The following is a 166,577-nucleotide window of genomic DNA, read 5'->3' on the forward strand; positions in this document are numbered from 1 at the left end:
ACCCGGCAACGCCTACGTGGCCAGTGCCAAGAAGCACGTCTTCGGCCAGGTCGGCATCGACATGATCGCCGGCCCCAGCGAGATCCTGGTGCTGGCCGACGGCTCCACGCCGCCCGACTGGGTCGCCATGGACCTGTTCAGCCAGGCCGAGCACGACGAACTGGCGCAAAGCATCTTGCTGTGCCCCGATGCCGGCTACATCGCCAAGGTGCAGGCCGAGATCGACCGCCTGCTGCCCACCATGCAGCGCGCCGACATCATCCGCGCCTCTTTGGTCGGCCGTGGGGCCTTGATCCACACGCGCAGCATGGAAGAAGCCTGCGACATCAGCAACCGCATCGCGCCCGAGCACCTGGAAGTCTCGTCCAACGACCCGCACCGCTGGGAGCCGCTGCTCAAGCACGCCGGCGCCATCTTCCTGGGCGCCTACACCAGCGAATCGCTGGGCGACTACTGCGCCGGCCCCAACCACGTGCTGCCCACCTCGGGCACGGCACGTTTCTCGTCGCCATTGGGCGTCTATGACTTCCAGAAGCGCAGCAGCCTGATCGAGGTCAGCGAAGCCGGCGCGCAAACGCTTGGCCAGATCGCCTCCGTGCTGGCGCGCGGCGAAGGCCTGCAAGGCCACGCCCTGGCGGCCGAATTCCGACTCAAGTCCCACGCCAAACCATGAGCCTTTCAGACGTCATCCGCCCCGATGTGCGGGCCATGCACGCCTACCATGTGCAAGACGCCGCCGGCTTCATCAAGCTCGACGCGATGGAGAACCCCTTCACGCTGCCACCTGCGATGCAAGCCGAGTTGGGTCAGCGCCTGGGCGCCGTCGCCCTGAACCGCTACCCTGGCACGCGCATCAACGACCTGCACGCCGCGCTGCGCCGCCACGCGCACGTGCCCGAGGGCTACGGCATCGTGCTGGGCAATGGCTCCGACGAGTTGATCTCGCTGCTGTCCATGGCCTGCGCCCAGCCCGGCGCCACCGTGCTGGCGCCGCTGCCGGGCTTCGTCATGTACGAGATGTCGGCCAAGCTGCAAGGCCTCAAGTTCGTCGGAGTGCCGCTCACCGCCGACTTCGAACTGGATGCCGAGGCCATGGTCGCCGCCATCCGCGAGCACCGCCCGGCCCTGACCTACATCGCCTACCCCAACAACCCCACGGCCAACCTGTGGGACGCGGACGCCATCCAGGCCGTCGTTGACGCCGTGGCACAAGAAGGCTGCGGCTTCGTCGTCATGGACGAGGCCTACCAGCCTTTCGCCAGCGACAGCTACCTGGCCAAACTGCCCCAGCATCCCCACGTGCTGCTGATGCGCACCCTCAGCAAATTCGGCCTGGCCGGCGTGCGTCTGGGCTACCTGATCGGCCCGGATGCCGTGGTGGCGGAGGTCGACAAGGCCCGCCCGCCCTACAACGTCAGTGTCCTGAATGCCGAAGCCGCGCTCTTCGCGCTCGAGCACGAATCCGAATTCACCCGCCAGGCCGACGTCATCAAGTCCGAGCGCGAACGCCTGCAGGCCGCTTTGGCCAAGATGCCGGGCGTGAAGTCCTACCCAAGCCAGGCCAACATGATCCTGGTGCGCGTGCCCGACGCGGCTGCGGTCTTCACGGGGCTGAAGGAACGTGGCATCCTGATCAAGAATGTCTCGGGCATGCATGGTTTGCTGGCACACTGTGTCCGCTTAACCGTGGGCCTGCCCTCTGAAAACGACGCCATGATTGCCGCCTTGCAGTCCACTTTGACCAGGCCACTTTGAAGTCCATCCCAACATGAACGCTCCTGAGAAGACGGCGCCGCAATCCGCCGACACCTCGCTTGAGGCCCGCGTGGCCGAAGTCACCCGGCACACGGCCGAAACGCAGATCACCGCGCGCATCAACCTGGATGGCACGGGGGCGGCCAAGCTGCACACCGGCATCGGTTTCTTCGACCACATGCTCGACCAGATCGCCCGCCACGGCCTGATCGACCTGGACGTGCACGCCGTGGGCGACCTGCACATCGACGGCCACCACACCGTAGAAGACGTGGGCATCACCATCGGCCAAGCCTTTGCCAAGGCCGTGGGCGACAAAAAGGGCATCCGCCGTTACGGCCACGCCTATGTGCCGCTCGATGAGGCCCTGTCCCGCGTCGTGATCGACTTTTCCGGCCGGCCGGGCCTGGAAATGCACATTCCCTTCACGGCGGGCAGCATCGGCAGCTTCGACACCCAGTTGACCTACGAGTTCTTCCAGGGCTTCGTCAACCACGCCGGCGTCACGCTGCACATCGACAACCTCAAAGGCGTCAACGCCCACCACCAGTGCGAAACGGTCTTCAAGGCCTTCGCGCGGGCGCTGCGCATGGCGCTGGAGCGCGACCCGCGCATGGTGGGCGTCATCCCGTCCACCAAAGGTTCACTCTGACCTGACACGCCATGAGTTCAACCTCGACTGTGGCCGTCATCGATTACGGCATGGGCAACCTGCGTTCGGTCTCTCAAGCGGTGGAACACGCCGCGCAGGGCCTGGACTTGAAGGTGGTCGTCACCAACGACCCCAAAGTGGTGCATGAGGCCGACCGCGTGGTCTTGCCGGGGCAGGGCGCCATGCGCGACTGCATGGCCGAACTGCGCGCCGCGCACGACGGCGGCCTGCTGGATTCCGTGCTGCACGCCGCTGCCAACAAGCCCTTGATGGGCGTCTGTGTCGGCATGCAGATGCTGCTCGACCACAGCGAAGAGCAAGACACCCCCGGCCTGGGCCTGATCCCTGGCCAGGTGCTGCGCTTCCAGCTGGAAAATCAGCGCCAGCCAGATGGCAGCCGCTACAAGGTGCCCCAGATGGGCTGGAACCGCGTGCTCCAGTCGCCCGTCGCCTCCGGCCAGCCGCACCCGGTCTGGGAAGGCATCCCCGATGGCAGCTATTACTATTTCGTCCACAGCTACTATGCCCGGGTTGAAAATCCGCCACATACTGCGGGTGAAACCGACTATGGCGCGCGCTTTACCTGTGCCGTGGCCCGGGATAATATTTTTGCGACCCAGTTCCATCCAGAAAAAAGCGCGCAGCACGGCCTGGCCCTGTACCGCAATTTCCTGCGCTGGAATCCCTGAAATCTCTTCCACCACCACCTGTCACAGCCATGTTGCTGATCCCCGCGATTGACCTGAAAGACGGCAAATGTGTGCGCCTCAAACAAGGCGACATGAACGACTCCACCACCTTCGGAGAAGACCCGGCCGCGATGGCCCGGCGCTGGCTTGATGCCGGCGCACGCCGTCTGCACCTGGTGGACCTGAATGGCGCCTTTGCCGGCAAGCCCGTCAACGAGGCCGCCATCAAGGCCATCATCAAAGAGGTCGGTGACGAAATCCCGGTGCAACTGGGTGGCGGCATCCGCGACCTCGACACCATCGAGCGCTACCTCGATGACGGCATCAGCTACGTCATCATCGGCACAGCCGCGGTCAAGAACCCCGGCTTCCTGCGCGATGCGTGCACGGCGTTTGGCGGCCACATCATCGTTGGCCTGGACGCCAAGGACGGCAAGGTGGCGACCGATGGCTGGAGCAAGCTCTCCGGCCACGAAGTCATCGACCTGGCCAAGAAGTTCGAAGACTATGGCGTCGAAGGCGTGATCTACACCGACATCGGCCGCGACGGCATGCTCTCGGGCATCAACATCGACGCCACCGTCAAGCTGGCCCAGGCCCTGACCGTGCCGGTGATCGCCTCGGGCGGCCTGTCCAACCTGGCCGACATCGACCGCCTGTGCGCCGTCGAAAGCGAAGGCGTGCAGGGCGTGATCTGCGGTCGCGCCATCTACAGCGGCGACCTCGATTTCGCGGCCGGCCAAGCGCGCGCCGACGAACTCAACGGCGCCCGCTGAGCTGACAAGGCAAGAAGCTGTGCTGGCCAAACGCATCATTCCCTGCCTGGACGTGACCGGCGGTCGCGTCGTCAAAGGCGTCAACTTCGTTGAACTGCGCGATGCGGGCGATCCGGTCGAGATCGCCGCGCGCTACAACGAGCAGGGCGCCGACGAACTCACCTTCCTCGACATCACCGCGACCAGCGATGGCCGCGACCTGATCCTGCACATCATCGAAGCCGTGGCCTCGCAGGTCTTCATCCCCTTGACGGTGGGTGGCGGCGTGCGCACGGTCGAAGACGTTCGCCGCCTGCTCAACGCAGGCGCCGACAAGGTCAGCTTCAATTCGGCCGCCCTGGCCAATCCGCCCGTCATCCGGGCGGCGTCCGACCGCTATGGTTCGCAGTGCATCGTGGTCGCCATCGACGCCAAGAAGCGCGCGGGCGAAGACCTGGCTGCCCGTGGCCCCGGCTGGGATGTCTACAGCCATGGTGGCCGAAAGAACGTGGGCCTGGACGCGGTGGCCTGGGCCACGCAGATGGCCGAGTTCGGCGCCGGCGAGATCCTGCTGACCAGCATGGACCGCGACGGCACCAAATCGGGCTTCGACCTCGAACTGACCCGCGCGGTGAGTGACGCGGTCAGCGTGCCGGTGATCGCCTCGGGCGGCGTGGGCAACCTCGACCACCTGGCCGATGGCGTGCAACAGGGCGGCGCCGATGCCGTGCTGGCGGCCAGCATCTTCCATTACGGCGAATACACCGTGGGCCAGGCCAAGGCCTTGATGGCCCAGCGCGGCATCCCCGTTCGCCTTTGATCCGTCGTCAGAGCCGTCGTCAAAGCGGGCCAACATTATGAACCTCTGGCCCGCATGGGCGCCAGAGGGAGGCACCGGTCGCCCCATGGCCATGAAATCGGCGCATGGGTCAAGGCCGGGATGAGCGTAGCCTGAAGGTGTTGTCACTCTCAGGAACGAACATGGCTTTAGCTCCCCGATTCAAGCCCCTTGAGTTGTCCTCCTTGAGGACCTTGCCCGGCCTGCCGCAATGTCATCGCCAGGCGCATGCCGAAGATCCAGCGCTCTCCTTGCTGACCGACCTCTCCCACAGTGCCGTCGTGGTGGCCAGCCAGCACGACAGCCTCGACAGCACTTTGCACGTGATGCTCCGGGCCGGGGTCCGCATGGTGTTCGTGTCCGGTGCCGATGGTCAATTGGCGGGTGTTGTCACGGCCGACCTGCTCCAAGGCGAAAGCCCCATCCTGCGCGCCTCCAATGCCCAGGTGGCGTTCAAGGAGCTGAGCGTGGCCGACGTGATGATCCCCATCAGCCATTGGCAGGTGCTGGACCTGGCCCAGGTGCGGACAGCGCGCCTCGGCGACATCGTGGCCACCATGCACGAGCATGGCTTGCGCTACCTGCTGGTCACGCAACTCAAAGATGGGCAGACCACTTTGCGCGGGCTGTTCTCCGCCACACGGCTGGAGCAGGCGCTGGGCACGCCCATCGGCAGCGATCTGCACTCGCGCAGCTTCGCCGAACTCGAAGCCGTGCTGGTGCGCTGAAGCTCAGGCCGGGTTGTCGATGTCGATGAACTGGTGCACCAAGCCCAGTTCGCGCGCCACGGCATCACCCAGGGCCTGCACGCCGTAGCGTTCACTGGCGTGGTGCCCGCACGCGAGGAAGGCCACGCCGGTCTCGCGCGCGTAATGCGCCTGGGGCTCCGAGATCTCGCCGGTCAGGAACGCGTCGGCCCCGGCTGCGATGGCCCCTTCGAAAAAGCCCTGAGCCCCGCCGCTGCACCAGGCCACGCGCTTCAGGGGGCGGCCATCGCCGGCAACCACCGTGGGGTCCTTGCCCAAGGCGGTGCCCACCAGGGCCGCCAGGCCTTCCAGCGTCAGTTCGAGTGGCGCAGGTCCGATGAAGCCCAGGTTCTGGTCCCCGAAACGTCCATCGGCCACCAAGCCCAGGCGCCCGCCCCATTGGGCGTTGTTGCCCAGGGTAGGGTGGGCGTCCAGTGGCAGGTGGTAAGCCAGCAGATTGATGTTGTGCTGCAGCAACGTTGACAGGCGCCGCTTCATCCACCCGGTGACGCGCCCATCGTGGCCGCGCCAGAACAGGCCGTGGTGGACCAGGATGGCATCGGCTTGCGCCTGGACTGCGGCGTCGATCAGCGCCTGGCTGGCGGTGACCCCGGTGACGAGCTTGCCGATGCGCTCGCGTCCTTCGACTTGCAAACCATTCGGCCCATAATCCTTGAAGCGCCCCGCCTCCAGCACGGTGTTGAGGTGGTGGTGCAAAGTGTCTCGGTCAATCACGGCGGGCCTTTTTTGGAGTCTGTGGGTTCAATGCGCAAACTTTGGATGATTTTCTCGCAAGCCGTCACGGTGTTCGTGGCGGGCTTGTTCGTCGTGTCCACGCTCAAGCCGGAGTGGTTGCAGTCTATGCCCTGGCGGCAGCACCAGCCAGCCACCGTCATCACGGCACCGGTGGTCAACCGGTCGGCGGGCGGGGTGGCGGCCACCACGCCCGTGCTCAGCTTCAGTGAAGCGACCAAGCGCGCCGCGCCCGCCGTGGTCAGCGTGGTGACGTCCAGCAAGGCCGCATCACGCCGTGGCAGCCGCCAGAGCGATCCCTGGTTCCGGTACTTCTTCGGTGAACAGGGCAACAACCAGCCGCAGTCGGGCATCGGGTCGGGCGTGATCGTGTCGTCCAACGGTTATGTGCTCACGAACAACCACGTGGTCGAACGCATGGACGACATCGAGGTGATGCTCACCGATGGCCGCAAGGCGCGCGCCAAGGTCATCGGGAGCGATCCCGAGACCGACCTGGCGGTGCTCAAGATCGAGCTGGACCGCCTGCCCGCCATCACCTTCGGCAACTCCGACACCTTGCAGGTGGGCGACGCCGTGCTGGCCATCGGCAACCCCTTTGGCGTGGGGCAGACCGTCACTGCGGGCATCGTCAGCGCCCTGGGCCGCAACCAGTTGGGCATCAACACCTTCGAGAACTTCATCCAGACCGACGCGGCCATCAACCCTGGCAATTCAGGCGGGGCCTTGGTGGACTCGTCCGGCAGCCTGATGGGCATCAACAGCGCCATCTATTCCCGTTCCGGGGGCAGCCTGGGGATTGGCTTCGCCATCCCGGTGTCCACGGCCCAGCACGTGCTCGAAAGCCTGATCCGCGATGGCCAGGTCACGCGTGGCTGGATCGGTGTGGAGCCCCGTGACCTGACGGCCGAAATCGCCGAAACCTTCAACCTGCCGCTCAAGGATGGTGTGTTGATCACGGGCGTGCTGCAGAACGGCCCGGCGGCGCAAGGGGGCGTGCATCCCGGAGACGTGGTGGTTCAGATCGCGCAGACGCCGGTGGCCAACACCTCGCAACTGCTCAATGCGGTGGCCAGCCTCAAGCCTGGCGAGCCCGCCAGGATCACGGTGCAGCGCGGGGGCAAGGTGCTGGCGCTGGACGTGGTCGCCGCGCAGCGCCCCAAGGCCTCGCGCAACAGCGAAGTCAGCCGCCAGGAAGTCCCTCAGGAAGAGTGATCGGAAGAGGACGAAGTTGCCTCTGAGGCGGCTTCGTCCTTGGGTTTGCCCGACCATTGGGCGGCCCAGATGCCGACTTCGTAAAGCACGCACATCGGGATGGCCAGCGCCAGTTGCGACACCACGTCGGGCGGCGTGACCACGGCGGCGATCACGAAGGCGATCACGATGAAATAGCGGCGGAAGTCCTTGAGCTTGTCGACGGACACGATGCCCATGTGCGCCAAAATCACCAGCACCACGGGCACTTCGAAGGCCGCGCCAAAAGCCAGGAACATGTTGAGCACGAAGCTCAGGTAGGCCTCGATGTCGGGGGCGGCGGTGATGCTCTTGGGGGCAAAGCTCTGGATGAAGGCGAACACCTGCCCGAACACGAAGAAGTAGCAAAAGGCCACGCCCAGGAAGAAGAGCAGGGTGCTGGACACGATCAGTGGCATCACCAGCTTCTTCTCGTGCGTGTAGAGCCCTGGGGCCACGAAGGACCACAGCTGGTACAGCACCACGGGCAAGGCCAGCAGGAAGGCGGCCATCATGGTGATCTTGATGGGCACCATGAAGGGCGAGATCACGCTGGTGGCGATCAGGGTGGCGCCTTTGGGCAAATGGGCCACCAGGGGGGCGGCCAGCATGTCGTACAGGTGGGCCGGGCCGGGGTAGATGGCCAGGATGGCGAAAGCCAGGCCAATGGCCAAGGCGGCGCGGATCAGGCGATCGCGCAGTTCGATGAGGTGGGCAACGAAGGGCTGTTCGGCGCCCTCCAGTTCGGGCTGCTTGGGATCGTTGTCGCTCACAAAGGGGTCACATCAAGGTTGGCGGGAGCGTGCAGTCGCGGCAGGCGGGCGGAACCGCGCCACGCGCGCCGCGCCCGACTGGACATGGCGGCGCACGCCATTTTGCTGTTTGTACCAAATCGGCATGGCAGCGCGCTTGAGCCGCCAGTTCTTGCGGACGGGCGGCCTGGCGTCGAAGCGGTGGTACGAGGTTTCGTGCGTGCCGCTGTCATAGCCTTCCGACAGGCCACTGCCCATGGCGGAGTTGATCTCGCGTTGCGCATCGAGGACGTCGTCCGAGACGGTCTGCTCCACGTGGCGCGCCGCGTCCTCGACACCGCTCTTGAACTTCTTCAGTTCTTCGAGCTCGATGGAGCGGTTCACCTCGGACTGCACCTGCGAAACATAGCGCTGGGCCTTGCCCACGAGCAAGCCCACCGTGCGCGCGACGCGCGGCAGTTTCTCCGGCCCGATCACGACCAGGGCCACCGCGCCGATCAGCGCGAGCTTGTCAATGCCGAAATCGATCATGGCTCAACGGTCCTCGCGGACGCGTCCATCACGACTTGGTCTTGGCTTCGACGTCAACGGTGTTGGCGTCGGTGCGGGCATGGTTGGTGACCTGCTGGTTGGCTGGCGTGCCAGGCGCTGCGGAAGCGTCGGTCGTGCCGCCGTCCTTCATGCCGTCCTTGAAGCCCTTCACGGCGGAACCCAAGTCACTGCCAATGTTCTTGAGCTTCTTGGTGCCAAACACCAGCATCACGATCACCAGCACGATCAACCAGTGCCAAATGCTGAATGAACCCATGTCGTTCTCCTAAACCGGTCTTTCGACCAAAAACAAAAAATAACCGCAGGATGTCAGGTGGTCACCCAACATCTTGCCCTTGATTGATGACCCCGTGGAGTCCATTGCTTCGGGGGGCTCATGGCTTGGCCTGACGCGAGGCGAATTCTTCCAAGCCGGACAAGCCTTCGCGGCGGGCCAGTTCGGCCACGACGTCGGCGGGGCTGAGGCCGAACTGGGCCATGGCCACCATGGAATGAAACCACAAATCGGCGAATTCCCCCACCAAGGCCTTGCTGTGCTCGGGGCTGGGCTGCAGAGCGGCGTCCTTCGCCGCCAGCACCGTCTCGGTGGCCTCTTCGCCCACTTTTTTCAGGATCGTGTCGGTGCCTTTGTGGAACAGCCGGGCCACGTAGCTCTTGTCCGGATCGCCGCCCTTGCGTGACTCGATGACGGCGGCCACGCGCAGAAGGATGTCAGTGGTGGAAACCTGGGATTCACTCATCACTTGTAGATGTGCTCGGGGTCTTTGAGGACGGGGTCCACGCTCACCCACTGGCCCTGCTCGTATTTCTGGAAAAAGCAGCTGTGGCGGCCGGTGTGGCAGGCGATGCCCGGTGTGTGGCCGAGTTGCTCAACGCGCAGCAGGACGACATCGTTGTCACAGTCCATGCGAATGGCGTGCACTTTTTGCGTGTGGCCGGATTCTTCGCCCTTGTGCCACAGGCGCTTGCGCGAACGGCTCCAGTAGACGGCCTCGCCGATCTCGGCGGTGCGCGCCAAGGCCTCGCGGTTCATCCATGCGAACATCAGCACATCGCCTGTGCTGTCTTCTTGCGCGATCACGGGCACGAGGCCCTGGTCATCCCAGCGAATGTCATCCAACCAATTCATGGGTGCTAGTGTAGCAATCGCGATGCCAGGGTGGCGCCAAGGTGGTGCATTCCGGCGTTGGAGCACAATCCATCGCATGGCTGTTCAACCGCTTTTCAAGGAACCCGTGCTGGCGCTGACCATGGGAGATGCCTGCGGCATCGGTCCGGAAATCATCGCTCGCCTCTGGCTGGATTCAGACATTCGGCGCACGCTGGTGCTGGGATCGCCACAGATCCTTAGCCGGGCAGCTGCCTGGGTGGCGAATACCAGGGGGGGCAATGCGCCGGAAGTGTTTGAAGTCCAGCACCCGGAAGACTGGGATCGGGTGCCTGAGGGGGCGATGCCCGTCTGGGCGCCGCCGGGCTTACCAGATGATCTGATCCAGGCGCCGCTGGGCCAGGTGGACGTGCGCGCCGGGCGGGCGGCTGCGGCCTGCATCCGCGGGGCGGTGCGCCTGGCGCAAACGGGTGTCGTGGCGGGCATCGTCACCGCGCCCTTGCACAAGGAAGCGCTTGCCCTGGCGGGCGAGCCTTACCCGGGCCACACCGAGTTGCTGCAGGCCGAAGGCACGCCGCCTGGCCAGCCGCCCGCCCCGGTGCGGATGATGCTGGCCAACGACGAGCTGAAAACCGTGCTGGTGACCATCCACATGGCCCTGCGGCAGGCGATCGACGCGGTCACCTTCGAGGCTGTGCTGGAAACCATCCGCATCACGCACGACAGCGCGCGGTCTTGGGGCCTGGTCCGTCCCCGCATCGCGGTCGCGGGCCTGAACCCACACGCTGGCGAAGGTGGCTTGTTTGGCGACGAGGAGCTCCGCATCATCGGCCCCGCCATCGAGGCGGCCCGGGCTTCGGGCATGGACGTGACCGGCCCCCTGGCGCCCGACACGGTGTTCATGCGGGCCCGGCATGCGGTGGGCCACCCTGGCGAGTTTGACGTGGTGATCGCGATGTACCACGACCAGGGACTCATCCCGGTCAAATACATGGGCCTGGACCACGGGGTCAATGTGACCTTGGGTTTGCCCTTCGTGCGGACCAGTCCGGACCACGGCACCGCCTTCGACCTAGCGGGCACGGGCAGGGCCGACCCTTCCAGCCTGCGCCAGGCCTGGCGCATGGCGCGCCAGTTGGTGGCGGGGCGGCAGCGCGCCTGACGAGGCTCAGGCGGCGGACTTGGTGCCTGCGGCCAGGGCGGCCAACTGGCGGCGCGCGCGCATCGTGGCGCGCTCGATCAGTTCGGATTGCTCGAAGGCTTTGAAGCGGCCGGTGTCGCACATCTTGGCCAGGGTCCGCGAGGTCAGCGAAATGGTCTGCTTGTGCTGGTGGCCCTGCGTGAAGATGAAAAAGCTGCGGCCCTCGCTGATCCACGTCAGGCGCACGCGCTTCCATTCGCCCTGCATCAGCATCTGGTAGGCCGTGCCCTTGTTGATGTGGTGCACCAATTGGGCCCCGGCCGATGGCGTGGGCGGCGCGTCCAGGTTGATGTCGATGTCCAGCAGGCTGGGGTCGCTTGGGCCGGCGCTGTCCAGGTCGATGTCCAGCGGCTCGTTGGCCAAGGCGGCCTCCGGCATGAAACCGGCTTGCTTGATCTCGTCGGCGCTCAAGGCGGTGACGACGGTCAGGGTGGGCGCCTGGGCGATGTCGTCCAGGGAAGCTGGCAGCGGGTCGTTGGCGGCTTCTTCCCGGCTGGGGATGCTGATCTTCTCGACCTTGCTGAGCTGCGCTTCGAGCATGCGCACCGTCAGGTCGTGCTGGGGCTGGGCCTTGAGCGACTCGGCGTGCGAGGGCAGCAGTTTCGAGAAGAAATCCTGCTTGGCTTCTTCCGACCACTGGATCAGGGCCAGGCCCTCGTTCAGGTCTTTCATGAGCGCCGGCAGTTTCATCAGAAACTCCTTGCGCAACTGCGGGCTGCCCTTGGGCTGAACACTCAAAGCCAGGTCGCGGCCGGCTTTTTTGACACGTTGCGCCAGCACCGATTGCGCGCCGTCCCGGGCACTGGCCATGACCTGCACCTGGCTCCAGATCTGGGTCAGGAAGTCGCGGACGAACTCGGGCATTTCCACCGAGGCCAGCTCTTTCTTGAGCACCTGCATGTAGCGTTGCTGCACGCGCAGGTCGGCTTCCTTGCCGCTGAGCAAGGCGGCCACCGCGGCGTTCTCGGCGCTTTCCTGGCGGTTCTGCTCGTCGATGAAGGCTTCCAGCTCCGTCAGTTTGGACTCGTACAAGTCCATTTTGTCGAAGTCGCCTTCGGTCACGTCGTCGACCAGCGCGGTGACGCGGGCCAGATAAGACTGGCCGGCGCCTTGCTCGTAGTCGTCGAAAGCGGCCGACAGCGTGGCGATGCGGTTCACGAAACGCCGCACCGGGTGCTTGCGCGAGCTGAAAAAGCCCATGTCCTGCAAGGCCACGCGCAGCACAGGCAGTTGCAGCCGGGCGATCTGGCGGGCCATCTGCGGCGAGACCTTGGGGTCCGACAAAACCTGGTCGAACAAGGCCGCCACGATGTCGATGACCATCTGATCGAGCGCGGCGCCGCCACTGGCGCGAACCAGTTCGTCGCGGTGCGCGCGGATCATGTTCACGGCCATCATCGGGCTGGCGAATCCGCCCTGGCTCGCGCCCTCGATGGGCACGCCGGGGAAGGTGCTGGCGAAGTCGGCAGACGAGGCCAGAGAGCCGTTGTCCACATTGCCCCAACCTTGAAGGTAAGGCACGCTGTTGAGTCGGCGGATCAGGGCGTTGAACTCGCCGCCGCCCGCGCCTTGGAACCCGGAGTGGGGAACGCCACCCATGCCACCCATGCCGGAGTGCCCCCCGCCTTGTGGTGCGTTGAACGCCGAGGCTGGCATGGACACGCCAAACATCTCGCTCAGCGCTTTGGCCGCGCGTTGATGCGCCTGCAGAGGCGTGTTCCCGCTGTGGCCGCCATGCTGGCTGGGGCCTGGCGCCGTGTCGGAGAAGCTGCCAGGCTGGGTGGACAGGCTGCCAGGGCTGGTGGTCCTGCCGCCTTGGCTGGATGCCCGGAATTTGTTGGGGCTGACCGGGCCAGCGGGGCGAACGCCTTGTGATTTGAGCTCCGTCACCGTCTGCTCGTAGCAGGCCTTCAGCGCGGCGCCCAGGTGGCGGCCGATGTGCTGTGCCAGCAGGGTGCTCACTTCTGGGTCGGTGCTGACCTCGGTCAGGGCTTCCAGCAGCGCACCACTCACGGTCTGAGGCCGCAAGGGGTTGTGTTCCGCCAGGTTGTCTTCAAGAAGCGGACTCAGGTGATCGTGCACGTCCTTGAACGAGGCCTCGCAATCCTGGCTCAGGCTCTGTGCCAGCCGTTCGGCCACCACGTTGCGCTCGACCTCGGCGTTGTCGACCAGGCTCAGTGCATCCCAGTCGGTTTCGGCATAGGCGGCCCCGGCGGCGGGCTGGCGCTTGGCGTCCTTGTTGACGCGCTTGCGCAGTTCGGCCATGAACGCCTGGCTGAGCGCGGAGGTCTTGCGCTGGAGGTCGAACTCGGCCGTCATCAGCAACTGGCGTTGGGCATTGCTGGTGGCGGAAGTCGCCAGCAGGCCCAGTTGCCCACCGGCCTTGTCCACGGCCTCCGCCATCGCCACCTGGATGCGGCCGAGCGATGCCTGCAAAACGGGTTCAAGACGGGGGTCGGTCACAGGGCGGGTCCAGTCAGTTCAATCAAGGGTTTGCATTGCTGCGCCACCACTGTCCCAGAAAGGGACTTCTTTTGATCTCTGGATATCGACCGCTCCGGCCCCTTCTTTCGCTATTGTTTCAAACTGTCACGAATCTCGCGGAGCAGGATGATGTCTTCCGGCGTTGGGGCCGGCGGAGGGGCGGCCGGCTCGGACTCTTTCTTGAGCCGGTTGATCTGTTTGATCATCAGGAAAATGATGAAAGCCAGGATCATGAAATTCAAGGCCACGGTCAGGAAATTACCGTAGGCGAATACCGCGCCGGCTTTTTTGGCTTCGGCTAATGGCAAACCCGGAGTTTGTCCGGCCAAGGCAATGTAGTAATTAGAAAAATCCAGGCCGCCGACCACCTTGCCCACGATGGGCATGATCAGGTCATTCACGACCGAATCCACGATTTTCCCGAAGGCGCCACCGATGATGACACCCACGGCGAGGTCGACAACATTGCCCTTGACGGCGAATTGCTTGAATTCACTGGCGAAACCCATCGGCTTGCTCCTTCTTTTGAACGAAATGTGTTGTTGAACGGTTCCGGGCAGTATTAACGGAAACCCAGCCTTGTCAACTTTGGCGTGCTGCGTCCGCTAGAATTCCAGGCTGACCCCCAACTCAAGCCATCTCAACCATGAGCAATCAGCCAGTGGATCAAAGCCGCCGGACCTGGGTGACAGTCGCCTGCGTCGCAGGTGGCGCGGGCGGCGTGGCCGCCGCCGTGCCTTTTGCCCTCACTTTCCAGCCGTCCGAACGTGCTCTCGCGGCCGGTTCCTCGGTCGAGGTCGACATCAGCGGGCTCAAGCCCGGCGACATGATGACCGCCGAATGGCGGGGCAAGCCGGTCTGGATCGTTCGCCGCACGGCGGAACAGGTGGCGGCGCTGGACAAACTGGCGGGCGAGTTGGCGGACCCCGATTCCAAACGCAAGCCCGACGAACTCACCCCCGAGTACGCCCGCAATGTGCACCGTTCCATCAAGAACGACGTGTTCGTCGCGGTGGGCATCTGCACGCACCTGGGTTGCTCCCCCACTTCCAAGTTCCAGGCCGGCGCGCAGCCCTCGCTGCCGGACAACTGGCCAGGCGGTTTCCTGTGTCCCTGCCATGGTTCAACCTTTGACCTGGCAGGCCGTGTTTTCAAGAACAAGCCCGCTCCGGACAATCTTGAAGTGCCGCAACACATGTACCTGTCAGACACCACGATTCTCATCGGTGAAGACAAAAAAGCCTGACAGGAGAGGTCGACATGGCTGAATTCAAAGAAGCGCCCGCCGGCGCCAGTGCTGGCGCCAAGCTGATGAACTGGGTCGACAATCGTTTCCCGGCCACCAAGCTGTGGAACGAACACGCGGCCGAGTACTACGCGCCCAAGAACTTCAATTTCTGGTATTTCTTCGGTTCGCTGGCGCTGCTGGTGCTGGTGATCCAGATCGTGACCGGCATTTTCCTGGTCATGAATTACAAGCCCGACGCGAACCTGGCCTTCGCCTCGGTCGAGTACATCATGCGGGACGTGCCCTGGGGCTGGCTGGTGCGCTACATGCACTCCACCGGGGCCTCGGCCTTCTTCGTGGTGGTCTACCTGCACATGTACCGCGGACTGATCTACGGCTCCTACCGCACCCCGCGCGAACTGGTCTGGGTGTTCGGTTGCCTGATCTTCCTGTGCCTGATGGCCGAGGCCTTCATGGGCTACCTGCTGCCCTGGGGCCAGATGTCGTACTGGGGCGCCCAGGTGATCATCAACCTGTTCGCCGCCATCCCCTTCATCGGGCCTGACTTGGCCATCCTGATCCGCGGCGACTACGTCGTGGGCGATGCCACCCTCAACCGCTTCTTCTCGCTGCACGTCATCGCGGTGCCGCTGGTGCTGCTGGGCCTGGTGGTGGCGCACTTGATCGCCTTGCACGAAGTGGGCTCGAACAACCCCGATGGTGTCGAGATCAAGGCCAAGAAGGACGCCCAGGGCCGCCCCCTGGATGGCATCCCTTTCCACCCCTACTACACCGTGCACGACATCATGGGGGTGGCCGGCTTCCTGATCGTTTTCACGGCGGTGATCTTCTTCGCCCCTGAAGCGAGCGGCTACTTCCTGGAGTACAACAACTTCATCCCGGCCGATCCCTTCCAGACGCCATCGCACATCGCGCCGGTCTGGTACTTCACGCCCTTCTATTCGATGCTGCGCGCCACCACCGACGACCTTGTCAATGTGCTGTGCATCATCGTCGGGCTGGCCGCCGTGCTGAACCTCGTCAAGGGCAAGGGCAGCATCCAGGCCAAGGTCGTGGCGCTGGTGGCGGCCGTCATCGGTGTGTTCCTGCTCAAGACCTTCGACGCCAAGTTCTGGGGCGTGGTGGTGATGGGCGGCGCGGTGGTCATCCTGGTGTTCCTGCCCTGGCTGGACCACAGCCCGGTCAAGTCCATCCGCTACCGGCCGGACTGGGTCAAGTACATCTATGGCCTGTTCGTGATCTTCTTCGCGGTGCTGGGCTACCTGGGCATTCAGCCCCCATCGACGGTGGGCACGATCGTGGCCCAGGTCGGCACCATCTTCTACTTTGGCTTCTTCCTGCTGATGCCTTGGTGGAGCCAGTTGGGCACCTTCAAGCCGGTGCCCGACCGCGTGACTTTCGACGCCCACTGACCGCCCGCAGGAGAGACACAACATGAAGAAAATCCTTGCCTCCTTGCTGGCCGTCTTCGCCCTGATGGGCGGCGCACACGCCAACACCGAGCTGGTGCTGGACCGCTTTCCCTATGAGCGGGTGACCGACCTGGCGGCCTTGCAGAACGGCGCCCGGCTGTTCGTCAACTATTGCCTGAACTGCCATTCCGCGGCCTTCATGCGCTACAACCGCCTGAGGGACATCGGCCTGACCGAAAAGCAGATCAAGGACAACCTGCTGTTCGCCACTGAAAAGGTCGGCGACACCATGAAGGTGTCGATGGACGCCAAGGACGCCAAGGCCTGGTTTGGCGCCACGCCGCCCGACCTGACCCTGGTGGCCCGTTCCCGCGCCAGCCATGCCGGCTCCGGGGCCGACTACCTCTACACCTACCTGCGCGGTTTCTACCGTGACGACGAGCGCCCCACCGGCTGGAACAACACCGTGTTCCCCAACGTGGGCATGCCACATGTGCTGTGGGAGCTGCAGGGCCAGCGTGCCGCCAAGTTCGTGGAAGAACAAGATCCGCACGACCCCAGCAAGAAAATCCACAAGTTCGAAGGTTTCGAGCAACTGACCGAAGGCAAACTCAAGCCCCAGGAGTTCGACAGCCAGATGGCCGACCTGGTGGCCTATCTGCAGTGGATGGGCGAGCCCATGCAAGGGCAGCGTGTCCGAATTGGCGTGGGTGTGCTGATTTTCTTGAGCATCTTCCTCGTCATTGCCTGGCGCCTGAATGCGTCTTTCTGGAAAGACGTGAAGTAACGTTTCGAGAGCTTTTAGCGCAGTGGCTGTCCTGCCGGAAGCCACTGCGCTTTATTTTTGCCTGGCATTTGCGCCACAATCCTTCTTTTTGTCACTGAGGAGTCCTCCGCCATGATGGTGCTTTACTCCGGAACGACCTGCCCCTACTCGCATCGCTGCCGCTTTGTGCTGTTTGAAAAGGGCATGGATTTCGAGATCCGGGACGTCGATATTTTTGCCAAGCCGGAAGACATCGCTTTGATGAACCCGTACAACGAGGTGCCCATCCTCGTTGAGCGCGATCTGATCCTGTATGAGTCGCACATCATCAATGAGTACATTGATGAGCGTTTCCCGCATCCCCAGCTGATGCCGGGCGATCCGGTGGCGCGTGCGCGCGTCCGCCTGTTCCTGCTCAACTTCGAGAAGGAGCTGTTCGCCCACGTCAACGTGCTGGAAGGCCGTGGCATCAAGGGCAACGACAAGCAACTGGAAAAGGCCCGTTCGCAAATCCGCGATCGCCTGACCCAGCTGGCGCCGATCTTCCTGAAGAACAAGTACATGCTCGGCGACGATTTCTCGATGCTCGACGTGGCCATCGCGCCGCTGCTCTGGCGCCTGGATTACTACGGCATCGAACTGTCGAAGAACGCCTTGCCCTTGTTAAAGTACGCCGAACGCATCTTCTCGCGCCCGGCTTACATCGAGGCGCTTACCCCGTCTGAGAAAGTGATGCGCAAGTGATGTTCACTTGCCACCGGACCCTATGACCACGACGCCGATCGATTCAGACAGCCAGGGCACTTCCACCCGGCCTTACCTCATTCGTGCCTTGCACGATTGGTGCACCGACAACGGCTTCACGCCTTACCTGGCGGTGTATGTGGATCGTTCGGTGCAGGTTCCGCAGGAATACGTCAAGAACAACGAAATTGTCCTCAACGTCAGTTTCGAGGCGACCACCCAGCTCCAACTGGGCAATGAGTTCGTCGAGTTCAAGGCGCGTTTCGGCGGCATCGCCCGTGAAATCTCGGTGCCGGTGGACCATGTGATCGCCATCTATGCGCGTGAGAACGGGCAGGGCATGGCCTTCCCGGTGCCCAGCACATCGCTGTCCGACGAGGGCGGCGACGAGCCGGGCGTCGATGGCGATGGTGGTGACTCGCCCACTGATGGCGCTGACCGCGGCGCTTCGCCTTTGCGTCTGGCGCGCACACCGCGTGTGGCCCCCTCGAAAGAGCGTGCCGGCACGAAGGCCTCGTCCAAGTCCGAGGACAAGAGCCCGACCAAGGCGCTGTCGCCCGTGAGCATCGTCACGTCCGAGGGTGATGAGCCCCCGGATGCGCCCCCGCCCGCGGGTGGCCGTCCGGCTTTGCGTCGCGTGAAATGAAATGGAAGGCGCAGGCGGCTGTACAATCCTGCGCTTGCGAGTTCTTCGCGCCGCTTTAGCTCAGTTGGTAGAGCAACCGCCTTGTAAGCGGTAGGTCGTCAGTTCGAATCCGACAAGCGGCACCAAATGATGAATGAGAAGGCCTGTGGCATCAGCCCCAGGCCTTTTTCATGCGCGTGTGCTTGGCTTGGCCTTGCCTGGCATCAACGCACCAGGCCGATGCGCCGACGCACGGCGGGCAGTCCCAGCATGCTCAGGCCCCCCAGCAGCATCCATGCGGTGCTGGGCTCGGGCACCGCTTGCACGGCGACGAAGTTGTCCAGCGCGGTTTCCTCGCAGCAATTGATGCCACCGATCTCGGGGCCTTCTCGCCAGACGATCTTGGTGATGGCCGTGTCGCTGATGATGCCCTGGAACAGCGGGTCGTTCTCGGTGGCGTTCAGCGGCAGAACGGGGATGCCCTGGTAGGTGGTGTCGCCATCGACGAAGTAGATGTCGAGGAAGCCAGGGCCAGGTGTGGCCGGGTCGTAGGCGTCGATGTCGAAGCCGAACGACTTGTACAGGTTGCCCACGTTGATGTGGTACTCGGCTTCCGGCTGATCGCGCGTGGTGGCGAACATCTCCTTGTCACCGGAGCCGTGGAAGACCTCCAGGTTGGCCAGGTTGGTGGAGGCGGTCACGCCAGGCAGGATGTCCACATCGGCGAGATTGGCGCCGTCGGCGAATGACTCGAAGTCTTGCGTGACCAGGGGGGCCGCACCGATGGCGGCCAGGAAGGTGGCGCGGTCGCCGAACAGGGTGACGTTGGCGGCGTGCGTCGCGCTGGTGGCGGCCAGGGCCAGCAATGAAGCCATGGCCAGACGTGGGAAGGAGGGCGTGGTGTGGTGTTTCATGGTGGCGGTCTCTTACTTGGCGGTGGATTGAGCATCGGTGGCGGTGCGCTTGGCGGCGGCAGCACCAAAGGCGGCGGTACCGACGGGGCTGGTGACGGTGCAATCGCGCGACATGTCGATGGACAGCGCTGAGTCGTCGACCCAGAAATCGGGCACGGCCGTGGCGCCCGCGAAGTTGGTCACCTTCCATTGCACCTTGACGTTGACGGCCATCGGGGCGGTGGAGGTGTTGCGGATGCAGCGGTAGCGGTTCATGCCGTGGGCGGCCCACGAGGCGGTGGTTTCGCCGCCGGCGTTGGTGCTCTTGAGTGCAAAGGTGTCAGGGCCATTGCTGCTGGCCTGCGGGCTGCCTTCCACGCCGCCGATCAAGATCTGGGCTTCGCACCAGTCCTGCGCGGTGTTGCCGGTGTTGTTGCAACGGACTTCCGCGTTGAACGCCGCGCTCACCAGCACAGTGGTTTGAGGTGGCACGAAGACCGTGGTGCCGGCCGATGGCAGGTCCTGGAAGGTGGTCGTGCTGGTGGTCTGAGGGTTGGTGTTGGTGACGACGCGCTTGAAGAAGCTGCCGCCGCTGGTGAAGGTCTCGACGCCGTCCACGGCCATGGCGTTGGTGACCGCGGCCATGCTGAAGAGAACGCTGGCGGCAAGCCGCGTGCAAGGGTGTTTCATGAGGTGCTCCATTGATGAATGACTGACTGATTGATTGATGAGGTCACCGACCAAGGTGTTGATCGGATGGCCGCAATGTCTGGCCATTCAAGGGCGCGCCACACCCCTAACTTCACCCGGCTCCCTAGGCCTAGGGGCTTGGCGGTTCACAAACTAGGGGCATGAAAAAGCCCGCTCGAGGCGGGCTTGGTGGTGCTTCAGCGGTGCAGCGGCTTCACTGCGGGCCGAGCAGCTTGTTGTACAAATCCAGGTCTTCGGGCTTGAGCGTGCCACTGGCCTGGCGCAGCTTCATGCTGGCCACCAGCACGTCGTAGCGGGCCTTGTAGAGGTCCTTCTGGGTGTTGGCCAGCAGGTTCTGCGCGTCCAGAACATCCTTGTTGATGCGCACGCCGACGCGGTAGCCCAGCTGAGTGGCTTCCAGCGCCAGCTTGGCCGACGATTCAGCGGCTTCATAGGCCTTGACTTGAGCCATGCCCGACTGGACCACCAGGAAAGCCTGGCGCGTACCCAGCGTGATGGTGCGCCTGGCATTGTCCAGGTCGTGCTCGGCCTTTTCTTCACCGACCAGGGTTTCCTTGATGCGGTTCTGCACCGCGAAACCTGCGAACAGGGGCACGTTCAACTCCAGGCCGATCGCGGAATTGGTGCCTGCGTTGGCAGCCGTCTGGGCCGCGACGGCGCCAGGGGCATTGCTCTTGATGTTCGTGTCCACGATCGATGCCGTGGCGTCCAGCGTGGGCAGGTGGCCGGCGCGGGCCTTCTCGGTGTCGAGCTTGGCCAGGGCCAGGGCCACTTCGGCCTTGCGGATGTTGGGCGACTGGTTGACCTGCGATGTCCACTCGTCAACGGTGGAGGGCATCAGCACGGGCAGGGTGACGGGCGTCATCAGGGCGCGTGGCTTGACATCCACCTGGCCCACCAGTTGGTCCAGCGCCAGGCCCTTGACGCGCAGGTCGTTGATGGCGGCGATTTCCTGGGCGCCTGCCAGGTCGAAGCGTGCCTGGGCTTCGCGGGTGTCGGTGATGGTGGCGTTGCCGACTTCGAAGTTGCGCTTGGCCGCGGCCAACTGTTCGGACAAGGCCTTCTTGTTGGTCTGCGAGGTGTTCAGGATGTCTTGCGAGGCCAGCACGTCGAAGTAGGCCTGGGTGAGCCGCACGACCAGGTCATCTTCGGCGGACTTCAGGCTGGCCTGGGCCGCGATCAGGGCCTGTTCGCCCTTGGCCACATCGGCGTCATTGCCGCGGTTGAACAATGGCTGCTTGGCCGACAGGCCCAGCACCCTGCGGGTGCCGTAGCCGGTGGCGAGGTAACCGGCCTGGCCTGGCAGGTCGGAATCGAGCTTGGTGCGGTCGATGGTGCCGCGGAAGCCGACGGTGGGCAAACGCAAGGCATTTGCCTGAGCCGCCTTGTACTCGGCCGAGGCCGCTTCCGACTTGGCCGACAGGTAGGCGGCGTCGTAACCCTTGGCTGCCTGGAAAAGCTCCACCAGTGACTGAGCTCGCGCCTGCTGGGTTTGAGCACCGGCCCAGGAGGACAGGCCCATCAGCACAATGGCCGCAGCGCATACAACCGGGCGCAGAGCGGGGCGTTTCGAGGTCGGGAACATCTTGTGAATCCTTTGAGGGGCAGCAGCGGTCATGACAAGTGGGGTGACGCTGTCGAATCAGAAGTGGAAGCGGCTGGGCGTGGCGAAGCCAGCCAGGCGGGGTGCCGTGGTGTCGAACAGGTCTTCACTGCTGAATTGGCCGTTGGCCAAACGCGTGAAGAGGCGGGCGCGCATGATGGGTTCTTCGCCGACGATGGCCAGGAGGCGGCCACCTTCCTTGAGCTGGTTCAGCAAGGTCTGTGGCACGCTGGCCACCGAACCCGTCAGCAAAATCGCATTGAAGGGGGCTTGGCCAGCCAGACCCTCGACGCCGTCGGCCTGCACGATCTCGGCGTTGTTGACGCTGGCCTTGCGCAGATTGGCGCGGGCGGCTTGCACCAGGTCGGCATCGGATTCGAGGCCGATGACGCGCTGGGCCTTGTGGGCCAGCAGGGCCGTGACGTAGCCGGTGCCGGCACCGATGTGCAACACGGTGTCGCGCTTGCCGAGGTCCAGGTCCTGCACCAGGCGGGCTTCGAGCTTGGGCGCCAGCATGGCACGGCCGCCGGCCAGGGGCACTTCCAGGTCCATGAAAGCCAGGGAGCGGTGGGCTTCGGGCACGAAGTCCTCGCGGCGCACGACGGACAAGAGTGACAGGATGGAGCTGTCCAGCACATCCCAGGGGCGGATTTGCTGCTCGATCATGTTGAAGCGGGCTTGTTCGACGTTCATGAAGACATCCTAGAGGCAGTCGGAGAAGATAAATATTGGGAAAAAGCAGGGATTTTAAGAACTGCAGTGCCCGGACAACGGGAAACGGTGCGCATTTTTGGTCATTTCACCAAACCTCGCAGCAACAGCTCGATCTGGGTGGCGATGAATTGGGGTGGGTCGAGCGGCACGGGGTTGACGGAACAAGCCGCCGAGCAATGTTGGTAAAGCACCAGGAAATGCACCGGAGCGATCAACGCGTGCACGACCGCGCTCACGTCCATGGGGCGGAATTCTCCTCGGTCCATGCCGCGCTGCACGGCCTTGCTCAGCATGGCGTGTGCGGGGGCCACCACCTCGTCCATGTAGAACTGGATCAGGTCGGGGAAGTTGTTGGCCTCGTTGACGATGACCAGCATGATTCCCGAGGCCTTGGACGCCCCCACCCGCGACCACCAGGTGTGGGCCAGCAGGTGCAGCAGTTCGGATGTGGGGCCTTCAAACTGGTCGATGAGGCCGGAGCCTTCGACGATGACTTCGCTCAGGTGGGCGCGCACCACGGCCTTGAACAACTCTTCCTTGCTGGGGTAGTAGAGGTACAGCGTGCCCTTGGACACCCCGGCCAGTCGGGCGACTTCTTCTGTGCGTGTCGCGGAAAAGCCTTTCTCGACGAACAGGCTCAACGCGGCCTCCAGCAACTCCTGGGGGCGTTCGGCCTTTCGGCGTTGGCGGCCTGGTCCCACGGCTTGGATCAGCGAGGTCACAGGGCAGGTGGTTTTGGTGGCAGGCAAAGGCTGAGCGTTGTTAACTGACCGACTGGTCAGTAATGTAGCGTTAATAATCATTCCCATGGAACGCGCACAACCCCAAGCCCGGAGCGCCTACGCGCACTTTGACACCATCTCGACGCGCTGGATGGACAACGACATCTACGGGCATGTCAACAACGTCACTTATTACAGCTATTTCGATTCGGCGGTGAACCGCTACCTGATCGAGGCGGGGGTGCTCGACATCCACGAAGGCCCGGTGATCGGCCTGGTGGTCGAGACCCATTGCAACTACTTTGCGCCGCTGGCTTTTCCGCGCAAGGTCGAAGCCGGCATCCGCGTGACCAAGGTTGGGAGCAGCAGCGTGCGCTACGAGATCGGCCTGTTCGACGAAGGCCAGCCCCTGGCCGCGGCCTGCGGGCATTTCGTGCACGTGTACGTGGACCGCGCCACACGCCGCCCGACCACCTTGCCAACGGACTTTGCCCAGGCGGTTCAGCGCCTGCAGGTGGCGGCGACCTGACCAGCGGGTCGAGCGAAAACACCCTGTCGGCAAGGCGGCTTGACGGCGCAAACTTCAAAAGTGTTCTGCGGGCACGGTCATGGCAAGTCAAATTTTGACTATGATCGTTGTCTGAATTTCCGTATCACCTCACACTTATCTGGAGACATCCCATGAGCCTGATGGGCCAAATGATGCACATGCCCTTGTCGATTTCGTCCTTGCTGATGCATGCGGCGCGGCACAACGGCGACGTCGAGATTGTTTCCAAGCGCGTGGAAGGCGACATCCACCGCACCACCTGGACCGACATCGAACTGCGGTCGCGCAAACTGGCGCAAGCCCTGGCGCGCCTGGGCCTGAAGGCCGGTGACCGCGTGGGCACGCTGGCCTGGAATGGCTACCGCCACGTGGAGATCTATTACGGTGTCTCGGGCTCCGAGTTGGTCTGCCACACCATCAACCCGCGCCTGTTCCCGCAGCAGGTGGCCTGGATCATCAACGACGCCGAGGACAAGATCCTGTTCGTCGATCTGAACATCTTCCCCTTGGTCGACAAGCTGGCGGCCATGTTGCCCACCGTCAAGCACGTGGTCGTGATGACCTCGCGCGAGCACATGCCCAAAGAAACGGCGGTCCCGAACCTGCTGTGCTACGAGGAACTCATCGCTGCCGAAGACGGCCACTACCAGTGGCCCGACTTCGACGAGAACACCGCGGCCAGCCTTTGCTACACCTCGGGCACGACCGGCAACCCCAAAGGCGCGCTGTACTCGCACCGCTCGACCGTGCTGCACGCCTACGCGGCTGCCTTGCCCGATGCCATGAACGTGGCCTCGAAGGACACCGTGCTGCCCGTGGTGCCCATGTTCCACGTCAACGCCTGGGGCCTGCCTTACACGGCCGCCCTGATCGGTTGCAAGCTGGTGCTGCCGGGCCATCACCTCGATGGCGCCTCGCTGTTCGACCTGTTCGAGACCGAGAAGGTCACCTTCAGCGCCGGCGTGCCCACCATCTGGCTGGGCCTGATCAACCACGTCAAGTCCAACAAGCTGAAGTTCAGCACTTTCAAGAGCACCGTGGTGGGTGGCGCTGCCTGCCCGCCTGCCATGATCAAGACGCTGCAGGACGATTTCGGCGTGGAGGTGATCCACGCCTGGGGCATGACCGAGATGTCGCCGCTGGGCACGCTCAGCCGCCTCAAGGCCAAGCACGCCGACCTGCCCAAGGACGCCAAGCAGCGCATCCTTGAAAAGCAGGGCAAGGGCATTTATGGCGTGGACATGCGCATCGTCGATGCCGAGGGCAAGACCTTGCCTTGGGATGGCAAGACGCCAGGCGACCTCGAAGTGCGCGGTCACTGGATCATCAGCAGCTATTTCAAGGTCGACAAGTCGCCCTTGCACGGTGGCTGGTTCCCCACCGGCGACGTGGCCACCATCGACGCCGATGGCTACATGCAGATCACCGACCGTTCCAAGGACGTGATCAAGTCGGGCGGCGAGTGGATCAGCTCGATCGACCTGGAGAATGTCGCCATGGGCCACCCGGCCATCCACGAGGCCGCCGCCATCGCGGCCTGCCACCCGAAGTGGGACGAGCGCCCGCTGCTGGTCGTGGTCAAGAAGCCTGGTGCCGAGGTCACGCGCGAAGAAATCCTGGCCTTCTACGACGGCAAGATCCCCAAGTGGCAGACGCCCGACGACGTCGTCTTCACCGACGAGATCCCGCACACCGCCACGGGCAAGATCTACAAGTTGAAGCTGCGCGAACAGTTCAAGGACCACAAGCTGCCCACGGCTTGAGGACTTGCTTTTTGAGCACGCCAGAAGCGCCCCACGGGGCGCTTTTTTCATGCTCGATGCAACAGCCTCGGGGCTTGGTTGCAGAGGTGATGACAGATAAAGTCCGGAAACCCATGAAATTCCGGGTCATCCCTGAATCACCCCCCGGGTTAGGGGGGGTAATCTCAGTGTCTGGTCGATACCCCACCGAGGAAAAAGCATGAACTTTCAACGCCGAGCATTGAGTATTTTCGTGGCCGCCTCCCTGAGCGCTGGTGCCGCGATGGCCCAAAAAGGTGAAACCGTCAAGATCGCCTGGATCGACCCCCTGTCGGGCCTGATGGCCAACATCGGTCAGAACCAGCTGCGCGGTTACCAGTTCTTTGCCGAGAAGTTCAACGCCAACAACCCGGCGGGCGTCAAGTTCGAAGTCATCAGCATCGACAACAAGCTGTCGCCCGCCGAATCGCTCAACGCCCTGAAGTCGGCGATCGACCAAGGCGTGCGCTATGTGGTGCAGGGCCTGGGCTCGGGCGCGGCCCTGGCGCTGGTGGACGCCATCAACAAGCACAACGAACGCAACCCTGGCAAGGAGGTGGTGTTCCTGAACTACGCGGCCGTCGATCCCGACCTGACGAACAGCAAGTGCAGCTTCTGGCACTTCCGCCTGGATGCCGATACCTCGATGAAGATGGAGGCCATGACCACCTTCATGAAGGACAAGCCCGAGATCAAGAAGGTCTACCTGATCAACCAGAACTACGCGCACGGCCAGCAAGTGTCCAAGTTCGCCAAGTCGAACCTGGCCCGCAAGCGCCCCGATGTGCAGATCGTGGGCGACGACCTCCACCCCCTGGCGCAGGTGCGTGACTTCGCGCCCTACATCGCCAAGATCAAGGCTTCAGGCGCCGACACGATCATCACCGGCAACTGGGGCTCGGACCTGGCCTTGCTGGTCAAGGCCGCCAACGACGCGGGCCTGACCGCCAACTTCTACACCTACTACGCCAGCTTCGGTGGCACGCCGACCGCCTTGGGCAAGGCCGCCGATGGCCGTGTCTACCTGGTGGGCTACTCCGATTACAACATGGGCGGCCTCTATACGCAGTACGCCAACGAGTACAAGAAGCGTTTCAACGACGACTGGTACACCGGCGCGATCTACCACGCTTATTCGCTGTTGAGCTCGGGCATGGCCAAGGCCAAGTCGACGGACCCGGTCAAGGTGGCCTCGGCCATCGAAGGCCTGAAGTTCAAGAGCTTCAACGGCGAAATTGAAATGCGCAAGAGTGACCACCAGTTGCAGCAAGGCCTGTTCATCCTGGGTTGGCAGAAGACTTCGGCCAAGGCGCCTTATGACGTCGAGAACACCGGCATGACCTTCGCCAACGTGAAGTACTTCGACCCCTATGTGTCGAGCACGCCCACGTCTTGCCAGATGAAGCGTCCTTCCTGATCGACCCTTTTCGCTGTCGTTAAAGCAGTAACCCGGGGCGGCCGCCGCCCCGGGCTCTCCGCCCCTCTGGGCGTCTTGAATGGAGCAGGGTTCACGCCTCGCCGACATGGAATCCCTGGTCGTCAACATCCTCAATGGTGTCAGTTCCGGCTTGCTGCTGTTCATGCTCAGCTCCGGGCTCACGCTGATCTTCAGCATGATGGGCGTGCTCAATTTCGCGCACGCCAGTTTCTACATGCTGGGTGCCTATTTCGCCTACGCCATCACCGGCTGGGTGGGCTTCTGGCCCGCGCTGGTGTTGGCGCCGCTGGCCGCTGGCCTGCTGGGCGCCTTGTTCGAGCGCTTCAGCCTGCGCCGGGTGCACCCCTTCGGGCACGTGCCTGAATTGCTGGTCACCTTCGGCTTGTCATACGTCATCCTGGAACTGGTGCGGCTGGTTTGGGGCCCCTCGGCCGTGGACTACCGCGTGCCCGATGCCTTGGCCGGCCCGCTGTTCACCCTGGCCCACGTGAAAGGCCAGGCCCTGCAGATGGTGTGGGGCGTGGCGCCCGACAGCCTGTGCGGCCCGGCCACCGGCGCCAGTTGCACGCAGTTCCCGGCCTACCGGGCCTTCATGGCGGGCGTGGCCTTGTTCATGCTGGGTTCGATCTGGCTGCTGCTGACGCGAACGCGGGTCGGCCTGATCATCCAGGCCGCCTTGACCCACCCCGAGATGGCGCAGGCCCTGGGCCACAACGTGCCCCGCGTGATGATGGGCGTGTTCGGTGGCGGCTGTGCGCTGGCGGGCCTGGCCGGCGTCATTGGTGGCAATGCCTTCGTGACCGAGCCCAACATGGCCACCTCGGTGGGCACCATCATTTTCGTGGTGGTGGTCGTGGGCGGCATGGGCTCGTTGGCGGGGGCTTTCGTGGCCTCGCTGCTGATCGGCCTGATCCAGACCCTGGCGGTGACGGTGGACGTGTCCCTGGTCACGCTGATGCAATCCATGGGCTGGACGGTGAACTACGACAGCCTCGCTTATCCCCTGCTCAAGATCACCGTGTCGCAGATGGGCCCGATCCTGCCTTACCTGCTGCTGGTCTTGATACTGATCTTCAGGCCCAAGGGCTTGCTTGGCACACGCGACGAATAAACCATGTCTACCAAGCTGTATCGATTCAAACCGCTCAACCTGGGCCGTGGCCTGGTCTGGAGCCTCTACGCCCTGATCCTGCTGGTGTCGCCCTTGCTGTGGAACAGCAGTCTGGCGATGACCATGCTGTGCCAGATGGGCATCGCCATCATCGTCTGCCTCTCCTACAACATCTTGTTGGGGCAGGGCGGCATGCTCAGCTTTGGGCATGCCGTGTATTCGGGGCTGGGTTCCTTCGCGGCCATCCACACGCTGAACAAAGTGTCCGAGGGCGCGTGGGCCATCCCGGTCAGCCTGATCCCTTTGGTGGGCGGCCTGGGTGGCTTGCTGGTGGCGGCCTTGCTGGGCGCGGTCACCACCAAGAAGTCGGGCAACACCTTCGCCATGATCACGCTGGGCGTGGGCGAACTGGTGTGGTCCATGTCACTGATGCTGCCGGAGTTCTTTGGCGGCGAGGGCGGCATCTCGGGCAACCGCGTGGTCGGCGAATCGGTGATGGGCATCACCTTCGGGCCACAGACGCAGCTGTACTACCTCATCGCCCTTTACTGCTTCGTGTGCACGGTGCTGATGTATGCCTTCACGCACACGCCGCTGGGCCGCATGCTCAATGCCGTGCGCGACAACCCTGAGCGGGTCGAGTTCATCGGCTACGACACCCAGCGTGTGCGCTTCATCAGCTTCATGATCGCGGGCTTCTTCGCGGGGGTGGCCGGTGGCTTGTACACGCTCAACTTCGAGATCGTGACGGCCGAGGTCGTCAGCGCCTACCGGTCTGGCGCCTACCTGCTGTTCACCTTCCTGGGCGGTGCGCTGTTCTTTTTCGGGCCCATCATCGGCGCGGTGCTGATGGTGATCGCCACGGTGCTGCTGTCGGAGTGGACCAAGGCCTGGTTGCTGTACCTGGGGCTGATTTTCCTCGTGATGGTGATGTACGCGCCGGGCGGCGTGGCCAGCCTTCTGCTGATGAATGCCCGGGTGTATGCCCACGGCATGCTCAGTCGCTTGTGGAAGCTTTACCTCGGCTTGTTCGGCACGGCCGCGGCCACGATGCTGGGCGTGGTCGCCATGGTCGAGATGCTGTACCACATCAAGTTGAACGAGGCCCTCGGGCCGCAGATGACCTTGATGGGCGTGATGCTCGACACGCAGAGCGTGCGCAGCTGGACGGGGGCGGTCTTGCTGGTGCTGATCGGCGGCGTTTTGTTCGACCAGGTGCGGCGCAGGTTCTCGCGGCACTGGGAGCAGATCCAGTCCGACATCGAAGTTGAAACCCAACGCCGCGCGGCGGCATGACCATGGCTGAATCCAATTCCTCACAGGGCCTGGCGCTGGAGCTGCGCGATGTGCGCAAATCTTTCGGCAAGACCGAGATCATCCGTGGCGCCAACCTGGCCGTGCGCGAAGGCGAACGGGTGGCGCTGATCGGGCCCAACGGCGCTGGCAAGTCCACCTTGTTCAACCTGATCAGCGGCCGCATGGCGCCCAGCAGCGGCGAGATCCGCCTGCACGGCGAGGCCATCCAGGGCTTCAAGCCTTATGAGGTCAACCGCCGTGGCCTGGCCCGCAGCTTTCAGATCTCGAACCTGTTCCCGCGCCTGAGCGTGTTCGAGAACATCCGTTGCGCGGTGCTGTGGTCCATGGGTGAGCGCTACGCCTTCTGGCGCTTCCTGTCTCGCCTGGACGCGGTCAATGCGCGCGCGGAAGAGGTGCTGGGCATGATCCGCCTGCAGCGCAAGCGAGATGTCAGCGTGTCGTCCTTGACCTATGCCGAACAGCGTGCGCTGGAAATCGGCGTGACCATCGCGGGCGGTGGCAAGGTGATCTTGCTGGACGAGCCCACGGCGGGCATGAGCAAATCCGAGACGGCCAACTTCGTGCAACTGATCCGCGAGGTGACGGTGGGCAAGACGCTGCTGACGGTGGAGCACGACATGGGCGTGGTGTTCGGCCTGGCCGACCGCATCGCGGTGCTGGTGTATGGCGAGGTGATCGCCTTCGACACGCCTGAAAAAGTCCGTGGCAACGAGCGCGTGCGCGAAGCCTACCTGGGCTCGGCCTTGGCCGACCAGCAAACCGCCGAAGCCGGAGTCTGACCACCATGCTGTCCATTCAGAATCTGCACGCTTACTACGGCAAGAGCCACATCCTGCATGGCGTTGACCTGGAAGTGAAGCCGGGCGAGATCGTGGCCCTGCTGGGCCGCAATGGCTCGGGCCGCTCGACCACCATCAAGGCCGTGATGGGCCTGGTGCAGGGCGAGGGCAAGGTCTCGTGGAACGACACCAACATCCTCGGCCACAAGACCTACGACATCGCGCGGCGGGGCCTGGGCTACGTGCCCGAGAGCCGCGACGTCTTCCCCAAGCTCACGGTCGAGCAGAACCTGCTGCTGGGCCAGCAACCGGGGCGCCGTGGCAGCAAGAACGGCCGTTGGTCGCTGGACGACATGTACCAGATGTTCCCGCGCCTGAAGGAGCGCCAGCACACCGAGGCCGGCGTGCTGTCGGGCGGCGAGCAGCAGATGCTGACCCTGTGCCGCACCCTGATGGGCGACCCCGACCTGATCATGATCGACGAGCCGACCGAGGGTTTGGCGCCCAAGATCGTCGAACTGGTGGGCGAGTACCTGAAGGAACTCAAGCGGCGCGGTCTGGCCGTCTTGCTGGTGGAGCAAAAGCTCACCATCGCGCTGGACATCTCCCAGCGCTGCTATGTGATGGGCCACGGCGAGGTCGTTTTTCACGGCACGCCTGAAGAGCTGAAGGCCGATTGCAATGTCCGGAAGGAATGGCTGGAGGTGTGATTTTCGGGGTTAACCCTGAAGAATCATTGACCCTTGCAGGGTTGCTGCAATCGTGAATGCGGCTATTCTTACAATGGTTCTTTTCAGATTCCCCACACGAGTGAGATTGGCATGAGCACCTCCTACCAAGTCGCCGACGGCATCGCCGTCATCACGCTGGAAAATCCCCCCGTCAATGGCCTCGGCCAGAGCACGCGCGCCGGCATCGTCGATGGCATCCACAAGGCGCTGGCCGACGACGCCGTGCAAGCCGTGGTCATCACCGGTTCGGGCAAGGTGTTCTGCGGTGGTGCCGACATCCGCGAGTTCGGCTCGCCCAAGGCGTCCGCCGCGCCCGATCTGCACGTCACCATCGCCACGGTCGAGCAATCGACCAAGCCCGTCGTGGCCGCCATCCATGGCGTGGTCATGGGCGGAGGCCTGGAACTGGCCCTGGGTTGTCACTACCGCGTGGCCGCCTCTGGCACGCAGGTGGCCTTGCCCGAAGTGAACATCGGCCTGGTGCCCGGTGCCGGTGGCACGCAGCGCCTGCCGCGCGTGCTGGGCGTCGAGACTGCCTTGGAAATGATCACCACGGGCGTGTCGGTGCCGAGCGAAAAGCTGATCCTGGCGCCTGGCCAAAAGCTGTTCAGCCAGCTGGTCGATGGCGACCTGCTGGCCGGCGCCAAGGTCTTCGCCAAGCAGATCGCTGCTGCTCGCCCACTGCCGTCGGTGCGTGACCACAAGGTGGCCGCGCCCGCCGATCCCGAACTGTTCATCAAGACCCGCGCGGCCCTGGCCAAGACGCGTCGCAACCTGGACGCGCCGCAGCGCTGCGTCGATTGCGTGGAAGCTTCGGTCAGCCTGACCGACCTGGACGCCGGCATCAAGTTCGAGCGCGACGTGTTCGAGCGTCTGCTGACCAGCGACCAGGCCCGCGCCTTGCGCCACGCCTTCTTTGGCGAGCGCGCTGCCAGCAAGATTCCCGACGTGCCGGCCGACACGCCGCTGCGCGACATCAAGCAGGTCGCCGTGATCGGCGCCGGCACGATGGGTGGCGGCATCGCCATGTGCTTCCTGAACGCGGGTGTGCCCGTGGTCATGCTCGAGATGAAGCAGGAGGCCATCGACCGCGGCCTGGGCATCATCCGCAAGAACTACGAAGCGCAGGTGTCCAAAGGCAAGCTGGCCCAAGCCAAGTACGAGCAGCGCATGGCCCTGCTCAGCACCACGCTGAGTTACGACGACATCGCGCAGGCCGACATGGTGATCGAGGCCGTGTTCGAAGACCTGGGCGTGAAGTCGCAGGTCTTCGCCAAGCTCGATGAAGTGATGAAGCCGGGCGCGATCCTGGCGTCCAACACCTCGACGCTGGACGTGGACAAGATCGCCGAAGTGACCAAGCGCCCGAGCGACGTGGTGGGCTTGCACTTCTTCAGCCCGGCCAATGTGATGCGCCTGCTGGAAGTGGTGCGTAGCAAGCACACCGCCAAGGACGTGATGGCCACCGTGATGGCCGTGGCCAAGAAGATCAAGAAGGTGGCGGTGGTGTCGGGCGTGTGCGATGGCTTCATCGGCAACCGCATGTTCGAGCAGTACACCCGCCAGGCAGGCTTCCTGATCGAAGAGGGCGCCACGCCCGAGCAGGTCGACAAGGCCGCCGAGAAGTTCGGCATGGCCATGGGGCCCTTCCGCGTGGGCGATCTTGCTGGCAACGACATCGGCTGGGCCATCCGCAAGCGCCGCTACGTTGAAAAGCCCAACATGCGCTACAGCAAGGTGGCCGACCTGATCTGCGAAGTGGGCCGCTTTGGCCAGAAGGCCGGCAAGGGCTGGTACGACTACGAAGTCGGCAAGCGCGAACCCGTGCCCTCGGCCGAAGTGCTGGCCATCTTGGGCAAGTTCCGCCAGGACAACCACATCACGCCGCGCGAAATCAGCGACGAAGAGATCGTCAGCCGCCTGGTGCTGTCGCTGACCAACGAGGGCGCCAAGATCCTGGAAGAGGGCATCGCCAACCGCGCCTCCGACCTGGACATGGTCTACCTGACCGGCTATGGCTTCCCCATCTACCGCGGTGGCCCCATGCTCTACGCCGACATCATTGGCCTGCCCCAGGTGATCGAGCAGATGAAGGCCTTTCAGAAGAACCCGCACGACGACGCGGCCTTCTGGGAGCCCGCACCGCTGCTGGCCAGGCTGGCGGCCGAGGGCAAGAACTTCACCGGGCAGGCTTGATCCACCAGCCTGGCGACCAAGGCGGTTGACTGAACACAAGGGGGTCTGCAGCACTGTTCAAGGCTGTGGACCTTTTTTTCGGCCGTCTGTCCATTTTCAATCCGAGGTCAGCATGTCTTCATTCATTGAAACCACGCAGAACGGGCACATCCTGGAGATCCGCGTCAACCGGCCGGAGAAGCACAACGCCCTGTCGCCCGAGATGTACAGCGACATCGCCAAGGCCTATGGCGAACTGAGCCGCAACCCCGACCTGCGTGTGGCGCTGCTGCATGCCGAAGGCAAGCACTTCACCTCGGGCGTCGAGCTGGACAAGTTCGCGCCCATCTTTGGCAATGGCAAGGGCTTTGAAATCGGCGAGGGCGAGATCGACCCCTTCGGGCTGCAAGGTCCGCGTCACAGCAAGCCGGTGGTGATGGCCTTGCAGGGCAACTGCTTCACCTGGGGCGTTGAAATCCTGCTGAACACCGAGGTACGCGTGGCGGCCGAGGACACGCGTTTTGCGATGCTGGAAGTCAAGCGCGGCATCTTCCCGTGTGGTGGTGCCACTTTGCGCTTGCCGCAGCAGATGGGCTGGGGCCATGCGCAGCGCTACCTTCTGACAGGCGATTATTGGTACGCCGATCTGGCCTTGCGCACGGGCCTCGTGCAGGAAGTGGTGCCGGCCGGCCACCAACTGGCCAAGGCGCGCGAGATCGCCGAGCAGATCGCCAAGGCCGCGCCGCTGGGCGTGCAGAACGTGCTGAAGTCCACCCGCAACGCCTGGAACGAGGGCGAGGCTGAAGCCGCCAAGCACCTGTTCAAAGACCTGCTGCCTGTGATGCAGAGCGAAGACGCGGCCGAGGGCATCCGCTCCTTCATCGAGCGCCGCGATGCGGTGTTCCAGGGCCGTTGAGCTTGCCGCGAGCACACCACCGAATCTTCAAAGAGACCACCATGACCCACCGCGCCACCATTGATTTCCTGCTGCACGACTGGCTTCACGCCGAAGACCTGACCCAGCGCGAGCGCCACACCGACCACAACCGCGAGACCTTCGACGCGGTGCTGGACCTGAGCGAGAAGCTGGCCAACGAGCAGTTCGCGCCACACAACCGCCTGACCGATGTGCAGGAGCCCGAGTTCGACGGCGTGAAGGTGCACCTGCCCAAGGAAACGCCCGTGGCCCTGCAGGCCTTCAACGACGCGGGCCTGATGGGCGCGAGCAAGGACGTTGAAATTGGCGGCATGCAGCTGCCCACCGTGGTCGAGATCGCCTCGATGAGCTTCTTTTACAAAGCCAGCGTCTCGCTCGCGGCCTACCCCATGCTCACGCGCGGCAACGCCAACACCATCCTGGCGCACGGCACGCCGCTGCAGATCGACGTGTTCGCCAAGGGCGGCTTCGAAGGGCGCACCTTCGGCACCATGTGCCTGAGCGAACCGCAGGCCGGCTCCAGCCTGTCGGACATCCTGACCAAGGCCACGCCCGACTTGAAGGGCGATGGCAGCGGCATCGACTGGACGCAGGATGCGCTGGGGCCACGCTACCGCCTGACGGGCAACAAGATGTGGATCTCGGGCGGCGAGCACGAGATGGGCGAGAACATCGTGCACCTGGTGCTGGCCAAGATCCCGGGTGACGATGGCAAGACCATCCCCGGCGTGAAGGGCATCTCGCTGTTCATCGTGCCGCGCAAGCTGGTCAAACAAGACGGCACCATCACCGACCAGCGCAACGACGTGGCCCTGGCCGGCCTGAACCACAAGCTGGGCTACCGCGGCACGGTCAACACCTTGCTGAATTTTGGCGAAGGCAAGTTCCCGGTGAACGGCCAGTCGGGTGCCGTGGGCTACCTGATCGGCAAGCAAGGCGAAGGCCTCAAGTGCATGTTCACCTTGATGAACGAGGCGCGCATCAGCGTGGGCCTGGGCGCGACCATGCTGGGTTATGCGGGCTACGAGGCTTCGTTGGAATATGCCTTGCAACGCCCACAAGGCCGTCGCATGGGTGCGGGCGGCAAGGACCACAGCGCGCCGCAGATCTCGATCATCGAGCACACGGATGTGAAGCGCATGCTGCTGCAGCAAAAAGCCATCGCCGAAGGCGGCCTGGCCCTGGGCCTGTTCTGTGCCCGATTGGTCGATGAGGAATACACCGGCACGCCCGCCGAAGCCGAGCACGCCGGCCTGCTGCTGGAGCTGCTGACGCCCATCGCCAAGAGCTGGCCCAGTGAGTGGGCGCAAGAGGCCAACAGCCTGGCCATCCAGATCCTGGGCGGCTATGGCTACACGCGCGACTTCCCGGTCGAACAATACTGGCGCGACAACCGGCTGAACATGATCCACGAAGGCACGCACGGCATCCAGGGCCTGGACCTGCTGGGCCGCAAGGTCGTGATGAACGGCGGCAAGGCCTTGAGCGTGCTGGCCGAGCGCATCAGCCAGACCATCCAGAAGGCCGGCCAGATCGATGGCTTGGCAGTGCACAGCAATGCCTTGGCGCAGGCGCTGCAGAAGGTCGGCGCCACCACCAAGGCGGCCTGGTCCACCGGTGTGCCGGAAGAAGCGCTGGCCAACGCCACGCCTTACCTGCAAGGCTTTGGCCACACGGTGCTGGCCTGGATCTGGCTGGAGTTGGCCATCGCCGCCAAAGCCGCCTTGGCCGCTCAAAGCCCGCTGGGCGAAGGCTTCCTGCAAGGCAAGCTCGCCGCCTGCGATTACTTCTTCAGCTTCGAACTGCCCAAGATCGACGCCTGGCTGGGCGTGGTCGCGCGCCGCGACATGACCTGTGCCCAGGCCCAGGCCGACTGGTTCTGAACCGACCCACCTCCCTTCATGCAAGGACAAGCCCCATGATTCGCCACATCGTGATCTTCACGCTCAAGAACCCCGCGGATGCCCCCAAGGTCAAGGCCCTGCTCGACAGCTGCAAGGGCCTGGTGCCCGGCATGCACGAGTTCGACGTCGGCATCAAAACCGAAGGCCTGGAGGCCAATGCCGACGTGGTGCTGATCTCCACCTTTCAAGATGGCGCCGCGCTGGCCGCTTACCAACCGCACCCGCACCACCAGGGCGTCGTCGCGCAGATCCGCGAGATGGCCGCGTCGCGCCACGTGCTCGACTACTTCTGCTGAAAGGACGACCCCATGAGCACCCCCCGCAAGGTTCAAGAACTTTTCGACCTGACGGGCCGCACGGCCCTCATCACCGGCGGCTCGCGCGGGCTGGGCCTGCAGATGGCCCACGCGCTGGGCGAAGCCGGCGCCAAGGTGGTTGTCAGCTCGCGCAAGGCGGCTGACCTGGAAGAGGCCGTGGCCTCGCTCCAGGCCGCGGGCATCGATGCCAGCTTCATCGCCGCCGATGCCGGCAAGCCCGAAGACATCCAGCGCCTGGCCGACCAGGCCCTGGCCAAGTTGGGCCACATCGACATTCTGGTCAACAACGCCGGCGCCACCTGGGGCGCCGCCGCGCAAGAGCACCCGCTGGAAGCCTGGGACAAGGTCATGAACCTGAACGTGCGTGGGTACTTCCTGCTGTCGCAGGCGGTGGCCAAGGCCAGCATGATCCCGCGCAAGCAGGGCCGCATCATCAATATCGCGTCCATCGCCGGCCTGGGCGGCAACCCGCCTTTCATGCAGACCATCGCCTACAACACCAGCAAGGGCGCGGTGGTGAACTTCACGCGCGGCCTGGCCTGCGAATGGGGCCACCTGGGCATCCGCGTCAACGCCATCGCGCCGGGCTTCTTCCCCAGCAAGATGACGGCAGGCCTGCTGGGCATGGCCGGTGAGGACAACATTGCCAAGGGCGCGCCCCTGCTGCGCATCGGCGACGACGAAGACCTGAAGGGTGCGACGCTGCTGTTCGCCTCCGATGCGGGCAAGCACATCACCGGGCAAATCCTGCCGGTCGATGGCGGCGTCAGCGCCTTGATCGGCGGTTGATTTCACGCCATTGAACCGACTCCACGAACGTTGAGGAACCACACCATGAGCACCATCAACCGCCAGATCCTGCTGGCTTCGCGCCCCAAGGGCGAGGCCACCGTCGACAACTTCAAGCTGGTCGAAAGCCCTGTGCCCTCCCAGGCCGAGCTGAGCGACGGCCAGGTCGTCGTCAAGCACCATTACCTCTCGCTCGACCCCTACATGCGCGGCCGCATGAACGACAGCAAGAGCTACGCCGAACCCCAGCCGCTGGACAGCGTGATGATCGGCGGCACGGTGGGCGAGGTGGTTGCCAGCAAGCACCCCAAGTTCGCCGTGGGCGACCAGGTGCTGGGCCTGGGCGGCTGGCAGGAATACGCCGTGGTCGACGCCAATGTGCGCGGCGCCATCCACAAGGTCGACACCACGCACATTCCCCTGTCGGCCTACCTCGGCTCGGTCGGCATGCCCGGCGTGACCGCCTGGTATGGCCTGGTCAAGATCATCAATCCCAAGGCCGGTGAGACGGTGGTCGTCAGCGCGGCGAGCGGCGCAGTGGGCAGCGTGGTCGGCCAGTTGGCCAAGGAGCGCGGCTGCCGCGTGGTCGGCTTTGCCGGTGGCGCCGACAAGTGCCGGTACGTGGTCGATGAACTGGGCTTCGACGCCTGCATCGACTACAAGGCGCACCCCGATCCGCGCGACCTGTACAAGGCCTTGAAGGAGGCCGCGCCCAAGGGCATCGACGGCTACTTCGAGAACGTGGGCGGCGCCATCCTGGACGCCGTGCTGCTGCGCATGAACGCCTTTGGCCGCCTGGCCATGTGCGGGATGATCGCCGGCTACAACGGTGAGCCCTTGCCCATGGCCAACCCGGCCCTGATCCTGGTCAACCGCTTGAAGATCGAAGGCTTCATCGTCAGCGAGCACCCCGAGGTCTGGCCTGACGCGACCAAGGAGCTGGGCACGCTGGTGGCCACCGGCAAGATGAAGTTCCGCGAGTCGATTGCCCAAGGCATCGCCAGCGCACCCGAGGCCTTCCTGGGCCTGCTCAAGGGCAAGAACTTCGGCAAGCAGCTGGTCAAGCTGGTTTGAACGCGCGACTCAAAACACATTGAAGGACAAGACATGTCGATCATGAATTTGCAAGCCGGCCAGACGGCCGTCATCACGGGCGCGGGCAGTGGCTTCGGCCTGGAACTGGCGCGCCTGGGCGCGGCCCGTGGCCTCAACCTCGTCATCACCGATGTGCAGCAGGATGCCCTGGACGCGGCCAAGGCCGAGCTGACCGGCCTGGGCGCCAAGGTCGTGGCCTTGCGCGGCGATGTCTCGCGCGCCGCCGACATCGAGGCCCTGGCCGCGGCTTGCGTCGAAAACTTCGGCGCGCCCAACCTGGTCATCAACAACGCGGGCGTGGCCCATGGCGGCCTGGTCTGGGAACACACTGTCCGCGATTGGGAGTGGGTGCTGGGCGTCAACCTCTGGGGGGTGATCCATGGCGTGCGCGTGTTCACGCCGCTGATGCTGGAAGCCGCGCGCAAGGATCCGAACTGGCGGGGCCACATCGTCAACGTGGCCTCGATGGCGGGCCTGCTGAACTCGCCCAACATGGGCGCCTACAACGTCAGCAAGCACGCCGTGGTCAGCCTGACCGAAACCCTGTACCAGGACCTGTCGCTGGTGACCGAGCAGATCAGTGCCTCGGTGCTGTGCCCTTACTTCGTGCCCACCGGCATCCACCAGTCGCACCGCAATCGGCCGGCAGAGTTGCGCAGCGAAGGCAAGCCCACACCCAGCCAGATGATCGCGCAGGCCATGAGCACCAAGGCGGTGACCTCGGGCCGCGTGTCGGCCAATGACGTGGCCCAGTTGGTGTTCAAGGCGGTTGAGCAGAACCAGTTCTACATTTACAGCCACCCGCAGGCCCTGGGCATGGTCCAGACGAGGATGGAGGACGTGGTTCAGGTGCGCAACCCGACCGACCCGTTTGCCGGCAAACCTGAGCTGGGTGAAAGCCTGCGCAAGTCACTGCGCGAAGCGATGGGCGGTTAAGCCGTCTTCGCGCAGGGGAGAGAGGGACGCTGCTGGGTCAGCGGGCGTCCTGCTCTCGGTGGCGCGCCAGGGCCACGCCACGCTTCACGAAGCGTTCCACCAGTTGCTCGACGCAGTACACCGAGCGGTGCTGGCCACCCGTGCAGCCAATGGCCACGGTGACATAACTGCGCTGATCGCCTTCGAGCGTGGGCAACCAGCGCAGCAAAAAGGTCTCGATTTGCGAGATCATCTCGGCCGCCTCGGGTTGCTGGCGCAGGTAGTCGATCACTGGCTGGTCGCGCCCGGTCAGGGGGCGCAATTCTTTCAGGTAATAAGGGTTGGGCAGCATGCGCACGTCGAACACGAAGTCGGCGTCCATGGGCACGCCCTGCTTGTAGGCGAACGATTCGAACACCAGCGTCAGGCGCGAGGCCTCGGCCTGCACCACGTTGCGGATCCACTGGCGCAACTGGGCCGGCCGCAGCAGCGAGGTGTCGATCACGGCCGACACTTCGCGCAAGGGCTCCAGCAGTTCGCGTTCCAGGTTGATCGTGTCGATCAGGGCCTGGTCCTGGAAAGCCAGTTGCTCGTCCATCTGCTCGGGCATGGGCGGCAGGCCGACGAAATCGCGGGTCGGTTGCTTGGCCTGCAACAGCGGGTGAGGGCGGCGTGTTTCGGAGAAGCGCCGCACCAGGGCGTCGGTGCTGGCGTCCAGGAACACCGACTTCACGCGGACGCCTTCGGTCTTCAACTCGGCCAGGATGGGCACGAGGCTGGGCAGGGAATTCGCGCTGCGCACGTCCACGGCCGCGGCCACGCGCCGGCGTTGTGCCTCGGGCCTGGCCAGCTCCAACGTGATCAGGCCGCGCAGCAGTTCAGGGGGCAGGTTGTCCACGCAGAAGTAGCCAGCGTCTTCCAGGGCATTGATGGCCACGGACTTGCCCGAGCCCGAGATGCCAGTCAGGAGGACGACGTCCAGGCTCATGCCGCTTCCTTGCGGCGGCGTTTGCCACTGGCTTGCTGCTCGTCCTCGGGGGATGCCTGGGCCGCGTCCACCATGACCTGGGCGTGGGCGCGGCTGGTATCGGTGACGGTCCCTCCCAACATGCGGGCCACTTCGCGCACGCGCTCGTCGCCGTTCACCTCGCGGATGTCGCTGGTGGTGGTGCCTTGGCTCAGCGCCTTGGAGACGACCAGGTGCTGGTGCGCGCAAGCGGCCACCTGGGCCAGGTGGGTCACGGCCAGCACCTGCTGGCTGGCGCCCAGCTTTTGCATCAGCTTGCCGACCGTGTCGGCCACGGCGCCACCGACGCCGGAATCGATTTCGTCGAAGATCAGGGTGCCGGATTGCGCGGCGGCGTCGGCGCGCTGCGAGGTGGTCACGGCGATGGCCAGGGCCAGGCGCGACAGCTCACCACCGGAGGCGACTTTGCCCAGCGGGCGGGGTGTGCTGCCAGCGTGACCGGCGACCAGGAATTCCACGGACTCCAGGCCGAATGCCTGCGGCTCGTCCTGCTTGGGCAAGGCGACCTCGAAGCGGCCCCCCGACATGCCCAGATCCTGCATGGCGGTGGTCACGGCCTGGGCCAGCGCAGGCGCGGCCTTCGCGCGTTGCTGCGACACGGTCTTGGCCACGGCCAGCCAGGCCTTGTGGGCGTCGTTGGCCACGCGCTCAAGGTGTTCCAAGTCGGCGGCGGCGTCCAGCGCGGCCAGGTCATCGCGCCAGCCTTGCAACAACTCGGGCAGGTCTTGCGGCAGGCGGCGAAAGCGCCGGGCCAGGCCCATCCAGGTGGCGATGCGGCCGTCGAGCTCGCCCAGGCGCGCAGGGTCAAGTTCGGTGTGGCGCAGGGCGCCGCTCAGGCTGTGGGCGGCGTCCTCCAACTGGGCCTGGGCACTGCGCAACACATCGAGCGCGCTGGCCAGGTTGGGATCGACCTCGGCCACGCTGTCGAGCGCATCGATGGCACGCGAGGTGAGGGCGCTGGCGCTGCTGTCGTCTTCCGAGATGGCGTTCAGGGCCAGTTGCGCGGCGTCCAGGATGGCCTGGCCATGCGCCAGGCGCTGGTGTTCGCTGTTCAGTTCATCCCATTCGGCAGCTTGGGGCTTGAGCTTGTCCAGTTCGGCGATCTGCCATTGCAGGCGTTCGCGTTCGCGGTCCAGGTCGGCTTGGCGGCCACGGGCGTCGTCCAGTTGGCGCTGGGCATCGCGGCGCAGGGCCCAGGCCTGTTGCAAGGCCAGGGTGTCCACACCCGCTTGCGCATCGACCAGGGCGCGCACCGAGTCGGCGCGGGTCAGGCTTTGCCAGGCGTGCTGGCCGTGGATGTCGACCAGGTGCTCGCCCAGTTCACGCAATTGCGTGACGGTGGCCGGGCTGCCGTTGATCCAGGCGCGACTCTTACCCTGGGCGTCGACCACGCGGCGAAGCAGCAGGGCCGCGCCGGGTTCGGCGGCATCGAAACCAGCCTCGTGCAGCCAGGGCGCCAGGCGTTCGGCCAGGGCTGCATGGGGCTCGAATTCAGCGGTGATGTCGGCACGGGCGGCGCCTTCGCGCACCACGCCGGCATCGCCCCGGCTGCCCAATGCCAGTTGCAGGGCGTCGATCAGGATGGATTTGCCCGCGCCGGTTTCGCCGGTCAGCGCCGTGAAGCCGGCGCGCAGATCGACCTCCAGGGCCGTCACGATGACGAAATCGCGCAGGGTCAGGCGGCGCAGCATCTCAGGCAACTCCCTCGTTCCAGCGCAATTTGCGGCGCAGGGTGGCGTAATAGTTCCAGCCCTTGGGGTGCAGGAAGCGCACCCGGTGAGCCGAGCGGCGCACCGTGATGCGGTCGCCGTGCAGCAGGCTGGCCAGGCTTTGCATGTCGAAGTTCATGCTGGCGTCCTTGGCCGCCACGATCTCGATGCTGATGACCCCAGTGTCCGGGATCACGATGGGGCGGTTCGACAGCGTGTGCGAAGCGATCGGCACCATCACCCAGCCCGCCAGGCCGGGGTGCAGCAAGGGGCCGCCGGCTGACAGCGCATAGGCCGACGAGCCCGTGGGCGAGGCCACGATCAGGCCGTCGGCCCGGTAGTTGGCCACGAACTGGCCGTCGATTTCGGCGCGGAGCTCCACCATGCTGGCGGTGGCGCCCCGGCTCACGACCACCTCGTTGATGGCGAAGCCCTCGTAGATGGTTTCCATGCCGCCATCCCGGTTCGGGCGCAGCACGGCGCCTTCGAGCATGGCGCGGTGTTCTTCCTCGTAGTGGCCGGTCAGGATCTGGGGCAGGGCGCTGACCATGTCCTTGTGCTGGATGTCGGTGATGAAGCCCAAGCGCCCCTGGTTGATGCCGATCAGCGGGATGTCGAAGCGCGACAACTCGCGGGCGATGGCCAGCATCGTGCCGTCGCCCCCCACCACCACGGCCACGTCGCACTGCTTGCCGATCTGCTTGAGGCTGAGCGAGCCGTAGTCGGTGATGCCGGTGTTGAGCGCGGTTTCCATCTCGAGCGAGACTTCGAGCCCCGCGCGGACCAGGATGGCGGCCACGTCTTCCAGCACCGGGCGGATGCCGCGGGCCTGGTATTTGCCGACCAAGGCGGCGTGGCGGAAACGGCAGGGCTGGAGGCTGGGCATGGGCAGAATTACACCACAGGCGACCGCCCTGAACGAGGGGTGGTTTCGCCCTGCGAACGCTGATTTGTGACGGCTTGTCCGCGTCAGCGCCTAGAATCAAAACCATGCTGGATGACCGTGCCAAGATACTGTTGAAAGCCCTGGTCGAGCGCTACATCGCCGACGGGCAGCCCGTGGGTTCCCGGACCCTGTCGCGGGCCGCCGGACTGGATTTGTCCGCTGCCACCATCCGGAATGTGATGGCCGACCTGGAAGACCTGGGCCTGATCGTCAGTCCGCACACCTCGGCCGGGCGCGTGCCCACGCCCCGAGGCTACCGCCTGTTCGTGGACACCATGCTCACGGCGCGCCCCTACGATTTCAACGTCGAAACGCGCGACCAGCTCCAGCCAGACCAACCCCAGCGCGTGATCGCCAACGCGGCGCAGATGCTGTCCAGCCTGTCGCAGTTCGTGGGCGTGGTCACGTCGCCGCGAAAGGCGTCGGTCTTCCGGCACGTCGAATTTTTGCGCCTGGGCGACAAGCGCGTGCTGGTGATCCTGGTGGCGCCCGACGGCGACGTGCAGAACCGCGTGCTGTTCACGGCACAGGATTACACCCAGTCGGAACTGGTCGAGGCCAGCAACATCCTCAACACGCACTACTCCGGTTTGTCGATCGAAGAAATGCGCAACCGCTTGAAGTCGGAAGTCGACCAACTGCGCGGCGACATCGCCAGCCTGATGCAGGCGGCGGTTCAGGCGGGCAGTGATGCGATGGAAGAAAGCACCGACCAGGTGGTGGTGTCGGGTGAGCGCAATCTGCTGACGGTGCAGGATTTTTCGAACGACCTGGGATCCTTGCGGCGTTTGTTTGACCTGTTCGAGCAGAAGACGCAGTTGATGCGGCTGCTGGAAGGTTCCAGCCGCGCCGAGGGGGTGCGCATCTACATCGGCGGGGAAAGCATGGTGGTGCCGTTCGAAGAGCTGTCAGTGGTGTCAGCGCCTTATGAGATCAATGGGCAGGTGGTGGGCACGCTGGGGGTGATCGGGCCGACGCGCATGGCGTATGACCGGATGATCGAGATCGTGGACATCACGTCGCGGATGGTGTCGAATGCGTTGAGCCAGAAGTAGGGCCGCCTAGACGGCTGGGCTTTGTCACTCAAGCAGAAGGGTGTGGGGGACGGCCTAGAGCGGCTAGGAAGCGCTTGCTTCTCGGGGGCGAGGTAGCCATTCGCCGCGGATGGAAAGACGCGAAATTGCGGTTCCGCGAGTTCTCTCATGTTGACGTAGGTGCTGGCTGGCATCGGCATTCAGTTGTTTCGGCCCGACGGCCACGGATGTCAAAAGGGGTACTCAAGTTCCGCCATTGCGGGAGTTGTCGGGCGAAGTCGAATGCTTTTTAGCAGGGCGTCCAGGCGCGACTTGCTTTCCTCAAAAGGGGGGGGATCGGTCTTCAGCCGTTCGATCTCCGAATCACGCGTTTCCGCTTGCGTGAAGCTGCGCATGTCCACCGCGATGAATGGCAGAACCTGAGAGTTCATCCAGCCGTTGTACCCTGTGAAGACACTGTAATTGTCAAACTTGCGCTTGCCCTCGGTCAGTTGAACGACCGTGCCACCTTGCTCTGCGGCCAGTTCACCGATGTAGGCGCGATGCGGGCCAATGCGCTTCTTGACCAGTTTGGCCACTTCTTGATTGGCAAAGCCTGCCATCAACCCTACCGATGCACGTGTGGTGGCCGCGAGCAGTGTGTTGGTGACAAGGCGCTCGTCAACCACCTGTGTGCGCAGGGTGTAGAGCACATTGGGGCGGTCATCAAAGCGGATCCCGGCCGCAGTCTTGAAGGGGACCGTGCCGTCATCAGGTATGAAGCCGTAGGGAATGCAAACCCCACGCTCTTTTGGAATGTCATACAGCTTGCGGGTCTGAAAGCGCTTCATGAAATCGGTGAACCATGCTTCACGTTGCGCATCGGTGCGTTTGTCGTTGAGATTGCCGCCCATCACGAAGTGATAGTAAACACCATCACGCAGCAAATAGCCTTGCAGATAGCGGCCTTGGGCGTAGCCTTTTCTGTCAGTCATTCCGAAATCCATTGGATGTGAGGCTTTGCCGACGTTGGCAAGAACTTGTTTTTCTTCAACCAATTCCTCTTCTAGTTCTGCGATGGCCCTGTCGTGCTGTTCTTGGGTGATGTTAGGGTCTCGCGTAGCTGAAGAACTTTTCTTCAGTTTGTCTAGGCGTCTCTTATTTATCGCAATACTTTCTTCGTGTTCCCTTTTGACATAGATCTTTTCATCTACGGCACTTTCGTACTGCGCGTCCAGCTGCTGCTGGGTGGCGCCTGGGTAGATGAGGACATAGAGGCCATAAGTGCCATAGTCGATCCCTTCGTCCTCGCTGCGGATTTCCCTGGATATGATCGGCATCTGGTCCTTAGGCGTTGTTGTCGACGAGCTCAGCGCCCATTTGACAGGCTTATCCAGATTGAACGTCAAACGCCCAAGGCATTCCTGCCTGCCTTTAGGGCCAGATAGATACTTGGCGTTCAATGCCTGCGCCAAATCATTTCGACCGGGGTGTGGGTTCTTATACGAACCATCATCGGCCTTGCTCGGTTGGCATGCGATCAAAGGCACGCTCAAAAGGATGCAAAGCAAACCTTGCTGCACTTTGGTCATACAGCTTGGCTTTCTGCGGGCGAGTTCGTGTTGATTGCCACGTTACTGTTAGTTGAAGAGCTTGAACCTACCATTGTGGGCGATGGGCTTGTGTGTTCCATCGCAATCACAGTCAGGTTAAAGCTCGACAAGTTGTTTTCCCAGGCCGTCCAGTTGACGGGGAGCGATGTGATGAAACCTTGAATTCCATTCGGCTCTTTGGTCAGTGACAAAGAATCCTTTGAATCTGCAGCAGGTTCATACGTGTGCTTGATGTCATGGACGGCCGCCCGCCGCCAGAACAGCTCGTCAAACGGCATGCGATAAGCAAGTCGCCCGCCACTTTCGTGTTTGGCGTAGTTCACATATCGCCAAAGCGGCCAGATTGAGCTTGGGGGTGTTCCCTTGTTAGCCTCTATCGGCTGAACTTTGGGGTGCGCCAAATTTCTGGGTATGAACCAGAATGCGGCCTCGTAGGTCTTTGCATTTTCTTCAGCAATATACTGAATTGCTTGCTGTGTAGATGAGGCCGCTGGGCTCTTGAGCAATGCTTCGCCGGCCAGTTCTTCAGATCTTCTATTTGTACTTGTCAAACCAAACAGCTTTCGCCACAAGCGCACACGCAAGTCATGCACTTTGCTGGCCACAGGATGGTCATTCACACCATCCAGTTTGGCCATGATGGGCGTGTCATCTGTGATCACCACCGCCAATTCCGAGTCACGGCTACCTAACTGACTGCGGTCATTGATGTTGGCGCTGCCAAGCACGGCGACACGATCATCCGCAATCAGCAACTTGCTGTGCACATAGATTTGTTCGGTCACCGGCTTCTTGCCGATGACATCCCAGTTGCGAAGATTCAAAAGCGTCAGGTAAGCGGTCCAATCCTTCCCACAAGCCTTCTGGATGGCTTCTGCATCCATGCCAGCAACTCGATGCTCGGCTTCTTCAATCGAGATTTTTTTCTGATCATGCAAGCGTTTGGCCAATATTCCACGTCGAATGCCATTGACCAAGCTGTGCTTGCCAAAAACCAGCGACTGCATGGTCAGGTGGGTTTGCGTCATGATGTTGACGACGTTCAGCAAGCCCTCTGGGTGAACTGGCAAAACCATGTACACATGAAACGGCTTGTCGTCGTAAATGGCTTGGGTGATGCGGTCCACCAGGGCCTGGCCAATCGGGTTGAGCAGTCGTTCCTGCGGTTTGCCCATCAGGCGCAATGCCTCAATGGTGGTCGCATTGGTCATGGCCTGTTTCAGATCGGCCATGAACGCCTTGCCATGTGCCAATTCCATGACTTCTGGGACCATGTCCCAGCGCATGGCGGTGGGCACTTTTGAGATAGGCAAGCCGCGGATGCCCAGCATGTCAATGCATTGCTGATAGGTGGTCGATGACTCGATCGTGAGCAAGGCATCCATGGGCCCCGACTTTTTTCCTCTGGCCTCGCCTTCGTCACCATACGCCGTTTGAAAGAACTGACCCTCAATGTAGATGAATTTGCTGGAGCCTTGGATGACCTTGATCATGGCCTTCAGGCAATTGTTCTGTTGCATGGCGGGAGCATTGGCTCCCAATTCAGCGTTTTCTTGTGTGACCAACTGCTTGGGGGCACTGCGCACAACTTGCACCCAATTGCTGCCACCGCTCTCCTGGTGCACTGGAAAATCTGCCTTGGCAATGCGTGGTGCTTTTGGCGTCTTGATGATTTGTAAACCAATTTTCTCCAGCAATGGATCAACCAGCTTTGCGTAGGGATCCCGGTATCTGGCAAAAGACTTCTCATAGCTTCGTGCTGATCCATTCCAGCGGCGCACGAAGTTCATGCTCAGGTCAAACACAGCCGAGCCTTTGATGTGGCAATGCACGTCGTGCCATGGCATACGTGGCTGACAGTCAACATCGATGATCTTGCCGCTCTTGGGCGTGACCTTGGTATGTTCGAGCAGCCTTTCATAGCGCTTGGGCAACTCGTGGGATGTGGCATACAGCGCTGCAAAGACTGCGTACGACAAGGCATGCACAACGGAAGAAACCTCTTGAAGCATCGCTGGTGGCACGCGATTGAGGTCAGCGTTGTTCAACCAGGCCAGCAGCGCCGACATGGCATTGGCGGCATTGGCCGACCCTGTGTCACGCAGTGCCTGCAGTTTCTCTTGCACGTCTTTGGGCAATTGAGCCCATGCCCACCGGGATGCATCTTGCGCTGCGCCAGCCGCTGCTTTCTTGACGGGGCCGGTGAATCGCCCAAGGAGATCGCTGTTTTCCCAGCTGTTCATGGCTTGGGTTTTTGCATCACTGATGTGTTGGGTGACGGCCGATTTCGCATCCCAAACCGGTGCAAACAGGTCGGCGGGCGAGGTCAAGAATGTGGCAATCCATCCGGTGAGCCCATCCAGAGTACAGGCCGCCAGCAACTCCGCTCTGGTCAGACAATCGGCTTGTTCAACATTGCTTAGATCGTGGACAGGAGGAATGCATGAGTTGTACAGCTCATTGAGTGTCCGCCCCTCTGGCTTCAAGCTGAAGTTGCCGTCGTCACGTCGGCCATAGGCTAAGTCGATGCCTCCAACAAATGCATGTTTGTTGTCAACCACGACTTGCTTTTGATGATGAGAGAAGAACAAACCCAATGAGCCTTGATCACCTTGCTGCATGGCTGGCAGGCAGTAGGCGCGCCCCTTTGGCTTGCCGGCGTTGAGCTGGAAAACGGCCAACATGGTTTCGAAGTCGCCCGTGTCCACACCAGCTTTGGGCGATAGCCAGGGCATCACGTAGACGGAGGCGCCGTTGTCGACCGCTTCCCTCAGGCAATCAAAGAGGGTGGTCTTGCCATCGAGTTCGACGTCGTAGTTGACCTGCCATCCCGCGATGAAGACGGTTTTCTTGGCCTTGCGGATGTAACCCGCCACGGCCTTAAAGTACTCCTCGCCTGTGACGTAGAAATCAACGTCATTGCCCCGGTGTGGCTCGCTGAACAACTGCCCCCAATCCAATTCCTCAGGCAGGCCCAAGCGTTTCATGCCATCGACTCGGACATTTTCGGTGTTCTTGGGAAACCACGCTGGGGCGGATCGGGCCTGTGCGGTTGGTTTGCCGTCTTTGTCCACAGGCTGATGGATTGTCTTTCCTGGCATGTCAATGTCCCTGGCGTTTATTCTTTTAGCTTGCCCAGCAGCGATGCGTTGGCGCTGGTTTGCAGTGTCTTCTTGGCTTGCTTGAGGTCTTCTGCCGAATCAATGTTGTTCAGGTGCGCGTGCGTGTCATCACTGAAATCTGCAGCATTCAAGGCTTGACGCAGTTGGTCTTCCTTGCTCCACGCAGGATCCTGAACCTGAGCGCTGAGTTGCACGGCTTGGCCTGGATACAGAAGCCAAAGGCTGTTGGGATGAGTCAGATACGCCTTGCCCAATGCCTTTTGCTGATCTCCGGATAGCTTGACCAGGCCTTGCACGTCTGTTTCTCCGACCATGAGCACTGAGTCGTTGGGAACAATGCCCATCCCGCGAGGCTTGGAAATGGATTTGACAATTTTCCAAGGAGTGTGTGAAAGGGCGTGTCCATTGGGACCAGGGACATCGGTCAGGCGCATGTTGAAGCTCAATTCCTGCACTGGCAGCGTCGACCTTGGCAAGCGGGGCATGCTCCACGACTGCGTCCCGCCCCCCACCATTGACCTTTGCGCTGCCTGCACGGTGATCTTCCCCGGGCATTCCACCGTCAAGCTCCCACCATCCATCGTGATGCTGGCCCCGCCACTCACCGCCAACACCACCTTTTTGGCCGCAGCCACCGTGACCACACCTTGAGCCGTCTTGATCTCCAGCACATCCTTGGCCGCGATCTGAGCGGGCCCAGCCTGCGCCTGCAGATCAATCGGCCCCTGGGCTGCGATCACCGTCAGGCCCTTGCCCGCAGCTTCGCCGCCGGGCTGGATCGCCCCGGCCAGAATGCCGATGGCCTGTCCGGTGTGGATGCGTGCCTGCCCGCCCACGGCCCAGTGCGTGTCCTGCCCGCTGGCGATGGTCGTGGTGTCTTCGCCGCTCAGGTGCAAGTCCTGCCCCGCCGTCACGCCCACACCCGCTTTGCCAACGATGGCAATGTTGGGGTCCGACATGTGCGGCACCTTGCCTGCCGCAGTTCGGGTGGACCTGTCCGAGGCATCGGCCAAGGCATCGGGCAGTTGAGAAACGTTGACCATGCCGCTCAAGCTCTTGGCCAAGGCAGCGGCTGGTGCCAGCTGATCATTCAAAGTGCTTTGATTGGCCTGCCTGCTGCCCGCCGCGCTCGCCAGTCCCACCGTCTGGTGCGTCACTGCCGCCTGATGAAAGGTCTGCGCCAGTTGCTGCATCTGCTTGGCCAACGCCATTCCCGCTGCATTGTCACCGGCGCCTTCCGCTGTTTGCCCAGCGCCGTTGGCCAGGTTGTAAGTGCTCAACATCACACCCCGTACCGCGCGCACGCCACCCCAGGCGTCGGTGCGCAGCTCAAAGCCCAGGCCGCGGAAGCTGCCTCGGTGGTTGTCGGCCTGGTGCAGCAAATGCCCCATCTGCAACCAGGTCTGGGCTTGCGTGCTGTGCAGGTGCAGGCGAGCCTGGCTGGGCGTGTCGTCGAACACCAGTTGGTTGTAGCCCTGGCCGCCAAACTCCTTGCTCTTGACGCCGCTCAGGGCCGCCGCGTTGTTCTGGCCTTCGGCGCCATCGCTGGCGGCACCCGCTGCCGCGCCGTGCCAGGCTGGACTGTTGCCACCGGCGCCTGAGCCCACCAGATTCATCTGGCTGCTGGGGCTGTGGTCGCTGGACTCGGCAAAGGCGCTGCGGTTGGCGGCTTTGGGCTGACCCCCGGGTGTGCGGGGCACGCCGCCTTCGCCCCGGCCGTTGTACAAACTGGCATGCACGTAAGGGCGGTCGATGTCGTTGTTCAAGAAGCCGACCAGCACTTCGTGCCCGATGCGGGGAATGAATTGGTGGCCCATGCCAGCGCCCGAGAGGCGCTGCATGACACGCACCCAGCAGCTGTGGTCGCTGCGGTTGCGGCCCTTGCGTTGTGGCGCATGCGGATGGGCTTGCCAATGGAACTTGACTTTGACGCGGCCCAGCTTGTCGGTGTAGAGCTCGTCCGGACCATTGGCGGCCGTGCTGCCATCCGGGCCGACCACGATGGCCGTTTGCATGCCCAGCGCGGTGGGGCGCGGCCGTGGGCGCAGGCCGGTGCCATCCAGCAGCACCGCGCGCCAAGGCACGCTGCGGCGCAAGGCCTGGAACTGGCAAGCGAAGCCGGTCTGCACCGCCTGCCGCTGCAAATCTGTGGTGTCGACCCGATCCAATGGGGCCACCGACTGGTTGAGTTGAGGCAGTTCGGCGCGTCCCAGGGTCTTCATGATCTTGTCGCTGAACTCCTTGGGCAGGTTGTTGATGCCATAGGCGTCCACGCCGTGCACGAAGAACTCCTTGTCGTCCGGGGTCAGGCCAAAGGTGGCCAGCGGGTCGAGGGTGGATTGCGTGACGGCCATCCAGGTGCCTGCGCGCAGGGTGCGCACGGTGCCCCGGCCCAGCCATGTCTTGTAGCGGGCCTCGTGGGCTTCTTGCAAGCGCGTGGCGGTGAACTGGGCCTCGGCCTGGTTGCTGAACAGGTAGTCGCCGGTGGGGTCGTAGTTGGTCAGCCAGTTTTGAAGGCTGGTGGCCTCGTCGCCTCCCCATTGATGGTGGGTGGGCGCGTCGGAGGTGATGGCACTGTTGGCCACGTAGTCCCAGCCTTGCAGCACGGTGGCGGCCGTGCCGATGCGGCGGATGGCGCCCATGGCCTGGATGGTGTCTTGCGCTTCCTGGCTGCTGCTGCGGTGAAAGCGGATGCCCTGGCCGCCCGCGCTGCTGGCGCTGACCTGGTCTTGCGGCTGGTTGGCGCTGTTGGCAAAGAAGACCACGGTGTGGCCGCCCGGTGCGGCTTCGTCTTCTTCGACGCGGTAGCACAGGCCTTCTTCGGCCAACAGCCGGCTGACGAAATCGAGGTCGCTCTCGCGGTACTGCACGCAGTAGGAACGCTGGCCGCCATTGCGGGCGAACAGGCCTTGCGCCACGTGGCTGGCCACGTCGTCGTCCCATTTCCAGGCGGCGATGGACGCGTGGTCGGCGAACACGTCCTCCACGATCTCGATGAGCGATTGGTCTTGCCAGACGCGGCTGGTGAGCGTGTGGCCCAGCAGGGCGATCCAGGGCTGCACCAGCAGGCCCTTGCGCGTCAGGCCGCCATCGGCCTCCAATGCATCAGCACCGACGACATAGCCGCTGCGCCGCGCGCGGCTGCCATCGGCCAAGGTGGTGTGCAGCGTGATGGGCCGCGCGTACAGCTCTTTGAGCTCAACGTGGGCGTTGAGCACCAGGGCGTTGATGTACAGGGAAAACGGCTGAGAAACGGCCTCGTGCAGCACGAAGCTTTCGACCATCAAGTCCGCGGGCAGGCTGCCTTCCTGACCGCCGGGCGCCGAGAGGGTGTAGAGCCGGGCCTCCGTGGCCCACTGGCCGATGACGGCCGCCAAGGCGCGGCTGACCTCAGACTTGAATGAATCCAGACCCATTGAGGGCTTCCCTGACGTTGTTTTATTGGAAACAGATGCAAGGTGGGATTTTCAGGTCTGAATGGGGTGGGGCAAGGCCCCCTGATGGGGTGTCGGTGTAACGAGTTGAAAGCGCCGAGATGGCGTCCTCGGTTTAATAGCTGCTGAGGAAGGCGTCCACGGTGCTTTCCACCGCCTGCAGATAACTTTGCTTGCCGTCCTTTCTGGTAGACGGGGAGATGCCTTTGATGAAACTGCGCTTGCCGTTGATTTCTGCATCAAGGTAGACGATGAATTCGTTGTCGTCGATCGCCGTGTTGAACATATTCGAGTTGACGTTGGCAGTCCTGAAATCGTTGTCGTAGGAAGACTGGGTGTTCCAGTAGGTGACGAAGTGGTGAACCGTGACATTCAGCGGTGCGCTTGCATCTTGGCGGCGGCCATCAGGCCGTCGACCGCGGCGGACGCCTGGTCCTTGCGCCACAACAGCCCGGTTTCAACCTCGGGCGCCGCGCCGCTCAACTGCACATAGACCACGCCGGTGCGCTGCAGATTCTGCAGGGACTCAGGCACCAGCGCGATGCCCATGCCCACCGACACCAGGCTGATGATGGTCTGCATCTGGATGGCCTCCTGCCCGATGCGCGGCGTGGCCTGGTGGGCCGTGTAGTAGTCGGCGATGAGATCGTGGAAGGCCGGTGCGCTTTGCCGTGGGAACACGATCAGCGGCTCGTCCAGCAGCGTGCGGAAATCGATCTGACCATGGGTCGGGCGGTGTTTGCGGCTGCGGACCCAGGCCTGTGGCAAGGCCACGACCAAGCGCTCCTTGCGCAAGGGCAGATAGCGCAGCGACTTGGGAAACGCCATGCCCCGCGGAGGAATCACGATGCCGATGTCGATCTCTTGGTTCAGCAAGGCGTCGATCTGCACATCGCTGGTGGCCTCGCGCAGAGTGACTTGCACGTTGGGATGCTGCGCGCGGTAGCGCTGCAGCAGACCGGGCAGCACGCCATAGTCGGCCGTGCTGACGAAGGCCAAGCTCAGGGTGCCGATCTCGCCACGCGACAGGCGCCTTGCCTTGTGGGGCAACTCGGTGGCGGCGGCCAGCACCTGCCTGACTTCGGGCAGCCATTGTTCGCCCACGGCCGTGAGCTGCACCGAACGCTTGGTGCGCGCGAACAGTTGCACGCCAAGCGACTCTTCCAGCGAGATGATCTGCTGGCTCAGCGGTGGCTGCGACATGTGCAGCCGGTCGGCAGCGCGCCCGAAATGGAGCTCTTCGGCCACGGTCACGAAGTACTGAAGTTGGCGCAGGTTCATGGTGAAGCCTTGTTTTCAATAAAGTCGCTAAAAGACTTGATCGAAAGTAAATCAGATATTTTACAGATCACCGGTCGACCGGAAGAATGACGACATCCCCATTCATCCCAGGACACCGCCATGCCGCACAACGAGCGTTCCAGCCACATCACCCAGGGCATCGCGCGTTCGCCCAACCGGGCCATGTACTACGCCATGGGCTACCAGCAGGCCGATTTCGACAAGCCCATGGTGGGCATTGCGAATGGGCACTCCACCATCACGCCCTGCAACTCCGGCCTGCAGAAGCTGGCCGACGCGGCCGAGCAGGCCATCAAGGCGGCTGGCGCCAACCCGCTGCTGTTCGGCACGCCCACGATTTCCGACGGCATGGCCATGGGCACCGAGGGCATGAAGTACTCGCTGGTGTCGCGTGAACTGATCGCCGATTGCGTGGAAACCTGCGTGCAGGGCCAGTGGATGGACGGCGTGCTGGTCATCGGCGGTTGCGACAAGAACATCCCTGGCGGTGTGATCGCGATGGCGCGCACCAATGTGCCCAGCATCTACGTGTATGGCGGCACCATCAAGCCTGGGCGCTGGCAGGGGCGTGAACTGAACCTGGTCTCGGTGTTCGAAGCGGTGGGCGCTTTCAGTGCCGGCAAGATGAGCCAGGCCGACTTCGATGGCATTGAGCGCAACGCCTGCCCCTCCTCGGGTTCCTGCGGCGGCATGTACACCGCGAACACCATGAGTGCCTCGCTCGAAGCGCTGGGCCTGGCCTTGCTCGGGTCATCCACCATGGCCAACCCGGACCAGGAGAAGACCGACCACGCGGCCGAATCCGGGCGGGTGCTGGTCGAGGCCATCAAACGCCAGATCAAACCGCGCGACCTCATCACACGCCGGTCCATCGAGAACGCGGTGAGCCTGGTCATGGCCCTGGGTGGCTCCAGCAACGCGGTGCTTCATTTCCTGGCCATCGCGCGGGCCGCCGAGGTGGACTGGACGCTGGACGACTTCGAGCGGGTGCGCCAGCGCGTGCCGGTGTTGTGCGATCTGAAGCCCTCAGGCCGCTACCTGGCCACCGACCTGCACCGCGTGGGCGGTGTGCCGCAGGTGCTCAAGCAGTTGCTGCGCGCAGGCTTGCTGCACGGCGATTGCCTGACCATCACGGGCCTCACCCTGGCCGAAGCGCTGGACGCCATCCCCGACCGCAGCCTGGCCGACCAGGACGTCATCCGCGGCATGGGTGATCCGCTCTACGCCAAGGGCCACCTGGCCATCCTCAAAGGCAACCTGGCGCCCGACGGCGCGGTGGCCAAGATCACCGGCCTCAAGCAGCCGCGCATCACGGGGCCGGCGCGCGTGTTCGACGACGAGGCCAGTGCCATGGCGGCCATCCTGTCGGACCGCGTCCAGGCGGGCGATGTGGTGGTCCTGCGCTACCTGGGACCGGTCGGTGGGCCGGGCATGCCGGAAATGCTGGCGCCCACGTCGGCCCTGGTCGGCAAGGGTCTGGGTGACTCGGTGGGCTTGGTGACGGACGGGCGTTTTTCCGGCGGCACCTGGGGCATGGTGGTGGGCCACGTGGCGCCCGAAGCGCAACGGGGCGGCGCGATCGCGCTGGTGGAAGAGGGCGATCACATCACCATCGATGCGGACACCTTGTCGCTGCACCTGCATGTGGCCGATGACGAATTGGCCTTGCGCCGTGCACGGTGGGCGCCCCGTGAAACGCTGCCCAGGCCCGGGGTGCTTGGCAAGTACGCTCGCCTGGCCGGCCCGGCCAACCTGGGCGCGACCACGGGATGATGGACGAGCGAGCGCGGCGGGGGGGCCGCGCCTGTACTATCCTTCACGCCATGTCGCTCGACACCGATCCTCCCACCCCCATCCAGCCGCTGGTGGCTTTGCGTGCCCTGCTGGCGCTTCGACGCGACCCGCAGGACACCAGGCAGGTGTTCATCCTTGGCGAGGCGATCAAGGGCAAGTCGCCGTTCACCCTGTTGAACCGATTCAGGCGGGATCCGATGGGGCAGGAGCGTCTGCGCGAGCGCCGCAAATTGATCGACACTCTTCAGCGCACCGACTGGCTGGCCAGCCTGCCCGAAGGCACGCTGGGCCGCACTTACCACGCCTTCCTGGCCGAAGAAAACCTGTCGGCCCAGGGCCTGGTCGAGGTCTCCATGGCGAGCGGCATGACCATGCCCGACGATGGTTCGGACCGGCATTTCATTGGCCGCCAGTTGCGCGACATGCACGACCTTTTCCACGTGCTCAGCGGCTATGGCCGCGACGAGTTGGGCGAGGTCTGTGTGCTGGCGTTTTCTTACCCGCACCAGGGCACGCGCAGCTTTGCCTTGATCGCCACGCTGGGGGCCTTGCACCTGAGCCGTCGACTCAAGGTGAGTGGTGTGCTGGGAGCGGTCTGGCAGGCTTGGCGGCAAGGCCGGGCCGCGTCGTGGTTGCTGGTCCAACCGATGGAATCATTGCTGGTGCAAGACCTGACACGTTTGCGCCAGCAGCTCAACATCGCGCGGCCCACGCGCTACCTGGCGGTGCTGGCGCGCCTGTCGGCCAAGGGCCATGCCGTGGCAAGGCCACCCGGCGTCTGACGCAGAAGGGCCATCGATCTCGATCTGGTGGGTGGGTTGGATCAGCAGCGTCCGGAACGCCGGCTGCGCGGCTGCAACTTGTCAACCTCGGTGATTTGTTGCTTGAGCAGGATCAGCAAGGTTCGTGCTTCGTCGACAGACAAGTGCAGGTGGCTGGTGACCGCTTCATCGCGCGCGGCGCGTGGCTGCACCACCAAGTCGACCCCGATGGAGATCAGGCCGTTTTGCTGCTTCGCCGATTTCAGGCGCTGGATTTCGATGTCGTAGGTCTTCATGCACGCTCTCCGCCAGGCCGTTCGCGCGCAAATCAGGGGATTTGGTAGGCCGTGTTGGACTTGAACCAACGACCAAAGGATTATGAGTCCTCTGCTCTAACCAACTGAGCTAACGGCCCGCACGATGCCAAGCCAGCCATTTTGACACGGGATTCACGGCCGGCCAGCGTGAACGGCCGCATTCAAAGCCGCCGCTGCGCCGCTGGCGGCGGTGTCCACTGGTAGAGCCAGGTCTCGCTCATGGGTTGGCCGTTGTAGCTCAGGTAGAGGCGGAGTTCCACCGGCGCGGTGCCGTCGTCGGTGGGGCGCAGGTCGAACATGGCGCGGTAGCCATTGACCGAGGCCAAAGGCCGGGCCGAGGTGATCTCAACCTTGCCGCGTGATGCGGTGATCACGGGTTCGACCTTGGCGCCGTCGCGCAGCATGGGCAGGTCGCCACCTGCGAAATCGACCACGAAGCGCCAAGAGAAATACTGCCGCTTCTGGCCCACCACACCACCGATGCCGGTGCGCGTGGCCACCACCTGCGCGGCGGTTGGCTGAGCCGGTGGCTTGGCACCCCAGTGCAGGCGGTAGCTGAACAGGCGTTCCTGCCCTGCTTGCAGCTTGGCCTCGGGGTTCCAGAACGCCACGATGTTGTCGTTGGTCTCGTCGTCGGTGGGCAACTCGACCAGTTGCACGGCGCCTTTGCCCCAGCCGGCCTTGGGTTCGACCCACAGGCTGGGCCGGCGCTCGTAGAACACGCCATCGTCCTGGTAATGGTCGAAATTTCGGTCGCGCTGCAGCAGGCCGAAACCGCGCGGATTCTCGTCGCTGTGCGAACTGAAGCGCAGGCCGGCGGGGTTGGTGACCGGGCGCCAGATCCACTCGCCATTGCCGCGCCACATGGCCAGGCCGTCGGAGTCGTGGATCTCGGCGCGCCAGTCGTTGGCCATGCGGTGGTCGTTCTCGCCATGCTGGAACATGCTGGTCAAGGGCGCGATGCCCAGCCGGTCGATGGTCTTGCGCGGGTACAAGGCGGCATCGATGTCCATCACCATCGTCTCGCCTGGGTGGATGTCGAAGCGGTAGGCGCCAGCCACGCTGGGCGAATCGAGCAGGCCGTAGACCGTGATGACCGAGGAGGTGGGGTCGGGGCGCTCAAGCCAGTAGGCCTTGAAGACGGGGAACTCTTCGGGCGTCTCGGCGCCACAGTTGATGGCCAAGCCGCGCGTCGACAGGCCATACTGCGCCTCACCGCCCACCGCGCGGAAGTAGCTGGCGCCCAGGAAGGCGGCCACGTCGCGCTTCCAATCGGTGTGGAAGTTGAGCCTGAAACCGGCGAAGCCCAGGTCCTTCGACAGGCGCTTGCCATTCACGCCGCTTTTGCCGTAATCGAACATGGCCGGGTCGTAGGCCAGTTCTTGTGCCTGGCCATCGATGACTTCATGCATGTGCACCGGCGCGGTGAATCCCCGGCCCAGGTGGAAGAACTTCACCTCGAAGCGGCGCTTTTGCTGGGCCCACAAGGCATGCTCGTCGCGGTAGCCGATGGCCTGGTACTGGTCCCAGTCGAGCTGGGTCAACTCGGCGGGCACGCGTTCTGCCGCGGCTTGCCAGGGCTGTTTCGACAGCGCGCTGGCTTGGCCTTTCAGCCAGGCGTAGCTGAAGGGCTGCGGCTTGCCGAGCTTGCTCACTGCCCCGGCCTGCTCGGCGGCCAGGAGGTTGGGCATCGGGATGCCCGCGGCCGCAAGGGCGGCGGCGGTCTGCATGAAATGACGTCGTTGCATGCGAAGGGGCCTCCTTGTGTGTTGGTCCCTATGCTATCCAATCATCATGGCGGCATGTTTCTCGGGGTTACTTGACCTGCTGCTTGCCCAGCTTGCGGGCCAGGGTGCGGCGGTGCATGCCCAGGCGGCGCGCGGTCTCCGAGATGTTGAAGCCAGTCTCGGCGAGGATCTCGTGGATGCGCTCCCATTCGAGCGTCTTGATGGACGTGGACCGGTTGGTCAAGCCGACCTCGGTGTCGCCCTCGGCCCGTCCAAAGGCGGCTTCGATGTCGTCGGTGTTGGACGGCTTGGCCAGGTAGTGGCAGGCGCCCAGCTTGATGGCCTCGACCGCGGTGGCGATGCTGGCGAAGCCCGTCAGCACCACGATCAGCATGTCGGGGTTGTGCTCGCTCAGCTTCTGCACGCAGGACAGGCCCGAGGCTTCGCTGTTGAGCTTCAGATCGACCACGGCATAGCCAGGCGTGCGGTCCCTGAGCAGTTCGACCATGCCTTCCAGGCTGGCGGCGAGCAGGACTTCGTAGCCGCGTCGCTCAAAAGAACGGCTGAGCGTGCGGGCGAAGGCGGCGTCGTCTTCCACGATGATCAGCAGTCGCTCAGCTTCTTCCATGGGCTTCATCTTCTTCAAAAGTGATGGCGGACAAGGGCAATGACAGCGTGACGACCGCGCCACCGCCCGCGCGGTTGCGCGCCGTGAGGCTGCCACCCAGGGTGCGGGCCACGTTCACGGCCAGGAACAGGCCCAGGCCCCTACCGGGACGACCCTTGCTGGACTGGTAGGGCTTGCCGAAATTGGCCAGCATGGCGGGACCGAAGCCTGGACCATTGTCGGTGACCGTGATGGTCATCGTGTCGGCGTCGCGGGTCACTTCCATCTTCAGGTGGGACGAGGCTTCCAGCGCATTGTCGAGCACGTTGCAGATGGTCTGCTTCAAGGCCGAGTCGGACACCATGGTCAGGTCCTGGCCAAAGCGGTTGTCATAGACGAAGGCCGTGGCCGGTCGGGTGGCGCGCCATTCGTCCACCAGCTCGTCCATGAAAGTGCAGACGGTGGTCTTCTCGGACGATTCGCCGCGCGCCTCGCCGGCCGACAGCAGGATGCCGCTGACGATGGTTTTGCAGCGCTGCACCTGGGTCTGCATCTCTTCGACTTCTTCCAGCAACTCGGGTTCGGAGGTGAAGGAGGGCAGCCGCGCCCAGTCGCCCAGGATGACGGCCAGCGTGGCCAATGGCGTGCCCAGCTCGTGGGCGGCACCCGAGGCCAGCAGGCCCATGCGAACGATGTGTTCTTCTTCGGCCGCGCGTTGCCGCAGGTTGGCCAGGCGCGCATCGCGCTTGCGCAGGTTGAGGCTGATGCGCGTGATGAAGATCACCAACAAGGCAGCGTTCAGCGCAAAGCAGATCAGCATGCCTTGCATGTAGGGGTTGAACAGGCCGCGGTCCTGGTCTGGCGGAAACGAGAGCGGCATGCCGAACAGGGCCAGGCTGGCAAAGCAGGTGGCGGTGATCGCGAAGATGGTCCAGGTGGACCAGGCCTCCAGCAGCAGGGCGGCCAAAGTGACTTGCAGCAGGTACAGGAAGGCGAAGGGGTTGGTGACGCCGCCGCTGAGGTAGAGCTGCGAGGTCAGCATGCTCACGTCCACCAGCAAGGCGAAGAACAATTCGCCGTTGGTGACTTCGCGGTGCGAGCGCCAATGCACCTGGCTGACCAGGTTGAAGGTGGCCAGGCAAGCCAGCACGGTCAACAGGTGCCTGAGCGGCAGTTCGATGTCGTAAGCGAAGTGCGCCACGGCGATCGTGATGATCTGCCCGACCACGGCGATCCAGCGCAGCTGGATCAGCAACTGCATGTTCTTCAAGCCGGTGGCATCGTTCACGCCACGGACCTTGGCCGCGGGCGGTGGGCGCAGGGTCTCTTCGATCGCTGGGGGAGGTGGCTGGCGTGGCATCGGTGTTTCCGTCGTCGGGCTAGCCGGCATTCTGTACCGTCCCGCCACGCCTCAGCTTTTGCTCGTCGCGCCGCACGAACCAGGCCCCGGCCAGCACCATCAGGGCCAGGGCGTACCAGGTGATCGCGTACACGAGGTGGTTGTTCTTGAAGGCGATCACCGTGAGCCCGCCCGCGGGCCACTCTTCGGCGCGGGTGGCTTCGGCGTCCACGAAGTAGGGCGCGACCTGGCTCAGGCCCTGGGCCATGGCGATGGCGGACACGTCACGCGAGTACCAGCGCTGGTTCGATGGATCGTTTTGTCTCAGGAAACCGCCGCCGGGTTCGCTCATGCGCAGCAAGCCGACCAGGGCGACCTCGCCGGCTTGTTCGGTGTCGGCACGGCTGGCGCGGCTGCGTTTGTCGGGAGGGACGAAGCCCCGGTTGACCAGCACGATCGTGCCATCGGCCGCCTGGAGCGGGGTCAGCACCCAGAAGCCTGCGCCCAGGACGGTGCTGGCCTGCACCAGCGTTTCTTGTTCATGGAGGAAATGGCCTTTGAGCCGCACGTGGCGGTACTCGTCGGCGTTGGCATGGACCTGGGGCCATTGGGCGGCGCGGGGCGCATCGGTGGCCGGGGCCTGGACCCGCTGGTCAACCCGTTCGATCAGGTCGAGCTTCCAGAACAGGCGCTTGACCTGCCAGGTGCCCAAGGCGGCGAAGACCGCGAAGAGCAAGGCCGCGAAGATGGACAAGGCGGCCAGGACCAGGGTGGAACGCGGACCACGCCGCTGAGCGCTGTCGTCACTCATGGCGTGGTCTCGTGCCCTCAGGGCATGTTCTTCATTTCGTGGATCGACATGGGCATCATGTTGGCGTTCATGTGGAACATCACCCACAGGGAGCCGCTCAAGGTGATCACCACCAGCACGATCGTGAAGATCAGGGCCAGCATGTTCCAGCCACCTTCGGACCGCGCGTTCATGTGCAGGAAGTAGATCATGTGGACCACGATCTGCACGGCGGCGAAGCCCAGGATGACCAGGGCGGTGGTGCTCGAGTTGTTGAACACATTGCCCATGACCAGCCAGAAGGGGATGGCCGTCAGGATCACCGACAGCACGAAGCCGATGGTGTAGTCCCTCAGGGAGCCGTGGTTGCCATCGTCGTGGCCGTGGTGGTCGTCATGACCATGGTGGTGGGCGCCGTGCGCCGCGGTGTCGTTGTGCGCGCTCATGGCAGCACTCCCATCAGGTACACAAAGGTGAAGACGCCGATCCAGACCACGTCCAGGAAGTGCCAGAACATGGACAGGCACATCAGGCGGCGCTTGTTCTCGTGGGTCAGGCCCAGCTTGCCGACCTGCACCATCAGCACGATCAGCCAGATGATGCCGAAGGTGACGTGCAGGCCGTGGGTGCCCACCAGCGTGAAGAAGGCCGACAGGAAGGCGCTGCGTTGCGGGCCCGCGCCTTCGTGGATCAGGTGCGCGAACTCATAAAGTTCAAGCCCCAGGAAGGCGGCACCGAACAGGCCGGTGATGCCCAGCCAGACCAGCGTGGCGCGCACGTGCTTCTTGTTCATCTCCAGCATGGCGAAGCCATAGGTGATGGACGACAACAGCAGCATGGAGGTGTTCAGCGCCACCAGGGGCAGGTCGAACAGGTCGGCGCCCGAAGGACCGGCGGCGTAGCTGCGGCCCAGCACGCCATAGACGGCGAACAGGCAGGCGAAGATGAGGCAGTCGCTCATCAAGTACAGCCAGAAGCCGAGCAGCGTGCCGTTCTCGGGGTGGTGGTCTTCGGCCACGTGGAAGCTGATGGGCTCCTGGCCGTTGGGGGTGAGGGTGGCGGTATTAGACATGGCTGCTCAGCAGGTGGGTGCGTTCGGCCTCGGTGCGGATCACGTCATCCACGGGGATGTAGTAGTCGCGCTTGTAGTTGAAGGTGTGGACGATGGCCGAGACGATCAGTGCGATGAAGGCCAGGACCGCGGGGATCCACATCTGCCAGATCATGGCGAAGCCGAAGGCGGTGCTCAGGCCTGCCAGGATGATGCCGGCGCCCGTGTTCTTGGGCATGTGGATGGGCAGGAAGCCGCCTTGCGGACGCTCGTAACCGCGCTTCTTCATGTCCCACCAGGCGTCGTTGTCATGGATGCGGGGCGTGAAGGCGAAGTTGTAGGCGGGCGGTGGCGACGAGGTCGACCATTCCAGCGTGCGGCCATGCCACGGATCGCCGGTGTGGTCGCGCAACTCTTCGCGCTTCATGAAGCTCACCACCAGCTGGATCAGGAAGCTGCCGATGCCCAGGGCGATCAGCACGGCGCCGAAGGCCGCGATCTGGAACCAGATTTGCAGGGACATGTCCTCGAAGTGGCTGGTGCGGCGGGTCACGCCCATGAAGCCCAGGATGTAGAGCGGCGTGAAGGCGACCCAGAAACCGATCAGCCAGAACCAGAACGAGCACTTGCCCCAGAACGGGTCGAGCTTGTAGCCGAAGGCCTTGGGGAACCAGTAGGTGATGCCGGCCATCAGACCGAACAGCACGCCGCCGATGATCACGTTGTGGAAGTGGGCGATCAGGAACAGGCTGTTGTGCAGCACGAAGTCGGCCGGGGGCACCGCCAGCATCACGCCGGTCATGCCGCCGATCACGAAGGTGATCATGAAGCCGATGGTCCAGAGCATGGGCACCTCGAAGCGGATGCGGCCCTTGTACATCGTGAACAGCCAGTTGAAGATCTTGGCCCCGGTCGGGATCGAGATGATCATCGTGGTGATGCCGAAGAAGCTGTTCACGCTGGCGCCGGAGCCCATGGTGAAGAAGTGGTGCAGCCACACCAGGTAGGACAGGATCGTGATCACGACCGTGGCGTACACCATCGAGGCGTAGCCGAACAGCTTCTTGCCGCTGAAGGTGGACACGACTTCAGAGAAGACGCCGAACAGGGGCAGGATCAGGATGTAGACCTCGGGGTGGCCCCAGATCCAGATCAGGTTCACGTACATCATGGCGTTGCCGCCGAAGTCGTTCGTGAAGAAGTTGGTGCCGGCGTAGCGGTCGAGCGACAGCAGGCCCAGCACGGCGGTCAGCACCGGGAAGGCGGCGACGATCAGCACGTTGGTGCACAGCGAGGTCCAGGTGAAGACGGGCATCTTCATCATGGTCATGCCCGGCGCGCGCATCTTGACGATGGTGACCAGCAGGTTGATCCCCGATAGCAGCGTTCCGACCCCCGCTATCTGCAATGACCAGATGTAGTAGTCAACCCCCACGTCAGGGCTGTGCAGGATGCCGGACAGCGGTGGGTAGGCCAGCCAGCCGGTCTTGGCGAATTCGCCGACGAACAGCGAAGCCATCACCAGGGCGGCGCCGCTGGCGGTCATCCAGAAGCTGAAGTTGTTCAGGAAGGGGAAGGCCACGTCGCGGGCGCCGATCTGCAGCGGCACCACGAAGTTCATCAGGCCGGTGACCAGCGGCATCGCCACGAAGAAGATCATGATCACGCCGTGGGCGGTGAAGATCTGGTCGTAGTGGTGTGGTGGCAGGAAGCCGGGGTTCTCGCCGAAGGCGATGGCCTGCTGGGCCCGCATCATCAGCGCGTCGGCGAAGCCCCGCAGCAGCATGACCAGACCCAGGATGATGTACATGATCCCGATCTTCTTGTGGTCGATGCTGGTGAACCATTCTTTCCAGAGGTAGCCCCACAGCTTGAAGTAGGTGAGCGCGCCAAGCAAGGTCAGGCCGCCGAGGATGACGGCGGCGAAGGTGACCAGCAGGATCGGCTCGTGCAGGGGAATCGCTTCCCAACTGAGGCGGCCGAAGATGAGCTTCGTGAGGTCGAGGTGGTCGAACATCGTGGGTCCGGGTGGCAAAGGTAAGGGGGCGGCGCGTTATTACAACGGCTGGGAGACGGGCGCGGGCGTGGCGCCTGTCAGATTGGTCGTCGTGCACAGGGCACCGACGTAGCTGCGGTTGGACTGGGCGGACGACACCACATTGAAGGTGCCGGGCTTGCCCTGGCCGCCACGGGCGTCGACGGCCATCATGTCTTTCATGCACATGCGGTTGCTTTCGACGCAGCGGTTCAGGATGGCGTCGTAGAGGCCGGGGGCCACGGAGGCATAACGGCGCACGGGTTCGCGTTCGCTGGGCTTTTCAAGGGCCAGGTAGTCCTCGCGGCTGAGCGTGCCGCCAGTGCTCTTGTTGGTTTGCACCCACTTGTCGAAATCAACCGCGGTCAGGCCATGGAACTTGAAGTGCATGCCGGAGAAGCCCGCGCCGCTGTAGTTGGCCGAAATGCCTTTGTATTCGCCGGGTTGGTTGATCACGGCGTGCAGCTGGGTTTCCATGCCGGGCATGGCGTAGATCTGGCCTGCCAGCGCCGGGACGAAGAAGGAGTTCATCACGGTGGAAGCGGTGATCTTGAAGTGGATCGGGCGGTCGACCGGCGCGGCCAGTTCGTTCACCGTGGCAATGCCTTGCTCGGGGTAGAAGAACAGCCATTTCCAGTCCAGGGCCACGACTTCGACCACCAGGGGCTTGACGTCGGCCGCCACGGGCTTGCCGATGGCCACGCGTTGCAAGGGGCGGTAGGGGTCGAGCGTGTGGGTGCTGATCCAGGTCAGGGCGCCCAGGGCGATGATGATCAAAAGGGGGGCGGCCCAGATGACCAGTTCCAGGTGGGTGGAGTGGTCCCAGTCGGGCAGGTACTCGGCTTTCGTGTTGGATTGCCGATAACGCCAGGCGAATAACAGGGTCAAGATGATCACCGGCACGATGATCAGCAACATCAGCACGGTGGACACCACGATGAGGTCGCGCTGCTGCGCGGCCACGTCGCCAGAAGGGTTCATCACCACCGCTTTGCAGCCGCCCAGGAAGGCGACGGCGAGGAGCAGGAGGGGTCCGCGAAGGTTCTTGAGGGAAAGCATTGCCAGACGGAATTTGAGCGCGTGACCGCAGAAGAGGCAGAATCTACCCCTATTGACTTGTCTTGGGTATTGGGCGTTTTGTCCTATGGCGGCAATCCCTCAGAGGTGAGAACCTCGGGGTGTCCGCTTGAAAATCAAATTCGAATCACGAGTACGCATGATGTCCAGCATCGATCAGACTTACCCCGAGCCCTCGTCGCACAACCTGGAGCGCGATGCCAGGGTCATCACGGCCGGCCATTCCGAGATCGCCCCAGGCGAGATCGCCATTGGCGTGGTCATTGGCCGCGCGTCCGAATACTTCGACTTCTTCGTCTACGGTATCGCTTCCGTGCTGGTGTTCCCCAAGGTGTTCTTTCCCTTCGCCAGCCAGCTGGACGGCATCTTGTGGGCGTTCGTGATTTTCTCGTTCGCCTTCATCGCCCGGCCCTTCGGCACGGCCTTGTTCATGGCGATCCAGCGCCGCTGGGGACGCAGCACCAAACTGACCATCGCCCTGTTCCTGCTGGGTTTCTCGACCGCGGGCATGGCGTTTCTGCCCGGCTATGCGACCTTGGGGTTCCAGTCCATCATCCTGTTGTCGATTTTCCGTTTCGTGCAGGGCATCGCGCTGGGGGGCTCATGGGATGGACTGCCTTCCCTGCTGGCCCTGAACGCGCCTGAAAACCGCCGTGGCTGGTACGCCATGCTGGGACAACTGGGCGCGCCCATCGGTTTCGCGATCGCCAGTGGCCTGTTCCTGTTCCTGCACGGCAACCTGCAGACGGTCGATTTCCTGGACTGGGGCTGGCGCTATCCGTTCTACGTGGCTTTCGCGATCAACGTGGTGGCGCTGTTCGCGCGCCTGCGCCTGGTGGTGACCGAGGAGTACACCCAACTGCTGGAAGAGCGTGAACTGGAACCCACCCGCGTGGGCGAACTGCTCCGCACCCAGGGCCACAACATCTTCATCGGCGCCTTCGCGGCCCTGGCCAGCTTCGCGCTGTTCCACATCGTGACCGTGTTCCCGCTGTCGTGGATCGCCCTGGGCAACACGCAATCGATCAACGATGTGCTGTTCGTCCAGCTCATCGGCTCCGGCATCGCCGTGATCGGCATGATCGCCTCGGGCCTGATCGCCGACCGCATCGGCCGCCGCCAGACCCTGGGCCTGTGCGCCAGCTTCATCGCGGTGCTGAGCGGTTTCGCCCCCACCTTGCTCAATGGCGATGCCGCCGCCCAGAACCTGTTCATCCTGCTGGGCTTTGCGCTGCTGGGCCTGTCTTACGGCCAGGCGGCGGGTGCCGTGACGTCGAACTTCTCGACCAAGTACCGGTATGCGGGCGCGGCATTGACCTCCGATTTCGCCTGGCTGGTGGGCGCCGCTTTCGCGCCACTGGTGGCCCTGGGCTTGTCGGCCCACTTCGGTTTGGGCTACCTGAGCCTGTACCTGCTGTCGGGGGCCGGCTGCACGCTGGTGGCTTTGCGCCTGAACCGCGCGCTGGTGGCCTGACCGCTTGAGCGATGAGGCTGGCCTGCCAGCCCTCCAGTTGAAAACCGGGCCTGGCGCCCGGTTTTTTCATTCCAGGCTCGCGTGATTTCTTGGCGACTGGCGCGCTTCACCTTTCTTCACATTGACCGATATTCCCAATGGATCCGCCCCGCGCGGACGTTCAATGGTTGAAGGAATCCCGATGGCCAAGTCAGTTTCGAAGCAAGTTCCCCAGCGGTGGCTGGCGGGTGTCTCTCTGGTCGGTTTGGGCTTCCTGGCCGCCTGTGGGGGAGGTGGCAGTGGATCGCCTTCTTCCAGCACCTCGGGATCGCATTCTTCGTCCAGCGGCCTGTCTGGCACGGTGGCCGTGGGGGCGCCCATGGCGGATGCGGTCGTGCGCGTTCTTGACTCGGCCGGCAATGTGGTGGCTTCAGGCGTGCAGGTGAACAGCAGCGGGGCCTTCTCAGGGGTCACGCTGACGGGCACCGGTCCCTACCGCATCGAGGCCTGCGGGCATGCGGGCGACAACTACCGGTGTGTCTATTCGGTGGCCCAAGGCGCTGGCGTGGCGAATGTGACCCCCTTGACCACGGCCGCTGTGCTGCTGGCCACGGGCGACTCGCCCGAGGACTTGATGAGCGGCCCGGGTACCTCCCTGGATGCCACCAGCATGGCGGCCGCCCAGACCACCCTGCGCACGGGTCTTGCCGCCATCCTCGCGGATGCCGGCGTGCCTTCCAACTTCGATTTCATCAGCGGTGACCTGAGCGCGGGCACCCGAACCGGCTACGACCGCGTGCTGGATTCGGTCGGTGTCACCACGGGCGAGGCCAATGCGCCTTTCGTGCAGATCACGCCACGCCTGGGCACGGGCAACCTGTACCTGGAATCGGGCTCTGCCCCGCAGGGCGCCTTGACCGTGGACAGCCATGCCGCCAGCGTGTCTTTGACCGGCATCGAAACCCTTTTCCAGAACATGTCGCAAGCCATGGTGAGCGACTCGGCCTGCCGGGCCAATCTGCCTGGCCTGCTGGCCTCCACGGCCAGCATGAGCTTCGATGACCCGAACGCTTCGCAAGGCGCGGCCAACGTGGCCACCCTGATGTGCGATTTCATCGGCGACTCCGCCCATGAAGGCCCCGGCTTCGGGGTGTCTTTCGTCAGTCCCACCCTGGGCCGCTGTGATCTGTCGGGCACCAACCCGATCTGCCGCGTGTCCTTCGTGCTCAAGATGCCCGACAGCAGCCTGAAAGCGATTGGCGAGGAAATGGCGGTCGTTCGCGAAGGCCAGACTTGGAAATTCAAGGGCGATGTGAACCCGATCGGCATCCACGCCAACGCGGCTTTGCAGCGCACCCAGACCTTCGACAGCACGGGGGCATTGGCCTTCACCGAGCATTCGCGCGCATTCCAATTCGACATCCAGGCCGTCACGGGCCTGCAATGCGCCAAGGTCACCCAGAAGGATTCGAACGGCGCCGATGTGCTGCTGGCTTACTACAAGCGCTACAGCGGCTCTCCGCAACGCCTGTCGGTCTGGCGTGGCGCCTTCGGTGCCCTCTTGACCGACCCGAACGACGTGAGCGGCCAGCTTCGCGGCAGCGATGACAGCCAGATCCAGTTGCCCTCAGGCACCGCGGGCGATGCCGCCATCACGAACTTCTACCGTGGTGGCCGCACCGTCAAGGTCGCGCTCTACAGCAATGCCAATTGCACCGGTGACTTGCTGTTGGATGGCCGCAGCGAATTCGAAGTCGACATGATGGGCGTGCCCCCGCTGTCCGATCGGATCGAAGGCTTCCCGTGGCCCACGCTGACGGCGGGCACGGTGAACAGCCTGCGTTCACTCACCCTGGCCACTGACGCGTCGGGCACCTTCAACGCCAGCTGGACCTTCGCCCGTGGCTACACCGGCCTGGACTCGGCCGCGTTCTGTTCCGACCGCCAATGCGGCGGTCAGTCGAATTCGCGGATCGGTGACGTCGATTTCTCGGCCGCGGCCCAATCGGTGAGCGTGCCCTTGAACAACCCCGGCAACGGCATCGCCGTGATCGCGTCTGGCTTCAAGATGCTGGCGCTCTATGGCCGCACCGGCGAAGGCATGGGCGTGCAGAACAACTTCATCTACTGCAGCGGCACCATTGACAGCTTCGGCCAGTGCCATTGAGCCGTTGCCTGTTCAGCGCTTGGCGATGAAGGTGCCCGTCAGCAGTTCGGGCAAACGGTCCACGCCCATCTTGAAGCCACAGGCCTGGGCGTGTCCGCCGCCGCCCATGGACTCGGCCAGCGGGATGACGTTGTAGGGCCGCACCGAGCGCAGGCTGCCCTTGACGATGCCGTCCTTGCTGAAATTCCACAGCAAGGCATAGGTGCCGCATTGGGTGGCCAGCAGGTCGCCGACCTCGCTGCTGAAGGCGCCCGGGCAGTTGACCATCAGGCCGCTTTCTCCATTGAAGGTGATCGGCATGGCGTTGCGGGCGATGTCGTGGCACAGGCTCATGAACTTCTCGTTCATGGCGCCCCCCCGTTCGCGGAAGGCCGCGCTTTGTTCCGGCGTGAATGCGGCGATCTCGGCCCAGCGGGTGAAGTCGAAGGGCTCCATGTCGAGCGCGGCCAGGAAGGCGGCGCTTTCCGGGAACTGCCAGTTCCAGATGTCGCGGTCTTCCACGAACCGGACCAGGTCCGGGATCGACTCATCGCGCTGGAAGAAGCGCCAGGCCAGCTTGGCGCCCGACTGGCTCATGTCGAAATGCACGATGCCACAGCGGCACTGGAAAGTGCCCAGCTTGTCGGCGGCGCTTTTGTGGTGGTCGAGCATGACCAGCTTGGACGCCACGTCGTCAATGCCCTGCAGGATCTCGGCCGAGAATGAAAAGTCCAGGATGTAGACGGGTCGGCCCGCCAGCGGTGGGAGTTCGGACACCTGCTGGACCTTGCCGTGCCCCACGCCCAGGTACTCGCCCCGGCCTTCGAAGAACAGCCAGGCGGCCAGGGCGGCCGCGAAGCCGTCCGCGCACTTGTCGTGGTAAATCACCAGCGGGTTGGTTTCGCTGGTGTCGGGCTGGAAGGCCAGGCCGGTGAAAAGTCCGTTCGTCATGGGGATGGCAGGGGAGTGGGGGCAATGCGCCGATGCTAAGGGCTGGCGGGCGACAAGGGCACTCAAGTATTGAATTCACGTGACGAAATCATGCGAATGGACCCGATCTCTTCCTCCACCACGCTTTCATCTTCGCCGCCGCGTGCCCAGCACGACCGGCCGAGGATCAACACGGGCAACTGGGGTACATGGCTGCTGGGCGAGCACTGGAAGCAGCGGGTGCGCATCCTGCGCTGCCTGGGCGGTGGCCTGGTCTACCTGCTGATCTGCCTGCTGATGAACTGGGTGGCCCGCGATGGCCTCCTGCCCGAACGCCCGGTGATGGCGATCAGCGGCGCCATTGGGTTGACCGTGCTGCTGTTCTATGGGGTGTTGCGGTCCAACCTGAACCTGCGCTTTCGGGACCCGTCCCTCACCATGCCCCAGATGGTGATGGCCGTGAGTTACGCCGCCTGGGTCTACACCTTCGGCGGTCCCGCGCGGGACATCATGCTGTTCATCCTGGTGCCTTTGCTGCTCTATGGCTTCCGCTTCCTGCGGCCTTTGCAGGGGCGCATGCTGAGCGCCTATGCGATCTTCGTGATTGGCTCGGCCATGGTCTGGCTGCTGTACGCGCACCCTCGTACCTACGACATGGCCCAGGAGCTGCTGCGCTTCATGCTGCTGGCGGTGATTGGCGTGACCCTGTCCCAGTTCGCCCGAAACGATGGCGAGCAGGCGTCCGGGTTTCTGCACCTGCTGATGCACCTGGTCTTCTCCAGCGATCCCAAGCAAAGGCTGCGGATCCAGCGTTCGATGGTGGCCGCGGTCAATTTCGTGATCTGCACCATGGTGCTGGCCTACGCGGTCAGCGTGGGTGCGGTGAACGCCACGGCAGGCTGGGTGCTGGGCGTCTACATGATGGGCAACTGCTTCCTCTTCTACGGCCTGCTGCGCAGCGGCATCAACCTGCGGTTTGCCGACCCGTCCCTGACCTTGCCGCAGATCATGGTGGCCATCACCTGCGTGGTGGGCGCCTACGCCATCCTGGAGGAATCGCGTGGCGCGACCTTGATGCTGCTGGTGCTGGTGCTGGTGTTCGGCCTGTTCAACCTCACGGCCTCGCAGGCGCGCTCCGCCGCCTTTTTCGCCTTGGTGGCGCAGGGCCTGACCATGCTGGCCATGAACACCCTGGAGCCTGGCCGCTATCCAGTGCGCCAGGAGATGATCCATTTCCTGTTCGCGTGCACCACCTTGCCCACGATCTCCTTGCTGGCGGGGCAGCTCAGCGATCTGCGTGCACGGCTGCGTGCCCGCAAGGACGAACTGGCCGTGGCCGTGGAACGCATCCAGACCCTGGCCACGCGCGATGAATTGACGGGCCTCTTCAACCGCCGCCACATGGTGGAAACGCTGGCGCTGCAGAAGAAATTCAGCGACCGGGGTGGCCGCGTGTTCTGCATCGGCATCCTCGACATCGACCACTTCAAGCGCGTGAACGACACGCATGGCCACGGCGCCGGCGACGAGGTGCTGCGCAACTTCGCGCACGCCGTGCAGCGGCAACTGCGCGAATCCGACGTCATCGCCCGCTGGGGTGGCGAAGAGTTCCTGCTGATGCTGACCGAATGCAGGGTTGGCCAGGCGGACGCGATGATGGACAGGGTGCGCGAGGTGGTCAACAGCACCCTGATGTGCCCCGAACATGCCGAACTGCACATCCGCTTCTCAGCCGGCTTGGCCGAGCAGCGCTTCGACGAAGAGGTGGCCGACACCATCGAGCGTGCCGACCAGGCCTTGTACCGGGCCAAACGGGCGGGCCGCAACCGCACGGTATTGGCCAGCTGAGTTCGTCGCCTTGGCAATTCATGCTCGGCGTGGCCCATGGACTAGGACGGCCGCCTGGTGCATTGATCACCAGTTGTCGTCGTCGTCCATGGAGCGGCTTTGCCCGCCATCTTGCATGAGTTCGATCTGTTGGCGCAGCAACTGCGATTGTTCGCTCCAGTAGGCCGAGGTGCCAAACCAGGCGAAGGCGGCTGGGAAAGCCGGGTCGGCCCAGCGGCGCGCCAGCCAGGCGCTGTGGTGGATGATGCGCAGGGTGCGCAAAGGCTCGATCAGGGCCAGTTCGCGCCAGTCGAAATCGGCGAAGGATTCGTAGCCTTGCAGCAGTGAATGCAGTTGCTGCTGGCGCTCGCGGTGGTCGCCGCTGAGCAGCATCCACAGGTCTTGCACGGCGGGGCCCATGCAGGCGTCGTCCAGGTCGACGAAGTGCGGGCCTTCGGGTGTCCACAGCACATTGCCGACATGGCAGTCGCCGTGCAGGCGGCGCAGGCACAGGCCGTCGATGCGGTCGAAGGCGGCCTGGGCCAGGTCCAGGGCCTGGTCGGCGACCGAGAGCCACACGGCGCGTTGGTCGTCGGTGACCACCTCGTGTTCAACCAGCCAGTCGCGCGCAGCGCGGCCAGTGGTCTGCACGCTCATGGTGGTGCGGTGCTTGAATTGGCGCGCGGCGCCCACGGTGTGCAGGCGGGCCAGGAAGCGGCCCAGGCGTTCCAGCACTTCGGGGTCTTCCAGTTCGGGTGAGCGGCCGCCCTTGCGCGGCGTGACGGCCACGCGGATGTCGCCCAGCAGGCCCAGCGTGGCGGGCTGGCCGATGCAGCGCACGGCGGGGTCGACCTCCAGGTCGGCGATCAAGGGCAGGGGCGCCACGGCGGGCACTTCGGCGTCGAGTAGTTCTTGCGCGAAGGCGTGTTCTTCCAGGATCTGTTCGTCGGTCCAGCGGCCCGCTCGGTAGAACTTGGCGATGACGTAGCCGGCGTCTTCCAGGCCGATCTGGAACACGCGGTTCTCGTAGGAGTTGAGCTGAAGCAGGCGGCCGTCGCTGAAGACGCCCACGGCTTGCAAGGCGTGGAGGACCGCGTCAGGGGTGAGGTTGGCGTAAGGGGTGTCCGGGGAATGCATCCCGCATCTTACGAGCCCCAGGCGATCAGCTGGTCATTGACCAGGTGCATGGCCCAGCCACTGCCGGCCAATTGCAAGGCCAAGGTGCCGGCGCTGTCACCGGGGATCAGCATCATGCCGACCATGGCCCCCGCGAAAGGCAGGCAGGCAGCGAGCGTGCCGGCGGCCAGCGCGCGCCAACGGAGGGTGTGGCGGCGACCAAAGGCTCGGAGCATGCCCAGGCGCCAGGCGGCACGGAAAAAGTTGGTGGTCAGCACACCAGAAAGGATGACCACGCCCAACATGCTGGTGAGGGAATTCATGCGACCGCGCCCCTGTCTGGACGAGGCCGACAACCGCATCGACCCCATGGGTCCAGCATAGCGGCTTTGCCCCGAGGTGTGCGGGTTTACCCTCTATTCAAGGGGTGTGCGGTGGGCGGGTCAGTCGAGTTGCGCGCCGGCGTTCATGGCGCGCAGCATTGCGCCGTTGATGTCGCCGAAGCTCATCATCAAGGCATCGGCGCCTTCGCGGATCTCGTCCAGAGTTTGCCCTTCCATGGCCTTGACCAGGTTGACGTAGGGTGCATAGGGGCCGGTGCCATCGACGAGCACCTGGAAGACGCGCTCGGGCACCGGGATGGTCTTGAGCAGTTCGCTGAAGGGCTGGCGGAACATGCGGTCCAGCAGCGAGAACACGCCGCAGATGAACAGCTCGTTGCTGAGTTCGTTGTCGCCGCTGCCACGCGAGAGTTCTTCCATCAGCAAGCCACGGCGCACGGCGGCGAACATCACCGGCCGCATGTTGGGGTCCTTGCTGGCGGTGGCCAGCAGCAGGGCCAACCAGCGCTTGAGGCGCTGGTAGCCCAGGATCATGATGGCGTGGCGGAAGGAGCTGATCTCGACCGACAGGCCGAAAGCCGGCGAGTTGATGAAGCGCATCAGCTTGTAGGCCAATGGCGGATCACGCTTGAGCGTCTTTTCCAGGTCCTCGATGTCGGCCTGCTTGTGGACCTGGTCGATCAACAGCACGATGACCTGCAGGGCCGGCTGGTCGGTGGGCCGGGTCGAGACCTCGATGGCGTCGTCGATGGGCCAGCCCAGCACGGCGGTGGCACCGCGCCGGAAGGCGTTTTCCATGGCATCGACCGTGCGGATGCCCGATTGCACATGGCCGATGGTGCGGATGACGCCTTCGGGGCTGCTGTTGCTGCTGCCGGTGATGGGGTCGACACGGCGGTCATCGTCGTAGTCGATGATGGAGTACTTGAAGCAGGGCAGCACTTCGCGCGGCAGTTCGCGCAGTGGCCGGCCCTTGAGCAGCAGCAAGTTGCCATTGGCGTGCAGGGTGCAGATGGGGGCGCTGCTTTCAGGCTCGCAGGCCATGAAAGAAGGGATCTCCATCAGGATGTGCGTGGCCGGTTGCGCGGCGATCAGGTCGTGCAGCAGGCCTTCGCTGAGCACGTTCAGCCAGATCTGGGGACCGCCCACGGGCCAGGCCTCACCCACGGCGGCCAGCAGCGCGGCCGAGTCCAGCTTGCCGCCGCGGTTGAGCGGGAACACGGTCAGTCGCGTGGCGGTGACGCTGCGGTTGCGGTCGATGACCGGGCAGTAAGCCAGGGCGATCTGCCCGAGGATGGGGTGGTCTGTCATGGGCAATGAGTCCCTTGTGGGTCAGCCATTGATGTATTGGAACAGCGACAACTTCTGCACCATCGCGTAACTCTTCAACGCTGCATCGTAGCCGGTCTGCTGGTTCTGGAACTTGGAAATGGCCGAGACCATGTCCAGGTCCTCGGCATTGGAGCGTTCGGTCTCGGCGGCCAGCTTGGAGGCGCTGATGCGGCCTTCGATGCTGTCCATGCGGTTCAGGCTTTCGCCCACCGCCGAGCGCGCCGCGCTGACGTTGCCCAGGACGCTGTCCAGGTTGCTCAGGCCCTTGTTGACAGCCTGCATGATCTGACCAGTGTTCTGGTTGGTGGAGGTGAGCGAAGTGATGGCCGTGTCGAGGGCGTCGAACACGCTCAGGTCGTTGGTGGACTGGTTGAGGGTGAAGCTGTCGGTGTCGGCCGGCTGGCCGGTGATGGCGAAAGACATGCCGTCGATCACGATGGCCTTGCCGCTCTGGAAGGGCACGTTGTTCAGGCTGGTGCCACCGCCGTCCTTGGTGACGCTGTAGGTGGTGACGCCCGCGTTGACACTGAAGGTGACCGCGTATTGGGGGGGCGTGATGCTGGGGTCGGCGGGATAGGGCACATCGGCGGGCGTGGTGACCGAGCCGGCGGTGATCCAGCCCGTGCCGGTGTTGGTGCTGGCAGGGTTGGTTTCGTAGACACCATTGCCCGACTTGGCTTTCAACCAGGTCTGGTCGCCATCCACGGTGAGGTTCAGGGATTCGCTGGACGCGGCTTGCACTTGCCCGCCCTGGCCCACGAACTGCACGCCACTCGTGGTGTCCAGGAACGGTGGCGAGGCCGACCCTTGGCCGCCGAAGACAAAGCCGCCGCTGCCATCCGAGCGGTTCGCGATGGTCAGCATCTGGGCTCGGATGTCCTTGAGCTTGAGGGCCAGGGCCTGGCGTTCCTTGTCGGTGTAGCTGCCATTGCCGGCGGCGACCATGGATTCGCGGGCGGTCTGCAGCAGGCTGACCGCGTCGCCGATGGACGATTCGCTCAACTGCATGACATTGCGGCTGGCGTCCAGCGAGCGCTGGTTGGCGTCGTCGCGCGAGATGCTGGCCAGGGCACGTTCGGCGCGCGCGGCCGCGATGGGGTCGTCGCTGGCGGCGTTGACCTTCTTGCCCGAGGTCAATTGCATCTGCGATTGCGACATCTCGGTCTGGCGCTTTTGCAGGTTGTCGATCGAAGAGTCAAAGCTGTAGGCGGTGCTGATGCGCATGGCGAGGCTCCTTATCGGCTGATGCTGAGCAGCGTGTCGAACACGGACTGCGCGACCTGCAGGATCTTGGCGGCGGCCTGGTAACCCTGCTGGAACTGGATCAGCCGGGCGGCTTCCTCGTCGAGGTTGACGCCGGTCTTGTTGGTCAGCAGCTCTTGCGAGTTGGCGGCCAGGGTGGAAGAAATGGTGGCCGATGTCTTGGCATCCTGCACGCGGACGCCGATGCTGCCGATGACTTGCGAATAGGCGTTGGTGATGGTGGCGCCCGGCGCGGTGCTGCCCCCGCCCTGGTTGACGCGGCCCACGATGTCTTCATCGCGCAGCGCCAACAGGGACAGGGCATTGCCGTTGTTCGACGCAGGGTAGGTCGTGGGGGCCACCTTGATCGAGTCGCCGTCCCTGGGCACGCCGTTGAGTTTCAGTTCGAAGCCGTTGTAGGCGATGGCCTGGCCGGCCACCCACGTGCCGCTGGCCAGCACGCCACCGCTGGAATCCCGGATTTCGTACTGCTCGCCCGTGCCGGTGGTCGCGGCGGACGTGAACGCGACCGTGAGGGATTCGTAGGGCGTGGTCGGCGTGGCCACGACGTTGAGCGACGCCACGGTGGCGGTGCCGAGGTTGCCGGTGCCGATGGTGCCGTTGATGGGCGAGGCGGCGGCGATGCCGGTGGGCTTGTCCAGCACACGCTTCATGCTGAGCGCGGCCTGGCCCACGGGGCGCAGCACGAAGGTGTCGCCGCTGGCGATGGTGGCCGAATCAATGTTGATCTTCATGCCATCGACCACGTCGCCGTCCGCGACGGTGGTGGACGTGTTGTCGCTCAGGCGGGTCAGCTTGTAGGTGCCGGGCGTCATGGGGTCTTCCATGAGGCTGTAGTCGCTGGCCTGCAGCTCGCGCGCATCGACCACCGAAAGGCTGACGGGTGGGGTGGTCGTGGACGAGGTGTTCTTCTTGGAGGGCAGCACTTGCGGGCCACCCACGTCGAAGATCGGGGCGCCAGCGGAGGCGGGCGTGCCCAGGTCCAGGCCGAAGGATTGCTGCTGGTTGACGCGCCAGCTCAAGGCGGCGGCCATCTGGCCCAGCAGGTTGCGCGCGGCCGGGATGTCTTCGTTCTGCACCTTCAGCAGGCCGGCGAGGGTGCCGCCGGTCAGCAGGCTTTCGTCCAGGGTGTGCTGGTTGGTGCCCTGGCCGATGGTGATGCGGCCTTGCGTGGCGTCGTACTGGTCGGTGGCCACGCCCAGGGTCGAGGCCTGGTTGCTCAGCACCAGCTGCTGGCCGCCCCCGATGAACACGCTGACCGAGCCGTCGTCGGCGGGCACGGTGGAGACCTGGACCTTCTCGGACAGCTGCTTGACGAGCAGGTCGCGCTGGTCCAGCAGGTCGTTGGGATCGTGGCCCAGGCCCGTGACCGACGCGATCTTCTGGTTCATGTCGGCGATGCGCGAGGCGATCGAGTTGATCTCGGCCACGGTCGTCTTCATGTCGGCCAGGGTGCCGGCCTGCAGGTCGTTCAATTGCGTGCCAGCCGTGCTCATGCGGCTGGCCAGCTCGGTGGCCTTGGACAGCACCACTTGGCGCGCCGACAAGTCCTGCGGCTGGTTGGAGACGTCGACGAAGGCGTTCAGCATCTGGCCGGCGGCATAGCCGATGCCGGACTCGCCGGTGGACAACACCTTTTCGAGTTGCGTGAGCTTGTCGAGCCGCATCTGGTCGGCAGAGGCGACCGAAAGGTTGTTGTTGTAGTCGCGGGCCAGCAGGGAGTCGGAAGCGCGGGTGACCGTGTCGATCTTGACGCCGCGGCCATAGAAGCCTGCGCCCGTGTAGCGGCCGCCCTCGGTCGAGAGCTGCACTTCCTGGCGCGAGTAGCCCTCGGTGCTGGCGTTGCTGATGTTGTGGGCAATGGTGTCCAGCTTCGCCTGGTTGGCGAACATGGCCCGTGTGCCGAGCGTGAGCAGTCCTGAACCCATGGTGCTACTTCTCCATCAGTCGTTCAGGTCACCGAACGCTGCAGACGCAACGTGGTGTTGATGACCTTGGTGAGCTTGTCGGCATACGAAGGGTCGGTGGCGTAGCCAGCCTTCTGCAGGCCGCGTGCGAAGCCTTGCGCGGTGTCGGCCTGGGCCACGGTCTGGCTGTAGCGGGGGCTTTGGCTGAGCAGCTTGGCGTGGTCCTTGAAGGCGTCTTCGTAAGAGTCGTAGGCGCGGAACTTGGCGGTGACCTTGCGGGCCACGCCGCCGATGTACTCGGTGGTGGTGACCTCGGCCACTTTGCCCGTCCAGCTGCTGTTGGCCTTGATGCCGAACAGGTTGTGGCTGGACTCGCCATTGGCCATCTTGGGTTCGTGCCGGCCCCAGCCGGACTCCAGGGCCGCCTGGCCCAGGATGTGGTTGGCGGGGATGCCGGTGACGCTTTCGGCGGCCTTGGCCGCGGCCTGGTGTTCGCGCACGAACTTCTCGGTGTGGCTGAGTTTGCGGGTGCTGGCTTCAGCGGCACCGCCGGCTGCCGCAGACGGGGGCAGGGCGGCCTCTGCCGTCTTGCCGCTGTTCATCATCGGCAGCTTGCTCATCGTCAGGTCGCCCAGTCCCTTGAAAGGACTCGCGGGCGTGTCGGCCGAGGCATCGCCGTCGCCGCCACCCAATTGGCGCTGCAACTGCTTGATGATCATGTCGCTGATGCCGCCGGGCAGGCCGCTCATCTGCTGGGCGCGCTGGCTGTCCAGCATGCTGGTGCCCATCTCGGTGCCCGAGTTTTCCAGCATGCCGCTGTTCATGGTGGTGGCGCGCATGCTTTTCATGAGCTCTTGCATGAACAGGCTTTCCAGCTGTTTGGCCGTGTCCTTGATCGCGCTTTTCTGATCCTTGCCCGAGGCGTATTTCAGCTTGTCGAGAGAACGGGTGTCCAGGCTCAGGCTGGTGCCTGTGGAGGAGGGGGATGGTGTCAGGCTCATCAGATGACCTCCAGCTCGGCTTGGAGCGCGCCGGCCGCCTTCATGGCTTGCAGGATGGCCAGCAGGTCCTGCGGATTGGCACCCAGGGTGTTCAGCGCCTTGACCACGTCGGTCAGCTTGGTGCCGGCCGGCAGCTGGATCAGCGCACCGGGTTCCTGGTTGATCTTGATGTCGGCCTTCTCGCTGACCACGGTCTGGCCTTGCGACAGCGCGTTGGGCTGGCTGATGACCGGGGTGGAGCTGACGGTGACGGACAGGTTGCCGTGGGCGATGGCGCAGGGGCCGATGGTCACGGCCTGGTTGACCACCACCGAGCCGGTGCGGGCGTTGATGACGATGCGGGCGGCTGGCGTGGCGCGGTCGATGGACAGGTTTTCGATGTCGGCCATGAAAGCCACGCGCTCGCCGGGCTGGTTGGGCAGGCGCACTTGCACGGTGCGGCCGTCGATGGCCTCGGCGGTGCCGGGGCCCTTGGCCTTGTTGATGACGCCAGCGACGTCGCGGGCGGTGTTGAAATCGTCGGATTGCACGTCCAGCTGGACGACGCTGTTCTGCAGCCAGGGCGTGGGCACGCTGCGTTCGACGGTGGCGCCGTTGGGGATGCGGCCGGCGCTCAACTGGTTGACCTGGACCTTGGAGCCGCCCGCCGAAGCGCCGGCACCGCTGATCACCAGGCTGCCCTGGGCCAGGCCGTAGATCTGGCCGTCAGCACCTTTCAGGGGCGTGGTGACGAGGGTGCCGCCACGCAGGGATTTGGCATTGCCCAGCGAAGACACGGTCACGTCGATGGCCTGACCGGGTTGAGCGAAGGGAGGCAGGGTGGCGGTGACCAGCACGGCGGCCACGTTCTTGACCTGCATGGCCACGCCCGCGGGCACGGTGATGCCCATCTGCTGCAGCATGGAGTTCAGGCTTTGCGCCGTGAACGGTGTCTGGGTGGTCTGGTCGCCGGTGCCATCCAGGCCCACCACCAGGCCATAGCCCATCAACTGGTTGGAACGGACGCCCTGGACGCTGGCGATCTCTTTCAGGCGGGCTGCCTCGGCCTCGACAGGCCACCAGACGGCTGCGGATGCGGCCAGGAAAGCCAGGCTGATCAGCAGTTTGAGGAGTCGTTCTTGGGTGGTGTTCATGAGGCCGGATTCCGAGAAGGTTCGGCCTCATTTTGGTCTTCTTTAGATCGGCAGAATGCTCAAAAAGAAGTGTGCAAGCCAGCCTATTCCCTGGGCGTCGGCTTGGGCGCCGCGGCCTCGCTGTTCGATGCGGACGTTGGCCACCTGGGTGGACGCCACCGTGTTGCCCGGCTGGATGGTCGTGGGGTCGACCTGGCCCGAAAAACGCAACAATTCCACGTTTTTGTTCACGCCGATCTGTTTTTCGCCCGAGATGACCAGGTGCCCGTTGGGCAGCACCTCGATCACCGTGGCGGTGATGGTGCCGACGAAATTGTGGCTGCTTTCCGTGGTGCCCTTGCCGTCGAAGGTGTTCGACGAGGTGCCGCCCGCGCTCAAGCTCAGCTTGGCGAGCTGTTCGGCCTTCAGCAATGGAATGGCCGACACCGAGGCCGAGGTGGCGCCGGTTTTCTCGACGCTGCTGGTCGACTCCTGCTTGGCCGCGATTTTTTCGACGATCGTGACGTTCAGGATGTCGCCGACCATGCGGGCGCGGTAGGTTTCGTACAGGGGGCGGTAGCTGGCGTTCTGGAACAGCGAGCCATTGCCGACGGCGGCCACCGGCACCACGGCGGGGCGCGCCTGAGTGGGTTCGAGCACGTCGACCTTGGCGGTGGTGGGCATGACCGAACAGGCGCCCAGCAGGCCGCAGGCGGCGGCGATCAGCGCCAGAATGGCGCGGCGTTGAAGCATCTTCATCATGATCAGAGTTGTCCCAGGCGTTGCAGCATTTGGTCCGAGGTCTGGATGGCCTTGGAATTGAGCTCGTAAGCGCGTTGCGTCTGGATCATGGTGACGAGCTCTTCGACCACGTTGACGTTGGAGGTTTCCACGAAGCCCTGGGCCAGCAGGCCGGTGCTGTCCGTGCCGGGATTGGCGGTCTGTGGCGTGCCGGAGGCGGGCGTCTCGGTGTAGAGGTTTTCGCCGCGTGGCTCCAGGCCGGCCGGGTTGATGAAATTGGTCAGCTGGATCTGGCCCAAGGTCTGGGCGGTGTTCTGCCCCGAGATGGCGGCAGTGACCGTGCCATCGGCCCCGATGGTCACCGAGGTGGCGTTGGCCGGCACGGTGATGCCAGGCTGGATCTGGTAGCCATTGTTGGTCACCAACTGGCCCTGGTTGTTCAGCTGGAAGGAGCCGTCGCGGGTGTAGCCCGTGGTGCCGTCGGGCATGGTGACGGGGAAGAAGCCGTTGCCTTTGATGGCCACGTCCAGGTAGTTGGTGGTCTGCTGCAGGCTGCCCTGCGAGAACTGGCGCGAGGTGGCCACCGGGCGCACGCCCAGGCCGACCTGCAAGCCCGTGGGCAATTGCGTCTGCTCCGAGCTGTTGGCACCGCTCTGGCGCAGGTTCTGGTACATCAGGTCCTCGAACACCGCGTGCGAACGCTTGTAGCCGTTGGTGCCGCTGTTGGCCAGGTTGTGCGAGATGTGGTCCAGCTGGGTCTGCTGGGCTTCCATGCCCGATTTCGAAATCCAAAGTGATCGCATCATGGTGTTGCTCCTCGGGCCTTATCAGGCGCCGCCCAACAGTTGAGAGGCCGCTTTCTCGTTGCTCTCGGAAGTCTGGATCAACTTCATTTGAGCTTCGAATTGGCGGGCCGCCGCGATCATGCTGATCATGGTCTCGACGGGGTTGACGTTGGAGCCTTCCAGGGCTCCGTCCTGCACTCGGGCATTGGCGTCGGCGGGCAGGTCGCCGCCGTCGGGGTTGCGGAACAGTCCGTCCTCGCCCCGGGTGAGTTTGGTTTCAGGCGTGACCAGCTTGAGCTTGCCGATCGATGTGATCTTGCCGCTGGCTTCCTTCGCGCTGACCGTGCCGTCGGGCGCGATGCTGGCCTGGCTGTTCTGCGGGATGGTGATCGGGCCGCCGTCGCCCATCACGGGCAGGCCGCTCTGGGTCATCAGCACGCCTTCGTTGTTCACGGTGAGGGAGCCGAAGCGCGTGTAGGCCTCGGTGCCGTCCAGCGCGCTCACGCCCAGCATGGCCTTGCCTTGCAGGGCCACGTCCAGCGGCCGGCCGGTGGTCGTGATGGCCCCTTGCGAATCGTCGTAGCCCACCGTGGTTTCCAGCGAGTAGACGCGCGTGGTGGCCCCATCGCCACGCACGGGCACGGCACGGATGGCTTGCAGCTCGGCCCGAAAGCCGGTGGTGCTGACGTTGGCCAGGTTGTTGGCCAACACCTCCTGCCGCTGCATGTCCATCTTGGCGCCGGCCATGCCGACATAAATCATCCGATCCATGGTGTGCTCCGCTTACTGCTGGATTCCGCCTGCATCAACGCAGGTTCACCAGAGTCTGCAAGACCTGGTCTTCGGTCTTGATGGTCTGCGCGTTGGCCTGGTACATGCGCTGCGCCACCATCATGTTGACCAGCTCGCCGGTCAGGTCCACGTTGGATTCTTCGAGCGCGCCCGATTGCAGCAGGCCCAGGTTGCCGGTGCCCGGGGCGCCCGTGACGGGGGCATTCGAGGCGTAAGTGGCGGCCCATTCGTTGTTGCCTTGCGGTTGCAGGCCTTGCGGGTTGCGGAAGCTGGCGGTCACCAGCTGGCCGGCTGGCTTGGATTGGCCGTTGGAATAACGCGCCAGGATCACGCCGGTGCTGTCCACCGTGATGCTGGACAGGTCACCAGGCGCATAGCCGGTTTGCGACAGGTTGGTCACGGCGAAGTTGCCGCCGTATTCCGTGGCCTTGGACAAGTCCATGGTCACGCCGCTGATGACTTCCGTTTGCGCGATGGGGGGAACGCTGCTGGCGTTGGTCACGTTGACCTTGGGGATGTCGGGCAGGGTGAAGCTGCCGGTCGACGAGGTGGCGACCGGGTTGCCGCTGGCGTCATACGTGGTGATGGTGCCCGGGTCGCCTTCGGCCGGGCTGCCATTGGCCAGGTCGGCCGGGGTGCCGCCCGAGGTCGGGAAGGTGAGCGTGGCGGCCTTGGCGGGCGCGCCCGCGCCATCGGTCTGGATGGACGTGCCATTGGCGGTCACGTACATGTCCCACTGGTTGTCGCCGACCTTTTGGAAGTAGTAGGCCATGCCGACCGATTGGCCCTTCACGTCGTACATGGTCTGCGACGTCGTGAAGTTGTAGGTGGTGTTGTCGGTGAAGTCGATGCCCACGCTCTTGATCGAGTCGGTCGACTTGAAGTTCATTTCAATGGCCGTCTTGTCGGTCTGCTTGGGGGCAATGCCGCCCGTGGTCAGCTGGATGGGCACCAGGTCGCTGGTGTTGGTGATGTTGCCCGTCAGGTCGGCCTGGTAGCCCAGCAGCTTGTGGCTGGCATTGTTGACGATGAAGCCGTCGCGGTCGATCTTGAACTGGCCGTTGCGGGTGAAGAAGGTCTGGTTGCGGCCGTCCTGCACCTGGAAGAAGCCATTGCCGTTGATGGCCAGGTCCATGGGGTTGTCGGTGGTGCTGATGTTGCCCTGCGTGAACTGCTGGGCCACGGCCGCCACGGTGGCGCCGATGCCGACGCTGCTGCTGCCCGAGCCGTTCAGGGCGGCGGCGTACATGTCGGAGAACTCGGCGCGCGAGGCCTTGGCCCCGAAGGTGCTGGTGTTGGCCACGTTGTTGCCAATCACCTCCAGATTGCGAGCCGATACGTTCAGACCGGAGAGACCTTGTTGGAAGCCCATGGTGATGTCCTTTGCGAGGGTACTGCTGGAAAGATTTAAACGACGACTTTGATCTTGCTGTAAGCCGTGGTGCCGCTGTTGCGCAGCTCCAGGTTCAAGGTGCCGTTGCTGTTGCTGATGGCGTCGACCTGGTCGTTCATCAGAGAGGTGTTGCCGACATTGGTGCTGCCGTTTTTGGCCGAGACCTTGAAAGTCAGTCCCTCACTGGACATGGTGCTGGGCACCGTCCACTGGAAACTGTGCAGGCCAGCGGTCTGCGAACCCTGGCTGATGGTGTCGACCACCTTGCCCGCCGCGTTGATCACATCGATGTTGACGGTGGCGGCGCTGCCACTCAAGTCGAAGGCGCCCGCGGCCACGGTGCTGGTGGTGCCGTCATCCGCCTTGACCGTGCCGGCGACCAGCTGGTTGCCTTCGATCAGCACCTGGTGGCCCACCAGGCTGGCGCCCTGCAGCACCTGCATCTGGCTGAAGCCGTCGGTCACGCCACCCATGGTGGTGTTGAGCTTCTCGATCCCGGTCACCGTGCTGATCTGGGCCATCTGGCTGGTGACCTGCGCGTTGTCCATCGGGTTCAGGGGATCCTGGTTCTGCATCTGCGTGACCAGCAGCTTCAGGAAGCGGTCGGAGGCCTCCGTCGTCTTGTCGCTGGCGGCGGCCGTGGTGCCGTTGATCTTGTCGAGAACGGAGTTGCCGGTTGACGATACTGAGCTCATGTCATGTCCTTAGGTAAATCAGGTGCCTTGACCGAGCTGCAGCGTCTTCATCAGCAGGCTCTTGGCGGTGTTCATCACTTCGATGTTGTTCTGGTAAGAACGCGAGGCAGAGATCATGTTGACCATCTCTTCCACGGCGTTCACATTGCTGTAGGTCACGTAGCCTTCGGCGTCGGCTTGCGGGTGCTTGGGGTCGAGCACCTTGCGGCCAGGGGTGTTGTCTTCGGTGATGTTGGTGACGGTGACGCCGGCCGTGCCCACCTCGTTGCCCATGGGCGTGGTGCTGAACACCACCTGCCGGGCCTTGTAGGGTGAGCGGTCGGGGCCGGCCACGGTGTCGGCGTTGGCCAGGTTGGAGGCCACCACGTTGAGGCGCTGGGCCTGCGCGCTGACCGCGCTGCCCGAGACGTTGAAAATGCTGAACATCGACATGGTGGTTTACTCCTTCTTCACTGGCCGGTGATGGCTGTGTTGAGCGTCTTGACCTGGCTGTTGATGAAGCGCAGGGTGGCTTCATACCGAACCGTGTTGTCGGCGAAGGTGGCGCGCTCGCGGTCCATGTCGACGGTGTTGCTGTCCAGGTTGGTCTGGGCGGGGGTGGCATAGTTCATGTCGGTCGCTTCCTTGCTGCCGGCGGGGGCGCCACCGCGGCCCAGGTGGCCTGCGCTGGCCGTGGCCAGCTGCAGCTTGGCGGGCGACAAGGATGACGCACCCGACGAGGCCTGTCCCGTGGCATTGCGCAGCGCGCTGGCGAAATCGAAGTCCCGCGCCTGGTAGCCCGGGGTGTCGGCATTCGCGATGTTGCTGGCGATCAGGCGCTGGCGTTCGGAACGCAGTGCCAGGGCATCAGCTTGAAAATTAAGGGTGTCGGTCAATCGGTTCAACATGGCAAGCCCTCCGGCCTGTGGATGCTTTGCCGACAAAACGGGATTCGGCGCAGCTTGTAGGGGATGGTGAACTTCTGGCGCCAAAACATGAGCCGGAATAAGCAGCCTTTCGGGCCTCATTTCGGACTTCTCCACCAGACCAGCCTCCGTACAGTGGCAGGCATGGAAACGAACCTGCTCAACCACCGCAAGAACAGCGACACGGCCTCCGCGCCGGGCTTGCTGCATGACCTGGGGTTCGAGCCTTTTCAGGTGTGGGCGGCGCTGCTGAGCGCCCTTGTGTGGCTATTGCTGTGCGGCGGCGCCGTGCTGTTCTCGCCCTCGGCGCATGCCCAGCAACAGGTTTCGTCGGCCGGTGATTCAGGCGTGCTGCAGGCCTACGTGCAAACGCTGTTGCACGACCAGGCCTTGCCGCAGCCCCATGATTCGAAGAGCAGCTCGCCCTGGCGCGTCGAGGTGGTGCTGGGCCAATTGGACCCCCGCCTCAAGCTGGCGCCCTGCGACAAGGTCAAGGCCTATGTGCCCAACGGCATGCGCCTGTGGGGCAACACCCGTGTCGGGCTGCGTTGCGAACAAGGTGCGGTGCGCTGGAATGTGTTCTGGCCGGTGTCGGTGAAGGTGTGGGGCCAGGCCCTGGTCGCCGCCAACGCCCTGCGTCCTGGCGCCTCCTTGTCCATGGAAGATTTGCGCATGGCCGAAGTCGATCTGGCCTCCCATGCCTCGCCCGCGGTGCTGCGCGCCCAGGATGTCATCGGACGCACGCTGGTTCGCCAACTGCAACCCGGTCAAAGCCTGCGCCAGGAAGACGTGAAAGCCCGCCGTTGGTTCGCCGCTGGCGAGATGGTGCGTCTGACGGTCAAGGGCAGTGGATTTTCAGTCGGCGCCGAGGGCACGGCCCTCACCGCCGGCGATGAAGGTCAGTGCGCCAAGGTCCGGCTCGACGGTGGCCGGGTCGTTTGCGGCGATCCCGTGGGATCGCGGCAAGTGGAGATCACGTTGTGAAATCGGGGCCAATTTCAGCTTCACCCCCCAGGAATGCGGGGGTTTTGGCCTTTGGCGTTAAAGTCGGTGGCGAGCGGGTCGATATCCCCAATGTGGCCACTCGGTGGTACACGCCGAGAGCAAGGAGTTCATCATGAAGATCGGAAACCCATCAGACAAGTCCGTCAACGGCGCAGGCAGCACCAAGACGGAAGCCCCTGGCAGCACCAAGACGACCGGTAAAACGGCCAGCCTGGACGGCGGCGTCAATGAAAGCGCCAAGGTCACGCTGTCCAACACTGCCGCGAACCTCTTATCGGGCGCCGACCCCACCTTCGATGCCAACAAAGTCTCGAAGGTGAAGCAGTCGATCGACGACGGTTCCTACAAGGTGGACCCGGAAGCCATCGCCGACAAGCTGATCGCCAATTCGCGCGAACTGCTTGAGCGTCAGCACTGATCCAGTGCCTTGACATGGCTGCCGTTCTGTCGCCCGTGCTGGACCTGACCCCTCACATTGCCGCCATCGAGGCGCAATTGGGGGGGCTGGACGCCGCCTTGCTGGCACAGGACGCCCAGGCCATCGAGTCCTGTTCGCAAGATTTGCACCGGGCCCTGGCCGATGCCCTGGCGGCATTCCGCCATGCGGGGCCGGACGCCATGACGCCCAAGTTGCGTCAGCAGTTGCTCCTTGCGCAGGCGCGCGTCATGGGGCAGCAATCGACCGTGCGCAAAGCCGCCATGTCGATCGAGCGTACGCTGGGCATGCTGTTGCCCCAGGAGGCCTCGTCGACCTACTCGGCGCTGGCGCCCAGGTCCGGCCAGATGGCCGTGAACGCCTACCGCGCTTGACCGCGGTTTTTGCTTTTCAGGCTGTCAGGCGTCTTCCGCCAGGCCTTCCACCATGATCTGAACGCGTTGGCGTCCCTGGTACTCGTCCAGGCTGATGCGGAATGCCATGTGCGCTTTGTCCGGCAAAGGTTCGGTGCGGCCGAACCAAATGCCGTCGCGCACTTGGCCCTGCACGCGCAGGCTCAGCTTCATGTGGCGCGTGCCGACCAGGCGCTGGCCCAGCACTTCCACCGCATCGCTGAAGACCGGGGCATCGAAGCCCGGGCCCCACACCGCCTGGTCCAGCGCCGAGGCGGTTTCCGGCGTGAACCATTGGGTGTCGAGCGGGCCGTCGGTGCTGAGCTGCCGGGCCAGCAGGCTCGCGTCCAGGCCTTCGTGGGCCACCAGCATCAGGGCCTGCTCGAAGGTGTCGAAGTCTTCTTCGGCGATGGTGCAACCGGCCGCCATGGCGTGGCCGCCGAATTTCCGCAGCAAACCAGGGTGGCGCTTGCTGACCAGGTCGAGCGCGTCGCGCAGGTGGAAGCCGGGGATGGAGCGGCCCGAGCCCTTGAGCAGGCCGTCCTGGCCCAGCGCGAAGACGAAGGTGGGGCGGTGCTGGCGGTCTTTCAGGCGCGAGGCGACGATGCCGACCACGCCTTCATGGAATTCCGGGTCGAAGATGGCGATGGCCGGGGGCGGCTCGTCCTCCGACAGCAGCGATTCCAAGAGCGATTCGGCCTGTTCGCGCATGCCGGTTTCCAGTTCGCGGCGTTCGCGGTTGATGGCGTCCAGTTGCTGGGCCAGTTCTTGCGCGCGGCCCACGTCGTCGGTCAGCAGGCATTCGATGCCCAAACCCATTTCGGCCAGGCGGCCAGCGGCGTTCACGCGGGGGCCCAGGGCGAAGCCGAAGTCCTGGCTGCTGGCCTTGCTCGGGTCGCGGCCGGCGGCGGCGAACAGGGCGGCGATGCCGGGCTGCATGCGGCCCGAGCGGATGCGCTTGAGGCCCAGGCTGACCAGGCGACGGTTGTTGGCGTCCAGCCGGCCCACGTCGGCGATGGTGCCCAGGGCGACCAGGTCGAGCAGGCTGTCGATGCGGGGCTGGTTGGCGGCGTCGAAGGCGCCGCGCTGGCGAAGCTCGGCCCGCAAGGCCAGCAGCACGTAGAACATCACGCCCACGCCCACCAGCGCCTTGCTGGGGAAGGGACAGTCGGGCTGGTTCGGGTTCACGATCACGTCGGCCTTCGGCAGGCTGAATTGGCCATGGGCATCGACCACGGGCAAGTGGTGGTCGGTGATGACGACCTGCAGTCCCAAGGCGTGGGCTCGGTCGACGGCCTCGTGGCTGGCCATGCCGTTGTCCACGGTCATCAGCACCTTGGCGCGTTTGGCGTGCACCAACTCGACGATGGGTGGGGTCAGGCCATAGCCATGCACGGCGCGGTCGGGGACCACGAAGCTGACTTGGTCGGACCGGGCCCCCAGCATCTTCAGGCCACGCAGGCCCACGGCGCAGGCGGTCGCGCCATCGCAATCGTAGTCGGCCACGATGCAGATGGGGTGGTTTTGCCCGATGGCGTCGGCCAGCAGGCGGGCGGCGCCCAAGGCGCCCTTCAGCTCACCGGGGGGCAGGAGTTTGGCGGGGGCGTCGTCCAGTTCATCGGCATGGCGAACGCCGCGCGAGGCGAACAGGCGCGCCAGCAGCGGGTGCACACCGGCTTGTTCCAGGGCCCAGGTGCTGCGGGGAGGGACTTCTCGGGCGGTGATTTTCATGGGGCAGGCGGCGCCAATTCAAAGCGAAATGAGTAGTTTTGACGGCTGAAGGTGACTTTTGCCACGTCCTACCAGTTTTTTGGCGACCGTTAACAGGTTTTGGCCCAAGGAGGGCCGAGGGGCGTTTGCGAGGGTGACGGCGCTGCGCTCGCCGCACAAGGTCAGGTGCACAGATTGGCCCGCCTCGATGGCGGCACACAGGGGTTGGAACACTTGGGTGTCCAACGCCTGCCAGGTGCCGATCCAGTCGGCCAAGTTGCTGGCGAGCAGAGGAGCGCGCAAGTCGTTCAGCAGGCGGGTGCCCGGTGGCAGGGACGCAGGCGATGGGTTAGGCAAAGGTCCGGTGCCGCTCAGCCAGAAGGAATTGACCGTCAATTGGCCGCTGGCGGTGCGCGCTTCGTTGAGCGGGTGCTGGTACATCAGCATCTGCACCTCGTTTTGCAGGCGCTTGATCAGGCGGGCCTGTGGGTGATCTGGCATCCACACATCGGGATTGCGGCCAATGACCCGGTCGAGCGAGGCCGTGGGCAGGCTCGCCAGCGAAGGGTGGGCGGCGTACCAGCGCGTGGGCCTGTCGTAAACCAGCGTCCAGCCTTCTTCTTCGAACCAGGGGCGCAGCGTTGCCAGCAGGGTGCGCGAATCCGCCTCGCTCAAGTGCAGTTCATCGGGGTCGAGCAAGGTCAGGCTTTCGCGGCCCATCAGCCAGTGGCAGGGGGTGAGCAAGCCCCAGGACTGGGCTTCGGTGGTGATGCCACTGCCCTGCGCCTGCCAGGCGGCCCACGGCCAGGTGCCGTCGGCCAGGCCGTGCCAGCCCAGGGATTGGGCCAGCACGCGCTCGTGGGGCATGGACAGGGCGTATTCGTCACCTTCCAGGCGGCCAGCGGGGGCCAGTTTCCGCAAAAGCTGGTGCAGGTGGGGAAACCGGGCGGCGTCGTCCAGGCGGGGCAGGGCCTGTTGGCAGGGTTCGGACAGGCTGGCCGCGAAAGGCAGGACCAGGTGCTGGTCGGGAACGGTGGCGGGATTCGGGGCAGCGGGCATCCCGGCATTATCAAGTGAGTACACTTCGCGCACCATGAACCTTCCCTATGAATGGCGAGTTGGTTGGCGCTACACCCGCGCCGGCCGAGGTGCCCGCCGCAATGGCTTTATTTCCTTCATCTCCTTCGTGTCCGTGCTGGGCATCGCCTTGGGGGTGGCGGCACTCATCATCGTGCTGTCGGTGATGAACGGTTTCCAGAAAGAGGTGCGCGACCGCATGCTTTCGGTCATCGCGCACGTCGAGGTCTACGACGCCCATGGCGGTGCGCTGGAAGATTGGCGGGCCTTGGCCGCCAAGGCCCGCCAGAATCCCCAGGTGATCGGCGCGGCGCCTTTCGTGCCGGCCCAGGCCCTGATCGCGCGGGGCGAGAACATGCGCGGCACCATGGTTCGCGGGATCGTGCCCGACGAAGAAGCCTCGGTGACGCCGCTGGCCGCGCAGATGAAATCCACCATGCAGCTCTTGAAGCCAGGCACCTGGGGCGTGGTGATCGGCGCCGAACTGGCCAACAGCATGGACGTGCGTGTGGGCGATCCCATCACCCTGGTGGCGCCCAGCGGGCAGGTCACGCCAGCCGGCGTGGTGCCGCGCATCAAGCAGGTGGTGGTGGTGGGCACCTTCAGCGCCGGACACTATGAATACGACAACGGCCTGGTGCTGATGCACGCCGACGATGCCGCCAAGCTGTTCCGCACGGGTGGCCTGACGGCCTTGCAGCTCAAACTGACGGATGCCCAGCAAGCCCGCACGGTGGCGGGTGAACTGGCCGTGTCGCTGGGCCGCGATGTGGTCGTGAACGACTGGACGCGCACCAACCGCAACTGGTTCGACGCCGTGCAGGTCGAGAAGCGCATGATGTTCATCATCCTGGCCATGATCGTGGCCGTGGCGGCTTTCAACCTGGTGTCGACCTTGGTGATGACGGTGACCGACAAGCGCGCCGACATCGCCATCCTGCGCACCCTGGGCGCCACGCCGGGGTCCATCATGGGCATCTTCATGGTGCAAGGCGCGCTCTCGGGCATCCTGGGCACGCTGGCGGGCCTGGCGCTGGGCATGCTGGTGGCCTTCAACGTGGGGGCCATCGTCGAGTTCATCGAGCACCTGCTGGGCGTGCACTTCCTGCCCGGCAGCATCTACCTCATCAGCCGCATGCCCAGCGATCCCCAGGCCGCCGACATCGTGCCCATCGCGTTGATCTCGCTGGTGCTGTCGTTCCTGGCCACCCTCTATCCCAGCTGGCGTGCCAGCCGTGTGCAGCCCGCCGAGGCCTTGCGTTATGAATGAGATTTTGCAGGCCCAGGGCCTGACCAAGCGCTTCACCGAAGGTCCGCTGGACGTGACCGTGCTGCAGGGCGTGGACCTGACGATCTCGAAGGGCGAGATCCTGTCCATCGTCGGGGCCTCGGGGTCGGGCAAGAGCACGCTGCTGCACCTGCTGGGCGGACTGGAAGCGCCGACCTCGGGTCGCGTGCAGTTGATGGGCCGCGATTTTTCGCAGCTCAACGCTGCCGAACAAGGCGGCTGGCGCAACCAGCACCTGGGCTTCATCTACCAGTTTCACCATTTGCTGCCCGAGTTCTCGGCCATCGACAACGTGGCCATGCCCTTGTTGATCCGCCGCCTGTCGGTGCCCGAAGCGCGCAAGCAGGCCCTGGCCATGCTGACGCGGGTTGGCCTGTCGCTGCGGGCCGAGCACCGACCGTCGGAACTGTCGGGCGGCGAGCGCCAGCGCGTGGCCGTGGCGCGTGCCTTGGTCAGCCAGCCGGCGTGCGTGCTGGCCGATGAACCCACCGGCAACCTCGATCGGGGCACCGCCGATGGCGTGTTCGACTTGATGCTGCAGGTGGCCAAGGAACAAGGCACGGCTTTCGTCATGGTCACCCATGACGACAGCCTGGCCCACCGTTGCGACCGATACCTGCGATTGGTGCAGGGCCGTTTGGCCGATTGACGCCGCTGTCATCCCTTCACCTTTCAAAGGTTCCGCATGTCCGATTCCAAACGCTCCGTTCTGGAGCCTGCCCGTTTGCCTTGGTTGATCGCCGCGGTTTGGCTGGGGGTGTTCACCTTGCTGCGCCTGGGCTTGGTGTTGGGCGTGGGTTTGTCCCTGGTGCCCTTGGGTTTGTGGCCGGGCATCTTCCTCAAAGGGTTGATGTTCGACCTCGCCGTGATCGCCCTGGCCATTGCGCCGGTGTTTTTGTACGAAGCCATCGTGCCCAACGCCTGGCGTGCGAAGGGCTGGCACCGTGTGCTGCGCACAGTGTGGTTCTGGTTCGCGGCGCTGGTGATGTTGTTCGGCGCAGCCGCCGAGATCACCTTTTGGGTCGAGTTCTCGACGCGCTTCAATTTCATCGCGGTGGACTACCTGATCTACACGCAGGAAGTGATCGGCAACATCCGCCAGTCTTATCCGGTGCCGGCCATCGTCCTCGGCCTGGCCTCGCTGGCGGCCTTGCTGACGTTCTTCCTGCGGGTGCCCTTGAAGCGCACCACCGAAACCACCTTGTCGGGGCGGCAACGCCTGGCCCTGCTGGCCGCCGCGATCATCTTCCCCGCGGCCAGTCTGGCCTTGACGAACGTGGATCAGATGCAGGGCCTGGGCAATGCCTACGCCGATGAGCTGTCGGGCAATGGCCTGTTCACGCTGGCTGCGGCCATGCGCCGCAACGAGTTGGACTACGACAAGTTCTACCGCACCATGCCGCAGGAACAGGCCGACCTCATCCTCAAGAAGCTGGACGTGGAGCGCCAGCCCCTGAGCGAGGCGATCCACCCACCACCGGGCGAAGACAACGCCGACGACCCCTTGCCCTTCAAGCGCCGGCCTCGCAACGTGGTGCTCATCTCGGTGGAGAGCCTGTCGGCCTCCTTCATGGACACCTACGGCTCGACCAAGCACCTCACGCCTCGGCTGGATGCCATGGCGCGCGAGGGCATGGTGTTCTCGCACCTGTACGCCACGGGCACGCGCACCGTGCGCGGCCTGGAATCGTTGTCGCTGGGCACGCCGCCCGTGCCAGGCCAGGCCATCGTGCGCCGGCCCAACAACGAGCACCTGGCCACCCTGGGCGAGATCCTCAAGCCCCAGAACGTCGAGTCGTACTTCTTCTACGGCGGCTACGGTTACTTCGACAACATGAACGCCTACTTCGACGCCAATGGCTACAAGGTGATCGACCGCACCGACATCCCCAAGCAGTCCGTGGTGTTCGAGAACGTGTGGGGCGTGGCCGATGAGGTGCTGTTCAGCCACGCCGTCAAGACGCTGACGGCCGAGGCCAAGGCCGACAAGCCATTCTTCGCCCACATCATGACCACGTCCAACCATCGGCCCTACACCTACCCGGATGGCCGCATCGACATCAAGTCACCGGGGGGGCGCGATGGCGCGGTCAAGTACACCGACTACGCCATCGGCAAGTTCATCGACGATGCGCGCGGCCAGCCCTGGTTCAAGGACACCCTGTTCATCATCATCGCCGACCACTGCGCCTCGGTGGCGGGCAAGAGCAAGCTGCCGGTCGATGGCTACCACATCCCCCTGATCTTCTACGCGCCCGACTTCGTGCCGCCGAGTGTCTACAAGGAAGTGGTGAGCCAGCTGGACCTGGCCCCGACCATCGTCGAGATGATGGGCAAGAGCGGCGACGACCACTTCTTCGGGCGCCCCTTCTTCGAGCCGGACCAGAACCCCAACCGCGCCTTCATCAGCAACTACCAAGAGCTGGGCTACCTGCGCAACGACGTGCTGACCGTGCTGCTGCCGCGCCGCAAGGTGCTGGCCTACAAGGTCGACCCCACGACGCTGGCCACCACGCCCACCGAGGTCAACGAAACCCTGATGAACGAGGCGATCGCCTATTACCAGACGGCATCGCGGGCTTTCAAGCAGGGCGCCTTGCAGATGGAGAAACCCGTCACACACTAGCGTCATGTGGATCGACACCCATTGCCACCTCGACGCCCCTGAATTCGACGCCGACCGCCCGGCCGTGATCGAGCGGGCGCGCCAGGCCGGCGTGGGCATGATCGTGGTGCCGGCCGTGATGCCGTCCGCCTTCGAGGCCGCGCGCCAGGCCGCGCTTCAATGCGGCGGCACTTATGCGCTGGGCATCCACCCCTTGTTCGTGAAAGCGTCTGGCGACGACGCGATCGGGCTTCTCCGGGACGCGCTGCAACAGCACCGCGACGACCCCCGCCTGGTGGCCATTGGCGAGATCGGCCAGGACCATTTCGTCGACAGCCTGAAGGACCCCGCCAGCAATGCCCTGCAAGACCGCGTCTACGCGGCGCAACTGGCCTTGGCGGTCGAATTCGACCTGCCGGTGATCGTGCACGTGCGCCGCAGCGCCGACGACGTGCTCAAGCACCTGCGCCGCCTGAAGCAGCAAGGCAAGGCCGTGCCCCGTGGCATCGCCCACGCCTTCAATGGCAGCGAGCAGCAGGCCCAGGCCTTCATCGACCTGGGTTTCAAACTGGGCTTTGGTGGCGCCATGACCTTCGACCGCGCCTTGCAGATCCGCCGCCTGGCCGCCGAGGTACCGGCGGACGCCATCGTGCTGGAAACCGACGCGCCCGACATCCCGCCGCACTGGCTCTACGTGCCAGAAAAAGACCGCCCCCAAGGCCGCAGCAGCCGAAACGAACCGGCCGAATTGCCCCGCATCGCGCAGACCCTGGCCGAATTGCGCGGCTGGTCGATCGAGCAGACCCGCGATATCACCCAGGCCAATGCTCGCCAGGCTTTGCCGCGCCTGCAAGCACTGATCCCCGCCTGAGCGGACAATAGCGGCTTTTCCCTGACCCGGGCCCACGCCCGCCTCCATGTCCGTCACCTCGCCCGATCCCCGCAGCCTGCCCATTCCCCGCCACGCCAGCCGCGTTCCCCCGCACCTGAGCGCCGAGCAGATTGGCCGCATCCGCCAGGCCGCCTTCAACCTGCCGCAAGTGGTCAAACCGGCCGACTTCATCCCCGAGAACACGCCGGATTTCGAAGACTACCTGGATGGCCGGGGCCTGATCCTGTTGCAGAAGGCCGTGAGCGGTGCGCGCCCCAGCCGCTGGATCGCGCCCGAGCTGATGGACCACGCGCTGCGCCACCTGGACGCCATCGGTGTGGGCCGCGAGGTGCGCCAGGTGATGATCGACCGCGGCGCGGCGCTGGAGGCCCTGGGCCTGTTCCGGCGCGGCCACGACTGGGACCGCCTGATCACGCAGACCTTGCCCTTGCCCGACCAGGCCGGCAAGGTGGCCGTGTCCTTCAAGGTGCCCATCGCCGCTGAACCGGTCTGGGATTTCTACCGCACGGGGGACAAACCCGCCTTGATCAAGGGCCTGGGTACACCGCCGGCCTACGCCTATGCCGACGAATTGCAAGCGCACCTGCAGACCCTGCTGGCCCGTGCCAAGGTCAGCAACCCCCGCCAGATGGCTTCGCTGATGCCGCGCCTGCAGGCCGAGTGCGGCACGCCCCAGTCCTTCGAGCACCTGAAAGCCGGCTGCACGCGCGCGCTGGAACGCTGGGAGCACCACGAGGCCGAGCTGGACACCCTGGACGACCTCACCGACCAACTGGCCTTCGAAGGCTATCCCGACACCTTCCACAAGGCCCGCCACCTGCAACGCAAGGTGACCTTGTACGTGGGCCCACCCAACAGCGGCAAGACGCACGCGGCCTTCGAGCGCCTGGCCAAGGCCGAGAAGGGCGCCTACCTGGCGCCGCTGCGCCTGCTGGCCCTGGAAGGCCGCGACCGCCTGCAAGGCCGCGGCGTGGCCTGCTCATTGCTGACTGGCGAAGAGAACGTGCCCGCCGACGGCGCGGCCGTGGTCTCCAGCACCATCGAGATGGTTGGCACGAACGAGCCCATCGAGGTGGCCGTCATCGATGAAGCCCAGATGATCTTCGACAACTACCGCGGCTGGGCCTGGACCCAGGCCATCGTGGCGGTGCCGGCCAATGAAGTCATCATCATCTGCTCGGCCTACGCCGTGCCCGCCATCCAGAACCTGCTGCGCCTGTGCGGCGAGGACTGCGAGGTCAAGCATTTCGAGCGCAAGCAGCATGTGCAACTGCTGCCCGCGCCCCTGTCGATCAACACGCTGAAAAAGGGCGATGCCGTCGTGGCCTTCAGCCGCCGCGAGGTGCTGATGCTGCGCGACCAGATCGCCGCCAATGGCAAGACCGTGTCGGTCATCTACGGGGCCTTGCCGCCCGAGGTGCGCCGCCGCGAGGCCGAGCGTTTCGCGCAAGGCGAATCGCACGTGCTGGTGGCCACCGACGCCATCGGCATGGGCTTGAACCTGCCCATCCGGCGCGTGCTGTTCAGCACCATGGTCAAGTACGACGGCCAGACCGACCGGCCGCTCACCGTGTCGGAGGTGCACCAGATCGCGGGCCGGGCGGGGCGCTTCGGCATGCACGACGAAGGCTTCGTCGGCGTGCTGAAAGAGGCCGAGCCCACGGCCTTGCGCATGCTGCGCGACCTGCTGCCCAAGCAACCCAAGGCCCCGATCGATTTCAAGGCGCCGGTGGCCCCCAACTGGTGGCACATCGAGACCATCGCCACGCGCCTGAAGAAGCACAGCCTGCGCGAAGTGTTGGGCATCTTCATGGAGCAGCTGGAACTGGACGACGCCCACTTTGCCGTGGCCGAACTGGAGCAGATGCTGGACCTGGCCGAGCAGCTCGACCGCACCGCCGGCAAGCTGTCCCTGCGCGATCGCTTCGTCTATGCCCAGGCGCCGGTCGATACCCGCACCGAATCACAGGTGCAGGAGTTCTTGAACTGGACCCACTACCATGCGCTGAGCGGCGAAGCCGGCAGCCCCTGGTTCCTGGAAGAGGTGGACGAGCACAGCCGCCTTGAGCGCATGGAGCAGGCCTTGCGCTCGTGCACCCTGTGGCTTTGGCTGGACCTGCGCTTTCCGAATGTCTACGGCCACCTGGCCAAGGTCGTGGACCTGCGCGGCCGCCTCAACGATGGCATCGAGCGCCACCTCAAGGGCAAGAAGCCCTTGTGGCAAACGCGTGGCCGCCCCCGCGGCGCGCCACGTCGTTCCTGAGTTTGAAGCGCCGGTTCAGATGCGCAGCAGGGCCTGCACGCGGAGCTGCTCATCCGGCGGGAAGTTCGACTTCACGTAGCTGACGATCTCGGCCTTGCGCTGAGCGTCCGACAGGTTGGCCGCCTTTTGCAGGCGTTCCCATTCGCGCTGGGCGCCACCCAGGCGGGCTTCCCATTGAGCCCATTCCTCGTCGGCCTTGGTCAGCCGGTCGGCGGCGGCTTCCCCATAGCGGGCCACGCGCTCGGCGCGCACGGCGGCGGGGTCTTTGCCAGGTGCCATCTGTGGCACGGGCTCACCAGGGTCGGGTGGCGGTGGCTGACCCGACTCCAGTTGCGCGTAGTAGTCCTGGAAGTGCTGCTCGTCGTCCTTGAAGAAGGCCTCGGCCCAGGCTTGCCCCAGGATCTGGCGGCGCACGGAGCGTTGTTCCTCGAACACCGGCATCCAGGTGGCACGGTCGCCCTGCGCGAACTTGTGGCGCCAGCCATAGGTGCGCACCTGCCAGTACTTGTCCCACACGGCCATGATCTCGCCGGCCAAGGGCTCGCCGTTTTCGCGCCTGGCTTCATCCTGGACCAGGCCGCGAATCTCTTCGATGGTGACCTCGCCCAGCCCGAGCACGTAGTACTCGAAACGGCTGCGCAATTCGCCACAGGGCTTGAGTTTCTTGTCGGTGACGCACCAACTGCCAGCGGCTTCGGTGCCAGCGAACGAGCCGTTCTTGAACAGGCGCTGGCGTACCTGGTCCGGGCTGCGCGTGACCGGGGTGTCCGACGGGTCGGGCGCCAGGCCAAAAGCGCGGCCCGCCTCGGCGATGCGCCATGAACCGTCGTTGCCGCTTTGTGCGTGACCGGCGCCTGGTGCCTGGCTGCCGGGGCCCGACAGCCACCATCCGGCACCCACCCCCACGGCGACCACGGCGGTGGCCATCCACACCTTGCCTGCTTTCATGTCAAAGCGTCCTCAGCATTGAAAAAGGGCCAACCCCCTGCGGAATCGGCCCCTGCGTCATTCGGGAAAAAGGCTTACAGCGACAGGGCCTTCAGGCGGCTGGCTTGCTGCTTGTAGAAAGCCACGGGGTCCGGATCGCCCTTGCCGATGGTGCCCAGGACTTGGTTGATCTCGTCCAGGTGGTTCCAGTGGTAGTCGTCCTTGATGACCTTGCCCCAGTGGCTGGAGCACTGCGACACCAAGCCGTCGTTGGCTTCGCCCTTGAAGTAGTCGCCGGTGTAGGACAGGATGGCGTCGGAGATGTCCCAGCCATTGGTCTTCACGGCGGTGCCCGAGATCGAGTACCAGCGGATGCTGTTGCCATTGACGCTGGCCACTTCAGGACCTTGGCCACAAGCGCTGGTGGGTGCGCCCACCGGGAACTTCGCGTTGAAGGCGGCGGCACCAGGCGCGCTCAGGGCACCCAGGGCGGTCAGCAGGTCGGCTTGCTTGTAGGTGCCGTTGCCGGTCAGCCAGGCGATCAGTTGCAGGCCACCGGTGGCAACCTTGTCGAAGGTGCCGCCAGGCGTGGTGCCGGCCAGGATGTCGTCAGCGACCTTGCTGCCGAAGTGGGTGCCGGCGACGGTGGTCACGCTGGCCACGATCGAGGGCACGGTGCCCGCGGCATAGCGCACGGTGGGGCCGCCATGGCTGTGGCCGATCAGGTTGAACTTCTTGACGCCGTCAGCGGCGGCCCATTGCTGGAGTTGACGCACCAGTTCTTCGCCGCGGAACTCGGTGGTTTGCGACGGATTCACCGAAGCGACGTACACCGTGGCGCCATCCTTGCGAAGGCTGTTGGGGATGTTGTAGAAGTACTGGATGCCCAGGATGTTGTCGAAACCGATGAAGCCGTGGACCAGCACGATGGGGTACTTGGTTTGGGAACCCGTGGTGGTGGTGGCAGCTTGAGCGGCAGGAACCGCGATCATCGCGCCAGCGACTGCAACGGCGGCGCAGACGGCACGCATGGAGAAAATGGTGTTCATGGCGTTTTTCCTTTGGGGCTCGGATGTTGTTGCTTGCACTGCGTGATCAATGTCTCGCGGAACGATGAATGGATCGCAGGTGGTAACCCTCGATTTCCCGGGTTCTCCCTCCCCCAAGACAGTGGGGGGTGAGGTGGAAGCGGCGCCACCAGCACGGTGTGGGCCCTGGTTTTCCAGGCAAACGCGTCGGAGATGTCCTACCAGCGGCCGCGGTTGGCGCCGACTGTGTCGGCATTCCGGGCGGCCCACCATGACTGTTCTTCATCAACAAGCTGAGGGGCCTCCATGAAAAAGCTTTCACTTCTTCTCATCACCCTGATGTCATCGGTCGCGGTGTGGGCCCAGTCCACGCCGACCAGCCGTGAGATCGTTGTCAACACCGACCAGGACAAGGTGGCCGAGGTCGAGCGCCATGCCCAGGAATTGAAGGACAAGCAGGACGCTGCCATCAATTCGGCCGAGCCGACGGCCGCCGGCCCCAAGCACAAGGCCAAGCGCCACCACAAGAAGGCCACCAAGACCGATCAGACCCAGCCGCTTCAAGGCACCCAGCCCGAGGACACCAAGGTCCAGGGCATCGAGTCGCCCGCCACTTCGAAGTGATTCAGGGGCCGCGTGACGGCCATGCTCGGGTAACCTCGGCGTTCACCCAGCAACCGGCGCGGCCTTCATGTCATTCGAGTCTTCAGGTTTGTCTTCGGCCCTCGTTCGCGCCACCCGCGAACGGGGCTACCTTGAGCCCACGGCCATTCAGGCCCAGGCCATTCCGGCGGTCCTGAAGGGCCTGGACGTGCTGGGCAGCGCGCAAACCGGGTCGGGCAAGACCGCCGCGTTCGCCTTGCCCATCCTGCAGCGCTTGCTGGACCTGCCACGCGATCGGCCGCGCCAGGTCCGGGCGCTGCTCCTGGTGCCGACCCGCGAGTTGGCGGCCCAGGTAGGCGACACCTTGCGCCACTTTGCCCAGTACCTGCCCGAACCCTTGAAAATCGCGGTGCTGTTTGGTGGTGTCTCCATCAACCCGCAGATGATGGGTTTGCGCGGCGGGGCCGACATCGTCGTGGCCACGCCGGGGCGACTGCTGGACCTGCTCGACCACAACGCCCTGCGGATCGATGAGGTTGGCGTCCTGGTGCTGGACGAAGCCGACCGCTTGCTGGACCTGGGATTTGCCGAGGAACTGAATCGCATCCTGGGTCAATTGCCCGCGCGGCGCCAGAACCTCTTTTTCTCGGCCACCTTTCCCCCGGTGGTCCAAGGCCTGGCCGACCAGTTGCTGCGCGATCCCGTGCGCATCGAGGTGCCCCTGGCGCCCGAGACCCAGCCCGACATCCTGCAGCGCGCCATTGAAGTGGACACCGCCAAACGCACGCCCCTGCTGCGCCACCTGATCAAGGAGCACGGATGGACGCGCGTGCTGGTGTTCGTGGCCACCAAGTACGCCACCGAGTTGGTCACGCACAAGCTGGGCTTGGCGGGCATCCATGCGCACGCTTTCCATGGCGAATTGAGCCAGGGCGCGCGCACCCAGGTCCTGGCAGATTTCAAGGCATCGCGGGTGCAGGTGGTCGTGGCCACCGACGTGGCCGCGCGGGGCATCGACGTGGCCCGCCTGCCCGCCGTGGTGAACTACGACCTGCCGCGCTCGCCGGTGGATTACGTGCACCGCATCGGCCGCACGGGGCGGGCCGGGCAAAGCGGGGTGGCCGTCAGCTTCATCACGGCCGACGCCGAGGCGCATTTCAGGTTGATCGAAAAGCGCCAGGGCGTGCGGGTGCCGCGCGAACAGGTGCCGGGTTTCGAGCGGGTCGAGGTGGCGGCGCCGGTGCTCGATGCCCATGGCGGTGTCAAAGGCCAGCGTCCCAGCAAGAAGGACAAGCTGCGCGCCGCGGCGGCCCGCAGCAGGGGCGGGTAGGCAGTCCTCAGGCCTTGCGGGCCACGTCCAGCCGACGCGAGGCCAGGTATTCCTGGCGGTAGATTTCGAAAGGCATGGTGTCGGCCGCCTCGATGCGCGCCTGCTCCTGGATCGATTCGCTGGCCATCTGCTCGAAATGCGATTGTTCTTCCGGGCTCCAATCGGCGGCCAGCACGGTCTGCTGGGCCTGCGTGGATTGCTGGCGCACGAAATCGACGTAGTTCTTGCCGTGATCCCGCACCAGCGCCTGCAGCACGCGGGCCGATGGCAAGGTCTCAAGGTCGTTCAGCCCATCCAGCGCGGCTTGCCAGGCTTGCTGGTGCGATTGCCCTCCCAGGTTGTTGTCCAGCGCCCGGGCGATGGGTTCGCATTGCTGGACGATCTCTCGGGCCCAGTCCATGAGCAGCACCTCCTGGCCCTGGCGTTCCAGCGTCAAGCCGGGTTCACGGCCGCGGGACGCGGTGCGGTGCTGGTTGCGCGCCAGGGCAGCGATCTCGGTGGGCGTGTCGGGCGGGCTGTCCAGCAGCAGGCAGTGCAGCAGGAAGGTGTCCAGGAAGCGGGCCGTGCCGTCGTCGATGCCGACCGGCAGGAAGGGGTTGAGGTCCATGCAGCGCACTTCGACGTACTCGACGCCGCGCTCGCGCAAGGCGTGCAAAGGGCGCTCGCCCGGGAAGATCACCCGCTTGGGCCGGATCGTGCCGTAGAACTCGTTCTCGATCTGCAGCAGCGAGGTCGAGAGTTGGCGGTAGTCGCCTTTCGGGCCCTGCACGCCGATGGTTTGGTAAGGCGGGTAGCTGCGCGTGAGCGCGTCCTGCAGCGAGGCGCCGTAACCTTCCAGGTCGTTGTAACTGACGGACAGCGACGATTGCGCATCGCTCTGGTAACCCAGCCGGCCCATGCGCAGCGACGTGGCGTAGGGCAGGTAGAGGGTGCGGTCGCTCAGGGTGTCCAGGCCATGCTGCTGGCCGGCCACGAAGCTGGGGCAGACGGCGGGCGAGGCCCCGAACAAGAGCAGCAGCAAGAAAGATTGGCGGCGGAAATTGCGGATCAGCGAAAAGTAATCCGCATTGCTCATGCCCGGCAGCGACCAGTTGTAGTGGATGCCCGAGATCGTCTGCATGCGCGGGCCATAGCGGTTGGCCAGCCCGATGCGGTAGACGCTCTTGGCCTGGCCGACGTTGGAGCTGCCGTAGCGGCCGATGGGGATGCCCCCGTCGTCGGGCAGGATGCTGGGCATGCTGCTGACCCACAACTGCTCGTCGCCGGCCTGGGCCAGTGAGCGGTACACGAACTGGTGGATTTGCGTCAGTTCGGCGATGGCGCCTTGCGCGCTGGTGTGCGCGCCCGTGACGAGTTCGATCTGCGATTCGCTGAAATCGGTGGTGATGCTGGGGCTGGCCAGGGCCGAGCCCAGGGCGACGGGGTGGGGGGTCAAGGCCAGGTGGCCATCGGGAAGGACCCGCAGGCTTTCTTTTTCGATGCCTCGGCGGATGCCTTTCAGGCGCTCAGGCGAGAGCGTACGCAAGCGTTCATCAATGCGGGTCACGCTCGGGTCTCCTCAAATCGTGGTGGCGCGAAGGTACCAGAGTTGGCAAAAACCTGCAGGCGATGCATCAACTGCATATCGATGCTGCCGAAAATTTCTAGTAAAGGCGCGAAAAGTCGCGTACTTTACGTGGTCGGCTTGTCCATTTGCTTTCATAGTTGTCACAGACGGTCGACCTGCTTTTCCAAACCCCATGTGCCTCATCATCAAGAAGCCCGCCGGGCGCACGATTTGCGCTGATTTTCTGAAAAACGCCTGGGAGCGCAACTTCCACGGCTGGGGCGGTTTCTTCGTCCAGAACGGCGATGTGGTCTGGGAGCGCGGCCTCGATTTCGACGACCTGCTGGCCTACAACCGCCGCCTGCCGGCCAATGTCGAAGCCTGCATCCATCTGCGCAAGGCCACGTATGGCGATGTGAACCACGAGATGGCGCACCCCTACACCGTCCGGCCCGGCCTCATGCTGATGCACAACGGCAGCATTCCCCACCTGGCCCCGCAGAACCCCGCGCTCAGCGACACCTCCGAATTGGCACGCCTCTTGGGCGACCTGCTGAAAGGCCTGTCCAACGAACAGGCTGCGGCCATGATCCGCTCGCCCGCCTTTGCCCGCCTGACCGCTCCGCTGATCGAGGGATCGATGGTGGTCTTGATGGACCAGGGTGGCGTGGTGCGCCTGGGCCGCGATTGGCACACCGTCAAGAGCTGCGAGTGGACCGGTGCCATGACCGGCATCGAGGTTTCCAATTCGCACACCTGGGGCGAAAAGGCCCGGGCGCTGTCGCGGCAGGCGCAGCGCGGCTCCTGGCAGGGCGTGTTGCAGGTGCTGCAAGAACGCTTGGCGCCGGCTTTCCGCGTGATCGGGCGGGCCACCTCCGGCCGCTGAAGCACCTGGCATAAGATCTTCTGCCAACCGCATCGGGCGGTTGTCAGCAGGAGTCGAACGTGAGCCGAAAAGTCTGTGTCGTGACCGGGTCCTCATCCGGCATTGGGGCGTCCACCGCGCGCCGCTACGCCCGTGAAGGCTGGAACGTGGTCGTCAATTTCTCGCGAGATCCCGCACCGGCCGAGGCCGTGGCCGAAGAGTGCCGCAGGCTGGGCGCCGAGGTGCTGGTGGTCAAGGCCGATGTGGCGCTGGACGACGATTGCAAGCGACTGGCCGCCGAGGTCGAGGCCCGTTTCGGCCGGGCCGACGTGTTGGTCAACAACGCGGGCACCACCAAGTTCGTGGGGCTGAAGGACCTGGATGGCCTGGACGCGGAAGACTTCCACCGCATCTACAGCGTCAACGTGGTCGGTGCCTACCAGATGATCCGCGCGCTGGTGCCCTTGCTCAAGCAGAACCCTGGCGCGGGCATCGTGAACATTTCGTCGGTGGCCTCCATGATGGGCGTGGGTTCGTCCATCGCCTACATGGCCTCGAAGGGCGCTTTGAACGCGATGACGGTGGGCTTGGCGCGCGCCTTGGGCCCGGAGGTCCGCGTCAATGGCGTGGCGCCGGGCCTGGTCGAAACACCCTGGTTGCAGAACGGTCTGGGCGAGGAGCGCTACGCCGCGTCGGTGCAGGGCTACAAGGCCAAGGCCGCGCTGGAGAGTGTGCTCAGCCCGGACGATGTGGCCGATGCCGCCTGGTTCCTGGGTGCAGGCGCGGCGAAGACGACGGGCGAGGTGTTGCTGGTGGACGCGGGCCTGCGCATCACCAAAGCTTGAGCTGGGGGAGCTCGCCCGACCCGGGACGGCAGGTGACGGCATCGTCGATGCGCATCAGCCCGCCCTGGATGACGCGCGCGTTCATGCCGCCGTGGCCACGCATGGCGTTGTAGCCGCCGGGGCCGAGGATGGTCTCCATGCGTGAGCAGGGATCGCAGGTCCCGGTGATTTCCAGCACGACCTCGTCGCCGATGCACAGCAACATGGGTTCGTGCTTGAACAGCGCGCGCGCCGCCAGCAGGTTCAGGCCCGAGACCACGAGGTTGCGGCGCAGCAACATGGGGTCGACCCAATCCTGGCCTGTGAAGGCCGCGATCACGGGCAGGTGTTCGTGCTGGATCAGGGTGACTTGGCGCTTGCTGCCGGCGCCGGCCGCCGAAGGGGAGCGCGTGGCGGCGCGGTCACCCTCCAGGCCTTGGCCGGCGAGGGCCCGGGCGCTGTCGACCTGCAAGGTGGGTGCGCGCCGTTCGGGCCGCAGGATGATGCGCTCCAGCCGGCCTGACAGGGGGAACTGTTGCACCAGGTGGTGCAGGTTGTCGGGGTCGGTTGATGAACTCACGTTGCGCCATCCAGAAGGTCAGGCCGACAGGCTAGCGCAAGTCGCCCGCCCTGTTTGCTGGTTGGCGTTGCCTTCAGCGTGAGGGCACACCCCGCTTCCACTGCCACCAGTTGTTCAGGATCGCATCGACCAGGGGGCGCCCCGCCTTGACCAGGTTCTGCGTGGCGGGCACGAAGCCGCCTTGCTCGGCGTACTTCAGCAGGCCGTCGACGTCGAGTTGGCCCGGGTAGGGCCGGTCGAAGTCGGCGCCAGTGCGAAGGATGGCCACGCGCTGGAAGTCGGCCAGGCCCAGGGCATCGACGCGCTTGAGGGCTTCCAGCGTGGCGTTGTCCTCCTGCTGCGTGGTGCAGTAGCGGCCGGCGCCATCGGTCATCAAGCTGGTCCATTCGGTGGCGCGCTGGCCCAGGCGCGTGCCCGCGAACCACGTGTTGCCCGACATGGTGTCGCACTGGATCACCTTGGGCGGCTGGCTGGCTGGGCCGCTGGGGAACTTGGCCCTGAAGGCGATGGCCTCGGGGCTGTCCAGCAGCTTGGCCTTCTTGCTCAGCGCATAGGCCTTGTCCACCAGCGCGTCGTTGAGGCGGAAGACCTCGGTGCGGTAGTCCAGCGGCGGTTTCTCACCGGGGCCTTTGGTGTTGATGCCGAAGTAGCCGTTGGCCCAGCCGGCGGGCATCTCACGCGGGTCGAGCTCCCAGGCCAGGCCGTAGTCGACCACCCAACGTGCCCAGGCGGCCGAACCCACGGTGCCCAATTCAGGGTTGATGCCCGCGATGCCGGCGATGACGATGTAGGTGTCGCGGAAATCGAATTTGCCGCTGTGCATCAGCGCGGTGACCGAGGCCGCCGCGTTGGCGTAGCCCATGCCCGTGGTCAGGTTGCACAGGCCTTGCAGGTTGCAATGCACGGCCGGGTAGTCGGGCGACAGGCCGGGCACGGTGATGTCGATCTTGAGCTTGTAGGCGTCGATCCAGGGCTGCGCTTCGGGGCCGAACATGCTGATCACCAGCACCTTGACCGGCAGCTTCAGGCGGGGCAGGGCCCAGAAGGGGTAAGCCTTGCTGGCGGGCTTGTCGGCGGATTTTTTCCAGGTTTTCCAGCTTGGCCACGAGGCCACGATGTCGTCGACCAAAGGCGAGCCGGCGTTGACGAGGTTGTGGATGGAGGGGATGAAGCCGCCCGAGATGGAATTGACCAGCGAATCGTAAGCACTCTGGCCGGGGTAGGGCCGGTCGAAGTTGGAAGCGGTGCGCAAGACGGCGACGCGCTTGAGGTCGAGCAGGCCGGCCGCGGCACCGCGCTTCAGGGCCTCGTAGGTGGCGTTGTCTTCCTGCTGGGTGGTGCAGTAGGTGCCCTTGCCATCGGTCAGCAGTTTGGTCCAATCCTGGGCGCGCTGCTCCAGGATGGCGCCATGCCACCAGGTGTCGCCCGCGGCGGTGTCGCATTGCACCACTTTGGGCGGCTGGTTGGCGGGCGCGATGGGCCAGTGGGCGCGGTAGGCGCGGGCGGTGTCGCTGTCTTCCAGCATGGCGTTCTGGCTCAGGGCCAGGGCCTTTTGCAGCAGGTCTTCGTCGAGCTGGAAAACCTCGTTGCGGTAGTCCAGCGGCGGTTTTTGAGCCGGGCTTTGGGTGTTGATGCCCGTGTAGCCCGAGGGCCAGGAGGCGGGCACGTCGCGCGCATCGATCTCCCAGGCGATGCCGTAGTCGACCAGGTAGCGGGCCCAGGTGGCGGTGCCCAGCGTGCCTTGCGTGGGGTCGATGCCCGCGATGCCCGCGATCAGGAAATAGGTGTGCCGCAGGTCGAAGCGCTGACTGAACACCAGCGCCGTGATCGACGCCGCCACGTTGGCGTGGCCCATGCCGGTGGTGATCTGGCAGACGTCGTCGCTGTTGCAATGCACGGTGGGATAGTCGGGCGACAGGCCCGGCACCTTGACCTCGTCGGTCAGCTTGTAGTGGTCGACCCAGCCCTGCCCCTCGGGGCCGAACATGCTGATGATCAGGACCTTGACGGGGCGTGGGCCATGCCCAATGCCGTTGTGGGCCTGCGCGGCTCCGATCAAGGTCAGGCCGGCCAGGAAGGCCGTGCCCATGCGCCGCAGCCAAGCGGCCGCCCATCCGTTCGAAACGATGTCCATGCAGGTTCTCCTGGTTGAATGCCGGGCACCATGCGTCGTGGTGCGGGCCCATTGTCTCCAGCATGAACCGGGCCATCAAGGCCTCTGGTCCGATCGGCTCATGGTGTGGTCGGGGGGCCGATGCCGAACTCGTCGAACACGGTTTGCCAGGCCGCCAGCTTGCGTTCGAAGGACCACGAGGCGTTGGCCGGGCTGGTCGATGGCAGCTTGACCACGGGCAGGCCCAATGCCTGGGTGAGGCGCATGTGGCGCGCCGACTCGCCGCCGTTGTGGGCGATGGCCTTCAGGCCGGGGGCCCATTCGCGCAGTCGGTGCAGCTCGTTCAGCTGTGCCTGCTGGATGGCGCTGTCCAGGCTGCCTTCGCGCTGGCAGTGGGCGTAGACGTCCCAGATGCCCAGGCCATGGGCGCGAGCGGTGTCCAGCCTCGTGGCATACGGCTGGAGGCGCAGGTCGTCCTTGCCCGATAAACCCAGCAAGGCCGAGACGATGGGCCAGAACTGGTTGCGGGGGTGGGCGTAGTACTGCTGGCTGGCCAAAGAGGCCACGCTGGGGAAACTCCCCAGCACCACGATCCGGGTGTCCGGGGTGATGATGGGGCCCAGGCCTTGCAACCTGGGTGGTGTGACCGGTGATGAAGAGCTCATCACCGGTTTATAGCGTGGCCCGCGGCGCGGGCTCAGCCCGCCGTCACTCGTCGATGCCGACGGCCAGTTTCTTCAGGGCGTGCACCGTGGCCCAGACGCCGCACTGGTGGTCACGCTCGAAGTGGCCCCAGTCTTTGGTGGTCACGGCGCCGGGGGCCAGGTCCTGCACGGGTGCGCTCAAGCGGTCGAAACGGCGCCATTGCGGCAGCCCGGGGCCATTGGGATTGCCCTTTGCCGCGAAGTTGGCCCAGTACTTCACCAGTTGGTCGGCCAGGGTCTGTTGCGCGGGGGTGAACACCGGCGAAGGTGTTTCACCCTGGAACAGGTAGGCCAGTTCGGACGAGTGGTAGGCGTCCCAGGTGAAGTAAGGGTCGGGGGCGGCGCCGGGCGCGTTCGGGTCGTTGAACTCGAAAGCATAGGCCTTGGTCAAGCCCGACAAGGTCTTGACGTCGCTCAAGGCGCTGCACGCGTAGAAGTTGTCGGTCACGGCGGCGGCCAGGGCCTTGTCGTACGAGCCATAGCGGGAAGGCGAGTACAGCACGTCGGTGAACAAGGGTGCGAGGGTGGGCCCCACCATGCCTTTCAGGGCCAGGCTGTGGTCGGCGGCGGTCACCCCGCGTTGTTGCCCCAGGTGGAAGGTCAGCGCCACGAACAGGCGGCCTTCGTCATGGTCGCCCCCGAACATCACGGGCACCTTGTTGACGCGCCCCGACTGCAGCAGCTTGTCGGCCGCGTCAGGCAGGATCACGCCATCGATGGCCGGCACCCAAGGTGGTTTGCTGTAGATGATGTCCAGGTTGGGCGGGGTCGCGTTCATCAGCGCCACCGTGCTTTGCTGGCGCATGCAAGCCAACTGTTGCGCACCAGCCGGACAGCCCAGGGATTGGGCCACGGCTTCGGATTTCTCGCGCACATCGGACAAGGGCACATTGCGCAGCAACACGCAGGGCCCGCTTTGCGAGATGGCGCCGTTGAACAGGCCGGCCGATGGCGGCGACAAGAGGTGCAGGCAGGCGCTGTTGCCGCCCGCGGACTGGCCAAAGAGGGTGATGCGGTTCGGGTCACCGCCCAGGCGGCTCGCGTGCTGCTTCACCCAACGCATCGCCGCCTGCTGGTCCTGGATGCCGTAATTGGCGGCGGGGTTTTCAGCTTGCAGGCCCGGCAGGGCCATGAAGCCGAAGATGCCCAGGCGGTAGTTCACCGTCACCACCACGGCCTTGGCCTGGCGGGCCAGCGGCGCGCCGTCGTAGTTCGAGCCGGCACCCAGCACGTAACCTCCGCCATGCAGCCACACCATCACGGGCAGGGGCTGTCCGTCGCTGTTGTCGGGGCGGTAGACGTTCAGGTAGAGGCAGTCCTCAGTCTCGGAGCGTCCGGAAAAAGCACTGGGCTCTTGCGGACAGACGTTGGCGAACTGCGTGGCATCGCGCACACCGGACCAGTGGGCCGGGGCCTGCGGTGCCTTCCAGCGCAAGGGCCCCACGGGTGGTGCTGCGAAGGGCAGGCCTAAAAAACGCGACACGCCATTGCTGGCGAGGCCCTGCGCGGCCCCCTGGTCGGTGTTGATGAGGGGAACGGCCGCATGGGCCGCGGTGCTGGCCCCCATGGCCAAGGCCAGGGCCGACAGGCTTCGACTCAGTATCGATGTGATTTTCATGATGGATCCCTTATGACAAAGTGGACACAGTCGAACTTTTCTTGACTTGGCGACCTCGGTGTTCGCGACTCCCCTCGGGGTGACTCCCCCATGCGACACTGCTGGCCACGCTTTTTGACTGTTTCCCGTTATCGACCTGTGAAGCGCAAACTTAAATTCCCCGAAGCCACCTTGTCGGAATCCCGTGGGGTGAGGTGCCTGCACCTCGACACGCCCTGGATCCAGGGCGCCATGCGCGTCAGCAAACCGCTCAAGCTCGAGCTCGAATACATCCAGCGCATGATGGCGTGGCTGCTGTTGCGCGACCTGTCCGCCTTGCCCGGCACACGCTGCGTGCAACTGGGCCTGGGCGCGGCGGCCATCACCAAGCACTGCCATGCGGTGCTCAAGGTGGCCAGCACCACGGCCGTCGAGATCAACCCAACGGTGATCGGCGTGTGCCGCAACTGGTTCAGCCTGCCCGACAACGATGAGCGCCTGGAGGTGATCCAGATGGACGCCGCACGCTACGTTGGCGACCCGGAACACACCGCCAGTGCCGACGCCTTGTGCGTGGACTTGTACGACCATGAAGCCGCCAGTCCGGTGCTGGACGACGAAGCGTTCTACCGCGATTGCTGGCGCCTGCTGGACGACGGCGGGGTGATGAGCGTTAACCTGTTCGGCCGCGATGCCAGCTTCAAAGTCAGTGCGGGCCGCATCGCCGCGGCCTTTGGCGAGGGGCGCACGGCCATGCTCAAACCCACCCGCGAAGGTAATACCATCGTGCTGGCATGGAAAGGCTTCGATTTGCCAAGCCGAGAAATACTGGCGGAACGCGCCGAATCTTTACAAAGCAGGTTCGAGCTGCCCGCCGGAAAATGGCTCAAGCTTTTGTCCACCTTCACCCCCCGCCCGACGACATGACCGCGTCCAGCCCATCCACCTCCGCCAAGCCTGCCAAGAAGCGCTCCCTCACGCACAAGGGACCGCTGGACTGGAAGTGGCTGCTGGCCTGGATGACCGAAGACGGCCTCATCACCGTCAAGGAAGGCGAGCGCGTGGCCCAGCGTTTCGCCGCTGGCGACAGCGCCCAGCACCCACTGGTGCGCCTGGGGGGCATGGGGCTGAAACGGGCCGACAACGACCACGTGCTGGAACTGGAGGCCCTGACCGAGTGGCTGGCCAAGCACCTGGGTTTGGGCTACCTGCGCATCGACCCTTTGAAGGTGGACGTGGCCCGCGTGTCCGAGGTCATGTCCATCAACTACGCCGAGCGGCGCAAGTGCCTTCCCGTGCAGGTGGGCCTGAACGAGATCACCATCGCCACCAGCGAACCGCTGGACGTGGCCTGGATCGACGAGATCCTGTCGCACACCAAGAAGACCGTGCGCCTGGTGGTGTCCAGCCCGCTCGACCTGCAGCGCTACCGCACCGAGTTCTACACCCTGGCCAAGTCGGTCAAGGATGCGAACAAGAAGACGGGCGACAGCGTGGCCCACAACTTCGAGCAACTGGTCGAGCTGGGCAAGACCAACCGCCAGCTCGATGCCAACGACCAGGGCATCATCCAGGTCGTCGACTGGCTGTGGCAATACGCGTTTGACCAGCGCGCCTCCGACATCCACCTGGAGCCACGCCGCGAGATGGGCGCGATCCGCTTCCGCATCGATGGCGTGCTGCACACGGTCTACCAAGTGCCCCTGTCGGTGATGCAGGCCATGACGGCGCGGATCAAGCTGCTGGGCCGCATGGACGTCGTTGAAAAGCGCCGGCCGCTGGACGGCCGCATCAAGACGCGCAACCCGGCCGGGGACGAAATCGAAATGCGTTTGTCCACCATGCCCACCGCCTTTGGCGAGAAGCTGGTGATGCGGATCTTCGATCCCGACAACACGGTCAAGTCGCTCGAAGCGCTGGGCTTTGCGCCCAGCGAACAGCAGACCTGGGAGCAACTGGTGTCGCGCCCGCACGGCATCATCCTGGTCACCGGACCCACGGGTTCGGGCAAGACGACGACGCTTTATTCCACGCTCAAGCGCATCGCCACCGACGATGTCAACGTCTGCACCATCGAAGACCCGATCGAAATGATCGAGGCTTCGTTCAACCAGACGCAGGTGCAGTCGAACATCGACCTGAACTTTGCCGATGGGCTGCGCGCCTTGATGCGGCAGGACCCGGACATCATCATGGTCGGCGAAATCCGCGACCTTGAAACGGCCGAGATGGCCATCCAGGCTTCGTTGACGGGGCACTTGGTGTTCTCCACGCTGCACACCAACGACGCGGTTTCGGCCATCACGCGGCTGACCGACATTGGCGTGGCGCCTTACCTCATCAGTGCCACGGTGATCGGCGTGCTGGCCCAGCGCCTGGTGCGCACCTTGTGCCCGGTGTGCAAGAAGCCTGACGAGGCGATGTCCGCCGACACGCTGGCCACGGCCATCAAGCCCTGGCGCATGAATGGCACTTTGCGGCCTTACCAGCCGGTGGGGTGCTTGGAGTGCCGCATGACGGGCTTCAAGGGGCGTGTGGGCTTGTATGAACTGCTGCCCATCACCGAAGCTTTGCGCGGGGCCATGAGCCCGACGGTGGACATGGCCAAGTTGCGGCAGGCGGCGGCGCAGGAGGGGTTGCGGCCTTTGCGGCTGTCGGGCGTGATGAAGGTGTCGGAGGGCGTGACCACGCTGGACGAGATCTTGCGCAACACGCCTCAGTGGGAGAGTTGAGGTTCTGCTGGCTGATGCGGCGTGGTGGGGGTGGTGCGCTTTGGCTGGGCAGCGCGAGGCTGGGATGAGGCGGGGGTTGGCGGGCCTCCTATGGTGGCGGTCCTCCGCTTTGCGAAGGACTGCTCTGCGGTGCTCGCCCAGGGCGGGGATCGTCCGAAACTCGCCTTCGGCTCAGACAACGGACGATCCTTTTTCCGCCCGGGCTGCGCTCCTCGACGCCCCCGACGTCGGCCCGCCAACCCCCGCCTCATCCTTGAGCGCCTCGCTGATGGCGTGGCACGTCTGACTGGCCGTGGCTGAGTTCCACGGCCCCACCTCGGCGCGAGCATCGCAAGGCAGTCCCGCGCAGCGGGACCACCAACATGAAGCCCTGTCGGACACCGTCCCAGCCCTCGCCCCGCGCTGCTCGACAAAGCGAGCAACTCAGTTAGAGTCCGTCCGCCGCCGGCCCCGCGCTGGCCGAGAAGTTCTCGACCACGACCTCGCAGCGCACACCCTTGGGCTCGGCCTCGCTCCAGCGCACCGTGCCGCCCAACTGCTTGACGCGTTTGCGCACCCCCCCCAGTCCCAATCCATGAGACCAGGTCTCGGGCGCGCGGCCCAGCCCGTTGTCGGTCACCGTCAAGGACAACTGGTCGTTGGCCAGCACCAGCACCACCTGCACCTTCGAGGCCTTGGCGTGGCTGATGGTGTTGTTGACCAGCTCGCGCAGGATGCGGGTCAGCGCCGACCATTGCACCATCGACAAGGTCACATCGCAGTCCTGCGTCATCTGCCAGTTCAGTTCGCATTGCGCGATGCCCAAACGCTGGTGCAGGTCGCGTTTCCATTCGCCGGCCGCTTCGCTCAGGCCATGGCTTTGCGCGGCCAGGCCTCGCGTCAGCGTCTTCAGGTCCTGCAAGGTGTGGCGGATGTATTCCTCGATGTCGGCGTTGGGCGCCTGGTACATCAGGGTCAGCAGGCGCGCGCCGATGTCGTCGTGCAGGTCTTGCGCGATGCGGATGCGCTCCTCGCTGCGGCCTTGCTCCACGGCCTGGTCGAAGCTCAGCACGCGGTGCAACTGGTCGATGATGCGGTCGGCCAGGCGGGCATCGTCCGAGGTGAACAGGCGCCGGCCCTTGTTCGAATGCTTGAGCACCAACGCATGTCGGGAAGGGCCTTCCTTGGGCCGCAGCGAAGGCAGGCGCACCAGCATCACCGAACCATTGCCCCGCAGTTCTGACGCGGCGACTTCGCCCCGGGCCACGGTGACTTCCAGCGGGTCGAACAGCTCGCGCATCAGCCGCGCCAGCAGGTCATCGGTCTTGGCTGGGCGGCGCTCCAGTTCACGGGCCATGCGGTACAGGCGTTCGAACAAGCGCTCCATGGTGATCGGGTCGCGCCCTGGCAGCCGTGTCATCAGCCAGCGCCGCACCGACATGTACACGCCGAAGGACAGGAACAGCGACAAGGTCATCGAGGTGAACTGGCCCAGTGAGAACACCGCCACGAAGAGCAGGTCGAGCGAGGCGGCCACCGTGCTGGACGCCGCCAGCAGCGAGAACTCCTGCAGGATCTGCTTGGAGCGCGACAGGTAGGGGGCCAGCAGCAGCTGCGAGGCGAAGAACACGTGCCAGGTCATCACACCGAAGGTGGTGATGTTGAGCAGCATGTCGGGCCGCGGTCCGCCCCGCGTGACGGCGAAGCTGAGCAGCACCCAGGTGGCCAGCGTGATGGCCGAGAAGCGCTGCAGCACCAGCGTGAAAGGGTGGGGCGAGGCGCGGTAGGCGGCGCCCATCAGCATGATCGCCGCCGCCGTCATCACCGTGCAGCCGGTGTGCAGCCAGAGCCAACTGCTGGTGCTGTCCAGGCCCAGCGCTGTGACGCCCAGGCCAGCCGCCGTGGCCCAGCCCAAGGCCATGAAATAGGGCCAGCCCTTCAGGCGGCGGGGGTGCAGCACGGCCACCTGGATCATGGCAGCGGCGGTGACCAGGTCCAGGCCGGCGCGCGCGCGCATGTCCAGGGTCATGAACCAGTCCGGCAGGAACAAGTCGAGGTTGGTTTCGACCGCGATGAACATCAGCTGCCCAGCCTGGCTGATGGCGAGGGCGAAGTAGGCCAGGTTGCGCAATTGCGGTCCGGCCAGCACCACCACGGAACCCACGGCGAACAGGGTCAGGGCCAGGGCCGACAACAGCCAGAACAAGGGGCTCAGGCCTGTCCAGCCTCGCCGGGTGATCAGCACGGGTTCGTCCGGGGCGTTGACCAGTTGCAGTTGCACGACTTTGTTGTCAGCCGGCAAGGCCGCGAGCAGGTGCGCCACGCCCAGGTGCAGGTCCACGAAATGCTGGCGTTCCTCGGCATCGCTGATCCAGCGCCCCGAGCGTTGCAGGGCCAGCATCTCGATCGGGGCTTCGAGGACCACGATGCCACCGGAAGGCTGCGTCACCTCGCCGCGCAGGCCTTCGATGATGTGCCCTTCCAGGCGCTGCATGGCCGGGTTGTCCACCGAATGCAGTCGGACGGTGCCTTCGGCCGTGGCGCGCAGGCTGACCGGCAGGCGGGGTTGGCTGGACAGCCATTGCCCGACCAGCAGCACCAGCACAAAGCCCGTCAACACCGCTCCCACCAGCATGCGCAGGCGCCAGCCTATCCAGCGGGGCAGGTCGTGCGAGCCTTGAAGCACCTCGTCCAGCGTGGGGATGTCGCCGGAACTCCCGATCAGCAGATCGGGCGAGCGTGTTGGCGGCGAGGTGTCCGCGGCGGGCATGGTCAAGAGCTCAGACCAGCCCTTGCTTGCTGGCCAGCACCGCCGCTTCGGCGCGGCTGGACACGTTCAGTTTCTTGTAGATGGATTTGATGTGGTCGTTCACCGTGAACCACTTGATGCCCATGAGCGCCGCGATTTCCTTGATGGTGAAGCCCTTGCTGAGGTAGGTCAGCACTTCGCTTTCACGGGGGGTCAGGCGTTCGTGGTCCAGGGGGGCGAGGGGGGCCGGGGCGCTGACCGGGGCCGGCGCGGCGGCGGGCGTCGCGGCGCCTGCCAGCAGGCCGTCGCCCGTGCGGAAGTGGGTCAGCAGGCGGCGCGCGATGGCGGGCGACAGGGGCGGCTGTCCGCGCACGATCTTCTGCAGTTCCTCGACCAGGACCTCGAAGCGGTCCTCCTTGAGCAGGTAGCCGTCAGCGCCGCATTGCAGGGCGGGGAAGAGGTGCTCGTCGTCGGAATAGAGCGTGGTGACGATGCGCGTGGCCGGGTAGTTGGCCAGCTCGGTCAACAATTCCAGGCCGCTGCCATCGGGCAGTTCCAGGTCGACCATGATCAGTTGGTAAGGGTCGTCGCAGGCGGCGGCGCGGCCCCCGGCCTTGTGGCCCAGCAGGCGCCTCGCGGCTTCCAGATCGCCAGCTTCGGCGATGCTGCTGATGTCGCTGAAGCTTTCGCGCACCACGCGGCACAAAAAGCCCCGGGCGACCGGGTTGTCTTCGAGAATCAGAACCTTGACAGCCATGGAGCCCCTCCCGAAGCTTGCGGCACAAAGCGCAAGCCGGGGTTGATCTGCACCCCTGACGACTTGGGGCGAACAATCTTCGATTATCCGCATTCTGAACAGGCCGTCATTCGAAATCGCGTTGTTCCAACACCGAGATGGGTGGTCCTCACTCCTACAATTGGCAACATGCACATACTGATCGCCAACGACGACGGCTACCTGGCCCCTGGCCTCCAGGCACTGGTCGACGCCTGCCAGGGCCTGGGCACGATTGACGTTTTCGCCCCTGAGCGCAACGCCAGCGGGACGTCCAATTCCCTGACCTTGCACCAGCCCCTGACCGTCCACACGGCGGCCAACGGCTTCCGTTTTGTAACAGGCACCCCGTCCGACAGCGTTCACCTGGCCCTGACCGCCGGCCTGATCGCCAAGCCCGATCTGGTGCTGTCCGGCATCAACAACGGCGCCAACATGGGCGACGACACCCTGTATTCGGGCACGGTCGCCGCCGCCACCGAGGGTTTCCTGTTCGGCATCCCGTCCATTGCCTTCTCGCTCACCGACAAGGGCTGGGCCCACCTGGACGTGGCGGCCCGCGTGGCCCGCCGCGTGGTCGAATCCGTCCTGGCCCGCCCTCCCGCGCAAGGCCCTTTTCTGCTGAACGTGAACATCCCGGCCGACCCCAATTCAGACAGCGCCCCCTGGCGCACCACCCGCCTGGGCCGACGCCACGCCAGCTTCCCGGCCATCGCCCAGAACAACCCGCGTGGCGACACCATCTACTGGATCGGCCCGGCCGGCGAGGCCCGCGATGTCGGACAGGGCACCGATTTCGAGGCCGTCAAGCAAGGGGCGGTGTCGATCACCCCGCTGCAGGTCGACATGACGCACCACGCCGCCTTGCCGCAATGGCAAACCTGGGTGGGACAGTCACAGTGAGTGGCAAAACGCCCGACCGCAAAGCCAGCCGCTTCCCCTTGCGGCTGGACCAGGTTGGTTCCACGCCACGCCCTGCGGCCACCCGCGACAACCTGCTCCTGCGCCCGCAGGCCCCTTTGCAGGCCGCCGAGCGCGACCGCAAGGCCGTCATCGCACCCCAGGGCCTGGGCTTGGATTCAGCCCATGTGCGCATGCGCATGGTCGACCGGCTCAAGCTCGATGGCCTGCAGAACCCGCGCGTGCTGGCCGCCTTTGCCCGTGTGCCGCGCCACCTTTTCGTCGACACGGCCCTGGTCAACCAGGCCTACGAAGACACCAGCCTGCCCATCGGCCTGGGCCAGACCATCTCCAAGCCGTCGGTCGTGGGGGCCATGATCGCCTTGCTCTGCGCTCGGCCCGGCCTGGCGCCTGACGTGGTCAGGCCCCTGGGCAATTGCCTTGAGATTGGCACGGGTTGTGGTTACCAGGCCGCTTTGCTGGCCGAACTGTCGCGCCGGGTGATCTCCATCGAACGCCTGCGCGACCTGCACCTGAAAGCCCGCCAGAACCTGGACGCGGTCCGGCGGCAGCTGCCCGGCGCCCAGGACGTGCGGCTGGTGTATGGTGACGGCATGCTGGGCCACGCGCCCGCCGCGCCCTATGACACGATCATCGCGGCGGCGGGGGGCCGCAGTCTGCCGCAAGCCTGGCTGGACCAGCTGGCGCCAGGTGGACGCCTGGTGGCGCCCATGGACGATGGCCGCGGACTGGGGCAGATCCTGACGGTGGTCGACCGCCACCCTGATGGCCGGCTGGAACAGACGTCTTCCGGGGCGGTGCTGTTCGTCCCCTTAAAATCCGGCATCACCTGATGCTTTGGCCGTGGCGTTCATGCGGCCCGCTTTGAGTCTTCCTCACATGCAAATCCTTCTGAATCACCGCTTGCTGGCCAGCGTTGCCCTCGTGTTGTCCCTGGCCGGCTGTGCCACCCACAACCAGCGCGCGCCGGTTGAAGACCGCAACCGCTCAGGCAATGGCGCCAGCGCCTCGTCCGGGCCCGCCAAGGTGCTGCCTGGCGCCGAGAACGCGGGCAAGCCCGGTTACTACACTGTCAAACCCAACGACACCCTCATCCGCATCAGCCTGGAAACCGGACAGAACTGGCGCGATCTGGCCACCTGGAACAACCTCGACAACCCCAACCTGATCGAAGTGGGCCAGGTGCTGCGCGTGGTGGCCCCCGATGCCACGGCCAGCGCCGTGGGCAATGGTGCGTCGTCGACCAAACCCATCGCCGCACCCAGCATCCAGGCGCGGGCCATCGATCCCAAGGCTGCGGCCTCCTCGGCCGCCTCGGGCGTGAAACCAGGTGCTTCGGCGGCAACGGGTGCCGCCAGCACGGCTTCTGGCAGCCAGGCGGCTTCGGCCGCCGAGCCCGTCAAGGATCCCGTCGCCAAAGACCCCCGCGAGGCCGATGAACCCAACTGGCAATGGCCTGCCAATGGCCCCACGCTGGGGGGCTTCGAAGAAGGCAAGCGCAAGGGCCTGGTGATCGGCGGCAAGGCGGGTGACCCCGTGTTCGCCGCCGCCGATGGCCGCGTCGTCTACGCCGGCTCAGGCCTGCGTGGCTACGGCAACCTGGTCATCATCAAGCACAACGCCGAATACCTGACCGCCTACGCGCACAACCAGACCCTGCTGGTCAAGGAAGACCAGGCCGTGCGCAAGGGCCAGAAGATCGCCGAGATGGGCTCGACCGACGCCGAACGCGTGCAACTGCACTTTGAAATCCGCAAGCAAGGCAAGCCCGTCGACCCGGCGCGTCAGCTGCCCACCCGTTGATTGATTGATCGTTGTCCTTGATGTCTGAAGCACATGTTCCCCTTCGCCCGTCCGACGAGTGGCTGAAGGTCGAGTCCCTGGACCTGGAAGCCCAGGGCGTGGCCCACCGCGCCGATGGCAAGGTGGTGTTCATCGAAGGCGCCTTGCCAGGTGAAGAAGTTCGCGCGAATGTCTTTCGCCGCAAGAACAACTGGGAGCAGGGCTCGATGACCGAGATGCGCCGCGAGAGTTCGCAGCGCGTGGTTCCCCAATGCACCCACTTTGGCCTGTGTGGCGGCTGCAAGATGCAACACTTCCACGCGGGTGCCCAGGTGGCCGTCAAGCAGCGCGTGCTGGAAGACAACCTCTGGCACCTGGGCAAGGTCAAGTCCGAAACCCTGCTGCGCCCCATCGAAGGTCCGGCTTGGGGCTACCGCTACCGTGCCCGGCTGTCGGTGCGCCACGTGGTCAAGAAAGGCACCGTGCTGGTGGGCTTCCACGAGCGCAAGTCGCGCTATGTGGCCGACATCAAGTCTTGCGAGATCCTGCCGCCCCATGTGTCGCGCTTGCTGGTGCCCCTGCGCGAGCTGATCGGTGCCATGGAGCATTGCGACCGCGTGCCGCAGATCGAAGTGGCCGTGGGCTCCCAGGTGACGGCCCTGGTGCTGCGCCACCTGGAGGCCTTGAGCCCCCGTGACGTCAAGCTGCTGCGCGACTTCGCGGCCAGGCACAGCGCCCATGACGGCGGTCGCTTTCCGATCGCCTGGTGGTTGCAGTCCAAGGGCCCCGAGACCGTCAAGCCGCTGGACGACACCCAGCCGGGTCTGGACTACACGCTGCCAGAGTTCGGCATCACCATGCCGTTCAAGCCCACCGATTTCACCCAGGTCAACCACGCCATCAACCAGGTGCTGGTGGGCCGCGCCTTGCGCCTGTTGCAGGTGCAGCCCGATGAGCGCGTGATCGACTGGTTCTGCGGCCTGGGCAACTTCACCTTGCCTTTGGCCACGCAAGCCAAAGAAGTGCTGGGCATCGAAGGCAGCGAGCAGCTGGTGGCCCGGTCGCGTGAGAACGCCGCAGCCAATGGCCTGGCCGACCGCACGAGCTTCGTGGCGCGCAACCTGTTCGAACTGACGCCGGCCGAATTGGCCAGCTACGGTCACGCCGACAAGTGGCTGGTCGACCCCCCGCGCGAAGGCGCCTTTGCCCTGGCCAAGGCTGTGGCGGATCTGAACCAGGACCCGACGCTGGCGCCCGACTGGATCCCGCCCAAGCGCATCGTCTACGTCAGCTGCAACCCGGCCACCCTGGCCCGCGACGCCGGCCTGCTGGTGCACCTGGGGGGCTACCGCTGTGTGTCCGCAGGTGCGGTCAACATGTTCCCGCACACGGCCCACGTCGAAAGCATGGCCGTCTTCGAAAAAATCGAGGGTTGATGATCCGCCTGGTTCAGGCCAGGTAGTCGCCGTCGAACAGCGTGTGCCGCTCGGTGCGGTTGCGGCCTGTGGCCTTGGCCTGGTAGAGCGCCTGGTCGGCCCGCTCGATCGTGGCCACGATCGACTCGTCCACCTGGTAGGTGGTCAGGCCGGCCGAGAAGGTCACGCGCAATTCAGGCGAGGCCGAGGTCATCACCGTGTTGCTCAGCATGACGCGGATGCGTTCGATCACCACGGCGGCGTCTTCGCAATCGGTGTCGGTGAAGAGCACCAGGAACTCCTCGCCACCCCAGCGCGCGACCACGTCGGTCTCGCGCAAGCCAGCGGCCACCACATTGGCCAGCGCGCGCAGGACGTCGTCGCCCACACCATGGCCCCACTCGTCATTGATGGCCTTGAAGTGGTCGACGTCGATCAGGCACAGGCAGAAACGGCCGTGGTTGCGGTCGGTGCGCTGGGCTTCGGCGTTCAGCACATTGCCCATGTGCCGCCGGTTGAACAGGCCGGTCAATTCGTCGCGGATGGCCAGCTCCTTGATCTGCGCGAGCGCGGCGGTCAGCTCCACCTTGCGTTGGGTCAGGCGGGCGCGCATCCGGGCCATTTCATGGACGAGCAGGCACACGCTCGCCAGCATGATCAACAGCACGCCGCCATAGACCATCTGCATCTTGGCCACGATCGTGTTCGCGCCGCTGTCGGCCGCGGTTGCCACGAACACTGCGGAGAACGCCAGCCCCGCGAACACGCTGGCGCGGATCAACTGTTTGGAGGTGGTGGTGAACATGCCGAACATCAGGATGATGAACAGCAGCATCAGGGCCACGGGGGCGCCGGGCCCGCCGATCAGGTATCCCCAGGCGAGGATGCCGATCGCGGAGGCCGTCTTGAGTTCCGACATCGAGGGATCGGCCAGTTTCTTGTTCCAGCCGGTGCGCAGCACCACGAAAAAGGCGGCCATGACCGTCAGGCTGGTCCAGGTCAGGTGCCGGCAGGCCTCGGCGTCGATCACGCCCTGGCTCGCGCCGTAGTTCAGGGCGATCACGCCCGCCGAGCAATTGACCATGCCGACGAGGTAACGCAGGCCCAGTTTCTTTTGATGAGGGTCGGCGGAGAACAGCGCATCGCTCAGCCAGCCCAGGCTCAGCCAGCGGTGCAGCCAGAGCTTGTTGCATTGGATGACGGCGGCCAGGCAAACCACGACGGTCAGGGTCAGGGTGCCCCAGGCGATCAGGTAGTGGGCCTGGGCGCTGTGCAGGTCGGTCAAAGAGAATTCGGGCAGGTACTTCAAGGCAAAAAATCACGGTCGGCATGGCTCCCCCAGCATGGCTCGGGGCTCTGGAATCCATTCTGAAACACCCGACCGGGCTTTTTGCCAGGGTTGTACCTGCGGAGTGAGAACTAGTGCAGGGGACGGGCCCCTTGTTCGCGGGAGGGCTAGCCCTGCTGCAGCTGGAGCCAGGCCTGGACCGAGGGGCGCGCCCATTGGCGCTCGACATACACCTTCAATTTCGGCGGCACACGGTCCTGGTTGACCACCAGGCGGTTGAGCATCAAGGCCAGTTCGGTGTCCGCGATGCACCAGGCCCCGAACAGCGGATCTCCGGCCTCGTTGACCAGGGGAGACACCGCCCCGATCAATTGCTGGGCTGCGGCCTGCCCCGTGGGTGACAGGGGCAGGGGACTGGGCTGCTGAAAGATCACGGTGGTGGGCCGGTCTTCTCGCAGGGGCATCAGGTCGCTGCGCAGCCAGGCTTGCAATTGACGCGCTTTGGCCCGGTCGCGGACCGAGGGGGGCAGCACCGTGGGATGGCTGGGCGCGGGAAAGGCGTCTTCCAGGTACTCGATGATGGCCGACGACTCGGACACCGAGAAATCGCCGTGAACCAGGGCAGGGACCCGGCCGGTCAGCGAAAGCTGCTGGTAGCGGCTGGTGTGGTGCGCGTTGTTGACCAGGTCGACTTTTTCGATCGCGAAGGGGATGTTCTTCTCGCGCAGCGCCACGAAGGCGAACATGGCATAGGGGCTGAAGAAGCGGCTGTCGACGTACAGCGTGAGGTTCGAGCTCATGAGGCCTCCCAGTTTGGTTCGAAACAGCATACGCCCAAGTCTGGACACCTGCAAAAAGCAAAAGGCCGGACGTTGCCGCCCGGCCTTTTTTGCCACCTTGTCGGCGTTTCAGGTGGATGGATGCCTGATCAGAGCACCTCGGAGGCGAAGTCCGCCAGGCGCGAGCGCTCGCCACGCGCCAACGTGACGTGGCCGCTGTGAGGCCAGCCCTTGAACTTGTCCACCGCATAGGTCAGGCCCGAGCTGCCTTCGGTCAGGTAAGGCGTGTCGATCTGCGCCAGGTTGCCCAGGCAGATGATCTTGGTGCCTGGCCCGGCCCGCGTGATGAGCGTCTTCATCTGCTTGGGCGTCAGGTTTTGCGCCTCGTCGATGATGACGATCTTGTTCAGGAAAGTGCGACCGCGCATGAAGTTCATGCTCTTGATCTTGATCTTGCTGCGGACCAGATCATTGGCGGCAGCGCGGCCCCACTCGCCAGCGGTGTTGTCGCCACCACGCGCCAGTACTTCCAGGTTGTCGTCCAGCGCGCCCATCCAGGGCGACATCTTTTCTTCTTCCGTGCCAGGCAGGAAGCCGATGTCCTCGCCCACCGGCACCGTCACGCGGGTCACGATGATCTCGGTGTAGCGGCGGTCGTCCAGCACCTGGCTCAGGGCGGCGGCCAGGGTCATCAGCGTCTTGCCGGTGCCGGCCGAACCCGTCAGCGTCACGAAGTCGCATTCGGGGTCCATCAGCAGGTTCAGCGCGAAATTCTGTTCGCGGTTGCGCGCGGCCACGCCCCAGATCGAGTGCTTCTGGTGGCTGAAGTCCTTGACCGTTTTCAGCACGGCCGACTTGCCGGTGATCTCGGTGACCTTGCCGTACCAGGGGGTGGCGCCGGGCGATTCCAGGTACACGAACTGGTTGATCAGCAGCACCGGCACCATCGGGCCGCTGACGCGGTAGAAGGTGATGCCGCCTTGCTGCCAGCTTTCCATGCCCTTGGCGTGACGCTCCCAGAAGTCGTTGGGCAATGGCAGCACACCGGTGTAGAGCAGGTCGCCATCTTCCAGCGTCTTGTCGTTGAAGTAGTCCTCGGCGGGCAGGCCCAGGGCGCGCGCCTTGATGCGCATGTTGATGTCCTTGGACACCAGCGCCACGTCGCGGTCTGGTTGGGCCGTGCGCAGTGCCTGCACCACGCCCAGGATCTGGTTGTCGGCCTTGCCCTGGGGCAGGCCGATGGGCAGTTGAGCGTCCAGGTTCATGGTCTGGAAGTACAGCTTGCCGCGCGCGTCCTTGTGGCCCGTCTTGGACAGCTCGATGCCGGCAGATGGGTCGGACTGGGCGCGGCCCATGTCGGCGGCCAGGGCGTCCAGGTCGCGGCTGACCTGGCGGGCATTGCGCGCCACTTCGGTCATGCCCTTCTTGTGCCCGTCCAGCTCTTCGAGCGTGATCATGGGCAGGTAGACGTCGTGTTCGTCGAAGCGGAACAGGGACATTGGGTCGTGCAGCAACACGTTGGTGTCGAGCACGAACAGCTTGGCGGGACCGGCCGAGCCCTTGCGGCGGCGTGTACCGCCTTGCGTGGCATTGGCGCCGCTGGCGGGCGTGGCGGCGCGCATCGGGAAGGATGGTGAGCCGTCGCTGATCTTTTCAGCCACGACGGGCGTTGGCGATGCAGCGCGTTTGGGCGGCGCGGCGGGCGTGTTACGCGCAGGCGGGGCCAGGTCGTTGACGGTTTGCTGGAAAGCCGGCGTGTTCAAGGGCTCTTTGCCGACCAGTTCCAACACCGGCTGGCGTGCGGGTTTGGCGGGCGTGGCGCGGGTGCTGCTGCGGGCACTGCCCTTGGCGGGTTTGGGCTGCGACGAATAGTCGTCAGCGTTCAGCATGTCAGCACGTTTGGCAGGCGGCTTGGGCAGGGGCATGGTGTTTCCGTTCCTCGGGTGGGCACAAACAAAAAGGCCGCACAGAACACTGTGCGGCCTCACGCTGATCTTGCAGGCAAGAATGACTTGCCATTCGGGGTTCACAAAGGGGGCTGAGTCGGTACAAGCTCAGAAGCATGGTTTGATTATGCACACTCCATGCCCGGCGCGTGGACGTGTCGGAGGCGAGCAACACGCCTCTTTGTCACGCTTTGTGAACCGGGCTGGTCTCGACAGCCCGATCAGGCCGCTTCTTTTTTCAGGTCCTTGACGGCCTTGAGCACGGCGTCGACGTGGTCGGCCACTTTGATGCCGCGCCACTCTTCGCGAAGGATGCCGCCAGCGTCGATCAGGAAAGTGCTGCGCTCGATGCCCTTGACCTTCTTGCCGTACATGATCTTGTTCTTGACCACACCGAACATGTGGCAAAGCTTTTCTTCAGTGTCGGCAATGAGTTCGTAGGGCAATTCAAGGTTTTCCTTGAACTTGTCGTGCGAAGCAAGGTTGTCGCGGGAGACACCGAACACGATGGCGCCAGCCTTGATGAATTCCTTGTGCTTGTCGCGGAATTGCATGGCTTCGGTGGTGCAACCGGGGGTGTGATCCTTGGGGTAGAAATACAGCACCACGGTCTGGCCGACGAAGGCCTGGGGGGTGAATTTCACTCCACCCGTGGCGACAGCTTCAAATTCCGGCAAAGGTTTGTTGAGGGCGGGTGTCATGTTCTACTATTGATCAGCCTGCGTGAATAACCCGAGATTATAAAGCGCTTAGGGGCCTACCCCCAAGGCGCGGGGGGATCTCCCCCAAATTAGGGCCCCTAAGGCACTTTTCAAGGGCGTTTTCAGGGGCTGACCAGCAGGGCCGCCACCACGCGACGCCCCTCGCCAACCAGGATGTTGTATGTGCGGCACGCCGCCGGGGTGTCCATGGTCTCGACCCCGATCCGCTTTTGCATGAGGCCCTTCATCAGGGCTGGCGAGGCGAATTTCAGGCTCGGGCCGCTGCCAAACACCACCAATTCCGGCTCCATGGCCAGGATTTGCTCGAAATGGCTGGCAGTGAGGTCGGCCACGCCGGCGGCATTCCAGGGAACCGGATCGCCAGTGGGAGGCACGAGCACGCTGCTGAGGTGGTCCACGCCGTTGATGGACACCGACCGCGGGGTGTAGGCATTGATGACGTTGACGCCTTCGGCTTTGTCGGCTTGGAGTTTCATGGGGACGCAAAGTTAGGGGGCTGTGGTTAAATTCTATTTCTTTGCCCCTCGCGATCGCGCGATCCCCGTCCGGAGACCTTTGTTTTGAACCCGATCACCAAGTCCAGCAAGCTCGCCAGCGTCTGTTACGACATCCGTGGGCCGGTCCTGGAGAAGGCCCGGCAAATGGAAGAGGACGGGCACAAGATCATCAAGCTGAACATTGGCAACCTGGCCGTGTTCGGGCTGGAGCCGCCTGACGAGATCGTGCAGGACATGATCCGCAACCTGTCGAGCGCGGCGGGTTACACCGATTCCAAAGGCCTGTTCGCGCCGCGCAAGGCGATCGTGCACTACTGCCAGGAAAAGGGCATCCAGGGCGTGACGGTCGACGATGTCTACCTGGGCAATGGCGCCTCCGAACTGATCGTGATGTCGCTCAACGCGCTGCTCAACGATGGCGACGAGGTGCTGCTGCCGGCGCCTGACTACCCGCTGTACACGGCGGCGGTGTCGCTGTCGGGTGGCAAGCCGGTGCATTACATCTGCGACGAAGACCATGAATGGTTCCCCGACCTGGCCGACATCCGCGCCAAGATCACGCCGCGCACCAAGGCCATCGTCGTCATCAATCCGAACAACCCGACCGGTGCGCTGTACCCGGACAGCATCCTGCAAGGCATCGTCGACATCGCGCGCGAGCACCAGTTGATGGTGTTCTCCGATGAGATCTACGACAAGACTTTGTTCGACGGGAACACCCACACCAGCATCGCCTCGCTGGCCGACGACGTGTTCTTTTTGACCTTCAATGGGCTGAGCAAGAACTACCGATCGTGCGGTTACCGCGCCGGCTGGATGGTGGTCTCGGGCGAGAAGAAGCATGCGGGCGACTACATCGAAGGTCTGAACATGCTGGCCTCGATGCGCCTGTGCGCCAACACGCCGGGCCAGTTGGCCATTCAGACGGCGCTGGGCGGCTACCAAAGCATCAAGGACCTGGTGGGGCCGGGCGGACGCCTGCTGCGCCAGCGCGATCTGGCGTACGAACTGTTGTCCAAGATCCCGGGCGTGAGCGTGGTCAAGCCCAAGGCGGCGCTGTACATGTTCGTTCGCCTGGATTCCAAGCTTTACCCCATCGCCGACGACCAGCAATTCGCCTACGAGCTGCTGGCCGAGGAAAAAGTGCTGATCGTGCAGGGCACGGGCTTCAACTGGGCCCACCCCGACCACTTCCGCCTCGTGTTCTTGCCCAACAGCGACGACCTGGCCGAGGCCATCGGGCGCATCGCGCGCTTCCTCGACAACTACCGCAAGCGCCACGCGTGATTGCGCTTCACCTGACAACGACCTCGACCTTTTCCAGAGATTCCATGAGCTCCACTTCGCAAAAACCCGTTCAAGTTGGCCTGCTGGGCATCGGCACCGTCGGTGGCGGCACCTTCACCGTGCTGCGGCGCAACCAGGAAGAGATCCGCCGACGCGCGGGCCGGGGCATCGAGATTGCAATGGTGGCCGACCTGAACACCGAGCTGGCCCGCCAGGTGGTGGGCGATGCCGCCCAGATCGTGTCCGACGCCCGCCAGGTGATCGCCAATCCCGACATCGACGTGGTGGTGGAATTGATTGGTGGCTACGGCATCGCCAAGGCGCTGGTGCTGGAGGCCATCGCGGCCGGCAAGCACGTGGTCACGGCCAACAAGGCCCTGCTGGCAGTGCACGGCACCGAGATTTTCGCGGCCGCGAGCGCCAAGGGCGTGATCGTGGCCTTCGAAGCGGCGGTGGCCGGTGGCATTCCCATCATCAAGTCGCTGCGCGAAGGCCTGACGGCCAACCAGATCCAGTGGGTGGCCGGCATCATCAATGGCACCACCAACTTCATCCTGTCCGAGATGCGCGACAAGGGCCTGGACTTCGACGTGGTGTTGAAAGAAGCGCAACGCCTGGGTTACGCCGAAGCCGACCCCACCTTCGACATCGAGGGCGTGGACGCCGCCCACAAAGCCACGCTGCTCAGCGCCATCGCCTTCGGCATCCCCGTGCAGTTCGACAAGGCGCACGTGGAAGGCATCACCAAGCTGTCGGCGACCGACATCAAGTACGCCGAGCAACTGGGCTACCGCATCAAGCTGCTGGGCATCGCGCGCCGCCGCGACACGGGCATTGAGCTGCGCACGCACCCCACGCTGGTGCCGGTGCGCCGCCTGATCGCCAATGTGGAAGGCGCGATGAACGCCGTGCTGGTGCAAGGCGATGCCGTGGGCACCACGATGTACTACGGCAAGGGCGCGGGCGCCGAGCCGACCGCATCCGCCGTGGTGGCCGACCTGGTGGACATCGCCCGCCTGATCGACGCGGCCCCCGAGGCCCGCGTGCCGCACCTGGCTTTCCAGCCCGACGAGATGTCGGCGCTGCCTATCCTGCCGATCGACGAAGTGATCACCTCGTTCTACCTGCGCTTGCGCGTGGCCGACAAGGCCGGCGTCCTGGCCAAGCTCACGGGCATCCTGGCCGAACAGGGCATCAGCATCGACGCGGTGATCCAGCGCGAGGCCGACGAGGTGAGCGGCGAAGGCAACCAGACCGACCTGATCATCTTGACGCACGACACGCGCGAAGGCAACCTGAACCAGGCCCTGGCCGCCATGCAGGCGCTGCCCACCGTGCTGGCGCCCATCGTGCGCCTGCGCAAGGAAGAACTGGCATGAAGTACATCAGCACCCGTGGCGACCAGACGCAGCGCGGCTTCTCCGAGATCCTGCTGGAGGGCTTGGCGCCCGATGGCGGCCTCTACCTGCCCACCGCCTACCCCAAGATCGACGATGCCACGCTGACGAAGTGGCGCGGCCTGTCGTACGCCGAACTGGCGTATGAAATCCTGTCGCTCTACATCGACGACATCCCCGCCGCCGACCTGAAGACGATCGCGACCAAGACTTACACCAAGGCGGTGTACGGCTTCGACGAGATCACGCCGCTGAAGAAGCTGGAAGAAGGCGTCTACCTGCAAGCCCTGTCGAACGGCCCCACGCTGGCCTTCAAGGACATGGCCATGCAATTGCTGGGCAACCTGTTCGAGTACGAACTGGGCCGCCGTGGCGAACAGCTCAACATCCTCGGCGCCACCTCGGGTGACACCGGCAGCGCGGCCGAATACGCCATGCGCGGCAAGCAGGGCGTGCGCGTGTTCATGCTCTCGCCGCATGGCCGCATGAGCCCTTTCCAGCAGGCCCAGATGTTCAGCCTGCAAGACCCCAACATCCACAACCTGGCGGTCGAAGGCGTGTTCGACGATTGCCAAGACATCGTCAAGGCCGTGTCCAACGACCTGGCTTTCAAGCGCCAGTACAAGATCGGCACGGTCAACTCCATCAACTGGGCGCGCTTGCTGGCCCAGGTGGTGTACTACTTCGCCGGCTATTTCTACGCCACCAAATCGAACGACCAGAAGGTCAGCTTCACGGTGCCTTCGGGCAACTTCGGCAACATCTGCGCTGGCCACGTGGCGCGGATGATGGGCCTGCCCGTGCAGAAGCTGGTGGCCGCCACCAACGAAAACGACGTGCTCGACGAGTTCTTCCGCACCGGCACCTACCGCGTGCGCAAGGGCGCCGAGACGTACGAAACGTCCAGCCCGTCGATGGACATCTCCAAGGCCTCGAACTTCGAGCGCTTCGTGTTCGACCTGCTGGGCCGCGACGGTGCCCGGGTCAAGGCCTTGTTCAAGGACGAGGTCGAGGTGAAGGGCGCCTTCCAGGTCAGCGCCGACGAATTCAAGCAGATCTCGCAGTACGGCTTTGCCTCGGGCAAGAGCACGCACGCCGACCGCTTGGCCACGATCAAGAACACCTTCGACCGCTTTGGTGTGATGGTCGACACCCACACGGCCGACGGTCTGAAGGTGGCACGCGAGCAGTTGACGCCCGGTGTGCCCATGCTGGTGCTGGAAACCGCCTTGCCGGCCAAGTTCGCCGAGACCATCCTGGAGGCCACGGGCCGCCAACCGGATCGTCCCCACTGGATCGCTGGTCTGGAAGGGCTGGAGGACCGCCCCAAGCGCTTCACCGTGTTGCCGCCCGACGTGGAGATGATCAAGGACTACATCGTCCGCCACTGCCAGGACTGAGGTCGCCCGATGGCCAGCTTCGTGCCCAAACCCCTGATCCCGCTGGACGATGCACTGCGGGACTTGCGCGAAGCCGTGCAGCAGCATGCGGCGCTGGCCACCGAACAAATTGACAGCTTCGAGGCCCTGGGCCGCGTGCTGGCCCAAGACTTGGTGTCGGGCGTGGACGTGCCGCCGCTGGACAACAGCGCCATGGACGGCTATGCCGTGCGCGGTGCCGATGTGACGGCGGATGGCGTCTCCTTGCCCCAGTCGCAGCGCATTGCCGCTGGCCAGGTCGGCCGCGAACTGCCCCCCGGCACCTGCGCCCGCATTTTCACCGGTGCGCCGGTGCCTGCCGGTGCCGATGCCGTGGTGATGCAGGAGCAATGCGAAGTCAGCCCAGAGGGGGTGCGCTTCTTGAACATGCCCCAGCCTGGGCAGAACATCCGGCTGCGCGGCGAGGACATCGCCCAGGGCGCCACCGTGCTGTCGCGCGGCTTGCGCCTGTCGGCTGGCGCCCTGGGCGTGGCGGCCTCGGTGGGGGCGGCCAGCCTTTCGGTGTTCAAGCGGCCGCGCGTGGCCTTGCTGACCACCGGCAACGAGCTGGTCATGCCTGGCCAGCCCTTGCCGCCGGGCGCGATCTACAACTCCAATCGGCACGCTTTGCGCGGGCTCATCCAGGGCACGGGCGCGCACAGCAGCGACCTGGGCATCATCCCCGACGACTTGCTGGCCACGCGTGAGATGCTGCGACTGGCCGCCTGGGACCATGATTTGATCCTGACCAGCGGCGGCGTGTCGGTGGGAGAGGAAGACCACCTCAAGGCCGCCGTGCAGGCCGAAGGCGAACTGCATTTCTGGCAATTGGCCATCAAGCCGGGCAAGCCCTTCGTGTTCGGCCGCATCCGCCGCACCGACGGCTCGCGGGCGCTGTACATGGGCCTGCCGGGCAACCCGGCGGCCAGTTTCGTCACCTTCCTGCTGCTGGTGCGGCCAGTGCTGGGCGTGTTGGCGGGCGAGCCCTGGTGCTGGCCCACACCCACTTTGTTGCGCGCCGATTTCGACTGGCCCCGGGCCGACAAGCGCCGCGAGTTCGTGCGCGTGCGTCGCAATGCGGCGGGCGGTGTCAGCCTGTACCCGCACCAGGGTTCGGGCGTGCTGACCTCGGCCGTGTGGGCCGATGGGCTGGTCGACCTGGCGCCTGGCCAGACCGTGCAACGCGGTGATGTGGTTTCGTTCACCGCCTTGTCCGACTGGCTGTCGCCGCCAGCGGTGCAATGCCAGGCTTGAGGCGCGGGCCCCCATGAAAATCAACGTGCGTTACTTTGCCCAGGTGCGCGAAAAACTGGGCCCTGGCGAAGCGTTGGACTGGCCTGAGGGCGCCGCTGAGGTGCCCGCCACCGTGGGCGAGTTGCGCCAATGGCTGATCGGCCGTTCACCGGCCCATGCCCAGGCGCTGGATGCCGCCTTGCCATTGCGTGCCGCCTGCAACCAGTTGATGTGTTCCGCGCAAGAGCCTTTGCCTGATGGCGCGGAAATCGCTTTCTTCCCGCCCGTGACTGGAGGCTGATGCCGTGGCTGTCCCGCGCGTGTCCGTGCAAGCCGAGGATTTCGACCTGTCGACCGAGGTGGCCCGGCTGCGCGGCAACGACGGCCGCGTCGGTGCGGTGGTGAGCTTCGTGGGCACGGTGCGCGACTGGCTGCCGGCGGAGGCGACCACGAAACAGGGTGATGGTCTTGGCGCCTGCCTGGAGTTGGAGCACTACCCGGGCATGACCGAATCGGCCATCGACGCCATGATCGACGAGGCGGGCCGCCGTTTCGATTTGTGCGGCGCGCGTGTCATCCACCGGGTGGGGCGCCTGGCCGTGGGCGATCAGATCGTGCTGGTGGTGACGGCGTCCAGCCACCGAGGCCAGGCCTTCTCGGCTTGCGAGTTCCTGATGGATTGGCTGAAGACCCACGCACCCTTCTGGAAAAAAGAGATTTCCGCAAATGGCGCCCACTGGGTGGAGGCCAAAGCCAGTGATGACGAAGCCCTGGCACGTTGGGGAGGCTCCGCATGAGTCCCTGGTTCCTGGGTTCGGCGGTGGCGCTGGGGGCGGTGTTCGGTGCCCTGGTCCGCTGGGGAGCGGCTTTGCTTTTCAACCCAGTCTGGGGTGGTTTTCCGCTGGGCACCCTGGTGGTCAATGCGGTGGGGGGCTTGCTGGCCGGCATGGCCTTCGTGGCCTTCAGCCGCTACCCCCATGAACCGCTGCGGCTGTTGCTGGTGACGGGGTTTCTGGGTGGTTTGACGACCTTCTCGTCTTTTTCCGCCGAATCCCTGTCCTTGCTGGAAAAAGGTCGCTTCGACCTCGCAGCGTTTCACACCTCGGCCCACGTGCTCGGTGCCTTGGCTTGCGCCGCCGTGGGCGCGCGCGCCATGCGTTGGTACCTCGCTTAACGCGCAATCAGCACCGCGGCCGGTATTTCGCCCGGTATTTTCACCATTTGGTATTGAAGGCGGGCGCCCAAACTGCCGATAAGGTCTGATCGGACTGCTTCTCGAACTGGGCGCATGTTTTCTGTCGATATTTTCAGTTGCTATGCGGTGGCGGGCGTCGGCTCCCTGGTGGGATTGGGCCTGATTTCGCTCATCCAGACCGAGCAACCGCGCGTGAGCTACGCGCTGTTTCTGTACCGCTGTGCCTTCGTGTGCCTGGCGATGCTGGGCGCGGTGATCTTCGCCCCGCCGGATTTGGCCCCTTGGGTGGCCAAGGGCGTCATTGGCTTCGCCGGCATGGGCGTGACGCTGTTGGCCTGGGCATTTCGGCAGTTGAACGGGCGGCGCACGCCGCCCTGGCTGGGCACTTTGGCCACCATCGCCATGGGAGCGAGCCTGTGGGGGTTCGCCTTCGGCAGCGACGAGGTTTATGAACAGGCCCTGGGCATCACCTTCGCGGTGGTCAGCCTGGGCATGGCCATCGACCAAGGCTGGCTGATCTTGCGCAGTGCGCGCGTCAATCGCAGTGAGCTGACTTTGCTGGTCGTGGCCGGCGGTTTTGCCTTGCATTGGGTGTTTTTCCTGGTCAATGTGCTGACGGTGCCCGGCCCTTACCCGGCCCACTGGCTGCACAGCCCGGGCTGGTTGTTGCCCATCAGCGGCATCAGTTTCGCGCTGCTGCCCCTGGCGGTGGCCTCGGTGGTCTTCGCCATCATCAATGACCGCTTGAACCAGCAACTGCGCGCTCGTGCGCTGTCCGACGAGTTGACCGGTGCCCTGTCGCGCCGGGGCCTGCGCGAGCTGGGCGAACGCATGCTGGCCATGCAAGAGCACCAACCCAGCCTGGTCGCCGTGCTGATGCTGGACGTCGACTACTTCAAAGCCGTGAACGACCGCTATGGCCACCTGATCGGCGACGACGTGCTCAAGCACATCACCCACGTGGTGCGCGACCGACTGCGCGAAGACGCCTTGCTGGCCCGCTACGGTGGCGAGGAATTCACCATCCTGTTGCCGGTGCACACCACGCAGGAAGCCCACGGCGTGGCCGAACGCCTGCGCCACGCCATCGAATCAACGCCCTGCGAAACCAAGGTGGGGCCAATCCGGATCACCATCAGCATCGGGGTGAGTTTCCACTGCCCCAACAGCTCGCTGGAAGAAGACCTCTCGCGCGCCGACGTGCGTTTGTACGAGGCCAAGCAGAACGGTCGCAACCGCGTGGTCTTCGGCGACAACGACTGTTGACCTTGAAATGGGGGCCAGGCGCCCCATCTGCATGAGCAATCGGCCCACCCAGACACGGGCCTCAGAGGATTGCCATGCGACTCGACAAACTCACCACCAAATTCCAGGAAGCGCTGACCGACGCCCAGAGCCTGGCTGTCACGCGCGAGAACCCCTACATCGAACCATCGCACCTGCTGCTGGCCATGGTCCAGCAGGACGATGGTCCCCGAGCGTTGCTCGAACGCGCCAGCGTCAACGTGCCTGGCTTGATCACCGCCCTTGAAAAGCAATTGGCCAAGCTGCCGCAAGTGCAGGGCGGCGAACAGGTGCAGGCCGGCCGCGACACCGTCAGCCTGCTGCAGGGCGCTGAAAAGGAAGCCCACAAGCGCGGCGACCCCTACATCGCCAGCGAGATGTTTTTGCTGGCCCTGGCCGACCACAAAGGTGACACCGCCACCCTGGCGCGCGATTTCGGCCTGAACCGCAAGTCGCTCGACGCGGCCGTGCAAGCCGTGCGCGGTGACCAGAAGGTCGATAGCCCCGAGGCCGAAGGCCAGCGTGAATCGCTCAAGAAATACACGCTGGACCTGACCGAGCGCGCCCGCCAAGGCAAGCTCGACCCCGTCATCGGCCGCGACGAGGAAATCCGCCGCGCCATCCAGGTGCTGCAACGCCGCTCCAAGAACAACCCGGTGCTGATCGGTGAGCCCGGTGTTGGCAAGACCGCCATCGTTGAAGGGCTGGCCCAGCGCATCGTCGCGGGCGAAGTGCCCGACAGCCTGCGCAACAAGCGCGTGCTGGTGCTCGACATGGCCTTGCTGCTGGCCGGCGCCAAGTACCGCGGCGATTTCGAAGAGCGCCTGAAGGGCGTGCTGAAAGAAGTGGCCAAGGACGAAGGCCAGACCATCGTCTTCATCGACGAGCTGCACACCATGGTGGGCGCTGGCAAGGCCGATGGCGCCATGGACGCCGGCAACATGCTCAAGCCCGCCCTGGCGCGTGGCGAGTTGCATTGCATCGGCGCGACCACGCTGGACGAATACCGCAAGTACATCGAGAAGGACGCCGCGCTGGAGCGCCGCTTCCAGAAGATCCTCGTGGGCGAGCCCACCGTGGAGGCGACCATCGCCATCCTGCGCGGCCTGCAAGAGAAGTACGAAGTGCACCACGGCGTCGAGATCACCGACCCGGCCATCGTGGCCGCGGCCGAGCTGTCCAACCGCTACATCACCGACCGCTTCCTGCCCGACAAGGCCATCGACCTGATCGACGAGGCCGCGGCCAAGATCAAGATCGAGATCGATTCCAAGCCCGAGGCTTTGGACCGGCTCGATCGCCGCGTCATCCAGCTCAAGATCGAGCGGGAAGCCGTGCGCCGTGAGAAGGACGAAGCCTCCGTGCGCCGCATGGGCCTGATCGAGGACGAGATCGTCAAACTCGAACGCGAAGTCGCCGACCTGGAAGAAATCTGGCAGGCCGAGAAGGCCCAGGCCCAGGGCTCGGCGCACGTGAAGGAAGAGATCGACAAGATCCGCTTCCAGATCGAGGAGTTCAAGCGCAAGGGCGATTTCAACAAGGTGGCCGAGCTGCAGTACGGCAAGCTGCCTGATCTGGAAAAGCGCCTGAAGGAAGCGCAGGACAAGGAGAACGCCAAGGGCAAAGACGGCACCAAGCCCACGCTGCTGCGCACGCAGGTTGGTGCTGAAGAGATCGCCGAAGTGGTGGCCCGGGCCACCGGCATCCCCGTGGCCAAATTGATGCAGGGCGAGCGCGACAAGCTGCTGGCCATGGAAGACAAGCTGCACGACCGGGTGGTGGGCCAGGAAGAGGCCATCGTGGCGGTGAGTGACGCCATCCGCCGTTCACGCGCCGGCCTGTCCGACCCGAACCGCCCTTATGGCTCTTTCCTGTTCCTGGGTCCCACTGGCGTGGGCAAGACCGAGCTGTGCAAGGCCTTGGCTGGTTTCCTGTTCGACAGCGAAGATCACTTGATCCGCATCGACATGAGCGAGTTCATGGAGAAGCATTCGGTGAGCCGCCTGATCGGCGCGCCCCCGGGTTACGTCGGCTATGAAGAGGGCGGTACCTTGACCGAGGCCGTGCGCCGCAAGCCCTACAGCGTGGTGTTGCTCGATGAAGTCGAGAAGGCCCACCCCGATGTGTTCAACGTGCTGCTGCAGGTGCTGGACGACGGCCGTTTGACCGATGGCCAGGGCCGCACGGTCGACTTCAAGAACACCGTGATCGTGATGACGTCGAACCTGGGCTCGCACCAGATCATGCAGATGGCGGGTCAGCCTTCAGCCGACATCAAGGACGCGGTGTGGGTGGAGGTTAAGCAGCATTTCCGCCCGGAGTTTTTGAACCGCATCGACGAAGTGGTGGTGTTCCATGGGCTCGACCAAGCCAACATCGCGTCCATCGCGCGCATCCAACTCAAGGGCCTGGAAGCCAGGCTGGACAAGATGGACATGAAGCTGGACGTGTCGGAGGCGGCGCTGCAGGTGCTGTCCAAGGTGGGCTTCGATCCGGCGTTTGGCGCGCGGCCCTTGAAACGCGCGATTCAGCAGCAAATCGAAAACCCCGTGGCCAAGCTGATCCTGCAGGGCAAGTTCGGACCCAAGGATGTGATCCCAGTGGACGTGAACGAGGACGGCGAGTTCCAGTTCGGGCGCACGGTGCACTGAAATCTGTCGGATACCCCCTTAACAAAGGGGGTATCTCTCTCTGAAAGCATTGTAAAAATGCGTTGCCGATCTTTTGGTTCGGCGCCACCTTTGCATTCCTTTCAGGGAGATTTCATGAACCGCTTTTCAACGGCGGCAGTCGCTTGCGCGCTTGCCTTGTCCGCTACCACATCGTTTGCTGCCTCTTCGGCTTCGGCTTCCATTCAAAACTTGCAGTTCCAGGTCTTTGACCTGATGCCCGCTGATGGCGTGGCGAATTACTACAAGACGACCAGCCTTGGCATCGGCCTGTCCGTTTCCGCTTCTGACGGCAGCACCGGCAGCACTGAAAGCCATTCATACAACCGAAACACTGGCTTGTTCACGTTCAGCAAGAATGCCAGCGCGAATGTCGATGTGGCCCAAAGCCAAGCTTCCTTGTCGACAGCCGGCCTGTCCGTGTCCGGTTCTGCCAATGGCGCTCAAACCTCGTTCAGCGGCTCCCTTCAGAGCAACGGGAACAACAGTAGCTGGCCTTACTACTACAACGGCACGCTGACGCTGTCGGCCCACTCCGTGCTGATCGTGACCGCTGATGCCTTGGTTCAAGCCGCAGCCTCCAACGGACAGGCTTGCGGGTCGTACTACTATTGCAACTCCACGGAGCAAGCCAACGCTTCCGCTTTCCTGAACTTGTCCTATTCCGTGTCAGGGCAGGCTGGCTCCACCTCGGGCTCTTCGTCCAACAACTTGAGCATCAGCGCCTCGGCTCGCGGTGAATACACGTACCAGAACCACATCGGCTACGACTGGAGCCAGCCGGACTGGTACAACCATCCCCTCTACGAAACCATTGCCGTGCCGAAGTCGGACCAGACTTTTGAGCAGAGCGCCAAGTTCTACGCGGTGTTCACCAACACCTCGGACACCGAACAACTGGCCAGTTTTAACCTGGGCGTTTCCGTCAATGGCAATGCCTCGACCGACTTGCTTCGGACCGTGGCTTCGTCGCCCTCGGCTGTTCCGGAAGCAAACAGCCTGGCATTGGCCGCTGTTGGCCTGCTGACCGGTGGCTTGATGATTCGCAGGCGTCGCCAAGGCTGACCTGACCTTCAGCCTTCATCGAAAAGCCACCTTCGGGTGGCTTTTTCTTGCCTGCGGCGTCCGGTCAATTCCCATTGAATCGCGGCGGCAAGCGCCAGGTTTGACCAATGGCCAGGGCCTGGAAATCCGGGCCATCGATGTGTTGAGCCTGCAATGCTGCGTTCAAGGCGCGGGGCGGCTCGTCCAGCGCTTCGTCGGTCAGCTGGAAGGTGCCCCAGTGCACCGCCAGCGCGCGCTTGCAGCCCAGGTCCTTGAAGATCTGGACCGCTTCCGCAGGGTTGCAGTGCTGGTCCTTCATGAACCAGCGCGGTTCATAGGCACCGATGGGCAGCAAGGCCATGTCGAAGCCGCCGCCCAATTCCGGTGATTGCTCCGCCGCGAAATGTTCCCGGATGTCGGCGAAGTCTTTCGAGTAGGCCGTGTCGCCCGCGAAGAACAGGTGACAGTCTGGCGCGCGCACCGCGAAGCCGCCCCACAGGGTCCGCATGGCATCGGTGGGCGAGCGTGACGACCAGTGCTGGGCCGGGGTCAGGGTGATGGCCACGCGCTGATGCGTGGCATCGGCCTCGATCACCTGTTCATCCCACCAGTCCAACTCCACCACGTGGCGGAGGCCGCGCTTGGCCAGCCAGGGCTTGAGGCCCAGCGGCACCAGGAACAGCGGTGGTCCGCCTGCCTGCGCGCCCAATGCGAGCATGCTGGCCTCGTCCAGGTGATCGTAGTGACTGTGCGACAGCAGCACCACGTCGATGTGCGGCAACTGCGCCATGCTCAAACCAGGTGGGGTGTGCCGCTTGGGGCCGGCCCACTGCACGGGCGAGCAGCGTTCTGAAAACACCGGGTCGGTGATGAGGTTCAATCCGCCGAATTGCGCCAGCACGGTGATGTGGCCGACCCAGGTCATGGCGGGTTGCATGGCGACGCCAGCTTTCGCATTGGCGTGGATGAAGTCCAGTTCGGGCGCCACGGTGGGGATGGGCGTGGTGCTGGGGTAGGGCGCCCCGGCCCGCCAGGCCTGCCACTTCCAGCGCAGCACTTCATGCAGGTGCTTTCTTCGGAACGACGGGTCGTTGTTCTGGAAGCCGCCTGGCCGATGGTGCGGCTTGGCAGGGTTGAAGTAGGGGTTCTTCTTCATCCCGCCATCATGCCGCCAGGTCAGGCCACGGCCACCGGGATCTTGCCGATCTTGGCTTGCCAGAGCTTGGGCCCTTCGATGTGGGCGCTGGTGCCGCCCGCATCGACCGCCACCGTCACCGGCATGTCGACCACGTCGAACTCGTAGATGGCTTCCATGCCCAGGTCTTCGAAGCCCACGACCTTGGCGGCCTTGATGGCCTTGGACACCAAGTAGGCGCTGCCGCCCACGGCCATCAGGTAAGCCGACTTGTGCTTCTTGATGGCTTCGATGGCAACCGGACCGCGCTCGGCCTTGCCCACCATCGAGATCAAGCCAGTCTTGGCCAGCATCATCTCGGTGAAGCTGTCCATGCGGGTGGCGGTGGTGGGGCCGGCGGGGCCGACCACTTCATCGCGCACCGGATCGACCGGGCCCACGTAGTAGATGACGCGGTTGGTGAAATCGACGGGCAGGGTCTCGCCCTTGCTCAGCATGTCGGCGATGCGCTTGTGCGCGGCGTCGCGGCCGGTCAGCATCTTGCCGTTCAGCAGCAGGGTGTCGCCCGGCTTCCAGCTGGCCACTTCGGCCTTGGTGAGCGTGTTCAGGTCGACGCGCTTGCTCTTGTTGTAGTCAGGCGCCCACTTCACGTCGGGCCACAGGTCCAGGCTGGGCGGGTCCATGTAGACCGGGCCGCTGCCGTCCATCACGAAGTGCGCGTGGCGCGTGGCCGCGCAGTTCGGGATCATGGCGATGGGCTTGGAGGCGGCGTGCGTCGGGAAGGTCTTGATCTTCACGTCCAGCACGGTGGTCAGGCCGCCCAGGCCCTGCGCGCCGATGCCCAGGGCGTTGACCTTTTCGTACAGCTCGATGCGCAGCTCTTCCAGCTTGTCCTTGGGGCCGCGTTCGAGCAGTTCGTACATGTCGATGTCTTCCATCAACGACTCTTTGGCCAGCATCACGGCCTTCTCGGCCGTGCCGCCCACGCCGATGCCCAGCATGCCCGGCGGACACCAGCCCGCACCCATGGTGGGCACGGTCTTGAGCACCCAGTCGACGATGTTGTCGCTGGGGTTGAGCATGTACATCTTGGATTTGTTTTCAGAGCCGCCACCCTTGGCCGCCACGATCACGTCGACCTTGTCGCCGGGCACCAATTCCATGTGGACCACGGCGGGGGTGTTGTCCTTGGTGTTCTTGCGGGCAAAGATGGGGTCATCGAGCACCGAGGCGCGCAGCACGTTGTCGGGGTTCAGGTAACCCTTGCGAACGCCAGCGTTCACGGCGTCGGCAATGCTGCCCGCGCCGAAGCCTTCCCATTTCACGTCCATCCCGATCTTCAGGAAGACATTGACGATGCCGGTGTCCTGGCAGATGGGGCGGCGGCCCTCGGCGCACATGCGCGAGTTGGTCAGGATCTGCGCGATCGCGTCCTTGGCGGCGGCGCTTTCCTCGCGCTCGTAGGCGCGGGCCAGGTGGGCAATGTAGTCGGCCGGGTGGTAGTAGCTGATGTACTGAAGCGAGGCGCTTATTGATTCTACTAAATCGTCGAATTTGATGGTCGTCATGGTTCGCACCGTATGAACTAGCTTGGTCCAACCAGCATTTTAGTGTTTGAACGGTCTGCAGGCGTGTCCGCTTTGCCCGTTCCTACAACAAACAGCGCGTTTAATCAAGAACAGTTCTCAACAACAGCTTGCTCAGAGGCAAAAACCTGATCTTGTACTTGCCACGCACCTAGAAATTCAGATCTTGCACCTGGCAAGTTAGTACATACAACCGGAGTGCAGAAAATCTACTGTTGATTAGCTGCCACCTGGAATGCATCCTGGTTTTGTATTAACAGGAGTGCAAAGTGAGTCTTGATTTAAGAGGTGGCAAATGGTTCTATCGAAAAACTATCAACGGACATTCAATTGCCCGTTCAACTAAAACAAGTGATCGAAAGCTTGCCGAACAGATTTCGGCTTGTTGGGAAGCCGAGCACGTCAAGTCGATACTTATTGCTGGTGTGAAGCCCGTTAACCTTCATGCAGCAATAAAAGCGTTCCTTAAATCCCGTTCGGGAACAGTGGGCCACGCAAACGCGGAGGTTCATCTACGGCACTTCCTAGCCTTGCCGGATCAACCTATCAAAAGCGTGATGCTTGCTGATTTGATGAACGTGGTTCAGAAACGCCGTAGTGCCGGAATCAGTGAGAACACTTTGGCTGTGACAGTTGGCTACTGGAATGCAGTCATGAACCACTGCAAGAAGCAAGGCTGGCAAGAAGGCATTCGACTTGATCGCATACAAGGCGGTGAATCGCGTAAGCGCTTTCTCTCTCCAGAAGAAGAAGCCAAGTTGTTCCAGGCGATTGATCCCCATGCTTCTTTTCGAGGTCGCAACCCAAGTCACGTTGCAAGGCGCCAAGACAACTGCGATCTCCTGTTGGGCTTGCTTCACATTGGTTGTCGCTTGAACGAACTTCAAAAGATGAAGTGGTCGCAGATCGACATCAAGGAGCGAACTGTTTGGGTTGTGCGTTCAAAGCGTGGCGTTGATAGCCACGTTGCAATGACTGATCGCTTGCATGAAATGTTGGTGCGTCGTCGTGCGCTTGTGGGCGCCGACGCCGTTCATGTGTTTCCCCACAAAGCGAAGGCCAAGGTCAACACCAACTGGATTAACGCTGCTGTTAAACGAGCGGGTCTCGATGTCAGTCAAGGCAACGTGACCCTACACGTCATGCGGCACTCGCATGCTTCGCGCTTACTTGATGGCGGTATGTCAGTGCTTGAAGTCCAACAGCAGTTGGGCCATCGTCACATACAAAGCACTACCGTCTATCTGCATGCAGACAACAAAGCATCTTCAAGAAAGGCTGCTGGCATCTTGAACGGCAAAACTCATCTGTTTTGAAATGGCTCTCTTTTGGGGATCAAAGCTTCCTTGAATATTTTATCGGCTCTTGTTTTCAACTTTTCCGCTAAAGCAGTATTCTTTAGTGGGGATATGCTTAAAAAATATGCTGCCTTGGACCATACGAAGCAGCGGTAGGCAGCCCTTTTTGACTGGAAAACAGCATGACTGCGAACATGAACCATTCCGTTTATATGTTCTACCTTAGTTGTTGTCGTGTAGTTGCCATGAGATGTATTCATCAATGCAATGAATTTTTTGAATTTGGTTGCTGGGAAATTTACATTTAAGGATAGTCTTACATATCCCTTTGAAGGGATCGGCGTTGTGGGTATGTTGCAAACGATGTCATTCGATTCGAGGATTGAGATAAGTCTTGGCCCGCTCCGACGTTCTGAATCTGCCATGAATCTGTACATTGAAAAGACCTGGGACTGATTTATAGTTACGTCATAGTCTTTTGTATTCTTGAGTTCAAGAATAACCTGTTGAAATTCACCGGCTGTATAGAGTCGAAGGCTTGCTATCTTTAGAGCGGGTTGGCGCTCTTTTCGTATCTCACGATAGAGTGTTCCTATGGCAACCAATGAAGCAACTGAGCTAAAAATATCAACGGATGTTTTAAATACACTTTCCAGTGTCATCGTGTCTCCCATGTGACGTTGGATCTTCTGGTATCAGTGTCTTCGATTTCGCGCAGCGTTCAGCATCCGCAACCACATTCGATGGGTCCAGCGCTTCCTCAAGTAGGGAAAGCGCTTCTCGATTGCATGGACGGCACACCATTGGTTTCTGTCCAGCATTGAAGCCAGCAGGATGTGGGCAAGCCGATGTTCCCGTGGTGTAAGCTTGATCAGGTTGGCCTTGTCATCAGTGCCACCCAGGGCAGTTGGCAAGATGTGATGCACCTCGTAGATGCCTTGGGGTTGCTGCCTAAGCCAAGCCTTGATGATTAGCCGGTGGTAATGGTTGTATGCGTTCACCCATTACTTATTGGTCAGATGAAATTCGAAAGCAGGGGAGTCTATGGATTGGTTGACGTTCATAAGCAAGATGGCCGAAGCCCTTGCTTGGCCAATCGCCGTGCTGACGGTTGTCTTGCTTCTCCGAGGCGAGCTGCTGAAGATCATTCCTTTCTTGAAGAAGCTCAAGGCAGGTCCACTTGAGGCTGAATTTGAGAACCAGTCCCAGAAAGCTCGTGTGATTGCTGAGGTCGTAGAGGAACAGGCTCCGATCCCCGAAGTTAAACCGGTGCCTGAGCTTGAGAAGCCTGCTGCCACGCCGCTAGAGGCGAACGTCAAGTCAGAAGTGAAGGTCACTGCCGACACTCCGCCTGAAGTTGCTGAAGGGTTGAAGCGATTGGAAAAGCTGGTAGCAATTGAAAGAGCTAAGGCGGCGGAGCGGGAACACCGCATTGCTTTCAGCATCAAGCAATCAGATTCTTCCGTGCGTCCGTCTGCTCGGATCTTAGATAGCTGGCGGGAAATCGAAGATGCGTTGCGCTCGATAATTAAGGCGGCTGGTATCCCTCTACCTGACAAGCGAAGCGATGTTCGAAGCTACTGGAAGATCATCGAAAAGATCGACGGCATAGCTTTGACTGAAGAAGTCTATCGATTGACTGGGCAGTTGCAGCAGATGAGAAACCTGGTTGCTCATTCCAACGACTTCGAACCTACGAAGGAAGCCGTAGACAACTACGTGCAAAGTACCTACGCCCTCGTTACCGTTTTGAGTGCGGTAGCTGACGATATTCGGATCAAGAACATGAAGGTTGATGACCTGTAGATCGATCCTCAAAAGTGGTGGCTGGTGGTGGGGATTTTTTGATTCAGTATGGACATCGAAAAGTGGTGTCCAGATGGCTGTAGTTGTTAGTACCCTCACACCTTCGCACGATCCACAGCAAGCATACCCCCCCCTCGGTACACCTTCCAGATTGCCAAAGGTCAAGCGCCTTTGTCATGGTGTTCGTGCAGGTTCAACGATCCTTTTCTTCAGAAGAATTCGTTGGAAGTCGCTTGACTCTTCACCACCTAGAAGGCGTACATCGACACCATGTAGGAAGGTTGAACGACCATCACCAATGAGCCTTGGTTTATCTGGCCCACAACCATGCTCCGATGGCAACGGTTCATCTGAGCACTTTGGTAAGGCTCATCTGCTGATTGGTAGAGCAATCCAATATCAGTTGTTCACATGACTTTTGCACCACGAATCCAATCGCGTCTGTGAACAACTTTTCTATAGACAAAGCCTATTGCCAATGATGTGGATCACTCACTTGTAGGTGGCTTGTACTGTGTTTTGAAACGTCATGTAGGTTGTTGTGGCATCTAGGGAAACCAGCCACGTTGCAATAGGTGAACTATTCCTACGTGGCTTTGGCCTCGCCAGTGACTGGTAGCAGAACCAGCCAAGAAGTCAAAACCGTTACACCTGATGTCACCTGCGAAATCATTGTGAACAAGTGATATTAGTTTCCTCTGCCAATTACCAGATGACTTTGGCTAAGACGCTTGCCAGGAGTCTTGCCATCAGGTTCAACTCATCAGCTAGGTGAACCATGAAGCTCTGGTGGTAAAGGCTTGTTCAAACGGATAACTCGCCACCACACGTCTGGAAATGATGCTTTTCCTTGTTGGGATTCATGTTCCTGACAGAAAGATGCTCTGATTCTTGATGTCGTGTGCTGATCCATGACATGTTTTCTTGACGTGCTTCCCGCCTGTAGTTCTACACAAGAGATCATCACAAACATCAAGAAATCGTTAATTTGTCGAAGAGCTTCACTGGATGCCAGAAACAACGAAAGCCCTGATGGGCTCTTGTTGCGGTCGCTCTAGTTCAACCTAACTTGATTCGAACACCATTCAAGCTACTGGCTATGGAGGAAACCTTTCATGTGCCTTGTTCACACGTATTTAGCGAGTGTGTCGTGATTCCCACTTATGCGATCCGTGTTGGAAATCTGGCGGATCAATAAATTTTTCATGCTGGCGCTAGTCATTGGTGGTGTTCGTCAGATGACTCGCATTTTGGACTTGGCGTCCACAGAAGATTTGATACCAATCTTCCACTTGCGATCGCTGCGGTAGTTGTAAAAACCATTTTCCTTAAGCCACTTGCCAGTTCTGATGCTCAAACCCATGTTGGGTTCTTTGATGCCCAACAAGCGCAGCGCGGTCTTCGCGTTGACGTCCCAGGTGTCTTCTTTGAACTCCGGGTAAAACAAGCGGGCAGCTAGAAGGTCTTCGAGAAGCATGACCGTAAAGTCATTGGCTGTGCGCGTCAGCGCATCAATGGGTAGATCGAGTTCGTCGATGGGGATTTTGTTGTCCATGCTGATATTTATCGCCGCATGGACTTAGCCAAAGTTGTGACTGGTTCAGCATTCCTGCACACCAAATCACTACCTTGCTTCTTGCAAGGCACCTAGACTGATGTCTCAACATTGGAGGCACCGATGACCAACGTTCCACAGTCTGTTCTCAATGAGATTTGGAATAACAAGAGCGACGGTCGTGGACACAACCGGCACAGTGATGCGGTTCGTGACCAGCTAACTGTGGTGATTGACGGTGAGACCGAGGGAAGGGTGTTCGAGCGAAAAATCGGTGGGTTGGTTTGGGTGGAAACGACCCAGGGAAGCAGCCGATCGGCTTTCGAATGACCAAGTGGTTGGTCGGGTCGCCACTTGCACCACTCACCAGCACTCTATCTTCCTCACCTGGCATCCAACTCTTTTCCATCTGGCAGCCAGAACTGGTGGCGTAAGCCACGGCGCAGCGTCTTTGGCAAACGAACGTCAGTGAGTGCCAGCCAAAGCGCGTACCGCCTGTTCTGGCTCTGAGGAACGAAGGGCCAGAACACCTCGAAGAGGTGGGTACGTGTCGAAGGACCAAGGCATGGTGCCGTTGAGCCATGGCATTACCCCTCACAGTTTTCTCGATGAAGGAATACCTTTGACCTTACTCACCACTGCTATCTCATAACCACCAGGCACCTAGCAGTTCTGCTACGTGCCAAGGACTTGCGTTCGCCGACTCACTTCGCCAGCTCGTCTCTGCTCCGCCAGTCCTTCCTTACGTCAACCAGCTCATAAAAGTCAAAGGTATTCCTTAATCCTCCTCCCACGATGGGAAAGGAGTCCCTGACGCATCCTCCTCTTAAAGCGCTCCACTTGGATTGCACTTGCTACGCTCAACCAGTTGTTATGTGGTCTGTCGCGTCTGCCTGTTGTTCCCCACATGCGTAGCTATCTGTGGGAGGCCTGTGCAGCCCGTTCAAGCTGCATCGTCATACTGCAAGTCCCGTAGTTGGCTTGTCTCTGACCCTGGATATCCAGAGACGCACCAGCAAGCTGGCCGCGTCTTCAGGTGTATTTAGTAACCAGTCTATGGAATCGGCCCCTAGGGGTCAAAATTTGATTTTTGGAGCCTCGGCGCTCGCCCAATCCGCCCAGAGCACGTTTTCGGATCTCTATCGGCGCCCGCCCAGCACCCGCTTCAGGATTTCCCGCATGTCTCGAAACACAGGCAGCCCTCCCTGGGCTTCCGGGGGCTTTGGATTCACTAGCTCATCTTGGAGCCGCTTCAGTGCTTCTTCTAGCACCTGCCGCTTCAGTTCAGCCTTTGTGCGCCTTCGAGCCGGACCGTCCCTCCGGTGGATAGACTTTGAACCCTTTGTTCTGGGCACGTCCTCGGCGTCAGGTGTAAGTCCTTCTCCGCCATCGAACACGCAACCTCTATCTAGATGGACTCCTAACGCCGGATCATTGGCGATGGCATCTTCAAGTTGTTCCAACGCTTCTTGATAAAGCTTTCCGGCTCGCGAATTTGCGTCTTTGATTGCCTTGTGTGCTTTGGCCATCCTGATGCCATCACCTGACACGGCACCAGCCTTTGATCGCTTCTTCCTGTTCTCTTCGAGAGCAGCTTTATGAAGTAGATCGTTGTAATCCTTTAGGGCCGTAGGAAGCTCCCGATCATCTGGGCAGCATTGCTTTTCCCATTCCCACAGATTGTCAAGATGATCTAAACCATCTTGGCCTAAGACGTTGTTGATGTCCTTTCTGGTAACTGGATTCCCGGCATCGATCCGTGCGATCAGTTCTTCCAGGCGCTTGATCTTCTGGTGAATGTTCATCATTGCTGATCGTCCATTCACAGCACATCTTTAGACCCGCTATGCGATCTGGGTAAATGACCCGTCTGCGTTGACCTTGATCTTGCCCTCTTCAACCTCGATCATCATTGCGCCTGGGTTCTTCTGAAGCTGCTTGTACAAGTCAACCATGCGATCAAGCTTGGCATCAGTTATGCCGCCTGATGGGGGATGCGACAGCAACACCCGTGCTTGCAGACCAGGATCTTCCTTGTAGATAGGTGCCTTGGGAACGCGAGCCACTTTGATTGGGTGGCCTTGTGTGAAAGCCTTCCCAGAGTTGCCTGTGTTGACATCAATGACCCTGTCACCGATCTGTACCCAGGCATGAAATCGATCAGTTTGAAACTGAGGTGTCAGGTCTTGCTTTGAGTCAGCTTCATCCAGCTCGAAGAGGTGTGGATCGCCGTAGAGAATCGCATTGCTGAGACTTCCAGGCGCAAAAATGTCGGACATCCATGAAGGAGCAAAAGCCTTGGGGATCACAGCCTGACCAAACACAAGACGAGCATCTGGATGTCCCAGTCGATGCAAGAGTGCTTCCGCCCATTCAGACATGGCACGACAATGACCGTTGCCGTGGTAGCCATCAACAACAAAAATCACTGTACCCAGTAGTTTGACGTTTATGGGTGTCGCGCTGGTGTTCTTCATATTTGCAAAAGTCTAGCGAGCACTAGACAAACAGTCGATATTCGGAAGGAGTCTCGCCTTCCACCAAATTGGCATAACGCAATGGCGGAGAACCCCGCTTGATGAAGATGTAGGCACCACCACCAAGAGGCGGCTTGGCGTCGATGACTTGACCCAGATGGCCGCCTTCCAACTCCAGCACGTAGGTGGGTTCTCCGATCTTGGTCAACTGTTGCAGCAGGCCGCGAAGACCGGTGTTGTTGAACTCTTCTCTATCTTCAGCAATCGACATCGTTTGGTCCCGTTACGTCATGGCGGATGCCATCGGATCAAAGATACCAGACCGCATTGGTGGGCGTGTTGCACCCCTGCACAGCGTCACCAAGGGGTCTAGAAGAGCCTTGGTGCGTCTTGTTCAGCCTCGGGCAAGGAAGTCCAGTTGGAAAGAAATCGGGGATGGCATACGCTGTGTTGAGCAGATAGCTTCAACCTCACGATCCCAGGAGTCCCAGTCATGAAGATCCCGAACGCAACTTGGTTTGAGACCGTCCTACGCGCCTTGCAAAACAACCCCATTGGAGCTGTTTGTCTCATAGCGGTTTCTGCGATGGTGGTTGTTGGCTTGGCCGTCTGGAAGCATTGATGGCCCTAGGGCCGCACCCACGTTCAGAACGTGAGCTTAAACAGTAGGGCGTCTTCTTCGACCGCGAATTCAATGTTGCCAACGTAGTGCCAACCTGCTTTGCGAATCCATGGAATTGAAAAGCACCATTGGCCTTGGCAGTTGCTGTTGAGCCAGTCAATCTGTTCTTGGGTAAGAGTTTTCATGTGGCAGTCGGATCAAAGACTTCGATGATCAACCATTTGCCTTTGCGTTTGTACCAGCAGATGCCTGCATCGTTTGATGTTTGAATTGAAGTCAAGTTATCAACTACTTGTTGATGCAGCGTTCCTAAACCATCGCTAACTTGTTCTTGAGTTGTTTGTTCAACATGTTTGCCCCAGGCAAACAGCGATTCGTCAAATATTTCGTAGGCGTCTTTCTTCATAGGTCTCTCCAAGGTTTTCACTTGGTATTTACAGACCTGCTCACCAAATGAACAGATAGCAGCGAAGTTCATCACCTGGCGAGCTGTAAATACCAGCATGGACCCTCGTGATGAAGACGCGTTGATGATGGCTGTGCTGCAAAGTAGAGACTCAAGGTCTCGCGCCGTGTTCGGCTATTGCCTGAAACATCGATTGAACGATTGGAGCTACGCCGAGAGGTTCATTCTGGAAGACCTAGAGGTGGCAATGGACTACCAGCAAGCACTCAAGACAAACAGATGGCCCGAACTTGAGATGCTGATCGAGGCAGTCTTAACACCCGACAACAGGAGAGCCCGACAAATTCGGGCTTCCGTGCTTCTTCGCTATGAGTGGACTTGCTTGCCTAAAGAACCATGAACTTGGGATCTTCAGCAAGGATCATCAACTGATCGGGTGTCGAGAACGCTACCGCGAAATAGCCCAGACATTCGCACTCTTGAAGCTTCCGTTTGGCAACATCCCATGACGACGCCGACGTGCAAGCAAGAACACCTTCAGTAAGCTGGAACACGTTCAGCTTTGACAAGACTTCGTGTGCTTCTCTTCGTTGATCTGGATCGACCACGAAGCTGAAGTTCTTGCCTGATCCAACTTGCCCGGGCATCAACAACACGAAGAAGCCGATCTTGCTTTCCTTGAAGCCCATGGCTTCCAAGTCCGTGTCATCACATTTGGTGCGATGCTTTGTCGGTGCTTTCCGAACTACCGCGAGCACCTTGTTGGCTTCTTCGACCACGTTGAAAAGCACTGCGCCGAATGGCATGCCCTTGCGAGACATCTGGTTCATCTTCCCCATGGAAAAACTCCGGTGTATAGGTGCCGGAGGGTAATTTCGGGGTGATGCGCCGTGTTATTTTTTCAGCTATTAGGACGTTGCTGCTTTGATGACTGCAAAGTTGAGAACTATGCCTTCAGCCAAAGCGCCACCAGTAAGGTTTCGAACGGAAATGTTGCAAGAACCAGCAGCCACAGCATCGACCGAGAGGTGATATGAACCACCAGAAACCATGCCGCTCTTGACGCAGACTTGAACAACGTCTGTTGCGGCAATCGTTGAGTTCGTGAACGTGAACGCGGCAACCGCGTTTGCAGCCAAAGAAGCGGCATTCAATGTAATTGCACCGTTCGTTTTGTTCAGTGTGACTCCCGTTGACTTGCTTGTCGCTTGCGTGACGGTACCACCTGAGCCCGTTCCGTAGCCAAGACCACCAACACCAGTCACGAGCACGTTGCCACCTGTATCAATGCGCATGCGTTCGTTGTTGTTTGTCCCAAAGACCAACAACCCGTTGTTGTAGTTCCAGAGGTAGCCGTCAGTGCTTGCAAGTTGCAGCGTCAGACCATTGCCAGCGTTGTAGCCGGTCGTTGAGTTTTGCAAGTAGAAAGTTGAAGCCGCAGTCCCTGAGTTCTGAATTGCTAGAGTCTTACCGTTGCTTGGAGCAGCGCCACCAATGCCTACGTTTCCTAACGTATCAATGCGCATGCGCTCTGTACCCGTACCTGTACCACCAACGCCAAAAAGCATTGGGGCAGAGCCCAGCGAATACAAGTACGTGAACGATGCGTCAGAGACCATCCCACCTCTTGTAGTGCCAGCAGACTGAAGCAGCATGGCGCCACCCGTCGTGCCACTGATGCCAAGCTGACCGTAGCCTACGAATGCGGTGGTTGTAGTGGAAGTGCCGATGCCAACATTTCCGCCTGAGTCAATGCGCATGCGCTCTGCACCATTGACAGTGAAGACCAGTGGCAACGCGCGAAGCTCATTGATTTCTGATAAAGCCGTGGTGCTGTGGAGGTAAAGTGCCTGAGAGCCATTCACCTTCGTGATGAACGACGCATCTGTGGTCCCTTCCACACCCGCTATGACTGCTCCAGTTCCAGAAACGTGAAGCTTGTAGGAAGCAGTGACGGTGCCGATGCTCAAGTTTCCAGATGTGTCGAGGCGCATGCGTTCATTGCCGTTTGCACCAAAGACCAAGTTGTGGTTGCTGGTCGAACCGATACCAAACGCGCTGGCGAACATGCCTGGGCCAACGCCACCATAGATCGTTCCGTTGTTAATCCCAAGCTGACCCGTCATTTCAAGCTTGTAGCCAGTGGAAGTCGTTGTTCCAAGAAGCAAATTCCCAGATGCATCGATGCGCAAGCGCTCAGAAATCGTGCCCGCGTTCGCTCGCGTGTAGAACCGAATTGATGCACCAGGGGCTGTGGCATCGATGCCGTCTTGATAGAAACCGATGTCGGCAGATTCAGTAGACGAGACACCACTCGCTTGGTTCAAAACACCAATGCCACCAAGCCACTTGTTGGCAGAGTTTGCAGTGCCAGACTGGAACAAGAGCGCAGCACCGCTAGTAGTGCTACCAATTGCCAACGTTCTGTAGGCGCTGAACACAGCAGTGTCTGGTGTGGTGCCAATGCCCACGTTGCCTGCGGCCTCAATGCGCAAGCGTTCCAAACTGTTCGTCTGGAACGTCATCGGGATTGAGGTGTTTGTACGCAACGTCGCAACGTTGCTTATCAAGTACGTGTCAAAGTTGTTTGTCCCGTCATTCAAACGGAACACTGGTTGAACAGTCGAACGACTTGCTACAACGTTCGCTCCCCCACTGGTGAACACATCCAGCTTGTACGATGGTGACGTGGTGCCGACGCCAACATAGCCCGCAGAATCGATGTGGAGATTTGTACGAGTCCCGTCCGAACCAACTTGGTTGAACGACAGTGCTGTTTGAGCGGAAGCTAGAACAGTGCCAGATCGAACCGACTCAATTCGGTCGTATCCAATGCGCAAATGCTGGGTAGCGTCGTCTGTTCCACGGCGCACTTGAATGCGAGGGCTGACAGTTGCGCCACCACCAATGTCAAGTTGATAGGCGGCAGTGACACCAACCCCCAAATTTCCTGATGAGTCAATACGTAGGCGTTCAACTGGTTGAGTGTCAGTCGTGACGTTGCGGGTCATGAACACCAGATCACCGTATGTGCTGCCCGACGAGCTGATTTCCTGATAGCCCAAGTAGGCTGGGTAATGAGTTCCAGCGTTGTTATAGCCAAAGCCAACAAGGCGATACGAGTTAGTTGTGTACTCAGTACCGCCAAGTGCCAAGTACGAATTTGCAGCCGAGATCGCTGTTGGTGCCGTTGCGCCAGTGCCGCGCGATACGCCAAGTTTTGCAACTGGGGCATTTGTTCCAATGCCCACGTTCCCTGACGTGTCAATGCGTATACGTTCGGTGTTGTTAGAGAAGAGAGCCAAGGCGCCAGCGGACCCTACTGCCAATCCACCAGATATGAAGTCAATCCATCCCGTGTTTGCGCCGCTTGCAAGGTTTAAAGCGAAAGGCAATGTAGAGGTGCCAATTCCGACCTTCCCACCTGACACTAGCAGTTGATTTGTGCCGACGATCAAGCCATTGGACGGCAAGGTCAATACGCCAGTCATCGTGTTCGCTTTGTCCGTGGTGACAAGGCGCGTTGCAGATGCGGTTAAGAAAATCGACTTTGTGCCAACTGACCAGCTAACAGCAGCGTTCGAGTTGCTTGAGGATAGGATTGTGGTTCGAGTGATGGTGCTGGGCGTGCCGATGGTGAAGGTGCCTTCGCCAACTTCCCAGTTGTTGCCATCATCCACGCAGTAGGTGACAACTGCCCCAGTTGTCAGCGCATCAGAGAATGCGCGGAACCCTTGCACGGGGCCAGCAAGCGTGTATGTGCCGGTCCCCGACGTGATTGTGTTTTCGCGAATGCGATCGGCGTATGCGGCCATGTTCCACCTCTATTTTTGTTCTTGTTGACTCGCATATATTTAGTGGTTTAGGTGGAAGGGCCTCGGAGAGGGCAAGGGCTCTTATTGGTCGTTCAGAAGGACCGTATGCAACAGGTTAGAAGCCTGAACCATGGTTGGGTGCATGGTGATGTCGGCTGCTAATCCAGCCATGAGCTTCATCTTGGTGTTTGATGTGATGAAGTCAAGAACCAAAGCAAGCTCGTCTTCGGTTGCATCACGTAGGTTGGTTGAAGTAGTCGTTATGGTGATTTCACCATTACTACATTCAAACCTGATGTCCAAGGCAGGCGCAACCTCATCCCGAAGGGTGGTTGATGGTGTGTTCACAACCAGAGTGAATGATTCGTCTAGCTCTGGAAATGTTTGGGTCAAAGTCGTCATAGCCACCTCATTGCTTTGAGGTATTTATCGACATCAACTCAGTGAACCCGCCGAGGCAGTGGCATCCGAGTAAGTCACTTGAACACCGCAGGTTGGTGATCCTGCCGTTCGAACTTTGCTGATCTGCACGTTCCAACCATACGAGTGACCAGGGATCAGAACACCACGGAAGCCAGAAACAAAAAACTGACTGTAGTTGGTCAATGTGTCCAATGAACCATTCACCTGGACAACACCTAAGACGTTCCAGTTCTGATACAGCAAGTGAGTTGCTGTTGTCCCATCGACGTAGAGTCCAGTGGTATTGTCGAGCAGGATGCACCGCGCCAACACTTGAAGGCGTTCATTTGTGCCGACCGAAACGCTTGAAACTAAGGCGCCCAGAGATACTGACACCGTGCAGCAAAGATTCGCTGTAGCTGTGAACCCGGCATAACCTACGTTGTACCACTGCCCGTAGTTGGTAATGGATGGAGAAGTCCATGCAGTGCTCACACTGGTAGACGAACTAAGGACACCAGTTGTTCCGGTATCCAATGACGTGATGGTGCCAAGCAACCCAGCCACACCATCACCGATACCAGATAACGCACCACTGAACGGGCCCGTGTAGCCCTGTGGATCAACAGCACGAACCCAGAAATAGTTAGTGACTGATGAGTCCAAACCAGTTGCCGTGTAGGTGCTTGCATCAGTGACATCAAACAAGGTCGCCGATGAAATCGTGTTTGTGGCACTTTTGTAGATTTGATAACTTACGCCTGAGACCACCACGGCCGTCCAGCTCAACGTGGTGTTCTTGATGCCTGCACCAATCGAGGTTAGGCCAGTGACTTGTGGGATCGATGGGTTGAGATTAAAGGTAGCCATTAGGTAGCATCCACGGAAATTATTTTTGTTAGGTATGGGAAGGCCATCAACTCGATCGTGTATGCACCAGCAACAATGGTTGTCAGCAACATGGTTCCATCAGTGATAGAACCGCCAATGATCGGCATCGACGGATTTGAGCAAGTGACGCGTATGGTTGTTGGGTTAGGCAGCGCTGACCCATACGTGATCGAGTCGCTACCGTTAGCAACCCAACCACCTGTGTTGGTGAGTGTGCAGATCGTGTCCAGGCTTATCTTCGCCGTTACCGCGTAAGCACTACTCACATACTTCATGTAGTGGGTCGATGTCGCATAGGCTGCGGAGGCCAGCACGATTGAAGCCTCGCCAGCCTGCAAACTGGCAGTTAGCGTGGCGCTGTCTGGCACTTGAACGATGCGATTGATCGGAACGGCGCTTGTGCCACTTGGGGTATAGATTGCTGCGTACATTATTTGAGTACCTCCAGTGTGTAGATGCCACGACGACGAGCGGTGTAGCGACCTTGCGCGTTCGTGGCACCCGTCTTTCGGCGGTAGCTCATGACCATAGTGAACGTATGCGTCCCAGGGCCTGGCTGAACCGTGACCCATGGAAAAGTTATGAACGACCACGGGGTAGCCGTCTGATACATGAGTGGCGGTCCATAAGCCTGTGCTGAACCGACCTCAACGCCATTGAGGAAACAGCGAACGTAGCCCTCAAACACCATTGGGCTATTTGTGTAGTAGGCGGAGTTGTACGTATCAGCCATCAGTTCCGCTGTAGCGTCGAGGCGAATGATTCCGCCTTTCGATGTGATTGTGTTTCTCGAAATCTCTACGTATATGTATGGCGTAAGCATCGTCCCGCCAGTTCCGTTGTAAGGCCCGCTCAGTTCTGTGTCCGAGGTCGAGATAACTGGGATCGTGACCGCGTTGTCACCGATCTTCAGCGTCGTGACTTGCAGGTTTCCAATCGCGGCCTCATTGATGACAGCCGAGCCCATCTGCGCAGGGCCTGTGATGATTGCCGAACCAGTGACAAGCTGCGATGCGCCAACGGTTCCAGCAATCAGGTAGGAACCATCCATGTAGGCTTTGCCGTCGCCGTACTCAAAGTTGGTGCCACCACGATAGGTCGCGACAACCGTCTGATTGGCCGCAAATGCGGTTGCTTGGTTGGTAGTCGTTGAAAGTGCGGTGTTGCCCTCGGCGTAGTAGATCCAAAGGATGCCGCTTGTCCATGTCGCACTACCTGCCGAGATAGCCCAGGTCGAGCCAGCACTTGCCCCCAACGTCTTCACGGCAGTACATGCAGTCCAGGAAATCTGGTTTGCGCTTGGAGAGTTAGGGGTCCACGTGACACCGGTCAACTTGTATTCGTTGGAACCAGCAGAGTTCAGCGTCGTTGCAGCAGCGGACGTGACGATGTTCAAGCCAGCGCCTGTTAGATCCTTGCCGAAGGTGTCGTAGCCCGCGACCTTGTAGTAGTAGGTTGTTGAATCCGATACCGAAGCGTCCGTTAGGGTTGTGGTGAAGCCGTCCGATACGAGGTTCAGCGACGAAGGGGTGAAAGTGCTTGTCGTACCACGCCAGACCAAGTAGCCTTTCAGGTCGGAATCAACTAACGCTTGCCATGACAGGAAGTTAGTCTTGATGCCGCCGGTTGCCGTCAGTCCTGAAACAACAGGAGGCGCAGGGTTTGCGAACGTGACCGCTGTTGCCGTGCTGTATCGACCCCATGTGTCCTTGACCTTCACGGAAACAATGAAAGACCGCTTGAGGTTTGCGCCGTTGTCCTGTTGTTGCTTGGTCAGGTCGTATGTGTAGGCTCGAGTCTTTACGAACTCCGTGCGATATACGGTTGTCGGAGAAGAGGCATCAAGGATCTGAACCTGATAGCCATCAACGACTGCTGCACCATTGGTGTTTGGATCAGACCAGACAACAGAGCAGTCCGTACCTGTAAAGGTAGTGCCACCAGCAGTCTTGACAGCAAGCGACGTGACCGGGACGAATGATGAACCCGTCGAGGGCGCTGCAAGCTCAACCGTATAAGTGTTGGATGCGCCAGGGCTTCGAGCACCACGGGCGTTATAGGCATAGATCTCAATCTTGTAGATGCCATCCGTGTCAACACGAAGTCTCGAATTCGGTTGCACCACATCCTGATTGGTGAGAATGTTGTCGTCCTTACTCCAAAAGACTTTGTATGCAGTGACGAACTGTCCCGAGACCGGCGTCCAACGAGCAACTAAGTTTCGCTTTGAAGTGCCGTCAACGTCGGTGTATGACTCTTCAGAGAACACGATACCAACGACAGGCGAGACAACCGCCATGGCACTCTGGACTTGATATGCAGGAGTAACTCCAGTTGGTGTGCTGTCAACACGAGCAAACTTGTTCGGGTCGTACTGCAAGGCGGAGACCGTGTATGTACCCGGCTGGTCTTCCTTGACGCTGGTGATCTTGAACTGTCGAGGTGCGATGTTGCCTGTGATGATCACGTCAGCGCCAGGAGATACGCTGATGGCGCCACCAGCGAACGAGATGACTTTGGTTACATCGTATGTAGTCCAAACAGGCGTGCCGTCCGAGGCTCCCAGGAGCTGAACAGAGTTGCCAGCATTGGTCAGTACCTTGGTATTGCCGGTGTTCGTGACTGTGCAGGTGTAAAGGGTTACACAGTCAGAACCAATGACATCAATGGTGTAGCCGGTAGCAACAGTGACTTCTCGATCAAGAGTGATTGAGTTGTATGTTGATGAGACCACCTTGGCTTCGTTCATCGAACCAGCCCAATCGGTGTCCATCAGTTTGACAACGTCGCCCGGCTCCATGCCAGCATTTGAGAAGCCGACCTTGAAGATGCATGCATCGAGATTGTTCAGGCTTGTGTCTACGTGCCACTTCGCAAGGCGCTGCGCTTGACCCTCTGATGTGATGCCCAGTCCTGTGATCTCTTTGACATGTAGACCATAGCGGGCCGTACCTGCGGGGTCTTCGTAGTACGTCGGGACACTGAGCCAGTTCTGTGATGGGTCGTTCCAGTAGACGATGCATGCTGAATTGCGTTCAGAGCGCTTCGAGGATGTGAGTTCGAAGAGGCCATCAACAACATTGGAGTTGGTGATGAGACGAGACCAAGATGTTGGTCTATCTTGAACAAGCCTGATGAGGCTTCCAGAGCTAAACACCACTGCGCAGAAGGTAGCGGCCACGTTCTGAATCAAGGTCCATGGATCCATTTGTTCCATGAACTGATAGTTGAATGTGAAGCGTGGCTCTGTACCACCACCGACTTTGGGAACAAGTCCGTCGCTGTAGACGGCAGCGTCATAGAAGCTGAACTTGTCGATGTCGTTGGGGTCGAGTCCCATCCCACCATCTGGGTCCGTCAGTAGGTCATACAGAACCCAGGCAGGGTTGTCGCAAACTTGCTTGGTTGCCGAGAATGATCCGTCCCAAACACCAGAGTAAGAGCGTGTGCTTACGGTGTAGTTAGAGGGAACCTTGATCTTTTGCCCATACAGATCGAATGAGACAGTTGGGAAAGTGCTTCCCGTTGTCTCACTTGAGATGGTTGCCCCGATGTATGAATAACCGTTGTAGGGCAGCTGAACATTCTGAATCTCAGTAGCGAACTGGAAGTAGATGTCATTCGCCAGCGTTGTTGAACTGCTGTCAGCCGTGATGCGGTCAACCCGAACAGACCACACACCAGTGCTGCCTGTTGGTCGAGGGATCAGATAGTCAACGTCAGCAGGTGCGATGCACTTGTCGCTCTTGGTGAAGTAGTTGTAGATTGACCAAGCACCAGAGCCAACGCGCGTTTGAATTAGAAATGTGACCGATGTTCCGTTGGTGTCGCCGTTGGTAGCTTGCTTGAACAGTGCAGGAAAGCGAACAGTGACACGCACCGCATCGATGTTGTTTACCGACGTGGTGTATGGGACAGGCGTTGAGGTGCTTACCTTGCTGCCAACGTTGATGGTGTTGGATGCGGATGGGTAGCCAGCCATCACCGACTGAACGGGCAGACCGAAGCGCTGGTCAACTTGTGTGAATGCGAAGTTCAACGAGCCGTCAGCATTCTGAACAGGTGTGTTGTTGAAGTAGGTGGACTTCAACGGAAAGTCTGGTGTTGCAAGACCACCAACTTCGCCACGTCCTGTAAGGAACAACACACGCGCTGTCGTGCGACTACGAAGTGTGTTTGGGGCGTCAACGGGTGTGTGTGCTGACTCACCACCCTTAGCCCCGATAATGTTGTCTCTTACTCCCATTTAAGCCTCGTCACTTGAGAAGTCGGTAGCAATGACTACCGATGAACAGCGCTGAACACGGCCATAAATGCGTGGAATGGCTCCGCCTTGGGAGGTCACGTTCACAGCCGAGTTGTAGATGTGGGATGCGTTGTCGTCTTGGTTCTGGCGAGCACCAGCCGTTGGTGGCTTTGAAAGCATTTCCACGACACCCCCAAGTGCAAGGGACGCGCCGATCTGGACCAACCACCCTTGACCGAAGTACGCGCCAACAACCATCAGCACGACGCCGACAATTACGCGGACGGCACCGGAGCCACCCTGCACGGCAGGAACTAGGTGCAATGTCTTGTGCTTGAGTTGATGAGCAAGGTCTTGTTCATCAAGCGCGTTCTCTGGTCGTTGTGGACCACTGATAACGTGCCAACTGTTGACGCGTACGTCTTCTTTGAAGCCTGGTCCGAAACGCGATACCAATGCGCTCATGATCTGAAAGACGTTGTCGGCATCGAGCTTGACGGTCTTGGCGTACTTCTGGCCAAGGAATCCATGGAGCTTGATCGTGTGAATCATTTTGTGTACCTCGCAGCAAACTTGATGTGCGATGCCCACTTGCCAACACCTTCGATGCATGACACACGGCCGAACCAATGGCTCAGAACCTCGTTGTCTCCCATGTAGATGCCAATGTGGTTGACCACTGGCGAACGCACTTGATAGAAAAGAAGGTCACCGCGTTGAAGCTCATCAAGCGACACCTTCTCGAAGCCCCAGTCTTGGTAGAGGTCTTCAAAGTAGTTTTGTCCTTCGTCGTACCAGTGCGGTGTGCGTGGCTGAGTTGGAAGGACGATGGCGTGTTCTTGGTAGTACCAGTCCTGCATAAGAGCAAGACAGTCCTGAACATTGAATATGAAGGTGCGGTCCAACAAAGGTGGACGATTATTTGGATTGCCCCAGCAGATCGGTTCTTCGCAGATCTCGCCATCAGTGACGCAGATGCCCCATTCGATAGCGGTATGTTGTTGCCCTAGAAGGTCTTGGTATGACGGAATGTGGGGGTCATCGATCTGTTTGGTGACGCCTGTGCAATGCGAATGCAGGAGCGCATCAGGCTCTTCAAGAAGAAAGGACGGATCAACTTCGAACGAGTTAGCGGGATCTTCTGCGATGTTCTCTAGCGGAAAGAATTGCCCGTCTTTGAGGTAGCCAACGCCTTCGTTAGGCCAGCATTTGATGAAGTGTTCTTGATAGTTCATTGCCCTTTCCGGAAAAGTCCTGCACCTGGAAAAATGGTGCGCAGTACCTGTCCCTTTGGGAGCCTTGTCTGTGGTGAGTCAATGACTGAGGAAAGCTTGAATTCGATCTCTTGCTTTGTGTCTCTGGTCTTCTGCTCAATCAGGTAAACGCATGTGTTAAAGACTTGCGAAGCGTTTGGTGTCGCTCCGTTGTCTAGGTATTTAGTGAAGGTCTGAAGTCGTGTCAGCTTTGCGCCGACCAGATCATTGAAGGTCGTCAGGTAAGGGCGGATGAAGCGAGAGATGTTCGACACCTTCAATGTGGGCTGAGGTGGGGCACCATCGATTGCCATTTCCCAACCGGAGCCACTGACAGGCAAAGCCATGTAGCTCTGACCACCGAACGACAAGCTCGTGACTCCATTGGCTGTGTGAGGTGTGAAGTACAGCGTCTCTCCACCAAGCTTCGACAAGTCAAGTTGATACAGTTCAACGTGGTCTGGAAGTGCCGGTGATTGAAGGTCTTGCTTGATGGTCATAGATCAAAGACCCGTTCAAGCGTGGCTGACAATGTGTAAACGCTTCCCGATTTAACACTTCGTGAGTGTTTCTTAACGATCCACTTTTTGTCTACTGAGTCACCCAGCGCCATCCATGTGAAGTTGGCAACACCGCCTGCCGCATCAAATGCGGAGCGAAGCGTGCTGAGTTGGGCGAGGGTGATGTTGTCCCAGGTAAGATTCCAACTTTCGGTTTGCTTGTTGTACCCATCACCTGCGCGTTGCGAATAGCCGTTGCCGTACTTGACTTCAAGAATCTTGTATTCGGTTTCGGCTTGCGCTGCTTGGCTTATGTAGTCTTGTAATGGCAGTGCGGTCATGTGGCTCCCTTATCTGGCTCGATTCAACATGCCCCCTGTTCGAAGTTGATCGGCCATCGTTTTCTTAGCCACCGCGATCATTGAGCTTTCCATTGCGCGTTGAAGTTCCTGAACACGTTCGGGGCTATCTACGCTCTGGATATTTATCGAGACGGAATACTGGTTTGTGGTTGAACCACCGCCAGCTCCGCTTGCCACGACGCCCAACTTTCCGTCTTGACCACGTGTCAACGGCATGATTGCTTCGGGACCAGCTTCGCCCATGACACCCGTTTTCCCACCTGACATACCGAATGCGGTTGGGGAATCGAACACATCGCCTGTTGCGAAGAACTGGACACCACCGCTGAATGCACCGCCGTCAGCAAACATTGAGCTTGCGATGTTGACAATCGCTTTCTGCATGGCAATCTTTGCGAGGTCGGCAAGGATGCTGGCTGCAAGACTCTTGAAGTTCAGCTTCCCCGTGGTGACAAAGTTGCCAAGCGCATCGCCCATCTTTCCCGTGACGCTGTTGAACATGTCACCAGCCATCTTTGAGTTGTCTTCCGCCTGCTTGCGGTAGTCATTGAAGGCCTTTGTCCAACCAGACGAGAACGTCTTCTGTGAGTCTTCGAACCCTTTGTTGTTGTCCTTCTGGTCTTGCTGAACACCCTTTAGGTCATTGAGCGCGTTCAGCTTTTCCTTGAGGACTGCGACCTCTTGTTCGGTCGCACCACTGGCATTGGCAATTGCCAGAGCGGTTTGGGTCTGAGCAATGTTGTAGTCGGTGATGGCGATGTTTACGTCATCTTGCGTCTTGCCGTATTGAGCAAGAATGTCACGTCCGATGTTCGATGTTGCGTTCGACTCACGAAGCGCGGTTACCCTGTCTTGCTCAGACTTGATGCTCTTTTCAGCTTCCTTCCAAAGGTCGTTCTGCACCTTGGTCGCACGGATATCAACTTCGATTGCATCTTGACGTGCCGCCTTCGTCAGAAGGATGGCAAGTTGTTCGTCGGTTGCGGCCTTGACTGTGATCTTTCCAGAAGCGTCCTTCTTTGCTCCGTATTCACCAGCATCGATCTTGGCTTGGAGCATCTGCGTGTGGGTGGCTTCATGCACTCCGAACAGCGCCTTATATTGGGCCGTGAGCTTGATGACTTCCTGATTCTCTTTTGACAATGCAGCGGCAAAGTCAAACTCCTTGGCTGGCCGTTCATCCTTTGCTTTTTCTGGGACTTTGAATGGCTTGTTACTGTCTTCGCCGGTCTTGCCCTTCTTGAAGTCTTCCTTTGATTGCGGGTTGGCATCAACGGTGCTCCAAATCTTATTGATGGTGTTGGCTGCATCAACGTTGGTTTGGACAATGCGGGTCTTGTATGAATCCCAAAGCTTCGGGATCTCGTCCCAATTGCCAGTGAGCGCAGCCCAGATGACTTTGCCACCCAGTGCAATTGACTGCACGACGTTTGCGAAGCCGTTGTCAAGCGCAACAAGCGCTGTCAACATTCCCTTCAACGCACCAACGACAACAAAGACCGTGCCTTTGAGAACATCAAAGGCAGTGCTTAGGAAGCCTGAGTTCTTCGCGCTGTTCACCATGGCTTCAGCCATGCCGGTGAGCATCGGCAACATGATTCTTGCGATGTCGTTACCAAGTCCCTTGAAGACAGAACCAAGGTCAGCCAGCGTGTCGTTGTATTCGTCCGCAGCTTTGGTGAGGTTGCTGTCCATCAACGCACCAACGGATGACAAGAAGTCGTACTGCTTGTCAATCTCCGCGTTGAGGTTCTTCAGTGTTGGTGTGAGTTTGAGAGCACCCGCACCAAACGCTGTTTGGAATGCAGCCGTGGCATCTGCGGAGTGACCCATGCGATCAAGCGCATTCGCACCTTCCTCGGCCAGTGTCGCGGCGTCCTTAAGGTGTCCTGATGCATCACGAGCACTAACACCCAGGTACTGGTACGCCTCTGCGACCTTCTTGCCGTCTGCGTCACCAGCAAGGGATTTCTTACGAACACCATCAAGCGCATCAATGAGCGCATCAAGGTCAGAACCTGACTTGCTGGCCACGTCGCCAAGTGCTTGCAGGTATTCAACCGACTTGCCTGTTCGTTCCGCCATGTCGTTCATGTTGTCCGCTGCTTCGATGGCTTTGAAGCCCAGCGTGACGGCACCAGTGGTGGCAATCGCTAGAGCGGTAGCTACTGCGAGAAGTGGATTCTCAAGTGCTTTAACAATCGATTCAAACGATTCAAGGGCAGAGCCCGCGCCTGGGATCTCATCAGCAAGCCCTTTGAACGAGTCCTTTGCTTTGTCTACTTCGGAGAAATCAACCCTTGCCTTTAGTGCTTCGAAATCCATCCTTTCTGCCTCTTAACGTCGTGCTTTGTTCTGTTCTTCGAACACGGCTTCCAGATAGGCTTGGTCAATCGATTTGATGCATTGGGCTTCTATGGGGTCGAGGTCTTCACCAACGACATCGCAAAATGCTGCTATGTCCATGAAGGTCAAACCCATCGGTCCTTGAGAACCGTAACTTCGACCTGTGGATATTTCCCAGAAGCAACTTATCAACCAGTGTTCATAGGTATTTATCGCTGGTGGCTTGTTAGCCTCCAAACTCAACATCAATGCATTGCGCATTGACTGGGTGAAGTTCGGGTTGTCGGCGTGTGCAGAAGCTTTCGCGTCCCGTTGCTTCTGTGACTCCCCGTCTTCACCAACAAAGGTCATTCGAAAGTGATGTCGAACGAACTCGCGGCAGTGCTCAGTCGTCGCTTCGAAAAAAGTTGGCGCGCTTGCTCATGAAGGCTTGGACCTGATCGAGAACCCATCCAATGTCTTCCGCTGCCAAGATGGCAAGCGCAGTCTCGTGCGTGTATGGTCCGATGCTTTCGTCTGCATCCGCGAACGCCTGGTTCCATCCGACCACTGCGGATGCTGTGATCTCTGCATTGCTGCGTTGATCCGCGTTCATCTTCTCAACGGTGATGCCGTCGGCATGAGGCTTTGCTGCTGCGCTTGCTGCGACTTCTTTGATCTTCGAGCGAACTCGTGGGCTGTCAAAACCAACCACATCAAGAACCCAGCCACATGCCCCTTCGGTTGGGTGTATGAGTTCAAGCTTTGCAATCTTGGCGCGGATTGATGGCTTTGACATCTTAGGACTCCGTGATCACGATATGTGAACCAGCAGTCGCATCAAACAATGCCTTGAAGGGCATAGTCATCGTTATTGCACCAGAGCCGCTAATGGTCTTCTTTGCACCCGTGTACTTGATTGCAGGGCAGTTAAATTGGGTGGTGTTCGCGCCTTGCTTCAACTGCACGGCAATGGAAGAGATCGTTCCATTGATGAACTTGTTATACATGAGCACGTCTTCAAAGAACACAGTGATTGAGCCGCTTGCATCCAAGTTGGATGTGGTCAAGTCACGAACGGTGTCTGCACCAATTGCATAGTTCTTGGTGTGACCATTGCTACCATCAAGCGAGAAAGCTGTGATGAAGCCAACGGTTGTGCCGCCTTCCTTCATGAACCCACCAACGTTTTGTCCTTGGTACGGGGTCACCAATGCTTCTGGCGTGTAGGGATCGGCAGCAATCGAAGTGTTGGTGTAGTCGGTGACTGCTTTACCAATCAGATCGAACTTGACTGTCACGATGCCGTTTTGTGCAACGGAAATTGTGAACTTATCAACCACCACACCCGTGAAGACACGGAACTGACCCAGGCTGGTTGTTTGTTCTTCAATGGTGAAACTCTTGCGGGTCACACCAGTCTTCAACACCTTTGAGACCGATACGCTTTGCAGTGCTGATTCGAAGAATGGAATCGCCAGTGCGTGCGACAACTGCATGGTGATTGAGCCAGCAATTGATCGGTTGCCTGACAAGCTGTAACGTTCCATGCGATCTTCGCGGATGGCGGAGTCCGCTAGTTCGTCACGAGTCAAATCGAGATCGAACTCGGTGAAGGTTACTTCTTGCAGCTCCACATCGGTGTTGACGACGCCATATAAGTCTTCAACTGAGAAGCCCACTTTCGTGCTTACGCCTGTTGCTATAGTCATTTCTTGAGCTCCTCTTGTTTTTGTTTTGCTCTTCTGCCTTATTTAGTCACTTGACGAAGCAGCGCCAGGCCACGAACACTGGAACCTTTCGCGTGGTGCCAGACACCGTGGCGGTGGAACGCCAACTGTTGATTACTTGGACGACCAAGCCGTCGGAGTCGATCAGTTCGGTTCCGCGAATGAACGCTGCCATGACCTTGTCTGCCATGTCCGCCGATGCGTCGATTCCGTAGTCCTTTGGATAGAACAAGTCGATCTGGAACAGACCCTGTTGTTGAATGAGTCCGTTTGGGCCTAGACCTACATTTAGGCTTTCCGAAGGGATCAGCGTTGATCTGCACCAGGCAACGCCATTCGTTGGGTTGATCTTTGTGTTCTCTGTTTGAAGAGTTGGAAGATCAGCTATCGATTGAAGATGCTGATCTAGTAGTCTTTGAATGGGGCCGAACTTCACTTGCGCACCTTTTTCCATGCACGGTCTAATATCTGAGGTGCTTCCAAGATGGTTGCCTTCAGCATGCCAACGGGCGCCATCTTTTCCGTACCGTCTTCAACGAAGTGCGCGTATGGAACTTCGTTGCTAACCTCGATGACCGGGCCTTCAACATCAAGGTTCCAGCCCTGTTGAAGCGTTCCGCTCTCAACCGGTGTCTTCTGCTTTACTGCTTTCAGGAATTCGTCACCGAATGCCTGGGGCAGCTTGTCAAGATCAACGACAAGGCTGTTTAGGTAGTCGATGATCTGTTTGCCGTCCATCACACCACCTTGATGCGGTAAGCAAACACGGTCTTAGCAGGCTTGTAGGTCTCCACTTCAACGATGTGCCAGGAACCGTCCGGGGATGTGATGTCATCACCCAGGTGGGGTCTGAAGGTCATGTTTGCTGGAACGAAAAGCTCTCGGCTTTCTGTGTCAGAAGTTGATGAACCATTGGTATCACTGCTGTTGGTTTCGATGATCTCTGTGGTTGCCATGTAGCAAGAGCCAATGGTGCTCCCCAGGCGAGTGATCGTGTAGACAATGCCGTTCTGTCTGATGAGACTTGCGAACTGCAAGACCAAGGTGCGGTCGCTCATGTTCGAAGTCTCCAGCTGGAGATCGGACCTTTCAAGATTGGCTTCAGAAGCAATTCAGCTTTGGTGAAAGTCTCTTCCTTCGATACCAATGCAGTGCTATATGTGGTTGTGGTGCTCAGTGGGCCCAATACAACTTGCGTGCTTTTGATTTGGTTTGTTTGATCTTCAAGAAAGACTTCTTCCTGACTTGCAAACAAGAAAGCCAGTTCAACTTGTGCTTCCTTCAGACATTGAGGGATGGTGTTGTTGTCATGCATGCGACCAGTGCGGTCCACAAACGCAATTCTGGGGAAAAGAAGGGGTTGGTCATCGGTCATCAGGGCACTACAGAATTTCTCACCATAGCGTTGATGGAGTGCGCGAGTTGATTGCTTCAATGCGCGTTCCTTGGCGTCGTCATCCAAGCCTGCCCAGGTGGTGTTGACCACGAGGGCTTCGTATTCGTCCGCATACGCGACATCAACGTAGCTATTGGCTCCATCAACGATTTGTCCAGTTTCAATGATCAGCATCACACACCTCAGTCTTTGAAGTATTTATCTGAAGGTGATGGCTCATTTCTTCCTGCCAGCGATGCGCCATGTATGGCCTCCGCTTGTGCCCTTGCCATTGGTGAACGTGAATGCAGGAGTGGTGAACTCCTTTTGCATGTCGTGGCCGTGATTGCACTTGGGTGCAGGGTCGTCTCGCTTCTGAAGGACTTCCTTTCTTTCCTGGCATTGACTGCACATAAACTGGTACATGATTCGCATGCTTGTTGTCTCCCTTGTATTTCTATTTAAGAAATAAAAAGGCCCACCGAAGTGGGCCTTTCAGTTCACAAGGCTGTGGATCAGGAAGCAGCAGCAGTCAGGATCTGAACAGCATCGGTGTCAACGATCTGGTACTTGAAGACACCCTTCCAGCCGAGGCGGAAGAAGCGTTGCAGAGCATCAGTAGGTGGCGCAGCAACAAAGGTCAGGTCTTGTGACACTGCCTTGCCAAGCGCGTTTGCGCCCAAGCTAACGCAGACACCAGTGCTGATGCCTTGATGACGGACGATACGGTGGCCCTTGTACATACCGACTTCGTTCTTCAGAACGTCTTCAGCATTTGCGTACTTGGCAACATCAATCCAGCCTGACTCTGCGCGCAAGATTGCGATCAGGGCTTCGGGCATAACGGCAACGTACAGGCCGTTGATCATCTGGACGCTACTCGAAGCCAGTTTTGTGTACTGACCATCAAGTTGAGCCCCGCTCATAGTCACGTTGAATTCCTTGTTAGCCGAAGCTTCCAAGGCCGAGACGATCAATGCGTCCTGGGTTGAACCAGCGTTCAGGCCAACCAAAGTTGCCTTAGCCAGATCAACCGTGCCACCTGATGTCAGCGAAGACAGTTCAGTTGTTGCGACCGCAGTACCGTACGTGGTTGGGGTCAAAAGGATCTCGCTGTCAGCCATGCTTTGCAGCACAACATCCTCGCGCTCGCTCAATGGCGTAGTTGCCAGAGCCAAGCGGCCGTACTTAGTGAAGCGGATTGATACCGCCGAGATGTCACGTTTGATTGTGACAAGTGGCTCAAGGATTTGAGCCTGTCCGTTTGCGACCATGAAGCCTTGGGCATATGCCTGCAAGATGCTGTTGTCTAATTGCGCATTACCCGTAAGGTTGGTGAAAAAATCTGCCATTGGAATTACCTATTTTTATTGTTTTAGCTTTCCGTGCTTTAGCAAAACTGCGAGGATCTCGCTTTCCGATTTGCAAGCACTTAGTTCTTTTTCGTAGCCACCAGTGGGTTGCTTCTCAGCACCCCTTGCTGGTGTTGGAGTGTCGATAACCTCGAACAGTCCGCCGAACTTCTCTTTTGCTTTGATCAATGCAGCCTTGGCGCTTTCGGCATCCACCACACCATCAGTCACTTTGATCTCTGCTTGATTGACTAGCGCCAGTACTGCGTTCAAGTCTTTGGCTTTCATCAAGCTTTCTGGATCAGAAAGTAGACGAGTGACCTCTGCTTTGATTGCGTTGCCGTTCTGCTTGTTAACCAACTCCTCGTACTTGGTTTTGAAGTCACCGGCTGCTTCAAGTTCTTGAACTCGCTTAACAAGTTCTTCCTTTGATTGCTTGTGGAACTTCTCGCCTTTGCGAGCTTTGTCCAAGTTATCTGTCAGCTTTGCTAGTTCCGCTTCAAGGCGTTGCACATCGTTTGATGTCTCGCTAGATGCCTCATTAGCACTTGCTTCCGTGATCTCTTGCTTTTGTTCATCCGAACTATTCAACTTGTCATCCGACATAAGACTCCTTGCCCATCCAGGCTTTGTGTGTGTCGGAGGTATTTATTAAGTTGGCGCTCAAATGAAAAAGGGCCACCGCTTGGTAGCCCTCTGTTGTTTCTGATTTCTTACTGGACGATCTTCGGATCGGTCACTTCTGGAGCTTGCAGGTTGCTTGCCTGTGTATCTGTTGTGGCTTCTGCTGGTGGCTCGGATTCGGCAGGCTTCATCAGCTCGTCTTTGCGCTTGTTGAAGGCAATGATCTCCAGATACTTTGCATCCGCTTCGTCCTTGGTCATCCCTTGTTCTTGGATGAGGTAGTCGATGACTGTCGCTCGGCCATCATTGATGCGTTGAGTCCACATGATCTCCTGTTGGTTCTGATCGACAGGAAGCTTTGGCTTGTGGAACTGTGCAAACAGTTCCGCGTCTTCGCTGAACACTGGTGCCGATAGTGCGGTGTTGTAAACGCGAGCCACGACTTTGTACAGTCGCTTGAAGCTTTGTTCAAACATCCGCTGGCGTGTTGCACGCAAGTCTAAGTTTGGAAGTTCTTCAACGATTAGTTGGAAGCCACTGTTTGCTGACCCTTCTCCATCGACCTTTGTACGAACAGACCAGTCAGAGGCATAGTTCTTGATCCATTGGTTGACCACGTTCTCAAGGCCAACAAGATCGGCCTTTGGTCCTTTCCAATCGAAGAACGGGTTATCGACACCCTGCGAGTCGAGCACCACAACGTCACCAGGGCCCGCCAGCAGCGTTCTAGCTTGCGAGGCTGCAGACGAGAGGCCTAGCGCGTCCAGCCCTCGCGCAATAGGGCCCAGCGCTCTGTTATCCGTCGATCCTGCTGGATGCAAGTTTGTGACAGGGGTTTGCATCTTCTGCCACATCAAGGCGAAAGCGCTGTCTGTGTAGTGAAGGTTGATCTCTTCGTTCAATCGAACAAGGCTCTTGTCTTGCTCAACCCAGAAGCCTGTACGAGGAATGTTGGTGTCGTAGAAGACAGTGGCGGGTATGGCCTTGAACGTGTTTGCTTCTCGACTGGCAATCGTCAAACTGCCGTTGTCGTGATGTTCAATCTCAAGAACTTCGGCAAGCGTCCAGAGTTGATAGTTGTCAACACCGCCGCCAGTTGATGTGCGATGGATCAACGCAATCATCTTTCGTGTAGATGGGCTGATGACAACTTCACAGTTGCCGCGATGCAGTAGGTCAAAGGTGAATTGCTTTTGATCGGCATCCCATTGCGTAAGGACCACGGCAGTCTTGAGAAGCCTGACGACATGGTCAAGGTTCACGCAGAACTCGGTGAACTCTGTGCGTGCCAGCAGCTCGCTTAGGAGCATGGTCTTCGCTTGGTCAATTGCCGTTGAGTTCTGGGGATAGACCTCAAGCACTGGTGGACGATCCTTGAAGATCATCCCGCTTTTTTCAACGACCATCTTTGTGACGTTGCGGGTGATCGGGTGTATGCCCTTGTCCGCCCAATTGGCACGACCACGGTGCGGATCATTGAGGATGCGCTGGACGTGCTGTTCTTGCTGACCATCGAAGTAGTCGAGCGACTTGTGTGCTTCACTTGCTTCGCGGGTGTCCACCATGTCTACCCATTGCTTGAGTGTGAATCCGTCAACTACTGGTTCGTTCTTGTTATTGAAAATCATGCGAGTGCCCTGTTCTACACATATTTATCCATGGACCGCATATGTGTTCTTTCCCTTGATTGGGAGCAAGAACCAGATCGCATAGCCCAAGGC

The 166,577-nt window shown here is 62.2% G+C and carries 156 protein-coding genes, 2 tRNA genes and 1 pseudogene (1 of these 159 cut by a window edge); 66 read left to right on the forward strand and 93 right to left on the reverse strand.

Annotated elements, in window-relative coordinates; genetic code table 11:
- The 7 genes from hisD to ACREB4_RS03960 all read left to right on the forward strand — a co-directional run.
- On the forward strand, positions 1-673 hold the 3' portion of the coding sequence (gene hisD / locus ACREB4_RS03930) for a histidinol dehydrogenase (RefSeq protein WP_431586887.1). The gene continues 653 nt to the left of window position 1, outside the view; the window shows 673 of its 1,326 coding nt (coding positions 654-1,326); its start codon lies off the left edge, out of view; the stop codon is at positions 671-673.
- Positions 670-1,755, forward strand: a complete 1,086-nt coding sequence (gene hisC, locus ACREB4_RS03935) for a histidinol-phosphate transaminase (protein WP_431586888.1) — start codon at positions 670-672, stop codon at positions 1,753-1,755. Before hisD ends, hisC begins: the two co-directional genes overlap by 4 nt.
- A 13-nt stretch (positions 1,756-1,768) precedes the next feature.
- Positions 1,769-2,407 carry an imidazoleglycerol-phosphate dehydratase HisB gene (gene hisB / locus ACREB4_RS03940; RefSeq protein WP_431586889.1) on the forward strand — a complete coding sequence of 213 codons (639 nt, stop codon included), beginning with the start codon at positions 1,769-1,771 and terminating at the stop codon, positions 2,405-2,407.
- A gap of 11 nt (positions 2,408-2,418) precedes the next feature.
- The gene (hisH, locus tag ACREB4_RS03945; RefSeq protein WP_431586890.1) at positions 2,419-3,096 is read left to right on the forward strand and encodes an imidazole glycerol phosphate synthase subunit HisH; all 678 of its coding nucleotides are present in this window, start codon (positions 2,419-2,421) and stop codon (positions 3,094-3,096) included.
- A 29-nt stretch (positions 3,097-3,125) separates the two neighbouring features.
- Positions 3,126-3,872, forward strand: a complete 747-nt coding sequence (hisA, locus tag ACREB4_RS03950; protein ID WP_431586891.1) for a 1-(5-phosphoribosyl)-5-[(5-phosphoribosylamino)methylideneamino]imidazole-4-carboxamide isomerase — start codon at positions 3,126-3,128, stop codon at positions 3,870-3,872.
- Positions 3,873-3,891: 19 nt separating this feature from the next.
- A complete protein-coding gene (hisF, locus tag ACREB4_RS03955; RefSeq protein ID WP_431586892.1) occupies positions 3,892-4,671 on the forward strand; it encodes an imidazole glycerol phosphate synthase subunit HisF in 780 nt (259 codons plus the stop codon).
- Positions 4,672-4,832: 161 nt separating this feature from the next.
- Complete coding sequence (locus ACREB4_RS03960; RefSeq protein ID WP_431586893.1) at positions 4,833-5,417, forward strand: CBS domain-containing protein; 585 nt, start codon at positions 4,833-4,835, stop codon at positions 5,415-5,417.
- A 3-nt stretch (positions 5,418-5,420) separates the two neighbouring features.
- On the opposite strand, the gene ACREB4_RS03965 is transcribed toward ACREB4_RS03960, so the two are convergent.
- On the reverse strand, positions 5,421-6,170 hold the full coding sequence (locus tag ACREB4_RS03965) for a Nif3-like dinuclear metal center hexameric protein (RefSeq protein ID WP_431586894.1): 750 nt from the start codon (positions 6,168-6,170) through the stop codon (positions 5,421-5,423).
- A gap of 30 nt (positions 6,171-6,200) precedes the next feature.
- Between ACREB4_RS03965 and ACREB4_RS03970 the strand changes: the two genes are divergently transcribed.
- Positions 6,201-7,403, forward strand: a complete 1,203-nt coding sequence (locus ACREB4_RS03970; protein WP_431586895.1) for a S1C family serine protease — start codon at positions 6,201-6,203, stop codon at positions 7,401-7,403.
- Here the strand turns inward: ACREB4_RS03970 and tatC are convergent.
- From tatC to hisI, 5 genes are all read right to left on the reverse strand, one after another.
- A complete protein-coding gene (gene tatC / locus ACREB4_RS03975) occupies positions 7,391-8,194 on the reverse strand; it encodes a twin-arginine translocase subunit TatC (RefSeq protein WP_431586896.1) in 804 nt (267 codons plus the stop codon). The genes ACREB4_RS03970 and tatC overlap by 13 nt on opposite strands.
- A 12-nt stretch (positions 8,195-8,206) precedes the next feature.
- On the reverse strand, positions 8,207-8,704 hold the full coding sequence (locus tag ACREB4_RS03980) for a Sec-independent protein translocase subunit TatA/TatB (RefSeq protein WP_431586897.1): 498 nt from the start codon (positions 8,702-8,704) through the stop codon (positions 8,207-8,209).
- A gap of 28 nt (positions 8,705-8,732) precedes the next feature.
- Positions 8,733-8,981, reverse strand: a complete 249-nt coding sequence (gene tatA / locus ACREB4_RS03985) for a Sec-independent protein translocase subunit TatA (protein WP_431586898.1) — start codon at positions 8,979-8,981, stop codon at positions 8,733-8,735.
- 118 nt (positions 8,982-9,099) lie between these two features.
- Positions 9,100-9,465 carry a phosphoribosyl-ATP diphosphatase gene (locus tag ACREB4_RS03990; RefSeq protein WP_431586899.1) on the reverse strand — a complete coding sequence of 122 codons (366 nt, stop codon included), beginning with the start codon at positions 9,463-9,465 and terminating at the stop codon, positions 9,100-9,102.
- A complete protein-coding gene (gene hisI, locus ACREB4_RS03995) occupies positions 9,465-9,854 on the reverse strand; it encodes a phosphoribosyl-AMP cyclohydrolase (RefSeq protein ID WP_431586900.1) in 390 nt (129 codons plus the stop codon). The genes ACREB4_RS03990 and hisI overlap by 1 nt, the downstream gene beginning before the upstream one ends.
- 76 nt (positions 9,855-9,930) lie before the next feature.
- Between hisI and pdxA the strand changes: the two genes are divergently transcribed.
- Positions 9,931-10,995 carry a 4-hydroxythreonine-4-phosphate dehydrogenase PdxA gene (gene pdxA / locus ACREB4_RS04000; protein ID WP_431586901.1) on the forward strand — a complete coding sequence of 355 codons (1,065 nt, stop codon included), beginning with the start codon at positions 9,931-9,933 and terminating at the stop codon, positions 10,993-10,995.
- A gap of 6 nt (positions 10,996-11,001) precedes the next feature.
- On the opposite strand, the gene ACREB4_RS04005 is transcribed toward pdxA, so the two are convergent.
- Together ACREB4_RS04005 and mscL are read right to left on the reverse strand one after the other, a co-directional pair.
- Positions 11,002-13,497 (reverse strand): DUF1631 family protein, encoded by a 2,496-nt coding sequence (locus tag ACREB4_RS04005; protein ID WP_431586902.1) that lies wholly within the window; start codon positions 13,495-13,497, stop codon positions 11,002-11,004.
- A 110-nt stretch (positions 13,498-13,607) separates the two neighbouring features.
- Positions 13,608-14,027: a large conductance mechanosensitive channel protein MscL gene (mscL, locus tag ACREB4_RS04010; protein WP_431586903.1), complete on the reverse strand. Its 420-nt coding sequence runs from the start codon at positions 14,025-14,027 to the stop codon at positions 13,608-13,610.
- Positions 14,028-14,164: 137 nt separating this feature from the next.
- Between mscL and petA the strand changes: the two genes are divergently transcribed.
- From petA to ACREB4_RS04040, 6 genes are all read left to right on the forward strand, one after another.
- On the forward strand, positions 14,165-14,764 hold the full coding sequence (gene petA / locus ACREB4_RS04015; protein ID WP_431586904.1) for a ubiquinol-cytochrome c reductase iron-sulfur subunit: 600 nt from the start codon (positions 14,165-14,167) through the stop codon (positions 14,762-14,764).
- A 14-nt stretch (positions 14,765-14,778) separates the two neighbouring features.
- Positions 14,779-16,179: a cytochrome b gene (locus ACREB4_RS04020; RefSeq protein WP_431586905.1), complete on the forward strand. Its 1,401-nt coding sequence runs from the start codon at positions 14,779-14,781 to the stop codon at positions 16,177-16,179.
- Between the two features lie 22 nt (positions 16,180-16,201).
- On the forward strand, positions 16,202-16,966 hold the full coding sequence (locus ACREB4_RS04025; protein ID WP_431586906.1) for a cytochrome c1: 765 nt from the start codon (positions 16,202-16,204) through the stop codon (positions 16,964-16,966).
- Between the two features lie 111 nt (positions 16,967-17,077).
- A complete protein-coding gene (locus tag ACREB4_RS04030) occupies positions 17,078-17,689 on the forward strand; it encodes a glutathione S-transferase N-terminal domain-containing protein (protein WP_230179166.1) in 612 nt (203 codons plus the stop codon).
- Between the two features lie 22 nt (positions 17,690-17,711).
- A complete protein-coding gene (locus ACREB4_RS04035; RefSeq protein WP_431586907.1) occupies positions 17,712-18,335 on the forward strand; it encodes a ClpXP protease specificity-enhancing factor in 624 nt (207 codons plus the stop codon).
- Between the two features lie 49 nt (positions 18,336-18,384).
- Positions 18,385-18,460 (forward strand) — tRNA-Thr (locus tag ACREB4_RS04040).
- A gap of 78 nt (positions 18,461-18,538) precedes the next feature.
- Here the strand turns inward: ACREB4_RS04040 and ACREB4_RS04045 are convergent.
- The 5 genes from ACREB4_RS04045 to ACREB4_RS04065 form a co-directional block, all read right to left on the reverse strand.
- Complete coding sequence (locus ACREB4_RS04045) at positions 18,539-19,228, reverse strand: PEP-CTERM sorting domain-containing protein (RefSeq protein ID WP_431586908.1); 690 nt, start codon at positions 19,226-19,228, stop codon at positions 18,539-18,541.
- A 12-nt stretch (positions 19,229-19,240) separates the two neighbouring features.
- On the reverse strand, positions 19,241-19,897 hold the full coding sequence (locus tag ACREB4_RS04050) for a hypothetical protein (RefSeq protein ID WP_431586909.1): 657 nt from the start codon (positions 19,895-19,897) through the stop codon (positions 19,241-19,243).
- 214 nt (positions 19,898-20,111) lie between these two features.
- Positions 20,112-21,503 (reverse strand): TolC family outer membrane protein, encoded by a 1,392-nt coding sequence (locus tag ACREB4_RS04055; RefSeq protein WP_431586910.1) that lies wholly within the window; start codon positions 21,501-21,503, stop codon positions 20,112-20,114.
- 57 nt (positions 21,504-21,560) lie between these two features.
- The gene (locus ACREB4_RS04060) at positions 21,561-22,214 is read right to left on the reverse strand and encodes a protein-L-isoaspartate O-methyltransferase family protein (protein ID WP_431586911.1); all 654 of its coding nucleotides are present in this window, start codon (positions 22,212-22,214) and stop codon (positions 21,561-21,563) included.
- Between the two features lie 101 nt (positions 22,215-22,315).
- Positions 22,316-22,957 (reverse strand): TetR/AcrR family transcriptional regulator, encoded by a 642-nt coding sequence (locus ACREB4_RS04065; protein WP_431586912.1) that lies wholly within the window; start codon positions 22,955-22,957, stop codon positions 22,316-22,318.
- Positions 22,958-23,042: 85 nt separating this feature from the next.
- Here ACREB4_RS04065 and ACREB4_RS04070 point away from each other — a divergent pair, with 85 nt between their 5' ends.
- The 14 genes from ACREB4_RS04070 to ACREB4_RS04135 all read left to right on the forward strand — a co-directional run bounded on the left by ACREB4_RS04070 (position 23,043) and on the right by ACREB4_RS04135 (position 38,817).
- The gene (locus ACREB4_RS04070; protein WP_431586913.1) at positions 23,043-23,486 is read left to right on the forward strand and encodes an acyl-CoA thioesterase; all 444 of its coding nucleotides are present in this window, start codon (positions 23,043-23,045) and stop codon (positions 23,484-23,486) included.
- Between the two features lie 152 nt (positions 23,487-23,638).
- Positions 23,639-25,270, forward strand: coding sequence for a 3-(methylthio)propionyl-CoA ligase (locus ACREB4_RS04075; RefSeq protein ID WP_431586914.1), 1,632 nt, complete (start codon positions 23,639-23,641; stop codon positions 25,268-25,270).
- 199 nt (positions 25,271-25,469) lie between these two features.
- Entirely contained in the window at positions 25,470-26,705 is a 1,236-nt protein-coding gene (locus tag ACREB4_RS04080) for a branched-chain amino acid ABC transporter substrate-binding protein (RefSeq protein ID WP_431586915.1), read from the forward strand.
- Between the two features lie 106 nt (positions 26,706-26,811).
- The gene (locus ACREB4_RS04085; RefSeq protein WP_431586916.1) at positions 26,812-27,837 is read left to right on the forward strand and encodes a branched-chain amino acid ABC transporter permease; all 1,026 of its coding nucleotides are present in this window, start codon (positions 26,812-26,814) and stop codon (positions 27,835-27,837) included.
- 3 nt (positions 27,838-27,840) lie between these two features.
- Complete coding sequence (locus ACREB4_RS04090; RefSeq protein WP_431586917.1) at positions 27,841-29,133, forward strand: branched-chain amino acid ABC transporter permease; 1,293 nt, start codon at positions 27,841-27,843, stop codon at positions 29,131-29,133.
- Between the two features lie 2 nt (positions 29,134-29,135).
- Positions 29,136-29,933: an ABC transporter ATP-binding protein gene (locus ACREB4_RS04095; RefSeq protein ID WP_431586918.1), complete on the forward strand. Its 798-nt coding sequence runs from the start codon at positions 29,136-29,138 to the stop codon at positions 29,931-29,933.
- 5 nt (positions 29,934-29,938) lie between these two features.
- On the forward strand, positions 29,939-30,643 hold the full coding sequence (locus tag ACREB4_RS04100) for an ABC transporter ATP-binding protein (RefSeq protein ID WP_431586919.1): 705 nt from the start codon (positions 29,939-29,941) through the stop codon (positions 30,641-30,643).
- Between the two features lie 111 nt (positions 30,644-30,754).
- On the forward strand, positions 30,755-32,860 hold the full coding sequence (locus tag ACREB4_RS04105) for a 3-hydroxyacyl-CoA dehydrogenase NAD-binding domain-containing protein (RefSeq protein WP_431586920.1): 2,106 nt from the start codon (positions 30,755-30,757) through the stop codon (positions 32,858-32,860).
- A 112-nt stretch (positions 32,861-32,972) separates the two neighbouring features.
- Positions 32,973-33,755 (forward strand): crotonase/enoyl-CoA hydratase family protein, encoded by a 783-nt coding sequence (locus ACREB4_RS04110; RefSeq protein ID WP_431586921.1) that lies wholly within the window; start codon positions 32,973-32,975, stop codon positions 33,753-33,755.
- A gap of 41 nt (positions 33,756-33,796) precedes the next feature.
- Positions 33,797-35,659 carry an acyl-CoA dehydrogenase gene (locus tag ACREB4_RS04115; protein ID WP_431586922.1) on the forward strand — a complete coding sequence of 621 codons (1,863 nt, stop codon included), beginning with the start codon at positions 33,797-33,799 and terminating at the stop codon, positions 35,657-35,659.
- Between the two features lie 35 nt (positions 35,660-35,694).
- On the forward strand, positions 35,695-35,976 hold the full coding sequence (locus ACREB4_RS04120; protein ID WP_431586923.1) for a Dabb family protein: 282 nt from the start codon (positions 35,695-35,697) through the stop codon (positions 35,974-35,976).
- 12 nt (positions 35,977-35,988) lie between these two features.
- The gene (locus tag ACREB4_RS04125) at positions 35,989-36,786 is read left to right on the forward strand and encodes an SDR family oxidoreductase (RefSeq protein ID WP_431586924.1); all 798 of its coding nucleotides are present in this window, start codon (positions 35,989-35,991) and stop codon (positions 36,784-36,786) included.
- A gap of 45 nt (positions 36,787-36,831) precedes the next feature.
- Entirely contained in the window at positions 36,832-37,860 is a 1,029-nt protein-coding gene (locus tag ACREB4_RS04130) for an NADP-dependent oxidoreductase (protein ID WP_431586925.1), read from the forward strand.
- 33 nt (positions 37,861-37,893) lie between these two features.
- Positions 37,894-38,817, forward strand: a complete 924-nt coding sequence (locus ACREB4_RS04135) for an SDR family oxidoreductase (RefSeq protein WP_431586926.1) — start codon at positions 37,894-37,896, stop codon at positions 38,815-38,817.
- A 37-nt stretch (positions 38,818-38,854) separates the two neighbouring features.
- Here ACREB4_RS04135 and rapZ read toward each other — a convergent pair whose 3' ends face one another.
- From rapZ to ACREB4_RS04150, 3 genes are read right to left on the reverse strand one after another with little or no spacing between them, the layout of a single operon-like run.
- Entirely contained in the window at positions 38,855-39,784 is a 930-nt protein-coding gene (gene rapZ / locus ACREB4_RS04140; RefSeq protein WP_431586927.1) for an RNase adapter RapZ, read from the reverse strand.
- On the reverse strand, positions 39,781-41,514 hold the full coding sequence (gene recN, locus ACREB4_RS04145; protein ID WP_431586928.1) for a DNA repair protein RecN: 1,734 nt from the start codon (positions 41,512-41,514) through the stop codon (positions 39,781-39,783). The genes rapZ and recN overlap by 4 nt, the downstream gene beginning before the upstream one ends.
- Position 41,515: 1 nt before the next feature.
- Positions 41,516-42,418, reverse strand: a complete 903-nt coding sequence (locus ACREB4_RS04150) for an NAD kinase (protein ID WP_431586929.1) — start codon at positions 42,416-42,418, stop codon at positions 41,516-41,518.
- Positions 42,419-42,522: 104 nt separating this feature from the next.
- Here ACREB4_RS04150 and hrcA point away from each other — a divergent pair, with 104 nt between their 5' ends.
- On the forward strand, positions 42,523-43,533 hold the full coding sequence (hrcA, locus tag ACREB4_RS04155; RefSeq protein WP_431586930.1) for a heat-inducible transcriptional repressor HrcA: 1,011 nt from the start codon (positions 42,523-42,525) through the stop codon (positions 43,531-43,533).
- Positions 43,534-43,742: 209 nt separating this feature from the next.
- Here the strand turns inward: hrcA and ACREB4_RS04160 are convergent, their stop codons facing one another.
- The 5 genes from ACREB4_RS04160 to ACREB4_RS04180 form a co-directional block, all read right to left on the reverse strand.
- On the reverse strand, positions 43,743-45,083 hold the full coding sequence (locus ACREB4_RS04160; RefSeq protein WP_431586931.1) for a T6SS immunity protein Tli4 family protein: 1,341 nt from the start codon (positions 45,081-45,083) through the stop codon (positions 43,743-43,745).
- Positions 45,080-48,205: a phospholipase D-like domain-containing protein gene (locus tag ACREB4_RS04165; RefSeq protein ID WP_431586932.1), complete on the reverse strand. Its 3,126-nt coding sequence runs from the start codon at positions 48,203-48,205 to the stop codon at positions 45,080-45,082. Before ACREB4_RS04165 ends, ACREB4_RS04160 begins: the two co-directional genes overlap by 4 nt.
- 17 nt (positions 48,206-48,222) lie before the next feature.
- Positions 48,223-51,642, reverse strand: coding sequence for a type VI secretion system Vgr family protein (locus ACREB4_RS04170; RefSeq protein ID WP_431586933.1), 3,420 nt, complete (start codon positions 51,640-51,642; stop codon positions 48,223-48,225).
- A 133-nt stretch (positions 51,643-51,775) separates the two neighbouring features.
- Complete coding sequence (locus tag ACREB4_RS04175; RefSeq protein ID WP_431586934.1) at positions 51,776-51,946, reverse strand: hypothetical protein; 171 nt, start codon at positions 51,944-51,946, stop codon at positions 51,776-51,778.
- 86 nt (positions 51,947-52,032) lie between these two features.
- Positions 52,033-52,941, reverse strand: a complete 909-nt coding sequence (locus ACREB4_RS04180; protein ID WP_431586935.1) for a LysR family transcriptional regulator — start codon at positions 52,939-52,941, stop codon at positions 52,033-52,035.
- A gap of 120 nt (positions 52,942-53,061) precedes the next feature.
- On the opposite strand from ACREB4_RS04180, the gene ilvD reads away from it, so the two are divergent.
- Both ilvD and ACREB4_RS04190 read left to right on the forward strand, forming a co-directional pair.
- Positions 53,062-54,735 carry a dihydroxy-acid dehydratase gene (gene ilvD, locus ACREB4_RS04185; RefSeq protein WP_431586936.1) on the forward strand — a complete coding sequence of 558 codons (1,674 nt, stop codon included), beginning with the start codon at positions 53,062-53,064 and terminating at the stop codon, positions 54,733-54,735.
- Positions 54,736-54,785: 50 nt separating this feature from the next.
- Positions 54,786-55,538 (forward strand): Coq4 family protein, encoded by a 753-nt coding sequence (locus ACREB4_RS04190; protein WP_431586937.1) that lies wholly within the window; start codon positions 54,786-54,788, stop codon positions 55,536-55,538.
- 41 nt (positions 55,539-55,579) lie between these two features.
- On the opposite strand, the gene ACREB4_RS04195 is transcribed toward ACREB4_RS04190, so the two are convergent.
- The 10 genes from ACREB4_RS04195 to cyoA all read right to left on the reverse strand — a co-directional run bounded on the left by ACREB4_RS04195 (position 55,580) and on the right by cyoA (position 64,442).
- The gene (locus tag ACREB4_RS04195; RefSeq protein WP_431586938.1) at positions 55,580-55,813 is read right to left on the reverse strand and encodes a hypothetical protein; all 234 of its coding nucleotides are present in this window, start codon (positions 55,811-55,813) and stop codon (positions 55,580-55,582) included.
- Positions 55,814-55,855: 42 nt separating this feature from the next.
- Positions 55,856-55,932 (reverse strand) — tRNA-Ile (locus ACREB4_RS04200).
- A 63-nt stretch (positions 55,933-55,995) separates the two neighbouring features.
- Positions 55,996-57,582: a glucan biosynthesis protein gene (locus ACREB4_RS04205; RefSeq protein ID WP_431586939.1), complete on the reverse strand. Its 1,587-nt coding sequence runs from the start codon at positions 57,580-57,582 to the stop codon at positions 55,996-55,998.
- A 67-nt stretch (positions 57,583-57,649) separates the two neighbouring features.
- Positions 57,650-58,189, reverse strand: a complete 540-nt coding sequence (locus ACREB4_RS04210) for a response regulator transcription factor (protein WP_431586940.1) — start codon at positions 58,187-58,189, stop codon at positions 57,650-57,652.
- Positions 58,176-59,528: an ATP-binding protein gene (locus tag ACREB4_RS04215; protein WP_431586941.1), complete on the reverse strand. Its 1,353-nt coding sequence runs from the start codon at positions 59,526-59,528 to the stop codon at positions 58,176-58,178. Before ACREB4_RS04215 ends, ACREB4_RS04210 begins: the two co-directional genes overlap by 14 nt.
- 19 nt (positions 59,529-59,547) lie before the next feature.
- A complete protein-coding gene (locus ACREB4_RS04220; RefSeq protein ID WP_431586942.1) occupies positions 59,548-60,318 on the reverse strand; it encodes an SURF1 family protein in 771 nt (256 codons plus the stop codon).
- A 17-nt stretch (positions 60,319-60,335) separates the two neighbouring features.
- Positions 60,336-60,743, reverse strand: a complete 408-nt coding sequence (cyoD, locus tag ACREB4_RS04225) for a cytochrome o ubiquinol oxidase subunit IV (RefSeq protein ID WP_431586943.1) — start codon at positions 60,741-60,743, stop codon at positions 60,336-60,338.
- Positions 60,740-61,369, reverse strand: coding sequence for a cytochrome o ubiquinol oxidase subunit III (gene cyoC, locus ACREB4_RS04230; protein WP_431586944.1), 630 nt, complete (start codon positions 61,367-61,369; stop codon positions 60,740-60,742). The genes cyoD and cyoC overlap by 4 nt, the downstream gene beginning before the upstream one ends.
- The gene (gene cyoB, locus ACREB4_RS04235) at positions 61,362-63,365 is read right to left on the reverse strand and encodes a cytochrome o ubiquinol oxidase subunit I (protein ID WP_431586945.1); all 2,004 of its coding nucleotides are present in this window, start codon (positions 63,363-63,365) and stop codon (positions 61,362-61,364) included. The genes cyoC and cyoB overlap by 8 nt, the downstream gene beginning before the upstream one ends.
- A gap of 39 nt (positions 63,366-63,404) precedes the next feature.
- Positions 63,405-64,442, reverse strand: a complete 1,038-nt coding sequence (gene cyoA / locus ACREB4_RS04240; protein WP_431586946.1) for a ubiquinol oxidase subunit II — start codon at positions 64,440-64,442, stop codon at positions 63,405-63,407.
- Between the two features lie 157 nt (positions 64,443-64,599).
- On the opposite strand from cyoA, the gene ACREB4_RS04245 reads away from it, so the two are divergent.
- Positions 64,600-65,934: an MFS transporter gene (locus ACREB4_RS04245; protein ID WP_431586947.1), complete on the forward strand. Its 1,335-nt coding sequence runs from the start codon at positions 64,600-64,602 to the stop codon at positions 65,932-65,934.
- Positions 65,935-66,115: 181 nt separating this feature from the next.
- A complete protein-coding gene (locus tag ACREB4_RS04250; protein WP_431586948.1) occupies positions 66,116-68,080 on the forward strand; it encodes a hypothetical protein in 1,965 nt (654 codons plus the stop codon).
- Between the two features lie 12 nt (positions 68,081-68,092).
- Here ACREB4_RS04250 and ACREB4_RS04255 read toward each other — a convergent pair whose 3' ends face one another.
- Positions 68,093-69,010, reverse strand: a complete 918-nt coding sequence (locus ACREB4_RS04255; protein ID WP_431586949.1) for a DHH family phosphoesterase — start codon at positions 69,008-69,010, stop codon at positions 68,093-68,095.
- A gap of 96 nt (positions 69,011-69,106) precedes the next feature.
- Between ACREB4_RS04255 and ACREB4_RS04260 the strand changes: the two genes are divergently transcribed.
- Positions 69,107-70,837: a diguanylate cyclase gene (locus tag ACREB4_RS04260; protein ID WP_431586950.1), complete on the forward strand. Its 1,731-nt coding sequence runs from the start codon at positions 69,107-69,109 to the stop codon at positions 70,835-70,837.
- A gap of 66 nt (positions 70,838-70,903) precedes the next feature.
- On the opposite strand, the gene ACREB4_RS04265 is transcribed toward ACREB4_RS04260, so the two are convergent.
- The 14 genes from ACREB4_RS04265 to flgB all read right to left on the reverse strand — a co-directional run bounded on the left by ACREB4_RS04265 (position 70,904) and on the right by flgB (position 84,181).
- Positions 70,904-71,953: a serine/threonine protein kinase gene (locus tag ACREB4_RS04265; RefSeq protein ID WP_431586951.1), complete on the reverse strand. Its 1,050-nt coding sequence runs from the start codon at positions 71,951-71,953 to the stop codon at positions 70,904-70,906.
- 8 nt (positions 71,954-71,961) lie between these two features.
- A complete protein-coding gene (locus ACREB4_RS04270; RefSeq protein ID WP_431586952.1) occupies positions 71,962-72,255 on the reverse strand; it encodes a hypothetical protein in 294 nt (97 codons plus the stop codon).
- A 120-nt stretch (positions 72,256-72,375) separates the two neighbouring features.
- Positions 72,376-73,584: an EAL and HDOD domain-containing protein gene (locus tag ACREB4_RS04275; RefSeq protein WP_431586953.1), complete on the reverse strand. Its 1,209-nt coding sequence runs from the start codon at positions 73,582-73,584 to the stop codon at positions 72,376-72,378.
- 21 nt (positions 73,585-73,605) lie between these two features.
- The gene (flgL, locus tag ACREB4_RS04280; RefSeq protein ID WP_431586954.1) at positions 73,606-74,829 is read right to left on the reverse strand and encodes a flagellar hook-associated protein FlgL; all 1,224 of its coding nucleotides are present in this window, start codon (positions 74,827-74,829) and stop codon (positions 73,606-73,608) included.
- Between the two features lie 11 nt (positions 74,830-74,840).
- Entirely contained in the window at positions 74,841-76,796 is a 1,956-nt protein-coding gene (gene flgK, locus ACREB4_RS04285) for a flagellar hook-associated protein FlgK (RefSeq protein ID WP_431586955.1), read from the reverse strand.
- 23 nt (positions 76,797-76,819) lie between these two features.
- Positions 76,820-77,776: a flagellar assembly peptidoglycan hydrolase FlgJ gene (gene flgJ / locus ACREB4_RS04290; protein ID WP_431586956.1), complete on the reverse strand. Its 957-nt coding sequence runs from the start codon at positions 77,774-77,776 to the stop codon at positions 76,820-76,822.
- Entirely contained in the window at positions 77,776-78,909 is a 1,134-nt protein-coding gene (locus ACREB4_RS04295; RefSeq protein ID WP_431586957.1) for a flagellar basal body P-ring protein FlgI, read from the reverse strand. The genes flgJ and ACREB4_RS04295 overlap by 1 nt, the downstream gene beginning before the upstream one ends.
- A gap of 42 nt (positions 78,910-78,951) precedes the next feature.
- Positions 78,952-79,650, reverse strand: a complete 699-nt coding sequence (locus ACREB4_RS04300; RefSeq protein WP_431586958.1) for a flagellar basal body L-ring protein FlgH — start codon at positions 79,648-79,650, stop codon at positions 78,952-78,954.
- Positions 79,651-79,652: 2 nt separating this feature from the next.
- Entirely contained in the window at positions 79,653-80,435 is a 783-nt protein-coding gene (gene flgG / locus ACREB4_RS04305) for a flagellar basal-body rod protein FlgG (RefSeq protein ID WP_431586959.1), read from the reverse strand.
- Between the two features lie 21 nt (positions 80,436-80,456).
- The gene (gene flgF / locus ACREB4_RS04310) at positions 80,457-81,185 is read right to left on the reverse strand and encodes a flagellar basal-body rod protein FlgF (protein ID WP_431586960.1); all 729 of its coding nucleotides are present in this window, start codon (positions 81,183-81,185) and stop codon (positions 80,457-80,459) included.
- A 34-nt stretch (positions 81,186-81,219) separates the two neighbouring features.
- Positions 81,220-82,578, reverse strand: coding sequence for a flagellar hook protein FlgE (gene flgE / locus ACREB4_RS04315; RefSeq protein ID WP_431586961.1), 1,359 nt, complete (start codon positions 82,576-82,578; stop codon positions 81,220-81,222).
- A gap of 35 nt (positions 82,579-82,613) precedes the next feature.
- The gene (locus ACREB4_RS04320) at positions 82,614-83,294 is read right to left on the reverse strand and encodes a flagellar hook assembly protein FlgD (protein WP_431586962.1); all 681 of its coding nucleotides are present in this window, start codon (positions 83,292-83,294) and stop codon (positions 82,614-82,616) included.
- An 18-nt stretch (positions 83,295-83,312) separates the two neighbouring features.
- On the reverse strand, positions 83,313-83,726 hold the full coding sequence (gene flgC / locus ACREB4_RS04325) for a flagellar basal body rod protein FlgC (RefSeq protein WP_431586963.1): 414 nt from the start codon (positions 83,724-83,726) through the stop codon (positions 83,313-83,315).
- A 17-nt stretch (positions 83,727-83,743) separates the two neighbouring features.
- Positions 83,744-84,181, reverse strand: a complete 438-nt coding sequence (gene flgB / locus ACREB4_RS04330; protein ID WP_230179220.1) for a flagellar basal body rod protein FlgB — start codon at positions 84,179-84,181, stop codon at positions 83,744-83,746.
- A gap of 162 nt (positions 84,182-84,343) precedes the next feature.
- On the opposite strand from flgB, the gene flgA reads away from it, so the two are divergent.
- The 3 genes from flgA (at position 84,344) to ACREB4_RS04345 (ending at position 86,014) form a co-directional block, all read left to right on the forward strand.
- Complete coding sequence (gene flgA, locus ACREB4_RS04335) at positions 84,344-85,183, forward strand: flagellar basal body P-ring formation chaperone FlgA (protein ID WP_431586964.1); 840 nt, start codon at positions 84,344-84,346, stop codon at positions 85,181-85,183.
- A gap of 133 nt (positions 85,184-85,316) precedes the next feature.
- On the forward strand, positions 85,317-85,622 hold the full coding sequence (gene flgM, locus ACREB4_RS04340; RefSeq protein ID WP_431586965.1) for a flagellar biosynthesis anti-sigma factor FlgM: 306 nt from the start codon (positions 85,317-85,319) through the stop codon (positions 85,620-85,622).
- A 14-nt stretch (positions 85,623-85,636) separates the two neighbouring features.
- Positions 85,637-86,014 (forward strand): hypothetical protein, encoded by a 378-nt coding sequence (locus ACREB4_RS04345; RefSeq protein ID WP_431586966.1) that lies wholly within the window; start codon positions 85,637-85,639, stop codon positions 86,012-86,014.
- A gap of 24 nt (positions 86,015-86,038) precedes the next feature.
- Here ACREB4_RS04345 and recJ read toward each other — a convergent pair whose 3' ends face one another.
- The gene (recJ, locus tag ACREB4_RS04350) at positions 86,039-87,763 is read right to left on the reverse strand and encodes a single-stranded-DNA-specific exonuclease RecJ (RefSeq protein ID WP_431586967.1); all 1,725 of its coding nucleotides are present in this window, start codon (positions 87,761-87,763) and stop codon (positions 86,039-86,041) included.
- 18 nt (positions 87,764-87,781) lie between these two features.
- Positions 87,782-88,801: a hypothetical protein gene (locus tag ACREB4_RS04355; RefSeq protein WP_431586968.1), complete on the reverse strand. Its 1,020-nt coding sequence runs from the start codon at positions 88,799-88,801 to the stop codon at positions 87,782-87,784.
- 34 nt (positions 88,802-88,835) lie between these two features.
- On the opposite strand from ACREB4_RS04355, the gene ACREB4_RS04360 reads away from it, so the two are divergent.
- The 5 genes from ACREB4_RS04360 to ACREB4_RS04380 are packed head-to-tail and all read left to right on the forward strand — an operon-like array spanning position 88,836 to position 95,867.
- Complete coding sequence (locus ACREB4_RS04360) at positions 88,836-90,089, forward strand: lipoprotein-releasing ABC transporter permease subunit (protein WP_431586969.1); 1,254 nt, start codon at positions 88,836-88,838, stop codon at positions 90,087-90,089.
- A complete protein-coding gene (lolD, locus tag ACREB4_RS04365) occupies positions 90,082-90,756 on the forward strand; it encodes a lipoprotein-releasing ABC transporter ATP-binding protein LolD (RefSeq protein ID WP_431586970.1) in 675 nt (224 codons plus the stop codon). Before ACREB4_RS04360 ends, lolD begins: the two co-directional genes overlap by 8 nt.
- 36 nt (positions 90,757-90,792) lie before the next feature.
- The gene (locus tag ACREB4_RS04370; protein ID WP_431586971.1) at positions 90,793-92,733 is read left to right on the forward strand and encodes an LTA synthase family protein; all 1,941 of its coding nucleotides are present in this window, start codon (positions 90,793-90,795) and stop codon (positions 92,731-92,733) included.
- 4 nt (positions 92,734-92,737) lie between these two features.
- Positions 92,738-93,583 (forward strand): TatD family hydrolase, encoded by an 846-nt coding sequence (locus ACREB4_RS04375; RefSeq protein WP_431586972.1) that lies wholly within the window; start codon positions 92,738-92,740, stop codon positions 93,581-93,583.
- 46 nt (positions 93,584-93,629) lie between these two features.
- Complete coding sequence (locus tag ACREB4_RS04380) at positions 93,630-95,867, forward strand: helicase-related protein (protein ID WP_431586973.1); 2,238 nt, start codon at positions 93,630-93,632, stop codon at positions 95,865-95,867.
- A gap of 15 nt (positions 95,868-95,882) precedes the next feature.
- Here the strand turns inward: ACREB4_RS04380 and ACREB4_RS04385 are convergent, their stop codons facing one another.
- Positions 95,883-96,815, reverse strand: coding sequence for a lipase secretion chaperone (locus tag ACREB4_RS04385; protein ID WP_431586974.1), 933 nt, complete (start codon positions 96,813-96,815; stop codon positions 95,883-95,885).
- Between the two features lie 74 nt (positions 96,816-96,889).
- On the reverse strand, positions 96,890-97,843 hold the full coding sequence (locus ACREB4_RS04390; protein ID WP_431586975.1) for a lipase family alpha/beta hydrolase: 954 nt from the start codon (positions 97,841-97,843) through the stop codon (positions 96,890-96,892).
- Between the two features lie 285 nt (positions 97,844-98,128).
- Between ACREB4_RS04390 and ACREB4_RS04395 the strand changes: the two genes are divergently transcribed.
- Both ACREB4_RS04395 and ACREB4_RS04400 read left to right on the forward strand, forming a co-directional pair.
- Positions 98,129-98,446, forward strand: a complete 318-nt coding sequence (locus ACREB4_RS04395; protein WP_431586976.1) for a hypothetical protein — start codon at positions 98,129-98,131, stop codon at positions 98,444-98,446.
- Positions 98,447-98,513: 67 nt separating this feature from the next.
- A complete protein-coding gene (locus ACREB4_RS04400) occupies positions 98,514-99,755 on the forward strand; it encodes a DEAD/DEAH box helicase (protein WP_431586977.1) in 1,242 nt (413 codons plus the stop codon).
- A gap of 7 nt (positions 99,756-99,762) precedes the next feature.
- Here ACREB4_RS04400 and gshA read toward each other — a convergent pair whose 3' ends face one another.
- Positions 99,763-101,301 carry a glutamate--cysteine ligase gene (gshA, locus tag ACREB4_RS04405; RefSeq protein ID WP_431586978.1) on the reverse strand — a complete coding sequence of 513 codons (1,539 nt, stop codon included), beginning with the start codon at positions 101,299-101,301 and terminating at the stop codon, positions 99,763-99,765.
- A gap of 193 nt (positions 101,302-101,494) precedes the next feature.
- Here gshA and ACREB4_RS04410 point away from each other — a divergent pair, with 193 nt between their 5' ends.
- Positions 101,495-102,187 carry a class II glutamine amidotransferase gene (locus tag ACREB4_RS04410; protein WP_431586979.1) on the forward strand — a complete coding sequence of 231 codons (693 nt, stop codon included), beginning with the start codon at positions 101,495-101,497 and terminating at the stop codon, positions 102,185-102,187.
- Positions 102,188-102,246: 59 nt separating this feature from the next.
- Positions 102,247-103,011, forward strand: coding sequence for an SDR family NAD(P)-dependent oxidoreductase (locus ACREB4_RS04415; protein ID WP_431586980.1), 765 nt, complete (start codon positions 102,247-102,249; stop codon positions 103,009-103,011).
- Here the strand turns inward: ACREB4_RS04415 and ACREB4_RS04420 are convergent.
- The 5 genes and pseudogenes from ACREB4_RS04420 to ACREB4_RS04440 all read right to left on the reverse strand — a co-directional run bounded on the left by ACREB4_RS04420 (position 102,998) and on the right by ACREB4_RS04440 (position 108,005).
- Entirely contained in the window at positions 102,998-103,570 is a 573-nt protein-coding gene (locus tag ACREB4_RS04420; protein WP_431586981.1) for an MOSC domain-containing protein, read from the reverse strand. The genes ACREB4_RS04415 and ACREB4_RS04420 overlap by 14 nt on opposite strands.
- A gap of 73 nt (positions 103,571-103,643) precedes the next feature.
- Positions 103,644-104,606 (reverse strand): purine-nucleoside phosphorylase, encoded by a 963-nt coding sequence (locus ACREB4_RS04425; RefSeq protein ID WP_431587043.1) that lies wholly within the window; start codon positions 104,604-104,606, stop codon positions 103,644-103,646.
- Positions 104,607-104,660: 54 nt separating this feature from the next.
- Positions 104,661-105,659: pseudogene (locus tag ACREB4_RS04430) on the reverse strand (purine-nucleoside phosphorylase); the annotation flags it as partial.
- A 143-nt stretch (positions 105,660-105,802) separates the two neighbouring features.
- Entirely contained in the window at positions 105,803-106,348 is a 546-nt protein-coding gene (locus ACREB4_RS04435) for a DNA-deoxyinosine glycosylase (RefSeq protein ID WP_431586982.1), read from the reverse strand.
- A gap of 43 nt (positions 106,349-106,391) precedes the next feature.
- Entirely contained in the window at positions 106,392-108,005 is a 1,614-nt protein-coding gene (locus ACREB4_RS04440; protein ID WP_431586983.1) for a carboxylesterase/lipase family protein, read from the reverse strand.
- Positions 108,006-108,143: 138 nt separating this feature from the next.
- Here ACREB4_RS04440 and ACREB4_RS04445 point away from each other — a divergent pair, with 138 nt between their 5' ends.
- Together ACREB4_RS04445 and ACREB4_RS04450 are read left to right on the forward strand one after the other, a co-directional pair.
- Complete coding sequence (locus ACREB4_RS04445) at positions 108,144-108,911, forward strand: spermidine synthase (RefSeq protein ID WP_431586984.1); 768 nt, start codon at positions 108,144-108,146, stop codon at positions 108,909-108,911.
- Positions 108,908-110,716 (forward strand): GspE/PulE family protein, encoded by a 1,809-nt coding sequence (locus ACREB4_RS04450; RefSeq protein WP_431586985.1) that lies wholly within the window; start codon positions 108,908-108,910, stop codon positions 110,714-110,716. The genes ACREB4_RS04445 and ACREB4_RS04450 overlap by 4 nt, the downstream gene beginning before the upstream one ends.
- A gap of 427 nt (positions 110,717-111,143) precedes the next feature.
- Here the strand turns inward: ACREB4_RS04450 and ACREB4_RS04455 are convergent, their stop codons facing one another.
- A complete protein-coding gene (locus ACREB4_RS04455) occupies positions 111,144-113,465 on the reverse strand; it encodes a sensor histidine kinase (RefSeq protein WP_431586986.1) in 2,322 nt (773 codons plus the stop codon).
- A 10-nt stretch (positions 113,466-113,475) separates the two neighbouring features.
- On the reverse strand, positions 113,476-114,201 hold the full coding sequence (locus tag ACREB4_RS04460) for a LuxR C-terminal-related transcriptional regulator (RefSeq protein ID WP_431586987.1): 726 nt from the start codon (positions 114,199-114,201) through the stop codon (positions 113,476-113,478).
- Between the two features lie 168 nt (positions 114,202-114,369).
- On the opposite strand from ACREB4_RS04460, the gene surE reads away from it, so the two are divergent.
- From surE to rlmD, 4 genes are read left to right on the forward strand one after another with little or no spacing between them, the layout of a single operon-like run.
- Positions 114,370-115,122 (forward strand): 5'/3'-nucleotidase SurE, encoded by a 753-nt coding sequence (gene surE, locus ACREB4_RS04465; RefSeq protein WP_431586988.1) that lies wholly within the window; start codon positions 114,370-114,372, stop codon positions 115,120-115,122.
- On the forward strand, positions 115,119-115,973 hold the full coding sequence (pcm, locus tag ACREB4_RS04470) for a protein-L-isoaspartate O-methyltransferase (RefSeq protein WP_431586989.1): 855 nt from the start codon (positions 115,119-115,121) through the stop codon (positions 115,971-115,973). The genes surE and pcm overlap by 4 nt, the downstream gene beginning before the upstream one ends.
- A gap of 46 nt (positions 115,974-116,019) precedes the next feature.
- Positions 116,020-116,943: a peptidoglycan DD-metalloendopeptidase family protein gene (locus tag ACREB4_RS04475; RefSeq protein WP_431586990.1), complete on the forward strand. Its 924-nt coding sequence runs from the start codon at positions 116,020-116,022 to the stop codon at positions 116,941-116,943.
- Between the two features lie 20 nt (positions 116,944-116,963).
- Positions 116,964-118,358 carry a 23S rRNA (uracil(1939)-C(5))-methyltransferase RlmD gene (rlmD, locus tag ACREB4_RS04480; protein ID WP_431586991.1) on the forward strand — a complete coding sequence of 465 codons (1,395 nt, stop codon included), beginning with the start codon at positions 116,964-116,966 and terminating at the stop codon, positions 118,356-118,358.
- 13 nt (positions 118,359-118,371) lie between these two features.
- Here the strand turns inward: rlmD and ACREB4_RS04485 are convergent, their stop codons facing one another.
- From ACREB4_RS04485 to ACREB4_RS04505, 5 genes are all read right to left on the reverse strand, one after another.
- The gene (locus ACREB4_RS04485; protein ID WP_431586992.1) at positions 118,372-119,646 is read right to left on the reverse strand and encodes a diguanylate cyclase; all 1,275 of its coding nucleotides are present in this window, start codon (positions 119,644-119,646) and stop codon (positions 118,372-118,374) included.
- A gap of 146 nt (positions 119,647-119,792) precedes the next feature.
- Positions 119,793-120,425 (reverse strand): glutathione transferase, encoded by a 633-nt coding sequence (gene yfcF / locus ACREB4_RS04490; RefSeq protein WP_431586993.1) that lies wholly within the window; start codon positions 120,423-120,425, stop codon positions 119,793-119,795.
- A gap of 128 nt (positions 120,426-120,553) precedes the next feature.
- Complete coding sequence (locus tag ACREB4_RS04495; RefSeq protein ID WP_431586994.1) at positions 120,554-122,329, reverse strand: PhoH family protein; 1,776 nt, start codon at positions 122,327-122,329, stop codon at positions 120,554-120,556.
- A 242-nt stretch (positions 122,330-122,571) separates the two neighbouring features.
- Positions 122,572-123,051, reverse strand: coding sequence for a peroxiredoxin (locus tag ACREB4_RS04500; RefSeq protein WP_431586995.1), 480 nt, complete (start codon positions 123,049-123,051; stop codon positions 122,572-122,574).
- Between the two features lie 122 nt (positions 123,052-123,173).
- Complete coding sequence (locus ACREB4_RS04505; RefSeq protein ID WP_431586996.1) at positions 123,174-123,548, reverse strand: Mth938-like domain-containing protein; 375 nt, start codon at positions 123,546-123,548, stop codon at positions 123,174-123,176.
- Positions 123,549-123,632: 84 nt separating this feature from the next.
- On the opposite strand from ACREB4_RS04505, the gene ACREB4_RS04510 reads away from it, so the two are divergent.
- From ACREB4_RS04510 to ACREB4_RS04555, 10 genes are all read left to right on the forward strand, one after another.
- Positions 123,633-124,856 carry a pyridoxal phosphate-dependent aminotransferase gene (locus ACREB4_RS04510; RefSeq protein ID WP_431586997.1) on the forward strand — a complete coding sequence of 408 codons (1,224 nt, stop codon included), beginning with the start codon at positions 123,633-123,635 and terminating at the stop codon, positions 124,854-124,856.
- A 44-nt stretch (positions 124,857-124,900) separates the two neighbouring features.
- Positions 124,901-126,235, forward strand: coding sequence for a homoserine dehydrogenase (locus ACREB4_RS04515; protein WP_431586998.1), 1,335 nt, complete (start codon positions 124,901-124,903; stop codon positions 126,233-126,235).
- The gene (thrC, locus tag ACREB4_RS04520; protein ID WP_431586999.1) at positions 126,232-127,653 is read left to right on the forward strand and encodes a threonine synthase; all 1,422 of its coding nucleotides are present in this window, start codon (positions 126,232-126,234) and stop codon (positions 127,651-127,653) included. The genes ACREB4_RS04515 and thrC overlap by 4 nt, the downstream gene beginning before the upstream one ends.
- Positions 127,654-127,662: 9 nt before the next feature.
- Entirely contained in the window at positions 127,663-128,925 is a 1,263-nt protein-coding gene (locus ACREB4_RS04525; RefSeq protein WP_431587000.1) for a molybdopterin molybdotransferase MoeA, read from the forward strand.
- A gap of 13 nt (positions 128,926-128,938) precedes the next feature.
- Positions 128,939-129,205 (forward strand): MoaD/ThiS family protein, encoded by a 267-nt coding sequence (locus ACREB4_RS04530; protein ID WP_431587001.1) that lies wholly within the window; start codon positions 128,939-128,941, stop codon positions 129,203-129,205.
- A gap of 4 nt (positions 129,206-129,209) precedes the next feature.
- Positions 129,210-129,701: a molybdenum cofactor biosynthesis protein MoaE gene (locus ACREB4_RS04535; protein WP_431587002.1), complete on the forward strand. Its 492-nt coding sequence runs from the start codon at positions 129,210-129,212 to the stop codon at positions 129,699-129,701.
- Positions 129,698-130,078 carry a CrcB family protein gene (locus ACREB4_RS04540; RefSeq protein WP_431587003.1) on the forward strand — a complete coding sequence of 127 codons (381 nt, stop codon included), beginning with the start codon at positions 129,698-129,700 and terminating at the stop codon, positions 130,076-130,078. The genes ACREB4_RS04535 and ACREB4_RS04540 overlap by 4 nt, the downstream gene beginning before the upstream one ends.
- Before the next feature lie 114 nt (positions 130,079-130,192).
- Positions 130,193-131,365: a GGDEF domain-containing protein gene (locus ACREB4_RS04545; protein WP_431587004.1), complete on the forward strand. Its 1,173-nt coding sequence runs from the start codon at positions 130,193-130,195 to the stop codon at positions 131,363-131,365.
- A gap of 74 nt (positions 131,366-131,439) precedes the next feature.
- On the forward strand, positions 131,440-134,034 hold the full coding sequence (gene clpB, locus ACREB4_RS04550) for an ATP-dependent chaperone ClpB (RefSeq protein WP_431587005.1): 2,595 nt from the start codon (positions 131,440-131,442) through the stop codon (positions 134,032-134,034).
- 234 nt (positions 134,035-134,268) lie between these two features.
- Positions 134,269-135,117 carry a PEP-CTERM sorting domain-containing protein gene (locus ACREB4_RS04555; protein ID WP_431587006.1) on the forward strand — a complete coding sequence of 283 codons (849 nt, stop codon included), beginning with the start codon at positions 134,269-134,271 and terminating at the stop codon, positions 135,115-135,117.
- Positions 135,118-135,181: 64 nt separating this feature from the next.
- Here ACREB4_RS04555 and ACREB4_RS04560 read toward each other — a convergent pair whose 3' ends face one another.
- Together ACREB4_RS04560 and ACREB4_RS04565 are read right to left on the reverse strand one after the other, a co-directional pair.
- Complete coding sequence (locus ACREB4_RS04560; protein ID WP_431587007.1) at positions 135,182-136,252, reverse strand: MBL fold metallo-hydrolase; 1,071 nt, start codon at positions 136,250-136,252, stop codon at positions 135,182-135,184.
- 20 nt (positions 136,253-136,272) lie between these two features.
- Positions 136,273-137,799, reverse strand: coding sequence for a fumarate hydratase (locus ACREB4_RS04565; protein WP_431587008.1), 1,527 nt, complete (start codon positions 137,797-137,799; stop codon positions 136,273-136,275).
- A gap of 287 nt (positions 137,800-138,086) precedes the next feature.
- On the opposite strand from ACREB4_RS04565, the gene ACREB4_RS04570 reads away from it, so the two are divergent.
- Positions 138,087-139,133: a tyrosine-type recombinase/integrase gene (locus tag ACREB4_RS04570; RefSeq protein WP_431587009.1), complete on the forward strand. Its 1,047-nt coding sequence runs from the start codon at positions 138,087-138,089 to the stop codon at positions 139,131-139,133.
- Here ACREB4_RS04570 and ACREB4_RS04575 read toward each other — a convergent pair.
- Together ACREB4_RS04575 and ACREB4_RS04580 are read right to left on the reverse strand one after the other, a co-directional pair.
- On the reverse strand, positions 139,121-139,789 hold the full coding sequence (locus ACREB4_RS04575) for a hypothetical protein (RefSeq protein ID WP_431587010.1): 669 nt from the start codon (positions 139,787-139,789) through the stop codon (positions 139,121-139,123). The two genes, ACREB4_RS04570 and ACREB4_RS04575, sit on opposite strands and share 13 nt — an antisense overlap.
- Before the next feature lie 21 nt (positions 139,790-139,810).
- On the reverse strand, positions 139,811-140,116 hold the full coding sequence (locus ACREB4_RS04580) for an HNH endonuclease (RefSeq protein WP_431587011.1): 306 nt from the start codon (positions 140,114-140,116) through the stop codon (positions 139,811-139,813).
- Between the two features lie 70 nt (positions 140,117-140,186).
- Here ACREB4_RS04580 and ACREB4_RS04585 point away from each other — a divergent pair, with 70 nt between their 5' ends.
- Positions 140,187-140,921, forward strand: a complete 735-nt coding sequence (locus tag ACREB4_RS04585) for a hypothetical protein (protein WP_431587012.1) — start codon at positions 140,187-140,189, stop codon at positions 140,919-140,921.
- 1,234 nt (positions 140,922-142,155) lie between these two features.
- Here ACREB4_RS04585 and ACREB4_RS04590 read toward each other — a convergent pair.
- A complete protein-coding gene (locus ACREB4_RS04590) occupies positions 142,156-142,476 on the reverse strand; it encodes a hypothetical protein (protein WP_431587013.1) in 321 nt (106 codons plus the stop codon).
- A 123-nt stretch (positions 142,477-142,599) separates the two neighbouring features.
- Here ACREB4_RS04590 and ACREB4_RS04595 point away from each other — a divergent pair, with 123 nt between their 5' ends.
- Positions 142,600-142,806 (forward strand): hypothetical protein, encoded by a 207-nt coding sequence (locus ACREB4_RS04595; protein ID WP_431587014.1) that lies wholly within the window; start codon positions 142,600-142,602, stop codon positions 142,804-142,806.
- Positions 142,807-143,615: 809 nt separating this feature from the next.
- Here ACREB4_RS04595 and ACREB4_RS04600 read toward each other — a convergent pair.
- The 25 genes from ACREB4_RS04600 to ACREB4_RS04720 all read right to left on the reverse strand — a co-directional run bounded on the left by ACREB4_RS04600 (position 143,616) and on the right by ACREB4_RS04720 (position 166,484).
- Positions 143,616-144,284 (reverse strand): hypothetical protein, encoded by a 669-nt coding sequence (locus ACREB4_RS04600; protein WP_431587015.1) that lies wholly within the window; start codon positions 144,282-144,284, stop codon positions 143,616-143,618.
- 36 nt (positions 144,285-144,320) lie between these two features.
- Positions 144,321-144,953 carry a hypothetical protein gene (locus ACREB4_RS04605; protein WP_431587016.1) on the reverse strand — a complete coding sequence of 211 codons (633 nt, stop codon included), beginning with the start codon at positions 144,951-144,953 and terminating at the stop codon, positions 144,321-144,323.
- Positions 144,954-144,975: 22 nt separating this feature from the next.
- Positions 144,976-145,224 carry a hypothetical protein gene (locus tag ACREB4_RS04610; RefSeq protein WP_431587017.1) on the reverse strand — a complete coding sequence of 83 codons (249 nt, stop codon included), beginning with the start codon at positions 145,222-145,224 and terminating at the stop codon, positions 144,976-144,978.
- Between the two features lie 532 nt (positions 145,225-145,756).
- Positions 145,757-146,080 carry a hypothetical protein gene (locus ACREB4_RS04615; RefSeq protein WP_431587018.1) on the reverse strand — a complete coding sequence of 108 codons (324 nt, stop codon included), beginning with the start codon at positions 146,078-146,080 and terminating at the stop codon, positions 145,757-145,759.
- A 287-nt stretch (positions 146,081-146,367) separates the two neighbouring features.
- Complete coding sequence (locus ACREB4_RS04620; protein WP_431587019.1) at positions 146,368-146,820, reverse strand: hypothetical protein; 453 nt, start codon at positions 146,818-146,820, stop codon at positions 146,368-146,370.
- Positions 146,821-146,889: 69 nt separating this feature from the next.
- Entirely contained in the window at positions 146,890-149,796 is a 2,907-nt protein-coding gene (locus ACREB4_RS04625; RefSeq protein WP_431587020.1) for a beta strand repeat-containing protein, read from the reverse strand.
- An 81-nt stretch (positions 149,797-149,877) separates the two neighbouring features.
- Positions 149,878-150,198 (reverse strand): hypothetical protein, encoded by a 321-nt coding sequence (locus ACREB4_RS04630; protein ID WP_431587021.1) that lies wholly within the window; start codon positions 150,196-150,198, stop codon positions 149,878-149,880.
- Between the two features lie 33 nt (positions 150,199-150,231).
- Complete coding sequence (locus ACREB4_RS04635) at positions 150,232-151,068, reverse strand: hypothetical protein (protein ID WP_431587022.1); 837 nt, start codon at positions 151,066-151,068, stop codon at positions 150,232-150,234.
- Positions 151,068-151,520, reverse strand: a complete 453-nt coding sequence (locus ACREB4_RS04640) for a hypothetical protein (RefSeq protein ID WP_431587023.1) — start codon at positions 151,518-151,520, stop codon at positions 151,068-151,070. The genes ACREB4_RS04635 and ACREB4_RS04640 overlap by 1 nt, the downstream gene beginning before the upstream one ends.
- Positions 151,520-155,179: a host specificity protein J gene (locus ACREB4_RS04645; protein WP_431587024.1), complete on the reverse strand. Its 3,660-nt coding sequence runs from the start codon at positions 155,177-155,179 to the stop codon at positions 151,520-151,522. Before ACREB4_RS04645 ends, ACREB4_RS04640 begins: the two co-directional genes overlap by 1 nt.
- A 156-nt stretch (positions 155,180-155,335) precedes the next feature.
- Positions 155,336-155,887, reverse strand: coding sequence for a hypothetical protein (locus tag ACREB4_RS04650; RefSeq protein WP_431587025.1), 552 nt, complete (start codon positions 155,885-155,887; stop codon positions 155,336-155,338).
- Positions 155,884-156,570 (reverse strand): C40 family peptidase, encoded by a 687-nt coding sequence (locus tag ACREB4_RS04655; protein ID WP_431587026.1) that lies wholly within the window; start codon positions 156,568-156,570, stop codon positions 155,884-155,886. Before ACREB4_RS04655 ends, ACREB4_RS04650 begins: the two co-directional genes overlap by 4 nt.
- Positions 156,567-157,088, reverse strand: a complete 522-nt coding sequence (locus ACREB4_RS04660) for a phage minor tail protein L (protein WP_431587027.1) — start codon at positions 157,086-157,088, stop codon at positions 156,567-156,569. Before ACREB4_RS04660 ends, ACREB4_RS04655 begins: the two co-directional genes overlap by 4 nt.
- The gene (locus ACREB4_RS04665) at positions 157,085-157,429 is read right to left on the reverse strand and encodes a phage tail protein (protein WP_431587028.1); all 345 of its coding nucleotides are present in this window, start codon (positions 157,427-157,429) and stop codon (positions 157,085-157,087) included. Before ACREB4_RS04665 ends, ACREB4_RS04660 begins: the two co-directional genes overlap by 4 nt.
- A gap of 9 nt (positions 157,430-157,438) precedes the next feature.
- Complete coding sequence (locus tag ACREB4_RS04670; RefSeq protein ID WP_431587029.1) at positions 157,439-159,775, reverse strand: phage tail tape measure C-terminal domain-containing protein; 2,337 nt, start codon at positions 159,773-159,775, stop codon at positions 157,439-157,441.
- A gap of 12 nt (positions 159,776-159,787) precedes the next feature.
- The gene (locus ACREB4_RS04675; protein WP_431587030.1) at positions 159,788-160,147 is read right to left on the reverse strand and encodes a phage tail assembly chaperone; all 360 of its coding nucleotides are present in this window, start codon (positions 160,145-160,147) and stop codon (positions 159,788-159,790) included.
- A 34-nt stretch (positions 160,148-160,181) separates the two neighbouring features.
- Positions 160,182-160,574, reverse strand: a complete 393-nt coding sequence (locus ACREB4_RS04680) for a hypothetical protein (protein ID WP_431587031.1) — start codon at positions 160,572-160,574, stop codon at positions 160,182-160,184.
- Between the two features lies 1 nt (position 160,575).
- On the reverse strand, positions 160,576-161,487 hold the full coding sequence (locus ACREB4_RS04685) for a phage tail tube protein (RefSeq protein WP_431587032.1): 912 nt from the start codon (positions 161,485-161,487) through the stop codon (positions 160,576-160,578).
- Positions 161,488-161,533: 46 nt separating this feature from the next.
- Positions 161,534-161,959: a phage tail terminator-like protein gene (locus tag ACREB4_RS04690; protein ID WP_431587033.1), complete on the reverse strand. Its 426-nt coding sequence runs from the start codon at positions 161,957-161,959 to the stop codon at positions 161,534-161,536.
- Entirely contained in the window at positions 161,938-162,243 is a 306-nt protein-coding gene (locus ACREB4_RS04695; RefSeq protein WP_431587034.1) for an HK97 gp10 family phage protein, read from the reverse strand. Before ACREB4_RS04695 ends, ACREB4_RS04690 begins: the two co-directional genes overlap by 22 nt.
- Positions 162,243-162,563 (reverse strand): hypothetical protein, encoded by a 321-nt coding sequence (locus tag ACREB4_RS04700; protein ID WP_431587035.1) that lies wholly within the window; start codon positions 162,561-162,563, stop codon positions 162,243-162,245. The genes ACREB4_RS04695 and ACREB4_RS04700 overlap by 1 nt, the downstream gene beginning before the upstream one ends.
- Complete coding sequence (locus tag ACREB4_RS04705; protein WP_431587036.1) at positions 162,560-163,075, reverse strand: DnaT-like ssDNA-binding protein; 516 nt, start codon at positions 163,073-163,075, stop codon at positions 162,560-162,562. The genes ACREB4_RS04700 and ACREB4_RS04705 overlap by 4 nt, the downstream gene beginning before the upstream one ends.
- Positions 163,076-163,395: 320 nt before the next feature.
- Positions 163,396-164,232: a hypothetical protein gene (locus tag ACREB4_RS04710; RefSeq protein WP_431587037.1), complete on the reverse strand. Its 837-nt coding sequence runs from the start codon at positions 164,230-164,232 to the stop codon at positions 163,396-163,398.
- A 15-nt stretch (positions 164,233-164,247) separates the two neighbouring features.
- A complete protein-coding gene (locus tag ACREB4_RS04715; protein WP_431587038.1) occupies positions 164,248-164,838 on the reverse strand; it encodes a hypothetical protein in 591 nt (196 codons plus the stop codon).
- A gap of 107 nt (positions 164,839-164,945) precedes the next feature.
- Complete coding sequence (locus tag ACREB4_RS04720; RefSeq protein ID WP_431587039.1) at positions 164,946-166,484, reverse strand: hypothetical protein; 1,539 nt, start codon at positions 166,482-166,484, stop codon at positions 164,946-164,948.
- Positions 166,485-166,577: the final 93 nt, after the last annotated feature.

The organism is Aquabacterium sp., assembly GCF_050725395.1.
Taxonomy (GTDB): Bacteria; Pseudomonadota; Gammaproteobacteria; order Burkholderiales; family Burkholderiaceae_C; genus Aquabacterium.

What these genes read in the sequence shown, in the direction of transcription:
- hisC (WP_431586888.1), top strand. Translation starts at nt 670, where the DNA reads ATGAGCCTTTCAGACGTCATCCGCCCCGATGTGCGGGCCATGCACGCC.
- hisB (WP_431586889.1), top strand. Translation starts at nt 1,769, where the DNA reads ATGAACGCTCCTGAGAAGACGGCGCCGCAATCCGCCGACACCTCGCTT.
- hisH (WP_431586890.1), top strand. Translation starts at nt 2,419, where the DNA reads ATGAGTTCAACCTCGACTGTGGCCGTCATCGATTACGGCATGGGCAAC.
- hisA (WP_431586891.1), top strand. Translation starts at nt 3,126, where the DNA reads ATGTTGCTGATCCCCGCGATTGACCTGAAAGACGGCAAATGTGTGCGC.
- ACREB4_RS03960 (WP_431586893.1), top strand. Translation starts at nt 4,833, where the DNA reads ATGGCTTTAGCTCCCCGATTCAAGCCCCTTGAGTTGTCCTCCTTGAGG.
- ACREB4_RS03970 (WP_431586895.1), top strand. Translation starts at nt 6,201, where the DNA reads ATGCGCAAACTTTGGATGATTTTCTCGCAAGCCGTCACGGTGTTCGTG.
- ACREB4_RS03980 (WP_431586897.1), bottom strand. Translation starts at nt 8,704, where the DNA reads ATGATCGATTTCGGCATTGACAAGCTCGCGCTGATCGGCGCGGTGGCC.
- tatA (WP_431586898.1), bottom strand. Translation starts at nt 8,981, where the DNA reads ATGGGTTCATTCAGCATTTGGCACTGGTTGATCGTGCTGGTGATCGTG.
- ACREB4_RS03990 (WP_431586899.1), bottom strand. Translation starts at nt 9,465, where the DNA reads ATGAGTGAATCCCAGGTTTCCACCACTGACATCCTTCTGCGCGTGGCC.
- hisI (WP_431586900.1), bottom strand. Translation starts at nt 9,854, where the DNA reads ATGAATTGGTTGGATGACATTCGCTGGGATGACCAGGGCCTCGTGCCC.
- pdxA (WP_431586901.1), top strand. Translation starts at nt 9,931, where the DNA reads ATGGCTGTTCAACCGCTTTTCAAGGAACCCGTGCTGGCGCTGACCATG.
- mscL (WP_431586903.1), bottom strand. Translation starts at nt 14,027, where the DNA reads ATGGGTTTCGCCAGTGAATTCAAGCAATTCGCCGTCAAGGGCAATGTT.
- petA (WP_431586904.1), top strand. Translation starts at nt 14,165, where the DNA reads ATGAGCAATCAGCCAGTGGATCAAAGCCGCCGGACCTGGGTGACAGTC.
- ACREB4_RS04020 (WP_431586905.1), top strand. Translation starts at nt 14,779, where the DNA reads ATGGCTGAATTCAAAGAAGCGCCCGCCGGCGCCAGTGCTGGCGCCAAG.
- ACREB4_RS04025 (WP_431586906.1), top strand. Translation starts at nt 16,202, where the DNA reads ATGAAGAAAATCCTTGCCTCCTTGCTGGCCGTCTTCGCCCTGATGGGC.
- ACREB4_RS04030 (WP_230179166.1), top strand. Translation starts at nt 17,078, where the DNA reads ATGATGGTGCTTTACTCCGGAACGACCTGCCCCTACTCGCATCGCTGC.
- ACREB4_RS04035 (WP_431586907.1), top strand. Translation starts at nt 17,712, where the DNA reads ATGACCACGACGCCGATCGATTCAGACAGCCAGGGCACTTCCACCCGG.
- ACREB4_RS04045 (WP_431586908.1), bottom strand. Translation starts at nt 19,228, where the DNA reads ATGAAACACCACACCACGCCCTCCTTCCCACGTCTGGCCATGGCTTCA.
- ACREB4_RS04050 (WP_431586909.1), bottom strand. Translation starts at nt 19,897, where the DNA reads ATGAAACACCCTTGCACGCGGCTTGCCGCCAGCGTTCTCTTCAGCATG.
- ACREB4_RS04055 (WP_431586910.1), bottom strand. Translation starts at nt 21,503, where the DNA reads ATGTTCCCGACCTCGAAACGCCCCGCTCTGCGCCCGGTTGTATGCGCT.
- ACREB4_RS04060 (WP_431586911.1), bottom strand. Translation starts at nt 22,214, where the DNA reads ATGAACGTCGAACAAGCCCGCTTCAACATGATCGAGCAGCAAATCCGC.
- ACREB4_RS04070 (WP_431586913.1), top strand. Translation starts at nt 23,043, where the DNA reads ATGGAACGCGCACAACCCCAAGCCCGGAGCGCCTACGCGCACTTTGAC.
- ACREB4_RS04075 (WP_431586914.1), top strand. Translation starts at nt 23,639, where the DNA reads ATGAGCCTGATGGGCCAAATGATGCACATGCCCTTGTCGATTTCGTCC.
- ACREB4_RS04080 (WP_431586915.1), top strand. Translation starts at nt 25,470, where the DNA reads ATGAACTTTCAACGCCGAGCATTGAGTATTTTCGTGGCCGCCTCCCTG.
- ACREB4_RS04085 (WP_431586916.1), top strand. Translation starts at nt 26,812, where the DNA reads ATGGAATCCCTGGTCGTCAACATCCTCAATGGTGTCAGTTCCGGCTTG.
- ACREB4_RS04090 (WP_431586917.1), top strand. Translation starts at nt 27,841, where the DNA reads ATGTCTACCAAGCTGTATCGATTCAAACCGCTCAACCTGGGCCGTGGC.
- ACREB4_RS04095 (WP_431586918.1), top strand. Translation starts at nt 29,136, where the DNA reads ATGGCTGAATCCAATTCCTCACAGGGCCTGGCGCTGGAGCTGCGCGAT.
- ACREB4_RS04100 (WP_431586919.1), top strand. Translation starts at nt 29,939, where the DNA reads ATGCTGTCCATTCAGAATCTGCACGCTTACTACGGCAAGAGCCACATC.
- ACREB4_RS04105 (WP_431586920.1), top strand. Translation starts at nt 30,755, where the DNA reads ATGAGCACCTCCTACCAAGTCGCCGACGGCATCGCCGTCATCACGCTG.
- ACREB4_RS04110 (WP_431586921.1), top strand. Translation starts at nt 32,973, where the DNA reads ATGTCTTCATTCATTGAAACCACGCAGAACGGGCACATCCTGGAGATC.
- ACREB4_RS04115 (WP_431586922.1), top strand. Translation starts at nt 33,797, where the DNA reads ATGACCCACCGCGCCACCATTGATTTCCTGCTGCACGACTGGCTTCAC.
- ACREB4_RS04120 (WP_431586923.1), top strand. Translation starts at nt 35,695, where the DNA reads ATGATTCGCCACATCGTGATCTTCACGCTCAAGAACCCCGCGGATGCC.
- ACREB4_RS04125 (WP_431586924.1), top strand. Translation starts at nt 35,989, where the DNA reads ATGAGCACCCCCCGCAAGGTTCAAGAACTTTTCGACCTGACGGGCCGC.
- ACREB4_RS04130 (WP_431586925.1), top strand. Translation starts at nt 36,832, where the DNA reads ATGAGCACCATCAACCGCCAGATCCTGCTGGCTTCGCGCCCCAAGGGC.
- ACREB4_RS04135 (WP_431586926.1), top strand. Translation starts at nt 37,894, where the DNA reads ATGTCGATCATGAATTTGCAAGCCGGCCAGACGGCCGTCATCACGGGC.
- rapZ (WP_431586927.1), bottom strand. Translation starts at nt 39,784, where the DNA reads ATGAGCCTGGACGTCGTCCTCCTGACTGGCATCTCGGGCTCGGGCAAG.
- recN (WP_431586928.1), bottom strand. Translation starts at nt 41,514, where the DNA reads ATGCTGCGCCGCCTGACCCTGCGCGATTTCGTCATCGTGACGGCCCTG.
- ACREB4_RS04150 (WP_431586929.1), bottom strand. Translation starts at nt 42,418, where the DNA reads ATGCCCAGCCTCCAGCCCTGCCGTTTCCGCCACGCCGCCTTGGTCGGC.
- hrcA (WP_431586930.1), top strand. Translation starts at nt 42,523, where the DNA reads ATGCTGGATGACCGTGCCAAGATACTGTTGAAAGCCCTGGTCGAGCGC.
- ACREB4_RS04160 (WP_431586931.1), bottom strand. Translation starts at nt 45,083, where the DNA reads ATGACCAAAGTGCAGCAAGGTTTGCTTTGCATCCTTTTGAGCGTGCCT.
- ACREB4_RS04165 (WP_431586932.1), bottom strand. Translation starts at nt 48,205, where the DNA reads ATGCCAGGAAAGACAATCCATCAGCCTGTGGACAAAGACGGCAAACCA.
- ACREB4_RS04170 (WP_431586933.1), bottom strand. Translation starts at nt 51,642, where the DNA reads ATGGGTCTGGATTCATTCAAGTCTGAGGTCAGCCGCGCCTTGGCGGCC.
- ACREB4_RS04175 (WP_431586934.1), bottom strand. Translation starts at nt 51,946, where the DNA reads ATGTTCAACACGGCGATCGACGACAACGAATTCATCGTCTACCTTGAT.
- ACREB4_RS04180 (WP_431586935.1), bottom strand. Translation starts at nt 52,941, where the DNA reads ATGAACCTGCGCCAACTTCAGTACTTCGTGACCGTGGCCGAAGAGCTC.
- ilvD (WP_431586936.1), top strand. Translation starts at nt 53,062, where the DNA reads ATGCCGCACAACGAGCGTTCCAGCCACATCACCCAGGGCATCGCGCGT.
- ACREB4_RS04190 (WP_431586937.1), top strand. Translation starts at nt 54,786, where the DNA reads ATGTCGCTCGACACCGATCCTCCCACCCCCATCCAGCCGCTGGTGGCT.
- ACREB4_RS04195 (WP_431586938.1), bottom strand. Translation starts at nt 55,813, where the DNA reads ATGAAGACCTACGACATCGAAATCCAGCGCCTGAAATCGGCGAAGCAG.
- ACREB4_RS04205 (WP_431586939.1), bottom strand. Translation starts at nt 57,582, where the DNA reads ATGCAACGACGTCATTTCATGCAGACCGCCGCCGCCCTTGCGGCCGCG.
- ACREB4_RS04210 (WP_431586940.1), bottom strand. Translation starts at nt 58,189, where the DNA reads ATGGAAGAAGCTGAGCGACTGCTGATCATCGTGGAAGACGACGCCGCC.
- ACREB4_RS04215 (WP_431586941.1), bottom strand. Translation starts at nt 59,528, where the DNA reads ATGCCACGCCAGCCACCTCCCCCAGCGATCGAAGAGACCCTGCGCCCA.
- ACREB4_RS04220 (WP_431586942.1), bottom strand. Translation starts at nt 60,318, where the DNA reads ATGAGTGACGACAGCGCTCAGCGGCGTGGTCCGCGTTCCACCCTGGTC.
- cyoD (WP_431586943.1), bottom strand. Translation starts at nt 60,743, where the DNA reads ATGAGCGCGCACAACGACACCGCGGCGCACGGCGCCCACCACCATGGT.
- cyoC (WP_431586944.1), bottom strand. Translation starts at nt 61,369, where the DNA reads ATGTCTAATACCGCCACCCTCACCCCCAACGGCCAGGAGCCCATCAGC.
- cyoB (WP_431586945.1), bottom strand. Translation starts at nt 63,365, where the DNA reads ATGTTCGACCACCTCGACCTCACGAAGCTCATCTTCGGCCGCCTCAGT.
- cyoA (WP_431586946.1), bottom strand. Translation starts at nt 64,442, where the DNA reads ATGCTTTCCCTCAAGAACCTTCGCGGACCCCTCCTGCTCCTCGCCGTC.
- ACREB4_RS04245 (WP_431586947.1), top strand. Translation starts at nt 64,600, where the DNA reads ATGATGTCCAGCATCGATCAGACTTACCCCGAGCCCTCGTCGCACAAC.
- ACREB4_RS04250 (WP_431586948.1), top strand. Translation starts at nt 66,116, where the DNA reads ATGGCCAAGTCAGTTTCGAAGCAAGTTCCCCAGCGGTGGCTGGCGGGT.
- ACREB4_RS04255 (WP_431586949.1), bottom strand. Translation starts at nt 69,010, where the DNA reads ATGACGAACGGACTTTTCACCGGCCTGGCCTTCCAGCCCGACACCAGC.
- ACREB4_RS04260 (WP_431586950.1), top strand. Translation starts at nt 69,107, where the DNA reads ATGGACCCGATCTCTTCCTCCACCACGCTTTCATCTTCGCCGCCGCGT.
- ACREB4_RS04265 (WP_431586951.1), bottom strand. Translation starts at nt 71,953, where the DNA reads ATGCATTCCCCGGACACCCCTTACGCCAACCTCACCCCTGACGCGGTC.
- ACREB4_RS04270 (WP_431586952.1), bottom strand. Translation starts at nt 72,255, where the DNA reads ATGAATTCCCTCACCAGCATGTTGGGCGTGGTCATCCTTTCTGGTGTG.
- ACREB4_RS04275 (WP_431586953.1), bottom strand. Translation starts at nt 73,584, where the DNA reads ATGACAGACCACCCCATCCTCGGGCAGATCGCCCTGGCTTACTGCCCG.
- flgL (WP_431586954.1), bottom strand. Translation starts at nt 74,829, where the DNA reads ATGCGCATCAGCACCGCCTACAGCTTTGACTCTTCGATCGACAACCTG.
- flgK (WP_431586955.1), bottom strand. Translation starts at nt 76,796, where the DNA reads ATGGGTTCAGGACTGCTCACGCTCGGCACACGGGCCATGTTCGCCAAC.
- flgJ (WP_431586956.1), bottom strand. Translation starts at nt 77,776, where the DNA reads ATGAGCCTGACACCATCCCCCTCCTCCACAGGCACCAGCCTGAGCCTG.
- ACREB4_RS04295 (WP_431586957.1), bottom strand. Translation starts at nt 78,909, where the DNA reads ATGAACACCACCCAAGAACGACTCCTCAAACTGCTGATCAGCCTGGCT.
- ACREB4_RS04300 (WP_431586958.1), bottom strand. Translation starts at nt 79,650, where the DNA reads ATGATGAAGATGCTTCAACGCCGCGCCATTCTGGCGCTGATCGCCGCC.
- flgG (WP_431586959.1), bottom strand. Translation starts at nt 80,435, where the DNA reads ATGATGCGATCACTTTGGATTTCGAAATCGGGCATGGAAGCCCAGCAG.
- flgF (WP_431586960.1), bottom strand. Translation starts at nt 81,185, where the DNA reads ATGGATCGGATGATTTATGTCGGCATGGCCGGCGCCAAGATGGACATG.
- flgE (WP_431586961.1), bottom strand. Translation starts at nt 82,578, where the DNA reads ATGGGCTTCCAACAAGGTCTCTCCGGTCTGAACGTATCGGCTCGCAAT.
- ACREB4_RS04320 (WP_431586962.1), bottom strand. Translation starts at nt 83,294, where the DNA reads ATGAGCTCAGTATCGTCAACCGGCAACTCCGTTCTCGACAAGATCAAC.
- flgC (WP_431586963.1), bottom strand. Translation starts at nt 83,726, where the DNA reads ATGTCGATGTTCAGCATTTTCAACGTCTCGGGCAGCGCGGTCAGCGCG.
- flgB (WP_230179220.1), bottom strand. Translation starts at nt 84,181, where the DNA reads ATGTTGAACCGATTGACCGACACCCTTAATTTTCAAGCTGATGCCCTG.
- flgA (WP_431586964.1), top strand. Translation starts at nt 84,344, where the DNA reads ATGGAAACGAACCTGCTCAACCACCGCAAGAACAGCGACACGGCCTCC.
- flgM (WP_431586965.1), top strand. Translation starts at nt 85,317, where the DNA reads ATGAAGATCGGAAACCCATCAGACAAGTCCGTCAACGGCGCAGGCAGC.
- ACREB4_RS04345 (WP_431586966.1), top strand. Translation starts at nt 85,637, where the DNA reads ATGGCTGCCGTTCTGTCGCCCGTGCTGGACCTGACCCCTCACATTGCC.
- recJ (WP_431586967.1), bottom strand. Translation starts at nt 87,763, where the DNA reads ATGAAAATCACCGCCCGAGAAGTCCCTCCCCGCAGCACCTGGGCCCTG.
- ACREB4_RS04355 (WP_431586968.1), bottom strand. Translation starts at nt 88,801, where the DNA reads ATGCCCGCTGCCCCGAATCCCGCCACCGTTCCCGACCAGCACCTGGTC.
- ACREB4_RS04360 (WP_431586969.1), top strand. Translation starts at nt 88,836, where the DNA reads ATGAACCTTCCCTATGAATGGCGAGTTGGTTGGCGCTACACCCGCGCC.
- lolD (WP_431586970.1), top strand. Translation starts at nt 90,082, where the DNA reads ATGAATGAGATTTTGCAGGCCCAGGGCCTGACCAAGCGCTTCACCGAA.
- ACREB4_RS04370 (WP_431586971.1), top strand. Translation starts at nt 90,793, where the DNA reads ATGTCCGATTCCAAACGCTCCGTTCTGGAGCCTGCCCGTTTGCCTTGG.
- ACREB4_RS04375 (WP_431586972.1), top strand. Translation starts at nt 92,738, where the DNA reads ATGTGGATCGACACCCATTGCCACCTCGACGCCCCTGAATTCGACGCC.
- ACREB4_RS04380 (WP_431586973.1), top strand. Translation starts at nt 93,630, where the DNA reads ATGTCCGTCACCTCGCCCGATCCCCGCAGCCTGCCCATTCCCCGCCAC.
- ACREB4_RS04385 (WP_431586974.1), bottom strand. Translation starts at nt 96,815, where the DNA reads ATGAAAGCAGGCAAGGTGTGGATGGCCACCGCCGTGGTCGCCGTGGGG.
- ACREB4_RS04390 (WP_431586975.1), bottom strand. Translation starts at nt 97,843, where the DNA reads ATGAACACCATTTTCTCCATGCGTGCCGTCTGCGCCGCCGTTGCAGTC.
- ACREB4_RS04395 (WP_431586976.1), top strand. Translation starts at nt 98,129, where the DNA reads ATGAAAAAGCTTTCACTTCTTCTCATCACCCTGATGTCATCGGTCGCG.
- ACREB4_RS04400 (WP_431586977.1), top strand. Translation starts at nt 98,514, where the DNA reads ATGTCATTCGAGTCTTCAGGTTTGTCTTCGGCCCTCGTTCGCGCCACC.
- ACREB4_RS04410 (WP_431586979.1), top strand. Translation starts at nt 101,495, where the DNA reads ATGTGCCTCATCATCAAGAAGCCCGCCGGGCGCACGATTTGCGCTGAT.
- ACREB4_RS04435 (WP_431586982.1), bottom strand. Translation starts at nt 106,348, where the DNA reads ATGAGCTCTTCATCACCGGTCACACCACCCAGGTTGCAAGGCCTGGGC.
- ACREB4_RS04440 (WP_431586983.1), bottom strand. Translation starts at nt 108,005, where the DNA reads ATGAAAATCACATCGATACTGAGTCGAAGCCTGTCGGCCCTGGCCTTG.
- ACREB4_RS04450 (WP_431586985.1), top strand. Translation starts at nt 108,908, where the DNA reads ATGACCGCGTCCAGCCCATCCACCTCCGCCAAGCCTGCCAAGAAGCGC.
- ACREB4_RS04455 (WP_431586986.1), bottom strand. Translation starts at nt 113,465, where the DNA reads ATGCCCGCCGCGGACACCTCGCCGCCAACACGCTCGCCCGATCTGCTG.
- ACREB4_RS04460 (WP_431586987.1), bottom strand. Translation starts at nt 114,201, where the DNA reads ATGGCTGTCAAGGTTCTGATTCTCGAAGACAACCCGGTCGCCCGGGGC.
- surE (WP_431586988.1), top strand. Translation starts at nt 114,370, where the DNA reads ATGCACATACTGATCGCCAACGACGACGGCTACCTGGCCCCTGGCCTC.
- ACREB4_RS04475 (WP_431586990.1), top strand. Translation starts at nt 116,020, where the DNA reads ATGCAAATCCTTCTGAATCACCGCTTGCTGGCCAGCGTTGCCCTCGTG.
- rlmD (WP_431586991.1), top strand. Translation starts at nt 116,964, where the DNA reads ATGTCTGAAGCACATGTTCCCCTTCGCCCGTCCGACGAGTGGCTGAAG.
- yfcF (WP_431586993.1), bottom strand. Translation starts at nt 120,425, where the DNA reads ATGAGCTCGAACCTCACGCTGTACGTCGACAGCCGCTTCTTCAGCCCC.
- ACREB4_RS04495 (WP_431586994.1), bottom strand. Translation starts at nt 122,329, where the DNA reads ATGCCCCTGCCCAAGCCGCCTGCCAAACGTGCTGACATGCTGAACGCT.
- ACREB4_RS04500 (WP_431586995.1), bottom strand. Translation starts at nt 123,051, where the DNA reads ATGACACCCGCCCTCAACAAACCTTTGCCGGAATTTGAAGCTGTCGCC.
- ACREB4_RS04505 (WP_431586996.1), bottom strand. Translation starts at nt 123,548, where the DNA reads ATGAAACTCCAAGCCGACAAAGCCGAAGGCGTCAACGTCATCAATGCC.
- ACREB4_RS04515 (WP_431586998.1), top strand. Translation starts at nt 124,901, where the DNA reads ATGAGCTCCACTTCGCAAAAACCCGTTCAAGTTGGCCTGCTGGGCATC.
- thrC (WP_431586999.1), top strand. Translation starts at nt 126,232, where the DNA reads ATGAAGTACATCAGCACCCGTGGCGACCAGACGCAGCGCGGCTTCTCC.
- ACREB4_RS04525 (WP_431587000.1), top strand. Translation starts at nt 127,663, where the DNA reads ATGGCCAGCTTCGTGCCCAAACCCCTGATCCCGCTGGACGATGCACTG.
- ACREB4_RS04530 (WP_431587001.1), top strand. Translation starts at nt 128,939, where the DNA reads ATGAAAATCAACGTGCGTTACTTTGCCCAGGTGCGCGAAAAACTGGGC.
- ACREB4_RS04540 (WP_431587003.1), top strand. Translation starts at nt 129,698, where the DNA reads ATGAGTCCCTGGTTCCTGGGTTCGGCGGTGGCGCTGGGGGCGGTGTTC.
- ACREB4_RS04545 (WP_431587004.1), top strand. Translation starts at nt 130,193, where the DNA reads ATGTTTTCTGTCGATATTTTCAGTTGCTATGCGGTGGCGGGCGTCGGC.
- clpB (WP_431587005.1), top strand. Translation starts at nt 131,440, where the DNA reads ATGCGACTCGACAAACTCACCACCAAATTCCAGGAAGCGCTGACCGAC.
- ACREB4_RS04555 (WP_431587006.1), top strand. Translation starts at nt 134,269, where the DNA reads ATGCCCGCTGATGGCGTGGCGAATTACTACAAGACGACCAGCCTTGGC.
- ACREB4_RS04560 (WP_431587007.1), bottom strand. Translation starts at nt 136,252, where the DNA reads ATGAAGAAGAACCCCTACTTCAACCCTGCCAAGCCGCACCATCGGCCA.
- ACREB4_RS04565 (WP_431587008.1), bottom strand. Translation starts at nt 137,799, where the DNA reads ATGACGACCATCAAATTCGACGATTTAGTAGAATCAATAAGCGCCTCG.
- ACREB4_RS04575 (WP_431587010.1), bottom strand. Translation starts at nt 139,789, where the DNA reads ATGGGAGACACGATGACACTGGAAAGTGTATTTAAAACATCCGTTGAT.
- ACREB4_RS04585 (WP_431587012.1), top strand. Translation starts at nt 140,187, where the DNA reads ATGGCCGAAGCCCTTGCTTGGCCAATCGCCGTGCTGACGGTTGTCTTG.
- ACREB4_RS04590 (WP_431587013.1), bottom strand. Translation starts at nt 142,476, where the DNA reads ATGGACAACAAAATCCCCATCGACGAACTCGATCTACCCATTGATGCG.
- ACREB4_RS04595 (WP_431587014.1), top strand. Translation starts at nt 142,600, where the DNA reads ATGACCAACGTTCCACAGTCTGTTCTCAATGAGATTTGGAATAACAAG.
- ACREB4_RS04600 (WP_431587015.1), bottom strand. Translation starts at nt 144,284, where the DNA reads ATGATGAACATTCACCAGAAGATCAAGCGCCTGGAAGAACTGATCGCA.
- ACREB4_RS04605 (WP_431587016.1), bottom strand. Translation starts at nt 144,953, where the DNA reads ATGAAGAACACCAGCGCGACACCCATAAACGTCAAACTACTGGGTACA.
- ACREB4_RS04610 (WP_431587017.1), bottom strand. Translation starts at nt 145,224, where the DNA reads ATGTCGATTGCTGAAGATAGAGAAGAGTTCAACAACACCGGTCTTCGC.
- ACREB4_RS04615 (WP_431587018.1), bottom strand. Translation starts at nt 146,080, where the DNA reads ATGCTGGTATTTACAGCTCGCCAGGTGATGAACTTCGCTGCTATCTGT.
- ACREB4_RS04620 (WP_431587019.1), bottom strand. Translation starts at nt 146,820, where the DNA reads ATGGGGAAGATGAACCAGATGTCTCGCAAGGGCATGCCATTCGGCGCA.
- ACREB4_RS04625 (WP_431587020.1), bottom strand. Translation starts at nt 149,796, where the DNA reads ATGGCCGCATACGCCGATCGCATTCGCGAAAACACAATCACGTCGGGG.
- ACREB4_RS04630 (WP_431587021.1), bottom strand. Translation starts at nt 150,198, where the DNA reads ATGACGACTTTGACCCAAACATTTCCAGAGCTAGACGAATCATTCACT.
- ACREB4_RS04635 (WP_431587022.1), bottom strand. Translation starts at nt 151,068, where the DNA reads ATGGCTACCTTTAATCTCAACCCATCGATCCCACAAGTCACTGGCCTA.
- ACREB4_RS04640 (WP_431587023.1), bottom strand. Translation starts at nt 151,520, where the DNA reads ATGTACGCAGCAATCTATACCCCAAGTGGCACAAGCGCCGTTCCGATC.
- ACREB4_RS04650 (WP_431587025.1), bottom strand. Translation starts at nt 155,887, where the DNA reads ATGATTCACACGATCAAGCTCCATGGATTCCTTGGCCAGAAGTACGCC.
- ACREB4_RS04655 (WP_431587026.1), bottom strand. Translation starts at nt 156,570, where the DNA reads ATGAACTATCAAGAACACTTCATCAAATGCTGGCCTAACGAAGGCGTT.
- ACREB4_RS04660 (WP_431587027.1), bottom strand. Translation starts at nt 157,088, where the DNA reads ATGACCATCAAGCAAGACCTTCAATCACCGGCACTTCCAGACCACGTT.
- ACREB4_RS04665 (WP_431587028.1), bottom strand. Translation starts at nt 157,429, where the DNA reads ATGACCGCACTGCCATTACAAGACTACATAAGCCAAGCAGCGCAAGCC.
- ACREB4_RS04670 (WP_431587029.1), bottom strand. Translation starts at nt 159,775, where the DNA reads ATGGATTTCGAAGCACTAAAGGCAAGGGTTGATTTCTCCGAAGTAGAC.
- ACREB4_RS04675 (WP_431587030.1), bottom strand. Translation starts at nt 160,147, where the DNA reads ATGACCTTTGTTGGTGAAGACGGGGAGTCACAGAAGCAACGGGACGCG.
- ACREB4_RS04680 (WP_431587031.1), bottom strand. Translation starts at nt 160,574, where the DNA reads ATGTCAAAGCCATCAATCCGCGCCAAGATTGCAAAGCTTGAACTCATA.
- ACREB4_RS04685 (WP_431587032.1), bottom strand. Translation starts at nt 161,487, where the DNA reads ATGACTATAGCAACAGGCGTAAGCACGAAAGTGGGCTTCTCAGTTGAA.
- ACREB4_RS04690 (WP_431587033.1), bottom strand. Translation starts at nt 161,959, where the DNA reads ATGGAAAAAGGTGCGCAAGTGAAGTTCGGCCCCATTCAAAGACTACTA.
- ACREB4_RS04695 (WP_431587034.1), bottom strand. Translation starts at nt 162,243, where the DNA reads ATGGACGGCAAACAGATCATCGACTACCTAAACAGCCTTGTCGTTGAT.
- ACREB4_RS04700 (WP_431587035.1), bottom strand. Translation starts at nt 162,563, where the DNA reads ATGAGCGACCGCACCTTGGTCTTGCAGTTCGCAAGTCTCATCAGACAG.
- ACREB4_RS04705 (WP_431587036.1), bottom strand. Translation starts at nt 163,075, where the DNA reads ATGCTGATCATTGAAACTGGACAAATCGTTGATGGAGCCAATAGCTAC.
- ACREB4_RS04710 (WP_431587037.1), bottom strand. Translation starts at nt 164,232, where the DNA reads ATGGCAGATTTTTTCACCAACCTTACGGGTAATGCGCAATTAGACAAC.
- ACREB4_RS04715 (WP_431587038.1), bottom strand. Translation starts at nt 164,838, where the DNA reads ATGTCGGATGACAAGTTGAATAGTTCGGATGAACAAAAGCAAGAGATC.
- ACREB4_RS04720 (WP_431587039.1), bottom strand. Translation starts at nt 166,484, where the DNA reads ATGATTTTCAATAACAAGAACGAACCAGTAGTTGACGGATTCACACTC.